Below are 227,070 nucleotides of genomic sequence, written 5' to 3' on the forward strand. Positions count from 1 at the left end.
CCGACCCCGGAAGCAGCAGAGAACTTCAAAGACCCTGCTTGGAACGTGGAAGGCAATCCTTGGGACCAAGCCATTACGAAAGCAACCGAATTTAAAGCCAGTGCAACCAGTTCCACCTTCGACAAGGCAAACATCACCGGCATTGAAGTCACTAAAGACCCGACCACGATGACCTACACCGAAGGCGACAAACCGAAGCACGACGGCATCAAAGTCAAACTCACCGACAAAAACGGCAACACCGTTGAAGTTGAAAAAGACAAACTGGCCGACTACGGCGTTACCGTCACCCCGGCCGAAGACAAAGGCCTTACCGTTAAAGACAACAACGGCAAGCCCTTCGTTGCCAAAGTCAACGGAAAAGATGCCGGCGGCCAAGCGAAAGAACTGACCGCCAACGGCAAGACCAACATCACCGTCAATCCGAAGAACTCGGATAAAGACGTCATCCCCTTCGAACCGTCCGATCCGACCAAGCCGGCAGACAAAGACGACCCCAACATCCCGACAACAGATGACAAGAACAACCCCATCAATCGGGAAGACTACGTCGTCATCGGCTTCAAAGTCAGCCCGGACAACTCGGGAAGCTTAACCCTGGGCGAACAAAAAGACAAAGCAGTCATCTCCGCCCTGGTTAAAAAAGATAGCGAATGGGCAAAAGTCACCCTGCCGATTACTAACGACGGTAACGACTACACCTTCTGGCACTGGGATAACGCCCCGGCAGACAAAGTCGCCGAGGGACAAGTACGCATCGCCAGCTTCATCAAATCCGGCGATGAAATCAGCCCGAATGAGACGAACCCCTTGCCAAAAGACTTCCACAAAGTCACCGTCGCCAAAGGCACCGGCGTCGCAAATAATGATCTCTTCGGCAAAACCTACGCCGTCAAGAAAGACGACACACTAGCCCAAGATAAGTTCCCGACACTAGAAGTTTCAGACGCTACAAAATACAAAGACCCTGCATGGAATGTAACAGATCCGTGGACCGTCCCTGTAGCAGATACTGATGTGACCTATACGGCCAGTGCCACCAGTACGGCCTTTGATGCAAGCAACGTGACAGATATGACGGTTAAAACCCAACCGAAACTTGACTACGTCGAAGGCAGCGCCGACAATGGCAAACTCAACCTGAGCAGCTTAGTCGTTACCTTGACCGACAAAAACGGCAACACCCAAGACGTACCCTTTGCGAAGTTAGACGACTACGGCATCACCGCCGACCCGGCCAATGGCACCGATCTTACCGTCGATGCCAACAACGGCAAGCCGGTTACATTGACCAAAGGGAACTTAACGGCAACAACGGAGAACTTGCAGGTTACTAAGCCCGCTGATAAACCGACCATCACCAATCCTGCCGCCAAGAATGAACCCGGCAAGGATTCCACGACGGTAACCGGTAAGACGACGCCGAAAACGGAAGTCACCGTTAAGGACAAGGATGGTAAGGAAATCGGCAAAGGTAACTCCGACGAAGATGGTAACTTCTCCATCGATACCAACCCGAAACAAAATCCGGGTACGGAAGTGACTGTTACTCCGAAGGACGGTACTCCCGCAAAAGCTACGGTTACGGAAGAATCCGCTCCGGCAAAACCGACCATCGATCAACCTTATGTCGGCGATAAAACCATCAGCGGTACAGGTGAACCGGATGAGATGCTTGTCGTAACGGACAAAGACGACAATCTGATCGCCGAAATACGTGTCGGCAAAAACGGCAAGTGGTCTGTCGATGTACCCACGAACAAACCGCTGAAGAAGGGCGATGAAATTACCGCCACTCAAGATGGCGTTTCCGTTACAGCAACCGTTAAAGCTAAAACCAGCTCCGGTGGTAGCAGTGGCGGCGGATCCGTTATTCCGTCCAAGCCCGAACCCAAACCGGAAAAACCGTCTGAAGGCGATTTGAACAAAGCCGACCACTACCAATACCTCGTTGGGTATCCGGACGGGACCTTTGCTCCCAACCGGGGCATGACCCGGGCTGAAGTGGCCACCATGTTCACCCGTCTCTTAAAAGACCGCCCCGTTAAAGGTAAGGCTTATAAGGTCGCTCTGAGCGACGTTCATGCCGGCGACTGGTATGCCGATACCGTCGGCTATGCCGTCGAAAAAGGCATTGTCTCCGGCTACCCGGATGGCAGCTTCAAACCGAACCAAGCCATTACCCGGGCAGAATTTGCCTCCATTGCCTCCCGCTTTGCTGAACTTACTGAAAGCAAAGACCTGAGCTTCAGCGATCTGGACGCAAGCTACTGGGGCTACAAGGCCATCCGCCTGGCAGCTTCCAACGGTTGGATTTCCGGCTATCCGGATAACACCTTCCGTCCGGAACAAGCCATCACCCGCGCAGAAGTGACCTCCATCACCAACCGCATGCTCAATCGCAGTGCAGACCTCGATTGGATCAATGCGCACAGTGCTAAAGTCATCCACTTCAGCGACGTGAGCGCCGGCGACTGGTTCTTTGAACCGGTCATGGAAGCCACTATGGGCCATGACTTTACCCGCGAAAAAGACGGTAAAGCTGAAAAATGGACCGGTCTGAACGACAAGACCTTTATTTAAGGGCAAGTTGTTGAGATTGGCGTCTAAGGGACGTTAAACCAAGCGCACCGCTTGCAATTCTTGCAGGCGGTGCGCTTTTTTGCCTGGCCGGCCCGGAGCCGGAGCGGTTGGTCCGGGCTGGGGGATGGCTGCCGGATAGGGGCGAGGGGGGATTTGGTTGTAGCTTAGCTGTCGTTTATTGGTAAAAAATGACTGCCGGCATATTGGATTAGGCGGTTCCCTTTGATACAATACAATGAAGAACGATTTATGAAAGGGACCTATGATGCAAAAGAAAAAAGCGTATTACCCGGCCTTGGAAACCATGCGGATTATAGCCATTGCCGGGGTGGTGGCGTATCATTATTATCCTCAATACCTGCCGGGCAGCTTTATTGGGGTGGATATTTTCCTGGCCCTGTCGGGCTTTTTGCTGGCGCGGTCTTTGCAGGCCAAGTATGAGGAGGGGGTGCCGCTCCGGTACGGGGCCTTTTTGTTGAAGCGGGTCAAGCGCCTGTGGTGGCCGCTTTTCTGGATGCTCTTGCTATCGGTTGCCTTTATCAACCTGGCGGCGCCGTCTTTTTTGTATAACATCCGGATGACGGCCCTTAGCGGGCTGACCTTTACCAACAATTGGTGGCAGATCCAGCAGGGGTCGTCTTACTTTGCGGACTTTGTCCACCCGTCGGCTTATACCCACTTGTGGTATGTGGCGCTGATCATGCAGGTGCTGGTGGTTCTTCCGCTGGTGATGCGGGGGGGCCAGCGGCTCTTGGGCAACCCTTACCGGCTGGCGGGGCTCTTGGGCCTCTTAGCGCTGGCCAGTGCGCTGGCGATGGGGGTCCTGTATGTGCCCTCGGGCGACCCGTCGCGGGTATATTATGGGACGGATACCCGGGCTTTTGCCGTCTTGATTGGGGCGGTCGGCGGGCTCTTGTCTGAAGCGCGGTTTGGCGACTTGCTGGGCCGGCGCTGGCCGGTCTTACGCCGCCTGCCGATGGGGGATGTTTTGACCCTAGTCGGCTTGGGCGGGTTGATGATTTTGGCCTTTCACTTGATGGACCAGAGTAGCTTTACCTACCGGGGTGGTTTGGTCCTGGCGGCCTTGGCCTCTACGGTGACCTTTTTAGGGCTGACGGCCCGCAGTGCTGTTTTGGGGCACTTGCTGTCCTGGAAACCCCTGGTGGCGCTGGGCAACCGCACCTATGCGATATACCTGTGGTACTACCCGGTTTATGCGGTCAGCGGAACTGTGCCAAATCTGCAAAAATGGCCGCCGGTCCAATGGCTGATTTTGCTGGCCCTTGGACTCCTCACCCATTCCCTGGCAGAAGGGCTTTTAGGCCGTCGGCTCATGGTGACGGTAAAAGCTGTTCCCTCGCTTTTTTCAGATGGATTCAGCAAGGCCAGCTTGCAGGACGGGATCCGTCGCTGGCCGGCGCGGGCTCTGGCCCTGCTTTTGCTGGTGCTGATGGTTCTTTCAGCGACCATCGGTCTGGTGCGGGCCCCGGCGGGGAAAAATCAGACGGTGGCTGAAATGCAGGCGCAACTGGCGGAGACGCAGAAAAAACTGGAGGCCCGGCAAAAGGCGGCGGCCCGGGAAGAAGTGGCGGAAATTGGCGCCATTGAAGGGCTTTCCGATGAGCAGCGCCTGTTTGCCGCCAAGGCGGATGTGACCTTTATTGGCGATTCGATTTTACTGAGTGCGGCCCAGCCCCTGGCGGAAGCCTTCCCCAAGGCGGTCATTGACGGGCAGGTCGGCCGGCAGCTGAACCAGAGCGGAGAGGTTGTTGACCGCCTGGTACAGGACAACCGGCTGGCACCGACGGTGGTCCTCGTTCTCGGGTCAAACGGGCCCTTTACGGAAGAACAGTTGACGGCACTGACCAATAAACTGGGCAAGCGGAAGCTCTACTTTGTCAACACCCATGTGGCCCGCCAGTGGCAGGACGATGTGAACGCCATGTTGACGGCCTATGTGAAGGCGCATAAAAATGCCCGGCTGATCGACTGGAAATCGCTCATTGAGCAACATCCGGACTGGCTTTATGAGGACAACACCCACTGCAACCCGGAGGGGGCCCAGGGCTTTATGCAACTGGTGGTGCAGAACCTTTATGACGATGCAGGTTCTTCTGTCGGGAAGGGACATAAAGCACATAAAAGCGATGGAAAAAGCAGCGATAAGGGCGTTCATTCATCGGCAAAAGACAAGAAAAATTAACAGTTGTTGATGAAGGGCTACAAGCCCTTTACAGGGGCCTTATTAGCAGGCACAAAACTTGCAATTCACAAGGGCTTAGGCTATAATTCTTTAAGATATTAAACCATAAGGAGGTCTGCTCATGCCGGAAGTATCCAGCGAGCGCCTTGAGCGCCGTTGCGCCGAACGCGCGGCCCGTCGCAAACGTCGGCGGAAGCGGCGTTTTAAGATTGGCTGCAGCGCATTTCTCTTACTCATCCTCTTGGCCTTTGTTGCCGTCGGGGTGCGTATGATTCAAGTTAATCAGAATACCCAGGAGATGGAAGCGGACAAGAAACCGGCCATTTCCGTAACCATTGAAGAGGGTGAAAAGGTTAGCGATATCGCCGCTAAACTGGAAAAAGAAGGCGTGATTAAAAACGCAGGTCTTTTTAAACTTTATGTCCGGGTGAAAAACGAAGGGGCCGACTTTAAGGCTGGGACCCACATGTTTGCCGAAAAGATGTCTATGAAAGCCGTAGTTAAGGAGCTGAAAAACGCTTCAGGTGGTGGTGCCGGCGTGGTCAAAATCCTGGTCCGTGAAGGCACAACCCTTAAAGAAATTGCCGCAGCGGTGGAAAAGGCCACCGGCATTCCCAAGAAAGAATTTATGGCCCAGGTGACGGATAAGGCCTTCGTCAAGAAAATGGTGGACCGTCATCCGGATTTGTTGACTGATGTTGCCTCCTCTGAGGGCGTCCGTTATACGCTGGAAGGCTATCTCTTCCCGGCGACCTACGATTATAATTTAAAAGAGGGGTTGCCGTCGCTGATTACCCAGATGGTGGACAAGTGCGCGGAAGTGGTCAAGCCCTTTGAGGCAGACATTCAAGCCTCCGGCCATTCAGTGAATGAAATCATGGCCATGGCCTCTTTGATTGAAAAAGAAGGGGTTACGACCAAGGACCGGCAGCAGATTTCCTCTGTTTTTTACAATCGGATTGCGCAGGGGATGCCCATCCAGTCGGATATTTCCATTCTTTATGCCCTAGGGACCCACAAAGAAGTGGTTACCTTTAAAGATTTGGAAGTGGATTCGCCCTACAACCTGTATAAGAACAAGGGCTTGCCGCCGGGCCCGATGAATTGCCCGTCGGAAGAGGCCATTGACGCCGCCGTTCACCCGGCGGATACGAACTATATTTACTTCTATGCCGACCTGAAAACCGGTAAGGTTTACTTTACCGATGATTATGAGCAACACCTGGCCTGGCAGGAAGAGTATGAAAAGAACGGCACCATTGCCGGATGACCCGGTCCGCAACCAGGGGCCAAATAAAGGGCCTTACAGCTGCCTTGAGGGCAATCCCCCTCCAGGCAGCTTTTTTGTGCCTTGAAAGGGCAGCTGGGCCGGCGGAACAGGGGGTTGGTGCAAGGGGGGGGAGACCTGGCGGTGGCCGGTGGGCCGGTCCTTGTGGACAGACGGGGCGGACTTGGCCCGTCTGCGGTTATGGCAGCAGGGGCGGCGGGGCAGGTGGCCCTGCCGATAAGCTGAGGACCTTTGTCGCCTGGCCGAGGATAGGCGCCGGCAGCAGGGCTGACGGCCCTTGTCCACAGGCGGGCTGGCGGATGAGAAGGCGGCAGACCCCTTTAAACCGGGGCTTGGTCGGAAGGGGGCTGGGTTTATCCCCATTATCCACAGGTCATCCACAGGCTTGCACACAAAACTATGCACAAGGGCCAAAAAGCGCCGTCAAGGGGTTTGCCGAGGCGAACATGCCATCCCCCTGTCAAAAGCCCTTGACCAATAGGGTTGGCGGATTGTCATTGAATTGTTACAAAAAGGCTGTTTTACCCAGCTTATCCACAAGTTATCCACAATCTGGGGAAAACAGCTGTTTTCTTTAGCAATTGACAAGGTTTTGATATCCCCTTGACCTTTAGCAGCTATAATCATACTTGATATGGATATTTGAGAGTTGACAAAGACCCGTTTAGCATGAATAATAGATAGAAGTGACCTATAAATCTCAGGAAGAGGTGGAAGAATGTTAGTATTGGTTATCAACAGCGGGAGTTCTTCTTTGAAGTTCCAATTGCTGGACATGGAAACCGAAGAAGTGATCTCTAAAGGCGTTGTTGAAAGAATCGGCTCTCGTCAGAAAGCCAACATTACCTTGCAGGCCAAGGGCTTGAAGGTGAAAGAAGAACAGGATATCCCCAACCACCGCGTGGCCGTTGCCCGGGTGGTAGACGGTTTGCTCATCGGTGAATTGAGCGTGCTGAATTCGCTGGAAGAAATCGGGGTTGTCGGACACCGCGTCGTTCAAGGGGGTACCACCTTTGACCACGCCATTTGCTTGGACAAGAATGTTATCAGTAAAATCCGTCAATACAGCTCCATTGCGCCCTTGCACAATCCGCCGGCTTTGGCCGGGATTGTTGCCTGCCAGGCCCACATGCCCGGGATTCCACAAGTGGCGGTCTTTGATACGGCCTTCCACCACACCATGAATCAAGAGCATTATATGTATGGCATCAACTATGAGGACTATGAAAAATTCGGCGTCCGCCGTTATGGCGCCCACGGGACCAGCCATAAATACGTGGCAAACGAATTGGCCAAGGCCATGGGTAAGGACATTCGTGATCTGAAACTGATCACCTGTCACCTGGGCAACGGGGCCTCCATTACCGCTGTTGAAGGCGGTCAAGTGGTGACTACGTCCATGGGTTTTACCCCCTTGGAAGGTTTGATGATGGGGACCCGGTCCGGGGACATTGACGCCGCAGCGGTGCTTTTCCTGATGGAACACAAACAGATGGACGTCATCCAAACCGACGATTATTTGAACAAGCAGTGCGGTCTTTTGGGCATCAGCGGCATCTCTAATGACTTCCGCGACATTGAAGCCGCCATGGATGAAGGCAATGAACGCGCCACCCTGGCCTACAACATGTTTGTCTTGAAGGTGCGCGAGTACATCGGCCGGTATGTGGCCCTGATGAACGGGGTAGACGGGATTGTCTTTACCGCCGGGATCGGTGAAAATGATGACCGGGTTCGGGCTTCCATCTGCCGTGATTTGGACTACCTGGGCATTGAAATTGATGAAAGCAAAAATGCCGGTTGCCGTGAACGTCGTGAATTGACCAAGGAAGGCGCACGGGTGCGCACCTTTGTCATCCCGACCAACGAAGAATTGGCCATTGCGCGTGAAACCATCGAAAGTTTGATCAAATACCCTTGCGACTGTCTGAGCAAGGACGATGTCCAAGACGACGATTTTTAAGCCGTCAGAGCAAGCTTTAAGCATATAAAGAAGCTCCCATGCCATTTGCATGGGAGCTTTTTGTATGCGCAGGGTTAATCCAGCTTGTAGTTGGCGGTTTTATACCAGAATTGACATTTTTCACGATCGCCGCTCCGCCAAGCGGGGGTGCCGCGCGGGACCTCGGCGATGCCGTCAAACCGGCCCTTGAGATTTTCCAGGGTCCGCCGGGAGGGGGCGTTGTCCGGGTCACAGGTGATGAGGACCGTTTCCATCTTCAGGCGATAGGCGAAGCCCAAGAGGAGGCGGGCCGCCGCCTGGGCGTAGCCGTGGCCGCGATAGCTGGGAAAAATGCGGTAACCGATGTGTCCCGCATAGGCGATTTCTTCCGCCCAGCCCCAGCGCAGGTCGCACATGCCCATCAGGTCCCGGTCCTGGTTGTAAATCGAAAAGAACCAGCAGGGCAGACGGGCCACATAGGCAGAGCCGTAGCTGTACCGGGTCAGGACCAATTGCAGGTCATCGGTGGCCAGGTCTTCGTATAAAATTTCGGGCCGGTCGGGTTTGCTGTGGAACAGCAGCCGTCTGATGGTATCGCTCATGAGCAGCCTCCTTTCTTTTAGAATACCCTCCGAGGGCCCGTTCGTCAATAAAAAGACAGGGGGGCGGGTATGTGGAAGGCAAAAGAAGCTTGCGAAAAAGGAGGAAGGGTATGATTACTGAACGACAAAAGGGCGTTGGGATCATCCGGCTGAATCGACCGGAGAAGCTCAATGCCTTGACCCTAGACGATATTCACCAAATGAGCGCTGTCCTCGAGGAATGGGTGGCGGATGAGGCCATTTCCTGGGTGCTGTTAGAAGGGGAAGGGCGGGCTTTTTGCGCCGGCGGCGATGTGGTGGCCCTCTACCGGTACAGCATGGAGACAGGTCAGTTCCCGGTCCCCTTTTTCAGGGATGAATTTGCCCTGGACCGGCAGGTCCACCATTTTCCCAAGCCGGTGGTGAGCCTTTACAAGGGGGTGACCATGGGGGGTGGTGTCGGTCTGACGGTGAATGCGGACCTGCGGATTACCGATGAGACCCTGGTCTGGGCCATGCCGGAAACCCGGCTGGGCTTTATGCCGGATGTGGCCATGGGCTGGTATCTTTCGCGGCTTCCTCAAGCGGACGGCCTCTACCTCTCCCTTTTGGGCGGTCAATTGGATTGGCAGGATGCCCTTTATTACGGCTTTGCCGACCTGGGCATCCAGAGCCAGGATAGGGCGGCTGTCCGGTCGGCCTTACTGGCTGTGGAGGCTGATGGGTTGGATTACGATGGCCTTGTAGAGCAATTACAGGCCGCTGTAGCCCCTTATCGCCAGGTACCGGGGGTAGGGCCCTATCGACGGGAAATAGCGCCTCAGACGGCCCGTTATTTTGAGGCAGACCACTTGGGGGTCTTGATGGAAGGCCTGCAGGCCTCCCACGAACCTTTTGCGACCCAGGCCTTGGCCGGCTTGCTGTCGCGGAGCCCCTTGGCGGTGGCGATGACCTTCCTCAAGTACTTTTACGGCAAAAATTGGACGCGAGATGAGACCTTTGCGGTGGACCTGCACTTGCTGGCGCATTTGTGGGACAAAGAAGAACCCCTGAAGGCCATCCGGGCGACCATGGTGGATAAAAATTATCGGCCGTCCTACTGGCGCACCTCTTTTGGCGACTTGGACTGGCCCGGCTTGCACGAGTTTTTTTCAGCCATGCCGGTAGAGGGCTAAACCTTGCCCGGAAGGGCGCTTTCTGATATACTGAAATAAATTCGCAGAAAGGGGCGCTAACAATGGCAAAACGCATTAAAACGATCAGCAAACAACAGCTGCAGAAAACATTGAAAACCGGTGGCTGCGGTGAATGCCAGACCTCTTGTCAGTCTGCTTGCAAAACCAGCTGCACCGTTGGGAACCAAGTCTGCAAACACTAAAAAAAGCCCGCTGCTAGGCGGGCTTTTTCAATTTGTCGTGGCGGCAACTTGTCCTGGCTGTAAAAATCGCCATCTCCGAATTCATTCGGGAGATGGCGATTTTTTTGATGGGCTTGTTCAGCAGAGTTCCTCTTTGACCACGTCCACCACTTCCTTGCCCACCCGGGTCTGGGCTTCATAGGTTTGAGCGCCCAGGTGGGGGGTTACGCTGACGTTGGGGTGGTTGACCAGGTCCAGGTTGACGTCCGGTTCGCCGACGAAAACGTCCAGGCCGGCGGCAGCCACCTTACCGGTGGTCAGGGCTTCCAGCAGGGCGGCTTCGTCAATCAATCCGCCACGGGCGCAATTGACCAGGCGGACGCCGTCTTTCATGCTGGCGATGGCGCCACCGTCCAGGAGCGGCTTGCCGTCCTTTGAGGCGGGGGTGTGCAGGGTGATGAAGTCTGCCTTTTGAATGAGGTCGGCCATGTCGGCGTAGGTGTAGGGCACCTGGTCATCAGCGCCGACGATGTCATAATAGAGGATGTCCATGCCCAGGGCGGCGCACTTATCCGCCAGAAGACGGGCCGTATGGCCGAAGCCGATGAGGCCGAGGGTCTTGCCGGCCAATTCAACGCCCCGGTAGTTTTTCTTGTTCCATTCGCCCTTGCGCATGGTGACGTTGGCAGCGGCGATGAAGCGGCTGACGGCAAAGAGCTGGGCCAGGGTCAGTTCCGCCATGGCGTTGGCATTGGCGGAGGGGGTGTTGCGGACGTGGATGCCCTGGTCTTTGGCATAGGCATGGTCGATGTTGTCAATGCCGACGCCGGCGCGGACGATGAGTTTCAACTGTCCGGTCTTGGCGATATCGATCTGGGCTTGACGAATTTGCGTTGCCGAGCGGATGATCACCGCATCATAGTCCTTTAGGGCCTCGCCCAGGGCGTCCGGTTCGTAAAAGTGTTCGTCAACCTCTGCAAATTCTTGTAAGGCGGCAATGGCATCCTTTGCCAGGCCGTCGGTAATCAATATTTTCATTAAATTAGAACCTCCATTTATAAGCCGAGAATATCTTCAATATCCGCCAGAAGCGCATTTAAATCGTCCATGGTGACTTCGCCCAGGTGCGCAATGCGGAAGGTTTTTTCTTTTAAGTCGCCGTAACCGTTGGACATGGTTTTGCCCCGTTCGCCCAGGGCCTTGTTCAAGTCCGCCACTGAAATGCCACGGGTGTTCAGGATAACGGTCAGGGTGGTGGCCATATAGCCTTCTTCCGGGAAGAGGTCAAAATGCTCCTTCGCCCAGGCACGGCAACGGTCGGCCATGGCCTGGTGGCGGGCAAAACGAGCGTCCAGCCCCTCGGCTAAAATGTGGTCCAGCTGCTTGTCCATGGCGTACATCAGGCTGACATTCGGGGTGGACGGATACTGGTAGTTCTTCTTAGTGATGCGGTCATAAATGGCCCGCAAATCGAAATAAACGCCGCGGTGGTCAACTTCCGCTGTGCGGTCGTAGGCCTTTTGGCTCATGGTGCAGACGGCCATGCCCGGCGGCAGGGCCAGGGCCTTGTGGGTGGAGGTCAGAAGAATGTCGATGCCCAACCGGTCCACTTCAATTTTCATCCCGCCGGCAGAAGAGACGCCGTCCACGCACCAGACGATTTCCGGAAAGTCCCGGACGACTTCGGCGATTTCTTCTAAATTATTCGCCACCCCGGTGGCCGTTTCGCTGTGGGTGGTGGTGAGCAGGTCGTATTGGCCGGTGGCCAGGGCCTCGCGAATGGCTTCCGCCGGCACGTGCTTGCCCAGGTCAACTTCCAATAAATCGGCCGGCACGTTGTTGGCCACCGCCATTTTGTACCAGCGCTTGCCAAAGTCGCCCATGGCGCAGCACAGGGACCGTTTGGCGGTACAGGAGCGGACGGAGGCTTCCATCAGGCCGCTGCCCGACGAGGTGGACAGGAGCACCAGGTTCTCGGTATAGAAAACTTTCTGTAATTTTTCGGTAATGGCTTTTTGCAAAGCGGAAATTTCTTTGGTGCGGTGACCGATGAGGGGACGTGCCATTTCATCAAGCACGTCCGGCAGCACTTCGGTCGGCCCCGGAATAAACAGTTGTTTGTGGTCAATTTGCATAGATATGCCTCCCTAATCTCCTAAAGTGACGTCATGGTATCACATGGACGCAAGTACTTCAAGCAAGGATGGGTGTCCATAGTACATAAAATATGCTTATAGAATGAGATTATGCCCCGGCGGGGGAAACTTGACGGGAAGGGGTCTTTTGCGGTAGAATACTAATGTATTAGTTCGCTAGGACAAGATGTGTAAGGCGATTGACATATGGGTAAAAGAAGTCAGTTGCCCCTTCGAAATCTTATTCGACCTAAAATTAAAAAAAGGATGGTGGATTTATGAGTTTTCAATTTTCCGAACCCTTTCCCCGGGCACAAATGAAAAGCGATGCCAGGGAAGCCTTGCGCGGCCACTGGCTGGCGGCGATTTGCATCATGCTTTTGTACTCTGTTTTTTCCTATCTTGGCACCTATGCCATGATGAAAATGATGCTGCCGGGCGTTAGCCTGACCGATTTCATGTTTGGCTCCGGCAAGCTCATGCAGCAGGCGATGGAGCAAGGACCGGCCTTGGCTTCCAACCCGCAGACCCTGGCCTTTCTGGGCCTGGTGGGGTTGATTGTGGGCATTTTGTTGTCCGGGATCTTTCAGATGGCCTTGGTTATGTGGGCCTCAGCTATCGCCGAACGACGTAGCGATGAAACGACTTTAGGGGCCTTTTTCGGCTTCTTCTCTTACGGCTTGACCGGTGCCCTGATGTTTATTTGGATGAACCTTTGGCTGCTGGTTTGGACCCTGCCCTTTACCCTCGCCATGGGCGTCATCGGCTTTCTTGCAGGGGGAAATGACACCATCACGACGGTGGCGATGGTGGTCATCATGGTTGCCATGATGGTCGTGATCATTTGGAAGAGCATTCAATACTCCATGGCTTTTTACGCCTTGGCGCAAGACCCGGACATCGGTGTCCGCCGGGCCCTCCGGCTGTCCATTGAACGGACGACCGGTCACATTCGGGACTTGTTCGTCATGTACCTGTCCTTTATCGGGTGGCTGATTTTGACCAGCCTCCTGCCGCCGGTCCAGCTCTACGTCATGCCCTATATGACCGTTTCCTTTGTTAATGCTTGGCGCTTCCTGCGCCCGGGCGGCATTGACGCCGGTAGAACCGGCCTGTCGGTAGCGCCTGAAGACGCATCGGACCAGCGGGCATCAGCCCCGGACATGCCTGAGGCAGCCCCCCTTGGCCTGCCGAGTGAGCCGGCGCCGCAAGATACCCAAGAAGATACACAAGAGGAGAATAAGTAATGTCACCTGAATCCAACCCCTTCTTTATAGAAGGGACACCCAAGCCGGAAGAGCCGTCCGGGAAGCGCCGGTTAAAAGGCAAGAGCCCCTTGACGGCCGCCCTTATCATTGGCGGTCTCCTGCTGGCGCTGGTGGCGCTTGTGGTCCTGGCGCCCGGCGATGGCCAAACGGCCCACGATAAGAGCTGGTCCAGTCTGCACGACAATATTGCCGCCATTGACATTACCGGGGCGATTGAAGAAGAGGGAGAGACCTACAACCAGCAATGGCTGGAAGAAACCATTGATAACGCCCGTTTGGACACGAAAAACAAGGCCATCTTATTGCGGATTGACTCCCCCGGGGGCACCATTTATGAAAGCGATGCCACCTGGCAGGCCTTGATGCGGTATAAAAAAGAAACCAAACGCCCGATTTACGCCTATGGGGAGCACCTCATGGCCTCAGGAGGCTACTATATTGCGTCTGCAGCCGACAACATCGGTGCCGACCGCAATTCCCTGGTCGGGTCCATCGGCGTGATTGGCGGTCGTTTCGTGGATGCGACGGGCCTCTTCGATAAGCTTGGCGTCAAGACCACGACCGTTCATACCGGCGCCAACAAGCTGATGGGCGGGCTGACTGAGCCCCCCACAGAAGAGCAAATTGCCATCATGCAGCGGCTGAGCGATGAGGCCTATGACCAGTTTGTGGACATTGTCTCCAAGGGGCGCAAGATGAGCCCTGAAGAAGTCAAGGCCTTGGCCGACGGCCGCATCTACACCTCTCGGCAAGCCCTCGCCAATGGCCTCCTGGATGAAGTCATGTCCTATGACGCCTATGAAAAGCGCCTGAAAAAACGGCTGAAAGATGACAACATTAAAGTCGTTCCCTATGCCTATAATGCGCCTAGGACCTGGGGTATTTTCCCCCTGGGTCAGCAGCAAACGGGCCTCTTGAAAAATCTTTTTGGCGGCAACGATTTAACCGCCGCTGTTCAAACCTTAAAAGACCTGCAAGTCACCGAGCCCATGTACCTTTATGAAGGCTAAACCGACCCGGTCCCAAGGATGCAACCCTTGGGGCCGGGCCTTTTTTGCAAGGCTTGCCCCCTTTTGAACGGGAGCGGTAAGGGCAGTTATGGTGGGGCGCAGGGGCTGACGGATGCAGAGGGAAAGACCCTGGGCTTCCGATTTCTTCAAGAAATATTTTGCGCTGTATAAATTTCGTGAATGGCCGATAAGGGGTTTTAGGGGAGGGTATAAGCAAGGTGAATACCCGTATAGGTGGATTAAATTGTACAAGGGTAAAAGAAGTTTGTATAATTGCTATAGAGAAGTTATTTATACTTGTGTTTTGTTGCAAATAGGATTTGGATGATAAAAAGGAGTGAGTTTCTTGCCAGAGCAGAGTAAAAATTTCTCTTTTCAAAACGATGACAAGGACATCGTTTGCACGCCTGAGAAAAAGCCGACGAATACGAAATTATACATTCATTCTCTGGTCGGTATTGCCATCATGGTTGTTTTTCAATTTCTCCCGCCCATGGGGGGCATTACGCCCATCGGGATGAAAATGGTGGGTGCCTTCTTAGGCATGGTTTACCTGTGGTCTTTGGTAGATACCATGTGGCCGTCCCTCTTGGGGCTTATTGTCATGGGCTTCTCCGGTTTTGCCGGTAAAGGGGCAGAGGGCATGATCAACACCATGCTCAATGCCTTCGGTCAAAATACGGTGCTCTTGACCCTCTTCTGTATGGTTTTGTTTGGGGCGCTGTATGAAAGCGGCTGCACCAACTACATTGCCAACTGGTTTTTAACGCGAAAAATTATCACCGGACGGCCTTACGTCTTTATGGCTATTTTCTATATGGCCTGCTACTGGTTGTCCACCCTTATTTCTCCGATTTCTTCCTTACTGGTCATGTGGCCGATTGCCCTGTCCTTGATGGAAGAGTTGGGCATTGAGCTGTGCGATAAGTTCTGGCCCTATTTCTTTGTAGGGATGTTCTTTGTGTCGACCCTCGGTCAGCCCTTGTTCCCCTTTATGGGCGCTCAGCTGATTGTGGTCTCTGCCTTCCAATCCATGAGCGGCTTGCTCGTGCCCTACGGGTCTTATATGGCTCTGAACCTCATTATGTGCTTCCTCTTAGGTGCAACCTACTTGCTCGTTTTGAAATTCATCATCCGCCCGGATGTGAGCAAGTTGAAAGCGGTTGACGCAGAGCGGATTGCGGCGCAAAATACCCTGCCGCCGATGAACATCCAGCAAAAGGCCTTTCTCTACATGCTGCCGGTCTACATCGTGCTCTTGCTGATGCCCTCTTTCTTGCCGAAGAACTTCCCATTGGTGAAAACATTAATGACCCTGGGGCCTCTAGGGGTAACCATCGTTTTCGTGGTCTTCTTCAGCATTATTCGCTTTAAATCCGGCCCCTTCCTGAACTTTAAAGAAGTGGCTTACGGGCAGCTGTCCTGGGGCATTTACTTCATGATTGCCGCTGCGGTCTATGGGGCCAATGCCCTGTCTGACGACTCCACCGGGGTGAAGGCCTTCCTCTTGGACGTGCTCAACCCGATTTTAGGTGGCCGGTCGGAAATGGTCTTTGTGGCAATTATGTTCACCGTGGCCCTTATCATTACCAACTTTGCCAATAACGCAGCCATGGCTGTGGTCTTGATGCCGGTTATCCTGGCCTTCAGCGAACAAATGGGCATTGAGCCGATGCCGGTTGCCATGGGCGTAGGTATGATGGTCTTTGTGGCCATGTTGACCCCGGCCGCTTCCCCGCACGCCGGCATGATGCACGGACGTAAAGACATTTACACCACCGGCGATATTATGCGCATCGGTTTCCCGCAATGTATCCTGGCCCTGGTCTACTACATTGTTATCGGCTATCCCCTGGCAAAACTCCTCTTTTAAACTAGCGGTTTCCTCTTGACCCGATATTTGCTTTTTAGTATAATGTTTGGGACTCAATGATAGACGCTCATTGATTAACGATGAAAAGAGGTGTTAGCATGAAAGACGGTATTCATCCGGATTATCATGAAGTTAAGGTAACGTGTGGTTGCGGCAATGAATTTACGACCCGGTCCACGTCTAAAGACGACATTAAAGTGGAAGTGTGCTCTGCCTGCCATCCGTTTTACACCGGCAAACAGCGTGCACATGGCGCTAAAGGCCGCGTAGAAGCCTTTAATAAGAAATACAATCGAAAATAAGCACGACCTTTGCAGGCCGCTGCCGGTGCTCCGTGCAGCGGCCTATTTATTTTCTACAGATTTTTTCACAAAATTTTAAAAATAAATGGAATTTGACGCGTCTATTCGCTATACTGGTTATGTGTGCAAATGCCCGCGGGTGACAGATGCGGCGGGACTACAAATGGAGAAAGGATGTCGGCTTGTGCAAAAAAGAGTAAACTGGCCCATAACAGCAATGTTGACCTTGGTCTTGCTTTTGGTGCCACAGCTTGCAATGGCAGCGGAAATGGAGCCGCTGGGCGAACGCTTGCCCGTATGGAGCATCGTTCCCTTTGTCGGGATGTTGCTGTCTATTGCAATTGTTCCTCTGATCAATGGAGAATGGTGGGAAAACAACCAAGGTAAAGCGGCTATTTTCTGGTCGCTGGTTTTCCTGATCCCCTTTACGATTTTTTACGGCATGGGGGAAACGGTATTTGAATTATTCCATTCTATTTTATTGGACTATGTCCCCTTTATCATCCTCTTGTTTGGCTTGTTCTGTGCCACAGGGGGGATTGTCCTGCGCGGGAAATTGCGCGGAACACCTAAGGTAAACGTTATTTTCTTGGCCATTGGGACCCTGATTGCCTCCTGGATCGGCACGACCGGTGCCGCCATGGTGCTGATTCGTCCCTTGATTCGGGCCAACAAATGGCGTGTCCGCAAGAAACATACCATTATATTCTTCATCTTCCTGGTCTGTAACATCGGCGGTGCCTTAACGCCGGTCGGTGACCCGCCGCTCTTCATGGGCTTTTTGCGCGGGGTGCCCTTCTTCTGGACCACCAAGCACCTGCTCCTGCCTTACTTGATGAACTCTGCTATTCTCTTGGTGGTCTACTATTTCTTAGACCGCCGGGCCTACAAAAAGGATATGGAAGAGCTTGACGGTAAAATTCCTGATGACGGTGAAGAAGGCAAACTGCGGGTGGAAGGCGCTCGCAACTTCATCTTCCTGGGCATGATCGTCTTGGCCGTTATTCTCTCCGGCGTGCTCACCAAGCTGCCCCTCTTTGCCGACCAGGCTACCGGTGAAGCCTACGGGCTGAAACTGTATGAATACGGTGGCGAAGTGGTCATTTGGAGTTATTTGAGCATCATGCGCGATGTGATTATCCTTGTGGCAGCTTATCTGGCCATGAAGTTCTCCACCAAGGAAGCGCGGGCCTTTAACGATTTCAGCTGGGCGCCGATTGCCGAAGTGGCCAAGCTCTTTGCAGGGATCTTCATTACGATGATTCCGGCGCTGGCCATCTTAGGGGCCAAGGGGGCTTCCCTGGGCCTGGCACACCCGGCCCAGTTCTTCTGGGGCTCCGGGGTGCTGTCCTCCTTCCTGGACAATACGCCGACCTACGTGGTCTTCTTTACCACGGCAGCCTCCCTGCACGCCCATGATGTGCCCGGCGTGATGACCAATCTGGGGCTGATGCCTGAGCATATCCTCATGGCCATCTCCTGTGGGTCCGTCTTCATGGGGGCCAATACCTACATTGGGAATGCGCCGAACTTTATGGTGCGCTCCATTGCGGAAAACAGCGATATTAAGATGCCCTCCTTCTTTGGTTACATGGGCTGGGCGCTGGTCTTCCTGATTCCGCTCTTTATTATCAATACCTTGGTATTTTTCCTGCCGTACGCGGCTTAGGATGCAAGGGGATCCTTCCGTTAAGGAGGGTCCCTTTTTTATATTGCATGCGCCTGCCGAGAACGGTATGATAAGGACAGAACAATATGGGAGGCGACGGGCTTGAAAAAAATCATAAGACAACTTATCCTTGTAACTCTATTGGCCGTCACAGCATTGGCCTTTACCGCTTGTGACAAGGAGGCTGACGGGCCCTTGGACAAGGCCGGCAGCGGAGAACCCCTGCAAGTTGGCGACCGGGTTGATACGGAAGCGGCCTTAGAGGCCAACCGGCTGATGACCGGTGACGGCCTGACCCAGCGCGGGCATAAGGTCTTCTTAGACGGGGTCCCCCTTTCGGTGCGGGAAAAAGATTTGGCGCGGGCCTTGCCGGATAAGACTTACTTGCGCTTGGCAGCCAAGTACGATGCCTTTCCGTCTGAAGCGGACCTTAAGGAGACCCTGGGCATTTTACCGGACAAGGCAGGCGACGCCGATGTTGCAGCTGCTGTGATCAGCGCCAACGGTCAGTTGAAAACCTTGCTGGAAGATAAGGTCAAGGACGCCTGGCTGGCCAATGATACCCTGGTCGGCCAGGTCATCGGCCGCAACCGCAGCGAAGGCGATTGGGAGGCCTTTATTGAGAAAGAACGGGACAAGGACAAAACCGAATTAATCCTGCGCCGTTAAGGCAGGGAAGAGAAGTCTTCCGGCCCTTATAGAAAGGGGCCCGGGGGCTTTTTTTCGGCCAAATTTCTACAAAAAAGACTTATTTTAAGCGCCTTGTCTTGAGGAAAAAGGCTCGGACTGCTACACTACAGGGTAGAAAAGATGATACTTCGGCACCTTTGAAAAGGAGACGCTTATGGACTTTAACAAACTTTACATTAACGGCCAATGGCAGGACGGCGACTCAGGCCGGACCATCGCCGTTGAAAACCCCTGGACCCTAGAGACCCTGGCAGAGGTTCCCCGCGGCAACGGCACCGATGTGGACCGGGCCGTGGCCGCCGCCAAGGCCGCCTTCCCCGCCTGGTCAGCCAAGACCCCGCAGGAACGGGCAGACATCATCGCCGCCGGCCTGGAAAAATTCAAGGCCTATCGGGATACCTTAATTGACCTGGAAATTGATGAGCTGGGCCAGCCGCGGGCTTGGACGACCAAGATGCACGTGGACCGGAATTTCAACCGGATCGAAAGCTTTTTGACCATCGCTCGGACCTACCGGACGGAAGAAACATTAGACCATGGCATCGTCGTGCGGGAGCCAATCGGCGTGGTTGCCCTCTTGACTCCGTGGAACTATCCCCTGGGGCAAGTGGTGCAGAAAGTTACCCCGGCCCTCCTGGCCGGCAATACCGCCGTTTTAAAACCCAGTCAGACCACCCCCCTGTCGGCTTATTATATGGTGCAGGCCTTTGCCGATGCCGGGCTTCCTGCCGGCGTTTTGAACCTGGTCACCGGTGCCGGCGGCGAAGTGGGGGACGCCCTGACCAGCCATCCGGATGTGCGCCTGGTCAGCTTTACCGGGTCTACCGCAAGTGGCCGGCAGGTGGGACGTGACAGCCTGTCCACCATCAAAAAAATCGCCTTGGAGCTGGGCGGCAAAAGCCCTCTGGTTGTTCTCCCGGGTGCCGATTATGCCGACGCCGTTAAAATCGTCGCCGGTTCCTGCTTTGCCAACAGTGGACAAACCTGCATCGCCTACACCCGCCTTGTGGTGCCGGAAGCAGATAAGGATAAGGCCCTTGCTGCCCTGAAGGAAGAAGCTAAAAATTGGCGCGCCGGCGATCCCCGGGACCCGGAAAGCACCCTCGGGCCCATCGTGAACGCCAAGCAATATGCTAAAGTTTGCGACCACATCGCCATCGCCCTGGCTGACGGCGGGCAAATGGTCATCGGGCAAGTGCCGGATAAAAAGGCTGAAAAACGCCTGGTCCAGCCCATCGTCTTTACAGACCTGCCGGCCCAGGCCAAAGCCGTCCGCGAAGAAATCTTCGGGCCGGTGCTGGTGGTGCAGACCTATCGGGACCTGGAAGAGGCCGTTAAAATTGCCAACGACACCCCCTACGGCTTGGCTGCCGGTGTTGTCGGACCAGAAGAGGCGGCCGTCGCCGTTGCCCGCCGTTTGGACGCCGGTCAAGTGACCGTCAATTTTGGTGCCCGCGATATTTTTGCCCCCTTCGGTGGATACAAGGAAAGCGGCCTGGGCCGCGAAGGTGGCGTGATGGGCTACGAAGAATACTTGGAAGTCAAGGCCCTTTTCTATTAAGCAAAAGCTAAGTTAGACCTATCCCCTCAGTCCCTTGGACTGAGGGGATTTCTATGGCTGGAGGCAAGCAGGGGCTGGCCTGCTTGGATGGTTTGCAGGCAAACCATTGCAGGGCCGGTGTGTCCAGCCCGCCTTTTGCCGGTAGAAAAATTATTTTGGCCAGAGCCTTGACAAGCTGGGTGCTTGTCGCTAGAATGAATTTATATTGATGAACATAAACCGATGATCAAGAAGAGTAACCGATAACCGAGCTTTCAGAGAGTTGCCGGCGGTGGGATGGCAGCAGTGACGGAATCGTGTGAATGGGCTTGTGAGGGTGGCGGCAAAATAAGAGTAGTCGCTGACGGAGTGTCCACCGTTATCAGGGACAGGCATATGATGGTATGCTGAATGAGGGGGTCATTTTGACCAAGCCGGGTGGTACCGCAGAAGCGTTCGCTTTTGTCCCAGTGGGGGACAGGGGCGTATTTTTTTTGCGGTCATTTGGTGAAAGGATGGATAATCATGCATGAACAGGTGACATTTTCAAATTACAGCATCGGTAGCGGGGTGTATGAGGATGTGGTCCGCATTTGCGCTCCCTACGGCAAACGGATTGCCCTGGTTGTGGGGGACCACGGGTTCCCGGCCTTGGAAGACAAGCTGGTGCCGGCCCTGGCAGAGGCTGGTTTTATCACTGAGGCGCCGCTGCATTACGGTGGCGTGGCTTCCTATGAAAACGTTCAGCGGCTGGAGGCCCTGCCGACGGTCCGAGACGCGGATATGATTTTCGGCATCGGTGGCGGCCATGTGCTGGACACGGCGAAGTGTCTGGCGGATCGGGTGAACAAGCCGGTCTTTACCTTTCCCACCATTGGGTCCAATTGTGCGGCGGCCACGTCGGTGTCCATTATGTACAGGCCGGACGGCAGCGTGGTGGGGCCGGATTTTTTGCAGGAAGCGCCACGGCATGTTTTTATTGATGAGGAGGTCCTCTTGGCGGCCCCGTCGATTTACCTCTATGCCGGCATCGGCGATACCTACGCCAAGTACTATGAAGTGACGCTGAATTGTCGGGATGTCCATCTGGATTACCCCCTGGCCCTAGGCGAACACATCAGCGGCGCCTGCGCCTCAGCCATGCAAGCCCATGCGGTAGGTGCCATGCAGGCAGTAAAGGCCGGCCGGCTGAACGATGATTTTCGCCAAACGGTTTTGACCATCATCATCACCACGGCGATGGTGTCTATTTTGGTGACCCTGGACCACAGCCCGGATTACAATTCCGGCTTGGCCCACGCCATCTACTATGCTCTTACAGGGGTGGCGGGCTTTGACCATGAGGCGCACCCCCACGGCGAGGTGGTGGGCTTCGGGGTGACGGTGGCCTTACTGGTGGACCGATGGCGACAGGCCTTTACAGAGGTAATGACCTTAAACAAGGCCCTTGGCTATCCGATGGTCCCGGAAGACCTGGGCTTATCCATGGCGGATATGCGCCGCATTTATCCGGCCATCTTAGAGGCCGCGGACGTTCGCCATTATCCCTACGAGATTACAGAAGACATGCTTGATGATGCTTTTACTGCCCTTTATACTTATGAGAAAGAGGAGACAACCCATGACCATTTTTAAAAAATTAACTGCTGTTGCAGCCCTCCTGGCCCTGACCCTGTCGCTGACCGCCTGCGGTGTCGATGCGTCCTCATCTGCTACCCCGGCCAGGGATAAGACCTACAAGATCGGGATTATTCAACTGGTGGAAAACGGAGCCTTTGAGGACATGAAAAAAGGCTTCAAGGCCGAAATGGAAAAAGAATACGGCGCCGGCAAGGTGGAATTTGTTGAAAAGAGCGCCCAAGGGGACGCTTCCAATATGAACACCATCGCCCAGGAAATGGCCGGTGGCGGGTATGACCTGGTTGCAACCATTGCAACCCCGGCCAGCCAAGCCTTCGTCAACCAAAAGTCCGACACGCCCCAGGTCTTTATCGCCGTGTCCCAGCCGGTTAAAGCCGGGCTTTTGAGCGATATGAAAAAACCAGATAAAAACGCGACCGGGACCCAAAACCCCATTCCTGTTGAGGGGATTTTCAACTTAGCCAAGGAATTAAAACCGGACATTAAGACCGTAGGTATCTTGTACAGCGCCAATGAAGTCAACTCCAATGCAACGGCGAAAGACGCCAAGGCTCAGTTGGAGAAAATGGGCTTAAAAGCCGTTGAACGCACCGTGTCCAATTCCAGTGAAGTTAAGCAAACCGCCGACTCTCTCGCCGCTGAAACAGATGCCATCTTCGTTCCGAACGACAGCCTGATTCAAGACGCCATCGCCCTGGTGGTGGATGCGGCCAATGCGCATAAGATTCCCATCTTAGGCAGCTCCAAGGTTATGGTGGACGGGGGCGCCCTCTTGTCTGTGGCCATTGACGATGTGGACACCGGGGCCCAAAGCGCCCGCCTGGCCATTGAGGTCTTGAACGGAAAGGCCGTTGCCGATGTTCCGGCCATTGCCATTAACGGGGATATGGTGGACGTCAACATGGCCGCTGCAGAAAAACTGGGCATTACCATCCCGCAGGCCATTCAGGATAAAGCCCACAGTGTCGTGAAGTAGGAGGTCAAATGTCGTTACTCATCGGTTCCATTGAGCTGGGCATTATTTACAGCCTGCTCGTTCTGGGCATTTACATCAGTTTTCGTATTTTAGACGTGCCGGACTTAACGGCAGACGGCAGTTTCACCTTCGGCATGGCGGTCATGGCCATGAGTGTGACGGCGGGGCACCCCTATCTAGGGGTCCTGCTCTCACTGGCTGCCGGCAGCCTGGCCGGTTTGGTGACAGCCCTCCTGCAAACCCAGTTGAAAATCCAGCCCATTTTGGCCGGCATCTTAACCATGACCGGGCTCTACTCCATCAATTTAATGGTCATGCAGGGGACCAGTAATGTGGCCCTCTTGGACACACCGACCGTCTTTCACGCCTTCAGCGGCTTGCTGGCCCATGAAGTGACCCGGAAGGTCCTTTATTCAGCGGTCATTGTGTTGATTGTGATTGTATTCCTGGAAGTCTTCTTTAAGACCAATTGCGGCCTGTGCATTCGCGCCATCGGCGATAATGAGCGGATGGCCCGGGCCTCGTCCATGAATGTGAACATGTATAAGATCATCGCCTTTATGATTTCCAATGCCCTGATCGGGCTATCCGGCGGGTTGATTGCCTGCGATCAAGGCTTCGCTGACATGAACAGCGGCGTCGGCATGTTGATCGTCGGCTTGGCGGCGGTCATTATCGGGGAAGCGATCGTCCGCAAAAGGGGCATCCTCTTCGGCTTGATCGGCTGCCTGGTGGGGAGCATTGCCTACCGGATTATCTTGGCCGTGGCCATTAAGAGCGACTTTTTCCCGGCCTACGCCATGAAGCTGATTTCCGCCGTCGTGGTGGTCTTGGCGCTGGCCCTGCCGGCTTGGCAGAATTACCGGGCCAATCAAAAGTTGCGGAAAGGAGACGCCCATGCTGGTACTGAGTGATTTGCACAAATCCTTCCCCAAGGCCGACGGCACAGCCGCCCATGTCTTGCGGGGCCTGAGCCTAACGGTCGACTCCGGTGAGTTCATCACCGTCCTAGGCAACAACGGCGCCGGGAAGTCCACCCTCTTTAACTTAATCGGTGGCGCCTTGTGGCCCAACCGGGGAAAAATCCTGCTGAACGATCGGGACATAACCTTTTTGCCGGAATACAAGCGGGCCCACTTTATCGGTCGCGTTTTTCAAAACCCGCAAATGGGCACCGCCCCGAACTTGACCGTCGCGGAAAACCTGGCCCTGGCCTATGGCCGTCAAAACCGGAAGCTCTTTAACCGGGCCATCACCAAAGACTTGCGCAAAATTTTTGCGGAAAAATTGGCAGAAGCCGGCATGGGGCTGGAAGATAAGCTGGACAACCGGATGAACGAATTGTCCGGCGGCCAGAGCCAGGTGGTGGCTCTGATTATGAGCACCCTGCGCCCGCCCCAGCTCCTCCTCCTGGACGAGCACACCGCCGCCCTGGACCCGCAGATTGCCCAGGATGTCCTGGCCTTTACCTGCCGGCTGGCAGAACGTGACCGGTTGACCGTCATCATGATCACCCATAATTTGCAGGATGCCCTGGACATTGGTGACCGGTTGATTATGCTGGACAAGGGCAAAATTGCGCATATCTTTAACCGGGAAGAAAAGGCAGACCTGGCTCCCGATGATTTGCGGAAACTCTACCACATTCCCTAATGCGCGGGTGTGGTCCCATCCCACTCCTATAACCGGAGACCGTTATTGTGACGGCCTCCGGTTTTTTTGTGGGTCATTTTAGGCCCTTGCTTTAGGGCATGAAAAAAGCCACTGCCCCTTGGGCAATGGCTTTAGGTCTTGTCTTGAGATGGGGATGGTCGGGTTAGGCCTTGTCGCTGCGACTGGCTTTGGCGGTTTCAGCGGCGACCTTCAAGGCCTGGCGCAGCCGGCCGGCCAGGGTTTCCGCTGCCTGCCGGGCGGTGTCGTGGTTGGGGGAAAGGCAATGGATTTGGCAGGTCAGCCGGCGGGCGGCGGTATCGGCGTAAACGGTCACCTGGCTGCCGTCGGCGAAACAGTACTGCAAGAGGGGGGCCGGCTGGAGCCAGAAGCTGCCGTGGGTATAATCGATCAAGACTTTTATTTTGCGGCCAAAGATGTCCTGCGGCGGCATATCGGCCAGGTTTTTTAGAGTGCGGGCGGTTAAGTCCGCCGGTAAGGCCCCGGCCGGGTCCATATAAAAATGCCGGTCGGTCCAGTAGCCGAAGGCGCCGTAGAGCAGGTTCAATTGGTCCACCAGGGTGTGGCCGAAGGCCTTTAGGCGCTGGGCAGCCAGGGCCAAGGCGGCGGCAGTAAAGACGGCGTCGCCCTCGCGGTTAAGGTTGCCGCCGGAAATGGCGCCGTCATCATAGGCCAAGAAGAGCTTGCCACCATCACGAACCGTTTCTCTGGCGGTTTGACCGATGGCGGCCATGCCGTCGGTCGCCTCCCGGACTTGGAAGCCGCGGCTGAGCGCCACCCGTTTGGCAAAGGGGGAGGCGTTCAGCGGTGCTGCAATGACCCCATTGGTCGGCTGGGGCAGGAGCTTTGGCAATTGGTCGATTAAGAGGGCTGTGATTTGTTCCGGCGTCAGCAGGACAAAGTCGCCCTTGTGGCGGACGGCGCAGCCGATGCGCCGGGCCGGTGGATCAGAGGCCAGGATAAGGTCGGTGCCCATCACATAGCCCAGGCGAGAGGCTTCTTCCAGGGCTTGCGGGTCGCTTGGGTTGGGGCGGACCATATCGGGAAAGGACCCGTCCGGCTGGGCCTGGGCGTCCACCTCGCGAAAATCCTGAAAGCCCAATTCATTGAGGGCGTCGGGGATAAAATTTCCGCCGGAGCCGTGCAGGGCTGTGTATAAAATAGATAGGGGGGTATCATCAGCCTTGTGGTCCTTTAAGAGACCTTCGCCGTAGAGCAAGTCTGCCAGGTAGAGGTCGCCCATCTGGGGCTCAACCAACTGCCGGCGGTCGGCACGGTCGCTGGCGGCCAGGTCGGTTACCGGCTTGGGGTCTTGGCCATTCAGGTAGGTCTGGTAGCGCTTGGCCAGGCGGTCTGCTTCTTGGCTGTGGACAGGCGCCCCCTGGGCGCTGTAACAGATGACCCCGTTCATTTCCGCACCGGCCGCATCGGCGCCGATGTAGAGACCGGCATCGGCGCGGGCATAGCGGATGGCCCAGGAGAGGACGCCGGCCGGGATGGGGTCTTGCCAGATGGCCACATGGTGGCCGTAAACGGCCAATTGGTCGGCGATGGCTTCGATAAAGTCGTCTGTTTGCAGGCGAACTTCTCCGCCGAGGATGACCAGGCCCTTGTCGATACCCCGGTCGGTCAGGTGGCTGGCGATGGCAGCGGCCACCCACCTGACGGTGCGGTCATTGATGTGGGCCGGGCCATCCCCTAATTTGCCGATAAGCCGGCCCTTTTGCAGGGTTAAAGGCTCGCCGAAGGCCCTTAAGAAGGCTTCCTTGTTGTCGGCCAAACGGTAAAGCCGGCGGCGCTCCTGCATGGACAGGGAGGTATCCGTCAGCCACCGCCGGAAACGATCATCGGCTCGCATCGTATCATCCTTTCTCGCTTGGATAGAGGGCGTTCGCCAAGTGGGCGAATTCATCAACGGTCAGGGTTTCAGCCCGTCTGCCCGGGTCGATGGCGCAGGCGGCCAGGGCCCGGTCCAAGTGGTCCGCCGGCAGGCCTGTGGCCTTTAAGCTGTTGCGCAGGGTTTTGCGGCGTTGGGAAAAGGCGGCCCGAACCGTTTGGCGAAAGGCGCCGGCGGCTGTTGGGACTTCCGGCCTTTTGCGGCGCAGGTGGACCACCGCCGAATCCACTTCCGGCGGCGGGGTAAAGGCGCGGCGGCCGACCTGTAAGGCCGTGTCGATGTGGCAGCGGTATTGGACGGCGACACTGACGGCACCGTAACTTTTTGTGCCGGGCGAGGCACAGAGACGGTCGGCCACTTCTTTTTGGACCATAAAGACCATCTCCTGGGCGCCGGGCGCTTCTTCTACCGCCTGCATGAGCAGGGGGGTGGTGATGTAATAGGGTAAATTGGCAACGATGGCGTACTGGGCTGCGTTTAAGTCCTGCATAAGGGCGTCAAAGTTGAGCCGACGGGCATCGGTGAGGTAGAGGTGGACATTGTCCCTTGCGGCAAAGCGATCAGACAGCAGGGGGGCCAGGTCCCGGTCAATTTCAAGGGCCGCCACCAGCGGAAACCGGTCTGCTAGGGCAGCCGTTAGGGCGCCGGCGCCGGCGCCGATTTCCAGCACCGGCCTTTCCGGTGAGCAGATGGCGGCAATGCGCTTTAAGAGCGCCGGGTCGGTGAGAAAATTTTGGCCGAATTTCTTTTTATGACGAAAAGGACGTTGCATGAGCAGCTCCTCCTTAGAGCGGTGTAGCGTCTAGCAGCTTTAGGGCTTGCCGGACCGGAAGGTCCAAGGCGTTCAAGTAGGCCGCCAGGTGTGGGGCCGAGGCCATGGGAATGCCTAAAGCGGTACAGAGGCGCCGGCGGCCTTGCTTACCGGCGGGTCCACCGCCTAAGCCGGAGGCGATTAGGGCGGCCAGGGTATCCGTCGGTGGGGCCTGGCGCCGGTGGCAACCGGCATCCGTCAAGGCGGCCCGAATGGCTTCCGGTGGGGCGAATTGGACGCCTAACCGGCCATGGGGGCCACGGCAGTCAGCGGCCGGCAGCTGGGCCTGTAGGGCCTGGGGAAACCGGGCGGTGATGTGGTCGCGCAAGCGGCGGCCCGGCCCGTCCGGGTCTGTTAAAATGACCAGCCCGCCGTGGGCAGCAAAGGGCGCCCAGAGGTCCAGGTCTTGATGGATGGCGGCTAAACCGCGCGTCTGTAAGATCAGTGCCGATACGGCGCGCCGTACAGCGGCACAGTCGTTGTTGCCTTCGACGATGACGGTTTCCTGTAAGTAGAGCATGGCATTCCTCCTGCCTTCAGTATAGCGGTTGTTGTCCGACGCTTCAACGCCGGTCAATAAAAAAAGACCCGGGAAGGGTCTTTAAGGCAGTTGGCAGATGAACTGTCGGCATAGTAGATGGATGACAGTGGTTCTTGCCATACTGCTACCTTATACAATAACTAAAAATGCGCAAAAAAGAAAGGGGAAAATGTGCTATTGGTCTATTGAATTCATCTATACCTAAATGCCCCTTGCCGGTAAGTCGCTTAGCGGTGCTTTTCTTGCCCCCTTGTGCGTGCTACAATAGGGCATAAGGAATGAAAAATTAAGGAGGGGACGGTTATGCATTACGATGCAGTTGTCATCGGCGGTGGCCCGGGGGGCTACGATTGCGCCCTGGCCTTGGCGGCCGGCGGACAAAGGGTGGCCTTGGTGGAAAAAGAGGCCCTGGGCGGGACCTGCTTACAGCGCGGCTGTGTGCCGACCAAAACGCTCTTGCATGAAGCGGCGAAAGGCCTTGCCGACAGCGGGGCCTTGCAGGCGCGAAAAGAAGCGGTGGTTGCCCAGCAGGAAGCGGGCCTTGCCGGCCTCTTGAAACGCGCGAAAGTGACGGTCTACCCAGCTACTGCTCGGATTGGTGGCGGCCCTTGCCTGCAAGTGTCCGATGGAACCGTGCTCACCGCTGATAATTTTATCATTGCCACCGGTTCAGTGCCCCAGGTGCCGCCCATCCCGGGTGTCAACCTGCCCGGTGTCGTCACCTCCGACGCCCTTTTAAGCATGGCCGGAGACCTGCCCGACCGGCTGCTTATCATTGGCGGCGGGGTCATCGGTGTTGAAATGGCGGCGCTCTACCATGCCCTGGGTACGGAGGTGACGGTCCTGGAAGCCCTGCCGTCCTTGTTGAATACCATGGATAAAGAAATTGGGCGGAGCCTGGGTGCTCAGTTTAAAAAAGAAGGCATCCGGTCGGTGACCGGTGCGCGCGTCAAGGCCATTGCCCAAGCCGGGAGCGGTTTGACGGTGACCTATGAGGCCAAGGGGCAAGAGGACAGGGTGGCGGCCGATTGTGTGTTGGTTGCGACCGGTCGCAAACCGGCCACGGAAGGCCTTTTTGCACCGGAGCTTCAGCCGGAGATGAACCGCGGTGCGCTTGTGGTCAACGACCGCTATGAAACGAGTCTGGCGACGGTTTACGCCATCGGCGATGTCATCGGCGGGACCCAGCTGGCGCACAAGGCGACGGCAGACGGCAGGGCCCTAGCGGCCATCTTGCTTGGCCAGGCGCCGGAGCCGCCGGCGGCCATTCCTGCCTGTGTCTACACGCAGCCGGAAATTGCCACGGTGGGGCTGGATGAAAGCGCCGCCAAGGCCGCCGGCTTTGAACCGGTGGTTGGCAAGGCGGTGATGGGCGGCAACGCCAAAACCGTTATCGACGAGCTGCCGCGCAGCTTTATGAAGCTGGTCTTTGATGCGGCCAGCGGCCGCCTGCTCGGCGCCCAGCTCTATTGTGGTCGGGCCAGTGATTTAATTGCCGCCTGCGCCTTTGCCTTGCAGGGCAAGTTGACCGCTGCACAAATGGCCGCCACGGTCTTGCCCCATCCGACTTACAGCGAAGCCCTGACCGAGGCCGCCTTGGCCGCCCTGACCAGTTTGAAAGGACGATGAAAAGTGTCTTTAACCCACCAGCAGCCCATCCCATTGCCCGCCGATCAATGGCGGGCGGAAGAGCCCTTGGCCAAGCACACCACATTTCAAATCGGTGGGCCGGCCGATTTGATGGCCTGGCCCGCCAATGCTGAAGAAGTGGCCAGCTTATTGGCCTGGGCAAAGGCGGAAGCCTGGCCGGTCTTTATCTTAGGCCTGGGGTCTAACCTCTTGGTCAGCGACCGTGGCATGGCAGGGCTGGTCATCAACATGAGCCGGATGACCGACCTCAGCTGGCCGGAGCCGGATTTATGTTACGCCGCCTGCGGCCTGCCCCTGGCGGATGTGAGCCGGGCTGCCCAGGCCCAGGGGATGAGCGGCCTGGAATTTGCCTGTGGCATTCCCGGCAGCTTAGGCGGCGCCGTGTTTATGAACGCCGGTGCCTATGATGGCGAAATGAAAGACGTCATTGAATGGGTTGACGTGATGGACGCCGACGGCCACATTTCCCGCTTGGACAATCATGAGATGGCCTTTGCCTATCGGCACAGCCGGCTAAAAGACGCGCCCCTCTACTGCTTGGGCGCTGCGATGCGGCTGACACCGGCCAATCCGGACGCCATCGCCCGACGGATGGCCGAGCTGACCGATAAAAGAGAACAGCGCCAGCCCCTCGATATGCCCTCCGCCGGCAGCGTTTTTAAGCGGCCACCCGGCCATTTTGCCGGCCCGCTCATCATCGAAAGCGGCCTGCAAGGGTATAGGGTCGGCGGTGCCCAGGTGTCCATGAAACACGCCGGCTTTATTGTGAACGTTGGCGGCGCAACGGCCCAGGACGTCTTGTCCCTGATTGCCCATGTGCAGGCCGTTGTCGCCGAGAAGACCGGCATCCACCTGGAAACGGAAGTACGCCCGGTGGGGCGGCCCATGGCCTGAAAATAAAAAAAATAAAATTGCCCCTTTACAGGGCATTTCATATCTGCTATAATCCGTGTCAATCTCACTTGTTGAGAGCATTTATCAAGAGCGGTGGAGGGAACGGCCCTGTGAAACCCGGCAACAGCCTTCGGGCAATGTGCTAAATCCGTCAGACATGTCGTCTGGGAGATAAGTGGACAGAAAAAGTACAGGACCATTTCACCTCCCAGGGTGAAGTGGTCTTTTTTCTATCGACGAATCCGCCCAATCGTAAAGGAGGAACTTATGACAAATGAAGAATTGCGCCACCTGGCGCCGGAAACACGTTGCGTTCAAGCCGGTTACCTGCCCGGCAACCACGATGCGCGGATCATGCCGATTATTCAATCGACAACCTACAAGTTTGATACGGCGGAAGACCTAGGGGACGCCTTTGACTTGAAGATCCCCAACCCGATGTACACCCGGCTGGGCAACCCGTCCCTGTCCTGGGTGGAAGAAAAAGTGGCAGTCCTGGAAGGTGGGGTGGCGGCCCTGTCCACGTCAAGCGGGCAGGCGGCCAACTTCTTTGCCGTGGTCAACATTGCCAAAGCCGGCGACCATGTGCTGGCCATGAGCAACCTCTACGGGGGGACCCACACCCTCTTCGGGAGCCAGCTGCGCAAGTTCGGCATTGACGTGGAGTTTGTCGATCCGAACTTGTCCTTGGAGGAATTGAAAACGCACTTGCGTCCGGAAACACGCTGTGTTTTTTCCGAAATGATCGGGAACCCGGCCTTGGACGTGCTGGACCTGGAAAAGGTTGTCGCCTTGGCCAAGGCCGGCGATGTTCCCCTCATCGTGGACAATACCTTCCCCTCTCCGGTCCTGTGCAACCCGATTGAATGGGGGGCCAATATCGTCACCCACAGCGCCACCAAGTACTTGGATGGACACGCCACCTCGGTAGGCGGCTTCATCGTAGACGGCGGCAACTTCAATTGGAATAATGGAAAATATCCGGAACTCACCGAACCGGATGTGGACTACCACGGCATTGTCTACACCGACCAGTTCGGTGCGGCCGCCTATGTGGCCAAGGCCCGCGCCGGTCTCTTGCGGGACTTCGGCTCAACCATGAGCCCCTTCAATGCCTTCCTCATCAACCTGGGCATTGAAACCCTGCATTTGAGAATGCAGCGGCACAGTGAAAATGCCCTGGCCGTGGCGGAGCATCTGGCCCAGCACCCGGATGTGGCATGGGTCAACTATCCCGGCCTGCCGTCCAATCCGAACTATGAGAAGGCGCAGAAGTACTTGCCCAAGGGCCAGTCCGGCGTTGTTTCTTTCGGCCCGAAAGGCGGCATTGACCGGGCCCGGAAGGTCATCAACCAGCTTGGCCTGGCCACCCTAGTGACCCATGTGGGCGACTTGCGCAGCCATGTCATCCATCCGGCGTCCACCACCCATCGGCAACTGGATGAAGCCGCCTTAAAAGCCGCCGGCGTTGCCCCGGATTTGATCCGGTTCAATGTGGGCATTGAGGCCCTTGAGGACATCATCGCCGACGTTAATCAGGCCCTTGCCCAAACCCGTTAATATCGTTATTGTAAGAAGGAGATGCGGTTGTGCCGGTTATTATCCCTCAATCGCTTCCCGCTGCGGAAGCCCTTGCTGAAGAATATATCCAAGTCATGCATGAGTCCCGGGCCTTGCGCCAGGACATTCGTCCCTTGCGCATTGCCTTTTTAAACCTCATGCCGCTCAAGATTGTGACCGAAACCCAGTTTTTGCGTCTGATCGGGAATACGCCTTTACAGGTGGATGTGGACTTGCTCATGGTGTCCAACCATAAAAGCAAAAATACGCCTGAGAAGCATTTGTTTAAATTTTACAAGCGGTTCGAGGAGGTCCAGGACAAACGCTACGATGGCTTAATCATTACCGGAGCGCCGGTGGAAATGCTGCCCTTTGAAGAGGTCGGCTACTGGCAGGAATTGACCCGGATCTTTGACTGGGCGAATACGAATGTCTACTCCACGGTCTTCATCTGCTGGGCGGCTCAAGCGGCCCTGTATTATAATTACGGCATTCCCAAGGTGCTGCTGCCGGAGAAATTATTCGGCGTCTACCGCCACCGGTTGATCCGCAATCGGGATATTACCCGGGGCTTTGACGATGAATTTCATGCGCCCCATTCCCGGCATACCACCAACCGGCCGGCAGACATTGTCGGCGAACGGGATTTAAAGGTCCTGGCCCAGTCCGATGAAGCCGGCGTCTTGCTGACCTCTACGGTGGACCAGCGTCAATACTACATCGCCGGTCATCTGGAGTACGACCCCTTGACCTTAAAAGGTGAATACGACCGCGACCTGGCCAAGGGCTTGGACAATGTCCCCCTGCCCCATCATTACTTCCCGGCGGATGACCCGAACCTGGCGCCTGTCGTGACCTGGCGCAGCCATGCCAACCTGCTTTTTTCCAATTGGCTCAACCACATAGTTTACGCGCATACGCCGTATGACTTATCGCGCTTGCGCCCGCGTCACAGTCTCAAGTCTGAAAAGGAGTGATTTTCTTTGGAGCAACCGGCAGCCGATGAGCTGATTCGCCTGTATGATTTATCGAAAACCTTTCGCGTGAAAGGCAACACCATCACAGCCCTGGAAAACATCAATTTAAGCATTGCCCCCGGCGAGATTTTTGGGATTATCGGCATGAGTGGTGCCGGAAAATCAACGCTGGTGCGGTGCATGAATTTTCTCGAACGGCCCAGCGCCGGCGGCGTTATCTTTGACGGCCAGGATTTGGGAACCCTGTCTGCCCGTCGCTTGCGTGAAGTCCGCCGGCAAATGGGCATGATCTTCCAGCAGTTTAACTTGCTGATGCAGCGGACGGCCTTGCAAAATGTCTGCTTTCCCTTGGAAATTGCCGGCACCAGCGGCGAAGAAGCCAAGCGCCGAGGCCTGGAACTCTTGGAAATTGTCGGCCTGAGTGAACGGGTCCATGCCTATCCGGCCCAGCTCTCCGGCGGTCAAAAACAGCGGGTAGCCATCGCCCGTGCCCTGGCCTCCGACCCCAAGGTGCTCTTGTGCGATGAAGCCACCTCCGCCTTGGACCCGCAGACCACCGATTCCATTTTGGCCTTGTTGAAAGACCTGTCCAAGCGGATGGGGCTGACCGTTATCGTCATTACCCATGAGATGCGGGTGATTGAAGAAATCTGCACCCGGGTGGCTGTCATTGCAGACCACCATATTGCCGAGGTAGGCACGGTGAAGGAGGTCTTTACCCAACCCAAGACAGAAGCGGCGCGGCGCCTGGTCTATCGTGAAGAGGGCGACCCGATCAACTTCAAAGACACGGAAGGGACCCAGCTGCGGATCACCTTTGAAGGCGGCGATGCCTTTGAACCCATCTTGGCCGAACTCATCCTGGAAACGCGGGAGCCGGTGAACATCCTGCACGCAGATACGCGGGTCATTGATGATTGTGTCTACGGTCAAATGGTCATCCAATTGCCGCCGACATCCGACGTTTACCGGGTGCGGCGTTACCTGCAAGCACAAGGCGTTTCGGTAGAGGAGGTGTAGCGCCATGTTTGATGCCCAATATATTCAAATGCTCTGGGACAACACCGTCATTACCATCGGCGTTACCCTGGCAACAACGCTTATATCCTACGTCATTGGCATCCCCCTGGGTGTTTTCTTGATCACCAGCGCCAAAGATGGGATTCACCCCATGCCGGCCGTCAACTGGCTGGTTGGTGGCGTGGTCAACGTCTTGCGGTCTGTGCCCTTTTTAATTCTCTTCATAGCCATCACCCCCCTGACCCGGGCAGTGGTGCAAACCACCATCGGCCCCAAGGCGATGACCTTCGGCTTGGTCGTCAGCGCCGCCCCCTTTGTGGCGCGGCTGGTGGAACAGAGCCTTCTAGAAGTGGACGGCGGCGTCATTGAAGCAGCCCAATCCATGGGCGCCAGCAATGGTCAAATCGTTCGCAAGGTGCTCCTGGTGGAAGCGGTTCCGTCCTTGGTCACCGGGTCCCTGGTAGCGGCCACCACCATCCTGGGCTATTCAGCCATGGCCGGCTTTGTCGGCGGCGGCGGCTTGGGGGATGTGGCCATCAAGTACGGCTATTACCGCTATGAAAACGTGACCATGATCATTACCGTGGTTATCCTGGTGCTGCTGGTGCAAATCATTCAAAGCGTCGGCATGCGGATCGTCAAGAAAAGTGATAAACGCAGCAAGGACGCTGCGTAACAACCCGTTGGAACGGGTATAGAATAGGAAAATGTTGTGCAAATCAAGGAGGAAAAAAACATGTCATTTAAGAAAACCTTTGTAACCCTGTTGGCAGCCCTTGTGGCCGTCGGTGCCTTGACCGCTTGCGGCGGTCAGCAACCGGCAAGCAGCGAGGCCAATTCCGCCCCGGCAGCTTCCGGGGATGATAAGGTCATCACCATCGGCGCCAGCCCGGCCCCCCATCAAGAAATTCTCAACGCCCTGGCAGCAGACTTTGAAAAAGAAGGCTACACCCTGAAAGTCAAAGAATTCACCGACTACGTGCTGCCCAACAAGGCCCTCAACGACGGTGAAATCGATGCCAACTTCTTCCAACACAAGCCCTTCCTGGATAATTTCAACAAAGAAAACAAAACCGATTTGAAAACGGTCGCCTTTATCCATTATGAACCGATGGCTATCTTCCCCGGCAAAACCAATAGCCTGGACGCCTTGAAAGACGGCGATAAAATTGCCGTTCCGAACGATACCTCCAATGAAGCCCGCGCCCTGCTCCTGCTTCAGGATAATGGCCTGATCAAGCTCAAAGAGGGCAGCGACTTGAACGCCACCGTACGCGACATTGAAGACAACCCGAAAAAACTGGAAATCGTTGAAATGGAAGCCGCACAAATCCCCCGGGCCTTGCCGGACGTGGCCCTGGCCGTCATCAACGGCAACTTCGCCATCGCTTCCGATATTAACTTTGACAGCAACCTGGCCGTTGAAGACCCGAACTCCCTGGCTGCTAAAGCCTATGCGAACATCATCGCCGTTCGTGCAGACGATGTGGACAGCCCGAAAACCAAGGCCCTGGTCAAAGTCCTGACCTCCGATGCCGCCAAGAAAGTCATCACAGACAAATACAAGGGCACCGTTATCCCGGTGAACAACGATGACGTTGAAGCCTATTTTGCAGATAAAGACAAATAATCCTTTGCTGAACCAAAAAATCCTCCCTTGCCATGAAAATGGCGCGGGAGGATTTTTTATCGCTGAGAAAGATGCCGGGTGGCGGTCTATTGGCCGCCTGTTGCCAGTCGGCGGAGGTCAGCCCGGACAATGCGACGCGCCTTGTCGATGTAATTCAAGGCAGCCTCTGTGCGCAAATAGCGCGGGTCCAGCGCAGCATCGCCAAAGCGGAGCCGGTCTAAGGCATCGGCGTCTTTTAAAAGCCGCCAGACGGTCAGGTAGTCCTTTTCATCGGGCAAGTGGTGAAAGTGGTTGATGGCCAGCGCATCATTCCGGTCGTGCAAGGCAATGGCTGCATAGACCGGGCCGCTGAAGGGGTGGTCGTGGGCCAGGGCGTATTGACGGTAATAGCGGGCGGCCCGCAAGCCGTGCCCCACATCGTAGCCATCGTCTTGCCGGCGGCTATCGTGAAAAACAGCAGAGAGGGCTGCATCATAGACCAGGCCTTCCGTCACCTGCTCAGCTGTCCCAATTACCAGTGTAAATAAGAGAACCCGGGCACAATGCCGGTAGGTGTGGTGCAGGCTGCCGGTCCAACTGAAGTGAACCTCCCGGCACAAAAAATGATAAAATCGGTTGAAGAGGGGCACCGCCGGTTGAGGCAGCTCAGCGGCCAACCGGCTGGCCGGGTCAAGGGATGGATTTTCAACAACAAGGCTCATAAACACCAGGCTCCTTCCATAGAAGTGGTTTGCTAACATCAGGATAACTTAAAATAAGGGTCATTAAAAGAGCAAGGGGCCATCCCACGAAACTTTTACAAGCAGCATACTTTATATAAATTTTTAAAGCTGGCCTTCCTGTATTTCGTCGGCTGGGTAAGTATGCTACAATATGGTGGATATTTGATGTGAAAATTGGAGGCATATATGGCTGAGAAAAAATGGATTCAATGGGCTGAGCGCGGGGCGATTGTCTTGATTGTGCTGGCGCTGCTTTTATCTGTTGGGGTGGCGGTCAAGCGCCTGTCTGTGGAAGGGCAGGATAAGGCTGTCAACCTGCTGGTCAATGAGACGGATGTGCGGACCCTGGCCGGCGGCAACCAAAAGAGCGATGCGGAGATGCTGGCTTTATTGAAGCAGCACGGGGTCAGCCAGATCCTGTTTAAGGAAGAATCTTTAGGCGGGTTGGCAGATGAAGGTAAGATTGGCATCTTTCAAGGACAGAATGTCTTGAATGTGCGCGACGCCTCGCGGTTGCCGGCCTTTAAGCCGGACGATGCGGTACGGTATATCGTTATTTATGATGAGACCTGGCGCGATCAAATCAAGCGGGAAATCATGGCCAAGGTCCATGGGGCGACGCTTATGGCGGGTAAGGACGGTCAGTATGACGTGATTGCGGTGCCCTCCATGATTACGCAAAATCCTCAGGAAGAGGAAATGGCGGCGGATGCGGTGGACACCATCGGCGTGGGCTACGATTATGACCTGATGCAGCAGGTGGCCGATCAGGATATGGGCGTGGCGGTGCAGGTTCGCACCTGGCGCGGTAATGATGACAAGGCCTATCGGCAGTTGAAGGAAGATTTGGCGGCAGTGCCGAACTTGGCCCTGGTCTTGATGAACGATAAGGTGGTTCCCGGCTTTCCTGAGCATATGGACAGCCTGCATGCGGTCCTGACCAATGACAAGGGGCATCCGACGGTTCCCCTGGGCATTGTGGAATTTTCCAAGCAAGCCGGTCTGAACCGACTGGGCATTATGCTGGATAAGGATGTGGTGCGGGTGCACACCATTTCCAATGCGGAAATGAGCGAGTTCCAGGGCGATACAGAGGAAGAACGGCTGCAAGGGGAGGCGCAGGCGATTGACCGCTGGAATTTAGCGGTGCGCGAACGGAATATGCGGGGTCTTCTGGTGCGGTTTTTTGAAATTGCCGAGCCGGGCTATGCCTTGAAGATGAATTTGAATTACCTGGATAAGATTTGCGAGAATTTAACGGCGGATGGCTTTAAAATCGCTGCCCCCTATAAGGGACTGGCGCCGGTGGAGACCCCCTTGTGGCAGCAAGGGCTTATCGGCTTGGGCATTGTCGGCGGGGTCTTTTTGCTCCTGCGGCGCCTGAGGCTTGAAAAGCTGGCCTTGGCGGCGGCCCTGCTTTTGGCCCTTGGCTGGGTCGGCGCCTTGGCCCTTATGCCGGTGCTGGCGCTCAAGGGCATGGCCTTTATCAGTGTGGTGACCTTCCCGACCCTTTCGGCGCTGATTTTTATGCCCTATGCGACAGACCGGTTCGGTAAGGCGGTGGGCCGGCTCCTGCTTTTATGCGGCTGCAGCTTTATCGGCGCAGTCCTGACGGTTGGCCTCCTGTCCAGCCAGCTCTTTATGCTGAAGTTGGATCAATTTTCCGGGGTTAAGCTGGCGCATGTGATTCCCCTTCTGGTAGTGCCGGCGGTGCTCTTTATCTGGGATCAGGAGGACCCGCGCGAGACGGTCAAGGCCCTTTGCCAAAAGCTGGTGGACTACCGTTACCTGGCCTTGTTCGGACTGGCGGCGGTGGCGCTGGCGATTTACGTCAGCCGCACCGGCAACGATTCAGCGGCCATCAGCGATACGGAAATGGGCTTTCGCCAATGGCTGACGGATGTTTTGTCCGTGCGGCCGCGGTCGAAAGAATTTTTAATCGGCTATCCCTTTACCCTGGCCTGGTTTTTGCTGGCCCGCAAGCGGGCCTCCTTTTGGCTGATGAGCCTACCGCTGGTGATTGGTCAGGTATCCTTGGTCAATACTTACGCCCACATTCATACGCCGCTGGCGATCAGCCTATGGCGCAGTGGCAACGGGCTCTTAGTGGGGATTCTTTTATCGGCTGTTTTATGGGGCGGTTTTCTGCTGTGCCGGCGCCTTTGGCAAAAGTATGGGGATAAACCGCCACGGATGAAAGGAGGGCAGGCATGATGCGGGTCACTTTAAGCGGCTATTACGGCTTTAACAACGCAGGCGACGATGCGGTTTGTGAATCGGTCATTGCCGCCTTGCGCCAAGAAATGCCGGAAGTGGACATTACCCTTTTGTCCAACGAACCCCAGGCCAGCCGCAGCCAGTTTGGGGTTGATGCGGTTAACCGCTGGCAGGTGCGGGCGGCGGTGAAGGCCTTGTGGCAGAGCGACTTGCTGATTTCAGGCGGCGGCAGCCTCTTGCAGGATGTGACCAGCAAGCGGGGCTTTTGGTATTATTTGGCGGTCATCCTCTTGGCCCGCCTGATGCGGGTGCCGGTTTTGGTATACGGCCAGGGCGTCGGGCCCTTGACCGATGGGCTTAACCGTCGGCTGACAGCGGCGGTGCTGAACCGCACGCAAACGGTGACGGTGCGGGACATGGGCAGCCGGGACCTGTTAAAAGACATCGGCGTCCGGCAGCCTGTCCTGCTGACCGCCGATCCGGTCCTGGGCTTTGCGCCAGAGGGCGGTCGACCGGCGCGGACGCTTTTGGCCCAGGCCGGTATTTACGGCGACCGGCCGCTGATTATTTGCGCGCCGCGGCCCTGGCAGGAGGTGGACCGGGTGAAGGCCTTTGCCGGTGGCTTGGACGCCTTGGTGCAGAAGGGCTATGCGGTGGCGCTTTTGCCGATGCAGCCGGAAGAAGACTTGCCCCTTTGCCAGGCGGTTGTCGGCCATATGACAGAGCGGGCCCATCTCTTGACCGACCGCTACACCCTGGCAGAGCTCTTTGACATGTTGGCAGCGGCAGACCTGGTCATCGCCATGCGCCTGCATGCCTTAATCATCGGGGCAGCGGCAAACTGTGCCCTCTTGGCCCTGCCCTATGACCCGAAGGTCAGCGCTTTTATGGCGCGGACGAAGGCCGGTCTGGTCCTCCCCCTGACAGACTTAACTGCGGAAGAACTGTCGGCCAATGCACAGGCGGCCCTGGTTTTGGGGGCCTGCCCGGAAGAACGGCTGGGTATTTTACGGAACCTGGCCCGGCTGCCGGCGGTTTTGGCAAAAAAGATGATAAATCCGCGCAGATAGGTTGAAATAGCAGAAAAATACCTTTACAATGCCTATAGAGATTATGATAATGGAAGTGTTGCAATGATATCAGACAGCCTTTTGATCAATATCCTTTGGGTGACGGTGGGCGCTTTTTTATTGACGGCCTTTTTAGTGCCTTTGGTAAAACTTTTGGCCTTCCGCATCGGGGCTGTGGACAAACCGAACCAGCGCAAGGTGCACACCAAGGTGATGCCGCGTATGGGCGGCTTGGCCATCTATGCGGCCTACTGGGTTGCCACTTTTTTGGCGCTGCCGGCAGACCGGCCCCTGGTGGGTGCATTTTTAGGGGCGACCCTCCTGGTCTTTGTGGGCATTGTCGATGATATGACGGATATGCCTGCCAAACTCAAACTTTTAGGGCAGATTATCGCGGCCGGCATCGCTTGTGCCGGTGGCGTGCGGATTGAATTTGTGACCGGTTTCATCGGCGCAGACCTGCTCAACCTGGCCTGGCTGTCGGTGCCGGTTTCCATTATTTGGATGGTGGCCATTATCAACGCCATCAACCTGATTGACGGCCTGGACGGCTTGGCGGCCGGGGTATCCTGTATTGCCGCCGTCAGCATGGCCATTGTCGCCTTGCAGAATCAGGATGTCCATATGGCCCTCATGGCCGTCGGCCTGGCGGGGGCAGCCCTGGGATTTCTGCTGTATAATTTCCACCCGGCTTCTATTTTTATGGGCGATACGGGCAGCATGTTTTTAGGCTACATGCTGGCGGTGATTTCCATTCACAGCGCCTCAAAGGGGCTCACCGTGGTTTCCGTTTTTATCCCTATCTTAATTTTAGGGGTGCCGATTTTCGACACGCTGTTCGCCATCATCCGCCGCAGCTTGGCGGGCCAACCGATTTTTGAAGCGGACAAGGCGCACTTGCACCATTGCCTGCTGCGGATGGGGCTTTCCCACCGCAATACGGTTTTGCTGATTTACGCCATCAGCGCCGGTCTTTCTCTGGCGGCTTTGGTGGTCAACTCATTGACAACGGCCAAAGGCTTTTTGGTCTTTGTGCTGGTTCTTCTACTGGTGCTCTACGGCGCACATCGCCTGGGCATCTTGGGGAAGGCTAATCAAATCAACCAAAAGGAGCAAAAAAAATGAAAGTGAAAAACATCCTAATTGCCTTAGCCATTGCCATTGTCATCGGACTGGCACTGGGGAGTATCATCGCTTATACCAGCGGTGCCTTGTTCGGACCGAAAGACCCCCTCGTCACAACGTCCTCGTCTGATGTGGATACCTCTTTGGTGGACGCTTCCGAACTTGAAAACAAACAGAAAAAAGAAGCGCGGGCCAAAGCGGAAAAAGCGATTGCCGATGCTAAAAAGCAGGACAATAAAACGGAACAATCCAAATCCAGCAAGAAAAACAGCTCTAACGAAGGCCAAGCAGAGCAACAGGCCCAGCAGGGTACGACTCAGGCTGCCGCACCGCAGCAAAATCAGCAGCAGCAAGCCTCTGGCGGCAGCGCCACCATCAATGTTCAAGGCGCCGATTTGAACATGCGGGCCGCAGCTGATCCGTCGGCCACCATCGTCGGCAGTGTCAGCAACGGCACCCAGGTCAACGTCTTGGAACGTGCCAACGGCATGGTTCACATTCAAACCGGTGACGGCCGTCAGGCATGGGTTGCCGAAGGCTATGTCAACGGCTAAGGCCGGATGAAAAAGGCCCAGCCTCTGCTGTAAAATGACCAATAAAAATATCCTTACCCGAGGGGGTAAGGATATTTTTTTATGGGCGCTTATCCGCTGATAAGGGTCAGGAGGTCTTGGCTCCCTAGGCCGTCTTCAGCCAGCAACTGGTATTCAATGCCGTCTTCTTGCCAGATGACGGTGGCGTTCTTGGATTCGGAAATTTTGTCGCCGCCGAAGGCGATGTTTAACCGGCCGGCTTTTTCCAGGGCCAGGTCTTCTTCGGTTTTTTCATAATCCGGCGGGACGACGCGCTGGGTGTAGTCCAACAGTTGATAAGTGATGCCGTTTTGGGTCACGGCGGTATCTTTTTCAGGGTCAAGGGTCAGGGGATTGACGGCCGGGCTGGCAAAGAAGCTGATCTTTTGCCCGGTCTTATCTGCATAAGTGGCCATTAGCTCTTTGGCGGTCAGCTCAGCCTTGCCGTCCTTCCCTTGATAGGTCGTATCGCCAATATTGGCCTCTTGGAAGCTGAAGGGGCCGAATGCTTTCGGAAGCTGGGGGACAAAGCCCAGGTCTTCTTTTAAGGTATCCGCATCAGGCATGCTGTGGTAATCGGCGAAGATGGTGCTTTCAGTCAAAATTCCCCCCTCGCCGAAGACGCCGGTGGCGTATAGGCTTCCCATGGAGAGGCAGAAGACTGCGGCGGCAGCGATGCAGCTGATCAGCCGGCGGCGGCTTTTGGATTGGCGAGCCTTTTCCTGGGCTGGCAAGGCCTGGGTGAACCGGTTGGCAAAATCAGCCGGCGGGTTATGCCTTGAAGCCGTCATTTGAAACAGGTTGGACAGGTCCGTGTCTTTGTAGGTGTTCATGATGGTCCTCCTTTTGAGCTTGAGCTGTCGACGGATGGCTGGCCTTGCCATCGGTTAAGAGCAGGGCCCGTAATTTTTTCCGGGCGTGAAAGAGCCGGGACTTGACGGTGGCCTCCGGGGCCCCGGTCATGCTGGCAATCTCTTTGACGCTGAAGCCGGCGTAGTAATAGAGGGTACAGGCATCGCGCTGGAGGTCGGGCAATTCTCGGAGGGCTGCCTGCAAGCGGTCGGCATCGGTCGCTGAGGGACTGCCGGGTGGTGGGCTGATGAGGGGGTCCAGGTTGTCCTGGGGAAGTTCAGCCCGGTGCTTGTTGACGTAATCCAGGGCGGTGCGCCGTAAAATCCGGTAAAACCAGCTGCGAAAGGCGGCTGGCTTGCGCAGTTGCGGCAATTTTTGCCAGCAGATGATAAAGGCCTCCTGCAAAATATCTTCCGCCCCATCGCCCGCCCATAGCCAGGCGGCCCGGTAGCCTTCCGTTTGAAAATAGCGCACCAGGTCGGTAAAGGCCTCTTGGTCACCTGCTTGTGCCGGTTTGACCCATTGGATCCATTGGTTTGAAGGTGTCATCAAAAGCCTCCTTTCTGAAAGGGTCTTCACTTATAAGAGGGAAAAAAGAGGCCAAAGGTTTAAAAGAGAGACCTGAACAGACAAAAACGCCGCCAAACCACAGGGGGATTTGGCGGCGTCAAGGTGTTGGGCGCCTTTATTCGGTTTTGCCTTTGGCGGCCTGGGCGGTTTCGATGATTTTTTCAGCAATAGACCCGGGCACTTCTTCATAGCGGATAAAATTCATGGTAAAGGTGCCCCGGCCGCGGGTCATGGCCCGCAGGTCAATCAGGTAGTCGAACATTTCAGCCTGGGGTGCTTCGGCAATGAGCAGCTGGGTGCCGTCGGCCTCCTGGTCCATGCCCAAGATGCGTCCCCGCCGCTTGCTCATATCGCCCATGACGTCACCGAGGTTTTCTTCCGGAATAGATACTTCCACCTTGCAGATGGGTTCCAAAAGGACCGGCTGGGCTTCGGCCGTCCCCTTGCGGAAGGCCAATTGGGCGGCCAGCTTAAAGGCCATTTCGTTGGAGTCCACATCGTGGTAAGACCCATCGTAGAGGGTGGCCTTGACCCCGGTCATGGGGTAGCCGGCCAAGGGGCCGTGGGTCATGGCCTCTTTCAAGCCCTTTTCAACGGCCGGGAAGAAGTTGCGCGGTACGGCGCCGCCGAAAATCTCTTCGGCAAAGACAAATTCTTCATCGGTCGGTTCAAAACGAACCCAGACGTCGCCGTATTGACCGGCGCCGCCGGATTGCTTCTTATGCTTGCCCTGGACTTCCGATTTGGTGCGGATGGTTTCTTTATAAGGAATGATGAAGGGCACGCGGTTGACCTTGACGCCGAAAGAATCTTCCAGGCGCTCAATGACCACGTCCAGCTGGGTATCGCCTAAGCCGCCGATGGTGAGCTGTTTGGTTTCGGTATCGCGGCGGACATTAAAGCTGGGGAATTCTTCATACAGGCGTTGCAGGCCCTGGGCCAGCTTGTCTTCGTCGTTCTTAGAGGCTGCTTCAATGGCGTAGTAAATGACCGGTGTCGGGAATTCGACCCGTTTGTACAAGACCGGGTGGGCCTTATCGCAGAGGGTGTCACCCGTTTCCGTCACCTGCAGCTTGGTGACGCAGCCGATGTCCCCGGCCTGAATTTCCGCCACCTCAATTTGCGTTTTCCCGCGCAAGACGGAAACGCTGCCGAATTTTTCCGCCTGATCTTTAGAGGCGTTGTAAAGGGCGCTTTCCTTGGAAATTTTGCCGGAGAGGACTTTGAACAAGGAAATCTTGCCCAGGAAGGGGTCAATCATTGTTTTAAAGACCACGGCGGAGAAGGGTTCATTGGCATCCACCGCGCGTTTTTCGCCGCTTTCATAGCGGAAGCCGATATTGGCCCGGTCATCATCAGGGGAGGGCATGTAGTTGACAATCATATTCAAAAGGATGTCAATGCCGATGCCCTTTTCCGCTGAGCCGACCAAGAGGGGCACAGCGTCCCCTTCCAAGAGGGCGGCGGTGACCCCGCGCAGGAGGTCTTCGCGGGTGAACTTTTCACCGGCAAAGTATTTTTCCATGAGGACTTCATCGCTCTCGGCAACCACTTCGGCGATTTCTTCATACATCCGCTCGGTGGCCTTGACCTGGTCGTGGGTCAAGTCTGCCTCCAGGGGCGTCCCGTCGGTGTACTTAAAGCCCTTTTGGAAGATAACGTCGGTTACGCCGACGAAGCTTTCCCCTTCGCCGATGGGAACGGAAAAGGGAATGACCTTTTTACCGAAAGCCTCTTCCAGCTCTTCCATCAATTTTCTGAAGCTGACGTTTTCCTCATCAATTTTATTGACAAAAATCAGGCGCGGCAGGCCGATTTTTTCACAGTATTTCCACATCCGCTCGGTGCCCGCCTGGACCCCGGAGGTGGCGTCAATGACCATTAAAGCGCTTTCTGCTGCGCGCAGGGCGCTGTAGGCTTCGCCGACGAAATCCATGTGCCCCGGTGTGTCGATGATGTTGATTTTCAGGTCCCGCCATTCGATGGGGATGACAGAGACGCCAATGGAAGAACCGCGCTCCATTTCCTGCTTTGAAAAGTCGGAGAGGGTATTTTTATCGGCGGTTAAACCGATTTTTTTGGTGGCGCCGGATTGGAACAACATAGATTCGGTAAGGTTCGTTTTACCGCTGCCGGAGTGACCGATGAGCGCAAGGTTGCGCACTTTCTTTGTTGGATAGACGTTCATGTTATTCTTCCTTTCCATGGGTATTGGATATGGGTCCGCAATGACCACCGCAGGTCTGCGGTGTCCAAGCGAATGCTGTTATATAAATAGTACATTAGATGAAAAGATTTAGAAAGTCTTTTTTTGCACAAATGGGTTATTTTGCTGATTTTTCACAAAATAAGCCGCAACTTTTATGGCAAGGCCGTGCTTTAATGTTTGACAGTTTGCAGCCGATTTTCTACAATACAGCTACAAGCACTCGTGAAAGGAGGATGCGTATGCCAACCCAAATACCCATGATCGGTGAGCAGGCACCGGCCTTTAGCGCAGAGACGACGCGCGGGACCCTGCAATTTCCGTCAGACTATGAGGGGCAGTGGGTGATTTTGTTTTCTCACCCGGGCGATTTTACGCCGGTGTGCAGCACCGAGCTGATGGCTTTAGCCCGGATTTACGATCAATTTGAAGCGCTGGACTGTGAACTGGTGGGGCTTTCAGTGGACTCCCTGTCGGCGCATATGGCCTGGTTGCGCACCATGGAGCAAATGCGTTGGCTGAACGGCGAAGCCGGCCAAGCGATTCCCTTTCCGGTAATCGCCGATATTCGCCGCGAAGTGGCCGACGCTTATGGGATGATCCACGCCGATAATGCGGGCGTGACCGTTCGGGCAACCTTTGTCATTGATCCCCAAGGGGTCATCCGGGCCATTCAATATTATCCGGAAACAACTGGTCGAAATATGAGCGAACTCCTGCGCTTGCTGCAGGCCTTAAAACGGGTGGATGCCCATGGCGTTAAAACCCCTGCCGATTGGCAGGTGGGCGATGATGTGATCATGGCACCGCCGGAAAATTGCTCTGCAGATGAGATGACCGCAGATAAGGGGCATAAAAGCCTGGCCTGGTTCTTAAATTTTACCGGAGATGCGGAAGCCTAAAGCCCCTTAGTGGGCTTTTTTTCTTGGCAGCCGGCCCCTTCTTTGAATGACCGGGCTGATGGGTATAATAAAGCATGGGCCTGTGCCGGGCCCACTTGGATGATTGTCTGACATACTGTAAGGAGGCGGGTTATGGCCAATCAGGAACCGAATTCAAGTCCCTTTCATATGGGGATGCGGATTTATAAAACAGGTCTAGCGGCCTTTATTTGTTTGATTTTCAGTAAAGGGCTGGGCGGCTACCCGTTTTTTGCGGTCATTGCCGCCTTGATTTGCATGAAGCCGACCTTTGAGGACAGCTTAAAAGTGGGCCTGCACCGGGTCTTAGGCACCATCATCGGCGGGGTGGCGGGCATGGTGCTCTTGGCGGTGGTCACCGCTGCCGGCATCCAGCAGAAAGACCTCCTTTATGATGCCTTGGTGGCCCTGGTGATTATGCTGCTGATTAAGCTCATCGTCAGCCTGAACCGGAGCCCTTCGACGGTGATCACCTGCGTGACCTTCTGCTCCATCCTGCTCATGCCGCTGGGGCAGCTGTCCATCGTTCAATATTCGCTCATGCGGATCCTAGATACCCTCTTGGGGGTCTTTGTGGCCTTGATCATCAATGAAGTTTTGCCCAAGCACCGGCTCAGCGCCCAAGAAGCGGCAGACCTGGAAGCTAAGCTTGAGGAACAGATAGAAGCACAGATTGTGGAAACCATGGACCAAACCATGGTTGATGACCTGCGCCGCGCCAATGAGCAAAACCGGCAAGTGCCATCGGAAGAGGCCTCTCAGCCGGTAAAGGAGGAAAGAAAAAATGGAAGCTAGCTTGTCCCTGCAGATTTTGCCCAAAACCGAGGATGATCAAGAACTCTTGCGGATAGTGGATAAGGTGATCCGCTACCTTGAATCCACCGGCCTGAAAACGTTTACAGCGCCCTTTGACACCACCATTGAAGGGGATTTTGACACCCTCTGCCAGGTGATTAAACGGGCGCATGAAATCGCCATTGAAGAAGGCGCTCAAGGCGTTTCCAGCAATATGAAGCTCTACTACACGCCGGAAGCGGAAGGCGGCATTTTTACCATTGATGAAAAGGTCAGCCCCTACCATCGGTGAGACCCTGCCGTCCGACGGCTGAGGCTTCGCTTGCAAACAAATAACCGTCTGCACATAGGTGCAGACGGTTATTTGTTTTCAGTTGTCAGTATGCGTGGTCAAGTCAAAGAGGTCACGGAGGTCTTCCGGCGTTAAGGCGGACAGGAGGCTCTTGTTTCCGCCGACGACTTGTTCGGATAGGCCGGCCTTTTTTGCCTTTAAAGCCATGATCTTTTCTTCGATGGTGTGCTTGCAAATCAGGCGAATGACATGGACCGTGCGGTGCTGCCCAATGCGGTGGGTGCGGTCTGTGGCTTGATCTTCCACGCTTTGGTTCCACCAGGGATCGTAGTGGATGACCGTGTCGGCGGCGGTCAGGTTTAGACCGGTGCCGCCGGCCTTTAAGGAAATCAAAAATACCGGGATATCGCCCTGTTGAAAGCGGCGAATCAGCGTCATCCGGTCTTCAGCTTTGGTTTGACCGGTCAGGATTAAGTGGTCGATGCCACGGGCATCCAGGGCTTCGCTGATCAGGTCGATCATTGAGGTGAACTGGCTGAAGAGAATCATGCGGTGGCCGTTTTCCGCCCGTTCGCTGATGGTTTCAACCGCCAGCTTTAACTTGGATGAGGCCTGGGTAAAGCCGGGCAAAAATAAGCGCGGCGAGCAGCAGACTTGCCGTAAGCGCATGAGAAGGGCCAGGATTTTGATGCGGTTCTGGGGCAGGCCTTCGTTGGCCAGGGCTTCGATGACCGTTTTTTTGGATAGGGCCAGCTGGCTATCGTAGATGCGGCGCTCCTCGTGGGTTAATTCGGTGTACAGGGTGGTTTCAATTTTATCCGGTAATTCGGTCAGGACATCGTTTTTGACCCGCCGCAGCAAAAAGGGCGCCATCATGACCCGCAGGCGGTAGAGGCGGCTGTCATCCTCATACCGGCTGATGGGGATGTCGAACACGTGCCGGAATTGCCGCCAGCTTAAGAGGTAGCCGGGCATGCAGAAGTCCATAATGCTCCACAGGTCCGCCAAGGAATTTTCCATGGGGGTGCCGGTTAAGGCAAAGCGGTGGCGGGCCTTGAGGCTTTTCAGGCTTTTGGCATTCTGGGTGTAGCTGTTTTTGATGAACTGGGCTTCATCGGCGAAGATGGTGTCAAAGGTAAAATGAGCGTAGAGGGGGTGGTCTCGCCGCAGGGTGGCGTAGCTGGTGACCAGGACGGCACCGATGGGCGCCTCAGCAATGGCGGCACGCCGGTCATCGGCGGAGCCGGTAATGATGCGGTAGGGCAGGGAGGGGGCAAAGCGGGCCAGCTCTTCCTCCCAGTTGTAAATGAGGGAGGTTGGCACCACGATGAGGGCGGTGGCCTCCGGGTCACTGCTTTTCCGGTGCAGGAGGTAGGCGATGGCCTGGACGGTTTTGCCCAGGCCCATGTCATCTGCTAAAATTCCGCCCATGCCCAGCCGGGAAAGGCCCACCAGCCAGCGGTAGCCCTGCACTTGGTAGGGCCGCAGGTTGGCCTTTAAAGTTGCCGGCAGGGGAATGTTTTCCTCTGTCAAATGGGCCAGCCGGTCGGCCAATTGCCGTAAGTCATCGGACAGGTGCATGTCCAGGGGGCTGTCATCCAGGAGGGCCTTCAGGCGAACCGCCCGGTAGGCGGGCAATTCAATGGGGTCCGGTTCGGCCACTTGCTCCGGTCTTACCGCTAAATCGTCCAGCAGCTGGTTCAGCTCGGCAAGGGCCGGGTTGATCAAGTTGATAAATTGACCGTTTTTCAGGCGGATGTAGCGGCGGCCGTGACGATAGGCGACGAGGAGGTCTGCCAAGTTGGCAATGTTAACGGCGCTGTCATCAAAGGAGAGCTCGATGGTTCCGTGGTTGATGCCGGAGCTCATGCGTGGAATAACCGCATTCTTAGGCCGGATGCGGCGCAACTTTTCTTCTATATCCACGGTGGCCAGCTGCATCAATTCCGGCAGGCCATTTAAAAGAAAGTCGTACAGGGCATCTTCGCCCACCAGGAGCAGCTCGTCTTCATTGGTTGAAAAACGGTAGCGCTTTAAGAGGGCAAAGAGGGCCTCTTCAGCTGCCTTGTCCCGGAGCACTTCCTCGTCCTCCGAAGCCGCCAGGGGGTTGAAGGCCACATTGCCGTAGCGAAAGGTCAGGACGCCGGAGAGGCAGTCCGGTGACGGGTAGGAGAGGAGGGCGTGAACCTGTAAGGGCTTTTGGGAAAAATGTCGGCGCAGGGCCTGAGACATTTCAATATTTAAGAGCCCGCTTAAAGGGGTCAGGGATTTGGCGCAAATGGCGGCGGCTTCATTTTCCGTTAAGATCAGCCTTTTAAGGGCTCGGCCATCCAGGTAATCAAATAAGGGCAGGACATACCGGCTGTAGAGGTCGGATGGACGGACGATGGCCTCATCGGTCATTAAATAGCGGTAGCGGCCGCCCGGCGACAGGGGGGTATAGTCGGAAGCCAGGGTGAGCTGGTAACGGCCATCCAGCAATTGCCGCAGGGAGAGGGTTTCCTTGGGATCGGCGAAGGCCAGGGTCCGCCGACCTTCGGCCTTGCCGTTGGTCTGGACGGCAACGACCGGGATCTCTTGGTTGGCGATAAAGGCAAAAAAGTCATCAAACTGTGCCGGGGTCAGGTAGAGGTAGCGCCTAACCGGCGGGGTGCCGCCGGCCTCCTGGTATAGGCTGACATTGGTCATGAGCAGGTCAATGTAAAATTGAGCCGGTTCAGAAAAGAGGCGCCGGTCGTGGCGAATTTGCAAATACTTGCCGTAGCGGTAAAAGTCTTGCTGGTCAAGGCGGTGCACAAAATCCGATAAATTTTTTATGATATAATGGCAATCACCTTGAGCAATCCGGAAGGTTAGGGCGAAGCGGGCTGAATAGGGGTCAAAATCCAAGGTCGGCAAGAGGTCAAGGGGGGCTTCGCGGTGGGCCAGGGTCGTTTCCTCGTAGGCCTTCAGCAGGCCTTGGGCATCGGCCTTGCGGGCGCTTTCGTCAGGGGCCTTTTGCCTTGCGGTCAAGGCATCAAAGGTGGCGCGGATAAGCGCTACCTGGTGGCGGCAAAATCCGGGCTTGGCTGCATTGTGGTAAACATGGCAGCTGCAGTAGGTTTCCGGCGCTGCTCCTTCGATGACGGCCAGACGCGGCGATTCTCCATTGACCTCAGCGTGGGCGATGATGGCCCGCTCGCCGGTGTCTGCGTCAAAGCGATCTTCCCAATGAAGGTTCTGCACCGCGCCGGTCAAATGGGCGGCGATGCCTGCCGATATTTCATCGGCGTTGATGGCGTGTTCGTCAATAAAGTCCCGTAAGCTCATATCGGCTCCTTTCTGACACATTCCTATCCCGTTATTATAACACGTTTGTTGAAAATGTGTCGGCGGGGGCCAATCTTTTGATGAAATTTAGCATTCTTAACATCCCCTTCACCGAACCGTAACTTTTCGTAAACGAACAGGGCCGGTGTGATGGGTATACTATAAACAGCAGGAGGAAACTGATGCGTTATATCTCTTTGGCTTCATCCAGTAAAGGCAATGCCGCCTACCTGGAAACCGCTTGCGGCGGTTGGCTCATTGATTGTGGCATTTCCATGCGCCGCATTGAACAGGGGTTGGCGGCGATTCCCCAAGCCCTGGACCGGTTGCAAGGTATTTTTATTACCCACGAGCACCGCGACCACGTTGCCGGCCTGGGGCCCTTTTTACGCCGCTACCGCCTGCCCTGTTATGCCGGTCAAGGCACCTGGCGGGCCTTGCTCTCTGATGGGGGCCTGGGAAAGGTCGACCGTCAACTGGTTGAATGCCTGCCCTTTCGAGAGCAAACCCTAGGCGGCCTTACGGTGACGCCCCTGGCCCTGTCCCACGACGCTGCAGAGCCCTTCGGTTTCAGCTTTGCGGAAAAGGGCCTCCGCCTGACCCATGTGACTGATACGGGCAGGGCCGATGAGGTCATGGCGGCCTACTTGACCGCCAGCGACCTGGTGGTCGTGGAAGCAAACCACGATGTCAACTTACTGGAAAAGGGGCCCTACCCCTACTACTTAAAACAACGCATTCTAGGGGCGCGCGGTCATTTGTCCAATGCCGCTGCCGCCAAGCTCCTGGTTGACAGTTTGGAAGACCGCACCCGGACCGTGGTGCTGGCCCATTTAAGCGATACCAACAACAGACCGGCCTTGGCTGAGGAAACGGTGAAAACGGCGCTTGACCAAGCCGGTTTGGCCCCGCAGATTTTGCTGGCGGGTGGCGGGTCTGTTGATGTAACCCTATGAAGGAGGACTTTTTATGTTTGATCAAAATAAGGACAATCCCTTTAATCCGGCCAACCGGCCTGAACCGACGGGGGACCCGGCGCCGACCATAGATGTGGAGGGGTCGCCGGTAAGAGACCTGCGGCCAAGTCCGGCCCGTCCCTTGCCGCGGACAAGGGTGTCGGTCAATTACAACCGTCCCCAACCGGGCAAGGAAAAAAGAAGGGGTGGTTTTCGCCGCTTTATAGCCACCGTTTTAATTGCACTTATTTGTGGCGGTGCCGGCGGTTGGGCGGGGAGCGCTTACTACGCCCAGCAAAATAAGGGCGGCGGGACCATCCTGGCCGGCCCTAAAGCGGTGCAGACGGCAACCAGCAATAAAAATGGGAACCTAAGCGTGGCGGATATTGCTGAAAAAGTTGTCCCGGCCGTTGTCGGGGTCAACAACATCGGCAGACAAAGCAATATTTTCGGGCAAAGCGGCGAGCGCAACCAGGCCTCCGGTAGCGGGGTCATCATTCGGGAAGACGGGACCATGGTGACCAATTTTCACGTGATTAGTGGTGCCAGCCGGGTGACGGTGACCCTGGCCGATGGGAGCACCAAAAAGGCCGAGGTGATCGGCTATGACCAGGAAAGCGATCTGGCAGTCCTGGACATTGAGGGCAAGGGCTATCCGACGGTGGCCATCGGCGATTCAGATGCTCTGCGGGTCGGCCAATTGGCGGTGGCCATCGGCAACCCGCTTGGTCAAACCTTTTCTCAGACGGTGACCGATGGCATCATCAGCGGCATCAACCGGGAAATTCAAATGGGCAACCAGACCTATAACCTTTTGCAGACCAATTGCGCCATCAACAGTGGTAATTCCGGCGGTGCCCTGGTGGACGGCCAAGGCAAGCTGGTGGGCATCAACAGCGTTAAAGTCCAGGCTGAAGGGGTTGAAGGCCTTGGCTTTGCCATCCCCGTCAATAATGTCATGCGCATCGTTCAAAAAATTGAAAAGGGCGAAACGCCTTCGTCCCAGCCCTTTATTGGGATTTCCGGTTACTCTTTGGACAAAGACGTTGCTGCCCAGCTGAACATTGACCAGGACACCGGCCTGCTGGTGGTGCAAACCGTTGAAGGCAGTCCGGCAGATGAAGCGGGCATTCTCCCCGGAGACATCATCACCGCTGCCGATGGCCAAGCCCTCAAGGGCTATGACGATTTGCAGAAAATCCTAAAGAAACATAAGGCCGGCGACAGCCTGACCCTCACCCTCGTTCGGAAAAATCGCCAGGCAGAGGTCCAGGTCACTTTAGGCAAACAAACCTCTATTCCTGCTGCCCGCAGTTAAGGCGGAACCCGTGTCCAAATCCTGGACACGGGTTTTTTCTGCCCATCAAAGCCATTGCCAATCTTGATAGGTAAAAGTATGACGAAAGGGGAAAAATAGTATATAATGAGAAGCGGCGCTTTTTAATCGGTGCCTCGCACCGGTGGGCGCAGAGGCTAATGTAAATGATAAAAAGAATCAATAAAAAAGAAGAGGATTTATGACCATGGAGGGCACCTTATATGATACTTTTATATAAACCGGCTGTCGGCGAAGAACGAGACCTGGCGCTGGCTTTTTTGTCGCGGGTCAAACTGGCCCATCGGGTATTGCCCGATGAGGCCGCCGGGCATACCCTGGGCGCCTTAATGGACGGTGCAGAGGGCGATAGCGGCCTTGCGGCAGAGGCTTCGGCGATTATTTTCAGCGATGATTTTACAGAAGAAGATGTCCGTCGGATCTTGGACTTAATTATGGAAACGGGCCTGCGCTTCCAGGTGCCAATTTTGCTGACAGCGGACAACCGCGACCGCAGGCTGGCGGATATTCTCGAAGAAATCACAAGCCAGCAGGCCTTTATTGGTGCCCTGGCGCACCTGCAGCAGCTCATCGATGCGGTCGGGCGTTTAAATGAAAAGGACTATGACCCGGATAAATGGAGCGAACTGAAGATTGCCATCGCCGATGCCAACGATACTCTGGCGGACTTGGTTGGGGAAGATGCCGAGGCGGCGGCCCGGGCGCGGGATGAGATCGTACCGCGGCGAGATGCCCTGGCAAAGAGTATGGAGCGCTTACTGTCCTATCGGGGACCGAATCAATAAAGGGCATGGTTTAGCGTTTAGAGGAGGATGAGGAGATTGCTAAGTCTAACCAAATTATTAACCGGTGATACGTACTTTGGCGATAGTCTGAGATATACGGAAAAAAGCCGCAACCAACTGCACGGTGTCTCTGAAGGACGGGGACCGGTCGTGGCTTGGAACTATACCCGGACCTGTAATTTAAAATGCAAGCACTGCTATGCTCATGCGGAAGCCAAGACTTACGCAGGTGAGCTGTCCACAGAGGAGGCGAAGGCCTTCATAGATGATTTGGCAGATTTTAAGGTGCCGGTCATCCTCTTTTCCGGCGGCGAACCGCTGGTGCGGGAGGATTTCTTTGAGCTGGCGGCCTACGCACGGGAAAAAGGCATCCGGGCCACCCTGTCCACCAACGGCACCTTGATTACGCCGGAGGTGGCGCAAAAAATCAAAGACCACGGCATTGGCTATGTGGGCATTTCTATTGACGGCTTACGTGAGACCAACGATGCCTTTCGTGGCGTTGACGGCGCTTTTGACGCCGCTATGGCGGGCATCCGCAACTGTCGCGCCGTTAACCAGCGGGTGGGCCTGCGCTTTACCATCAGCCGGTCCACCATGGACGATGTGGACGCTGTGCTGGACATGCTGGAAGAAGAGGACATTGACCGGATTTGTTTCTACCACCTGGTCTACTCCGGCCGCGGTGAAACCCTGGTGACCGATGATTTGACCCATGAGGAAACGCGGGCCATCGTTGATAAAATTTGCGACCGGGTGGTGGCCTGGGACCAGCGCGGCCTTAAAAAAGAAGTGCTCCTGGTGGACAACCACGCCGACGGGCCCTACCTATATTTAAAATACAAGGACAAGGATCCCGACCGGGCCGCTAAAATTTGGCAGCTTTTGTCCATGAACGGCGGCAACCGCAGCGGGATTGCCTTCGGGGAAGTGGACCACCTGGGGCATGTGCACCCGGACCAGTTTACCCAGCACCATGACTTGGGCAATGTTCGCGACCGCAGCTTTAAAGATATTTGGACGGATATGTCCAACCCGCTCTTGGCCGGTTTAAAAAATCGGCAGGACTTATTGGATGAAAAATGCCGCAAGTGCAACTGGCTCGCCATTTGCAACGGTAATTTCCGGGCCCGCGGTGAAGCGGTAACCGGTGACTTCTGGGGCTTTGACCCGGCCTGCTACCTGACAGAAGAAGAGCGTCAGGCCCCCAATCCGCTGATGGAAGGTGATGGCCAATGAAAATCATGAGTTGGAATACGACGAATGATTGCAACCTGTTTTGTGCCCACTGCTATCGGGAGTCGGGACAAAAAGATACCGGCGAATTGACCACCGCCCAGGGGAAGGCCTTGATTGATGGCGTGGTCCGTGCCGGCTTTCATATCATGATTTTTTCCGGCGGTGAACCGATGACCCGCCCGGATATTTATGAGCTGATTGCCTATGCCAAGGCCCAAGGCCTGCGCCCGGTCTTGGGCTCAAACGGCACCCTCATTACTGAGGAAGCGGCAGAGCGCCTGAAAGAGGCCGGACTCATGGCCGCCGGTATTTCTCTGGACAGTTTGGATGCAGCCAAGCATGATAAACTGCGCGCCAAGGAAGGCGCCCATGCGGCGGCAATCCGCGGCATGGAAAACTGTAAAAAAGTCGGCCTCCCCTTTCAAATCCACACCACGGTGATGGATTGGAATGAAAATGAAGTCTGTGACATCACTGATTTTGCCGTTGAAATCGGCGCACGGGGGCACCATATTTTCTTCCTGGTGCCGACCGGACGGGGTGAGGACATTGTGGACATGGCCTTGGACCGTGAAGCTTACGAAGCGGTGCTCACCCGGATTATGAACAAGGCCAAAGAAGTGGCCATTGAGGTTAAACCCACCTGTGCGCCGCAATTCATCCGGGTGGCCGACCAAGTGGGCCACCGGCAGCGCTTTCGCAAGGGATGCCTGGCGGGCACCACCTATTGCATCGTCAGCCCCAAGGGAGACGTGCAGCCCTGCGCCTATATGAAAATGGCCATTGGCAATGTCAAGGAAAAGCCCTTTGATGAGATTTGGGCAGAGAGCCCGGTCTTTCAAACGCTGCGCAGCGAAGCCTACAGCGGTCAATGCGGTCAATGCGCTTACGGCGCGACCTGCGGCGGCTGTCGGGCGCGTGCGGCCTACTATCATAAAGGCGACTTTATGAGCGCTGACCCCCTGTGTATCTTGAATCGGGAGTGAGAGTATGTACCAGATGGACGATTTAGACCGGGCGATTTTGATGATTCTACAACGGGGGATCCCCCTGTCCCATCGCCCCTATGCCGATATGGCGGAAGAAATCGGCAATACCGACGAAGCGGAGGTCATCCACCGCATTGCCCGTCTGAAAACGGAAAATATTATTCGGCGCATGAGCGGCTTCTTTAATTCTCATGCCTTGGGCTACCGGTCCATGCTGATTGCTGTGCGTCCGACAGCAGGCCATTTTGACGAAGCGGTGCAGGTCATCAACCGCTATCCGGGTGTGACCCATAATTATGAACGGAGCCATGACTTCAGCATTTGGTTTACCCTGATTGCCATCAACCAGCCCACCTTGGACCATATTTTGGACACCATTGAAGCCAGCCCCTATGTGGCAGACATGCTGCGGTTTGAGATGAGCCGCCGCTATAAGATTGACGTGACCTTTGATGTTACCGATAAGGCTGCAGAGGAAAAGGAGGCAGGCAGATGAGCAAGCCACTGACAGACCAGGAACGGGCCATTGTGCGGGCCTTGCAAAACGACCTGCCCTTGGTCCCCGAACCCTACGCCGCCTTGGCGGCGGAAATGGACATCAGTGAGGCCGAGCTGATGGCCGGGATCCATTCGCTGATGGACAAGGGCTGCCTGAAACGCATTTCCATCGCCCTCCGGCATAAAAATGTTGGCTATACCATCAATGTGATGGTCGTCTGGGATGTGCCTGACGACCAGGTGGACGCCATCGGACAAGAGGTGGCCCGCCACCCGGCGGTGACCCACTGCTATCGTCGCAACCGGGAACCCCGCTTTCCCTATAATTTGTACACCATGGTGCATGCCCGCAACGATGCGGAATACGACGTCATTATGGGCGAACTGGTCGAGATTATCGGCAAGGATACGCCGCATGACCTTTCCTTTGATGCCTTGCGGTCTATGCGGGAGCTGAAAAAGATTGGGATGAAATACTTTATTGAAGACCCGGAAGATGTTGTTGATGACGATGCGTGAGCCGTCCGGGACGATTTTTTTCAACCGCCTGCCTGTAGACTTGGCCTTGGTCGGGGCCCTGGCCCTGCCCTTGGGCCTTTATGCCCTTTTGGGACAGATGCCTGCATTGCCGCAAAAGCCTTTGACGGCAGGTATTTTATTGCTGGTTTTAGGCGTCTTTAACATGGTTGCCTTTGCCCTGGTGGATTTAAAGGAAATGATGGACCAGACGGTTACGGCTCTGGCCTACCGGCTGATGCGGTTAACAGCCTTGGTCGGCTACGGATTTTTTTACGCCATGACCTTTTTTCCCCAGCTCTTTGCTGGGCATTGACAGGTACCACCTTGCAGTTTCCTCTTGGAAACTGCAAGGTGGTATTTTTGTGGGGAAAATGGTCCAGCCCTGCCTTGGGATTTGGCGTCACCCGCCTAAGCGTGGTACAATAGTGGTTAACAGAAGCGGAGGGCCTGACCCTGGTATCCCCATCGGTCGGTGCAGGGCTTTTCTGTTGAACAATAGATGGTGTCCGGCAGGAGGACCAGCCCTTGCTGGCGGACTTAGAGGCGTTATTTTTTTGGAGGTGGCATCATGGCCGTACTGGTCAACCCTGACAAACCGCACAAGGAGCGGTTGAACGAAACAATGAACAATGCTTTTACTCGACGAGCGACGGCGCTCGCTCAAGATAACTTTAATACGGCGCGCGATGCCTTTACGGCACAAAAGCCGGAATGGCAGGCCCTGAAAGACCAGGCCGCTGCCGTTCGCGCGCATACCCTGGACCACTTGGATACCTACCTGTCGGAATTCATCGACCACGCCACTGCCAACGGCAGTGTGGTTCACTTTGCCAAAACTGCCCGGGAGGCCCGTGAGACCGCCCTTGAAATTGTTCAGGCGGCAGGCGGCCAGCGACTGGTGAAGAGCAAGTCCATGGTGAGTGAAGAGATCGGTGTCAACCGCGCCATGCAGGCGGCCGGCATTGAAGTGACCGAGACAGACTTAGGCGAATGGATTTTGGAATTGGACGATTGGGATACGCCCTCTCATATTATGGCACCGGCCATGCACAAGGACCGCTACCGGGTGCATGAGCTCTTTAGCAAATACGGCTACACCGGGAGCACGGATATTCCGGAAATGACCCGGTTTGCCCGGGCATCCTTGCGGGAAAAATTTTTGGCTGCCGATGTGGGCATGACCGGCTGCAATTTTGCCGTGGCTTCAACCGGGTCCACCTGCATCGTGACCAACGAGGGCAACGGCCGCATGGTGACCAGCCTGCCGCGGACGCAAATTGTCTTGATGGGCATGGAACGGATCGTGCCGACCATGAGCGATTTGGACGCCATGATGCAGGTGCTGCCCCAGTCCGTCCTGGGGCTGACCACGTCCAGCTACCTCTCCTTCACTCATGGGCCCCGTCGGGCCGATGAAATTGATGGGCCGGAGAGCGTTCACATTATCATCATTGACAACGGCCGCAGCGACATTTTAGGTAGCCCCTTCCACGACATGCTGCGCTGCATTCGTTGCGGCACCTGTCAAAACGTCTGCCCGGTTTATCGTCACATTACAGGGCATGGCTACGGGTCTATTTACGAAGGCCCCATGGGCGTGGTCTTGACCCCGCTTTTGGCAGGCCGCGAGCAGACCGGGCATATGCCCTACCTGTCCACCCTCTGTGGCGAATGTACGGCCAATTGCCCGGTGGAAATCCCCCTGCATGAATTGATTCTCAAGCACCGGGAAGAGCAGCATGACCAGGTTCAATTGACAGCTGAAGAGGGGGCTTTTCAGGCCGCCGGCCTGGCCTTGGGACATGCGACCCTGTATAAGGCCATGCTGGCTTTCGGTCGTCCGGCGATGCGGGCCCTGGCCCTTTGGCAGGGCTGTGGTGAACGCTTAGACGATGGCAACCGGCTGCCGGTCCTGCGCAATTGGACCCAGGGACGGAACCTGCCCCTCTTGGCCAAACCCTTCCATGCCCGTGCTGTGCGTCGCCCCAGAGGAGGTGCTTTCCGTGACTAAAACCACACGTGAAGAATTTCTAGGCAATATTTCTCAGGCCCTGACCCGCCACCAAGTGCGCGCCCCGAAACCGGATCCCGTGGAAGGGCCGGTCTACCATCGCCTGGCAGACTTGAGTCCGGAGGCCTTGGCAGACCATTTTCACAGCCAGGCGCCCATCCGCCATTTCAGCAGTCGGAGCATTCAGGCAGGGGATCTGGCAGAGGCTTTGCAGGACCTTCTAAGCCGAGACGATGTAGAAAAGGTTGTTATCTGCGATGATGGGGTCAGCCGGGCCCTGCACTTGGCAGAGGCGGTGACCGCTGCCGGGCGCACGCCCCTTGTCTATCGGCCTGACGGTTATGACCACCAGGGACTGGTAGATGCCCTGGCGGACGCCGATCTGGGCATTACCGTGCCGACTTACGGCTTGGCCGATGTGGGCGCCGTTGTGGAAATGGCGTCGCGGGAGATCCCGAAAAGCTTCAGCCTTCTGCCCCGGGTCCATGTCAGCCTCCTGCCCCTGTCACGCCTGTATTCGTCCATGAGTACCCTGGCGGAGGAACTGGAAAAGGTCTACGCCCGGGACGGCCTGACTTCCGGAATGAACCAAATCAGCGGCCCCTCTTCCACCGGGGATATTGAAAGCTATATGGTGACCGGCGCCCATGGGCCGGTTGAAGAACATATTTTTATTATCATGGATCTGTAAGGACAAGCTAAAAAATACAAAAGAATCGCGCCGGCGTGCCCATCGCCGGCGCGATTCTTTTGTAACTGCTGGTCGTCAAAGGGCGGTTCAAGAGGAACCCCTTTGACGATTTTATTTTGCTTGCATAAAGATGCTGTCTGAGCCACCGTCCGTATAGGTTTTCAGGAGCAAGCTGCCATCGGCCGCCGGGGCAATATCGTCAATGAGCCGGCTGCCGTCAAGGTCTCGGTCGGCGTGAATCAGCGGCAGGCTGCCCTCGTTAAGGGTCAGGGGGGCCAGGCTGCCGTCCCGGAGGTCCAGCACAGACAGACGGGTAAAGTCACGGCTGTCCGAATTTAAGAGAACCGGACAGAGGGCGACATAATGGTCGCCAAAGGCCACTTTTTTAATAAAGAAATTGTCGGTTTGCGGCATAAGGCTTGAAGTCGGGTCAATGCGGCGGGTCCATTGTTCTTTTTCTAAATCATACTGCCAAATTTCTTCCGCTTGTCCTCTGACGGTCCGGAAAACCCGAGAAGCGATGACATACTTGCCGCTGATGACAGGGCTAGTGAAGACATAGCCTTCGATGATGTTTTTGGCCTTGCCCGGTGCGGTCAGGTCACACACTTGGAGGGACTCGTTCCATCCGCCGCGGCTCCGGGACCAGACCAGGGTATTGCCGTTTAGAGCCAGGTCGCCGAGGTAGTCCTGGTCTTCGCTGCCTTGGTCAATTTGCTGCTTTTGGCCGGTGAGGCGGTTGTAAGAGGTGAGGGCCATCCCCTTGCTAGGCTTGGACAGGGGGGCCGTATAGACGATCCAGCGGTCATTGGCAACGAGGCTGTCGATGTCCGGGTAAATGTTCTCAGCAATTAATTTGGCCTGAGAAGCATCTGCCAGGGGCGCCTCGTATAAGCCGAAGGGCATGGCCCCAGGTGAGGCCGGGTCCATGCTCTGGAGCCAGACGATGCGGTCGGCGGTGGGGACCAGCCCCTGGTTGAACAAGACGCCCTTGTTGTTGAGGCCACGGAGGAGGGGGACGCCCTTGTGGCAAACGATCCTGTAGCCGCCGCTGTCCATGACGCCATCTGCTGTGAGCAGGCTGCCATCCGGCAGGCGGTTGATGACGTTGGGCTTTTGCTCCATTGAAGTCTCCAGCGGCGGGGTGGTTGTCGATTCTTTAAATGCCGGCGGCGGGGCTAGGGTCTTGCTCGGGGTGATAACGGAAATATCGCGTGTTTCCGAATCCCAGTTAACGGTGCCGACGGTTTCAGCCAAGGCCCTCAGGGGCAGGTAAAAATAGGGCCCCTTTAAATAAGGCGCAGTTGCTGCTCTGGCTATGGAGCCGTTCATGGCATAGGCGGTAGAGCCTAGGGTCCATTCGGAGGCAGAGCCGGTGACGGAAGTGACCTTAAGGCGCAGGTTGTCGTGAGTGACGGTGAAGTTCAAGTGGGGCAAGAGCCATTCGCCAATCATGGCCGTATCGCCATATAAGCCGATGCCGGCAGCCTGGAGCCGGGGGCTCAGGGTGGTGCCGTTCAAGGTGACTTGCCCCCCGGTAGCGACTAAACCGCCTTCTTGCTTGGCGTAGGCCTCTTTGTAGGCGGCCAGCTCAGCGGCGGAGACTTGACCGATGCGGCTGGTGGTTTTTGGCATTGGCGGGATTTCCTTGTAAGCTGCTTCCAACTGCTGCAGGTCTGCTGAAGAAATTTTCCCTTGATAATAATAGGTGTAGGCGGCGGTCAGGGCTTCCGGAAGGACTTCCGGGTTGGCCAGGTCAGGCAACACCTTTTCCAAGGCTTGGACATCGTCACCGGGGGCTGTCGCCGACGCCGTCGGCGGCGCTGGGACATCTTCCGCCATGGCCGGCAGGCCCTTGCAACAAAGGAGAAGGCAGGCCAGGGACAAGGCCGTCAAAAAAATCTTGCGGTTCATCTTTAAGCTCCTTTCTAAAATAAATGAGGGTCACTAGGCGGTCTAATCGTCAGATATGTCTGCTTTAAGTATATCAGAGGGTTGCCTAAAATAATACAAAAAAATAAATACAGGCCGGTCAATGCTGGCTTAGATATCAACGATAAGTAACAAATTAGTATTTTGATAATCAAACTATTTACTTTGAGTGTCAAAGTAATTATAATAGAGGCAATTCATTTTAAGGAGGAATCAATATGATTTTTGACAAAGTAAAAGAAGCCATTGTGGATACGCTGAATTGTGATGCGGAAGCGGTGACCCTGGAAGCCCGGTTGCGGGAAGATTTGGATGCAGATTCTTTGGACGCTACCGAGCTGATTATGAATCTGGAAGAAGCCTTCGGCCTGTCCATCTCTGATGAGGAAAGCCAACAATTGACCACTGTCGGTGATATTGTCAAGTACATCGAAAAAGCACAATAATCTGTGAGGAAGTGCGGTTATGACCATTGACGAAATAGAACGCTTACTGCGCGCCTTTGACCACAGTGGCGTGACAGGCCTAACGGTGAAAACCGCAGACGGCACGGTGAAAATGACCAAGGCAACGCCGCCGTCAAGGGTTTTGGCGGCGGATGGCGCTGGAGAGGTACCGGTCTGTGAGCAGGTGACGACTGCAGGGCCGGATGTCCTTGACCTGGTCCAGGCGCCGTTGGCGGGAACCTATTATGCGGCACCGTCGGAAACGGCAGAGCCTTTTGTGCAGGTGGGTGACCGGGTAGAAGTGGGGCAGACCATTGCGGTGATTGAGGCCATGAAGGTGATGAACGAGGTGCCGTCAACGGTCAGCGGTCAGGTGGTGGCCATTTTGCCGGAAAACGGCAGCGTTATCGGCTACCATGAGACCATTTTGCAGGTGGATACCCATGTTTAAGAGGGTGCTGGTTGCCAATCGTGGAGAAATTGCGGTCCGGATCATCCGTACCTGTCGAGACATGGGCATTAAGACGGTCTTGCCTTATGCGGAGCCGGATGCGGACAGCCTGGCGGTGGCGCTGGCGGATACGGCGGTCTGTATCGGACCGGCGGCGCTGGACCAGTCCTACTTGAACGGCCATGCCCTCCTCTCCCTGGCCTTGGCCTGCGGCGCAGAAGCGGTCCACCCGGGCTATGGTTTTTTATCGGAAAACCCAGACTTTGCCCGGCAGGTCACCGCTGAAGGCTTGATCTTTATTGGCCCGCCGGCAGCTGTGATTGAGCAGATGGGGGATAAAATTGCTGCCCGTCGTACCATGCGCCAAGCCGGAGTGCCGGTGGTGCCCGGCTCTGACGGACCAACGGCGGACTTAGCAGCGGTGGAGGCGGTGGCCCGGGAAGGCGGCTACCCGATTTTACTCAAAGCCGCAGCCGGCGGTGGCGGCCGCGGCATGCGGCTGGTAGAGGCTGCGGAAGCGCTGGCGCCGGCCTTTGAAGCGGCCCGCCGCGAATCGGAAGCCGCTTTTGGGGACGGCCGGCTTTACGCTGAGAAATACTTGACCGGGGCCAAGCACATTGAAGTGCAGGTCGCCTGTGACCGGCAGGGCCATTGTGTCCACCTGGGCGAACGGGACTGCTCTTTACAGCGCCGCCACCAGAAGGTCTTGGAAGAAACGCCTTGCCGACGGTTACCTGAGGCCTTGCGCCAAACCGTTTGTGCGGCGGCGGTATCGGCGGCCCAGGCGGTCGGCTATGAAGGCGTGGGCACAGTTGAATTCCTGGTGACGCCGGAGGGCGACTGGTATTTTATGGAAATGAACACCCGGCTCCAGGTGGAGCACCCCATTACCGAATGGGTCACCGGCATCGATCTGGTGCGGGCCCAGTTGCGGCTGGCGGAAGGCCTGCCCTTGGATTGGACACAGGCGGACATCCAGCTGACCGGACACGCCATCGAGTGCCGGATCAATGCCCAGGACCCGATGGCGGCCTTCAGGCCGTCGGTGGGTAAAATCGAAAGCTTGCATTTCCCGGAAGGCCCTTTTGTGCGGGTGGATTCTGCCCTCTTGCCCGGTGAAACCGTGTCGCCTTTTTATGATTCCCTGCTGGCCAAGGTGACCGTATGGGGTGAAACGCGGCAGATGGCCATCCGGCGGATGCGCCGCGCCCTATCGGAAGTGATCATTGAAGGGGTGGCGACAACCGCCGATTTTCACTTCATGACCCTTCACCATCGCGCCTTTATTCGTGGAGAATACACGACGCAGTTTTTAGACGATCATCTGAAAGAGCTGGTGGATTTATTGTGATGTCGGAAGCATTTTTAAAGCGCAAGCATCGTCTCAAAGTTTTTCAGACGGCGCGGGAACGTCTCTTGCGGCGACCGGCGCCTCAGCGGGATGATTTGCGCAACATCAATTGTCCCCTTTGTGGCGACCGCATTTTAATGGCCGACTTGCGGGCGTCTTTATACATTTGTCCCGCTTGTCAGGCCATGCTCCCGATGCCGGCCCATGCCCGCCTGGAGGCCCTGCTGGATCCCGGCAGCTTTCGGGAGCGGCAGGAAGGCTTGACCAGCGATGACCCGCTGGACTTTCCCGGCTATGCCGAAAAATTAAGCCACGCCCAAGCGCGGAGCGGGTTATCCGACTCGGTGGTGACGGGGACCGGGCGAATTGACGGCATCCCGCTGGCCATCGCCTGCATGGACAGCCGGTTTATGATGGGGAGCATGGGGGTGGTCTGCGGTGAAAAACTGGTGGACCTGATTGAGCTGGCCACCAAGCGAAAGTTGCCCTTAATCATCATCGCGACCAGTGGTGGGGCCCGGATGCAGGAAGGAATCCTGTCGCTCATGCAGATGGCGCGGACAGCGCAAGCCTTGAACCGCTTTCATGCGGCCGGGCTCTTGTATACCGTGGTCTTGACCCATCCCACCACCGGCGGTGTTATGGCCAGTTTTGCCAGCCTGGCCGACCTGACCTTGGCTGAACCGGATGCACTCATCGGCTTTGCCGGGCCGCGCGTAATCCGGCAAACCGTAGGTGAAGACCTCCCGGAAGGCTTTCAAGGGGCGGCCGCCCAGCTTGACAACGGCTTTATCGACGCCATTGTCAAGCGGGAAGATTTGCGTGACGAATTGGCCTTTTATCTGAAGGCCCATGGCAAGGAGGGACAGCGATGACCGCTTATGAACGGGTGCGGTTGGCACGCAGTGGTGAGCGCGCCAATGCCCAGGCCTTTTTAGGGGCGCTGATTGACAACTTTCATGAATTGCACGGCGACCGCCTCTCCGGAGATGACCCGGCCATCATCGGAGGCATCGGCTATTTGGGGCGCAGGCCGGTGACGGTTCTTGCCCAGCAACGGGGGCGGAGCCTGGCAGAAAATGAAAGAGTGCGCTTCGGCATGCCAATGCCCTCCGGTTACCGTAAGGCGATCCGCTTGATGCGGCAGGCAGAAAAGTTCGGCCGGCCGGTGCTGACCCTGGTGGATACGCCGGGGGCTTATCCCGGTATTGAAGCGGAAAATGGCGGTCAGGCATCCGCCATTGCCGAATGCCTTGCCACCCTCTTGGGCCTCCGGGTGCCGACCCTGTCCCTGGTTATCGGCGAAGGCGGGTCAGGGGGCGCCCTGGCTTTAGCCGCTGCCGACCGCTTGTATATGCTGGAAGGCAGTGTTTTTTCGGTGATTTCGCCGGAGGCTTGTGCCGCTATTTTATTTAAGGATCGGGACCGGGCCGAGGAGGCAGCGGCGGCCCTTCGCTTGCAGGCGGCAGATTTACATGAATTGGGCATCTGCGATGGGGTGTTCGGAGAAAAGGGGCGGGATTTCAGCCAGTTGACGGCGGATATTCAGCAAACGCTTTCAGCCGCGCTCCAAGAGTTGAGTAAAGGCAAGCCGGCAGACCTGCCGGGCAAACGTTACCGGCGCTATCGAAAAATGGGGGTGGAGCATGTCGTCAATGGATAAAGTTCGGGCTAAAGAGACCATGAACCATTTTTTAGTGGATATTTTTAATCAAATCTTGGCCATAGAGGAAGCTTGGCTCCGGAAGGAGTATGAGGGCGATATTACCTTAGCGGAAGTACACATGCTGGTAGCCATTGGCGAACGGGAGCACGGCGTCATGGGTGATGTGGCCCGGCATGCGGCGCTGACCAATGGCACGGTGACCACAGCCGTAAAAAAGCTGGAGCGCAAGGGCTATGTGCTGCGCCGGCGGGATGAGCAAGACCGGCGCAAGCTGCGCGTCCGCTTAACCGAATCGGGGCATGCGGCGGTGGCGGTGCACAACCGCTTTCACGATGTGATCAGTGACGCTATTTGGACCGGCCTTTCAGACGAGGCCCGGGCCCCCTTCATAGAGGGGTTGGCAGAAGCCGGTCGGGCCTTAACCGCTATGCAGGAGGATCTGCAGCCATGACCGGCATTCGCATTTTAGGAAGCGGCAGCCGGCCGGGTGCAGACCGGGTCAGCAATGAGGACTTGTGCCGCCGGGTGGACTCCAGCGATGCCTGGATTTCCCAACGTACAGGGATTCAGGCTCGGCATTTGGCCGGACCTGATGAAAGGGTTGAATCCCTGGCGCTGGAGGCGGCACGGGAGGCCCTGCAAGCGGCGGCCATTGAACCGCAAACGGTAGACCTGCTGGTGGTGGCCACCTTTAGTCCGGCCGGCCGGATGCCGGCAGTGGCGACGACTTTAGCGGCAGAGCTGGGACTTGGTGAAGGGGCCCTGGCCTTTGATTTAAACGGGGCCTGCACCGGCTTTGTACAGGCCTTGGACTGTGCCCGTAATTTTCTGGCGGTGCGGCCGGCGGGTCGCCGGGCCCTGGTCATCGGCGCAGAGGTCATCTCTCGCTGGGTGGATTGGTCTGACCGGAGCACCTGTGTGCTCTTCGGCGATGGCGCCGGTGCCGTGCTGGTGGAAAGTGCGCCGACGCCCTATTTTTCTATGTTCGGGGTCCGGCCGCTGGCCGAGGCCTTGAGCGTTCAGCCGGATGCCCAGGGCAAGAGCCGGGTGCGGATGGACGGGCAAGCCGTTTTTCGTTTTGCCCTGCGGCAGGTGCCGGCCTTAATCCGCGACCTGGCAGCAGCCGGCGGAATCAGGCCGGAAGAGGTGGAAACCTTTATTTTGCACCAGGCCAACGGCCGCATTTTAGATAAAATCGCCCAGCATTTGGCCTTGCCGGCAGACCGCTTTTATCGCAACATTGCCGAATTGGGCAATACCTCTGCCGCATCAATTCCCCTGGCCTTGGATGCCTGGCGCCAGGAAAGACCGCCAGAGGCAGGGGAAAAAGTTATTTTGGCCGGCTTTGGTGCCGGATTGACATGGGGAGGAATTCTTTTTGAATGGTCATAAATTAACGCAATTGCTGAAGATAGACTATCCCTTTATTCAGGGGGGGATGGCCCGGGTGGCAACCGGCCTTTTTGCTGCCCAGGTGTCCAATGCGGGCGCCTTGGGCGTTATCGGGTCCGGGAGTATGGAACCCCAGCACCTGGAAGCCCATATTGCCGACTGTAAGGCGCACTTGGAAGAGGGGCGGACCTGGGCGGTTAATTTAATGATGATGAACCCCCATTGTGATGACCTGGTGGACATCATTATTCGTGAAAGGGTGCCGGTGGTGACCACCGGCGCCGGCAGTCCCTCCGCCTATGTGGAGCGCTTGCAAGCTGCCGGCTGCCAGGTTTGGCCGGTCATCGCCTCACCCCTGATGGCCAAACGGATGGCGCGCTTGGGTGTGGATGGGTTGATTGTAGAAGGCTGTGAAGCGGGTGGCCATGTCGGTTCATTTACCACCCTGGCCCTCCTGCCCCAGGTGCTGGCGACAGTAGACCTGCCTGTGGTGGCAGCCGGTGGCATTGCCACCGGGGCGCAGGCCTTGGCCGTTTTTGCCATGGGGGCAGTCGGCATTCAGTTGGGTACCCTGCTCTTGGCCGCTGAAGAATGTCCGATCCATGACAACTACCGGGCCCGGGTTCTGCAGGCGAAAATTGAAGATGTGGTGACCATCGGCCGTATTGCTGGCACGGCAACCCAACTGCTAAAAAATCCGATGAGCCGGGCCTACGTTAAAATGGAACGTTCCGGTGCCGACTGGGAAGCCTTGGAGCGGTATTCACTCGGCGGCCTGGCAAAGGCCGTCATTGAAGGCGATCAAGACGCCGGTGCCATGATGGTCGGGCAAAGCGTCGGCTTGGTGCAGGAGGTTAAACCCTTGGCGGCTATTTTTGCTGATCTGATGCGGGATACAGACCAGGCCATGCGGCGGTTGACCGATGAGTGGGAGGCGGAAGGACCATGGAAATCAACGGACACCGATTAGAACGTCCCCTGGCCCAGGGAGGGATGGGCATTGGTATTTCTCTGGACCGCTTGGCCGGTGCGGTGGCGAAAGAAGGCGGGCTGGGTGTCCTCTCTTCGGCCTACGCCGGCCTGTATGAACCGGGCTTCTGGGATGACCCGAAAGGCATTAGTCTGAAAGCCTTGACCGAGCGGATCCGCCGGGCCCGGGATCGAGCCGGGGAACATGGATTGATTGGGGTCAACATTATGCGGGCGGTCAGCGATTATAAGGACCAGGTGCAAGCGGCCCTGGACGGTGGCGTTGACGCCATTATTTCCGGCGCCGGCCTGCCCCTGGAATTGCCGGGCCTGGTGGGCAAGGCGTCTGTGCTCCTGGCGCCTGTGGTGTCTAGTGGACGGGTGGCCAAGCTGATTTGCCGCTACTGGCACAAACATGCCAACCGGTTGCCGGATTTTGTGGTGGTGGAAGGCCCCTCTGCCGGCGGCCATCTCGGCTTTAAGCTGGCCGATCTGACCGACTCCCGGCAGCCGACCCTGGCAGACCTCCTTGCCGATGTCCGCAAGAGCCTGGCCCCCTATGAACAGGAGGCCGGGCGTAGGATTCCGATTGTTGCCGCCGGTGGCCTGATGGATAGCGCCGATGTATCCGCTGCCCTGCAGCTGGCGGATATTGCCCAATTGGGCACCCGGTTTATCGGAACGGAAGAATGTGATGCATCCCCGGAGTTTAAGCGCCGCCTGCTGGAAGCGGAAGATGACGATGTCATGCTCGTTCAAAGCCCGGTGGGGATGCCCGGGCATGCCTTAAAGAGCCCCCTGACCCTGGCCATGGCCGAAGGGGAAAGACGCCCTCCGGCCAAGTGCTATAAGTGTCTGAGTCCTTGCAAGCCGGCCGAGACGTCTTATTGCATTTCTCGGGCCCTGGTGGCTGCAGCCCGGGGGGACTGGGAAAGGGGCTTGTTCTTTAGCGGCAGCCGGGTCGGAAAAATGAAGGACCTGTGGACAGTTGCCGATGTTTTTGAGGCTGTGTTGCCGAAGGAGGCAGGGGTATGATTTGCTTTATGTATGCCGGTCAAGGCAGCCAAAGGGTCGGCATGGGCGCCGATTTTTATGCGGACGATGCGGGGGTGCGCCGTTTATACGATGCCTTTCCGGCTGATCGGGACCGGTCCTTTCACGGGCCGCAGGCGGCCTTGAATGAAACGGCTGCCACGCAGCCGGCCATGGGGCTCTTTGCTGCGGCGGTCACCGATTATCTGGCTGCGCGGGGGGTTCAGCCGGATTTGACGATGGGCCTTTCCCTGGGGGAGTACAGCGCCTTATATGCGGCCGGCAGTTTTACCGCCCGGCAACTGATGACCCTGCTCAGCCGACGGGGGCAGGCCATGGCAGACGCTGCCCGGCAAAATCCCGGAGTGATGGCGGCTGTTTTAGGCGCTGATCGCTGTCAAGTGGAGGCCATCTGTGCGGCGGTCCGGGCTGAAACCGGTGAGCTGGTGGCCTTGGCTAATGACAATGCCCCGGCCCAACAAGTCATCGGCGGCAGTGAAAAGGGGGTGGCCCTTGCCGGCGAACGCCTGCAGGCGGCAGGCCTTCGGCGACCGGTGCCCTTACAGGTAAGCGGCGCTTTTCATACGCCCCTCATGCAGCCGGCAGCTGAAGCCTTGCAGTCGGCCTTGCGGGAAATACCGCCCCAGCCCCCGCAGATTCCGGTCTTGAGCAACGTTTACGCAGCACCGGTGGCACCTGATGCCCTTGAGGAAACGCTCCTTGTCCAGTTGACCTCTCCGGTACGGTTGGTTGACAGTTTCCGGCAGGCGCAGGATATGGGGGTCAGCGTATTTATTGAGATCGGGCCGGGAAAGGTCCTGACCGGTTTATTGCGCAAGACGCTGGGACGGACGGTAAGGGTTTACGCCGTGGATGGCCTGGAAGACTGTCGTGCGCTGGTGGACGAGTTGGGAGGATAGGATGACAGACAATATGAAGACAGCCTTGGTTACCGGGGCCACTGGTGACATCGGCCGGGCCATTGTAGAAACCCTGAGCGAAAACGGCTGGCGGGTCTTGGCCCATTATCATGCCAACCGGTCGGCCGCAGATGAACTGGCTCAGCGGTTCGGCGCCATCCCCCTGCAAGGGGACTTGAGCCGGCCGGGGGTAGCGGCGGACTTGCTGGCAGAGGCCTTAGAAAAGGCGGGGCATTTGGACGCCTTGGTCAATAATGCAGGCATTACCCGGGACGGCCTGCTCATGAAAATGAGCGATGCAGATTATTTTGACGTGATGGAGGCCAACTTATACGCTGCCTTTGCCATGTGCCGGGCCGCCTGCCGCCCCATGATGCGCCAACGCAAGGGGCGTATCATCAATATGGCCTCGGTGGTGGGCTTGACCGGCAACGCTGCCCAGACCAATTACGCCGCCAGCAAAGCCGGTCTGATCGGCTTGACCAAAAGCCTGGCCCGGGAACTGGCACCGCGCAATATTACCGTCAACGCAGTGGCCCCCGGCTACATTGATACAAAGATGACCGCCGTCCTTTCTGATGAGGTCAAAGCGAAAAATTTGGCCCAGATTCCCTTGGGACGTGTCGGCAGGCCGGCAGATGTGGCAGCAGCAGTGGCCTTCTTAGCCGGTGAGGGGGCTGCCTATATAACCGGGCAAGTTTTGACTGTAGACGGCGGCATGGTGATGTAGGAGGATTTATGAACAGACGTGTAGTCATTAGCGGCGTGGGCACTGTCAACGGCATCGGGCAAGACGCCCCTGCCACCTGGGCAGCGGTGGCAGCGGGCCGCCACGGGATTGGGCCCATTACCCATTATGCGACCGAAGGCCGGCGGGTGACCCTGGCCGCTGAGGTCAAGGGCTACTGCCCCGAAGATTATTTTGCCGCCAAAGAGGCCCGGCACTTGGACCCTTATATTCAATTTGCCCTCATTGCGGCGCGCGAGGCCTTGGCGGATGCCGGCGATTTACAGGTTGACCCTTACCGCTTGGGCACGGTTGTGGCATCCGGTATCGGCGGTTTGTCGACCATTGAGGGAGAGGACCGGCGGGTGTCCGCGGACAATAAATTTGACCGGGTGACCCCTTATTTTATTCCTATGGTGATTTCCAATATGGGCGCGGCCCAGGTGGCCATGACCGCCAAGGCCAAGGGCCCCTCCATGTCCGTGGCCTCAGCCTGCGCCTCTTCGACAACGGCCGTCGGCCAGGCCTTCCGCATGATTCGTGATGGCTACCAGGATGCCATCCTGGCCGGAGGTTGCGAAGCCAGCATTACACCCCTGGCCATCGGTGGTTTTACTGCCATGCGGGCCTTGCACATGGGCAGGGACCCGGATCGGGCGTCCATCCCCTTTGATCGGGACCGGTCCGGTTTCGTTATGGGTGAAGGCGCGGCCATATTGGTCTTGGAAGAAGCCGACCGGGCCGTGGCGCGCGGTGGTCATATTTACGCGGAAATCATCGGCTACGGTGAAACCTGTGACGCCCATCATATCACCGCACCGGCAGAAGACGGCCAGGCGGCTGCGGCGGCCATCCGGCAGGCCTTGGCAGAAGGGAGGCTGGCGCCGGGGGACCTTGATTACATCAATGCCCACGGCACGTCGACGCCCTTGAATGATAAAATAGAGAGTCAGGTCTTTAGGAGCGTTTTCGGCCAAGACCTGCCCCGGGTCAGCTCCACCAAGGCACTGACCGGCCACCTCCTGGGGGCGGTGGGGGCCCTGGAGGCCTTGATTTGTGCTCAAGCCCTGGCCTACAATGCCATGCCGGGGCAATTCGGTACCCTGCACCAAGATCCGGCATGCGCCCTTCCCTTGGCCAAGGGTGGCGAAGCGGTTGCCACGGCCCTTACCAATACCCTGGGCTTCGGTGGTCACAACGCCTGCCTCTTGCTGAAAAGATGGGAGGGACCCCATGCTTGACTTTGACGAGATCCAGCAGATCCTCCCCCACCGCTTTCCCTTTTTGCTCCTGGACCGGGCCATTGACATCACTCCTGGCGTTTCCGCCACCGCTGTGCGAGCCGTCAGCGGCAATGAATGGTTTTTTCAAGGCCATTTTCCCGGCTATGCCGTGATGCCCGGCGTCCTCATCCTTGAGGCCATGGCGCAGACCGGGGCCTTGGCTCTTTTACAAGGCGATGATGCCGGTGCGGTGGCCCTCTTGGCGGGAATCAACAAGGCCCGGTTTCACCGGCCGGTGCGGCCGGGTGACCTCCTCACCTTTACGGTTCGCCTGACCAAACGGCGCGGCGCCATCGGTATCGGTGAAGCCACCGCCGTCAATGCCCGTGACGAAAAAGTTGCGAGTTGTGAACTGCTCTTTGCCCTGGATAAGAGCCATGCCCAAGCATAAAATAAGCGCCCTAAGGTACGTTAGACGGCCTTAGGGCGCTTACTTTATGAGTCGGGTTTTAATTACAAATGGTCGTAGGGCTCTTGGCAGGACAAACCTGCCAGTGGGCCTTAAAAAAGCTGGGTCAAGGCGACAATTAAGAGCAGGGCGCCACCGACCCATTCAGCCTTATTGCCTAAGTGGCGGCTGAGCGGGCGGGCCAAAAAAATGACCAGGCTTACCAGCACGGCGGTGGTGGCGCCGATAATAAGGACATAGGCCAAGGGGGTGCCGACGGCGCCGAAGGACACACCTACAAAAAAAGCGTCAATGGCAGTGGCCACAGCCTGGGTTGTCAAGAGCCAGAGGCTCAGTTGCTGGAGGACACAGGCGCCGTCACCTTGCCAGGCATTGCGCAGCATGTTCAGACCGATGACCGCCAAAATACCGGCCACAATATAGGACCCATAGGTGCCGATGATATGGGCCAGCCCCATACCCGGCCCGTAGCCCAGGGTCGGCATCAGTGCCTGGAATGCACCAAAAAAAACCGGCATCAACCAAATGCGCCGGCTGCCTTCGCCCTTCAAGCCTAAAATATTGCACATTGTAACGGCACAGGCATCCATCGACAAGCCCACACCGATTAAAATCACCTCTAAAATACTCACCATAGACCTCCTTCAATCCCCTCTTCACTGGGTCTTTTTATTTTATCATAAAGAAGGGCAAGAAAAGCATCCATCAAAGAAAATATTGTCTTGATATGCCGCGGTAAATATCATAAACTCATGAACCTCGGCAGCATTTTGCTATGGGCGATAGGTGCTGAAGCCTGACCTAGGTCAGCGATAAAAGTGGTGACCGTCTGTGATGCTCAGGTGCAGAAAGCGCCTCTGTTGCCAGGCCTGCAGGGTACTCTCGCCGGTGATAGATTATATTGCCGGGCAATGGCCGCCAAATAAGTGAATACGGTTCAGGTCGATTGTCTGTTGGCAAGCGGCCTGAATTTTCGTATAATAGACCTAAGAGAACAGTTGGAGTACTGTCACCTGTCGGAAAATGAAACGGAGGTCCTTTATCATGGCGTACATGTCAGTCAAGCAAGCTGCCGAAAAATGGCAGATCGATGAGGAGATGGTTACAGACTTTTGTCTGGACGGCTCCTTGGTGGGGGTGGTTAAAGAGGGGCGCACCTTCTTTATCCCAGAAGATGCCATCTGCCCGGTGATTCCGCCGAATTTACAAGCACGGCCGTCTTCGCCTGAATATGAAGAACTGATTGGCCGCATTGATGAAAAGAACAATGCGCTGAAAGCCTGTTCCGAAAAGAGCCCGGAAAAAGTGGCGGAGATCGAAGAACAGTTTAAAATCACCTTTATCTATGAATGTGGCGCCATCAGCGGCAACCCGTTAAGCCGCGATGAGGTGGCCCAGGTTTTGGCCGGTAAGGTTGTGGCCGATAAGCCCCTGGTTGCCCATCTACAGGTGGTCGGTCTGGGTGATGCCTATGACCATATGAAAGATTTGGTCGCCAAACGCGTTCCCCTGTCTGAAAAAATTATTAAAGAACTGCACGCCTTGGTCATGGTTGAAAAGCCGGCCGAACGTGGCAAATATCGCTTGGAATCCATCCATGTGCTGGGGGCCTACCACCAGCCGCCGGAAGCCGATCGCGTGCCGGCTAAGATGGCGAAACAGCTGGGCAAGTTTATCAATCCGCAGCTGCATGCGGTGGAAAGCGCCGTACTTTTCCTTATGAAATTTGACGGCATTCGTCCCTTTATGGATGCCAATGGCCGTGTTGGTCGCCTGCTCTTAAACTTCATGCTCTTGCAGCAAGGTTACCCGGCCGTCAGCATTTCCCCGGACGATCGCGATGCCTTTTATGAAGCGATTGATACCTACTACCGGGATCAAACCTCCGCACCGATGGTGGCGCTGATTGCCCAATACATGGAAGAACGCCTGGACGACTATATGGCAGCTTGCAAGGCCTAAGAAAGGGCCTATCCGCCCCCCGATGATCATCGGGGGGCTTTTTGCATGCCGGCAGGTAGGGAGGCAATAGGTTAGAAAAACTTCTAAATAGTTATTGACGTGGGCAGCAAAATGGGGTATTCTCTATTTAGAAAAAAATCTAAATAGAGGGAGGCTCTTGCCATGGGCATGGATAAAACTTTTAAGGCCTTGGCCGATGAGCAGCGCCGGGAAATGTTGCAGCTCTTGCGGGCCGGCCCGATGACGGCCGGTGATATTGGAGCGCAATTTCAGCTCACTGGGGCGACTGTGTCCTACCACTTGTCTGTTTTAAAGGCGGCCGACCTGGTGCGGGTAAGAAAAGAGGGCACTTATATGATTTATGAACTGAACACCTCGGTATTTGAAGATGTCTTAGCGTTTATCGTATCGGTTAAAGGAGGGGCCTTATGAACAAACGATTGTATTTCATCGGACTGGTCTTGATCGGGTTGAGCCTGGCCTACGGCTTATATTATTATGACCAGTTGCCGGAGCAGATGGCGGTGCATTTTTCTTTTGACAATACGCCGGACCGTTTTCAGGGAAAATTATCAACGGTATGGGGGCTGCCGCTATTTTTTGCAGCCCTCCAGACCCTGGTCTTTTTTTCGGCCCAGCGGAGTGACGAGGTCCATCCGATGATGCGGGCCCTTTCTTTGTTAGCGGTGCCGGTCATCGGCTTGGCGGTGACCATTATGATGGTGCAGTTTAACCTGGGGACGGCGCTTTCCGTCCGGCGCTGGGTCTTGCTGCTTATTGGCGTCCTGTTTATCGCCGTAGGGAATTATTTGCCGAAAACGCCGGTCAATGCTTTTTACGGCTATCGCCTTCCCTGGACGGGTCGGTCGCCGGAAGTGTGGGCAAAGACACAGCGGCTTGGCGGGTATTTAATAAGTGCTGCCGGTCTGGTGGCTGTTATTGCCGGTATGACAGATACAGCTGTGGCGGCCGGCTTGGCCCTTGTGATGGTCATCCTGGCGGGGGTTTTGCCCATCGGCTATGCCTACCGCTTGGATCGCCGCAGCCGTCAATAAGGTAAAAGAGCTTATCCCACTGATGTTTTTGTCGCTGTCTGGGGGCGCTAACAATTCAAGAAAAATAAAGAATCGACCGTCACAGATAAATGGCGGTCGATTCTTTATAAGCTAAGTTTTGTAATGGCCTAAGCGGCCTGACTTGGTTTACAGGAGTTCCTGGATTTTTTTCACAAAGCGCTTCGGTTCGATGTTCGGTTCATAGCGCGCAACGACCTTGCCCTCTTTATCCACTAAGAACTTGGTGAAGTTCCATTTGATATTGTTGCCACGGTAGACATCGGTCACTTCTTCAAGCTTGGCCAAAAAAGCGGCGGTGCCGGCATCGGCAATGCCTTGTGGCTGAGCGTCTTTTAAGAAGGTGTAGAGGGGGTCCTCATTTTCGCCGTTGACGTCAATTTTACCGAAGGTGGTGAATTCGGTGCCAAATTTAATCTTACAGAAATTGGCAATCTCTTCGTTGCTGCCGGGGGCTTGGTTCAAGAATTGGTTGCAGGGGAAGTCAAGAATTTCAAAAGGTTGATCTTTGAATTCTTTGTACAGCTCTTCCAAGCCTTCATATTGAGGGGTAAAGCCGCATTCCGTAGCGGTGTTGACGATGAGCAGGACCTTGCCCTTATAATCGCTTAAAGCAACGTCATTTCCTTGGGTATCTTTTACGGTGAAGTCGTAAATTGAAGCCATTACAGTCATCCTTTCATCCTTAAATAGCTGTTGGTTGAGCGGTGCAGGACCGCTATTGATTTTATACCCGGAAAGGTCCGCCATGACACAGGAAATTCAAGGGTCCTCTTCAAGGCTCGTCTTAATCCGGCATTTGCCGGCATTTTTTATCGTTCTTCCGGTGGACGGGCAATGATCTGGCCGATGGGGATGTCTTGCCGGTGGTAGCGGCGCTCGTATTCGGTGGCAATGTTGTCTGCCGGCAGGTCAGCGTAGATATCCCGGTTGGCGCTTCCAATCTGCCAGCCGTTTCCAGCAAATGTCTGTAAAGAATAGGCGTAAAAATCGTCGTGGTCTGTTTTGAAAAGGACATCCCCATCTGCTTGCAAGAGGGTCCGGTAGATGGCGAGAAAGCCGGGGGCGGTCAGCCGCCGCTTGGCATGACGCTTTTTAGGCCAGGGGTCCGAAAAGTGCAGGTAAATCCGTTCTACGGAATGAGCCGGCAGGATGCGTAGGAGCTCGGAGGCATCGCAGGCCATAAAGCGAACGTTGTCCGGCCAATCGGCGCGATGGCTGTAGCGCTCCAAGGCTTCGCGGATGATCTCCGGCACAATGTCCAGCGCCAGCCAATTTTTATCTGGACAGGTTTGCCCGGCTGCGTAAATAAACCGGCCCCGTCCGCAGCCGACTTCTATGCGCAAGGGACGGTTTGCACCGAAACAATTTTGCCAAAAAGCAAGGGTCGGTTCGGCGCGGGTGATGACGTAAGGGTTGGTGAGCAGCATATCGTGTGTGCCCGGGATGTGTCGGATTCTGGCCATGGGCTCCTCCTTGGGATTAAGCTTGTGTCGGTGTGGATAAATAAAGAGGATGCAGCCTGGTTTTTCTTGCAAGGCAGGGGCATCTTCGTTAAAATAACAGTAGTATCGTTAAAATGACCGCGCAAAGAAAGCGGGTTCTTGTATCATAGCATAAGGAGGCGCTGAATTGAAAGGTCACTTGGAACTCTTTGAAAATCGCTTAAAGGCGGCCGGCGCTAAACTGCCCTGTGGAGACCGGCTGGACATGGATGAGGTATTTGATGATTTCGCCGCGGCCCTGGGCACGGAGGCCTTGCCCTTCTATGATGTCCAGAGCGGGACTACGCTGGCGGATTATTACCAGTCACACTTCATCCGGTTTGTGAAAAATGCAGTGAAAGCATAAAAAACTGGACAGCCGGCGAAGAGTTTGCTATACTGCTGAATAGATTAGTGCACCGGGCGAGGGTGCCGGAATAGGAGTGAGAGTCATGCAGAAATTGGATGCAAATTTATTTGAAGAAATCATTTATGACGATGGTGAACCCTGTTGCGTAATATTCTCCCGCAAAACGTGTCATGTGTGCCAGGCTATTAAACCGAAACTGGAAGAGCTGGAGGAAGATTACGAAGGCAAATTTGGTTTCTACACGGTGGATGTTGAGGAACAAAAAGATTTATTCCAGCGGTTCTCTTTAAAAGGTGTTCCGCAGGTTCTTTTCTTTAACGATGGCGAATACGTCGGAAAAATGGCCGGCGAAAAAGACATTGAAGATTACGAAGAAAAGATTGAAGATATCCTCGGCTAATGACCGTTTGACGGCCGCACATTCGTGCGGCTTTTTTAATGCCTTGATCTTGCGAGGCCAGGGAAGGGACAAGTCATGACAATTTCCCGGTCTCGGCCGGCTGGCGCAGCCGCAGGGTACATGCCGCCATTTATACCGATATTTACGGGTCCGCTCATGCGCCGGTGGCGCTTGACTTGGACACGTCGCGTGAGGGGGAAAAAGATGTTTAAACAATTGCGACGCGATATAGAAGTGGTCTTTGAACGGGATCCGGCTGCCAGAACCATTGGCGAGGTGATTTTCAATTACCCCGGGTTGCATGCCATTTGGGTGCACCGCTTGACCCATCAAATGTATCTCCTGGGCTTTCGGTCATCGGCCCGGCTTATTTCGCAAATCACCCGCTTCTTTACCCAGGTGGAAATCCATCCGGGTGCCAGCATTGGCGAAGGATTTTTTATCGACCACGGCTGCGGCATCGTCATCGGCGAGACGACGATTATCGGCGATGATGTGACGCTTTTTCAGGGGGTTACCCTGGGGGGGACCGGTAAAGAAAAAGGCAAACGCCACCCCACCTTGGGTGATGGGGTGATGGTCTCCAGCGGGGCCCGCGTATTGGGCAATATCCAAATCGGTGCCAATGTAAAAATCGGCGCCGGTTCAGTGGTACTCCAGGATGTGCCCGCCAATTCAACGGTGGTGGGGATTCCCGGCAAGGTGGTCAAACAAGATGGCAACCGGGTGCCGACGGATAAGCACCACGTGGACTTGGAGCACAACCGCCTGCCGGACCCGATTTGTGAATGCCTGACAGACCTGCGCATGCGTCTGGACGATGTCCAGATACGTTTGGAAGAAATGGAGGAAAAAGGGCAATGAGCATAAAATTGTACAACACGCTGACCCGCAGCAAGGAAACATTTCAGCCGGTGCATGAAGGCGAAGTGCGGATGTATGTCTGCGGACCGACGACCTATAATTACATTCACCTGGGCAATGCCCGTCCGATTGTGGTTTTTGATACGGTGCGCCGCTACTTTACCTATCGCGGTTACCGGGTGACCTATGTGTCGAATTTTACCGATGTGGACGATAAAATCATCAACCGCAGCCATGAGGAAGGCAAGACGGCCGCCGAAGTGGCACAATTTTACATTGACGCCTTCTTTGAAGATACCGGCAAACTGAACATCCTGCCGGCGGATAAAAATCCGCGCGTCAGCGAGCACATGCAGGAAATCATCAATTTTGTGCAGGAGTTGATTGACGCCGGCTACGCCTATGCCTTGGACAATGGTGACGTCTATTTTGCCGTGCGGAAGTATGAAGATTACGGTCAACTTTCCGGACGGAATATTGATGAGCTGATGGCCGGTGCCCGGGTGGATGTTGATGAGAAAAAGCACGATCCGCTGGACTTTGCCCTGTGGAAAAGCGCCAAACCGGGCGAACCGGCTTGGGAATCGCCTTGGGGCCAGGGCCGACCGGGTTGGCACATCGAATGTTCCGCCATGAGCCGGGCCTACTTGGGGCAGACCTTTGACATTCACGGTGGCGGTCAGGACTTAATCTTTCCCCACCATGAAAATGAAATCGCCCAAAGTTGCTCCGCCTCTCACGCGCCCATGGCGCGGTACTGGATGCACAACGGCTTCATTACCATCAATGAAGAAAAAATGAGCAAGTCGCTGGGTAACTTTTTCCTGCTGCGGGAAATCTTGGATAAATTCCCCGGTGACGTGGTGCGCTATTATTTGTTGAGCGTTCACTACCGTAGCCCCTTGGACTTTGACGATGCTAAAATCGAAGCAGCTGCCCGGGGGCTGGACCGCCTTAAAAATGCCTACCATAACCTGGTGGCCGCTCAAGCCACCGCCGATGGTGGGGCCGGTGCTCCTGAAGCGACCCTACGGCGCCAATTGGCAGAAGTGAAGACAAACTTTGAAGCCGGCATGGATGATGATTTCAATACCGCCTTGGGTCTAAGCGCTCTGTTTGACCTGGCGCGTGATGTCAACACCTATTTGCGGGAAGAAGACCATGAAAAGGCTGCCCTGAAAGAAGCCCAAGACCTGTTTGATTCTCTTCTTTACGTCTTTGGCCTGGACTTTGAGGCACCAGGCACCGATGATGCCCTGGCGGATGACCTGATGGCCCTTTTGATCGACCTGCGAGCACAGGCGCGTGCCGATAAGCAATTCGCTTTAGCCGATGCCATCCGCGACCGGCTAAAAGACCTGGGCATTGTCCTGGAAGACGGCAAAAACGGCACGACCTGGAAACAAGCGCATTAAAAATAAAAAACCGTTGTTTATGATAGCCAGCCGCCGGGTATGATAAAAGTGTCAGCTAATTCACGATTAAACACTTGAACAACACACCTGGAGGTATAAACATGGAAGAATTAAAATTTGTCAGATGCTCTGAAACCAAAAACGTTTCTGAAGTCCTTTACGTTGCAGATGGCGCCGGTCTGGAACTTTTGAAAGCAAACTCCACCGATGCCGCCGGTGAAAAGCACGTTCCCGTTGTTAGCCAAGACGGCAATGTGGTTAAAGTCGTTGTCGGCAGCGTTGAACATCCGATGACTGAAGAACACTACATTCCCTTCATCGTTGTTCAAACCGACAAACGCGTTTTGCGCAAAGACCTGACCCCGCAGGACGAACCGAAAGCCAGCTTCGTACTGGAAGACGGTGAAAAATTCGTCCGGGCTTACGAATACTGCAACCTGCACGGCCTTTGGAAAGCTGAATAAGCGATATCACTTGTATGCTAAATGGGGATGCGCCTAATGATTAGGCGCATCCCCATTTTTTTATGAGCTGGGACAGTCATCTTTTGACAAGCGAGGGGCTCTATGTTAAAATAAAATTCCTGATGAGTTTTTACAAGATAATTAAATTTATCCTTGACGAATCCTCGTTGGGCCTGTATAATGTATTTCGCTGGTAAATAACCGGTGTATGGAGGGGTTCCCGAGTGGCCAAAGGGGACGGACTGTAAATCCGTTAGCTCAGCTTTCGAAGGTTCGAATCCTTCTCCCTCCATCATATTGCCGCGGGGTGGAGCAGTTGGTAGCTCGTCGGGCTCATAACCCGAAGGTCGCAGGTTCAAATCCTGTCCCCGCAATTTTTTATGCTGATATAGCTCAGTAGGTAGAGCGCCACCTTGGTAAGGTGGAGGTCTCCGGTTCAAATCCGGATATCAGCTTTTTTGGCGGCATAGCTCAGCTGGCTAGAGCATACGGTTCATACCCGTAGTGTCCGGGGTTCAAGTCCCTGTGCCGCTAGTAACGTACAGACCTTTTTGTCTGTGCGTTTTTTTGTTTATAAGGGCAGTAAGGCCTTGTAAAGAATAGGCTGGTTTTAGCTAAAATTTTTTACGGGTATGTATCTCATAGTGTTTACTTAAAAGGAGATAGATAATATGAAAAAAAGATGGATCGTCCTTGCTTTATCTCTGACCCTGCTGGTTACAGCTTGTGGCAACCAGGCCAGTCAACAGGCCAAAGATGATGACCAGGGGTCTGCTTCAGCGAAAACAGAACAAAGCGATACGAATAAGGCAGGCCAGGCCGGTGAAAAGGATATCACCCAGGCTCAGGCCAGCAAAGAGGCCGCCTTTGACAAGTTTAAAGAACTCCACGCCGACATGGACTTGACTCAGTTTGCACTTTCCTATGAGAATGGCCGCCTGGTCTATGGTTTGGAAGGGCAAATGGAGGGTCAAGAGGCTGAGCTGGTCTTAGACGCCAATGACCTGTCTGTCATTAAAGATGATTTAGACAAGGATGACGATACAAATGTCGATCCTGTTATTAGCAAGGATATGCTCGATAAGATTGATGCCCTGGTTGATAAGGCTGTTAAAGACAGAGATGGGGCCTATGCCATCGGCTACAGCCTGTCCCACGATGATGGCCTTTGGGTTTTAGAAGTTGAAAGCAAGGACCAAAGTAAGCAGGAAGTGGAATATAAGTACAACCTGGAGACAGGTGACCTGATTGAAAAGGATGCCTGATTTTCTGGCCTTGCAAGAAGCAAAGGGCTTAGAGCGCACGCTGGTGCGCTCTTTCTATTTGTAGTCCTGCTTAAAAGTTTACCTGGCCGGGTATGTATGGTACATGTGTTCTGAACGTGTGAGGAAATAGCAAAAAGGAGGGCGGCCATGCCGGATTTTCAATTGGTTAGTGATTTTAAGCCCACAGGTGACCAGCCCAAAGCGATTGAGCAATTGCTGGAGGGGCTGAACCTGGGCTATCCCAAGCAAACCCTTTTGGGGGTGACCGGGAGCGGCAAAACATTTACCATGGCCAATCTTATTGCGCGCGCCAATCGTCCGGCGCTGATTTTTGAGCCGAATAAAACCTTGGCCGCTCAGTTGTACAGCGAATTTAAGGCTTTCTTTCCGCATAATGCGGTGGAGTATTTTGTCAGCTATTATGATTATTACCAGCCGGAAGCCTATGTGGCACGCACCGATACCTTTATTGAAAAAGACGCCCAGATCAATGAGGAAATAGAAAAGTTGCGCCACAGTGCGACGGCCTCTCTTTTGGAACGGCGGGATGTCATCATCGTGGCCTCCGTGTCCTGTATTTACGGCTTAGGGTCGCCGGATTTTTACAAAGACCGGGTTTTAAACCTGCGGGTCGGGCAAGAAGTGGACCGGGATGATATTTTACGGCGCCTGGTGGAAATTCAATTTGAACGCAATGATGTGGATTTTAAGCGCGGGACCTTCCGGGTGCGGGGGGATGTGGTGGACGTCTTTCCGCCCTCCTCAAGCGATAAGAGCATCCGCATTGAATTTTTCGGCGATGAGGTGGACCGGATCAGCGAAGTGGAAGCGGTGACCGGTAAGACGGTGGGTGTGCGCAAGCATGTGGCCATTTATCCGAATACCCACTACGTGACCTCGCCGGCCTACATGGAAACGGCCATCCGCAATATTGAAGCGGAAATGCGGGAGCAAATTGCCAAATTTGAAAGCGAAGGGAAGCTGATTGAGGCTCAGCGCATCGGTGAGCGGACGCGGTATGATTTGGAAATGTTGCGGGAACTGGGTTTTTGCTCCGGGGTGGAAAATTATTCACGGCCCTTGGCCGGGCGGCCGCCGGGCTCTACGCCTTACACCCTCTTGGACTTTTTTCCGGAAGACTTTATTACCTTTATTGATGAAAGCCATGTGGCCGTACCACAAATCGGCGGCATGTACGCCGGAGACCGGTCTCGCAAGGAAAACTTGGTCAACTACGGCTTTCGCTTGCCGTCTGCCTTAGACAATAGGCCGCTGACCTTTGATGAATTTGAAGCGCGGGTGCGGCAGACCGTTTACGTTTCTGCAACGCCCGGTCCCTATGAACAAGAACATGCCCTGCAGACCGTTGAACAGATTATTCGCCCCACCGGGCTCTTGGATCCGCCCATTGAAGTGCGGCCAATTTTGGGGCAGATTGATGACCTGATGGACGAATGTCGCTTGCGGACTGAACGGGATGAGCGCGTCCTGGTCACCACCTTGACCAAGCGGATGGCTGAAGACTTGACGGATTACCTGGCCAATGCGGGCATCCGGGTGCGTTATTTGCACAGTGAAGTTAAAACCCTGGAGCGGATGGAAATCTTGCGAGACCTGCGGTTGGGCAAATTTGACGTATTGGTGGGGATCAACCTCCTGCGTGAAGGGTTGGACTTGCCGGAAGTCTCCCTGGTGGCCATCCTGGATGCGGATAAAGAGGGCTTTTTGCGGAGCGAACGGTCAATGATCCAGACCGTCGGCCGGGCGGCCCGTAATGCCAACGGCAGGGTCATCATGTACGCCGATACCATTACCGGGTCCATGCGTCGCACCATTGATGAAACTGACCGGCGACGTAGGATTCAGATGGCCTACAATGAGGCCCACGGCATAACCCCGGAAACCATTCGCAAGCGGGTGGCTGATGACATCCGGGCCACGGAAAAGGTGGCTGAAGAAGAGCCGACCTATCTCTTGCGGGACGTTCCTCCGGACCGAAAGGGGCGGAAACAGCACCTGCAAATTTTAGAAAAGGCCATGAAAGAGGCGGCTAAGAACCTGGAGTTTGAAGTGGCGGCAGAATTAAGGGATGAAATTCGCCGCATTCAAAATGGCGGTCGTTAAAAGACCGCTTATGTTTGGAAGGGAGGCCTTATGGCTCAAGAATTTATTCGCATCCGTGGGGCGCGGGTGAATAACCTAAAAAATATTAACTTGGATATTCCGCGGGAAAAGCTGGTGGTGGTTACCGGCTTGTCCGGGTCGGGAAAATCCTCCCTGGCCTTTGACACCATTTACGCAGAGGGGCAGCGGCGCTATGTTGAGTCCCTGTCCTCCTATGCGCGCATGTTCTTAGGTCAGATGGATAAGCCGGATGTCGATGAAATCTCCGGCCTGTCGCCGGCGATTTCCATAGACCAGAAAACCACCAGCCGTAATCCGCGCTCCACGGTGGGAACGGTAACGGAGATCTATGATTACCTGCGCCTGCTCTTTGCCCGGGTGGGTCAGGCCCATTGCCCCGAGTGTGGGAAGCCGATTACCCGCCAGACGGTGGATCAAATGGTAGACCAGCTGATGACCCTGCCGGAAGGCAGTCGCTTACAAATATTGGCGCCGGCGGTGCAGAATCGCAAGGGAGAATTTAAGCGCCTTTTAGACCAATTCCGCCAGGCCGGCTATATCCGGGTGCGCATTGACGGCGAGACCTATGATTTGGCCGAAGACATCCAGCTGGCAAAGAACAAGCGGCATGATGTGCAGGTGGTGATTGATCGGATTAAGGTGCGCCCTGAGGTGGAGAGCCGGCTGGCCGGGTCGCTGCAGACGGCGCTGGAAATTGCCGATGGCGAGGTGTGGGTGGATGCGGATGGCGACCTATTGCGCTTCAGTGAACATTTTGCCTGTACCGATTGTCACCTATCTATGCCGGAAATCAGCCCCCAGCTTTTTTCCTTTAACAACCCTCTGGGGGCCTGCCCGCATTGCGATGGCATCGGCGTCATCCGGGCCCTGGACCCGGACTTAATCATTGAAGATCCGGCCATGACCTTGGCGGAGGGGGTTTTAAGACCCTGGCGCAGAGGGTCCGCTTCCGATTTTTATCCAAAAATGCTGGCGGCTTTGGCGGAACTTCGGGGCATAGACATGGAAAAGCCGTGGAAGTCTTTGCCCAAAGCGGACCGGGACTTTATCCTTTATGGCGGCGATCACCCGACCTTGCGCTTTTCCTACACCAACCTATTTAAAGAAAAGAAGACCTACCGCAAACCCTTTGAAGGCTTAATTCCCAATTTAGAGCGGCGCTATAAAAACAGCAGCAGCGATTATGTGCGGCAGGAAATTGAGACCTATATGGTTTCGCAGACCTGCGACCATTGCCAGGGGCGGCGGTTGCGTCCGGAAGCCTTGGCGGTGACCGTGGGTGGCAAGAATATTGCTGAACTCACCGAGCACAATATTGCAGATGGGCTGGACTTTTTTGAAGGGCTGGAACTGAACGAACGGGAGGCCTATATCTCCCGGCTGATCACCAAAGAAATTATTGAACGGTTGCGGTTTTTGGCCAACGTCGGCCTGAACTACCTGACCCTGGACCGGATGGCAGGCTCTCTTTCCGGCGGTGAAGCCCAGCGCATCCGCTTAGCGACCCAGATTGGCTCCGGCTTGGTGGGGGTTCTATACATTTTAGACGAACCGTCCATCGGGCTACACCAGCGGGATAACGACCGGCTGATCAAGACCCTGCGTCATTTGACAGACCTGGGCAATACCCTGATTGTGGTGGAACACGACGATGAAACCATGCGGGCAGCCGATTTCCTCGTTGATGTCGGGCCGGGTGCCGGTGAACATGGCGGTGAAATCATCGCCAGCGGGACGCCGGAAGAAGTGATGGCCAATGAGGCCTCTATCACCGGGCGCTACCTGTCCGGCCAGGAAACCATTCCGGTACCGGCCTCGCGGCGGCCGGTTGATCCGGACCGGCACTTGCGCGTCTTAGGGGCCCGGGAAAATAATTTGCATGGCATAGATGTGACCTTTCCGCTGGGTGTTTTTACCTGCGTGACGGGTGTTTCCGGCAGCGGTAAATCGACCCTGGTGAACGATATTTTAAACCAAGCCCTGGAGAAACACCTGTACAGCCAGTCCAAAGCCCGGCCGGGTGCGCATAAGGGCCTTGAGGGTCTGGACCAGGTGGATAAAGTGGTGAACATCGACCAAAGCCCCATCGGTCGCACGCCCCGCTCCAACCCGGCGACCTACACCGGCGTTTTTGACGCCATCCGCCAGCTCTTTGCCGACACCAAGGAAGCTCAGATTCGCGGCTATAAGCCGGGGCGCTTCAGTTTTAACGTTAAAGGCGGTCGCTGTGAAGCCTGTCGCGGTGACGGCATCATTAAAATAGAGATGCATTTTCTGCCGGATGTATATGTTCCCTGTGAAGTCTGCCATGGCAAGCGGTATAACCGGGAAACCCTGGAGGTGCATTACCGGGGCAAAACCATCGCCGATGTCTTGGAAATGACGGCAGAAGAGGCGTTGGGCTTTTTTGAAAATATTCCCCGCGTGGCCAATAAGCTGCAAACCATTGTTGATGTGGGCCTGGGCTACATCCGCCTGGGGCAGCCGGCCACCACCCTGTCCGGCGGCGAGGCCCAACGGGTTAAGCTGGCCAGCGAACTGTCCAAGCGCCCCACCGGGAAAACCGTTTACATTCTCGATGAACCCACCACCGGTTTACACGCAGCGGATATTAAAAAATTACTGGCTGTTTTAAACAGGTTGGTTGATGCCGGTGAAACGGTTATTGTCATTGAGCACAACCTTGACGTCATTAAATGTGCCGACCACATCATCGATTTAGGCCCTGAAGGTGGGTCCGGCGGCGGCCGTATTGTTGCAGTCGGCTCCCCTGAAGTGGTGGCAAAAAAGAAAAAAAGCTACACCGGCCAATTTTTGGCGCCTGTTTTGGCGCGTGGCTGGTAAAGGATCCTACCTGCCCTGGCGCGTTGCCGCCGGGGCATTTTTATTTTGCTGCAAATAAGACTTGATAAATAAAGCATGTGGCTTATAATTATAGGAAAGATAAAATTATTTAATAAGTCCTCTGCGGATTGAGGTGAAAGACGATGGCTCAGATCATGACCGTATTGGTTTACGGTGAAGAATGCGACAGAACCTTGGAAGAACTGCTGGATTACTTCCGGACCACGCTGCACAGCGGGTATCTGGATATGTTTGCCCATCGGTTTAACCAACGGTCCATTTTTATTAAGGATTTGGCAGGTTTTAGCCTGCCGCATCAAGCGGCCTGTGAAGCCATGCGCCGTTTTATGGATGCGGTTCATGCGGCCGATGACCTCCGGGACCACTTTGACAACGCCGATTTTTTCATCAAAACCCTTGAGATCATGGCCGATCGCCTTTACCAACTGGATCCGAAAATGGATTTGACCAGTTGCATCACCCGTACGGAAAACATTCAGAACAACATCAAGTATTATCTGGTGGCGCTTGAAAGGCAGGGCCTGCCGGCTGACCCCGCCAATCAGCTGGAGGATTAGGGTCTATGCTTTTGCATTATGCTGACAATTGACAAGTTTGCATTAAGGCTATAAAATGAAATCAATCAATATTGTAAAAATTGTTTTTTTATAGGAGGCTTCCGCATGGCAAAAGAAAAATTTGAACGCACAAAACCGCACGTAAACATCGGCACCATCGGTCACGTTGACCATGGTAAAACGACCACCACCGCCGCCATCACCGCCGTATTGGCCCAAGAAGGCAAGGCAAAAGACACCAAATTTGACGAAATCGACAAAGCCCCGGAAGAACGTGAACGCGGTATTACCATCAATACCTCCCACGTAGAATACGAAACCGACGCGCGCCACTACGCCCACGTCGACTGCCCGGGCCACGCCGACTACGTTAAAAACATGATCACCGGCGCAGCCCAAATGGACGGCGCCATCCTCGTCGTCTCCGCAGCAGACGGCCCCATGCCCCAAACCCGCGAGCACATCCTCTTAGCCCGTCAAGTAGGCGTACCCTACATCGTCGTATTCATGAACAAATGCGACCTCGTAGACGACGAAGAACTCCTTGAACTCGTCGAAATGGAAATTCGCGAACTCTTAAGCGAATACGACTTCCCCGGCGACGACATCCCCGTCGTTCGCGGCAGCGCCTACCAAGCCCTGCAAGACCCCACCGGTCAATGGGCAGAAGGCATCAAAGAACTCATGCAAGCCGTTGACGACTACATCCCCACCCCGGAACGCGACATTGACAAACCCTTCCTCATGCCCGTCGAAGACGTCTTCTCCATCACCGGGCGCGGCACCGTCGCCACCGGCCGTGTCGAACGCGGACAGCTTAAAATCGGCGACGAACTCGAAATCGTCGGCATCACCGAACAGACCAAGAAAACCGTCTGCACCGGCGTAGAAATGTTCCGCAAACAACTCGACTACGCAGAAGCCGGCGACAACATCGGCGCCCTCCTGCGCGGCATCGACAAAGACCAAATCGAACGTGGTCAAGTCCTGGCTAAACCCGGAACCATCACCCCCCACACCAAATTCGAAAGCGAAGTTTACGTCCTGACCAAAGAAGAAGGCGGCCGACACAAACCCTTCTTTGACGGCTACCGTCCGCAATTTTACTTCCGGACCACCGACGTAACCGGCGTCATCGAATTGCCCGAAGGCACCGAAATGGTCATGCCCGGGGACAACGTCAAAATGACCGTCGAACTCATCAGCCCCATCGCCATGGAAGAAGGCCTGCGTTTCGCTATCCGCGAAGGCGGCCACACCGTCGGCGCCGGCGTTGTTGCTAAAATCGACAAATAATTAAGCTGATCAATAAAAAAGAGCAAGTGCTGGGCGCTTGCTCTTTTTGTGTGCCACCTGTTTTTGGTCTTATGTTACAATGGGCTGGGAGGTAGAGCATATGACAGTCAATATTAACCGCGATAAATGCGTGGGCTGCGGGCTGTGCGTCAACGATTGTCCTGCGCATATTTTGGCTTTGGAAGAGGATAAGGCTGTACAAAAAAGTAAGGGCTGCATTTTTTGCGGTCACTGCGTCGCTGTGTGCCCGGTGCAGGCGGTCAGCTTGCCCGCCCTCAACAGGGCGCCCAATAAAGAGCTGGCGGCCGAGGCCTTGCCGGACAATGTGGCCGATCTTGTTTATCGGCTGATGTGCGAACGGCGGTCTATCCGCCAGTTTAACGGTGCCCCTGTTCCAGAGACGGTGATGGAGCGGCTCATGGAAGTGGCCCGCCTGTCCCCGAGTGCCGGCAACCGTCAGCCGCTTCGGTATATTCTCGTTGAAGAGCACCTGGCGGCGCTTAGGGAAGGGGCCATGGAGGCGCTCAAAGCCTTTGTTCAACAACCGGAGGAGCATCCCTACCGTCATTTCTTTAAGGTCATGCTTGCCGAATATGAAGCCGGCCGAGACCCCCTCTTTTGGCAGGCGCCGCAACTGCTTTTACTGGTGCGCCCCAAGGATAGGGATGTGAACGATGCGCCGATTGCGGCCGGTCGCATTGAACTTTTGGCGCATGCGGAAGGCTACGGGGCCTGCTTTATCGGCTTTATCACCGCCATTTTGGCGGAAAATGCTCCCCTGCGTGAATTGGTCGGTTTGAAGCCGGATGAAGTGGCCCAATGTGCGCTCATCTTAGGCGAACCGGCGGTCCGCTACCATCGCGAGGTGGCACGTCGCCCTCTGCGGCTCACCCGCTTATAGGAAATATAGGAAAAGACCTCTCCGTCGCTAGACGGAGAGGTCTTTTTAGTGGTCCTCTTTACGCACCTCTTTAATATAATTATAAATGCTGTAGCGAGAAACGCCTAAGGCGTCAGCAATCAGGCGGACGCTGTTTTGGATTTGTAAAATCCCGCGCTTGTCCAAGTCCCGGACGACTTTTAAGCGGTCGGCCTTTTTGAAATTTGAAACCGGTTTATTGGTTGACTGGATGCTGGCCTGGATAATGGGCGCCAGGGCGGAGGGCGTATTAATGCCTAAAATATCCAGGTCTTCCTGGTCTGAGGACGTTTGTAAAAAATTCATCAGCGTGTACTGCATGGCCTCCACCTGGGTGCAGTCGTAATTGATGCAAAAAGCGATGTTGCGGCCACCAATTTTTTTAACAATGGTCGAGGACTTGAGTGAGGGCCCATTTTTTCGAATTTTTTTCTTGTAGTTGAGATAAACGTTTTCATCTGTGTTGCGGACGCGGGCTTTGGCCTCGTCAATCAAGGGCGATCCAACTTCACGTCCGGTCACATGACCGTTATAGATGTACAGGACCGCCTTTTCCGGTGTATCCAAATCGGAAATGCAGACCTCGCAATCCTTCCCGAAGGTTAGCGCAATGGCTTCGCCGATTTGATTCAAGAGTTCAAGCACATCATTTTCCGGAACAGACCCCATCAAGATCCCTCCTATTTGTAGGAACATTCAACATAATTTAAAAAAAGTATAGCATGAGATGTCAAAGACCACAAGGGCTTGCAGGAAAATCCCACTTGAGCCGGCTGTGATTTATGCAATTGCGAATGGCCATCCAGGCGGGGAAGAGGCATTTGAAAAAAGTCAGGGGGCATGCGCTTAGCTACCCATCAGGACGCCTCCATTGATAGACAAGAGCTGTTGAACAGTTGAAAATAAAGTTGGTCTGACGCCAACATTGAGGTAAAAATATGTTGAAAAATAAAAAATATCTATAAAAATGTTGAAAAAAATCAAAAGTGTGATAGGATAGAACTAAGCAATGTACCACTGTTATGGAGAAGTGATAAGGAGAGGATGAAATCCATTATGAAAGAACTGCTGACCGGTAACGAGGCATTTGCACGCGGCGTCATCGATGCCGGCGTTCATTTCGCTTCCGCCTATCCGGGGACGCCGTCCAGTGAAATTTTGAAAAACATCGCCTTGGACGACCGTCTCGTTGCAGAATGGGCCCCCAATGAAAAGGTGGCCATGGAAAGCGCCATCGGTGCTTCCATCGCTGGCGGACGTGCTTTTGCAAGCATGAAGCACGTTGGCCTGAACGTTGCCGCCGACCCCTTTATGACCTACGCTTACATGGGTGTGCATGGCGGCTTTGTTTTCGTTTCTGCAGACGACCCGGGACAACATTCCTCACAGAACGAGCAGGACAACCGTAACTTTGCCAAGTTTGGCAAAGTGGCCATGTTGGAACCGTCAGATAGCCAAGAGTGCTATGACATGGTGCGCGAGGCCTATGAGTTATCAGAAGAACTGAACACCATTGTGATGGTACGGTCTACAACCCGTATTTCTCACGCTAAGAGTTTGGTGGAAACCCGGGAGCGGAAAGAAGTCCCCATTCAGCCGCTGTGGGATCGGGCAACGAACATGCAGCACTTCGGTTCGGCGCCTTCTTCCTCCAAACCGAACCGCCGCCTGCTGGATGCGCGTCAACCGAAAATGCGCGCAGCTGCTGAAGCATCGCCTTTCAATACGGTTGAGGACAACGGCGCCGATATCGGCATCGTCACTTCCGGCGCGGCCTATAATTACGTTAAAGAAGTTTTCGGCGATCAGGCAAATATTTTAAAACTTGGCTTTACCTGCCCCCTGCCGCTGGATAAAATTCGCGAATTTGCCGGCACCGTTAAAAAGCTTTATGTCGTCGAAGAGCTTGACCCGTTTATGGAAGAGCAAATCAAAGCTGCCGGCATTGACTGCATCGGCAAGGAAGTCATTCCGGCTGTGGACGAATTAAACCCTGGGATCATCGCCAAGGCCCTCTTAGGGGAAGACCATAAGGGCATTCAAATCGATCCGAAAGATTTGATCCCGCGTCCGCCGACCATGTGTGCCGGCTGCCCGCACCGGTCCTTCTTCTATGCGTTGGGCAAACGGAAGAATTGCTATATTTCCAATGACATCGGCTGCTATACCCTGGGCGGGTATGAACCGCTTTTCTGCTTGGACAGCGGGATCTGCATGGGCAGTGCGACGGCCGTTGGCCATGGGGTGGCCAAAATTCTCCAGCAGTCCGGTGAAGAAAAACGGGTTGTTGCCGTGATGGGGGACAGTACCTTCTTCGCCACCGGCATGAATGGGTTGGAAAACTCCCTGTACAACGGCTCTAACCTGATTACCGTCGTTCTAGACAACCGGATCACCGCCATGACCGGGCACCAGGAAAACCCCGGCTCCGGCTTTACCGCCCAAGGTGAGATCAGCCACATGGTCAGTGTGGAAGAAGTGGCCCGCGCCTTCGGCTGTAAGCTCATCCGCACCGTCAACCCGCATGATCAGAAAGCCACGAATGACGCCTTAGACTGGGCCTTTGCTCAAACGGAACCTTGCGTCATCATCAGCCGCTACCCATGCGCCTTGAAGAAATACACCGAAGCAGACCTGGAAGAATTCGGCCCCTTGAATCGCCGCTTTACGGTTGACCAGGATGTCTGCATCGGTTGCAAAAAATGCACCCGCACCGGCTGCCCGGCTATTATCTTCCAAACCGAGATCAAGAAAAGCTCTATTGATCGCAATCAATGCCTCGGTTGCAGCCTTTGCTCACAGGTATGCCCGGTTAAGGCCATCCACGCCGTTGGTGAGCCTTGCCTCGGAAAGGAGACGCAGAAAAAATGAGTGTGACATCCGTTCTGTTGGTCGGTATCGGTGGTCAAGGCACGGTCTTTCTGTCCAATATTCTGGTCAAAGGGCTGCTGAATGCCGGTTATGACGTAAAAATGAGTGAAATTCACGGCATGGCGCAACGTGGCGGCACGGTGTCCACCCAGGTGCGCTATGGCGATAAGGTCTATTCGCCAATCATCGGTGACGGCGAAGCCGACATCATGGTTGCCTTTGAAAAGCAGGAAGCCTTGCGCTACATGCACCTTTTAAAACCGGGCGGGGAACTCATCGTCAATGATGAAGGCTTGCCCTCAGCCCCGGTTCAGTCCGGTAAAATCACCTACCCGGAAGACACCATTGACGTGTTAAAGGGGCTGGTGGCAGATACCGTGGTCATCAAAGCTTCGGATATTGCCGATGAATTGGGCAATCCGAAGGTCGCCAATGTGGTCCTGTTTGGGGCCTTGGCAAAATTGATGAACCTGGCGGACATTGATTGGAAACCGGTCATCGCCGCATCGGTCAAAGAAAAATTTGTTGATGTGAACATGGAGGCCTTTGACCGCGGTCAAGCCTTGATCCAATAAATGACAGTCCTGTCGGTGAGCTGATGGCCCACCAACCTGGAAATAAAAAATCCCTGGAACTGCTTTTAAGGGCAGTTCCAGGGATTTTTTCTGCTGGGCTTAACGGTGCATATCTCGATAGCAACCGATGACCTTCCCGATGATCATGGGGTTTTCAGCGTAAATCGGTTCCATGGAGGGATTTTCCGGCTGCAACCGAATGCGATTTTTTTCCCGGTAGTAGGTTTTGCAGGTGGCTTCATCGCCAATCAGGGCGACAATGATATCGCCATTGGCAGCCGTGGGCTGGGGGGCAACAATAATATAATCCCCGTCCAGGATGCCGGCGTCAATCATGGATTCGCCGCGAATGCGCAGCATAAAGGCACCTTCATCGCGGATGAACCGCATGGGCATGGCAATGCGGTCTTCTAAATTTTCATCGGCAAAAATAGGGGCGCCGGCCGCCACAGCCCCATAGACCGGCAAGCCGACCATTTCTTCAAAGACCTCTTCGTTGACTGCGGCAAAAGACCGGTAGTCGGAGCCATCGCTGTTTTTTAAGATCATGATGGCCCGGGGCTTGGTCGGGTCCCGTTGGATATAGCCCTTTTTTTCCAGTTGGTTCAAATGATTGTGGACGGTGGACGAGCTTTTCAGGTCAACGGCTTCGCCGATTTCCCGCACTGACGGCGGATAACCTTTTTCTTCCACCTCGGCGGTGATGAAATCTAAAATCCGCACCTGGCGAGCACTTAAAGCGGTTTTTATCTGCATACGGGACTCCTTTCAGCGCATGGAGACATCGGGTAATGTTGCCTCCAGTATACAAAAAAAATACACAAAAATCAAACGTTTATTCGGCGAATGGGAGTTCCCTTTTTTGCCGGGCCTTGCGCTTGCCTGGCCGGTACAAGTGGTCTTGTTGAGGCCAGATTAGGGTTAGACGGTATTTTTTTCTTGATAAGGGGCATAAATCTCTAAAAAGTATTGACAAGTACCGGCCGGTTCGGTAAACTGTATAAGTGCCTTTTGACGGCACGTCTTTTTATATTGTCAAAAATCCGAAATTCCTCTACAGGAGGTGTAAACATGCGCGTCGGAATTACATTGGAATGCACAGAGTGCAAAAATAGAAATTACCAAACGAATAAGAATAAGAAGAACACCACCGGGCGCCTTGAAGTCAAAAAATATTGCCCGTTCTGCAAATCCCATCAACTGCATAAAGAAACCAAATAACGCTCTAATTAGGTAAGGATGATTGAAATGAGCAGACAAAAAGGCAATGAAAAGAAGGAAGGATTTTTTAAACGGTTAAAGAAAAATCTTCGCCTTTCTTTCAGTGAACTGAAAAAAGTTCATTGGCCCAACCGCCAGGAAACCATTACCTACACCGGTGTTGTTTTGGTCACCGTTGCCATTATTACAGCGTTGATTTGGGTAGTGGATTCCGGCATCACGGCTGCTTTAGGCTTGTTATTGTAAGAGAGGAGGCCAATCCTCACCATGGCTGAAAATCAAAATAAGGCATGGTACGCGATTCATACCTATAGCGGCTACGAGAAGAAGGTGCAAAGCACCCTTCTCACTCGAGCCAAGACCATGAACATGGAAGACTATATTCTGCGCTGCCTTGTCCCTGAAGAAGAAGTGCGCGAAATGAAAAATGGCGCTAACCGTACTGTGGTACGGAAGCTTTTTCCGGGCTATGTCTTTGTGGAAATGGTTTTAACCGATGAGTCATGGTATGTGGTGCGCAATACCACCGGTGTAACCGGCTTTGTAGGTGCGGGCAACAGTCCTGTACCCTTGCAGGATTACGAAGTGGAGCCGCTTTTGCGTGCGCTGGAAGCTGCAGAGGAGGGCGAAACAGTTCCGCCGGCAGACTTGGATGCCGAAGTAGGCGATACGGTGGGCTTTACCGATTCGTCTTTTGCGGACTTTATCGGTACCATTGTGGCAATTGACCGAGACCGTCGCAAAGTTCAAGTGAGCGCTGCCTTGTTTGGCGGACGCGAAACCAGCATGGAAATGGACTTTGACAAGGTCTATGTGAAAAAGTAACCTTAAATAAGGAGGTGTTTTTATGGCAAAGAAAGTCATCGGTTTTATTAAATTGCAAGTTGAAGCCGGGAAAGCAAACCCTGCACCGCCCGTTGGGCCGGCCCTGGGTCAGCACGGTGTCAACATGATGCAATTCTGCAATGATTTCAATGAACGCACAAAGTCTCAGATGGGGATGTTGATTCCGGTTGAAATTACCGTGTATCAGGACCATTCCTTTACGTTCATCACCAAAACCCCGCCTGCAGCAGTTTTGCTGAAAAAAGCGGCCGGTTTGGAACGGGCCTCCGGTGAACCGAACAAGAATAAGGTCGGCAAAGTCACCGAGGCACAAGTGCGTGAAATCGCAGAAACAAAAATGCAAGATTTAAATGCCGCTACCATCGAAACCGCCATGTCTATGATCAAGGGCTCTGCCCGCAGCATGGGGATTGAAGTAGAAGGCTAATTGCGAGACATGTGGGAGGCGGAAGCCGTTTGCACCACAAAGGAGGATAACACATGGCAAAACACGGTAAGAAATACAACGAGAATGCCAAACTCGTTGACCGTAACAAACTGTATGAAGTTGATGAAGCCTTTGCGCTCATCAAAAAATATGCCAAAGCCAATTTTGACGAATCCGTTGAAGTGGCATTCAAATTGGGCATTGACACACGTCATGCCGACCAGCAAATTCGTAATGCAATGGTACTGCCGCACGGTACAGGCGTCAGCCGGTCCGTTTTGGTTTTCGCTAAAGGCGATAAGGCCAAAGAAGCAGAAGCTGCCGGTGCTGAATTTGTCGGTGCGGAAGACATGGTCGACAAAATCAAAGGCGGTTGGACCGACTTCAATGTGGCCATTGCAACTCCGGATATGATGGGAACCGTTGGTAAAATCGGGCGGATTTTAGGGCCGAAAGGCTTAATGCCGAACCCGAAAACCGGGACCGTCACCATGGACGTTGAAAATGCCGTCAAAGAAGTTAAGGCCGGGAAGATCGAATATCGTGCTGAAAAAGCCGGTGTCGTTCATGCGCCGATCGGTAAACTGAGCTTTGAAGAGAATGCTTTGGTCGAAAACTTTAACGCCCTGGCAGCAGCCATCGTTAAAGCGAAACCGGCTTCTCAAAAAGGGGTTTACGTTAAAAGCGTAACCATTTCCACCAGCATGGGCCCGGGGATCAAATTGAACCCGAACCATATTGCTTAATTTGAATATGTTATCTGCCGGAGACAGCGGGGGCGAAAGCTTAATCATCCTGCCGAGGCGCCATGACATCCATCAGGATGCTAAGGCCTCTGTCTCGCGAGACGAGGCTTTTTCTTTTGGGCAGATACATAAATGTCAGATCATGAAAGGGAGGTGAATCTGTTGTCAACCTTTGAAAGCAAAAAACAGATTGTCACCGATTTACAAGCTAAATTTGAAGCTGCAAAAAGCGTTGTTGTTGTGGACTATACCGGCGTTAATGCCAAACAAACCACTGCCTTGCGTAAATCCATGCGTGAAGGCAATGTGGAATACGTCGTTGCGAAAAACACCCTCTTCTTGCGTGCCGCTGAAGCCGCAGGTTACACCGGGATGGATGAAATGTTTACCGGCGTTTCCGCTGTGGCTTTCTGCGCAGAAGATGAAGTAAAACCGGCCAATATCCTGTCAAAATTCATCAAAGACAATAAAATTATGGTCCTGAAGGGCGGTATCCTGGAAGGCGAAGTCATTGATGCCGCTAAGGTCGAAGTGCTCGGCAGCCTGCCGTCCAAGGAAGAACTCTTGTCCAAAGTGGCTTCCTGCTTCAAAGGGCCTTTGCAAAATGTTTGCTACGCCCTCGATGCTGTTCGTAAAAAAGCCGAAGAAGAAAACGCAAGCGCGTAACGGCAAAGCAATTAGAAAAGGAGAAACACCATGTCCGAAAAAATCACCCAGATCATTGATCTTGTTAAAGAATTATCCGTTGTTGAACTTTCTGAACTCGTCAACACCTTTGAAGAAGAATTCGGCGTAACCGCAGCCGCTCCGGTTGCTGTTGCCGGTGCAGCTGTTGCCGGTGGCGCTGCTGAAGAAGAAAAAACCGAATTTGACCTTGAACTGACCGATGTCGGCGCTACCAAGATCAAAGTCATCAAAGTGGTTCGTGAATTGACCGGTCTTGGCCTCAAAGAAGCCAAAGAATTGGTTGACGGCGCACCGAAAATGGTTAAAGAAGGCATGTCTAAAGAAGACGCTGAAGCCGGTAAAGCCAAATTGGAAGAAGTCGGCGCTACAGCTACCCTTAAATAATCAGGTTTATTCGGCCGCTCTGCTGAGGCAGGGCGGTTTTTGTTTTGCTGAACGGATTGACGGGTATTTTCCCATCGCTTATAATGAGTAAAAAATTTTGGCGGAGGTGGACGATGAAACGCCTGGTCAGAGAAGTGGGCCTTCTGTACGACCTGCTTTTAATATTAACCCTGTCAGATGTGCTTTTTATGCTTTTCGTGCGCAATACCCTGAGTCAGGCCTTGTTGCAGTTTAAATTGGAAGGCCTGTATTTTTTCTACTTGCAGTTTGCCCTCCCCTGGATTTACATCGGGACCAGCTTGCTCCTGGCGACAACGCTGGCGATGCGGTTGGGCATCCGGGTCCGCCCGGCCTTGCGGTTGGGCATGCGGCTTTTGGCGCTGGCCCTGCCGGCGGTCTATATTGGCGTGATGGTCTGGCAATGGCAGACCCAGGGCGATGGCGATGTCCAGTTGCCGGCCCTTATGCTGCAAGGCGGTGCGAATTGGCTTTTGGCCTTGCTTGGCTTGGTCTTGACGCCGGCCCTTCTGCCAGCGGCCCTGCCTGTAGCGGATGACGAGGCGGATGGGGTGTCTGAGGACCTGTGACCCGGCATCCCTTGACAAAATTTGGTGATTTTGCTAAGATAACCTCAATATACAGAAACCTTTGATTGCGAAGAGTACCTGTGGCGATAAACCTCAGCGAGTTCCGGATGGTGGGAGCGGAATGGTGGATGCTTCAGGGAATGGACGCATGAGGGCGGAGGGAAAGGCTGGGCCGAGTACTATCCGACGGGCACTTCACCCGTTATCCAGGAAGCGTATATGATGGTATACGACTGAGTGGGCGCATTTTTTGCGCCAAACCGGGTGGCACCGCAGAGTCCGTCTCTGTCCCGTATGGGGACAGAGACGTTTTTTTATGCCTTGTCCCACAGTCGACCATGCTGTATAACCCACCAAGAAGACTGAAAGGATGAGCCAAATGACAAAGATCCCAAACCGCATTTACCTGACAGAAGATGAAATGCCCACTTACTATTACAACCTGCGCGCCGACATGCCGGACAAACCGGACCCCCTGCTGGATCCGGATACCGGCGCAGCGGTGACGGTTGAAGACCTGCACCCGATTTTTTGTGATGCCCTGGCCCGGCAGGAACTGGACAATAAAACGCCTCAGATCGACATCCCTGAAGAGGTCCAGGCCTTTTATAAAAAATACCGGCCCTCTCCCTTGTGCCGGGCCTACAGCCTGGAAAAATATCTGGACACACCGGCAAAGATTTACTATAAATTTGAGGGCAACAATACCAGCGGCAGCCATAAGCTAAACTCAGCGGTGGCCCAGGTCTATTATGCCAAAGAAGAAGGGGTGCGCCGGTTGACGACTGAAACCGGCGCCGGCCAATGGGGAACCGCCTTGTCGGAAGCCTGTGCCCATTTTGGACTGGACCTCACGGTCTTTATGGTCAAATGTTCCTATGAGCAGAAACCCTTTCGCAAGGCCATCATGGAAACATTTAAGAGCCGTGTTGTCCCCAGCCCCAGTGACACCACAGCCGTGGGCCGTCAAATCCTGGCTGCCCATCCGGGCACATCCGGCAGCCTTGGTTGTGCCATTGCTGAAGCGGTGGAAGAGGCTGTTCAATCTGAAGATACGCGCTATGTCTTGGGGTCTGTTTTAAACCAAGTGGTCCTGCACCAGTCCATTGTCGGCCTGGAATGTGAGCAGGCCTTTGCTAAAATTGACGACTATCCGGACACCGTCATCGGCTGTGCCGGCGGTGGCTCCAACCTTGGCGGCATCATCGCCCCCTTTGTGCGGGATAAATTGCAGGGGAAACACCAAACGGATATTTTAGCGGTGGAGCCGGCCAGCTGCCCCTCCATGACCCGCGGCCGCTACGCCTATGATTTTTGCGACACCGGTCATGTGACGCCCCTGGCAAAAATGTATACGGTCGGCGCCGACTATATGCCGGCGGCCAGTCATGCCGGCGGCCTGCGCTTTCATGGCATGAGCCCCATCGTCTCAAAACTTTACCACGACGGTCACATGCGCGCCAAAAGCTATCGGCAAACGGAAATCTTTGAAGCGGCGGTGCTCTTTGCCAAGCTGGAAACCATCCTGCCGGCGCCTGAGTCTGCCCACGCCATTAAGGCCGCTATTGATGAAGCCTTGTACTGTAAAGAAAGTGGCGAGGCCAAGACCATCTTGTTTGGCCTAACCGGCACCGGCTATTTTGACATGACCGCCTATGCCGCCTATACTAATGGAACAATGACCGATTATGTGCCGACCGATGCCGAACTGGCGGTGGCACTTGAAAAATTGCCGCTGGTGCCCGGTCAAGCTTAAAGGCCGGGCCCGGCAGAAAATGGAGGCATACAGATGACAGACAATACCATCAGCGGCCAATGCCCGCATTGTCAAGCGGAAATGAGCATTGAGCGGCCGGAAATCATTGACGCCGACCGGGAGCCGGACATCAAGGCGACGCTCCTTTCCGGTCAGTTTTTCACCGCCCACTGCCCGGCTTGCGACCAAGACTTTATCGCCGCCACCCCTCTTTTGTATTACGATCGCCGGCGGACCGCTGTGATTCAAATGGTACCCGGCTATGATGGCGAAAGCCCGCTTTTGGGTGATGACGTGTTCAATGCTCTGCAAACCGCGGACAGCGGCCAACCGGTGCGGATGATCCGCCGGGTGGTGACCACCCCCAATGAGCTCACTGAAAAAATTCACCTCTTGGAAGCCGGCTACGACGACCGGATTGTCGAATTGGCCAAGCTCATTGCCTTGCAGGAATTGCAGGGGCAGCTGCCGAACTTATCCACCCTGCGGCAGGTCCGCTTTGCGCCGAAAAGCGAGCGGTACCCGGCCCGGCTGCTTTTCTTTTACGATGATGAAATGCCCTCGATTGACTTTCCACAAAGCCTATATGACAGCGTCGGCATGTCTTTCATTGAGGCCTTGGAGAAAAATGACCCGGCGAATGACCTGGTCGTCGACCTGGCCTGGGCCATGTCCTTTCTCAAGCGCTACCATTTCATTGACCGGAAAGAGGAGGGCAAGGCAAGGGAGGACAATTAAGGCGCCTGACCTAATCTACCGCTGTGCACTTGCTGCGCAGCTTTTTTCTTTTTGCCGGTGCAGAAGCGGTGGACGCCCTCTTTTTGGGGAGCGGGCCAAGATTAAGCGAAAAAAGTCTTGACATTTCGGCAGACATGGCCTATCATTGTTAGGCTAATGATAAAATGGAATTCTTCTACACTATTCATCTATTGCGCAAGGTATATCATGTCAGTAAGGGGTGACCGCATTGCCAGAACAACAGGGCCATGCACTTAGGACACGCAAATCGTTTGCGGAAATCGACGAAATAATGGATATGCCCAACCTCATTGCCATTCAGAGAAATTCTTATGACTGGTTTTTGAAAGAGGGCTTAAGTGAAACATTTGCGGAAGTTTCACCAATCCAGGATTTTACCGATACATTGGAATTGAATTTTGACACCTTTGAATTCGGGGAGCCAAAATACGATGTAAAGGAATGCAAAGACCGCGATGCCACTTATGCTGCGCCGTTGCGCATGAAAGTACAGCTTCTGAATAAAGAAACCGGTGAAATTAAAGAGCAGGAAGTCTTTATGGGAGATTTCCCGCTCATGACCGAAAACGGGACCTTTGTCATTAACGGGGCTGAACGGGTTATCGTCAGCCAGTTGGTGCGCAGCCCGGGTGTGTACTTCCATCGTGATATCGACCAATCCGGCCGCAACCTCTACAGTTGCACCGTCATCCCCAACCGGGGTGCCTGGCTGGAATTGGAATCCGACGCCCAGGGCGTTATCCATGTGCGTTTGGACCGGACCCGTAAATTGCCGGCGTCTATTTTCTTACGCGCTCTCGGTTATGGGGATACCAAAGAAATTGAAGCCCTCTTTCAAGACATGCCCTTTGATGGGGAAGATGGCTTGAAAAATCTCTTGGCGCCGACTTTTGCCAAGGACAACTTTAAGGACAAGGACCGCGAGACCAATGAAGCGGAAGCCCTTATTGAAATTTACAAGCGCTTACGCCCCGGTGATCCGCCGACGGTGGAAAGTGCGCGGAACTTGCTCAACTCTCTCTTCTTTGACCATAGACGCTACGATTTGGCCAAAGTTGGGCGGTATAAGATCAATAAAAAATTGGCGCTGGATACGGATCCCACGGTCAAAAACCTGACCAAGGAAGATGTGATTGCCACCTACTGCTATATGGTGGCCTTGATGGCCGGGATGCCCGGCTATGAAGTGGACGACATCGACCACTTGGGCAACCGACGCATTCGGTCCGTCGGTGAGTTGCTGCAGAATCAGTTCCGCATCGGCTTGACCCGGATGGAACGCAATGTGCGGGAACGCATGACGACCCAGGACCCGACGAACGTCACCCCCCAGGCCTTGCTGAATATCCGCCCGGTGGTGGCTTCCATCAAGGAGTTCTTTGGCTCATCCCAGCTGTCTCAGTTTATGGACCAGATCAACCCCTTGGCTGAACTGACCCACAAACGTCGCCTGTCTGCCCTGGGACCGGGCGGTTTGTCCCGTGAACGGGCCGGGTTTGAAGTCCGTGACGTTCACCACTCCCATTATGGCCGCATGTGCCCGATTGAAACGCCTGAAGGGCCGAACATCGGCTTGATCAACTCCTTGGCCACCTATGGCCGCGTCAACGAATACGGCTTTATTGAAACGCCCTATCGTAAGGTTATTGCCGGCACCGGTCAGGTGACCGATCAAATTGAGTATTTGACCGCTGATGTGGAGGACAAGTACACCATCGCCCAGGCCAACACCCGCTTGGATGACAAGGCCCATATTATTGAAGACAAGGTCGATGCCCGTCGTGAAGATGAAAACATCGTGGTGGGCAAGGAAGAAATTGAATACATGGACGTTTCGCCGAAGCAGGTTGTTTCCATTGCTACGGCCTTAATTCCCTTCTTGGAACACGATGACGCCAACCGTGCCCTTATGGGAACCAACATGCAGCGTCAGGCCGTGCCGCTCTTGGTGACGGAAGCCCCCTATGTGGGCACCGGCATGGAGCATAAGGCCGCCTACGACTCAGGCGTTTTGGCCATTGCTAAGCACGGGGGGACGGTAACCGCTGTGAGTGCCGATAAAATCACCATTTTAGGCGATGGCGGCGAACGCACCGACTACCCCCTGACCAAGTTTAAGGGGTCCAACCAAGGAACCTGTATCAACCAGCGCGTCCTGGTATCCAAGGGCCAGCACGTTCAGGCCGGGGATATTTTAGCTGACGGTCCGTCAACAGATGAAGGCGAATTGGCCCTGGGCCGCAATGCGTTGATTGCCTTCATGAACTGGGAAGGCTACAACTATGAAGACGCCGTCTTAATCAGCGAACGCCTGGTGAAGGAGGATGTTTACACCTCCATCCATATTGATGAATTTGAAAGCGATTCGCGCGATACCAAATTGGGCCCGGAAGAAATCACCCGGGATATCCCAAATGTTGGTGAAGATGTATTGAGAAATTTGGATGACCACGGCATTGTCCGCATTGGCGCGGAAATTCATGCCGGAGATATTTTGGTGGGCAAGGTAACCCCAAAAGGGGAAACGGAATTGTCCGCTGAAGAACGGCTCTTAAGAGCCATTTTTGGCGAAAAAGCCCGGGAAGTACGGGATACCTCCCTGCGGGTTCCGCACGGGGAAAGCGGCATCGTTGTTGATGTCAAGGTCTTCACCCGTGAAAACGGCGATGAACTGGCCCCCGGGATTAACGAAGAAGTCCGCGTCTACGTCGCCCAGAAACGTAAAATTTCTCAAGGGGATAAGATGGCCGGGCGCCACGGGAACAAGGGGGTCGTTTCCCGGATTTTACCGGAATGCGACATGCCCTTCCTGCCGGATGGGACGCCTGTGGACATCGTCTTAAATCCGCTGGGCGTTCCGAGCCGGATGAACATCGGCCAGGTTTTGGAAGTTCACCTGGGCATGGCGGCCCGCGCTTTAGGCATGCACTTTGCGACATCCGTTTTTGACGGTGCCGGCGAAGCCGACATTGCCGAACAACTGGAAGCGGCCGGTTACGACAAGAGCGGGAAATTCCGCTTGCGCGACGGCCGTAGCGGGGAATATTTTGATAACCCGGTGACGGTGGGCTGCATGTATTACCTGAAACTCGCCCACCTGGTTGATGATAAGATCCATGCGCGTTCCACCGGCCCCTACTCCTTAGTCACCCAGCAGCCCTTGGGCGGTAAAGCCCAGTTCGGTGGCCAGCGGTTCGGGGAGATGGAAGTTTGGGCCCTTGAAGCCTATGGCGCATCGCATACCCTCCAGGAAATTCTGACCGTCAAATCAGATGACGTGGTGGGCCGCGTGGAAACCTATGAGGCCATCGTGAAAGGCGAAAACCTGCCGGAAGCCGGCGTGCCGGAGGCCTTCAAGGTCTTGATTAAGGAATTACAGTCCCTGGCCCTGGATGTCCGCATCTTGGATGAAGATGAAAATGAAATAGATATGTCCGAAGACCACGCCGGTTTTGATGAAACGGCGAAGGACTTGGGCGTTGAGGTGCCGCAAACCGAAGCCCAGGAAGACCAGGGTGAAACGGATAATACAGATAATGAAGACACCACCGAGACCGGTGATGTGAACGACTACTTCATCATTGAAGAAACAGATGAAAGCAGCCGTGAAGAAACGGATGATACGGATCGTGCGTAACGGGCACAGAAACGAAAGGAGCGCTTCGCTTGGGTAATATTAATCACGTTGATCACATTACCATTGGCTTGGCCAGCGCCGAAACCATTCGAGGTTGGTCCAGCGGCGAGGTCAAAAAACCGGAGACTATCAACTACCGTACCTTAAAACCGGAACGGGACGGTCTCTTTTGTGAGCGTATTTTTGGCCCCAAGAAAGACTGGGAGTGTAACTGCGGGAAGTATAAGCGCATCAGATATAAAGGCGTTATCTGTGACCGCTGCGGGGTGGAAGTCACCAAGTCTTCCGTGCGCCGTGAGCGCATGGGCCATATTGAACTGGCCGCCCCCTGCACCCATATTTGGTATTTTAAAGGCATTCCCAGCCGGATGGGCCTGGTCCTGAACATGAGCCCCCGCCAGCTGGAACGTGTTATTTATTTTGTCAGCTATATTGTCATTGATCCCGGTGATGAAGCCGTCACCGGCCTGCAAAAGTATCAGATCCTTTCTGAAGCGGAATACCGTAAGGCCCGGTCTGAACACGGCATGAATTTTGTGGCCGGCATCGGTGCCGAAGCGGTTAAAACCCTGCTGGAAGAAATTGACTTGGACGCCATTTCTGAAGAGCTTCAGGAAGAAGTTCAAAACACCAGCGGCCAGCGTCAAGTGAAGGCCACCCGCCGCTTGGAAGTGGTGGAGGGCATGCGCGTTTCCGGCAATAATCCGGCCTGGATGGTGCTGGACGTTTTGCCGGTCATTCCGCCAGACTTGCGCCCCATGGTGCAATTGGACGGCGGCCGCTTTGCCACCAGCGACCTGAACGACTTGTACCGCCGGGTCATCAACCGGAACAACCGGTTGAAACGTCTCCTGGACCTGGGCGCACCGGACATTATCGTGCGCAATGAAAAGCGGATGCTGCAAGAAGCAGTTGACGCCTTAATTGACAACGGCCGTCGCGGCCGCGCGGTAACCGGCCCGGGCAACCGCCCCTTAAAGAGCCTGTCGGACATGCTGAAGGGGAAACAGGGCCGGTTCCGTCAGAACCTGCTCGGCAAGCGGGTCGACTACTCCGGCCGTTCCGTTATTGTGGTCGGACCGGAACTTAAAATGCACCAATGCGGCCTGCCCAAAGAAATGGCCGTAGAACTTTTCAAACCCTTTGTAATGCGTGAATTGGTTATGGATGGCACGGCGCATAACGTTAAAAGCGCCAAGCGCATGGTGGAACGGCTGGACCCGGTCATCTGGGACGTCCTGGAAAACGTCATCCGCGATCACCCGGTGCTCTTAAACCGGGCGCCGACCCTGCACCGGTTGGGGATTCAGGCCTTTGAACCGGTGCTCGTTGAAGGCCGGGCCTTAAAGCTGCACCCCCTGGCCTGCACCGCCTACAATGCCGACTTTGACGGTGACCAGATGGCTGTTCACGTACCGCTATCTACGGAAGCCCAGGCAGAGGCCCGCATTCTTATGCTGGCCGCCAATAATATTTTAAACCCCAAAGACGGTCGTCCGGTGACGGTCCCCACCCAGGACATGGTGCTGGGGAGCTACTACCTGACCATTATCCGACCCGACGCCCTCGGTACCGGCAAGTGGTTTGCCAATGCCACCGAAGCAAAACTGGCCTATGATGCCGGTTGCGTCCACATTCAGGCGCTGATTAAAGTGCGCATGCCGGATGGCCGGATGGTCGACACCAGCGTTGGCCGGCTGATTTTCAACCAGCCGATTCCGGATGAAGTCGGCTATATCAACGAAGTGGTCGGGAAAAAACAACTGGGCAACATCGTCGACCGCTGCTTCCGCCGCTTGGGGGCCAGTAAGACGGCCCAAATGCTGGACGGGATTAAAAGTCAAGGCTATAAATACTCCACCCAAGCCGGTATTTCCATCGGCTACACGGATATTGTTATTCCGGACGAAAAGCCTCTCTTACTGGATGAGGCAGATAAGGAAATCAACCGCATTGAAATCAAGTTCCGCCGCGGTTTGATTACCGATGATGAACGGTATCAATTGGTTATCGGTGTTTGGACCCGGGCCACCGACGCCATCGGGGAAGCCCTCTTGGCAAACTTGGACACCTTTAACCCGATCAACATGATGGCCACCTCCGGCGCCCGTGGGAACAACCAACAGATCCGCCAGCTGGCCGGGATGCGTGGCTTGATGGCTGACCCGTCCGGGAAAACCATTGAAATGCCCATCAAGGCCAACTTCCGTGAAGGCCTTACCGTCTTGGAATACTTTATTTCCAGTCACGGGGCGCGCAAAGGGTTGGCAGACACGGCCTTGCGGACCGCCGACTCAGGTTATCTGACCCGTCGCCTGGTGGACGTAGCCCAGGACGTTATCGTCCGTGAAATTGACTGCGGCACCGACCAGGGATTGACGGTCAGCGCCATTATGAACGGGTCGGAAGTCATTGAGCCTCTTTGGGAACGCATCGCCGGCCGCGTACTGGCCCAGCCGGTCATTGACCCGCGGTCCAAGGAAGTTTTGGCGGAAGCCGGCGATTACTTGAACGATGATGAAGCCAAGGCCATTGAAGCCGCCGGCGTTCAAGCGGTTGAAATTCGCAGCGCCTTGACCTGCCACAGCCGCCACGGCGTTTGCGCCCATTGTTACGGACGCAACCTGGCAACCGGTCAAATGGTTGATGTCGGTGAAGCGGTTGGTACGGTAGCTGCCCAGTCCATCGGGGAACCGGGGACCCAGCTGACCATGAGAACCTTCCACACCGGCGGGATCGCCGGCGGGGACATCACCCAGGGGCTGCCTCGTGTTGAAGAATTATTCGAAGCCCGTAAACCGAAAGGGGAGGCTGTTATCAGTCATGTTGACGGAACCGTCAGCATTGGCGAAAAAGACGGCCTGACCCTGGTCCTGGTTTCTGCTGATGATGCCGATGCCAAAGTGGAAGAGTATAAAATTCCCTTCGGTGCCCACGTGGTGGTTAGCGAAGGCGACCACGTCACCGCCGGTCAAGTGCTCACCGAAGGCTCCGTTAACCCTAAAGAATTGCTGAGCGTCACCGGCGCCATCAGCGTTCAGGAATATCTCCTGCGGGAGGTCCAAAAGGTCTACCGCCTACAAGGGGTTGACATTAACGACAAGCACATTGAGGTCATGGTGCGTCAGATGATGCGCAAGGTGAAGATCGATGACCCCGGCGACAGTGACTTTATTGCCGGGTCCCAGGTAGACATTATCGACTACCACCTGGCCAACCGCCAATTGCGGGCAGACAAGAAGAAAGAAGCCGACGGTGAAGTCCAGCTTCTGGGGATTACCAAGGCTGCCCTGGCCACTGAAAGCTTCCTCTCGGCGGCCTCCTTCCAGGAAACCACCAAAGTCTTGACCGATGCCGCCATTAAAGGCAAAAGTGATGCACTGGTGGGCTTGAAGGAAAACGTCATTTTAGGGAAGCTCATCCCTGCCGGGACCGGCATGCGGCATTACCGCAAAATTGATTTGCTGGAAGATGAACCGGAAAACCTTTACGATTTAGAACCGCCGGCAGATGACCCCTCATCTGAGGCGGCAACCGAGGTTGAAAGCGGCGAAGAAGAAACAGAACAGGAAGAGCCCAAACAACCGCGCGTATATATTTAATCATTCATTGCTCTTGCGATGGTTGACAAGGAAGGCGCGCCGTGGTATAGTACTTGAGTATCTGTTCATACGCAAAGGTATGTGCAGACTTATCTGTACGGGTGCAGAGCGCTCGCACGAAAGAACTTGAGCGCTGCACGGCGCTGCCGTTTTCCTTGGCCAAGACCTTGGCCAGTGAGTCGGCCATATTCTATTAAGGAGGTGGCAGTATGCCAACAATAAACCAGCTGGTGAACAAAGGACGGTATTCTAGCAAGAAGAAATCCGGCGCTCCGGCATTACAAAACAACCCGCAAAAACGCGGTTTATGCACAAGAGTGTACACCACGACCCCGAAAAAACCGAACTCCGCTCTTCGTAAAGTTGCGCGTGTTCGTTTGACCAACGGGACAGAAGTTACCGTTTATATCCCCGGGATTGGGCATAACTTACAAGAACACTCCGTGGTTCTCGTACGCGGTGGACGTGTGCGTGACCTCCCCGGTGTTCGTTATCACCTGGTTCGTGGGACTCTGGACGCTGCAGGGGTTAACGACCGTATGCAGGCCCGTTCCAAATACGGCACCAAGCGCCCTAAATAAGAAACGTATCATTTGAAAGGAGGCCCCTATGTCCAGAAGAGATCGTGCGCCGAAACGTGACGTATTGCCTGATCCGATTTACGGCAGCAAGCAAGTCACCAAATTAATCAACCAAGTTATGTTGGACGGTAAAAAAGGCACTGCAGAACATATTGTTTACGATGCATTTAACACCATTGCCGAAAAAACCGGTGAAGACGCCATTGATGTTTTTGAAGAAGCCCTCAAAAACGTTATGCCCGTCTTGGAAGTTAAAGCCCGTCGTGTTGGTGGTGCCAACTACCAAGTTCCGGTTGAAGTTCGCGCTGAACGTCGTCAGACCTTGGGCTTGCGTTGGATTGTGACTTTTGCCCGCAAACGTGGCGAAAAAACCATGAACGAACGTCTTGCCAATGAGCTGATGGACGCTGCCAACAGCACCGGCAATGCCGTCAAGAAAAAAGAAGAAGTTCACCGCATGGCCGAAGCCAATAAAGCATTCGCCCACTATCGGTGGTAACAATATAAAGGAGGCAGCTAAGTGGGAAGAGATTTTTCGCTTCAAAACACACGTAATATCGGTATCATGGCCCACATCGATGCCGGTAAAACCACAACTTCCGAGCGTATCCTGTATTATACCGGTAAATCCCACAAAATCGGCGAAGTACATGATGGCGCAGCCACAATGGACTGGATGGAGCAGGAACAGGAACGTGGTATCACCATTACTTCCGCTGCAACCACCACAACCTGGCACGGAACCAGAATTAACATCATAGACACGCCAGGGCACGTTGATTTCACAGTAGAAGTTGAACGGTCCCTCCGTGTGCTGGACAGCGCTGTAGCGGTATTCTGTGCCGTCGCCGGTGTGCAGCCCCAATCTGAAACTGTTTGGCGTCAAGCCGTTCGCTACGGTGTACCGCGTATTGCCTTTGTCAATAAAATGGACCGCACCGGCGCCAACTTCTTAAATGTTGTCGAACAGCTGAAAGAACGCTTGGGCGCAAACGCCATTCCGGTGCAATTGCCCATTGGCGCTGAAGATCATTTTGATGGTCTGATTGACCTGATCGAAATGAAGGCCTATAAGTTCCTCGACAGCAAAGACCTGATCAACTATGAAGAAATGGATATTCCGGCAGATTTGGCGGATCAAGTTGAAGAACTCCATGCCGCCATGCTGGACAGCATCGCTGAAACCGATGAAGACTTCATGGAAAAATACCTTGAAGGCGAAGACATCACCGTTAAAGACATCAAAAAAGCTCTGCGTAAAGCAACCATTGCCAACGAAGCCGTTCCGGTCTTCTGCGGGTCCGCTTTTAAAAACAAGGGCGTACAATTTTTGCTGAACGGTGTTGTTGATTTCGCTCCGGCCCCGACAGACATTCCTTCTATTGACGGTATTCTGCCGGACGGGACCCAAGAATCTCGCCATGCCAGCGATGAAGAACCCTTCTCCGCCCTGGCCTTTAAGGTTATGACCGACCCTTATGTCGGTAAGCTGTCCTTCTTCCGTGTTTATTCCGGGACCTTGAAAAGCGGCAGCTATGTCTACAACTCCACTAAAGGCAAACGTGAACGCATCGGCCGTATCTTGCTCATGCATTCCAACAGCCGTACGGAAATTGACGAAGTTTACGCCGGGGATATTGCTGCAGCCGTTGGCTTAAAAGACACCGGCACCGGTGATACCCTTTGCGATGAAAAAGAAGAAATCATCCTCGAAAGCATGGAATTCCCGGATCCGGTTATCTCCATTGCTATTGAACCTGCTTCTAAAGGGGACCAGGATAAGATGGGCCTTGCTTTGGCCAAGTTGGCAGAAGAAGACCCGACCTTCAAAACCTATACCGATGAAGAAACCGGCCAGACCATCATCAGCGGCATGGGCGAACTCCACTTGGACATCATCGTTGACCGTCTGAAACGCGAATTCCACGTTGATGCCAATGTTGGTAAACCGATGGTTTCCTATAAAGAGACCATTCGCAAGAAAGTGGAAGCTGAAGGTAAATTTGTTCGTCAGTCCGGTGGTCGCGGTCAATACGGCCATGCTGTCATCGAACTTGAACCCCTGGAACCCGGCTCCGGCTTCCAGTTTGAAAGCAAGATTGTCGGTGGTGCCGTACCGAAAGAATACATCGGGCCAATTGAAAACGGCATCAAAGAAGCTATGGAAAACGGCGTTTTAGCCGGCTACGACATGGTTGACATGAAGGCAACCCTCATTGACGGCTCCTACCACGACGTCGACTCTTCCGAAATGGCCTTTAAAGTGGCGGGCTCCATGGCCTTTAAAAACGCTGCTGAAAAAGCCGATCCGGTCATTCTTGAACCGGTGATGAAAATTGAAATCACCGTTCCGGATGAATACATGGGCGATGTTATGGGCGACTTAAACGGTCGTCGTGGCCGCATTGAAGGCATGGAAGCCCAAGGGAACACCCAAATCATTCACGGTTTTGTTCCCCTGTCTGAGATGTTCGGTTATGCAACGGACTTGCGTTCCAGAACCCAAGGCCGCGGACTTTACAGCATGCAAAGTGACCACTTTGAAGAAGTCCCCAAATCCATTAGTGAAGAAATCATTGCTAAACGCAAAGGTTAAGATTCTAAAAATAGGAGGCTATTACAATGGCAAAAGAAAAATTTGAACGCACAAAACCGCACGTAAACATCGGCACCATCGGTCACGTTGACCATGGTAAAACGACCACCACCGCCGCCATCACCGCCGTATTGGCCCAAGAAGGCAAGGCAAAAGACACCAAATTTGACGAAATCGACAAAGCCCCGGAAGAACGTGAACGCGGTATTACCATCAATACCTCCCACGTAGAATACGAAACCGACGCGCGCCACTACGCCCACGTCGACTGCCCGGGCCACGCCGACTACGTTAAAAACATGATTACCGGCGCAGCCCAAATGGACGGCGCCATCCTCGTCGTCTCCGCAGCAGACGGTCCCATGCCCCAAACCCGCGAGCACATCCTCTTAGCCCGCCAAGTAGGCGTTCCCTACATCGTCGTATTCATGAACAAATGCGACCTCGTAGACGACGAAGAACTCCTTGAACTCGTCGAAATGGAAATTCGCGAACTCTTAAGCGAATACGACTTCCCCGGCGACGACATCCCCGTCGTTCGCGGCAGCGCCTACCAAGCCCTGCAAGACCCCACCGGTCAATGGGCAGAAGGCATCAAAGAACTCATGCAAGCCGTTGACGACTACATCCCCACCCCGGAACGCGACGTAGACAAACCCTTCCTCATGCCCGTCGAAGACGTCTTCTCCATCACCGGACGCGGCACCGTCGCCACCGGTCGCGTCGAACGCGGACAGCTTAAAATCGGCGACGAACTCGAAATCGTCGGCATCACCGAACAGACCAAGAAAACCGTCTGCACCGGCGTAGAAATGTTCCGCAAACAACTCGACTACGCAGAAGCCGGCGACAACATCGGCGCCCTCCTGCGCGGCATCGACAAAGACCAAATCGAACGTGGTCAAGTTCTCGCCAAACCCGGCACCATCACCCCCCACACCAAATTCGAAAGCGAAGTTTACGTCCTGACCAAAGAAGAAGGCGGCCGACACAAACCCTTCTTTGACGGCTATCGTCCGCAATTTTACTTCCGGACCACCGACGTAACCGGCGTCATCGAATTGCCCGAAGGCACCGAAATGGTCATGCCTGGGGACAACGTCAAAATGACCGTCGAACTCATCAGCCCCATCGCCATGGAAGAAGGCCTGCGTTTCGCTATCCGCGAAGGTGGCCACACCGTCGGCGCCGGCGTTGTTGCTAAAATCGACAAATAAGTTGTGTTTCAATAAATATGAAAAGCCGCTCTCTTTGGAGCGGCTTTTTTGTGCGTCAGGGGCTGGGAACGCCGGCCTTGACGCCACCACTTTAAAGAACAAGGCTTGGGGCGGGGCGGTGAGCCGGTTTATCCGGGCTTTGAGGGCCCATCACTTTTATGGGCAGGCTATCTCCCAACCGGGTAGGCTATTGACAAATAAAATTAAGTCAAGCTATAGTAGTCTTAGAGGACCCGCACGGGTCATCTGTCAAATCATAAGCACCTGGACAAGGAGGAGCAAGAATGATTATTCAAGATAAAGACATGCACCGGGAAATGCGCAGCCAGTGCTTTGGCGGGGATGGTGAGGTAGAGTTTAAATTTCTCGTGCCGCCGGAAAAGTTAAAGGGTGAGGCAAAAATGTTTAACCTTTTGACCTTTGCGCCCGGCTCTTCACTGGGGCTGCATGAACACACGGATAATTTTGAGCTTTACTATATTTTGGAAGGCACCGCTACCGTTGATGACAACGGCACCACCGTTGATGTGGGCCCCGGCGACATGATCTACACCGCTGACGGCGCCAAGCATTCTATTACCGCTAAGTCACCGATGAAGATGATTGCCACGGTGATTTACGAAAATAAAGCAAAATAACTTATGTGCTCCGGACCGATGAAAGTCGGCCCGGGGTATTTTTTCGCTTCTTGTCTTGCCGATGAGGGCTTCGGGCAAAGGGCCGGCAAAGCGGTTGAGGGTTGCCTGGTTTGTTTCACCGCAGATATCTGTAGAAAGGGATCAAGGCGGGTGGGCAAGTATTTTTTACAGGAAGTCCAGAGAGGCGGCCGCTAGCATTTTAAAATAGGTAGAACCTTTGGAGAATCTATTAAAATGTCGGCCGGACCGGGAAAAAATATAAAAAAGTGCTTGCAAGGAAGTTTTAAGTGTGTTAAACTACTAGGGTGTCTCATTGTGAAGAAGCGGAAGGTTGCTGGGTTTATAGACACGCCAGAGTCCGTGACCTAGGTTTTTCCGTGGAGCATGTCCGCTAATCGGGCGTTTAAGGAGGATAATAATGGCAAGAAACAAAATCAGAATTCGGTTAAAGGCTTTTGATCACAAGTTGCTGGATCAAAGCGCAACCAAGATTGTCGAAACGGCGAAGAAAACCGGCGCTACGGTGGCCGGCCCCATTCCCCTGCCGACTGAAAAAAGCGTTTTCACGGTTCTGCGTTCACCGCATGTCAACAAGGACAGCCGCGAACAGTTTGAACGCCGCACCCACAAACGTTTGGTTGACATTACCGAACACACCAATAAGACGGTTGAAGCGCTGATGCGCCTTGACTTGCCCAGTGGTGTCGAAATTGAAATCAAACTGTAAATTAAACTAAGGAGGTGGCAGTACACATGAAAGCGATTTTAGGTAAAAAGATCGGGATGACCCAGATCTTTACGCCCGAAGGGGCGCTCATTCCGGTGACCGCTATTGAAGCAGGTCCCTGCTATGTAACCCAAGTTAAAACTCATGATACCGACGGCTACGAAGCTGTGCAAGTCGGCTTTGGCGCTGTGAAACCGGTCCGTGTCAACAAACCCATGCAGGGGCATTTTGATAAAGCCGGCGTGGCTGCAGCGCGCTACTTGCGCGAATTTCGTGTGGATGATGCATCCGAATTCACAACCGGCCAAACCATCGCTGCCGATGTGTTTGAAGCGGGCGATAAGATTGATGTAACCGGGACAAGCAAGGGGAAAGGCTTTGCCGGCACCATCAAACGTTACGGTGCACAACGCGGGCCCATGTCCCACGGTTCCAAACACAAACGTAAAGCAGGTTCCCTCGGCGCTGCCGGTCCAAGCCATGTCTTTAAAGGACACCATGCCCCGGGCCGCAAGGGCGGTGCTAAAACGACCGTTCAAAATTTGGAAGTCGTTAAGGTTGACTTGGAAAACAACTTGATCTTGGTCAAAGGTGCTGTACCGGGGGCTAAGAAAAGCTTGGTCGTCTTAAAAACCAGCGTCAAGTCGAAATAGGAAGGGAGGATAACCAATGCCAAAAGTTAATTTGTACAATATGGAAGGCGCAAGCTTAGGTGAGCTTGAACTTTCCGAAAAGGTCTTCGGCGCCGAAGCAAATGAGGCTGTCGTGCACGAAGTGGTTGTTGCTTACCTCGCCGGCTTGCGCCGTGGGACCAGCAGCACGAAAAGTCGCGGTGAAGTGCGTGGCGGCGGTCGCAAACCGTGGCGCCAGAAAGGCACAGGCCGTGCACGCGTGGGTACGATTCGTTCTCCGCTATGGCGCGGTGGGGCCATTATTTTTGGGCCGAAACCGAGAAACTATGAAAAAGGTTTAAATAAGAAAAAAGTGCTGGTCGCTTTACGCAGTGCCTTGTCCGCCAAGGTGGCGGAAGATGCCCTTCTGGTGGTTGATGAATTGACCTTCCAGGCACCGAAAACCAAGGACATGTTAAAGGTGCTGGATGCCTTGAAATCCACCGGTAAGTTCCTCTTGGTGCTCAACGAAACGGATGATGTGGTCGCTAAAAGCGCCCGCAACATTCCCGGCTCTGCGATTACAACGGTTAATGGGTTAACCACGTATGATGTTTTGCACGCCGATAAATTGATCATCACGAAAGAAGCGCTTGCAAAAGTCGAGGAGGTGCTGGCGTAATGAAACTGGCACGAGATATTATCATCAAACCGATCATAACGGAAAAATCCGTTGACTTGATGCAGGAAAACAAGTACTGCTTCAAGGTTGCATCGGATGCCAATAAAATCGAAATCCAAAAAGCGATCGAAGAGATTTTTAAAGTGCATGTTGTCCGTGTGAACACCATGAATGTCAAGGGTAAAAAGAAACGGGTTGGTCGGTCTGTAGGGATGACCTCCGGTTATCAAAAAGCCATTGTTACCCTGGCAGAAGGCGACAGCATCGAAATCTTCGAAGGCATGTAATTGAACGGAGGGTATTAAATGGCACTGAAATCATTTAAACCGACTTCTGCCGGTGTACGTCATATGACGGTCTCTTCGTTTTCGGAAGTGACCACCGACAAGCCGGAGAAATCGCTTCTTGAGCCGCTGAATAAAAAAGCCGGCCGCAACAGCCGCGGCGTCATTACGGTACGTCATCACGGCGGCGGTCATAAAAGAAAATACCGCATCATTGATTTTAAACGCAACAAAGACGGCGTTCCGGCACGTGTGGCAACGATCGAATACGATCCGAACCGCAGCGCCCGCATCGCTCTTTTACACTATGTAGATGGCGAAAAACGCTACATTATCGCACCGAACGGCTTAAAAGTGGGTGACTTCGTTCACTCCGGCAGCGATGCCGACATTAAAACCGGCAACTGCCTGCCCTTAGCCAACATCCCCAACGGGACCTTTATCCACAACATTGAGCTGCAACCCGGTAAAGGCGGACAACTGTGCCGCAGCGCCGGCGTCAGCGCTCAGTTGATGGCTAAAGAAGGCAAGTACGGTACCGTTCGCCTGCCGAGTGGCGAAATGCGCCGCATTTTACTCACCTGCCGGGCTACCATTGGTGAAGTCGGCAACAGTGAACACGCCAATATCTCCATCGGTAAAGCCGGCCGTTCTCGCTGGATGAACAAACGCCCGCATGTTCGCGGTTCCGTTATGAACCCGAACGATCACCCCCATGGTGGTGGTGAAGGTCGTGCACCTGTCGGCCGTAAATCACCTGTATCTCCTTGGGGTAAGGTGGCTCACGGTGGCAAGACCCGTAATCCGAAGAAACTGAGCAACCAGTTCATCGTCAGATCCAGAAAAGGCAAATAAGCCGGCGAGGAAGGAGTGAATGTAATGAGCAGATCGTTAAAGAAGGGACCCTTTGTAGACGAAAAGCTTTACAACCGTGTCGTTCAAATGAACGATGCCAATGAAAAATCGGTTATTAAGACCTGGAGTCGCGCATCGACGATTTTCCCTGAATTCGTCGGTCACACCTTTGCCGTGCACGATGGCAGAAAACACATTCCCGTGTACGTCACCGAGGACATGGTCGGTCATAAGCTGGGCGAATTCGCCCCGACCCGGACATTCCGCGGCCACGGCGGCAGCGAAAAATCCAGTGGGTTAAAATAGGAAGGAGGAGTCTAAGTGGAAGCAAAAGCCAGTGCAAAATTTGTGCGTATTTCACCGCTGAAAGCCCGTCAGGTTGTTGACCTGATCCGTGGCAAAAGCGTTGAAGAAGCCATGATCACTTTGAAATTTACCGCTCACAAGGCCTCTCCTATTGTCGAAAAGGTGCTGAAGAGCGCCGTCGCCAATGCTGAACATAATTATGATATGAGCACGGATTCCTTGTACATTTCCTGTGCCACCGTTGACCAGGGCCCGTCCATCAAGCGCTTTAAACCGCGCGCCATGGGCCGTGCCGACGGAATTACAAAAAAGACCAGTCATATCACGATTACGGTCGCTGAGAGATAGGAGGAAAACAGTGGGTCAAAAAGTCAATCCGATTGGCATGCGCGTCGGCATCATCCGTGACTGGGATGCCAGATGGTATGCTGATGATAAAAATTATGTGGATCTTTTACATGAAGACTTTCAAATTCGCGAATTCGTCAAGAAAAAACTTTTCGAAAGTGGCGTTTCCTCCATTATTATTGAAAGAACCGGCACGACAAAAGTTAAAGTGACGATCCATACCGCAAAACCGGGCATTGTTATCGGTAAAAACGGTTCCGCCATTGAAGTCCTTCGTGCTCAACTTGAAAAAATGACCGGCAAGAGCGTATCCATCAGCGTTATGGAAGTCAAACGTCCTGAAGCCGATGCCCAACTCATTGCTGAAAGTATTGCAGAAGCCCTGGTGCGTCGTGTGGCTTTCCGCCGCGCAATCAAACAAGCCCTGCAACGTGCCGGCAAAGCCGGTGTTAAAGGCGTTAAAGTTGCCGTTAGCGGCCGTTTAGGCGGGGCAGACATTGCCCGCACCGAATGGGCGACTGAAGGCAAAGTGCCGCTGCACACCCTGCGTGCCGATATTGATTACGGCTTTTATGAAGCCGATACCACCTATGGTAAAATCGGCGTTAAAGTTTGGACCTATAAAGGTGAAATTCTCGCAGATGCGCCCGGCAATCAACGTAAAGAAGGAGGCCGGTAAGCATGTTAATGCCTAAAAGAACCAAATGGCGCCGCCCCCATCGCAGAAGCTTGAAGGGCAAAGCCCATCGCGGAACCAAGGTCACCTATGGTGAGTTCGGTCTGCAGGCCACCAGTGGCCATTGGGTAACCAGTCGCCAAATTGAAGCCGCCCGTATTGCAATGACACGTTACATTAAGCGTGGCGGTCAAGTCTGGATTAAAATTTTCCCGGACCAACCGGTTACGGCAAAGCCTGCCGAAGTCCGCATGGGTTCCGGTAAAGGGGCTCCCGACTACTGGGTGGCCATTGTTAAGCCGGGCCGTGTGATGTTTGAAATCGGCGGCGTACCGGAACATATTGCGCGTGAAGCATTGCGCTTGGCTGCCCACAAGTTGCCCCTGACTTGCAAAATCGTCAAACGTGAGGAAATGGAGGGCGATCAGAGTGAAGGCTGAAGCTTTAAGAGATCTCTCAATGGATGAGTTAAATAAAAAAGTTCTGGACCTCAAAGAAGAGCTTTTCAACCTGCGTTTCCAAATGGCAACCGGTCAGCTTGAAAATCCCATGCAGCTTAAACAGGTCCGTAAAGATATCGCCCGCGCAAAAACCGTGATTCGCGAACGCGAAATCGCCGGCGATCTTGACTGATAGGAGGTAAATAATGGCAGAACGCAATTTAAGAAAAGTCCGCTACGGTACTGTTGCCAGTGACAAGATGGACAAGACCATCGTTGTCGCCGTGGACAGCCATTCTCCCCATCCTCTGTACGGCAAAATCGCTAAACACACGAAAAAGTACAAAGTGCACGATGAAAACAACGAAGCCAAGCTTGGCGATCGGGTTAAAATTATGGAAACACGCCCCCTTTCCAAAACCAAAAGATGGCGTCTGGATTCCATCATCGAACGCGCTGACATTGTGTAGGCGTCAGTTTAGGAGGAAGGCAGAATGATTCAACAGGAAACAAGACTCAAGGTTGGCGATAACACCGGCGCTAAAGAACTCCTGTGCATTCGCGTGCTTGGTGGGACGAAGCGTCGTTACGCATCCGTTGGGGATGTCATCGTTTGCTCTGTTAAAGAAGCAACACCCGGTGGCGTGGTCAAGAAAGGCGAAGTGGTTAAAGCTGTCGTCGTTCGCACCAAGCGTGCTGTTAAGCGTGCAGATGGTTCTTATATTCGCTTTAGCGAAAATGCTGCAGTGATTATCAAGGACGATAAAGGCCCCCGCGGTACCCGTATTTTCGGGCCTGTTGCCAGAGAGCTGCGTAAAGACTTTATGAAAATCGTCTCTTTGGCACCCGAAGTGCTTTAAGCGGAGGTGAATACAGTGGGAAAAATGAGATTGAGAAAGGGCGATGAAGTCATCGTCATTTCCGGTAAAGATAAAGGTAAAACCGGTAAGATTATTAAAGTGCTGCCGGCAAAGGAACGCGTCATCGTTGAAGGCGTTGCCGTTGCAAAACGACACACCAAACCGAATCAGGCGAATCCGCAAGGTGGCATTGTTGATAAAGAAATGCCCATTCATGTATCAAATGTGATGGCCTATGATGCCAAAAATAAAAAAGGCTCCCGCATTGGTTACCGTTTTGATGAAGACGGTAAAAAAGTGCGCGTGCTGGTCAGCACCGGTCAAGAATTTTAAGAAAGGAGGACATCATGGCAAGACTTAAAGATAAGTATATGAACGAGATTGCTCCGGCCTTGGTTAAAGAGTTCGGATATGAAAACATCATGGCCATTCCTAAATTGGACAAAGTGGTCATCAACATCGGGCTGGGTGAAGCCATTGCCAACCCTAAAGCCTTAGATGCAGCGGTTGAAGACATTACCGCTATCGCCGGGCAAAAACCCGTTGTCACACGTGCAAAAAAATCCATCGCAGCTTTTAAACTGCGTGAGGATATGCCGATCGGGGTTAAAGTAACTCTGCGTGGCGACCGCATGTATGAATTTATTGATCGTCTTTTCAACATCGCTTTACCGCGTGTTCGTGACTTCCGTGGCGTATCTCCTAAGAGTTTCGACGGCCGTGGCAATTATTCACTAGGCCTGCGTGAACAGCTGATCTTCCCGGAAATCGATTTCGATAAGGTGGACAAAGTTCGCGGTATGCAAATCGCCTTTACCACCACAGCTAAAACGGATGAAGAAGGCAAGGCGCTTTTACGGGCGCTTGGCATGCCGTTTGCAGGTTAATTGGGAGGTATAAAATGGCAAAGACGTCTCAAAAAGTACGCAAAGCGCCCAAATATAAAGTTCGTGAACACAATCGTTGCAAAGTTTGTGGCCGCCCTCACGGCTATATGCGCAAATTCGGCTTATGCCGGGTCTGCTTCCGTGAACTGGCCAGCAAAGGCGAACTGCCGGGTGTTACGAAATCCAGCTGGTAAGCCCTACCCTGGAAGGAGGTCATAAATAAATGGTAATGACAGATCCCATCGCGGATTTTTTAACCCGTATCCGCAATGCAAATATGCAGCGGCATGAAAAAGTTGAAATTCCCGCTTCTAAGGTCAAGGTATCGATTGCGGAAATCCTTTTAGAAGAAGGGTTTATTAAAAATTATGACGTGACCGAAGATGGCAAGCAAGGCATTGTGACGGTGACCTTGAAATACGGCCCTGAACGTGAACACGTTATCTCCGGTCTCAAGCGCATCTCCAAACCCGGCCTGAAGGTCTATTGCAAAAAAGACAACGTTCCCAGAGTACTCGGGGGCCTTGGTGTGGCGGTAATTTCCACCAGCCACGGCATCATGACCGACCGCCAGGCGCGTAAAGACGGCCTGGGCGGCGAAGTGCTCTGCTACATCTGGTAGGAGGTGCAAAATGAGTCGAATTGGTAAACAACCGGTCGTAATCCCGGAAGGGGTTACTGTTGATATCGCTGAGGGTAATGTGGTTCACGCTAAAGGCCCGAAAGGCGAACTGACAAAGACCATGCATCCGGATATGATCCTGAGCATGGAAAACGGTGAAATCACCGTTGCTACACCTGAAAATCAGGAAAAAGCTTATGGACCGCTCTGGGGCCTCACTCGCAGCTTGGTGAACAATATGGTTCAAGGCGTCCATGACGGATACTCTAAGACCTTAATCTTAAAAGGGGTTGGGTATCGCGCCCTGGTCAACGGTAATAAATTAACCTTGAATGTGGGCTACAGCCATCCGGTTGAAATGGAAGCTCCGCAAGGGATCACCATTGAAGCTCCGGAAGCAACAAAAGTTGTCGTCTCCGGTGCAGATAAAGAACTCGTCGGCGATGTGGCCGCTGATATTCGTGCCGTGCGCTTGCCTGAACCTTACAAGGGCAAAGGGATTCGTTACGAAAATGAACATATCAAGCTTAAAGCCGGTAAGACGGGCACCAAGTAAGCCGGAAAGGAGTGACCTGTTTTGAAGAAAAATTATGATCGCAAAGCGATCCGTAACAAGAAACATAAAAGAATGCGTTTTCATCTCCAAGGCACTGCAGACCGTCCGCGCTTGTCAGTATTTCGCAGCGCCCGTCATATCTACGCACAGATCATTGACGACAGCACAGGCAGAACTTTGGTAAGCGCTTCCACCTTAAAGGCTGATATTGAGGGCCGTAAAATTGAACAGGCTCATGAAGTGGGCTTGGTCATCGGTAAAAAAGCGCTTGAACAAGGCATCACGAAAGTGGTCTTCGACCGTGGCGGCAATATTTATCATGGCCGCATTAAAGCATTGGCAGAAGGCGCGCGTGAAGCCGGACTCGAATTTTAGGCCTAAGGAGGGAAAAGCGTGAATAAAGAACTCATCAATGCAAATGAGCTCGAACTCGAAGAACGTGTCGTCACCATCAACCGTGTGGCGAAAGTCGTTAAAGGTGGTCGACGCTTCAGCTTCAGCGCCCTCGTTGTTGTTGGCAACGGCGCCGGCATTGTCGGTGTCGGCCTGGGTAAAGCCAACGAAGTGCCGGAAGCCATTCGCAAAGGCGTCGAAGATGCCAAGAAAAATTTGGTTCGCATCCCAATTGTTAAAGGGGATACCATTCCGCACAACGCCATCGGTCGTTACGGTGCAGCGCGCGTCATGCTGAAACCGGCTTCCGAAGGGACCGGGGTTATCTCCGGCGGGGCAGTTCGTGCCGTGGCTGAATTGGCAGGGATTAAGAATATTTTTGCCAAATCTCTGGGCAGCGACAACCAAATCAATATTGTTCGTGCAGCCGTCACCGGTTTGTCCGAAATGAAAAACATTCAAGACGTAGCTCGCCTGCGTGGAAAACGCATCGAAGAAATCTGGAGCTAGGAGGGTGGATATGGCCAATTTGAAAATTACCCTGAGCAAGAGCGTTATCGGCGCTTCCGCTACTCAGAAAAAAGTTGTCAAAGCGCTCGGCCTCACCAAGACCAACCACTTTGTCGTTCGTCCCGATGTGGACAGCGTGCGTGGCATGATTGGTAAGGTTAGCCACCTCGTAACTGTAGAAGAAATCGACGCGTAGTTAGGAGGTGCTGTGAAGTGAAATTACACGAATTACATCCTGCCGAAGGCAGCCGTCATAGATTAAAACGTAAAGGTCGCGGGATCGGTTCCGGTCTCGGCAAAACCTCGGGCAAGGGCCATAAAGGTCAAAAAGCTCGGTCTGGCGGCGGTAAAGGCCCCTACTTTGAAGGTGGTCAAACCCCGTTGCAACGTCGTCTGCCGAAACGTGGTTTTTCAAACTACCCCTTCCGTGTTCGTTATTCCGTTATCTCACTGTCCGACTTAACGCGCTTTGAAGCCGGCTCCGTCGTGACTCCGGATGCGTTGATTGACTGTGGACTAGTGAAACAAATGGAAAACGGAGGTGTAAAAGTCTTAGCCAACGGCGAAATCGATCGCGCTTTAACGGTGAAAGCCAATGCTTTCAGTGCAAAAGCCAAAGAAGCCATTGAGGCAGCCGGCGGTAAAGCCGAGGTGATTGAATAATGCTTGAGACGTTAAATCAGGCGGTGCGCACCCCTGAGATGCGCAAAAAGATTACCTTCACCTTGATTATGTTTTTGATTTTCCGCATTGGGACCCACATCCCGGTGCCGGGATTTGATAAGGCAGCCATTGATCAACTGGTCAACCAAGCCAAGCTTTTAGGCTTTTTTGATATCATTTCCGGGGGCGGTTTCCGCAACATCTCCATTTTTGCGATGAGTATCACCCCCTACATCAACGCATCCATCATCATGCAGTTGATGACCGTCGTTAGCCCACGGATTGAAGCCATGGCTAAAGACGACCGCAAAAAAATGGTGGAATGGACTCGTTACCTGACCGTTATCCTGGGCTTTATCCAAGCCGTCGGGATGACTTTAGGGCTTTTGCGTAGAGCCGTTATCGCTCAAGGTCCTTTTTCCCTCATTGTTATCGCCGTTACCTTTACTGCAGGGACTGCCTGCCTCATGTGGATCGGCGAACTCATTACTGAAAAAGGCATCGGCAACGGGATTTCACTCATCATCTTTGCCGGTATCGTTTCTAAGATCCCCCACGGGATCAGCACCCTTTATGAATATGTGCAAGGCGGTCCCATCCGCATCTTGTTCGTATTCTTCTTCCTGATCATTGCCTTGCTCATCATCATGGGCATTATTGTGGTCAACCAGGGTGAACGGCGTGTCCCTGTGCAATACGCCAAGCGAGTCGTTGGCCGCAAGGTTTACGGTGGTCAGTCTACCCATATTCCCATTAAAGTGAACTCTGCCGGGGTTATCCCCGTTATTTTCGCCATGAGCATTATGATGCTGCCCAGCACTGTAGCAACCTTCTTCCCAAAAAGTGCGGTTGCCAACTTTATCAGCCAAAACCTGAGTGTTAACAGCATCGGCTATAACATTTTATATGCGCTCCTCATCCTATTCTTCACCTACTTCTACAGCTCCATCACCTTCAATCCGATTGACGTCAGCGATAACATTCGCCGTAATGGCGGCTTTATCCCCGGCTTGCGTCCGGGCCGTCCCACGTCTGAATACATCATGCGTGTGATGTCGCGCATTACCTTGTTTGGCGCCATTTTCCTGGCTGCCATCGCTGTATTGCCGGCCATCATCTTCGGAGCGACCGGGATGAACCTGTACTTCGGTGGGACGTCGCTTCTCATTGTGGTCGGTGTTGCTCTGGATACCATGAAGCAAATTGAGTCCAATATGCTCATGCGCAACTATCAGGGCTTTATGAAGTAATCGGAGGGAAAGAAAAATGCAAATTTTACTCATGGGACCTCCCGGTGCCGGGAAAGGCACCCAAGCTGAATTTTTGACAGACGCTTACAAGATTCCGCATATTTCCACCGGCGATATGTTCCGCAAGGCACAGGCCGACGGGACCGCTCTAGGTCTTGAGGCCAAACGCTATATGGAAGCCGGCGATTTGGTGCCTGATGAAGTTACCATCGGCATTGTTCGCGAACGTCTTGCCGAAGCCGATTGCAAAAAAGGCTTCCTCTTAGACGGCTTTCCGCGGACCGTTGCCCAAGCGGAAGCCCTTAAGGGCATCTTAAGCGACCTGAATATGCAGCTCGATGCCGCATTAAACATCGACGTTGCTGAAGAAGAGCTGATCAAACGGCTGACCGGCCGTCGCATTTGCAAAACATGCGGCGCCACCTATCACACCGTTTTCAACCCACCGCAAAAAGCGGATGTGTGTGATAAAGATGGCGGTCCCTTATACCAACGTAAAGACGATACCGTTGAAACGGCAAAAAACCGTTTGTCCGTCTATACCGGTCAAACCCAGCCGCTGATTGACTACTACCAAAAAGAAGGCGTTTTGGTAGCAATCAACGGTCAACAAGACGTTTCTGCCGTTACTGCGGATATTAAAAAAGCTCTTGAGGTCTGCCGATGATCACCATCAAATCCGAACGCGAAATTGCGCTCATGCGTGAAGCCGGCCGCATTGTGGCTGAGACACACGCCCTTTTGCGCGAATCCTTAAAGCCCGGCATCAGCACCCTTGAATTGGATACCATTGCCGAACAATACATTCGCAGCAAGGGTGCCGTACCGTCCTTTAAGAATTACAACGGCTTTCCCGGCAGCATCTGTGCCTCCATTAACGAGGTGGTCGTTCACGGTATTCCAAGTGAAGACATCATCGTCCAAGACGGCGATATCATCAGCTTTGATGTTGGCGCCATCTTAGACGGCTATCATGGCGATGCGGCAAGAACTGTTCCATGCGGAAATGTCGATCAAGACGCCCTGGACCTTATTGAGGTCACCCGTGCGTCATTAGATGAAGGATTGAAGTTTGCCCGTGAAGGCTACCGCTTGTCGGATATCGGGCACGCCATTCAGGCCTACTGTGAAAGCCGCGGCTACGGCGTGGTTCGCGATTATTGCGGCCACGGCATTGGCACCAGTATGCATGAAGACCCGCAGATTCCCAATTATGGGCGTCCGGGACGTGGCGTGCGCCTCAAAGAAGGCATGTGCCTGGCCATAGAGCCGATGATTACCGAAGGCACTTGGGAAGTGACCGTCCAGTCTGACGGCTGGACCGTTATAACCAAGGACGGCAAACGAGCCGCTCATCATGAGAACACCATCGCCTTAACGGCTGACGGACCCGTTATCTTAACGGCGCTATGATTGTCAAAGCAAAGGAGGCAATCCATGAGTAAAGACGTCATCGAAGTTCAAGGAACTGTCCTTGAAGCTTTACCCAACGCCATGTTTCAAGTGGAACTTGAAAACGGGCACACGGTATTGGCGCATATCAGCGGCAAAATCCGCATGAACTTTATAAAAATCCTTCCGGGGGACCGGGTAACTGTGGAGCTTTCTCCTTACGACCTATCTCGCGGTCGGATCACCTACCGTTTCAAATAGACCGACTCCAAGGAGGTTCCTATATGAAAGTGAGAGCATCTGTAAAACCGATGTGTGAAAAATGCAAGATCATCAAACGCAAAGGTCGCGTAATGGTCATCTGCAACAATAAAAAACACAAACAAGTCCAAGGCTAAGTGCTGGAGGTGCAAATATGGCAAGAATTTCAGGTGTCGACCTGCCCAGAGACAAACGCATTGTTGTAGGGCTCACCTATATTTACGGCATTGGTCGTTCCACTGCCAACCAAATCATCGCGCAAACCGGCATCAATCCCGATGTACGTGTGCGCGACTTAACCGATGAAGATGAAGCAAAACTGCGCGAAGCCGTCTCCGAACTTACCGTTGAAGGGGACTTGCGTCGTGAAACCAACTTAAATATCAAACGTTTGACGGAAATCGGCTGCTATCGCGGCATTCGTCATCGTAAAGGCCTGCCGGTGCGCGGTCAAAAAACCAAAACCAATGCACGGACCCGCAAGGGTAAAGTGCGTACAGCTGCCGGTAAACGTAAAAAGTAAAGGGGTGAAGTCAGTTGGCTAAACAACAGAGAAGAAGTTCTCGCGGACGTCGCAAAGACCGCAAAACAGTTGAACGCGGCGTAGCGCATATCAAGAGTTCTTTTAATAACACCATTGTCACCATCAGCGACACCCAAGGCAATGCCCTGAGCTGGGCATCCGCCGGCGGCATGGGCTTCCGCGGCTCCAGAAAGAGCACACCCTTTGCTGCACAAGTTGCCGCTGAAACCGCTGCAAAAGCCGCCATGGAATACGGCTTAAAAGAAATTGAATGCATGGTCAAAGGCCCCGGCTCCGGCCGTGAAGCCGCCATTCGTGCCCTGCAGGCAGCAGGTCTCGAAGTCAGCATGATTAAGGACGTCACCCCGATTCCGCACAACGGTTGCCGTCCGCCGAAACGCAGAAGAGTGTAAGGAGGTTAAGATGGCAAGAAACAGAGAACCCATCGTTAAGCGTTGCCGCGCTCTGGGGATTTCCCCGGCCTATCTGGGCTACAGCAAATCCTCCAAACGCGTTCCGTCACGTGGCCGCAAAAAATTGAGCGAATACGGCATGCAGCTGCAAGAAAAGCAAAAAGCTAAATTTATCTATGGGGTTATGGAAAAACCGTTCATCAACTACTACAAAAAAGCCAATCGTATGAGCGGCATGACCGGTGAAAACCTCATCATTCTCTTGGAAAAACGTTTGGACAACATCGTCTGGCGTGCCGGCTTTGCCAAAACTCGCCGGGAAGCCCGTCAAATGGTTGTACACAATCATTTCACCGTCAACGGCAAAAAAGCCAATATTCCTTCCATGGAAATGTCCGTCGGCGACGTGATTGAACTCAAAGACAAGAGCGCCCAATCTCCTCACTTTAAAGCACATGTGGACGCACTCGGTGTCGTAGCACCGCCGGCTTGGCTTCAATTAGATACCAATAACCGTTCCGTAGCGGTTGTTGCAGAGCCGACCCGTGAAGAAATCGACATTCCTGTTGATGAACAGATGATCGTCGAGCTCTACAGCAAGTAATAGAGCGGGCATCTTGCACTGGAGGTCAGTACATGATTGAATTTGACAAGTTTGGAATCGAAGAACGCAAAACACCTGAGTCCGGCGATTGCTATGGCGAATTTGTCATTGAACCGTTGGAACACGGTTTCGGCGTCACCCTAGGCAACGCCCTCAGACGTATTTTGCTCTCCTCTATTCCGGGAGCTGCCGTCACTTCTGTCAAAATTGACGGTGTCCTACACGAATTTTCGACGGTGCCCGGTGTCAAGGAAGACGTTGCCGAAATCATTTTAAACATCAAGCAGCTGGCTTTAAAATGTGACCACGATGAAGCTCAGACCATCATCATTAACGCCACAGAAGAAGGCGAAGTGACCGGTGCTGACATTCTCACGACAGAAGCCGTGGAAGTAATCAATAAAGATTTACACATCGCCACCATGGACAAAGACAGCCGCCTGTACATTGAAATGGTCGTTGAAACCGGCAACGGATATGTGTCTGCTGAAAAGAACAAGAGCAAAAACGATGAATTGCCCATTGGGACCATTCCCATCGATTCCATCTATACGCCGGTGCACAAAGTGAATTTTTCCGTCGAGGATACCCGTGTTGGCCAGGATACTGAAAAAGATCGCCTGATGCTCACCATTGGCACCAACGGCAACCTAACGCCGACAGAAGCCTTATCGTGGGCAGCACGCATCTTAACCGACCACCTTGAGCCGTTCATAAAGCTCAAAGAGGGCATGGAAGATACGGCCATCATGATTGAAAAAGAAGAAGAAGAGAAAGACAAAGTGCTGGACATGACCATTGAAGAGCTGGATCTCTCCGTGCGCAGCTACAACTGCCTCAAGCGAGCCGGCATCAATACAGTCCTTGAACTGACGCAAAAAACCAAGGATGAAATGATGAAAGTCAGAAACCTGGGTAAAAAATCGTTAGAAGAAGTGACTGAAAAAATGGGCGCACTTGGCCTCTCTCTCAAATCCAATGATGAGTAAAAGGAGGTTCGGGAATGAATCATAGAAAAATCGGAACCGATATATCCCACCGTCGCGCCATCCTGCGCAATATGACCACCAGCGTTTTAGAAAACGGTCGTGTTGAAACCACCGTGCCTAAAGCCAAAGAAGTGCGTCGTCAGGTGGAAAAAATGATCACCCTCGGTAAAAAAGGCGACTTGGCTGCTTATCGTAAAGCCATGGCCTACCTGACCGATGAAGACGTGGTCCAGAAACTCTTTAAAGAAATCGCCCCGGGCTATGAAGATCGCAATGGTGGTTATACCCGTGTTTTAAAAAGCGGATTCCGCCGCGGTGATGCAGCGCCCTTGGCCATTATCGAACTGGTGTAACATACGCATGGCACCCTGAGGTGTCAGGCGTCTACATAAAAAGCCGTCCCTTTAGGGGCGGCTTTTTTGCGCCTATCGGCAAGGTCTGTTTGGCGCTTTTTTATACCATTTGCGGACTTTTTTAATAGAGGGGTGTAAGGTTTTAGGATTCTTTTACTCTTCGAATTAAGTGATTTATGTAATAAAAATCTACACAGCAATTTTTTTGTAATTCTGTTATTGGTAAAGCATAGGGAAGACTTATAATAATAGCCAAAGATCCACCTCATTTTTTGAGATGGGTCTTTGGCTATTTGAAGATTACTTTGTATGGATTTTTCTGCCGGATACAAACTATTTTTCTAATCTATCCAGGTAGCGATTGGTCATCACAACCCATTGAGCACGAGTGACCGGCCCTTGCGGGGCAAGATATTTTGTATCCATGCCTTTCAGAAGTTCAGATTGAAGGGCCCACTCGACCGAAGCTTTTGCCCAAGGAGAGGGAGTATCAACAAAAGTGGGTGCCTTTATTGCTGCAATAGAAAAGTTTGCCTTTTGAGCTTGGTAGTAATTGGCTAGAAGAGCTGCCGCTTCTTCTCGAGTTAAAGTTGCCTGTGGCGAAAACTGGTTTTGTCCTGTGCCATTAGCAACCCCTGTTGCTTTAGCCCAGGAAACAGGTGCGGCATACCAATCCCCAGGCTTGACATCTTTAAAAGAATTGTCTTGGCTGACGTCAGGTTGATTAGCCATACGATATAAAATACTTACGGCCATAGCCCTAGTCATTGTCTCATCTGGAGCGAAGCGGTCTGATGTTAGGCCGGAAATCCGTTTTTCTTGGCTGGCGCGACAGATGTCTTTAGCTGCCCAATGTCCTTTTACATCTTTAAAGTTTGTTTCAGGTGATTTGGTACTGGTAAAGAGATTATCAGGATCGTAGATGGGATTTCCGTTTACAATCGTAGCTTTGACAGGAATATCTTTGATTTTGGACGGATCGATTTTTAAGGGGTTGGCTCCCAAGATGGTTAGATCGGCCCGTTTTCCCACCTCTATAGAACCCGCCACTTTGTCTTCACCATTATCGTAAGCAGCATCTAGCGTCAGGGCTTTGAGAGCCTCAGCCGGTGTAAGTCGTTGGTCTACAGAACGGTATTTGCTCCCTTTATCATAGGTCGTGGTAAAAATATCGCGACCGGTATAAGACTGACGCGTTACAGCGGTTTGCAACATCAGGAGAGGGTCAACAGGGAATACTGGTGCATCGCTGTGGAGGCTAAAGCGTAGATTTTGGTTAACGGCATCCCGAGTTGGGCTCATACGTGCAGCTCGCTCCGGACCAAAATAGATATCCCAATGGCGATCTCCAAGAAAATAAGGGTGCATAATCAAAAAGGAAGGGATTGCTCCAATACGGGCCATTCGTTCATACTGTTCTTCTCTAGAAAACTGACTATGAATCACTACGTGGCGCATCGGTGCCGAAGGCTTGCGCAAAGTACCATCTTTGACACCTTGATAGACAGCTTCATAGGCATCAAGAAGATCATCAATAGCCGCATCTCCATTAGCATGAATATAAATTCGATTGATGCCTTTTTGGTGGGCGTTCACAACAAGTTCAATAAGTTTTTCTCTGGGCATTCTTGGATAAGCTTTCCAGCTTTCTTCATATTCCCCTGGTGTATAATAGGGATCGGTTAGATAGGCCGTTCTTAATTGCGGAGAGCCATCCTCGAAAGCTTTCATCCCTCCAATAGCAATCATATTATTTTCCCCAGTATATTTTGTCATCTCGCTACCATTTTTAACGGTTTTCATTAGAGATGAGAGATCATCTACCTCATTGAAGTTAAACCAATAATTTACGTGTTGCTTTACATAGCCGTTTTTAACAGCATCAAGGTAAAGATTATACCACTTGAGACCATTACCTTCATTCACGGTAGTGATGCCGGCCTTTGCATAGATATCGCTGGCAACGGCTAGCGCGTCAAGTTGATCCTGATGAGTAGGTGATGGAACAAGTTTAAACACAAGGTTCATGGCGCTTTCCCAAAGCTGGCCGTTGGGATTACCGTCTTTATCTCGACCAATTTGCCCTCCTTCTGGATCTGGAGTGTCTTTGGTAATTCCAGCCATTTCTAGAGCTTTGTGATTAACTACTGCATTATGACCAGAAAAATGTGTGATATAGATGGGGTTAGTGGTGGAAGCCTTATCTAAATCATCAGCTGTTGGATGACGCTTTTCGACCATTTCACCATCATCATACCGACTTCCTATAATCCATTCCTCGGGATTTGATATCTCAGCCTTGCTTTTTAAGGCGGAGACCAGTTTATCCATATTATTAATGTTACCGATGGGAGGGGCATTGAGTCCGACTTGAGTATGTCGTTCTGCGCCAGTTTTATAGAAATGGCTATGGGCATCATAGAAGCCAGGAATCAGCGTATTTCCCTTTAAATCAATAATTCGTGCTTGAGAACCAGCTTTGGCTTCCAAATCAGCTAGGTTTCCGACAGCAATAATCTTGTCTCCTTGGCAGAGAACAGCTTCAGCTGTTGGTTGCTGGTTGTTGACAGTAATGATGTCACCACCCTTATAAAGTGTTAGGTCACTGCTAGGAGCAGCTGCTGCAGTGCCGGGAAGGCTGACACTAAGCACAAGGGTAAGGCTGAGAAAAAAGGCGGCAAGCTTTTTCCATCTTTGCTTTTTCGTCATAATTGTCCTCCTTAACAGATGCTAGTTTTATGGGTACTCTAATCAAAGAATATCGTAATAAAAAGAAAGTGTCAAGTATATTTTGATTTTTCTAACAATTATTAATGAAAAATTTTTAAAATAAAGGGCCAATATCATTCTTTTGGGTGATGTGGACCCTAAAAAAATAAGATAAACTTTATAAAAAATAGCCTTGTGGTTGCAGAAAAATTTCGCCTTATTTTTAGGATGGCTGCGGCGGGGATTTTAATTTCATGAAAGGAGGGAAAAAGGGTGAAAAGACGATTGACGAAGGTATTCGTGTTCTTTATGGCATTGGCCTTTTGCCTACCAAGCTATTGCTATGCTGTGGAGATTAACATTAACGGCCAATGTCTAGCCACGGACACAGAACCGGTGATAGAAAATTCACGGGTCTTTGTTCCGGCTCGGGTTATTGCAGAAAATTTGGGGGCAAGTGTTGCCTACAATGCACAAGACAGGACCGTCGATATGGACAGGGGGGATACACATATCCATATCACCATCGGCAGCCCGGATCTTTGGTTTTCTGACAAAGAAAAGTCCGGCCCCATCAGCTTAGACACGCCGGCATTTATAAAAAATAACCGGACCATGTTGCCGGTTCGGGCTATATCTGAACTGTTCGGTATGCAAGTTGATTGGGATGCGCCAACGCAAACCGTACTGATATGGGAGAATGCCCCTAGCCAGGTGCTTAGAATTGATGGGAACCCTGTAGGGGACGAAGTCGTACAGCGGTTAACCAAGATGGGCGTGATACCATCCAGTGAGTATTTTACAGAAGCCTCTTATATGACAACAACAGTTCCACCGGACCAAGAAGAAGAGGGCTATTTTGTTACCGTGAGAAGAACCAACCCCTATGACAATAACTTGGTCGAGTTGGTCGGTCACTATTTTATCAATTTTCAGGGGACCCTTTTCATGAAGTATAATGTTGAATCGGATATATTCGAGGTCATTTGTTAGCCAGGGGGCCTGGCCACCAGCTGGCCTAGGCAGGCAGAGGCCCGGCATCTATTTGAAAAGAGAATAGGAGGAAGTTATCATGAAGAAATTCTATCCAAGTCAAATCGTTGTTATTGTTGTAGCTGTTTTAGTTTGTATTTCTACGGTTGTTCCGGCAGCTGAAATTTTAGGCCAAGAGATGAATTTACTTATGCCGGGCGGAGACGTTGGGGCAGGGGTATTTTTGATGGCCTTGTCCATCCTAGCCGGTGTGATGGCTCTTTTTAAACGGAAAGTTTTATGCCTAATTTTTGCAATTCTTAATTTGGTCATTGCCTTCACCCAATATGCTTCCCTTTCCGATTACCTGGATTTTGTGACCGCCGGTTTTTATCTTATGATGGTCAGCAGCTTTTTATTGGTCTTTGCCGCCATCTTCTTGATGGTCCAAGTGCCTAAAAAATCAAAGGTAAAAGATCAGTGAGCAAATAGAAGGGGAGCAAAAGGAAGAAGGACATAGAAAAATCCGCAGGCGGTGTGCCTGCGGATTTTTCTATGGGCATCGATTGCTGTCACCGGTCACTGAATGGGCTTACTCATCTTCAATGACCAGGCCGCTTAGCCGGGCTTGAATGGCCAATTGGGTCCGGCTCTTAAAGCCGGTTTTTTGCATGAGGTGCTGGATATGGGTTTTTACCGTGTTTGAAGAGATGACCATCTTTTCGGCAATTTCTTCATTGACGGCGCCGGTGGTCAGAAAGCGAAGCACTTGAATTTCTTTCGGGGTAAATTCAGTCGACTTGGCCAGCCCCAACTGGACAACCGGGGTTTCTTCCGGGTAGATGGATTCACCGGCCAGGGTTCGCTCTATAATGTTTAAAATGCTTTCTTCAGAGGCTTCTTTGTACCAGAAACTTTCGATACCGATGGCTTTGGCCTTCTCCATCCAGGAGACTTCAGGCATGCTGGTGACGGCAATAATTTTAATCTGGGGGTTGATCTTTTTTATTTTTTCAGCCGCTTCCAGGCCGTTAGAGGTATCTTGCATGAGAATATCCATAATAATCAGGTCCGGCTTGGCTTTTAAGATATAGGTGTCCGCAAACATGGCGGTATCAAGGCTGTAGATGACCTCATAATTTGGTGACCGGTCAATGTAAAGCTCAAACATTTGCCGGGAAACGGACTGGTCATCAACGATCATGATTTTGTAGCTCATGGTAGCCTCCTTTCAGATAGTAAAAGGCCAGCTGAAATTGCGGACGGGTTGTAATGCTCATCTTTCCGCCAAGCAGATTCAGGCGATGGCGAATATTTTTCAAACCGCCTTTTTCGGCAATGGTCTCAGGGGTCGGTTTACCGTCGTTTCGAATTTTACCGTAAACGGTGGATTCGTCTTCAGATAGGTCAACCCAGAGGTTTTTGGCTTCGCCGTGCCGAATGGCGTTATTTAAGGCTTCATGAACAATATCCACTAAGATATCCTGGTCTTTTTCATCTTCAGGCAAATGGCCTGAGACCTGTATGGTAACGCCAATATCTTGCGCTGCCGTCTGAAGTTTTTCCCAGGCACTGGTCCCGCCGGTGGGCCTTTTCTGGTCGAACATCAGCAAGCTTTCTTTCCAGAGGGTGACCAGTTTTTCTCGGTCTTCTTTACTTTTTTGGGGCATTTTTAAATACCGGCAAAGAAAGATTAAAGATTGGCCGATTCGGTCGTGGATGTGGATTTTTGCCTGCAAGACTTCTTTTTGTTGGGTGTATTCCGCTATCTTTTTTTTGTAAGCCTTTAGGTTGGCGTTTAAGCAGCGGATCTGGTCGTTCTTCTCTTCAATCTCCTGCACCATAGCCCATTCCTGGGTGATGTTATAGGCAACGGTTTCTTTAACCTCATCGTAATCCAGGATGCTAATCAGCCATACCTTGTTCTCCGCCTTGATGACCAGGGGGCTTTCATTCAGGACCTCCACCATCGGCCGGATTTTTCGCTCTTGAATGTAGGAGGCGCAGGCAAGGTCGTTGGCCAGCATTTTGCCAAAGACATCGTAGCTGATTTGCTGCATTTGCTTGTTGACCAGGAGGGGGGTCCCATCTTTTTTTGAAAAACAGATGCCATCCGGCAGGTTGTCCATCGTTTCTTTAATGGCATTCCTGCCCAGGGTCCTTCGCTTGACGGCCTTTATTTTTTGAAACAAGAAGAGGTCTCCGACAAAAACAGCCAGCAGGAGGAGCGATAATAGGGATGGCGAAAGGAAGTCAAAGACCAGGTAAAGCTGGCCCCTTTCGGTTGCCAGGTCGGTAAGGGTTTGGGCGCTGAAGAAGCTCAGGCATAGAAAACACATGCTGAGAAAGAAGGCGCTGTTTTTTATATTTAAGCGCAGCATTTCCAGGAAGAAGGACAGGTTCAGGGTCAGCAAAAAGAGGCTCGCGGAAAATAGAAGAGCCAGGTCGGCGCGACTTAGGTCCATCAGTGTCATAGGCCTTGCTCCTTTTTTAGGTAGACATCCCAGCGGATTGACCCGGTCATGGGTTTTTCTTCTATGATCAGGCCTTCATTTTCCATCTGACCTTCCAAAAGGGTCAGCAGAGAGCTAATCCTTTTAGCATCCAGCTGAATGGATAGGTGAAGGGTTTCCGCTGATTCGCCGACATCGATAAAGATTGCCCTCATCAGGGGCAGGTAATTTTCTAAGATAATCTGGAAGACCCCGTAGAGATCCAGCCCTTTCCTGGCGTCAATGGTATCGGTCGCTTGCCAATGGAGGCAGGTGTCAATGTCGTTCAGCTTAACATACTCCAGGGACTCTAAAAAGGCCAGGCGGACTTCCGATAGGGGGAGGGTATCCTTATTTTTCGCCATTAAGAATAAGTTGGAATAGCGCTTAATAAAAACCTGTACCACGGCAGCCCTTTTGAAGGCCTCTTCAAAAGCAGCCTCGTCTTCAGGCAGGTGGTTGATAATGGGCTCTAATTGCTCAAAAGCCGGGCGCAATTTTTCTTGGAGAATTTTTCGCAGGGCCTCCTGCTCTTGAACACGGGCCAGGTCTTCTTGCAATTTATTTTCGGCAGCCAGAAGAACATTTTCAGAATGAATGCTTTCCTGCAAGCTTAGCAATTGTGCCTTTAAGGCGTTAAAGTCCGTCAGGTCGATAAACCAAAAGGCCCGCCCGCCGCTGATGGGGGCACTGTCCATGAGGGTGTCCTGGTCTAAGTGCAAGGGCTTTTCTGCGGCGCTTTCTACCTGATCTGGGCTCACCCTGGGGCCACCGGTTTTTAAGAAGATATGCCCGGCCTGGTCCATAATGCCCATATTTAAGGCCGAGAGGGACCAAAAGCTTTCATAATCCCGGTTGGACGGGAGCAGCCGCATTAAGACCAGGGATTCAATGAAGGCGAGAATGATTAAGATGTTAAACTCTGTGCTTGGAAAGGCGATTCGGAAGGTAAAAAAAGCCGGCCAGTCGATGATGTAGAGACCGGTGTAGATGCCCCAAATGACCATAATCACTACCGGAGGAATTGCCGCCACCCGGCGGTTGTTTTCTAGGGAGAGGATGACCGTATGGGCCAGGGCTGACAGCATGAAAATGCCAATAAGGCTTACCGCGATAAAAAAGAATAAGCGGTAACGGCTTATGCCATGGAGGTCCGGACGGAAAAACAGATGGTGGCGGTTATTGGTCAAAATCATGACGATTGTTGCAGTGACAGGCAGGTAGAGCAGTTTCCAGCGCCGGTCAAGTTCTTCATGTTCAGACTTGCCCACGTGCAGGGCGATAGAGAAAATCAACAAGGCGATGTTCAGGGTGAAAAAATAGTAAGAATACCTTGCCAGTTGGTGGCCCGTGGAGCCAACAAGGAAGATGTCGTACTTTAAAGTATGTATGCCGATGTAGCCGATGAGGAAAAGGGCGATGTAGTTGAACTTCTTCCGCAGAGAATTTTGCAAAAGCCGTCCGTTCATGTTTTTCAGCCACAGCAAGATAAGCAGGGCATAGAGGGAAAAGATCAGCGTGTTCACAGAAAAATTCATATAGCCGACATGGTCCAGCATATGGAGAGTACTGGCAGATAAGATCAGTGCGATGCACAAAAGATAATTTTTTCGTTCGGCCTTTGACATAATGCCACCTCTTTCCTAAAGAGAGCCTTCTTCTGGCCTCCTGCCTGCCCTTGTGGCAGGCCAATATACCCTTATTATATCATCGGGAGGGCGGGAAAGGCCATACCATGGGGGCCTTTTTGTGAATCGTCCATTAGAAATCAAAAAAAACAAGCGGAAATCAAAAAAAATTACGAAAAATTAACCAAATATCACCCGTTTAGGTGATGTGGACCAGGTCATAAAAAGGTACACTAGCCTCAGAAGCAGGAGTGGCCTATAAAAAATATCCTTTGCTGGAGGATAAGGGCAAGAGGACAAGCGAGGGGGGGGAACCTTATTGAAGGAAAAACAAGAAAGTGTTGCCATTATTTTATAGAAAGAGGGATTTAAGATGAAAAAGAAGATTAAAAAATGGCTGGGCCTGGTCTTGGCCCTGGCCCTGGTGGTTGGGAGCCTCCCGGTAGCCCCCCTGCCGGTTTATGCAGGCAGCGACGCCGTCAATACCTTGGACAAGGATAAGTTTCACGAAAAAGTGCCTTGTGGCATGGCAGCGAAGATTTCCTTCGGTAAAAAAAGTCGGAAGAGCTCGGATGCCACTATTGACCTTGGGGATGTCAGCCAGGCCTCAATAGGTGGTCAAATCCATGCTTATAGTAATAGCGATTGGACCGACGTTTGGGTGGTCCATGAAGAGGATGGCACCATCGTTTTTCCGGAAAATTGCAGGCAGCTATTTTCCGGCGAAGCGGATAGTAACTATAAGCAATTAAGGAATGTTTTCTTTTATGAAGTCGATACAAGTCAAGTCAAATATATGATTCAGATGTTTTATAAATGCAGTCTGCTGGAAAAGCTGGACCTGACCGCCTTTAATACCGGCCGGGTAGAAGATATGAGTTACATGTTTTATGATTGCGATCGCTTAGTTGACTTGGATTTAAGCTCTTTTGATACCAGAAATGCGTATATGATCAATATGTTCAGTGGCTGCTCTCACTTGAGCACCATCAAGGTTTCCCCGGCCTTTCAGGTCAATAAAATGCAGGCGGGAAGCCCCATATTTGAAAATTGCGTACAATTAAAGGGTGGTCAAGGAACGCCCTATAATCCGATGCATACGGATAAAAGCTATGCCAGAATTGACGGTGGCCCCGCTGCTCCCGGTTACTTTACCCGTGGAACAGCTAGCCCCAAGCCGCCTGCTGATCCTCAGATGACAGGGCCGGATGAGGCGCTGACCCTTGCACCGATTACGGAAGGGGATAAGACCATCAGTGGTACAGGCAAACCGGGTAAGACGATTACAGTAACGGGGCAGGATGGCAGCCTGATTGGCACAGCCACCGTTAATGGAGAGGGCAAGTGGTCCCTGGCCCTGCCGGAAGGGCAAGAGCTGACAGCCGGCACGATTGTTACAGCCATTTCAGCAGTTTTGGTTGGTGGATCTGATGGTATATTGGCTGGTAGATATGATGATATATATCCTGATTCAACTGAAGCCAAAGTTCAAGCCAAGCCGGTTACCCCGCCTGAGCCTCAACCGGACAATCCGCCGATACCGGCGAAGCCATCTTTAGAGGATCTGAATACGGAAGACCACTACCAATACCTAATCGGCTACCCGGACGGCAGTTTTGCCCCGGACCGCAGTATGACCCGGGCGGAAGTGGCCACCATGTTTACCCGGCTCTTAAAAGACCGCCCTGTCCCTGGTCAACACTACTACGCCGGCTTTAATGACGTTGATGGCAGGGCCTGGTATGCCGATACGGTCGGCTATGCGGTCAGAAAAGGCATTGTCAGCGGTTATCCTGACGGGTCGTTCAGACCCAACCAAGCCATTACCCGGGCAGAGTTTTCTTCCATTGCTTCCCGTTTTGCCCAATTGACCCTTGAAAAGAATTTGTTTTTTACAGACCTGCCCCCCAGCCACTGGGGCTATAAGGCCGTTCGTTTGGCGGCCAGCAATGGTTGGATCTTCGGCTATCCGGATAATACCTTCCGGCCGGAAAGAGCCATTACCCGGGCAGAAGTGACCTCTATTACCAACCGGATGCTGAATCGTCACGCCGATCTTAACTGGATGGATGCTCATCCGGCCAATGTCTTCTCCTTCACCGATGTCGCCCGCCAGGCCTGGTTCTATGAACCGGTTATGGAAGCCGCTATGGGGCATGACTTTACCCGTGATGCAGACGGGACAAGGGAACATTGGACAGGTGTCAATGAGGGGACCTTTATCTAAAATCGGATTCCCTTGTGCTGCCGGCGCTTATCTTGCGGAAATTTGTTAAGTAAGATACCTTTCCCAAGGACTGAAAGGAGTCATATATGAAAAAGCTGGTCAGTTTAACCCTTGCCCTGATGCTCATCACCCTGGTGGCCTGCAGTTCGGACGCCGGCGACAGCAAGTCCAGCCTTGTGTCCGATCCCCTTGGCGATTGGAACCGTCTGGTTGAAGAAGGGAAAACAACAGAAGATATGGTTGTCAACGGTGATATGGTCGTTGGTGAAGGCCCCCTGGGCCCGGGCGTCTATGATATGGAAGTTTTAAGCCTTAACGGGCATGTGGCCAATTTAAAGGGCACGCGACAAGAAGGGTATAATATGCCCTTGCGCTATATCATTACCGTTCCGGAAAATTCCATGAGTTATCCGTCAAAGTTAAGACTCATCCTCTTTAAGGGGGATACCTTGAACTTCAACAAAGAAGCGACGGTTAAATTTACCGCTGTTCCTAAAAAAGTAGACATGACAAAGGAATTGGGCATGGGTCATTTTATTGTCGGTAGGGATATTCAAGCCGGCCACTATAAACTGGATACCAATGTTGCCCTGGATCCAACCTATGGCAGCCTGGGTTGGGAAGTTTACCACTATTCCGCTAAAACGGGGGAAGAAAGTGAGTATGCGTTCAACCCTGACAATCCAAATGTCGACCTGGACATCAAGGATGGCGATGTTCTTACGACCATATTGGATACCGACAGTGAAGAGACAGCTGCCAATGATGCAAAACTGATCTTTAATCAAGTCCAGTAAAGGAATCTTAAAGCCTTCCCCGGACTGCCGGCGGGCCGGTCCCTTTAACAATGAACCGGGCTGGCCCTGCCGGCAGAAGGAGATGGTGGTTTGACCTGGACAGGTAAGCTTATGAGGAGGAAAAAAATTATGGGATTTTTACAAGCATTTTCAGGGGCCCTCGGTGGCACGCTGGCTGACCAGTGGAAAGACTTCTATGGACCCATGCCGGGTGTGCCGGCTACAGCGGCTGTTTTCCCCGGCGCACCGATGGGGGTCAATAATGGCAGAGGGGCCAACAGCAAGGGCAACGACAACATCATTACCAACGGCAGCAAGGTCATTGTCCCGGAAGGAACCGCCCTTGTCACCATTCAAGATGGCGCTGTTACCAACCTCATTACCCAGGTGGGCGGCTATGAATTTAAGTCAGATGATCCGAATGCCAAGTCAATCTTTACCGGGGACGGGCCGATGGAGGCTCTGGTTAAGTCTTCTTGGGAAAAATTCAAGTTCGGAGGCGCCCCGGCGACCAACCAACTGCTCTTCTATGTCAACTTAAAAGAAATTCCCAACAACCGGTTCGGGACCCAATCGGAAATCTACTGGGATGACGCCTTTTTCGGCACCCAGGTTGGCGCAGTTACCAGGGGGACCTATACCCTTCGGGTAATTGACCCGATCTTATTCATTAAAAATTTTGTACCGGTGCGTTATTTGATTTCAGATGCGGAAGCCTTTGATTTTCAAGATATGGACAATGACGCCGCCGAGCAGCTCTTTAATGAAGTGGTTGGCAGCCTTTCGGCAGCTTTTTCAAAGTACACCAATGACCCGAGCATGGGCAACCGGATGAGCAAGATTCAAGGCGACCAAATCGGCTTTGCCCAGTCCTTATCTGCTGCTGTAGAAGAAGGCTACCAGTGGAAGACGTCCCGGGGGCTTGAAATCATCAAAACCGCCATTCTTTCGATTGAATACGATGAAGACACCAAGGCCCTCATGTCCGATGTCAAAAAAGCAGATGCCCTATCAGGTTCTCGCGGCAATGCCTTCTTCCAACAGGCGGCCGCCCGCGGCATGCAGTCTGCCGGTGAAAACGGCGGAGGGGCCAATATGGCCTTTATGGGCATGGGGATGAACGCCGCCGGCAGTATGATGAACGGGATGCAACAGCCACAGGGTCCCAATTCCTATCAACCGAATTTCGGCGGCCAAGCCGGCGCGCCAAACCAGCAAGCTCCCAGCCAGCAACCGGTCAACCAGCAACCGCAGGCGCAGCCGCAATCGCAAGGAGCCGGACAGGCAGCAGTGGACCCAACGGCTAAGCTGATTGAAATGAAAAAATTGTTGGATGCAGGGGTCATTACCCAGGAAGAATTTAATAAGATAAAGTTTGACTTATTGGGCTTGTAGGGGTGGTTACCATGAATGAAAAGGGATTAGACCAAGCAAGAGATGACAGCATCCAGATTAGGGATCCTGAAAATAGTCTTGAGAATGGGCAAATCAAGTGTCCCCAGTGTGGCGCCACAGACATTCAGATGAATCCTAAGACGGGTCATCTCCGCTGTAATTTTTGCCGTCATGAATTTGACGTAGACTTGGCCGAAGAGGATGCAGACATCAGCAGCCTGGAGGGCACTTCTGCAGGCAGTGGCGCCAGCGATATCAGTGAAGACGCCGACAATATGATGACGCTAAAGTGCCAAAGCTGTGGGGCGGAAGTCGTTATCGATACGGCTTCTTCTGTCCAGGCCCGGTGTCACTGGTGCAGGAACACCCTGTCCCTCAACCAGCAGGTTCCCAACGGGGCCGTGCCGGACGTCCTGCTTCCCTTCCAAGTTCAAAAACAGGATGCCAAAGAAGAAATTGAGAACTTTGTCCAGAAGAGGAAGTTTTTTGCCCATCCAACATTCACCAAAGAATTTACCACCGACAATATTTGTGGCGTTTATTTTCCTTACATGCTTGTCGATGTCAACGGCCATATGAAACTTTCCGGTAAAGGTGAAATTAAGACAAGAACCCGCACGATCAAGAAAGACGATAAGGAATACACCGTTTATGACGCCGATCTTTACCAGGTGGACAGAGAGTTCGATATTTTTATAGACGACCTCTCCATAGAAGCCAGCAGTGATAAGCTGGACTATTCCGCAAAGGATAAAACCACCAATATCATCAACGCCATCATGCCCTTTGATACGGAAAACTGCGTTAAATTCAATGCAAACTACCTTAAGGGCTACACCTCGGAAAAAAGAGATACCAACATAGGCCTTCTCAAAAAAGCCACCGATGCCCAAAGCTCCGATGTGGCCAGGCTGGCCGCCAAAGAAACCCTTACCGCCTATGACAGAGGCGTCAAATGGGAAGAAGAAGACTTCACCGTCAAGGGGGATTCCTGGAAAGCCGCCTATCTGCCGGTTTGGCTTTACAGCTATATGGAGAAGAAGGACTCTAAAAATCTGCTGCACTATGTGGCCGTTAACGCGCGAACCCTGGAAACCATGGGCAGCGTTCCGATTAATTTTACCAAGCTGTTCTTTTGTGCCGTCCTTGTAGAAATTGTCAGCCTCATTGGGGCCTTAATCCTTAATCTTGTCGCCGGGTGGGATACTTTTAACGGCACGAGTTTTCAAGAGTATAAGAACGCCTATTGGCTCCTCCTCGTATCGGGCCCTATATTTTACTATACGATCTATATGAGGTATCGCAATTCAGATGCCAGACACGTTTATGAGCTGGAAACCAAGCATGAAATGTCCAACCTTGTGAAAGAAGACAAGTTCATCAAAAGCGAATACGGCCTGAGAGAAGAGACCATTATAGGTGAGAACAGCAGCGCGCTTAAGGGCAATCGGCTGGACTTCAGCCAAGATAAGGTCCTTAATAAAGCCCTTAAGAAAGGCATTGATTTAAACGAAGCCATCAAAAACAAAGACCGATTGGACCGGATGGATAAAGATTAATAACGGCGGTCCAAAAGCTGGTGGGGTCTGGCCCAGGAGGGCCCTTCAAGACCGGGTGCAGATGGGAAACCTTTATCAGTTGGTCATAGGGCCTTATCATGAAAGACCCCCAAATCAAGAAAACCGGGTAAGCAAATCCTGCTTGCCCGGTTTTCTTGTCCGGTCTGGGCCTTCCGGCTCAGCATTTACAGCAGGTGACCGGCGGGAATGCCTTTAATGCCCTGCCTTTCTATGGTAAAATACCAACGGAACATGGACTGATCCAAAATGATTGATCTTGAACGGAGAATAGATATGATTGAGGTGCGCCAATTGGTTCACCGCTATGCCAATGCGGACGAGACCCAACCGGATGCGCTGGGGGGCGTGAGCCTCTCAGTATCGCCGGGGGAATATGTGGCGGTCTTGGGGCGCAACGGCTGCGGGAAATCAACTTTAGCAAAACATTTGAATGCCCTCCTCCTCCCCACAGAAGGGGAGGTCTTGGTAGACGGCTTAAATACAAGGGATCCGAACCTGACCCTGGCGGTGCGCCAGAAGGTGGGGATGGTCTTTCAAAATCCGGATAACCAGTTGGTGGCGACCACGGTGATGGAGGATGTGGCTTTCGGGCCGGAAAACCTGGGCCTTCCGCGGGAGAAAATTCTGGAGCGGATTGAAGAGGCTCTGGAAACGGTGCGGATGACGGCCTTTAAAGATGCAGAGCCTCACCGCTTGTCCGGCGGTCAAAAGCAGCGGGTGGCCATTGCCGGGGTCTTGGCCATGCGGCCGGCCTACATCGTCTTTGATGAACCGACGGCCATGCTGGATCCGCGTGGCCGGGAAGAGGTCATGGCGACGATGCAGCGGCTCAAGGCAGATGGCATCGGCGTGGTGAACATTACCCATTATATGGAAGAGGCCGTTTCGGCAGACCGGGTGCTGGTTATGACGGGCGGCCGCATTGTTATGGAAGGGACGCCGCGGGACATTTTCAGCCGGGTAGAGGAGCTGAAGGCCCTGCACTTGGATGTGCCTGTGGTGACTGAATTGGCCCAGGCCTTGCATGCGGACTGCCCCTGGTTGGCGAAAGATATTTTAACCCCAGAGGAGATGGTGGAGGCCCTATGCCGTTAGAATTTAAGCAGGTGACCCATCGCTATGGGGACGAAATCAATGGGCGCGCAGCGCTGAAAAATGTAAACTTAACCATTTCGGAAAACAGCTTTACCGGCCTTGTGGGGCATACGGGCAGTGGCAAGTCCACCTTGGTGCAATTGGCCGGTTCGCTCCTGATGCCGAGTGAAGGGGCGGTCCTGATTGACGGTGTCAATTCCCGGGAAAAAGGCGATGCGGCGCGGGCGGTGAAGCGGCGCGTGGGCCTGGTCTTTCAATACCCGGAGCACCAACTTTTTGAAGAAACGGTGGCCAAGGATATTGCTTTTGGACCGCGCAACCAAGGCCTGACTGAAGCGGAGATTGACGAGCGGGTCCATGAGGCCATGGCCCTGGTGGGCCTGGACTACGACTATTTTGCCCCCCGGGCGCCCTTTGACCTGTCCGGCGGTCAGAAGCGCCGGGTGGCCTTGGCCGGCGTTCTGGCGATGCGGCCCAAGTACCTGATTTTAGATGAACCGACGGCCGGCCTGGACCCCTTGGGGCGTGACCGGGTCTTGGAAAATGTGACGCGGCTGCACCGGGAAGCCGGCATGGGCATCCTGCTGGTCAGCCATTCCATGGACGATGTGGCCGATTATGCAGAGCGGATTATCGTGATGAACGGCGGTCAGGTGGCCTTTGATGATACGCCGCAGGCGGTGTTCCGCCATGAAGAGGCCTTACGGGAGATGGGACTGGGCGTGCCCCAGGTGACCATGTTGCTCCGGCGCTTAAAGGCGGCAGGGCTGCCGGTAGAGACGGATGCCATTACGATAGACGGTGCCCGCCGGGCGATTGTGGCAGCCTTGGCGGAGAGAAAGGGGGAGACGGATGGCCTTTGATGTAACCATCGGGCAATATGTGGAAGGGCGGTCGCTCTTGCACCGGCTGGATCCGCGGACGAAAATCATCTGCATTTTGCTGTTTATGATTTCCCTCTTTGTGGTCAAAACAGCCCCGGGTTTTGCCTTGGTCATCGGGGCGGCCCTGGTGGTGCTGCGGTTGTCGCAGGTGCCGGTGCGCTATTATTTCAAGGCGATTAAACCCCTCTTTTTGATCATTGCCTTTACGGCCCTGATGCAGATGTTTTTAACCCCCGGCCATTACCTTTGGCAATGGCGGTTTTTGCACATTTCAGAGCAGGGCCTTTACATGGCCTTTATCATGTGTACCCGGCTGGTGCTCCTGGTCTTGATCACCAGCGTCCTGACCCTGACCACCACCCCCATGATGCTGACTGAGGCCATTGAAGCCCTGCTCAAGCCCTTTCGCAGAATTGGGGTGCCGGCGCATGAACTGGCCATGATGATGACCATTGCCTTGCGGTTTATCCCCACCCTTTTAGAAGAAACAGATAAGATCATGAAAGCTCAAACGGCGCGTGGCGCAGATTTTGAATCAGGCGGCCTTTTACGGCGGGCCAAGGCCTTGCTGCCAATCCTGGTGCCGCTTTTTTTATCCGCCTTGCAAAGGGCCTATGACTTGGCCTTGGCCATGGAGGCCCGCTGTTATCATGGGGGCGAGGGGCGGACCCGCCTGCGGGAATTGTCCTATACCCGCCTGGACCGGGTGGCCTTTGCCATCGGTGTGGTCTTTCTCCTGGCGGCTCTTGTATCGCGGGTGGGGGCTTACTATGCAGCGCTTTAAAGTCACCATCGCCTATGACGGCTCCGGCTTTCATGGTTTCCAGCGGCAAGCGGATGAGCGCTTGCGCACGGTCCAGGGGGAACTGGAGACCCGGCTGACCAAACTTTTAGCCGAGCCGATCGGCATTCACGCCGCCGGGCGCACCGATGCCGGCGTGCACGCCAAAGGGCAGGTCTTTCATTTTGACACGGAGCGGCGGATTACAGCGGATGGCCTGCTCTATGCGGTCAACCGGTATTTGCCGGCAGACCTTACCGCCACCGCTGTCGCTGCAGTGCAACCCTCCTTTCACGCCCGCAAGCATGCCCTTGGCAAATGCTACAGCTACCACCTGTATACGGGCCGCCGCCTGCCTGCCATCGGGCACATGTACCTGGCCCATGAAGTGCAGCCGGTGGATTGTGATCGGTTGGCAGCGGTTTTGGCCCAAGCGGAAGGGGCCCATCATTTCGGTGGCTTCTGTGGCCGTGGGGCCACCACCCTGACCTATGACCGCACCTTGTACCGCATCCGGGTCTTGGTCCGGGGAGACTACGTGAGCGTTTACCTGATCGGTGACGGCTTCCTGCGGAAAATGGTGCGCAACCTGGTCGGAACCGCCTTGGACGAGGCCGTCGGGCGAAAGCCTGCTGGCCTTTTCGCCAAAGCCCTGGCCTCCGGCAAACGGACAGACGGCGGCAACACGGCACCGGCCCAAGGCCTTTTCTTAGAAACTGTTTATTACAGCGAAAGGGACTTGACCGATGGCATCACCCGGCTGGAGGCAGCGAAAGCGGAAGGCTTTGCCGGTCCGGCCGCTATCTTTCAGCAACTTTTTTAGGTAAGAAGGGATTAGTATGGTTGAAAGAAAAAAACAGTTACCGATTTTTGGGGTCGGTCCCCTGTATGTCGGCGGCTGTTTTTTGGTAACGGCGCTAGGGCTGCTTTTAAGAAGCAAGGGCCTGCTTCGCTCCGGGGACCTTCGCAGGGGGAAAAGACTTCTGCGCCTCAGTGGCGGGGGCTTGGCCCTGTCCAGCGTCGGCCTATGGCTGGCGGCGGTCATCGGTCAACAGCTCAGCCAAGCGATTCGTGACAATCGCCTGCTGACGACCGGTCCTTATGCCCTGGTGCGCAATCCGATTTATACGGCATTCGCCGGTTTGCTGACCGGAATCTTACTAATGGTCGGGAATGCCTGGCTGCTCTTGTGTCCATTTATTTTCTGGGCCTACTTAACGGTCCTGATGATTTTTACAGAGGAAAGGTGGTTGAAAGAAAAATTCGGGCAGGACTACATGGCCTACTGCCGGCGGGTCAACCGTTTTATCCCTATAATTAAGCTGACTGGAGGGAAAAGACAAAAAAAGTGAAAAAAAATCATAAAAAAATTGAAGTTAGCTGTTGACAACTGAAATGGAATCTGGTATTCTTTATTCAGAAGTTAGGGATACCTAATTTCAACACCTCTATACTCCTCTTTGTTGAAGGTTGTGACCTTCTCACCTCCAAACGTGTTGGCTGATCCAACATTGCTGTAAAAGCCCTTGCCTCCACAGGGGCTTTTATTTTTTTGCCCTGAATACGGGGAGGGGGTTTACTGAAAGCTTATCAAATTATTGCGAAAACAATCGATGGCCTTGTGGCGGTTGCCCGGCTTCCGTGCTATTATAGACAGTAAAGGAGGGATGACATGGATGATTTTGTGAATGCCTTGGCGCAGGATTTAAATCAATATGAGCCGCGCCCTCTCGGCCGTCGCCAGCATTTTGCGGTGCTTTTGCCGCTGGTGCGGGTCAACGACCAATGGTCCATCCTCTATGAAGTACGGGCCGCCCACATTTCCCAACCCGGTGAAACCTCCTTTCCCGGCGGAGCGATTGAGCCCGGCGAATGCCCGTCTGATGCGGCCATTCGCGAGGCCGTAGAAGAGCTGAATGTGGCGCGGGAGGATATTGTCATCATCGGTGAAATGGATTTTGTGGTCACAGAGACGGCCTTGATTTATTGCTTCGTCGGTATCATCACGGGTAAAACGCCGCTGACCCTTGAACCCAATCCGGATGAGGTGGAAGAGGTGTACGCCTTGCCCCTATCCTGGTTGTGCAGCCATCCGCCCAAGTACTATGAAACGGGCCTTCAAGCCACCTACAGCGATGACTTTCCCACCGCCCGCCTGCCCGGCGGGGAAAATTATAAATGGAAGCGGCGCAACCACGTGGTGGGCTTTTACGATATGACCGACAGTGGTTACAACTTGTGGGGACTGACCGCACGGATGACGGACCGCTTTATTGATTTTATCCAGGAAAAGGACATCTACCACTGTGTCGATTGCCTTGCGCCGTAAGGGAGGCAGTTGGCGATTGGCGATAAATGAACTGTTGAGAGCAAGGGGTCAGCAGCCCTGGTCAGGGCTGGTTGGCCGGGCAGCAAAGACAAGGGGGATTTACAGGTGACGGGATGGAACAAGTTCGGCCGGGTCTGCAATCGCATTTTTGGCCTGACGGTCATTATTTGGTTGTTAGCGGCCATGGCGGTATGCGGGTTGAATGAGGCCAACCTGCCCGGCCGGGAAGGCCTGAGCGCCTTAGCAGAGCCCTGGCTGCTGGCTATGCTGGCCCTTTCTGGGCTGGCCTTTTTAGCGGCCTGTGGAGCGACGGTCGGCGCGGTGCGGAAAAGAGAGCTGGTACAGGCCTTTTTCTGTGCGGCAGGACTGGCCTTTTTTCTGGCGCAGCTTTGCACCTTGGGCCTGGGGGCCCAGGAAAGTATCGACCTGTTGGGGACAGGACAGCTGGAGGGAGATTTTGCCGGCTGGCAACTGCAAGCCGGGCGAGATGACCTGGCCCTGACCAATGGAGAGGGGATTACCTGGCATGGCGGTTTGTCCGGCGGTGACCGCTGGCAGGCCGGCAAGGTCCAGGTGCAGATTTTGCCGGACCGGTCGACAGCCGTCTTGAACCGGGACCCGGGGCGGGTCTTTTACCTCTTGACGGTCATTCTGGCCTTTATCGGCCAGGGGCTCTTTATGGTCAAAAACAGGTCAGTAGGCCAAAAAGATTAAGAAAAAAAGACAAGAGCTAGGCAAGGGAGTTATTTTTATAACTCCAGCAAAAACATGAAGTCTTTTATCATCATTGACAAATAATATTCGTAGAATTATTCTTAATATAAATAGATTCGCGTGGAGATGGAGGTGATGGCAGTGAAAAGATCTTTGCGTCTCAAAATCTTGGGGGGCCTTACGGCAGGCCTGGCGGTGCTATTCTTACTTATGTTATGTCTTAAAATACCGGCCCTAGGCCTTGACGGGACGGACTTCTGTGGCTCCTGTCACGTCATGGACCCGCAAGTGGAGACCTATGTCCATTCTGCCCACCGCCTCAATGCCACTTGTGGCGATTGTCATGTACCCCACCACTTGGTGCGGGGCGCTTTTGACAAAGCCTGGACCGGGACGGTTGACCTCATAGGCGTTATTCGTAATAAAGATCCCTATGAGATTCATGCTTCCGATCATGCCAAACGCGTTATTCAGGAAAACTGCGTGCGTTGCCACAAGGGAATTTTAGAGGAAATCGGCGATACCATGACAGACGGCGGCAAAGCGTGTTTTGATTGTCATCGCAATACACCGCATGCCATTAAGCCCAATATGACCAATGTAGATTTAAAGTATGTTGATCAGGGGCAAGGGCTGCCGGCTGCGCCTGAATCGACAGGTGAGGATGGTGCATCTCAGGCAGATGCGGCCGAGTTGGCGGCATTTGAAGCGGCGCATACGATGATTAAAGGAGGTATGGATTCATGAAAGGCAGAGGTAAGGGGGCGCTTTTAGCCCTGTCGGCAGTGGTGGTGGCGATTGTGGTCGGCGTTTGCGCCGGGCTCTTTTTTGGCCATAATACGGAGCTGAAGCAAACGGTCATTAAGCCGATTTCCGCTGAAGAACAGGAAAATAACGAAGCCTGGAAGGCCAATTATCCGGCTCAGTTTGAGACATTTGAACAAACAAAAGATAATACGGACCACCCCTCTCATTTTGAGTCGCATCCGTATATGAAATTGATGTACAAGGGCACCGGTTACGCTGAAGAATTCAACGAACCTCGTGGCCATGCCTATATGCTGGACGATATTCGGCACATTAATGAGAACCGTTGGAAGGCGAAACAGGCTGCCTGCAACACCTGTAAATCCAGCCAAATTCCCGGCTTGATTGAGAAATACGGGGATAAATATTATTCGATGGATTTCCATAAAATCAACGATCAATTGACCAATACCGTTGGTTGCTACAATTGCCATGAAACGGATGACCCGTCTGAATTGGCCTTGCGTCAACCGCCCTTCTTAGAGGCTATGAAAGCCCGGGGCATTGACGTCAGCCAGGCCAGCCGTCAGGAAAAACGGACCCTGGTCTGCGCCCAGTGCCACGTGACCTACTATTTCCAACCGGAAACCAATAAGGTGACCTTCCCCTGGAAGGAAGGCTTGACGGCGGAAGAGCAGATCAAATACTATGACAGCATTAACTTTAGCGAATGGGTCCATCCGGATTCCGGTACGCCCTTGATCAAACCCCGCCACATGGAATACGAATACTTTAAGAATTCCACCCATGAAAGCGCCGGGGTATCCTGTGCCGATTGCCATATGCCTTATATGAAGATTGGTAACCAAAAGATTTCCACGCACAATGTGGGCAGTCCGCTGGATACCATGGAACAAAGCTGCTTGACCTGCCACCGGGAAAGCAAAGACTGGCTCCTGGGACGGGTGAAGAGCATCCAGGACCAAACGAAATCCATGGAAGACCGGGCCGGGGCAGCGGTGACCGAAACCATCAAGACCCTGGCTGTTGCCAAAGACTTGCCCGGTGTGGACAAAGATAAAGTGACCCGGGCGCAGCGGTTACACCGGGAAGGCCAGTATTATATGGACTGCGTCATGGTGACCAACGGGTTCGGCTTCCACAACCCGCAGCAATCTTATTCCGACTTGGCGCGGGGCATTGACCTCTGTCAAGAAGCAACTAAGTTGGCCCAGCAGGCCATTCTAGAAGCCGGCGGAACCTTGCCGGAAATTTCCAGCGACCAGCCCAAAGCTGATGATACGGAAAAAAATAAGGAAGATAAGTAGGCTGATATGAAAAGAACGATATTAAGCCGCCTTCTGAATATGAAGGTCGCTATAGGTTTTTTGCTGGTTCTCAGTGCCATTGCGGCGCTGGGAACCTTTATTGCTCAAGAGCAAAGTGCGGAATTTTACACCTTCCATTATGGGAATCGAATTGGCCACTTTTTAATGACCACCGGTCTGACCGATATTTACCACAGCCCTTGGTTTATCTTTCTGGGGATTTTGCTCTGTGTTTACCTGGTCCTCTGCAGCCTGATGCGGTTGCGTGGACGGAAAAACCGCCGGCTCATCGGGTCGGTCATCTTGCACCTGTCCCTGGTCTTGCTCGTGGCAGGCGCGCTTTTGAACATGGCCACCGGTGCCACGGAAGATGTGTCCCTGGTCAGGGGGGAAACAGCCAAACTCACGGAAGGCGCCCTTGCCGGGACGACCGTTCAGGTGGACAAATTCACCATTGACTGGTATGACAACGGGTCTGCCTCCCAATATATTACCGATTTGGCCTTTACCGACCGGAAGGGGAAGCGCACCAAGGAGCAGATCTCTGTGAACCATCCCTATCGCCATGGTTTTATTAAAATTTATCAAGAAAAATACGGCTGGGAAGTGCATGGAAAGGTCAGCAGCTTAGATGGGACAAAAAAATATGCCTTGCGTGAAGGTCAAGACTTTCCGCTGAAGGAGGGCCAATCACTGGCGCAGATTTTTGTGCCCAATTATGATGTGGAAAGCCGGAGCTTAAAATCCGTCACCGCAGCGCCGAAAAATCCTTATCTGGCAGTGGCGCTTCAGGCCAACGGCCAGCCGGTGGACATGCGGTTGCTGCAAAAAAACGGCAAAAGTATGATCGGCAACCTGCAAATCAGTTTTGATGACTATGTGCCTTACACCGGCTTGCGGGTGAAATACGATTGCGGCATTCCGGTGGTGTTTGTGAGTTTTATTTTGGCGTTGGCGGGCCTTTTCCTGCGTTATATGGATGAGATCCGTCTGAAGAAAGGAGACCGCCATGGCTGATGTGATATTGTATCTTGCGACAGGGGTTGGCGCCCTGGCCGTTCTTTTGTCGGTGCTGGCCTTTTGGACTCAGCCTGAAAAATTTGGCAGGCTGGCGGATTTTGCGTTAATGGCCTTTGCTGCCCTGACCTTGCTGGGCCTGATCACACGTGGGGTGACGCTGAGTCGTGTCCCGCTAACCGGCCTGTATGAATTTTGCGTGGCCCTGGCCTTTGCCTTGGCGGCCATGGCTTTGCCGCTGCGCCGCCATTTGCCCGGGGTGCTGATTACCATGGTGCTGTCCCTGTCGGCCTTTCTGACCCTGGCCCTGGCCCATACCATCCCCCATTCGGATGATCCGATTATGCCGGCGCTCAAGAGCGTTTGGCTGACGGCCCATGTGCTGACGTCCATCGTGGCTTATGCCTCTTTTGGCCTAGCCTTTGTTATGGCCCTTCTTTATTTGACCAAGGCCAAGGGGGAGGGTGAATTGGCGGCCCACTATGACCTTGTCGGCCATAAAAGCATCGTCATGGGCTTTATCTTTCAAACCCTTCTTTTGATCACCGGCGCCGTTTGGGCAGAAGAGGTATGGGGCAGCTGGTGGAGCTGGGATCCGAAAGAAACCTGGGCGCTCATTACCTGGCTGATTTATGCAGTGGCCTTGCACGGCTATCGGTCGCGCCAATGGAAGGGGCGGAAGGCTGCCTATTTTTCGATTTTCGGCTTTGCGGTGGTGGTCTTCACCATGCTGGGCGTGACCTTCCTCTTGCCCGGGATGCACAGCTATTTTTAAGGATCAACGGCTCGCCAGGCGGGCCGTTTTTTTATGGCGAAGGGCCCGATGGACTAGGGCCTGGAAGAGACCGGTAGGTTTAAAAAATGCTTAAAGGGGTATAATGATTAAATAGGACACTTGTGACCAAGACAAGTAAGGAGGCGCGTGAGATGACATCCGCTTATGAAAGTTTATTGACCCGCCGATCGGTGCGGGCTTATGAAGACCGGCAGGTGCCGGAAGACTTGTTGCAAAAGGTGCTGGCAGCGGGCCTGTATGCGCCCACCGCGCGGGACAACCAATTGCCGATGATGGTGGTTGTTCAAAATGAAGAGACCCTGGCTGACTTGGAAAAATTAAACGCTGAGGCCATGACCGGCGGTAAGGGCTCGCCCTTTTACGGGGCGCCCACCTGTATTGTGGTTTTGGCAGATCCGGAACAAAAGAACTGGTTGCAGGATGGCTCTTTGGTGATGGGCAATTTGTTAAACGCAGCCCATGCGCTGGGCTTAGGTGCCTGCTGGATCAACCGGGCCATGGAAGTTTTTGATCGACCGGAGGGCAAGGCCTATTTGAAAAAATGGGGCGTGCCGGAACATTACCGGGGCGTTGGCAATTGCATCCTGGGCTATGCCAAGGGCGATTTACCTCAGCCGCACGCGCGGAAAGAGGGGCGGATCAAACGCGCCTAGGGCAAATTTTTACAGGAATTGATCATTCAATTGACGCCGCAGGGCCTGCTTGCTTGCACCTGCGGCGTCAATTGATTATAATATGATTAGCTGAAATTCCGGTCGGCAGAATTAAATAAAGAGGAGGTTTCATTATTTCAAAACCGAAAAAAAATGATGGCGTACAGATTATTCCCTTGGGCGGATTAGAAGAAATTGGGAAGAATATGACGGCCATCGAGTATAAAGATGAGATTCTTGTGATTGATTCAGGAATGGCGTTCCCAGATGAAGATCTTTTGGGTGTAGACGTGGTCATTCCGGACATCACCTATTTGGCAAATAACCGAGATAAGGTCAAGGGTATTGTCTTGACCCACGGACACGAGGACCACATCGGCGCCTTGCCATACGTTTTACGGGAATTGCCCGTGCCTGTTTACGGGACCCGGCTGACCATCGGTATGGTTGAGCGGAAATTAAAAGAAGCGCGGGGCCTGGGCAAGCAGCGCCTGGTGGTGGTTAAGCCCGGGGAGGCCTTTAAGGTGGGCGGGTTCAAGGTGGATATGATCCACACCTGCCACTCCATCCCGGATGCGGTGGCCCTGGCCATCCATACGCCACTTGGGATTGTCTTCCACACCGGCGACTTTAAGTTTGACCAGACGCCGGTGGATGGGCGGGCAACCGATTTTCAACGCATTGCGGAGGTCTGCTCCCAGGGCGTCTTGGTCATGATGAGTGATTCGACCAATGTGATGCGCCCCGGTTATTCCACTTCCGAATCGGCCATCGGGGATACCTTTGAAAAACTCTTTCCGCACGTGAAAGGGCGGATTATCCTGGCTACTTTTGCGTCCAATGTACACCGGGTGCAGCAGGTTCTGAACGTTGCTGCTGCCAACAAGCGCAAGGTGGCGATTACCGGACGATCTATGCTCAACAACGTCACCGTATCCAGCGAGCTGGGCTATTTGACCATTCCGCCCCATACGCTCATAGAAATGGACGAAATGAGCCGGTATCCGGACAATCAACTGGTCTTGTTGACCACCGGCAGCCAAGGTGAGCCGATGGCGGCCTTGTCCCGCATGGCCAACAGTGAGCATCGTCAGGTGCGGATCAAACCGGGGGATACGGTTCTTTTCTCGGCAAACCCGATTCCCGGCAACGAGAAATTGGTCAGCAATGTCATTGATATGCTGTGCAAGCTCGGTGCAGATGTGATTTCCGGACGAGATGCCAATGTGCACACCTCCGGTCACGCTTGCCGGGAAGAGTTAAAAATGATGCTGAACCTGGTCAAACCGAAATACTTCATGCCGGTTCACGGGGAATTCCGGATGCTGGAGCACCATGCCAAATTGGCTGAAGAAGTCGGGATTCCTTCTAAAAACATCATCGTGTCTGAAATCGGCTCGGTGGTGACCGCTAATAAAAACCGCATCGCCTTGAGCGGCAAAGTGCCGGCCGGTCGCGTTCTCATTGACGGGCTGGGCGTTGGCGATGTGGGCAATATTGTCTTACGCGACCGCAAGCAATTGTCAGAAGACGGCATTTTAATTGTGGTGGCAACCATAAATCGTAAAAATCGTAAAGTTCTTGCCGGACCGGATATCGTTTCGCGCGGTTTTGTCTATGTGCGCGAAGCGGATGAGCTGATGAACGAAGCCCGTAAACGGGTGGATAAGGCCTTGGGCCAATGTATGGCGGAAGGGGTCACCGATTGGTCTTCCATTAAGGGAAGCCTGCGGGATGCCTTGGGAAAATTCTTGTTTGAACAGACCCGGCGTCGACCCATGATCCTGCCGATCATCATGGAAGAAAACTAAATACAAGCAGCAGGCGGCCCGTCAATAGGGCCGCCTGCTGACCTTTACAAAAAAATCCCAGCAGAAAGCCGCCGGGCGTCCAAGATTCAGGACGCCCGGCGGCTTTTCTGGTCTTATGCGCTGGGAGCTTCTTCTGCCGGTGCCACGGCGGCTTCAGGAACTTCCGTATAACCGCGGGCCGGGGCATTGGTATTGGTTTCGGCCGGCGGCACATAGGCGTTGCCGTAGCCATAGTTGGCGGCAGGTTGGCCTTGGGGCGGCGCCTCTCCTGTCGGAGAATCGGCATTTTCTCCCTCGCTGGGGGCGTTCAGTTCCGGCAAGTTTTGCGTTTGGTCGCTGCCGTACCCATAGGTCACCGGGGTGGTGTCGGCGTAGCTGACCAAGTCCAGTTCATCGCCGGTCCAGGGGCTAGCCTTAGGGTATTCCTTATTCAGCATATTGACAATGCCCTGGCGGGAGGGAATATAGTAGGAAATTTCATCAATGTAATCGGGTGTTCCGGGCAACATGAACATCTTCATGGATTTTCCGGACAGGTCTATTCCATGCAGCTGTTTGCCGAACCACAGCATTTCAGACAGGGTCATATCTGTGGACATGTCCTTTGAAACCACATTGGCCAAAGCTGGAATTTTTGTGATGTTGGCCGGGCTCAAAAGGGTCTTGGCCAGGGCCTTAAAGAAGAGCTGCTGGGCTTGGATGCGGGACAGGTCCCCGCCGGCATACCCGGCGCGGTAGCGGACAAATCCCAGCGCTTTTTTGCCGTTTAAGACCTGCTGGCCGGCTTTAATATCGATTTCCAGGTCCTGGTAGGGGTCCAGGTAGTAGAGGTCAAAGGGGACCTTCATGGGCACCCCGCCCAAGGCATCAATGGCGTGCTCAAAGCCCTCAAAGGTGGTGACCACATACCGGTCAATGGAAAGGCCGGTGAGCATGGTGATTTCTTTTTTGGTCTGGGCAATGTCCGCCAAATGGTGGTGGCTGTAGGCCGCATTTAATTTGGGGATGCCCCGGTCTGCATTGCTCATGGTGTCGCGGGGCAAAGAAAGAAGTTTTACGGTTTTCTTTGCCGGGTCAAAGGTGACCAGCACCATAACGTCGGCATTTTCCAGGGTGCCGTCCGTCCCGCAAAGCAGAATATTATAGCTGGTGTCGGCAGACAAGGGCTCTTCGTCTTTCTCCGAAGCAGCCGGCGCTTTCGGAAAAAAAGTATAGGCCGCAAAGGCTGCCCCGGCGATGATGGCCAAGACCAGCAAGATAGCGACCAGAATGGACTTTAAGGTCTTCATGATGCCTCCTAAAAATCGGTTTCGTTTAATAAGGCTTGACGCCAGGCTGCAAAGGCACCGGGTAAGCTGATATCCTTTATCAATGTGGGACGGTCCACCCAAGCGCCTTCAGGCCCTAGTGGGGCAGACGCACAGGTGACCATATAGGCCTGCATCCGCCATTCCAAGTGGGTGAAAAGGTGTTTGGCGCGGCCCAAATCCCTAAGGGCCGTGGGACAAAAGCCTTTTTCCTGCAGCTGGGCCTCAGCTTCTCCTGCTGACAGGTGGACCGGCAGGTGGGGAAATTCCCAAAGACCGGCCAAAAGGCCTTTGGCCGGTCGGCGTCGCACATACACCTTGTTATTATACCGCAAAACAAAGACTGTGTGGGATTCAATTTTACGCGGGGCTTTTTTTTCTCGCTTGGGCAGGTCCCCTTGCAGGGCCTCTTTATTGGCAGCACAATAGGCTTGCCAGGGACAGGCGGGGCAGTTCGGCGCCTTTGGAGTGCAGATCATGGCGCCCAGGTCCATGAGGGCCTGGTTGAAATCGCCCGGCCGGTGTGCCGGCAGCAAATTGGCGGCGATCGGTGTATAATGGGCCCGGCTTTTGCCGGTGTTGACAGGCGTTTCATCGGCCGTAAAGCGGCTTAGAATACGCATGACATTGCCGTCTACCGCCGGCGTCCGTTCACCGAAGGCGATGGAGGCAATGGCCCCTGCTGTGTAGGGCCCGATGCCCGGTAAACGGATCAGGTCACCGGCCGTATCCGGCAATTCACCGCCATGGTCTGCCACAAGGGCCTCGGCAGCCGCCTTGAGATGGGCGGCGCGGCTGTAATAGCCCAGGCCCTCCCAGCGCTTATTGACCTGGTCTTGGTCTGCCGCCGCCAGGGCCTCCACCGTTGGAAAGGCTTCTAAGAAGCGCTCATAATAGGGAATGACGGTGGCCACTTGGGTTTGCTGCAGCATGACTTCGGAAATCCAAATGTGGTAAGGCTCTCCGCTGGTCCGCCAGGGCAAGGCCCGCGCATTGGCGTCGTACCAACCTAGAAGGGCATCAATAATCCGTTGAACGGATGAAATGGGTAGGGTCATACAATACTCCTCTATGCAAAGATACCTAATATGGTAGAGAGTTTTAAGCGCCCTGTCAACTCAATCCCGACAAAATATTGGGCAACCGGCCTGCCGCTGCCCGGTCCGGTAAAGTCGTGACCAAAATTAGAAAAAAGGGGCTGAGGTGATTTACAAGCGGTCGATTCATGGTATAATAATAGTGTCATAAAGTGTTGCAAGGTGGCAATTAAAAGGAGGTCTGCGCTTGTTTTATTCCATGCATATCCTGAACACACTTGCCTATCGTTTTGCCAGACTAAAAGCTGTTGTTTTTTAATGATTTAATATACTGTGACGTCCCTTGTAAGAGGGGCGTTTTTTTATGCCCTTGTACCTTGTCAGATCGAAAAAATTGTTGAAACAAACGAAAACAGAACCACATAAAAGAGAAAAAGGCTCAAATAAAATGCATAATAAGAGGTATTTCACTATAAAATACGCTTATTGTGAAAAAATAAAGTCAAAATTCGCCTCAAAAAGACGAAATACCCCTTGACGTGGACATAAAATTTTGCGAAAATACTTTCAACGGGAAATTGTGATGATTTTACCGTTGAACTGTATTGCTTTGAGCAGGGGGTAGGTTAGATTAAAGGGGGAATTGGCATGGATTTACTCATACTGATCAACAGTAAGATTGGTGCTTTTGTGTGGGGCCCGGTGATGTTAACGCTTTTGCTCGGGACCGGCCTGTACTTGTCTGTTCGTGGCGGATTTATTCAGTTTCGTCATTTTGGCTTTGCCATGAAGAGAACAATCGGCTCCGTTTTTGGTGATAAAAGAGCCCACCAAAAAGAAGAGCACAACATCAGCCCGTTTCAAGCGGTCTCTACGGCGCTGGCCTCAACCGTCGGCACAGGGAATATTGTCGGCGTGGCGACGGCCATCACCATTGGGGGGCCGGGGGCTGTTTTCTGGATGTGGGTATCGGCCCTTTTGGGGATGATGACCAAGTATTCGGAAATCGTCCTGGCGGTTAAATTTCGTGAAAAGAATGTGCGCGGTGAGTACGTCGGCGGGCCCATGTACTACATCACCAATGGCTTAAAATTGCCTTGGTTGGGTGTTGCCTTTGCCTTCTTTGCCGGCTTTGCTTCTTTCGGCATTGGGAATATGACCCAGGCCAACTCCATTGCCGGGGCGGTCAAGACCTCTTTTGGCGTCAGCACGACGGTGACCGGCATTATTTTAGCCGGTATCGTGGCAGTGGTCATCATCGGCGGGATCAAGTCCATCGCCCGGGTGACAGAAGTTATCGTACCGGGGATGGCGGCCTTTTATATCATTTTTTCCTTGATTATTTTAGGGACGCATCTGGCGCATATCCCGGATGCCTTTAAATTGATTTTCACCTGTGCCTTTGCCCCCCAATCTGTTTTAGGCGGTGGCGTTGGTTACACCTTGTTGCTGGCCATTCGTTACGGTGTTGCCCGCGGGGTTTTCTCCAATGAAGCCGGTTTAGGGTCGGCACCCATTGCCCACGCCGCTTCTTCAACGAAAGAACCGGTTGAGCAGGGCATGTGGGGGATTTTTGAAGTGTTTGTGGACACCATTGTGGTCTGCTCCATGACGGCTTTGGTTATTTTGACCACTGTAGATCCCCAAGGGAAATTTATTTGGGAAAATCCCGACCTAGAAGGGGCTGATTTAACCCTTGCCGCCTTCCAACATGGCTTGCCGGGCAATATCGGCGGTATCGGTCTGACCGTGGGCCTGTCCCTCTTTGCCATTTCGACGATTTTCGGCTGGTCCTACTATGGGGACAAGGCGGTGGAATACTTATTCCGCAAGACGAAATACACGGCCCAGGCATCCCTGTGCTACCGCTTGCTGTTCGTGGCGGCTGTCTTCTTAGGGTCCGTCGGTGGTTTGCACCTGGTATGGGACATTGCCGATACGCTCAACGGTTTAATGGCCATTCCGAACTTGATTGGTGTCTTTATGCTGTCCGGTGTGGTGCTTAAAGAAACCAAGTCTTATTTTACCCGCTATAAAAACGGTGAACTCTAATCGCTTTTCAGTGCCCGAGAGGGCACTTTTTTTGTGGCGATGGTGGGCGGGCAATGGCATTTTTGCCGGGCATTCGCTATAATAAAAGATGATTGAGTAACTTGCGGATTCGCAAAGGATATAAAAAGGATATACAAAGGATATATAAGGAGGAAACGGAATGGATAAGCGCGTATGTGTATTGTTGGCCCCCGGCTATGAAGAGGTGGAAGCGCTGACACCGGTGGATTATTTGCGCCGTGCCGGTGTAACCGTGGATGTGGTGTCTACGGTGGAAGATATTGCTGTAGAAAGCGCCCACCAGGTCATCGTTCAAGCGGATACTTTTTTAGAGGATATCCAAGCGGAAGAATACGCCATGGTCGTAATCCCCGGTGGCCTGCCGGGGGCGCCGAACCTGGCCGCCAACCCGGGCGTGATCAGCCTCCTGCAGAAGGTTTATGCCCAGGGAGACTTTGTGGCGGCGCTGTGTGCAGGACCGATTGTTCTTGAAAAGGCCGGCTTGCTGAAAGGTCGCGCCTGCACCTGTTTCCCCGGCGTGGAAGACAAGCTGGTGAGCAAGGGGGCTTTTAAAACGGATACGGTGGTCGTTGATGACCGGGTGATTACCTCCCGTGGTGCCGGTGCGGCAGGTTATTTCAGCCTGTCCCTGGTGGCGGCCCTTTTGGGGGATGAGAAAGCGGCAGAAGTGAAAAAAGCCGTTGTGATGGACATTGTGGAAGACAATATCAGAGGCTGATGAGATGACCTTGTTTTTCAGAAAAAAATTACAAAAGACGCTAATGCTGGTGATGGCCGCAGGGCTCTTGGCCTGCCTGGCCCTTGGCCTAACCGCCTGTGCTGACGATGGAAGCGATGCGGCCATCGATGAGATGATTTTGACCTTGCAACAAGGCAATCCAACGGACATTCAGGCCATTATGACGCCCAACAGCCGAGAAAAATACAGCGTGGATGAGATGACCGCTAGACAAAATCATGTCCACCAGGCCCTGGCCCTGAAGGAGGTCCGGTATAAGAACTTTAAGCTGGACCGTGGCGCCTCCACCGATGACCGGAAAGTCTACACCGGTAAAATTGAGTTAACCGGTGACTATGGCAGCTTGAAGCGGGACCTGGCCCTGGTCTTCCTGCCCACAGGTAAGGGGGACCAGCCCTGGCAATTGCAATGGAAGCCGGAGGTCTTGTTTCCCGGCTTGACCGATAAAAATGACCTGGTGGTGAAAAGTAAACCGGCCCACCGGGGCAGCATCTATGACCGCAATGGCGTTCTGCTGGCAAAAGACGGTGCCGAAGGGCGGGAATACCCTTATGGTGACATTGCCGCCCCGGCCCTGGGTTTTGTCCGGGCGGTGACTGAAGGCGAGCAGGTTGCCGGGCATTATAAAAAATACCCGGTCGGTACCCGGGTAGGACGGGCCGGCCTGGAACAGGCCTATAACGATGTTTTGAGCGGCCGCAACGGGTTAACCGTCATTCTTTCAGATGAACCGAAAAAAATTCTGGTAAAAACCGAGCCGGAAGACGGGAAAGACATCCATACCACCCTGGACATTCGGGTGCAGAAAGCAGCTTACGCGGAAATTACTGGTGAATATGGGGCCGTTGTGGCTTCTAATCCGCAAAACGGGGATATGTTGGCCTTGGTGAGCAGTCCCTCCTTTAACCCGGACGACTGGTCAGACCAGGCCTTGAGCGATGAAGACTATCAAGAGGCCGTTGCAGAAGGTTATGCGCCGCTTAGAGGCGTATACGCCATGGCCTTTACCCCGGGTTCTACGCAAAAGTTGTACACCTCTGTGATTGCGCTGAAAGACGGCGTTCTGGATCATGAAAAAGGCTATGAAATTTACGGTGAAACCTGGCAGCCACCGGTCGGCTGGGGCGGCTATAAGGTTCGGCGGGTGACCCCCATTAACGGGTTTATCAACCTGCACCAGGCCCTGGTGTCGTCCGACAACATTTTCTTCGCCCGCACCGGCCTGGATCTGGGTGCTAAACGCCTGGTAGAGGGCTTGGGCGAGATGGGCTACGGCGTGAAAGTCCCCGGCAAGCTGAAGGTGGATACCAGTCAGATAACCCAGACCGGGACCATTGATGAAGCCCATGAAACAGCCGTAGCGGATACCTCCTACGGGCAATACCAACTGCAGATGACCCCCTACCAAATGACGCTGACCTACGGTCTCTTGGCCAATGGAGGCAAGATTATGCAGCCCCGCCTCTTATTAGATGAAGAAAGCAAGGTATGGTTTGACCAATTGGTCAAGGCGGAAGATCTGGCCTATTTGAACCAGGCTTTACGGGAGGCCATTACCATCACCCATCCGGTTGCGGACCGGTCTTATGCGGCCATGACCGGGAAAACCGGCACCGCAGAAGTGGGACCGGACGGCAGCATTAACTTGGGCTGGTTCGTCGGTTACGACCAGAAAAAACCGCAATTGATGATGACCGTTATGGTCAATGGGGTGCAAAATCGCGGTGGCAGTGATGTCAACTGTGCCTACTTCGGCCGCATTATGGATGCCCTTTATGCTAATGGTACTTACACCCCGGATCTTCAGAAACCTTCCAAATGAGAAGCACAAATCAAGGCACCGCAAGCACTGACCCCCAAAGGTTGGATTTCTTAGTCCAACTTTTGGGGGTCAGTGCACACTGCCATCAGAGGCGGGAAGATTTTTGAAAGAATATTACATTCACGAATTGACAACTGTGAATGTGACGGATATAATATTTACATCTCCCGGAGGTGAAAATCATGGGATTCAGAGAAGATGCTAAAAAAATAAAGGCGCTCACAGATGAAAATCGCCTTGCGATCATGCTTGCGCTCCAGCATGGAGAAAAGTGCGGATGTGATCTGCTGGAGGAACTGAATATCACGCAGCCGACTCTTTCGCATCACATGAAGATTCTTGCAAACAGCGGCCTTGTTGATTACTACAAAGAGGGAAAATGGGTGCATTACTCGATCTCCGCAGACGGTGTAAAAGATTTCCGGGAAATGATCGGTTCCTACGCAAGATGTGACTGTGAAACAGACAGCAGCGTATCCTGCGGATGCAAGGAAAAGAAGTAATCGATATCTATCATTCATAGGTAGTCCTTTAGGATTGCCTATATAAAGGCTATATATAGATACATTTCAATGTATAGAATTAATGGAGGCGAGGTCATGAGCAATCAAAGCAAAGGCATTAATACATTTCAGCGGTATCTTTCTGTGTGGGTGCTGCTATGCATGGTTATAGGAGTAGCGATCGGACATTTTGTCCCGGCTGTGCCTGCCACACTCGGCAGATTACAGATTTCCGGCATTTCGATTCCTATCGCTATTCTCATCTGGATCATGATTTATCCCATGATGATGAAAGTAGATTTTCAAAGCGTAAAACAGATTGGGAAGAATCCGAAAGGGCTGCTTGTCACATGGGCGACGAACTGGCTGATCAAGCCGTTTACCATGTATGGAATTGCTTATCTGTTTTTGTTTGTCGTATTTAAAGCTTTCATATCTAAGGAATTGGCAACGGAATACCTTGCCGGAGCTGTGCTTTTAGGTGCTGCTCCATGTACGGCGATGGTTTTTGTGTGGAGTACGCTTACAAAAGGAAATCCTGCTTATACGGTCGTACAGGTGGCAACGAATGACCTCATCATCCTTGTGGCTTTTGTTCCCATCGTTAAATTTCTTTTAGGTGTTTCTAATGTAGCAGTTCCGTACAGCACGCTCTTTATCAGCATCTTTCTGTTTGTCGTGATTCCGCTTGCAGGCGGAATCCTGACGAGGGTGATGGTCGTGAAGCAAAGAGGGGCGGATTACTTTGAGGGTACTTTTATCTACAAGTTCGACAATGCTACAACGATAGGGCTGCTGTTAACGTTGGTTATTATCTTCAGTTCACAGGCAGAGACGATTCTGTCTAATCCGCTTCACATTCTTTTGATCGCGGTGCCGCTGACCATTCAGACTTTTTTGATCTTCTTTATCGCTTACGGAGCAAGCAAGCTACTGAAATTACCGCATGATATTGCAGCTCCTGCCGGGATGATAGGTGCATCAAATTTCTTTGAACTTGCCGTGGCTGTGGCGATTGCGCTATTTGGCACGACAAGCCCTGCAGCTCTCGCAACCACAGTAGGCGTTTTAACGGAGGTACCCGTCATGCTCCTGCTTGTACGAATAGCAAATCAAACGAAAGCGAGGTTTGCGTAATGTGGACTTTTATTCAGGATCAGATCCTTGGGATGAAGTGGCTGAATGCTTTGATTGAGAAATTGCTGCTTATGGTCGGGCTTAATTTAGATAGTCGGATTGGCGGCAGCATACAGTTCTTCATTTATGACACGATTAAAATCACGGTATTGCTCTGTGTGTTGATCTTTCTGATTTCTTACATTCAGAGTTTCTTCCCTCCGGAGCGGAGCAGAAAGATCATGGGAAGATTTCAAGGAATAGGAGCAAATGCTGTAGGCGCTCTGCTTGGGACGGTGACACCTTTCTGCTCTTGTTCCTCTATTCCAATCTTCATGGGATTTACAAGCGCAGGGCTTCCACTTGGGGTGACATTTTCATTCCTTATTTCATCGCCAATGGTGGATTTGGGGAGTCTTGTGCTTCTCATCAGTATCTTTGGCGTGAAGATTGCCATGGCCTATGTGCTGCTGGGGCTTGTTATTGCGGTTCTTGGCGGGACACTGATAGAAAACCTGCACATGGAAGATCAGATTGCTGATTTTATCCGCAATAACAATAGCAAGATGGATATAGATTCTCCAAATCTTACCGTAAAGGATCGGTTGCTCTATTCCAGAGATCAAGTCGTATCCACTTTTAAGAAGGTATTCCTGTATATCCTTGTCGGCGTGGCTATTGGAGCAGTGATCCACAACTGGATTCCTGAGGGCTGGGTGGAGACCATTCTTGGCAACAATAATCCATTCGGTGTTGTATTGGCTACACTTGTCGGCATACCGATGTACGCAGATATATTCGGTACGATTCCAATTGCCGAAGCCCTTTTGGCAAAAGGGGCATTGCTTGGTGCGATTCTCAGCTTTATGATGGCGGTTACTACACTCAGCCTTCCTTCTCTCATCATGCTTAAGAAAGCAATTAAATCAAAGCTGCTTGGAACGTTTATAGTCATCTGTACAGTGGGTATCATCATTGTCGGATACGGCTTCAATGCCATTGCGTACTTACTGGTGTAAGGAGGAAAATTAAGTGCACAAACCGAAAGTAGCATTTATTTGTGTTCATAACTCGTGTCGCAGCCAGATAGCCGAAGCATTAGGCAGACATCTTGCGTCCGATGTATTTGAGAGCTATTCTGCCGGAACAGAAACAAAGCCTCAGATCAATCAGGATGCAGTGCGCTTGATGAAGCAAATCTATGGCATTGATATGGAAAAAACGCAGCACAGTAAGCTTCTGTCAGGTATCCCGCCCGTAGAGGTAGTTATCACGATGGGGTGCAATGTTAATTGCCCATTTCTTCCTTGCACTGAGAGATTTGATTGGGGCTTGGATGATCCAACGGGAGCTGGTGATGAAGCTTTTATCGAGACAATTCGGGAAATCCACACGAAAATTGTAGAGCTTTCACAGCATCTGGCACAATAATTTACGGTTACAGTTAAAACAGTTCCAATAACTTTTTCGCTAAAGGAGGATAAGAAAGATGAATATTAAGGTTTTAGGCGGTGGCTGCAAAAGTTGTGAGGCACTTTTGAAGTCCGTAAAAGAGGCGGTAGCAAACAAGGGAGTTCATGCTGAGATTGAATACATCACCGATATGGAAAAAATCATGGGATATGGGGTGATGAGCACGCCCGCCCTTATGATTGATGACAAGATTGTCTCTACAGGAAAAGTGCTGAAGGCAAGGGCTGTAGAGAAATTATTGTAAGCAAAAAGAATATGGCTTGCACTGACCCCCAAAGGTTGGATTTCTTAGTCCAACTTTTGGGGGTCAGTGCATTTTTCCGGTCTTTTTATCTTATCTTTTTTTTCATGGAACCGAGGAGGCCGCGTGCGATTTCGCGACCAATGGATCTCGAAATGGTGCCGAGCATGGAGTCGATGCCCTTATCGATGGCAGCTTTTTGGCTGCGGCGGGATTTTTGCGCTCTTTCCGATTCTTTTCTTTGGGCTTCAAGTTCTTTCTGTCTTTCGGCTTCTAATTTTTCCTGTTCAGCTTCCGACTTTTCTCTTTCGATTCGTTCTAAGAGAACTTCGTAGGCGGATTCTCTGTCGATTGCTTCCCTATACTTTGCATAAAGGGGCGAAGACGCAACCAAGGCGCGATAGGCCGCATCGCTTAGTGGCACGAAGGAGGAGTGGGGCGGAAGGATCAATGCCTTATCTGCCACCGTCGGCGCGCCGCTTTCATCGGCAAATGAAACCATTGCTTCTCCGGTCCTGAGACCGATGATTTCTTCTTTTATAGCCATGGATTCATCCTGCCTGAATGTGTCCGCTACAGCGTTTATCGCCTTTAGCTCCTTTGGAGAATAGGCCCTCAGCTGATGGACGATTCGGTTGGAAAGTTGTGACGACACGGATTCCGGCACGTCGAGGGGATTTTGCGTGATGAAGAATACGCCCACCCCTTTGCTGCGCACGAGGCGAACGACTTGGATAATCTTGTCCTGTAAAACTTTCGGCGTGTTGTTAAAGAGCAAATGGGCTTCGTCAAAGAAGAACACAAGCTTCGGTTTTTCTAAATCCCCAACCTCGGGGAAATTTTCATAGATTTCCGAAAGCAAGTAGAGAAGAAGCATGGAGTAGAGAAGCGGATTTGAAATCAACTTCGTGGCATTTAAAATATTTACCACACCCTTGCCGCTTGTATCTGTTTTGATCAGGTCGTTGATCTCGATGGCAGGCTCTGAGAAGAACAGGTCGCCGCCACCATCTTCAATAAACAAATAGGGTGACGGTTTTGCCGGTACCGGTCGCGCCGCTGATCAATCCGTGCCGATTCATTTTATTTAAAAGAATATAATTTTCCGTATTCCCCTTGCCGATCAAAATTTTGTCCATGAGAACCTCCTTAAAGATCTAATTTAATTATAACAAATTAATAAAAATACAGGGAATGAATATGGTATAATATCCATGATAATAAGTATCGATCGGAGGAAGCGATGTTTCAACATTTTTTAGAAAATTTCAGAAAGCCGGAAGACAATTTTGCCGGCAGATTGATGTTAAGAAGTATGAATCAAGGCCATGAAAAATTAGCGAAGTGGGGAAGGTCTTACTTAAAAATCAATAAAGAAGATACCGTCTTGGATTTAGGCTGCGGCGGCGGACGGAACATCGAATATTTTTTGAATCAAGGGGCCAAAGTTTACGGCATGGACCACTCAGAAACCAGTGTAAATATGGCGAGTGAGCGAAATAAAGAAGCGATCATATCCGGCAGATGCCAAATTCTCGTGGGCGATGTAAAGCGCCTTCCCTTTAAAGATGAATCCATGGCCATTGTCACCGCCTTTGAAACGATTTACTTTTGGAACGATATCCGGGTATGCTTTGAAGAAATTTATCGCGTGTTAAACAAAGGCGGACAGTTTCTCATATGCAATGAAGTCTCGTCGATGAAAAGAAGAGATGTAAGGATATTAGCCGGGAAGATTACCATGGAAGTCTACACACCCGACGACTTGACGAATATGCTTACGAAAGTCGGCTTTTCCTGTGCATACCATTTAGACAGAAAAGAACAACTGGCATTCATAGCGACCAAATGATTGAAAGAAAGGCACGAGGGGGATTCGATGAAATATCGCCGATTTTATTTCAGTTTATTTCAACATCCGATGAAAAAAGTCTTGGCGGAAACATACGGCCGGGCCTATGCCGGCGAGATCATTAAAAAAAGTAAAAAAGTGTATCGAAAGTTAGTCGAAGAGGCGGAGGATATCGGCGAGGATAATCCCATGGCCTACAACGAGATGTTTGCCCTCGTGTTTGTCGCCCCCTATTTAGCCAGCGAGAAAAAGATTCCGCCGGAAATCGTGCAGGAGACGATGCGTCGATCCCTTTATTTTGTCCGGCCGTATTTTTCTCTCGTCGACCTCAATACGAAATGGGGGAAGGCGGCCAATAAGAAAAACATCCTGAAGTATGTCAAATGGTATACGCCGGAAAAAGAAAAGCGCTACCCCACGTCATTTAAAGTTGATTTTGTGGGCGAGCCCTACGAGGGCGCCTGCTATTACAGAATCACCCGTTGCCCCATTTGTGCCTACACCGAGAAGCTCGGCGTAGCCGAATTAATGCCCCTGTTCTGCGAGCTGGATGAGGTGATGATTGGCCTTCAGCATGGCGTGCTCCACAGAAAAGGCACCATCGCCAACGGCGCGGATTGTTGCGATTATTTTATTACAGGGGATAGGGAATGAACCGAAAGCATGGGGGAAACCGGATGGAAGGCTGCTTTCAAGGAGGGAAAAATGAGTTTAACGTATAAGATCGCATCGACCATCGTAAGGCTGCTCGGAGTCAAAAAGATGTTTTTAAAAAACAAAGAAGAGATGCTCGCCTATGCAAGGAAAGAAAATGCGAAAGTAGTCTTCGATTTAAAGAAGGCAAAAAAGCGGGCCGAGAGAAAAAACTATTTTCTTTTCCACAGAGAGGTCATGGGATGCAGGCTGCTTTCATACCAAAAAGATCAAAGGCCTGCAGACGGGGCGGTTCTCTATCTCTTCGGCGGCGGCATGATTACGCAGCCGGACAAATTGGATTTTTCTTTGGCGGAAAGAATCATGGAGAAAACGGGCAAAGATGTTTGGTTTTTGTTTTATCCCCTTTGTTCGGAGGATGTAAAGGTGGATAAGACATACGACGTTTGCTTTGAAACCTATCGGCTGATGACCGAAACTTACAAGGCGGAAAACATCGGCGTTTTAGGATTTTCGTCAGGCGCTTGTCTTTCCCTTGGGATCTTTCTACATAACAATGCCTTAGGCCGGCCCCTTCCCATGCCGGGGAAGATTATTTCCATATCTCCCGGCGGCGTTCCCGATGTCAATCTCGATGAAAATAAAGAAATATGGGAAAGGGTCAATGAATTGAACCATAAAGATATTATGATTGAGCCGACCTATTTTAAAACGGCGAGAGAGATTTTAAAGGGAGATAAAGATATCCTGGAATATATGTTGGACGGAACGGTAGGCGATTTTACGGACTTTCCGAAAACATACTTTTATTACGGAGAAAATGAATGCCTCTACGCCTATGCGGACGAATTTAAAAAAGCCATGGAAAAATACCGGGCGCCCTACGAAATCACTGTCGGAAAAGGGATGTGCCACTGTTACCCTTTGGCGCGGTTTTTCAGAGAAGGCAGAGAGGCGCAAGATGAAATCATTGAATTGCTGAAGTCTTAAAAAGCGCAAATTTTATGAAAGCATCTATGAAGGTAGGTGCTTTTCTTATGCCAAATTTCAGGAAACTTTCCATGCACGGAAAAGGCGCAGGACAATCCAAGGAGGATGCGGCATCGCAGACGCTCACCGCCACCTGCCTTTGGATACTTTCAATTTGTTACTAGCCTTAAGGCCCCCGTCTTGATGTATAATTATTACCGTGATAATCTTAATACATATTAAAATTCGGCGCATCTCGAACGAGGATTGGCTTTTACGAAATAAATTACTTAAACCGGTACGAGGCGGGATAGAAGGAGGCAGGGAATGAATGTATTATTAGTGGCAGGCAGAATCATTCTGGAGGCCTTTTTAGGGGCGATTATCGGCATCGAGAGGGAAACGAAACACAAAGCCGCCGGCTTCCGAACCCATATTATCGTCAGTGTCGGCGCCTGCTTAATTATGCTCATAGGTATCGACGGCGTTGATAAAGTATCCGGCAGCGGAGGCTGGGATGCCTTAAGGATTCCCGCCCAGGTTGTCAGCGGCATCGGCTTTTTAGGTGCCGGCACCATCCTTCAAACAAAGGATGGGATATCGGGCCTAACCACCGCCGCCACCTTGTGGCTATCTGCCGCCATCGGACTCGCCGTGGGAATCGGCTATTATGAAGGCGCGATTATAGCGACCGTCGTCTGCCTGGTGACCTTGATCTCGCTCATGGGATTCAGCGATGCGCTCAATGAGCGAACGACAGTATCTTATATTATGGTATTTAACAGTACTCTTAACTGTCAAGACATCTGTTACACTTTGAGAAATACTCTTCTACTACCTGATTAGGACTTTTGAAGTCTAGACTTGTCTTTGCCGTTCGGTTATAAATGAAGCGTGAAAACAGAAGGTCTTTAAAGCTTTAAATCTTAAAGGCCTTTTTTCTATGCCTTGGTATAGTCGGGAGGTATGGGATGATGATGGGGCGGTTATGATGGAAAGATTTCGTGCACTGTTTCCAAAATTGGCCGTGAGATCACCCCTTGATCACCAACGACCGTTGTTGAAACAACATACTTAGGATCTTTTTTCGGTTATGATTAAGAAAAAAGAAGCGAAAGGAGTCGATTGATATGACAAAGAAACTTGATTTAAATAAAACGGTCTTCGAACTGACACAGGAATACCCGGAACTGGTCGATATTATGGCCGGGCTCGGATTTACTGAAATTACAAAAAAAGCCATGTTGCATTCTGTGGGTAAAATGATGACCATCCCAAAGGGTGCGAAGATGAAAAAAATTTCCATGACGGATGTGATGACTGCGTTAATGAGCCATGGGTTTGAGCCGGTGGGCGATATGCTGGATATGGCTTCGGTTGCGAATGCACAAGGGCAGGAAGAAAATACAAGCCATTCTTCTTCTGAGCGTAGGGAGCAATTGAAGGCTTATCTGAAAAGGCTTGGCGACGGAGAAGCCTTGGAAGATGTCAGGAGAGACTTTGTCCGCGATTTCGGAGAAGTGGAGGCATCCGAAATAATGGAAGCGGAGCAGGAGCTTTTGAAGGAAGGCACGCCCCTCAGCGAGGTTCAGCGACTGTGTGACGTTCACTCGGCGCTGTTTCACGGATCCACCACGGAAGAGAAAATCGCCAATGCCGAAAAGGAAGTGGAGGCCTCGGTCTTGAGGAGAAAGGCGCAGGAGGCAGGGCAAGAGAATAACGTTAGGGCCGCGGTGCCGGAAGAAATCCCGGGTCATCCCCTATACACGCTAAAGAAAGAAAACGAAACACTGACTGAGCTGCTGGCAAAATTTAAAGAGAGCAGAGATGAATCGCTCCTTTCTCAAATTCGCGAGCTTTCAATTCATTACGCCAAGAAAGGCGATCTTCTCTATCCACTGCTCAACGTTCGTTACGGAATATCCGGTCCTTCCGATGTGATGTGGACGGTCGACGATGAAATTCGCGACGTCCTCGCTTCCCTTGTGAAGGAAAAAGAACATGGCGAAGCATGGAATGCCCGCCTGGATGCCGTGCTTACTCGTGCGGAGGAGATGATTTATAAGGAACAGAACATTCTCTTTCCCATCTGTGCGGATAATTTTTCGGAAGAGGAATGGTACGGCATTTATCGGGATGCCAAAGATTACGCCGTCTGTTTCGGCGTAGAAAAAGAGATGTGGAGCGATGCCGAAACCATGGCGCAGACGGTGGCTGAAGCCTCGGAAGGGGAGATCCTCATGCCGGGCGGCCGTTTGACCATTGAGCAACTGATCGCCCTATTAAACACGATCCCCATGGAGATCACCTTTGTCGATGCAGACAATATCAATCGCTTCTTCGACGAAGGGCCGAAGGTATTCAAACGCCCCCTCATGGCGCTGAACCGCGAGGTGTTCTCGTGTCATCCGCCGAAAATCGAGCCCATGGTCCGTCAGATCATCGATGATTTCAGACACGGACGTCGCGATTCTGTGGAAGTATGGATGGAAAAAGAAGGGCGTACCATGCTGGTTCGATACATGGCCGTGCGGGACAAGGGCGGCAACTACCTCGGCACCCTGGAATTGGTACAGGACATGGAGTTTGCGAAAGAACACTTTCTCGGGACTCAAGCCTGATTTTCGAAACAAAAAAGAATCTCTGTCGCTATCATGGACAGAGATTTTTTTTTGATATGTTGTACATTCCACATAATCATCACATATCTCGTGAAGGTGTCCGGACCATGTGTTTTAGGCGATCGTCGAGCAAACAAATGATGCCACAAGATATGCAGAGTTCTGTGCGCTGTGACTTCCGCTTTCCTTGCATGGGATCAAGCGTTTATCTTACGGATCGGTCCTTTCCTCCAACCATTCTTTCAAGACAACGGCATGATTATACTTCTCGTCTTTTGCACCGTACAGCAGAGTTACCTGTTGATCCTGTGCTTTTTGCATGCACAACTTTTTGAATTCTTGTGACGCCGGGTTTCTATTCAATTCCTGTCTGTAAAGCGCCTCAAACGCATCGTATTTTGCAGGATCATGAGAAAACCATTTTCGAAGTTCCTTTGATGGAGCAATTTCCTTTGCCCATAAATTGATTCGAGCATTTTCCTTTCTTATGCCCCGCGGCCAGAGCCTGTCCACGAGCACGCGGAAACCATCGGTGTCCGCCGCCGGCTCATAAATGCGCTTGCATCGAAACTCATTCATCATGTACGACCTCCTTCAATATAAATTCATTTTTACGGTAAGTAATAAGCCCTTCCGCTTGCATTTTAGAAAGTTCTTTTGACATGGCACTGCGGTTCACGGCGAGGTAATCGGCGAGCTGTTGCCGATTAAAGGGGATGGTAAAGTGCGCGCTTCCGTGTTCCAAGGCCTGCTCGGAAAAATAAGACAGGAGCCTTTCCCTTAAAGATTTGGAAGCGGTATGTATCATGCGAGAAGACATGTTTAAATTTTTTTGAGCAGAGATGCGAAGCATATTCTGAAGGATGCGATTATGATAGGTACATCCTTTCCGACAGGTCGTCAAAACATGTTTTACATTTAGAAAGATGATGTGGGTATCTTCGCAGGCGATGACATCGCACAGGAGCTCTTTTCCGGGAATGACCGCGTAGTTTTCCGCAAAGACCTCTCCCTTACCTACATGTCCGAAAATAATGCTGTTACCCCAATAAAGGTTTACGACGATATTGACGCTTCCGGATGCCACGAGTCCGAATTCATCCACAGGCGACCCGGCTCGGAAGACGACGTCGCCTTTTTGAAATTTCCGCTCATAGGCGCCGAGGCAGAGAAGAAGCTCTGCAATTTCGTCTTCTCTAATACCGCGAAAAAGCTGTGTGTTTGCGAGAAAAAAAGTATTCATAAAAGCCTCCGATATGTTGTCAAAACAACGTATGTGTTGCTACGATTTTATTATACTATAAATAGAAAGGCGAGAGAGGAGGAGAAATCATGAATGACATGGAGGTCAACGAAGAGAAAACCGTTGGCGAAGTCTTTTCCATAGGAAAGGAGAATCCGCCGATTCCGGGATGCACCGTCTCAAAAGCCTTCGGCGGCGATAAGGGGATCATCTTTTTTTCCCTGGCGAAGCATACGGATATCAGCGCAGAAATTTATCCCTACCATAAACTATTGATCGTGGCAAAAGGCAGCGTGGAGGTTTACGGAAATGACGGCTTTAGGCAAATGTTACGCGCCGGAGAATGCATCTTAACATGGGCCGACATCCCCGTGGGCATGCAAACGACAGAAGGCAGTGTCTATACGGAAGTTTGCATAGGAAAGGAGAGTAGGATGAACGAACTAGTTAAAGCAGGAGAAGTTTTTAGGCTGGAAGACCTTGTTCCTTATGGAGAAGGGAAGATTGTCAACATGGACGTGGTGCATAATGACAAGATGAAGCTTGTGGTTATGGCCTTTGACGAAGGCACGGGCCTTTCGGAGCACGCCGCTCCCGGCGAGGCAATTGTCTTCGCCTTGGACGGCGAGGGCGTGATTGAATATGAGGGAAAAGAGCATGTCATTCGTGCCGGCGAAAATTTTCATTTTGCAAAGGGCGGTCTCCACTCGGTAAAAGCGACAAAGAAGTTTAAGATGGCACTTCTTCTAACCTTGGAATAAAAAGAAAGGGAGATGAAAAATTATGAAAAAACAAATCAAGAACAATGTATATTGGGTCGGAAAAATTGACTGGGAACTTCAGCAATTTCACGGAACAGAATACTCCGTGCACAATGGATCCAGCCAAAATGCTTATTTGATCAAAGAAGAAAAGACGGTATTAATTGACACTGTATGGACTCCTCATAAAGAAGAGTTTGTAAAGAATCTTAAGAGTGAAATCGAGTTGAAGGAAATTGACTATATCGTTATTAACCATGGAGAGCCCGATCATTCAGGGTCTTTATTAGAAATTATGGAGGAAATTCCAAATACTCCGATTTTCTGTACAGCCAATGGTAAAAAATCGCTCGTTGGGCAATATCATCACCCGGAATGGGACTATAGGGTTGTAAAAACCGGGGATTCTGTGGATATAGGAAACGGAAAGCAATTAGTGTTTGTAGAAATGAGAATGCTTCACTGGCCGGATTCAATGGCAACTTATTTGACCGGAGACAATATCTTATTTTCCAATGATGCCTTCGGTCAGCACTATGCCCTAAGTGAACTCTTCAACGACAAGGCAGACCCGACCATTCTATGGAATGAAGCGATGAAGTACTATGCGAACATTTTAACGCCTTTTTCGTCTTTTGCTAAAAAGAAGATTGAGGAGATTGTAGCTATGAACCTGCCTATAGACATTATTGCAACAAGTCATGGTAGTATTTGGAGAGAGAATGCCCTTGAAATAGTAGAAAAATATGCTGAATGGGCAGATGCTTATAAGGAAGATCAAGTCACAATTATCTACGACTCAATGTGGGGAGCAACCAAAAAAATTGCCCACAAAATTGCAGATGATATAAGAGAACTCTCCCCGTCCACCAGGACAAAGGTTCTGTCTGTGGCAGAAATGGACAGAAATGACATAATGACTGAAGTTTTTAAATCGAAGGCCATCGCTGTAGGCTCTCCCACAGTCGGACAATCTGCAATTACCACGATTTCGGGCTGGTTACACTTCCTTCAAGAACTTAAATTTAAAGACAAAGTAGCAGGAGTTTTCGGTTCCTACGGATGGTCGGGAGAAGGGAACAAAGTTTTACGAGAAGAACTCGAAAAGGCAGGTTTTAAACTTATAGACGAAGAATTAAAGGCTTCTTGGATGCCGGACGATGAGTTTTTAAAAGGAACTGAAAAGTTTGCTAAGTCTTTACTGGATGCCTCGACTTTTGAAAAGAAAAATTAATAAGAGCGAATGTGCTATTTTTTCAATAAAAGTTGTTAATGTCCAATTGACAGAAAGATCTTATTTTTGCAAGTGGTGCAAGTTGGAGACGGCATCGTCACATTGGCGGGCACCCCTATGGGCATGGGAACAACAGAAGGCAGTGTCTATACGGAAGTTTGCATAAGAAAGGAGAGCAGGATGAACGAATTAGTTAAAGCAGGAGAAGTTTTTAGGCTGGAAGACCTTGTTCCTTATGGAGAAGGGAAGATTGTCAACATGGACGTGGTGCATAATGACAAGATGAAGCTTATGGTTATGGCCTTTGACGAAGGCACGGGCCTATCGGAACATGCCGCCCCCGGCGAAGCAATCATATTCGCTTTGGACGGCGAGGCCATGATCGGATATGAAGGAAAAGACCACACCATTCGCGCCGGCGAAAATTTTCATTTTGCAAAGGGCGGTCTCCACTCAGTAAAAGCCACAAAGAAGTTTAAGATGGCACTTCTTCTAACCTTGGAATAAAAAGAAAGGGGACTCGTGAACTGACCCCCAAAAGTTGGACCAAGAAATCCAACCTTTGGGGGTCTTTTAATGGCAAAATACAGTTATGAATTGAAGAAGAAAATCGTCGAAGAATACTTGAATGGAAAGGCAAGTCATAAAATCCTGGCTAAGAAATACCAAATTGGCGAATCACAGATTGAACGCTGGGTCAACAATTACAAACATTTTGGCGATGAAGGTTTAATGCGCTCTAGAAATAAACGTGAGTACAGTGTAGCGTTTAAGTTGGAAGCCATCACACGCTACGAAACGAGCGAATGCAGCTACCAACAACTGGCCCTTGAACTCGGTTTGACGAATCCGTCCATCATCGCCAACTGGCGCAGGCAGTACTGAGAGGAGGGCATTGAGGGGTTGCGACCACATAAGCGAGGGAGACCTGTGAAGAAGAAAGACGACCACAATCAAAGACCGAAGTCTTCAATGAAAAATGAGCCCCTTGATCCGTCCACACGTGAGGCATTGGAAAACCGCATCAAAGAATTAGAAGCGGAGAACCGGAACCTCATCATTCAAAAGATGTTCTGGGAACAGCTAAGGAGTTTGGTGAGGGAAGAAGAAATGAGCAAAAGGCGAGGATCATCACCAAACTCCGAGAACAATTCCAACTAACAGAGATTCTTGCCGCCATCAACTTTCCAAAATCCACCTCTATGTACTGGCAGAAAAAGTGGAGCGAAGAAGATAAAGACCAAGCTTTAAAAGACGAAATCCTGGCCATTCGGCAGGGCCACAAAGACTACGGCTACCGAAGAATCCACCTGGAACTGAAGAACCGTGGTTGGGCCGTAAACAAAAAGAAAGTTCAACGACTGGTTCAGGTCATGGGCCTTCAAGTCCGCTCCTACGGCAGGAAATACAAGAAATACAACGCCTACAAAGGCGTCGTCAGCAAAATCAAGAAAAATCGAATCAATCGACGCTTTAACACCTGCATCCCCTACCAAAAAATTACCACCGACACCACGGAATTCAAATACTAGGTCGAAGATCAAGCAGGGAAACTTCAAACAAAGAAACTATACCTTGATCCATACATGGACATGTACAATCTGGAAATCATCAGCTACGTCCTCTCCGACCAGCCCAACGGCGTCAACATGCTACGGGGCTTAGAAGAAGCCATCGAACAAAGCAAGGCCTGCCCCTACCGGCGTACCTTCCACTCCGATCGCGGCTGGAGCTACCAAATGACCGCCTATCAAGCCATGCTGGAAGAACACCGCATCTTCCAGAGCATGTCCAGAAAAGGCAACTGCTACGACAACGCACCCATGGAAAACTTTTTCAGTGTCCTGAAAAGAGAAATCTACGACGGCTACGTCTACCGAAGCCGACAAGAACTTGTCCGGACTATCGAAGACTTCATCCGCTACTACAACAACGATCGAATCAAAGAAAAGTTAGGAGGCCTGAGTCCAAAGCAATACCGTGAACGAATGACATCCGCATAGAAGGAATGTTATGTAAAACAAAATCGAGCAAGGGAATTGCTTACTCGATTAAGTCCAACTTTATGGGGTCATTCTAGCAAGCACCTGCCTGCGGTGCTTTTTTTATGAAAAGAGCTTTGGGTAAAGGGGCTGCTTATGACCAGGTTAAAAAATATTTATTAAACGGGGTTAACTGAAGTTGACAAAGTTACTTAAAAATGCTAAATTAACAGTGTTAACAATAAGCAACTGAAGAGGTCTATTATAGCTACTGTCCAGGTAATAGGTCTTACCCGTTGAATAGTATGAAATAGGCGGCGGCATTGGTTAGGAGGAATGGATATGAGTTTCTTGCAAGGTACGGCAGAAGATGCTATTGATGCAACAAGCACTGTCAACCAGGTGGGGATGCGTGTGCCTCTAATGCAAGTTCAACGCGGTGAAACCGTCCGTGTTGTGAAAATCGGCGGTCGCGATGCGACACGTCGGCATTTGACAGAATTAGGCTTTGTGCCGGATGCTGCAGTAACTGTGGTAACGGAAAGCAACGGCAACTTAATCTGTGAAGTGAAGGGCGTACGAATCGGTCTGGATACGGAGCTAGCAAAGCGGATTACAGTTATTGTATAGGAAAAGGAGTGAGGACTGTGGGAGAATCCCGCACCTTAAAAGATTTACAGCCGGGTGAACAAGTGGTCATTACAAAAATTGTCGGCGAAGGCGCTGTGCGCCGGCGGCTGATGGATATGGGCTTGACCCGGGGAACGCAGGTTTACGTGCGAAAGGTAGCGCCTCTAGGCGATCCGATTGAAGTAACGGTGCGTGGCTATGAACTGTCATTGCGCAAGGGCGAAGCCGAGCATGTGGAGGTCGACGGTTAAAAAGTCGACCTTTTATAATCCATAAAAATTAGCTAATGCTTATTGGATTAAGTGTGAACAGAAAAAAGGAGGGTATATTTTGTTGAAAATCGCTTTAGCCGGGAACCCGAACAGCGGGAAGACCAGCTTATTCAATGCCTTGACCGGCGCTAAGCAACACGTCGGGAACTGGCCGGGGGTTACTGTTGAACAAAAAACCGGTCAATTAAAACGTCATCATGATGTGGAAGTGGTGGACTTACCGGGTATTTATTCCTTATCCCCCTATTCCCCGGAAGAAATTATTTCACGAAATTATATTATTAACGATCATCCTGATGTCTTGGTGAATATTATTGATGCCACCAACTTGGAGCGAAACTTATATCTGACGACTCAATTGTTAGAAACCGGGGCACCTTGCGTCTTGGCCTTGAACATGATGGACTTGGTGCAAAAACGGGGCATTAACATTGACCCGAAAAAACTGTCCCAGGCTTTCGGCGGGGTACCGGTTGTAGAAATTTCCGCCTTGGAAAATACTGGTATTGACAAGCTGATTGAAACGGTTTTGAAGGTGGCTAAAAAAGAAGACTACCGCGACCGGTCCTTTGCTTATACGCCGGAAATTGAAAAAGCCTTGAAGTCTATTGAGGACATTGCAGGCCTGGAAGGTCCCTCGGCACGCTACTATGCCATTAAATTCTTTGAAAATGACGAACGGATTGACCAGGAATATCCTTTAGCTCCGGCCGTTCGTGATGAGATTAGAAGCTTGGTAGAAGCCTTGGAAGATGCTGAAGACAATGACGCGGAAACCCTGATTTCCAATGGGCGTTATGAATACATTGGCAACTTTATCCACGGCATTATGGAGCGGCCTCATCAAAAGGATAAGCTCAGCAATTCGGATAAAATCGACGCCATCGTTACCAACCGGATTTTGGCTTTGCCGATTTTCGCTTTGGTTATCTATGCTATTTATTTTGTTTCCATTCAAACCATCGGTGGCTGGTCTCAGGACTGGGTTGGTGACGCTTTCGGTGCTTTAGGCGAATGGGTCAACGGCCAATTAACCGCCCTGGGCGTTCATAAACAGTTGGTTGGCCTTATCTGCGATGGGATCATCGGCGGTGTCGGCGCAGTGCTCACCTTCGTGCCCCAGCTCATGATCTTGTACTTCTTCCTGTCCTTCTTGGAAGGCTGTGGCTACATGAGCCGGATTGCCTTTATCATGGACCGGATTTTCCGCCGCTTCGGCCTTTCCGGGAAATCCTTCATTCCCTTCTTGATGGCCACCGGTTGCGGTGTACCGGCCATCATGAGTACCCGGACCATTGAAAATGAACGGGATCGTCGCATGACCATCATGGTAACGACCTTCATGCCCTGTGGGGCCAAACTGCCGGTTATTGCTCTTTTTGCCGGGGCCCTTTTCCCGGACAATTCTTTCATCGCACCGGGCTGCTATTTCTTGGGTATTTTCTCCATCATCCTCAGTTGCCTGGTCTTGAAGGTAACCGCGCTCTTTAAAGGCGAACCGGCCCCCTTTATCATTGAATTGCCGGAATACCGCCTACCGAAATTCACCAACCTCATCTTCATGATGTGGGAAAAAGCGAAAGTCTTTGTTTATAAAGCCGGGACGATTATCTTCGTCTGCGTTATTGTCATTTGGTTCTTGGCCAACTACAACTTCCACCTGGAAACGGTCAGCACCGACCATTCCATCTTGGCAGCCCTGGGCGGTTTTGTGGCACCGATTTTTGCCCCCCTCGGCTGGGGAACCTGGCAGGCAGCGGCCGGCGCTGTTTCCGGCTTGGTGGCGAAAGAAAACCTCGTGTCAACCTTAGGGGTCCTCTTTAGCCACATTGACGAAGCTGACGAAACGTCTGCGCCGCTTTTGCAACAAGTTGCCATGCATTTCACACCGGCAGCCGGTTTGAGCTACTTGGTCTTTAACCTTTTATGCGCCCCCTGCTTTGCTGCCATTGGGGCCATTAAACGGGAGATGATGAGTGGCAAGTGGACCCTGATCGCCATTACCTATCAAACCGTCTTTGCCTATATTATTGCCCTCTTGATTTATCAGATCGGTCGCTTCTTCCTGTAGACCGCTGATCTTGTAAAGGAGATGTCACTATGTTTGCTGCAACAGCGCCAACGGTTATTACCTTACTTATCTTGTTGGCTGCAGTCGGCGGGGTCTTGTATAAAATGAAACGCTCCGGTAAAGGCAGCTGTGGCTGTTCTTCCGGATGCTCCGGCTGTGGCGGCAGTTGCTCTACCCATCAAACGCCTAAAAAAGAAAAATAAATTTCTGCATCACTTTCTCCTACTAGGCCGGTGCTTTGGCACTGGCCTAATTTTTATTTAAAAAAGTCAAGTTGTTATAAATTTTTGCTTGTCATCCGGCCTTAATATGGTATGCTTAGAAAAAAAGTAAAGGTGGGATACGGTGAAAAAAACGGTTTCAATTTTTTTAATACTAACGCTTTTCTTGCCTGCTGCAGCTTGTGGGCAAGTGGATGCCTTACAGGCACAATACGAGCGCAACCGTGCACAGAGCCACCGGGAAGACGTTTTGCGTGAACAGCGCAACGATCAGGGGGAGGCTACAGACACAAAAGAGGTGGTTAAGCAGCCCTGGCAGGTGGTAGAAGAATCCTCAAGCGGTTCGCAGGGGACAGACACACAAGCGCCGACATGAGCCCAGGAAAAAGGCACTAAGGGAATTCCCTTAGTGCCTTTTTTTATACTGGCGCACATAGCGCCGCAACATAATATAGACCAGGACCAAGACGAGAATCAGCCCTACATATATTTGCAGGTACCAAACGGTATAAAACATCCAAAAGCTGTCAATTAAGTTGTGAAAGCTGCACATCAAGTTATACATCATTCGTCGTCCTTCCTTTCACGGCCCGCCAGACACGGAAGAGCGTAAAAAGGCTAAAAATCAAAAGCGGCAGTAAAGCAAAGAAGCCGGTGTAAAACAGTACGATAAAGACATAGGGGACAGTTTCCATGATATCCTCCTTGACGCCATCAACCTTGGTGGTCTGTTTTGGATTGCTTTAAATATTGTAGCTGTTTTAATTCACGCCAGATCAGAGCGTTTAACGCGATAACAAGGCAACAAAGGGCAGGTCCTATGCAGGTGCGCAAGATATCATCCATCGTTTAACACCGCCTTTATTAGAAAGCTATTGACAATTAGGGGCATAGTGTTTACTATATAACATATAGTTGATTTGTCTTACTGTTATGTTATACCCGGAAAGAGAAGGAGGAAAACAGATGTTTAAGAAAACAATGGTCGTTTTGTTAAGTTTATGTCTGATGATATTGCCGCTTGCGCCTATTTACGCATATGAAAATGATACTCAACAAGCCAAGTTTTTCACATTACAGTCGTATACCCCCTTCAATGTGGCGCTTCCCGAACCGGATATTACTGTTTCAATCTTGCCTGGCAATCAGTTAAAAGTGGATTTTGATTTAACTGGGGACCAATCCGGTAAAACACGTGTTTTTGATGTTTTTGTCAATCCGAAATCGGCAACATTTGATGTACAGGAAATAGCTGTTCCGGAAGGTATGCTACAGGACTATCATACGATGCTTCAAAAAGAAAAATTATCCGGTGGGATTGAACTGATGGCTGCTCATGATTTTACACGCGGTATGTCAATGCAGACGCTTGATCCTGCTCCCAGAAATGAAGTATTAGCAACGACCTATTTTTATTTAAGCTGGAATCGCAACGGAAATGATACTATTGCAAGTGCGTCTCAGCATCCCAATAAACATACTAAGTGGGGGACAACATGGTATGCTAATGGTTACAGTATTTCGCCGGCGCCCGGTATTGCAACAGGACGGCGCTGCCTGTCGAATTATTATAATTATGACTTTGCCTCAGACAATAAAAGAACTGATGTGACCCATTCGATGACGATTCAAGGGCTGTCAAACGGTGTGTTGGATTGTCATGGGACGCAAATTCAATCAGGTGATTGGAGCGTCTTCTTACATTATCGGATCGCCTGCAATTTGGCTTAACGTGTTCAATGAGATAGGGGCCTAAATGCTGCCGCTTGACGGGTTTCGTTAACAAAATTGTAGGCATTAAAACACCGCCGCATTCACGTTTATGAATGCGGCGGTGTTTTTTTATGGGCGAATTTTGTGCTAGGTCAGCATGCGTTTCCGCTGGCCATGATAAAAACGGTTGATCATAAGCCGACGGTAGAGGCCCAGATCTTTATCGTAAAGGAGGGTGTTGCTGACCCGGCCTTCGTTAATCAGCCGGCGAATACGGGGCAATTCATCTTCCGGGGCGTAATCTAAGAAGAAGTCCACCGGCACATGCAGCCAAAGGGTGGGGTTGTTATGGTAGTGGGGAGTTTCCAAGTGAATGTCTTCCACCCGGTCCCGGACCAGCCAGGTGGCCAGGTTACAGCCACTGGCGGTGGTGAAGTAACTGGACCGGCCTTGACGAATATTGATTTCAAAGACTTTATACTGTCCGTCACGGGCATCGTATTTTAAGTCAAAGTTGGCAAAGCCAATAAAGCCAATGGCTTCCAAAAAGCGCTGGTAGGTCTTGTAGAGGTCGTCATTGCCTTCCTGGAGGATGGCGTTGTAATTGCCCACCCCGGCAGGGGTGTGGTCCTCTAAAAGGCAGTGCCCCAGGCACATCATCTGGACCTTGCCCTGGTCGTTGGAGTAGCTGTTTAAAACGTACATGGCGTCATCACCGCCGGGGATGAAGTCCTGGATGATGAGCTTATCGGTATAGCCGGCGGCGTAAGACTTGTGGACCAGGTCCTGCAATTCTTCCGGGCTGTCCACTTTGAAGGCTTTTTTCTTACCGGGGAAGTCAATTTCCAGCCATTCAATTGAATTGCTCGCTTTCAAAGCCACCGGGAAATCAAAGGGCAAGTCCAGGTCATCCTGGCTTTCAGCGGTGACGATATGGGTGGCCGGGTAGGGGAGGCCGTAGCGGTCACACATGTCGTAGAAATCTGCCTTGTTTTCCAGTTGGAGCTTTAAGGCGTGGTCAATATAGGGAATCACAAAACGTTTGGAGAGCTCTTCCTTGTGTTCGCAAACCAGTTCGGTATACCGGTCGCCGCAGGCAATTAACAAAAGCGCATCGTAGTAGCCCTTGTACAGGGAGGCCACGTCATCCAGGGTGCTCAAAAAGGTGGGGGCCTTGTCAAAATCCGGATGGGTGTGCACTTCTACGATGCGACTTTTGCGGGTTTCCAGAAGGGGAAACTTGCCCAGGGCAAGCGATTTGATCCCGTATGCTTCATGAAAAGCCCGTGCCATGCCATAGCAATTGGCGTCGGTCCCTAAGAGAACCGGTAAAAAACGAGTATCGGAATTTTTAATGGTACGGTTCATAGACAGTCCTTTCTTGATGCAGGGTTTGAATCCAGTATACACGCTTTCAAGGAGGACGTCCACGTTTACGGTTCGGTTTTATACTTAAGGTGTTTCAGGCCTTTGATGGGGAAATGGTGGACCGATTGGGCCAGGTAGGGCAGGAGGACGGCGCTTAGGATAAGAACCAGCCCGGTATAGCCCTGTAGGCTCAGCCGTTCCTGTAAAAAGACAGCGGCCAGGATGGCGGCAAAGAAGGGGTTGAGGCCACAGAAAAGACCGGCGCGTTCGGCGCTGACGTACCGTTGGGCAAGGGGCTGGAGGGTAAAGCCGAAGCCTGTGCAAACGATGATCAGGAAGGCCAGGCACAGCCATACTTCTTGTCCGACGGGAAGGGAAAATCCGCCGGTCACCGGGGTGCTGACCAGGGCCAAGGCCCCTAAAACGCCGATTTGGATAATGCCCATCGGTACCACATCGTCCGCGTTTTCCTTAGCAAAGCGGTCGGTTAGAATGATCACAGTGGTGTATAAAAAGGCAGCCGTCAAAGCATGGGCGTCTTCGGCGCTGATGTAAAAGCCCTTGCCGCTGAGGGTGAGGCAGCCGACGCCGACAAAGGCGATGACTGAGGAAAAAATGCTTTGGGTGCGGGGTAGCCGGCGTGCCAAGATGGCAATGACCAAGGGGGTCCAAATGATGGCCGTATTTTCCAACAAGGCCACGTTGGTGGCGGCAGATGCTTTGAGGGACCACATTTCAAAAGTCATGGTGGCAAAAAAACCGGTACCTAAAATAGCGCCGTGTAGCCAGGCTTTCGCTGAAGCCTGGCGCAGCTGGCGGTGAAAAATGACTGCAATAATGATAAAGGCCGGCACAAACCGCCAGGCCAGCAAATTCATCGGGGAGAGGCTGGCCAGGGCTATTTTGCTGAACATCATCGCACTGGCACGGCAAATAATGACAAAGGCCAATAATAACTCCGCCTGTTTGTGGGCCATTTTCTTCATTCCTTTCTGACAGGACAGCGGCCGAGGTGTCCATGGTGGGTGGTCGTGTCCTTCACTTTTGACATTATTTTAACAGGCGAGTATAATTGCGTAAAGCGACACTAAATCAACAATAAGATGACAAAACATCAAGGAGAAAAACATGGATTCCATTAAAGTACGTGCCCTCTTGGAAACGATTTCCGCCGGTCGTTTGGCCAAGGCGGCCGAGGCCTTAGGCTACACGCCGTCCGGCATGAGCCGGATGATTGCCGCTTTGGAAAAAGAACTGGGGCTGACCCTTTTATTGCGGGACCGCAGTGGCGTAGCGCCGACAGCCGCCTGCCGGGACCTCTTGCCGGCCTTTCGTGGCCTCTTGGCGGCGGATGACGCGGCGGAAGAGGCAGTCCGGCAGGTGCAGGGGCTTTCAGCAGGCCGACTCACCGTCGGCGCGGCCTATTCACGTTTTTACCCCCTCCTGTCCAAGGCCATTGCCGATTTCAGTCGACAGCATCCGGGGGTTAATGTTGAGTTTATAGAAGGGACCTCCAGTGATTTGGCCCATGCGGTGGCAGACCATCAAGCCGATTTCTGCATCATCAGCAAGCGCCTGGGCGATTTTGATTGGCAGCTGCTCTTAGACGATGAATTGATTGCCCTGGTGCCGAAAAACCACCCCTTGGCGGCAAAGCCCTATATGCTGGCAGAGGATTTTTTATCCGAACCCTTCATTACCATCTACCCCTCTCAAGAAACGGACAATTCGCGTTTTTTTGCCAAGCACGGCATTAGGCCGCCGGAAGGCTACGGCACAGCCGATGTCCTGGCCGCAGTCCATATGGTCGAGGCGGGATTGGGCTTGACCCTGGTCAATGGCATCCTGGTGGCCCAAATTCAAGATGTCCAGGTCGAAAAAAAGCCTCTTTTGCCGGCCGCATCGGTTCCCATCGGGGTAGCGGTGACAAAAGAGGCAACGCGGTCGCCGGCGGCAGAAGCCTTCTGCCGGGCCTTTTTTGCGCGTCAAAGGGTTATTCAGGCGTAATGTCCGTATCGTAGAGGTAATTGCAATTGGCCACGAATAGGCCATTTCTGTAATAGGTCCGCGGAATGCGGCGGGAGAGCATGCAGAAAATTTCATAAGAAATGGTGCCGAGAATATTGGCCAGTTCTTCAGCGCTGATGTACTCCTCGCCTTGGCTGCCGATGAGCACCACCTCATCGCCAACGGCCACGCCGGGCACATCGGTAACGTCAATCATGCACTGGTCCATGCAGATGTTGCCCACCACCGGTGCCCGTTTGCCGCGAATGAGCACTTCAGACTTATTGGATAAGAGCCGGGTGTAGCCGTCTGCGTAGCCCATGGGGCAGGTGGCAATGCGGCGGGGACCGGGAGTGGTGTATTTGCGGCCATAGCTGACGGCTTCCCCGGCGGCCAGGGTTTTAACGTGGGTCACCCGGCATTTCAAACTCATGGCCGGCAGCAGGTTCAGCTTGGATTCGTCCACCTCATGGGTGGGGGATAAGCCATAGAGGATAATGCCGGCGCGCACCATATCCATATGGGTTTCCGGTAAATCGGTAATGGCCGCACTGTTGGCCATATGGGCCACGTTCGGCACCAAACCGCGCGCAGCGAGGCCGTCTTTAAAGAACTTGTAGCGCCGGAATTGTTCCTGGCTGTAGGCCTTGTCCGCTTCATCCGCTGTAGAAAAGTGGGAGAAGAGCCCTTCAAAGGCAATGCCCGGCAGGTTTAGGATAGACTCGATTTCATCCAGGGATTCTTCCGTCGGCAGAAAGCCGATCCGCCCCATGCCCGTATCCACAGCAATGTGTACCCGGGCAGTCGTATTCAATTCCTGGGCTGCCTGGGAAAGGGCTGCCGCCATAGGACGGGAAAAAACCGCCTGGTCCAGGTGCCATTTTAAAAGGCCGCGGGCGCGGGTGATCTCCGTGGCACCTAAAATTAAAATAGGCGCGGTGATGCCTGCCTTGCGAATTTCAATGGCTTCTTCAATCGTGGCCACCGCCAACCGGTCGGCACCATTTGCCAGAAAAACCGGCGCTGTGTGGACCGCTCCGTGGCCATAGGCATTGGCCTTACATACAGCGGTCACTTCCACCTTGTCACCGACGACCCGGCGAACTTCCTGAATGTTGTTGGCAATGGCATCCAGGTCCACTTCTACCCATAAGGGGCGGGTGTGCGCTAAATCTTGCATAGACAACCTCCTGTTCACACTGTTCGATAACATTAAAAAGCACAGCTGCAAGTGGTGGACTGCAACTGTGCTTTTTTGCCCAAAAGTTTATTCGTTAGGGATTTTGCCCAGTCGTTTTTCAGCGGGCCGCTTGTTCAGACCGACAATAAAGTAGGTCGCGGTAAAGAAAATCATGAAGGACAGGCCGACGGGAATGGCAATCCGTGTATCCGGATTGGCCCCCATGGCCGCAATGACCAAGACCAATACGGCCAAGGTGATGATATTGGAAAAGGGATAGAGGGGCAGCTTAAAGAGCAAACGGTCTTTTTCTGCCGGTGTCAACTGTTTACGGAAAAAGATTTGCGTGACCGTAATGGTTCCCCAAGTGTAAACGGCGCAGAAAGAACTGACAGATGTCAGATAAGTGAAGGCTTTTTCCGGCATAATATAATTGAGGACCACGCCAATCAAGACCAGCACTGCCGTGAAAAGAATCGCATTGGCAGGCACGTGATGCTTGCTGATTTTGCCGAAAACAGCCGGTGCTTGCTTGTGGACAGATAAATTATACAACATTCGTCCGCAAGAATAAATACCACTGTTGCAGCTGGAGAGGGCGGCGGTTAGCACGACAAAGTTGATGATGCCGGCTGCAGCCGAAATCCCCAATTTGGCAAAGGTTAAAACGAAGGGGCTGCCGGTGGTGCCGATTTCATCCCAGGGATAGAGGCACATGATGACGAAGAGGGCACCGATGTAGAAAATCAAGACCCGGTAGATAACCGTGTTAATGGCCTTGGGAATGACCTTACGTGGATTTTCCGCTTCGCCGGCCGTAACCCCAATCAATTCAACGCCGATAAAGGCGAAGGCCACCATGACCAGGGCAGAGAAGACCCCGCCCATGCCGTGGGGCAGGAAGCCGCCGTGGGCGGTCAAATTGCTGAAGCCGATGGCTTCGCCACCATTGCCGAAACCGAAAAGAATCATAGCAAAGCCAATCAAAATCATGGCAATAATGGTGACCACCTTAATGATGGCAAACCAGAACTCCAGCTCACCAAATAACCTGGCGGCAGTTAAATTTGCCAAGGTCAGCAAACCGAGGAAAATAAGGGTCGTTGCCCACCGGGGGAAATCCGGAAACCAAAAGTTCACGTAAATGGCCATGGCCGTTAACTCCGCCATGGCAATAACCGTCCATTCAACCCAGTACATACAGCCGACCAGGTAGCCGGTAAAGGGACCGACAAAGTCATTGGCGTAAGCGCTGAACGAACCGGCAACAGGATACTCAACAGACATTTCACCCAAGGCCCGCATGATAAGGAAAATAATAATGCCGGCAATACCATAAGTGACCAAGATACCGGGGCCTGCCATGTTAATGGCTTGGGCGGAGCCTAAAAAAAGCCCGACACCGATGGCGCCCCCGATGGCTATCATCTGCACGTGGCGCTCTTTAAGCCCCCGCTGCAATTGATTTTTTTCAGCCATACTCTCTCATCCTTTCTTGTTCATCCTTTTTACAGGTTGCAGTTTCCGGAAGAATTATTGCTATCGTAATTTTCAACCGAAAGATGCCCTTTGGCATAAATTTACAACCCAGGATTTACAATTATTAAAATACCATGAATTGAAAGACAATTCAATATATAATAATATTTGTGGCTTGGTATATTAACAGAAAATCCGCATTGAAGAAACAAAAGTCTTTAATAAGGAAACTATTAGAAATATTTACACTTCAAGCGGGCATTATAAAAAATAAATAAAAAGGATTTTTGAGCACAATAAAAACGCGAACACTTTAGTGTTCGCGTTGGTAAAAGCTCCTAATTTAAGCTGGTCCGTAGGGCGATGCCCCAATAACTGATGCCATAAGCGAGGGCCAATTCGGCCAAATTGCTGATTATGCCGGCCCAGGGAAAGAGAAAAATAGCCGTCTTGTGGTCCGCCAGGTAATCCACCCCGCCGTTCAAGGGGGAATAAGCCTCCGTCATCCAATAATCAATGTGCAGCATATCTCCGGGTAAGAGGTGGATGACCGCCGCCGGTTGAAAAACCATGTTCAGCCCAAACACCAAAGGCATGCTGACCAATTGCACCACAACAGCGACCACAAAAAGCCCTATAAAAATATGACGGGCTGAGAAAAACCGCTGGGCCAGGACAATCCAGCCCACCCAAATCAAGGCTGTATTGAGGAGGGATAGGAAGGTTATAAGCAACATGCTGATGATGAGAATGGATGCCGTTCCGGGTGCATTCTGCCATAAGGTGATGCCATAGTCGATGACCTCTTTGACAGAATGAAAAGCATCTGCAGGGGCGTTGTTGAATGTAATGAAGTTTATCAAATTCCGCAGATTTAAGGCCAAAAAGCCAAAAATGACCACAATCGGTAGGGTGATGGCGTTCCAGAAGAGGGATAGCCCGATAAAGCTGCGCAAAATTTTGCCTGTTGACAGGGGCAGGGTGTGGGTCAGGTAAGCGTATTGACCATACAAGGATTGAAAGATCCGCACCAGGCAGATGATTTGCGGCAAGACGATTAAAACGGCAAAGATGATGAAAAGCGCCGTCAAGGAAACCAGGTTCTGGATATCGGACAAGTGGCGGCTGTCTTGCCAGTAAATGACCAACATGCCGATGGTGGCCAAGATATAAACCGGCAAAACTTGCCGGGCTGTGGCCTTAAGGTGGACGGCAAAGAGAGAATCGCTCATTGGCACACCTCCATAAAGATTTCTTTCAAGCTCCGGCCGTAGTCATTGCGCAAGTCTTCCGCCGACCCATAGAGGGCCACTTGCCCTTGGCGCAGGTAAAGGGCTGAATCCACCAGCGTTTCCACCTCAGTAATAGAGTGGGTGGCAATGATGGTGAGCGCTTCCGGCGTATAGACCCGGATCAACTGGTCCAAGATCTCCTGACGGGAGCGCGGGTCAATGCCGTTCATCGGTTCGTCCAAAAGATACACCTGCGCTTCTCGGCCCAGGGTCAGGCTTAAATAAAACTTTTCCTGAGAGCCGCGGGACAGTTGGCGCAGCCCATCTTTTTCCGATAGACCGAAATCATGCAGGAAAGCCAGGGCCCGCTCCCGGTTAAAATCAACAAAAAAGCGATCGTACAAGTCAATGCCGTTTTTCAAGTTGTAATGCCCGGGCAAGGCAAGTTTATCGCTTTGGTAGGCGACAAAATCTTTTGTCCTCTGTCCCGGTTTTTGACCGCCAATGCGGACGTCCCCGGTGTAAACATTGATAATACCCGCCAGAATGGCCAAAAGGGTTGATTTGCCACTGGCATTCGGCCCGAAAAGGCCGATAATCTGCCCTGCATCGGCGGTAAAGGTCATATCCGAGAGCGCTGTTTTTCGGCCAAATGATTTTGTCAAGGCACTGCATTCAAGAAGAGGCATTGTCATCACTCCATTGGCTTTTCATCACATCAATAATATCGTCCAAGCTAAAACCGAACGGGCGGATATCTTTAATAAAGGTATCCACCGTTTCTTTGGCCAGGATTTGGCGCATTTGGGCAATGCGGTCCCGGTTCTCTGTAATAAACCGTCCGGCCGTGCGTTGGCTGTAGGCCAGCCCGTCCTCTTCCAATTCGGTTAAAGCCCGCTGTACGGTGTTCGGATTTATGCCGTATTGGACGGCTATCTCCCGCACCGGCGGCATGCGTTCCCCGGGGGCCAATTGGCCGGAAACAATTTGCATGCGAAAATAGTGCCGGAGCTGTAAATATATGGGAATATTGCTGTCAAATTCATAGCCCATATGGCTCCTCCTGTTCTATTGCAATAATACAATATGAGCATAGCACCTGTCGCTGACCTTGTCAATATACCAATTAGCGATGAAGTTCGTCCCGGTAATGGTCGTATTCTTTTAAAACAACCGGATTTGGCGTATCCACAAGGCTGACAATGATAATCGCTGCAATTGCCACAATAAAGGCCGGCAGTAATTCGTAAATGGCAAAGACGCCGCCAAGCTTAGCAATGGCGCCGCGCCAAACAATGACCGTGACTCCACCGGCAATCATGCCCGCTAAAGCTCCGCGTGCCGTGGTTCTGCGCCAAAAGAGGCTGGTCAGAATCACTGGGCCGATGGAGGCCCCAAAGCCCGCCCAGGCAAAGGAGACAATATTGAAAATAACGCTATTTTTATCGCTCGCCAAAACCATGGCGATGAGCGCCACCGCCAGAAGGACCAGACGGGACAGGCGCAGGACTTGACGTTCTGTAGCCTCTTTATTTAAAACACCATGGTAAATATTCTTCGCCAAAGCAGACGCACTGATCAGCAAGTATGAGTCAGCAGAACTGGCCGTTGCCGCCAAAATCCCTGCCATGACAAACCCCGCCAACAGCGGTGGCAACATGGATGTGCTGATCAGGACAAAAATACTTTCAGCTTCACTGGCCGTGGTCAAATCCGTCGGAAAAATCAACCGGCCCAAAACCCCGATCGTCACAGCCGATAATAGAGAGATAAATACCCAAACGGTGGCAATCCGCCGGGATGTTTTTATCTCATTTTTATCGCGAATGGCCATAAAGCGCAAGAGCACCTGGGGCACGCCGAAATAGCCCAAGCCCCAGGCTAAGGTTGAGGCAATGGCCACCGCGCTGAATTTTTCAGCCTGACCGAACTGGGGTAAGCCCCCAGCCAAGACCTGCACGCCGTTGGCATCCGTTTCCGGTGACGCCGTCATGAAAAATTCAAAAAAACCGGGAATTTGCCGGGCATTGTCAATTGCATTGGCAATGCCGCCCACGTGGGTAAACCCGACCCCAAGCACCGCTACCAAAGCAATCAGCATAATAAAGCCCTGGAGGGTATCGGCTACGCTTTCCGCTAAAAATCCACCGACCGTCGTATAAAAAATAACAAAGGCCGCGCCGAGAATCATCATAGGAATATAGGGCATCTCGAAAACCGTATGGAACAACTTGCCCATCGTAACAAAGCAGGAAGCGGCGTAGACCGTAAAGAAAAATAAAATGATGACGGCCGCCACCACCTTTAAGACAGGGCGGTCCTCCTTAAACCGGTTGCTCATGTAATCCGGTACCGTAATCGCATCCCCTGCAATGTGTGAATACACCCGCAAGCGCTTGGCCACAATCAACCAGTTCACATAAGTGCCAACCGCCAGACCGATGGCCGTCCAGAAGGCATTGGATATCCCCATCCAATAAGCCACCCCCGGCAGCCCCATGAGCAGCCAGCCGCTCATATCCGACGCCTCCGCACTCATCGCCGTGACCAAGGGTCCCAGACTGCGCCCGCCTAAGAAAAAGTTTTCCGTACTTTTACTCGCCTGACGAGCAAAATAAACCCCAATGCCAATCAATACAGCGATATAAATGGCCATCGCTATGCCAATTTGTAAATGTCCCTGCACAATGCCAACTCCTTTTTTTAGTCTTAACTTCATTATTATAACGTGACTGACAACAGTAGGCAAGCAAAAGCCCTTGCAAGAGCCCTGCGCAAGGTGTATAATACAATTCATCCTTTAGGGGTATCGCCAAGCGGTAAGGCACGAGACTCTGAATCTCGCATGCATAGGTTCGAATCCTATTACCCCTGTGTATTATTTAAGCCTTTGCTAACGGGTATCGTTGGCAAAGGCTTTTTGTATGCTGATTTTTAGTGTGAATAGCTGTCTTCAACGGCTGCTGACACGCGCTTGGTAAAAAAAGTGGCCTTATATTTCATGCAGAGGTCAAAGAAGGTGATGAGAGTGATGGTTTCATCTTTAGCAATTTTACCCTTGTTCTCAATGCCATTTTCGAACCAAGCTCAGCTGACAGCTAAGGCGTCTTTCTTTAGCCAGCTTTGGAAATTACTTTTTTGACGTTTTTCCATGGTATTTTTGTCAAGCTCTATACGGTACCCCCATCCTTTATTGGGGTGTTTTCAACAATAACTTCTAGTTCGTTCCAGGGCTCCATGGCGGGAGCCCCTTAGAGCTTTGTGATAGACTAAATATTGTTCGCTAGGCTATCACAAGCCTGTTCATCTTCGCCCACTGTGTTGGCGCACGGTGGGCGGTTTTTTATTGTTTTTTGTTGCGCAGCTGAAAGTTACCGGCAAGTTAAACTCGTTGTGACTTAAGGTGCACTTCTATGCATTTCTACGCACTTCTATGCGTTTCTATGCACTTTATGGTAACGGTATATGAAGTATAATGGAAGTTACCAGCAAGTTAAACTTAAGCCCAAGTTGGAACATATTTCATATGCTTTGGAGCAGTATCAGGATCGAGTGGTTTTATATACCCTTTATCAATGCTGGCTTTAATTACTCGAGAAATGCTGCTTGAAGATGAGCTGGATACGCCAAAACGTTTTCTCAGAGAGCTATTGGTTAAGTAGTCCCCTTCAATATATTTTATGCAAGCATGTAAGTAGCATGACCAAAGCCTATCATCTAGCGTAAGGTCCGAAAATAGTTTTTTTGAATATAAAGTCACCTTGGTATTTTCATCATATAGTGAGATTCTTGGGGCTGGTAATTGGAAAAGTTCACACTGAATAACGATTTTGTCCCATCCAGTACCAAGTTCTTCACACATTTTTAATCTTCGCATTAATGCGGCAAGTCGTTCGTTTCTAGACCGAGGGGGATTATCAATAATTCGATAAATATCAACCAAAGGTTGCCCAGGATTAGTCACTTCAATGCGGTTAGGAAACAATTCAATAACTGGCCCGGTTCCTCTAAAAGTAAATTCCTGATGGATAAGTGCATTAGCAATAATTTCTCTAATGGCTATGAGAGGATATGCTGTCTTGTTCTCACGTAGTGCTCCTGAAATCACTTCTCTGCTCGGCAGAAGAGTTTCTATGATTTTCATCAAATATTCAAAACCAAGTGCATAACCAAAAACCAAGTGCATAACCAAAATTAATAGTATCTTCTTTCAACATATTAAAGCGGCTGGTATCAGCATATTGAACAACACGTACAGCCTTTCTAGATAGGCGATTAAATGAGGAAAGATTTTTTGCAAATAAAATAGCGCCCATATTGGATATTGAATAAAGAGAGTTATTTTGAGGAATCACAATCTTATCTTCAATTAAATAATGTAGTATTTCTTTTTTCTTACTAGGAGCTCGCTTGTTTTGTAAAGAAAAATATGGTTCAATGTCCAGTAAACTTAAAATATCTTCTATTGACAGGTCGGATAATGCTATTTGATCCTCAAATTTAACTTTTTGTAGTTTTTCCCACAATTGTTCTTGAATTCTAGGATAATTACTCAGCGGTTTTGTGTAGCTACCAATTCGGATATACTCTGTTTTTTTAAAACGCACGGTAGTGTTTATTGCAGGATGAATAACCAAGACTCCAATTTTCTTTTCATAAATAGATGTGGAATAAAATTCAAAATTTGCATTCACTGAAAGAAGATCGCGTAGCCAACTTTCAAGATCTTGATTGCCTTTTTTCAACGATAAAAAATCTACATCTGTGCCTATAATTTCGTGCGTCTTGTCATTTACACCCCAAATCAGATATGCAAATTGCTGATCTTGCCATGTAGCGCTATTAGCGAGCGCGCTAATGTTTTTTCCAATTGTATCAGGATCATAGTTATTATGCTTAAATTCCAACCAAGGTGTTTCATATGGCAGCGAACATAATTTTTTTATAAGGGTATCAAAATTATACATATAATCTCCTCGCGATAAAAAATCCTTGGGTTCGCCGCTCCCCTGATTGTGAGAGGGTTACTGCCAAGGATGGATTAGTATACAAACAATATACCATTTACGGCAGCATTTCGATTGTCTTTAGGGAAATAGATGAATTTTGCTTACCTCACGTCACTCTGAAAAGAGATGGCTTTGCCTAGGATGGTGATCTGATTTAGCTTGTCGGCTTCGTATATCATGGGTGGGTAGGCTGAGTTTTCTGCTTGAAGAATCAGCCGATTGCCTTCTTGGTAGTAGACGCGTTTTAAGGTGGCTTCTCCTTCTATGATGACGGCGGCTATTTCTCCCGGTTCTACGATATCTTGCTTACGAACAAAGACGATATCACCGTCTTTGATGCGGGCGCCAATCATGGAATTTCCGGAAGCGCGAAGGGCGAAGTCTGCACGGATATCAGTACCAACTTCGACGTAGGATTCAAAGTCTTGATCTGCATATATGGGTTCCCCGCAGACGATTTCGCCCAGGAGGGGGATTTTTTTTGTTTTTATGGGCATAATGTTGCCGTAGGTGCCGTAGAGAGATGGGGGATTGTCATCAACAAGCTCGGATTTAAGTACACCAAAGTAATCGGCTAGTACTTGTATTTTTCCCATTCTGGGTATGGCAACACCTTTAACCCACGTATTGAAGGTTTGTGGAGACACCCCAATTGCCTTTGCCACATCGACTTGCGCTAGATCATGTATGTCTAGCAAATGCTTTAAATTAGATGCAAATATTTCTTTTTGTGATCTAGCCATATTCTTCGCTCCTTTGGCAGAACTTTAATTTTATTTGATTATATAATGAAAAAGATGATAAAACAAGGAAAAATATAAAATTATTTTGGATTTAATTTTGAAATAAAATTAAATTTGATAAAATGAATTTAGCCAGGTATAAGCGGCGGGAGGTAAAGATTTATCAATATGAGTAAGAAAAGTGAGATGGTTTTTTGACACAATACGATAAGCAAAGGAGTGAGAGTATAAGCAGAGGCATTTGTAAAGGAAACAGCTATCAGTACATCACAGAGCATGACAGCCCCAATCACTAGGGACAAGGATCTAAGACGGATGCCATTGCCATCCACTGTTGGGGAGATCCCACCACGAATCCAACCTTTGACAGAGTAGTTAGCTGGCTCTGTAATCCGAGGTCTCAGGCATCCGCCCACTACGTAGCCGAAACCGGCAAAGTCGCCTGCATCGTCGACCCAGCCATGATGGCCTGGCACGTGGCACAACCCGGCTACGTCAATCAAACCACCATCGGCATTGAGTGCAATCCCCGGGCGAGTGAGGGGGATTATGCGACGGTGGCTGAGCTGGTCGCCGATTTGTGGCACGAGTGGGGCAAGCTGTTGGTCAAGAGGCATAAAGACTACATGCCCACCCAATGTCCAGGTGTCTATGACATTGACCGGATTGTAGCCCTAGCAGAACAGTGCTATAGCGGAGAAGAGACAGGAAAGGATGAAGTTCAATTGAGACCGGAAGTAGCAGCATGGATTACTGACCTATATGACAAGTGCATAAGCCAGAACCCCTCGAATGGGCTACCAAGTACTGGGAAGAAGCAACAGACAAAGGCATCGTTGATGGCCAACGCCCCAACAGCCCGCTGACTCGTTGCGAGTATGCAGCTAGTGAACTAAGAAGAGTAGATAAATAAGCAAAAAGCCTGCCGGATAATTGGCAGGCTTATTTTTTATGCGTAGAGCTTCGAGGTCGACATTTGGTCGACAAAATGTCGACATTATTTATGATAAAGGGTCATATTCATTGAAATAACAAAAAAAGAGAAACCGCTATTTAAAGCGATTTCTCTTTTTTACTATCTGGAGATAAGGGGATTCGAACCCCTGACCTTCTGAATGCCATTCAGACGCGCTCCCAACTGCGCCATACCCCCGTGACTACGATTTATATATTAGCTTATTTCAGCTGGAAAAGCAAGTTTAAATTTACAAAAGCTGGGCATAGTGGTTGCAAGGCCATTAAATGGTGCTGGATAAGGCCTTGGCGTCCATTGGAGGCCAGGCCTGGAGCCGGTGATTCATCAAAGAAAAATTATCTGTTAATTCTATAAAAATAAAGATCCTTCTGCGCTAATATTATGAATATCTACAGATGGCTATGGAAAAAAGGTGAAAAATGGTATTCTATCAAGTAGACAAATAATAGCCTTGTCTAGGCAATGGAGTGACGGAGGGTGCTTTATGTTACAATTAGAAAATATTGGATTCGGGGTGCCGGGAAAAGCGGATATTCTGAAAAATATTAATTTAACCATTGAAACCGGCGAAACGGTGGTGGTGACAGGGCCGAATGGCGGCGGCAAGACGTCTTTGGCCAAGGTCATCGCCGGGGTGGCGGATGCCACTGCCGGGCGGATTTTGCTGGATGGCCAGGATATTACCGGGCTGAACATTACCGAACGGGCGCGGGCGGGCATTGCCTATGCTTTTCAGCAGCCGGTGCGGTTTAAGGGCTTGCGCACCCGGGATTTGCTGAACTTGGCCGCCGGGCGGGACTTGAACGATGATGAGGCCCATGGTCTCTTGCGTCAGGTTGGCCTGCAGGGGGCGGACTATATTGACCGCAGCGTAGATACAAAACTGTCCGGTGGGGAAATCAAACGGATTGAGATTGCCGGTATTTTGGCACGAGATGCGAATTTATTTGTTTTTGATGAGCCGGAAGCAGGCATTGACCTCTGGAGTTTTAACAACTTGATTGATGTTTTTAATCATTTGCGGGACAATCGCCGCCAGTCAACGGTGATTATTTCTCACCAGGAACGCATTTTGGAAATTGCCGACCGGATTGCGGTGATTGTAAAAGGTGAGCTGGCGGCTTTCGGGCCGACGGCGGAAATTTTGCCGCAACTGGCGCATGGTCCGGAATGTCGGTCCTGTAGTGAAACGTGCTTGGTGAATCAAGAAGGGGAGGAAGTCATATGAGTTTCCAACCGGTAAATCGCATTACGGAAGAACTGCTGAACGTTGTCTCCGATTGGCAAAAGTTTCCCAAGGGGGCGGCTTATAATATTCGTCAAGACTCTCAATGCGCCGGTCGTCAATCGACGGAGAATATTGAAATCCGGCCGAAAAGTGGCGGCAGTGGCCTGGACATCATCGTTAAGGCCGGCACCAAGGGAGAGTCTTGTTATATCCCGGCTTGCATTACCAAAAATGATGTGGACGACCTGGTCTACAATGATTTTTACATTGGTGAAGACGCGGACGTGACCATTGTGGCCGGTTGCGGTGTGCATACCGATGGTCATGGCGAAAGCCGTCACAATGGGATCCACCGCTTCTTTATGGAAAAGAACGCGAAAGCCCTTTATTTGGAAAAACATTACGGGACGGGCGATGCTTCTGTCGCTGCGTCGCGCCGGATTATTGATCCGGAAACGCAGTGTGAATTGGCGGAAGGCGCTTACTTGGAGATGGATACCTCCCAACTGGAGGGGATTGCCACGACCAACCGGAAAACCAGCGCCAAGCTGGAAGCCGGTGCCCGCCTGGTCATTAAAGAAAATATTTTAACGGAAGCGGACAGCACCGCCAGCACCGATTTTTATGTGGAGTTAAATGGTGATAATTGCGGGGTGGACCTGGTCAGCCGGTCGGTGGCCAAGGACGACAGCCACCAGGAGTACCATTCGGTAATTGTGGGCAATGCGCCCTCCACCGGCCATTCTGAGTGTGATGCCATCATTGTGGGCAACGGGAAGGTGGATGCCTTGCCGGAGCTGCGCGCCAATAATGGTGATGCGATGCTGATTCACGAGGCCGCCATCGGGAAGATTGCCGGTGAGCAGATTGTGAAGCTACAGACCCTCGGCCTGACAGAAGAAGAAGCGGAAGCCCGCATTATTGAAGGCTTTTTAAGCTAGTCGCGGGGGACGTCAAGGCATAAAAAAGAACAGGCGCGGGGCGCCTGTTCTTTTTGCTATTTGGACGCAATGGGTATAGGCTATTAAGAGAGGTCAGCGATGACTTCAATTTCCAGGACGGCGTCTTTTGGCAGCCGGGCCACTTGGACGCAAGCGCGGGCCGGTTTGTGGTCGCCGAAGAAGTCGGCGTAGGCGCCGTTGATGGTGTCAAAATCGTCCATGTTGCGGACAAAGATGTTGACCTTGGCGAAGCTTTCTTTGCCACCGCCGGCGGCCTGGACGATGGACAGCAAGTTGGTCAGGGCGGCGGTGGTGGCTTCGGCGGCGTCATCGATGAGAGTACCGTCTTTTAAGGGCAACTGGCCGCTGACGAAAAGCAGTTGACCGACTTGAACGGCCTGTGAATAGGGGCCGAGGGCGGCAGGGGCGGCATCGCTGTGGATAAATTTCATGGAAAATCCTCCTTTGGATTTAAGGTTAGCTTTATTTTAGCACAAAAGCAGTTGCAGACAATGCTGGTGACGGGATAAATTTGTAAAGGGCGTGGAATGATGGAGGCCTATTGGTTGGCGGTGGCGGTCTTACCGACAGAAGATGTGCCACGGTGCGGGTTGCCGGCGGTGCCGTCGGCTGTTCTGCCGGCAGGTGACCTGTGTTGGCAAGAAGAGCAGGTGGTTGTGATGACGGCGACGGCCCCGCCGGTGGAGCTGGATAAGGCGCAGGCAGCGGTTTTAGCGGAGTCCGGCGGTGCTGGGGTGCTGCGCTGGTGCCAGGCGGTTGATTTGACCGCTTTGACGGAAACCATGGCCAGGCAATGGGGCTTGCCCCAGTCGCTGACGGTGGCGGATGCCTGGCCGGATAAGCTGCCGCCTCTTGCTCCGGTGGCGGAAGCCCCCTTGTATGGGCTGCGGTTGACGGCTGGGGCAAGGCGCCGGGCGCTTTTGGCAAAGGAGGCGGTCCGGGAAGGGGAGTCCTTGCTCTACCGGACCATGGAGCTGACGCCGCAGACGGCCGTTGAGGCCCTGCAATCGGCGGTGGCAGCAGGCTGTCCCTTGGCCCTGTCGCCTTGGCTGCCGGCTTTCAGCGATCTGGCTGGGGGCGGGCTGTGCTTGTTTGGCAAGCCCTATAGCCTTGCTGACGGCGAGGTGATCGTCAGCGAGCTCCAGGCCTTACAAGGGGAATCGGCAGCCTTTCGTCGTGCCTTTGCCGGCCTATTGGCCCAGACGGATGGACGGCCCGGTCTGGCTGACCTGGCCTTATTTATGGAAGAAACACCGGTGTCTGCGGAAACGGCCCAGCAATTGTACGCTCGTGCCGTTGACCAAGGGCACTTGTCCGAATCGGCGCTGGCGTTGAGGTTATTGGGGGGACAAGCATGACAAAAGAACTGGATAGGCAGCAAGCGGCGCGCGAACGGGCGCGTCAGGTGATTTTTATGTTGGCGGAAAGGGGACAATTGCCCACTGAGGCAGACTTGCGCCCTGTGCGTGAAAGCTTCTTGCAATGGATGCAGGCAGTTCGCGTGGCGGATATGGCAGCGGTTGCCCCGTATGAGGCGCGGCTGGCGGTTTGCCTGACCGGGACAGACCGCAGGACGCCGGTGGGTAAATTAATTGAAGCGGCAGGTCTTATTGAGGCGCTGGCGGCGCCGGAAGACCGACTTGAACTGGCGGCTTACGGTGAAAGCCTTTTGGCCTGGCACCATGCGGTGGCAGGTCAAGAGACTAATGCACAGGAGGAGGCAGACCATGTACGGTAAACTCATCATCAGCGGTGAATTGGAAACGCTTACAGGCTTGCACATCGGTGCCGGCCCGGCCTTGCAATTGACGGCGGCAGACTACCCGGTGGTGCGCGACCAGCGTGGCCTGCCCTACGTACCGGGGTCCAGCCTGAAGGGAAAGCTGCGGACACTCTTGGCCCGGGCCCTGGCACAGCGCTGGATTGTCAACGACCCGGGGCACGATGCGGAAGAGGTGATCCGTCTGTTCGGAGCGCCGGCGGTGGACGATCGGCCGGCACAAGCCGGGCGGCTGATTTTTTGCGATGCACCTCTGGTCTCGGCGCCGGGGGATTATCTGGCCACGGAAATCAAGCATGAGGCAGCCATTGACCGGGCTACCGCTGAGCTGCAGGTGCGGAGTTTGGAACGGGTCGTGCCCGGGGCGCGGTTTGCCCTGCGGGTGATTTATACGGCAACGGAAGCGGCTGAGGCCGGCGCCGACTTGCAAAATTTGGCCGGGGCGATGGAGCTTCTGACCATGGACAGCCTGGGTGGCAACGGCAGCCGGGGCAGCGGCCGGGTGGCTTTTCGTAATATGCAGGTGGGCATCGGGTATGGGGATGCTTTTGACGACCAGGACCTGGCCTTCTTAAATGAGGTATTTCACGATGACGCCCTTAATCTCTAAATGGCATTTTCACAGCCCCTGGCGCCTATGGACGCAAGACCCGCGGCGGGCTTCTGTGGCCATCGGGGCAGATGTCCTGGTGCAGGCGCTTTCGGCTGTGGTTCCGGCAGACTTTCCGGCCACAGGCGTCCGCCTGTCGGATGCCCTGCCCTTTGAAGGCGACCGGCTCTACCTGCCGACTCCTGCCGGAAGCCCCGCTGCCTTTGAAGGGCCTGACGGCCAGCCCATGCAAGCCGCCTCCTGGCAGGATGTCCGCTATGTGGCCGGTCAGGCGGTGGCCGTCTGTAGGGCCCCGGCCGCTGGCGGTCTTTACCTTGTGGTTGAGGCCCCCGATGAAGCGGTGGCCGCCTGGGACGATGCTTTTCAGCGCTTGGGCCTGACCGGCATCGGTGCCCGGCGCAGCTGGGGATGGGGACAATTCACGCCGACGCCGCTTGTGCCGCTGTCAAGCCTGGCCGGCGCCGATGGGCGGGCCCTGGCAGAGGGGTTGGCGGCGGTTGGGGATGGTCCCCGGCGCTTGTTGAGCACGGTGCCCCGGCCGGAAAGTCCCTTTCCCACCTTGAGCGGGTCAGCCGTAAGGCCGGTTTGGCGCGGCCTGGCCGGGCATCCTGAGGGCGCCCGACCCTACCTGGGTGCCGGCAGTGTCGTGCCAGCGGCCACCTACCCGATTGGCCGCTTAAAGGCCGTGTCGATCGATGGGTTATTATGGGGGTGATGGCATGGAACGGATGAAACGCTTGGGCTTTTTAGAAGTTCACGAATTATTTTTAACCACCGGAGGGCCCCTATTTGTCGGCGATGGACGAATTTTAGATGCCCGCCATTGGGTGAGGTCAGGCGATGTCTTGCAGCTCTTGGACCCGGAAATTTTTGGCGCCCGGCTCCTGGACCAGGGCCTATTGCCGACCTGGCAGGCCCACCAGGCTGCCGGCGGAACAGCGGCAGATTTTTTAGAAGGCCATCCCGACCTGGGCGATATCAGCGACCTGACGGCTCGTTCGCTTACCCTTCATGAGGGGGCGCCGGTTGACCGGCTGCGGACCTTTTTGCGCCGCCCGGACGGCTGTCCCTATGTACCGGGCAGTACGGTAAAGGGGGCCTTGCGCAACGTGCTAATGGTTTACTTCTTAAATGAAATGCCTGAAACAGAGCGGGAAAAGTGGCGTAACCGGTTGCGGCAGGCCTTTAATGCGGAAGCGCCGACGGCCTTCAGCGGTGAAATGCGGGCCCTGCAAGAGACCATCCTACACACCCTGCACCTGCAGACCCGGCAGGTATCGTCAACGCTCAATGATCTCATGCGGGCCATTTCCATTGCGGACAGCGACCCCCTGCCGCCGGATGCCACCCTGGCCACCACCGTGCGCCGGGTCCACCAGGATGGTGAGGAGCGTAAGGCAGAAGCCTATGAAGTCCTGCCGCCGGACTTAAGGGTCCGCCTGACCCTGCGGATTGATATACCGCTGATGAACCGGGCCGGCCTCATGCTGACCCTATTAAATGAAGCGCTGCAATTGGCCCAGTTGATGCAGGAACGGGTTTTCTGGGAAAAGATCCATACCCCCCGGCGGGCCCCAGTGGACCTGCGCGACCTCTACCTCTACTTGGGGGGTGGGGCCGGTTTTGTGAACAAAACCCTCTTATATGCGCTTTTTGACCAGGCGGAGGCCCGGGACTTGACCAATGCTTTACTGGCGCAGACGCCGGGCTACGACCCGGCCTTCGGCGGGTCAGTGGCCCCCTATACCCGGCCCACCGTTCTTTTTAAAGGAATTTCTCATGATATGGGAAAATGCCGCATCACCATTCACTATTAGCCAATGGCGCCCCAGCTTGCCGATTGGCGGAAAGGAGTCCTTATGGAGCGCTTTACCTATGCCTTGGAGCCGGGCATTTCCCTGCCGAAAGGGATTGGCTATAAGCTCTACGGCGCCTTGAATGACCTGGCCGGTCCGGTGCTGGCCGCCCACTGGCACAGGCTCCAGCAAGCGGAAATCCACCAGCACCTCTTTGTCAAGGAGGGCCGGTTTTATTGGCGCCTTGCCCTGCTGGCGGATGATGAACCGGATATTGCTCTCCGGTCTGCCCGGGAGGACTTGGCCCGGCGGCTTGCCGGCTTAACCCGGTTGCCGGTAGATGGCACGGACCTGGCCTTGCAAGTGGTAGAAAGGGTCACCCTTTCCCGGACGGCCATCCTCCACCACCATCTGAGCCATCAGGCCCCCGCTGACCGGCTGACCCTGACCCTGCGGGCCCCCCTGGCCTTTAAACGGGCCGGCCACTACGATCCGCTGCCGCAGCCGGAACTCATGGCCCAATCGCTCATCAACCGGTGGGTCCCCCTTCTGCCAGAACTGGCCGCCGATCCGGCGCGCCTGCGAGCCCATGCCGCGGCTAGCCTTTTGCCGGCGCGAATGAGCCTGCGCACCACCGCTGTGCCCATTAAAGGCAGCCACATTCCCGGCAGCTTGGGGGACATGACCCTGCTTCTAAAAGCCCGTCCGCCCTTGCGCCGCCTGTGGGGGCTCTTCTTTGCCCTGGGCGAATGGAGCGGTATTGGCGTGAAAACCGCCCTCGGCATGGGCGGCATATCCGTCATGGCGCCGGGCTGGACAAGCTTGCCCGCTAATGCTATGATAGATTCATCAAGTACTGCACCGCAGGAGACGACCGACATCTAACTTATGTTCAGTCTCTCAGACCTTTATCACACCCCAAAGGGGATCGGCATCGACAGAACCGCGCGGTTTGGTCGATGCTTTTTTAGTAAGCAAAAGTGGCGTAATGCCGGTCCTGCCACCGGTTGACGCTAAGCAACCGGCGGGCAGGGCAGACAAAAAAGGGGACGGATAGCATGTCGTATTTAGCCGATAAAATTTTGCAAGAAGGCCTTATTTTGCCGAACAATGTCTTAAAAATCGACAGTTTTTTAAACCAGCAAATCGATCCGACGGTCATGAAGGCCATTGAAGAGGAATTTTACGCCTATTTTCAGAACCACGGCATTAGCAAAGTACTGACCATAGAAGCGTCCGGCATTGCCCCGGCCATTATGGTGGCGGCGCATTTTGACGTGCCCATGCTCTTTGCCAAAAAAGCCCTGCCGTCCACCCTCCAAAAAGACGCCTATTATCAAACCCAGGTACACTCCTATACCAAGAATACGACTTATCAGGTCGTGGTTTCCAAGCAATACCTGTCCCCTGCGGACCGGGTCCTGATCATTGACGACTTTTTAGCCAACGGCGATGCGGCCATGGGCCTGGTCAATTTGGTGGCCCAAGCCGGCGCCACCGTTGCCGGGGTGGGCATTTGTGTGGAAAAAAGCTTTCAGCCGGGGCGGGAGCGGCTGGAACGCGCCGGCCTGGACGTTTACGCCAGCGTACGGATTGCAGCTATTGACAGCGAGAGGCAGACCATTAGCTTTGCTCCCGGTCATTGATGAACCGGCTTCAGCAAGCACAGGAAGGAAGATGAAGATGGAAAAAGAACGTTTGTTGCAAGCCATTGAAGGGCGCCAGGATGAGCTGCTGGCGCTGCTCGATCAATTGATTCAATTTGAAACCATCAGCCCGCCAGCCCGCAATACCCTTGCCATTCAGACCTTTATCAAAGCTTACTTGGAAGAGATTGGCTTTGAGGTTGACATGTGGCCCTTTTACGAGAAAGACCACCTGCTGGTGGCCCGTAAAAAAGGCACGGATTCAGCCGCCTACCACGACCTGATCCTCAACGGCCACGTAGACGTGGCCCCCATCGGCGATGCAAGCGCCTGGGCCCATCCGCCCTTTCAGCTGACAGAGGTCGACGGTCGCCTGTACGGGCGAGGAACCTCAGATATGAAAGGCGGGATTGCCGCAGACCTTTTCCTGCTGAAGCTGATGCACGAAGAAGGGATCGCCTTAAAAGGGGATATCATCTTCCAAGCGGCAGTGGGCGAAGAATCCGGTGAAGCCGGTACCCGGGAAATGTTGGAAAAAGGCTATACGGCAGATTATGCCGTGGTCAACGACACCTCGGCCTTAGAACTGCAGGGACAAGGCGGGGTCATCACCGGCTGGGTGACCGTGCGCGGCAATAAAACCTATCATGACGGCAACCGGCGAGGCTTGATTCACGCCGGCGGCGGCCTTGTCGGCTTCAGCGCCATTGAAAAAATGATTCCGATCATTCAAGGCTTGCAAGAATTGGAACGGCACTGGGCGGTGACCCGGCATTATCCCGGTTTTGCACCGGGCACCAACACCATTAACCCGGCTTATATTGAAGGCGGCACCAACCCGGCCTTTATTGCCGATGAATGCAAGCTGTGGTTCACCGTACATTTTTATCCGAATGAAGATGTACGCGCCATTACCCGGGAAATTGATGCCCACCTGGCCGCTGTTGCTGCAGCCGACCCCTGGCTGCGGGACTGCCCTCCGGAAATCACCTGGGGCGGTCGGTCCATGGTGGAAGATAAGGGGGAAATTTTTCCCTCTCTGGATCTGGACCAGGATCACCCGGCCTTCGGGCAACTGGTCGCCGCCTATGAAAGCGTGCGTCAGGCAGCACCGACCATCTCCATGTCCTCTACGGTCAACGACTCCGGCTGGTTTACGCCCTTTAACATTCCGGCCGTCGCCTTTGGCCCGGGCGAACTGGAAGAGGCCCATTCGCAAAATGAATCCGCCGACAAAGCGGAACTCCTTGACTTTACCAAGATTATGGGCGCCTTTTTGCTGGACTGGTGCAACACGCCCCGCTAGAGCATCGGCCCCTGTCATGACCAGGATAGGTTTCCAGTGGTAGGCAAAAGGGTATCTGTATATATATTAAGAGTATCTGTACAGGAAGACACCGCCGCATGTCGGTGGAAAGGAGCATGATATGGAAAACCCAATGGATAAAAATGGCTTAGGCGAAAGCTTGCCCAGTCGCAACGACTGTGTCGGCGAAAACCCTGAACTTACTTCTGCAGCCGGAGCGCCGGTGGCCACCAATCAAGACGTCATGACCGTTGGTCCGCGCGGCCCCATGGTTATGCAGGACGTTTGGCTCATGGAAAAATTGGCCCACTTTGATCGTGAGGTCATCCCTGAGCGGCGGATGCACGCCAAAGGGTCGGGAGCCTTCGGGGCCTTTACCGTAACGCATGACATTACCCAGTACACCTGCGCTTCAATCTTTTCAGAAATCGGTAAAAAAACCGACATGTTCGCCCGTTTTTCAACCGTCGCCGGGGAACGCGGCGCTGCGGATGCGGAACGTGACATCCGTGGCTTTGCCCTGAAATTTTATACGGATGAAGGCAATTGGGATATGGTTGGCAACAACACGCCGGTCTTCTTTTTCCGCGATCCCCTGAAATTCCCGGAATTGAACCACGCCGTTAAGCGGGACCCCCGTACCAATTTGCGGTCACCGAATACCAACTGGGATTTCTGGAGTTCTTTGCCGGAAGCCTTGCACCAGGTGACCATTATTATGGGCGACCGGGGAATTCCCCTTTCCTTCCGCTTTATGCACGGCTTTTCCAGCCATGCCTACAGCCTGATCAATAAAGACGGCGACCGGGTATGGGTCAAGTTCCACTTCCGGTCCCAGCAGGGAATTAAAAACCTAACCGACCAGGAAGCGGAAAAAGTCGTTGGTATGGACCGGGAAAGCAGCCAGCGCGACCTCTATACGGCCATTGAAAAGGGCATGTACCCTAAGTGGAAGGTCTACATCCAGGTCATGACCGAAGACCAGGCCAAGGCCATGCCCTACAATCCCTTTGATTTGACCAAGGTCTGGTATAAGGCCGATTACCCACTTATCCCTGTCGGCGAATTTGAATTAAACCGCAATCCGGACAATTATTTTGCAGAGGTAGAGCAAGCCGCCTTTACTCCGGCGAATATTGTCCCGGGGATCGGGTTCTCGCCGGATAAAATGCTCCAGGCCCGGCTCTTTTCCTATGGGGACGCCCAGCGCTACCGACTGGGGGTCAACCACCACCAGATCCCGGTGAACCAGCCCCGGGGCGTCAAAGCCCCCCACAGCTACCACCGGGACGGTCAAATGCGGGTAGACGGCAACCTGGGCAGTGAGCTCCATGTGGAGCCGAACAGCTACGGCCAGTTTGTCGACCACCCGGAATTGATTCCGCCGGCCCAACCGGCTGACGGCGATATTGCCCATTACGATTTTCGCCAGGATGATAACGATTACTTTACCCAACCGGGTAAACTCTTCCGGGCCATGACCTCAGACCAGCAAGAGGTCCTCTTCCAAAATACCGCCCGGAATATGGGCGATTCCACCTTGCAGATCAAACACCGCTGGATCAACTACTGCTACCAGGCCGATCCGGCCTATGGCCAAGGGGTGGCGGATGCCTTGGGAATTGATCTCAAAGACGTGGACTTAAACCTACCGGCCCGCGATTCTCGCGAAGGGAACGAAGCGGCCAACCACGCGCATCCGGAATTGAACCAACCCACCAAGGGCAAGCCGACAGAAGACCGTGAAATAGATACCAACGGCCCGGACTACATTGATCCGGAGGATGATCCCTGGTTATTGTAAGATCAAGTAAAAAAGCGCTCGACCAAGCGGTCGGGCGCTTTTTTTTGTTGGGCCGGGAGATGGCCAGTGGCGGTAGGGCCGTCGGCCTATGCACCGGCTGGCAATTGCCCCAGGCCTTATAGCTGGGCCAAGGGAACAAGCGGTATGGCGCTTGCCCGTTGGTAAATTTTTGTCATTGGGGATTGAGAAATGGGGGCCAATCGATTATGATAATAGCAGAAGTGCGAACATATGATTGGTGCAATCGGGGTGATCTTATGGATTTAAATGAAAAACTTCAGATATTGACGGATGCGGCCAAGTACGATGTCTCCTGTTCATCGAGCGGGTCGACCAGGAAGAACAATAGGTCCGGGCTGGGCAATGGCGCCATCAGTGGCATTTGCCATTCCTGGAGCGAGGATGGCCGCTGTATCTCCCTTTTGAAAATCCTGCTGACCAACCACTGCATCTATAATTGTGAGTACTGTATCAATCGAAGAAGCAATGACATCAAGCGGGCAAGCTTCACCCCTAGGGAGGTTGCGGACCTGACCCTTAATTTTTATAAGAGGAATTACATTGAAGGCCTCTTTTTATCCTCAGGCGTCATCAGAAATCCTGATTACACCATGGCCCTCTTAATAGAAACGGCCAGGATCCTTAGGACGGAAATGAACTTTAACGGCTATATCCATATGAAGGCCATCCCCGGGGCGGCTAAAGAACTGGTCGACCGGATAGGTCTCCTGGTAGACCGGTTAAGCATCAATATTGAGCTGCCCACAGAGCAGTCCCTGGCCCTGCTGGCTCCGCAAAAGAACTTTCAGGCCATACTGGATCCGATGGCAGAGGTCAAAGAAGGGCTTTTGGCCAACCGGGAAGACCGGAAAAAATTCCGGTCGGCGCCCAAGTTTGTCCCTGCCGGTCAGACCACCCAAATGATTATCGGGGCCTCCCGGGAAACGGACAGGGATATCCTCTATAGGTCCCAGAGCCTTTATAAGGATTTCAGCTTAAAGCGGGTTTATTACTCCGCCTTTGTTCCGGTGGTCGCCAGCCAGTACACCCAGGGCATTGACCGGGCGCCCTTGGCCAGGGAGCACCGGATTTACCAGGCAGACTGGCTTTTAAGATTTTATGGCTTTAAGGCAGAAGACTTGTTGGACGATAAAAATAAAAACCTGGACCTGTCCATAGACCCCAAGGCAAACTGGGCCCTTCATCATCTTGACCAATTCCCCATCGAAATCAACACGGCTCCCTATGCAGACCTGCTGAAAATCCCCGGCATTGGTAAAGTCTCTGCCCATAAGATTATCAAGGCAAGGAAATTTAGACGGCTCAGCTTTGAGGACTTGAAGGCCATGCGGATCTCTACCAAAAAAGCCGGCTACTTTATAACGGTAGGGGGCAAGTATAGGGGCGGTCATTTTTCTCCAGACCAGCTGAGGACCATCTTATCCGATGGCTGGGGCGCTCATCCGCCGGAACAGTTAAGCCTGTGGGGCCCGTTATGATGGTAGGATATGACGGGTCTTTTGAAGGCCTGCTAACGGTTGTCTTCGACCATTATAAAGACCTGGAAGATATTCACATTTCTCCCCCGTCGGAACAAGCGGGGCTCTTTGACCGGGAAGCGGTTGCAACAGACTGGGACAAGGCCCAAAGGGTGGCCCAGGGCGTCTGCCAAAGCTTTTCCAAGCGTCTGCTGGAGGACTTGTACAAGGTCTACCGGTCTAAAAATCCTGAAAAAGAAGAGACGGTGGCCCATATCATTAAGGGCCTCTACCAGTACGGCCCGGATTACCTCTATTCTGCTGAAAAATACCCCCTGTTATTTAGGCAAATCTTAAAGAATTTTTCTTCAGAGAACCATGCCTACAAGGGCTTGCTCAGGTTTAGACAAATTCAGGATGGCTTTTTGTATGGGGAGATGGCGCCTGAAAATGATATTTTGGAATATTTGACCCGGCACTTTATGAAGCGGATGCCCAAGGAAAAATTCATCATTTACGATAAAAAGCGGGAAAAGGCCTCCATCTGCCTTTATGGGGAGTTGGAAATCGTCCGGGTGGTTGAAATGAGGCCGGAAGACACAGATGAGGAGAAAGTCTTTAAGTCGGCCTGGCGGACCTTTTATCAGGCCATAGGCATTGATGAAAGAAAAAATGAAAGACTGATGGCTGCTCATATGCCTAAAAAATACTGGCGCTACCTCCCTGAAAAAAATCCACATGTATAAAGAGGGCGGCGAAACCAGGGGCGGTCGGAATCAGTGCCTTGGCCTTATGGGGTAGGAATGAGGATCGTTCAGCCGGACGGGTTGCTCATCAGAGGGCATTTTTCTGTCTACAGAAAGGGAGATTTTCCAGGTCATAGAGTGGCTCTTTTCCCTAAATATGCTATAATGAAGGGGATTCATTGACGATATTGAATAACTTAAGGAGGTTCATTTATGATCCATACCACCGGAACGCGCGTTGTTTTTGCAGATAGTAGTGAAGAAGCCAAAGCGGCTTATGAAGCCCTGGGCGTCAAGCCGGAGCACGATCCCAATGCCAAAATGGACATTTGCAAGTGTGCCGATGACCCGGAATTTGACTTTGAATCCCCCTTTAACCTCATCGGTGAAGTCTCTCTTTCGCCGGAATATATGGACATTGTCAATCAAGATCCACAACGGGCTTACGTCGTCTATTATTTCGAAGAGGCCTAATGGATCCCTATGACAACCGGGCGCCGGAAAGCTACCGCAGCATTGCGGAACCCGGTGATGTGTCAATTGAGATTGAGCGGTCGCGCTTTATCGGGGCCGCTCGCCGGGTGACATCGGAAGAGGAGGCGCAGGCCTTCATCGCTTCTGTGCGGGCGGAACACCCCACGGCGACCCACGTGGTTTGGGCCTATATCATCGGTCCCGCCGGCCTTTCAATGCGGGCCTCTGACGATGGTGAGCCCCAAGGCACTGCCGGCATTCCCAGTCTGGAAGTCTTGAAAAAAGAGGGGCTGACCGATGTGGTCCTTGCCACCGTCCGGTATTTTGGCGGCGTTAAACTGGGCGCCGGCGGTCTGATCCGCGCCTATACCCGCGCCGCTGCTGAAGCGGTACGGGCCGGCATGCCGACGGACATGGTGCGCCAAACAGCGGTTACCCTGACCCTGCCCTATGCCTATGAAGGACCGGTCAGCTACCAGCTGAACGAACGGCATTGGCCGGCGGAGAAACGCTTTGACGCCGCCGTACATTATGACTTGCATGTGCCGGACCGGCTGCAAGCGGCTTTTACCGGCTGGCTGCAGGGGTTGACCCGGGGCGAGGCCCGTTTTGATTGGGGGGCGCTTGCTTACGCACCGCTGCCGGCAGACCTGGACCTTTCCTTCTTACAATCCTCATAAACAAGGCGTTCGCTTGTGCCCGGCACCGGCGGACGCTTTTTTTGTTTGAAAAGGTCTGAACATTGTGTAAAACAGGTCCGGTTGGTATAATGGAAAGAGATACGGGGATGGTGGGGTAAAAGCCGTGCAAATTTTCACAATTCCCTTTTCATTTTCAAGCAGATAGCTTATACTAGAGATAACAAATTCTAATCTGTAGCCAGATCTGATGAAGGAGGACCTTATGACCTATCAAGAAGAGTACCAAAGCAAGCTTAAAACCGCCGAAGAAGCCGTTAAAGTTGTTAAAAGCGGCGACTGGGTTGAATACGGCGCATTCGCCGGGCAGGCCTATGCCCTGGACGCCGCCCTGGCCGGTCGGGCTGAAGAATTGGAAGACGTTAAAATCCGCGGTTGCTGCACCACCATGCCGCCGCAAGTCATCGCCGTTGACCCGGATGGCAAGCACTTTAATTATTCCAGCTTCCATTTCAGCGGCCTGGAACGGAAACTGGGGCAAAAAGCCCAGGCCTTTTTCGTTCCCATGCTCTTCCACGAATACCCGCGTTACTATCGCCAGGAATTAAACCACGGCGAGGTCAAAAGTAACGTCGTCTTTATTCCTGTGGCCGCCATGGATGACAGTGGCTATTTCAACTTCGGTCCGGAAGCCTCCCATTTCCACGCCATGGTGGAAGCCGCCGATACGGTCATCGTTGAGGTGAACGCCTCCATGCCCGTGTGCTACGGCGGTTACGGTGAAAACGTTCACATTTCCGACGTGGACATCATCGTTGAGAACGACCGCCCCTTAGATGAAGTGCCGCCGGCTAATTTTGGCGAAATTGATAAAAAGGTCGCCGAATTCGTTATGGGCGAACTCTTTGACGGCGCCTGCATCCAGCTCGGCATCGGCGGGATGCCCAATGCCATCGGTAAAATGATTTCTGAATCAGACCTCAAAGACCTGGGCATTCACAGCGAAATGTTCACCGACTCCATGGTGGACATGGTGCTCTCCGGCCGGGTCACCGGCAAGCGCAAAAATATCAACCCGGGCAAGCACGTCTACACCTTTGCCATGGGCACCAAGCGCTGCTATGACTTCTTAGACAAGAACACCTCCTGCGCCATTTTCCCGGTGGACTACACCAACGACCCCTTTGTCGTCGGCTCCATTGATAACTTTATTGCCATCAACAACTGCCTGGAAATGGACTTATACGGACAAGCCTCCTCAGAAGCTGCCGGCATCAAACAGATTTCCGGCACCGGCGGTCAAGCCGACTTTATGCTTGGCGCTTACCGGTCCAAAGGCGGGAAAGCCATCATGGCCCTGTCCTCCACCGTCAAAATGAAAGACGGCACGGTGAAGAGCCGCATCCGCCCGACCTTTGACCCCTACACCATCGTCACCACCCCCCGGTCCATGATGAACTACGTGGCCACAGAATACGGCATCGTTAACCTGAAAGCCCGCAGCACCTGGCAGCGGGCCGAAGCCTTGATCTCCATCGCCCATCCGGATTTCCGCGAAGAGCTGATCCAAGAAGCCGAAAAGATGAACATTTGGCGCAAGAGCAACAAACGCTAAGCGCCTTTAGCCGCCCCTTCCGGGGCGGTTTTTTTATGTCCGGCCAACGGTCCTTGCCCTGACACGCCCCCTAGACCTGGAGGCGAAAGCGCAATGCCGCCGGGCGGTCGGTTTGCGAAAGCCGCTTTTGTGGTAGACAGGTAAGGAGTCAAGTTATCACTCCCTTGGCAGGCGGGATCCTCCGACCAGGAGGTCGGACCCTTTGGGATAAGGTCCGGCCTGCTGCCGGTTGATGGCAGGCCCTCTGTCAGTTACTTGCCATTCCAACAAAGACCATGAAAGGAAGATGCCCATGTCCGTTAGCAATGAAGAAATGAAGGTTCTCTTAAAATCCCAGCAAGGTGAACTCAGCGCCGTGCTCATGTATAAAGCCTTGGCAGATGCCGTAAAAGATCCGAAAGACAGAGAGATCTTTTTACAATTGGCCGCCGAAGAAGGCCACCACGCCGCCGTCTTTAAAAAGCTCACCGGCCAGACCCTGGAGCCCAAAAAGACCCTCTCCGTCGTGCTGCCGCTCTTGTACAAAGGCCTGGGTAGAAAACGACTGTACCCGATCATCGCCAAAGGGGAATATAAGGCCGTCAACACCTATGCCCCGGTTGCCGAACGCTTCGCCAGTGTTGAAAGTGTCAAAAACGACGAAAAACGCCACGGCGACATGGTCATGGCCCTCTTGTAAGCCGCGCACCGTCTGTATTTACAGGCAAGGCCCAGCGATACCCCTTATCCAGTTGAAACGAAGAGGTGAACAAGCGGGGGTGACATGTGAAGCAAATGATTATCAGGCTGATTCAGCTCATCTTGTTGCTGATGATTGCCGTTTCAGCCTACCAGATTTATACCTATGTATCCGATGTCCGGCAATTTGCCGAGCAGAAAAGTGAAGTAGACCAGCAGCATCAGAAAGCTATGACCGCGGACAGCAGTATCGCCTTGCACCAAGTGGATAGCCCCTACGTCATCGGCTGGATATCCATCCCCGGAACGGACATCAGTTATCCGCTGGTGCAAGGTGAGGACAACGCCTTTTTTCTGGACCACGATTACAAGGGAGCGGCGCACCCCTTTGGTGCCGTCTTTTTGGACGCCGGCAACCAGAAGGATTTTTCCGATCAAAATACCGTCATTTACGGGCACAATGTCGCAGCCGGTTATGTTTTTCACGATCTGGAAAACTACCTGCAATCAGGATTTATCAACGACAAAAACGATAAAATTGACATTGAAACAGGGCAAGACAAGCGCGTTTACCGGATTGTCGCCGCCTATATCGCCTCACCCTATGAAGATTACCGGGCTCCGGCTTATACCGGGGCCGCCTGGGAGGCCTTCAGAGCGCGCGTTGCCGGTAAAAATCAGCTGACCGGCCCCGACCGCCAGCTTCCGGATAAACCGGTGCCGCTGGTCACCTTATCCACCTGCGATAACCACGACAACCGGATTGCCATACATGCCGTTTTAATCTAGGCTGATAGTTTATGTATAAAAGGCGGACAGGTTCGGTATATAGAAGATATGTATCTGACACCTTGATGTTTGTCTTTAGGAGGGGGATTCTATGTTAAAAGATAAGATTTGTGTTGTCACCGGGGGAACGCGCGGCATTGGCCACGCCATCGTTGCCGAATTTTTGGCCCAAGGGGCTACAGTGGTTTTGTTCGGTTCGCGTGAAGAAACCGTTGCCAAAGCCCTGGCGGATTTTAAGGACAAGGGCGACCAGGTAGAAGGGGCCTGGCCGAATTTAATGGACGGCGATGCCCTTCAGCAAGAAATGAATCGGATTGTTGACCGCTATGGCCGCATTGACGTCCTGGTCAATAACGCCGGTATGGCAGATGATATGTCCGTTTACGATTACAGCCCGGAAAAATTCGATAAAATCATGGACCTGAACGTCAAAGCCGTTTTCAACGCCATCTTAGCCGTTATTCCACATATGAAAAAACAAGGCGGCGGCGCCATTATCTCCACCAGCTCTATGGTTAGCCGCTTCGGACAAACCCGTGGCGTCGGCTATCCGACCAGTAAATTTGCCGTCAACGGATTGACCATCTCCTTAGCCCGCGAATTGGGGCCGGATCGGATCCGCGTCAATGCCGTCGCTCCGGGGATTACCAATACCGATATGATGCGAAACGTTCCGGATGAAATGATCGAACCGCTCATTCAAAACATCCCCTTGCGCCGGATTGGCGAGCCGGAAGACATCGCCAAAGCCTGCGCCTTCCTCGCCGGTGACGATGCCAGCTATATCTCCGGCGAAGTCCTCCACGTGGACGGTGCCATGCTCGTATAAAGGCGTCCCTGCCTAACGCGAAAATCCCTGTGCGATGCCGCACAGGGATTTTTAGAAATGTGCCATAAGGGATGTAACTCTGAGAATTCTGAGGAAAATAAAAAAAAGACCTTGCCTAGGTCTTTTAGAGGATGCGCCATAAAGGACTCGAACCTTTGACACCCTGATTAAAAGTCAGATGCTCTACCACCTGAGCTAATGGCGCATTCACAACGAAATAAATTATACCGAAATGATGGAGACGTGTCAAGACTTTTAGGAGAATTTTGGCTGGAGTGTGTAGGAATGTCATTCCTTATGGTGTGGCCAAGTGAATAAGATTGGCGGTTACAGACTTTTACTTAAAAACGTTGTTTTATGTTGCTCCGGGGGATTTTAAGCTGTCGATTATTTTACATTGAACCGGCTTCGGGTATAAACTGAGTATAGATAAACTTTAGGTCAACTGATCAAAGGAGGTTACCATGCATAAAAAAGACTTACAAGAGATAGCGGCGCATATTAAGGCCTGTGACTTGAGCCGACCGTATTATTATATTTGCTATTCCACTCAGGAAGGCACTGAGGTCTATGCTGCGGTCCGTCATTTGCAGGAAGCCGGGGCCAATCTCTGGATTGATACGGAAGCGAATTTGATGCAGGGGGATGGGTATAATTCGTCGATTTTTGCAGCTTTGCGGGCGAAAAATTGCTGTGGCTTGATCTTCTTTATGAGCCAGGCGGCGATGACGAGTGCCCAGTGCGCTAAAGAGATGGCTTATTTAAAGAGCGAGCCTTTTCTGGCTGACCATGATGCCCAATTTCCAGTCCTCATTGTTGAAATGGAAGAAATTCCGGAACATGATGATGAGGTTTGGGTGGAGGGCCTGCTCTACCAAAAATATCAGGCGGACGAGCTGTCACCGGCTGAAAGCGAACGGATTCAGAAGTATCGGGATAAGTACAACGCTAAAATTGGCCGGATGACGACGAAGTTTGATGTGGCGGAAAGCATTTTACCCTTTCTTTTGGCGCACGAGCAGGGGCGGATCGCCTATGATGCGGCCAATCGTGCCGATGAATTGAAGCGCTTGATGACCTATTAAAATGTGAATGACCGGCCAAGGGACGGCATAAAAGGCTCCCGGCATCGGATGTAGGCGATGTCGGGAGCCTTTTCGTGGGAAATGCCGGGGTATATTAAGCCTAGTAAAAGGGTATGTATTAATTGATATGATGGCATAGTGATGATGAAAACCTGTCTTTTGCAGCACCTTGTGCTGCAAATTGGATAAAGGAGAAGGAGTTGCTGGTATGGAGGCAAAAATTATTCATCAGGAAAAGGGTATGCGGACTCAAGATGGCGCCGGGGTGCGGTTGGTAAGGGTATTGTCCAACCGGACTGCAGCGGCCTATGATCCGCTTTTAATGCTGGACTCGTTTGATTCGACCGATCCGAGCGATTACTTGGCGGGCTTTCCCATGCACCCGCATCGTGGCATTGAAACGATTACATATTTACGCCAGGGCAAAATGACGCATAGGGACAGCTTGGGCAATGAAGGCCTTATTACCGACGGGGGCAGTCAATGGATGACCGCCGGTTCGGGGATTATGCATGAAGAAATGCCCCAGGCAAGTGAGCGAATGCTGGGGGTGCAGGTGTGGTTGAACATGCCCCAGGCGCAGAAGATGGCAGCACCGGCTTACCATGATTTGCAGGCGGCGGACTGCCCGAGCCTGGCTGTAGATAGCGGAGAAGTGGTGGTCATTGGCGGCGAATTTCGTGGCGTTAAAGGCTTTCAGGGGCAGCACCATCCCTTGACCTTTTTGTCCATTCGCTTGGAGGCCGGTGGTTCCCTCACGCTCCCTCTGAAGGCAGGAGCATCACAAACCGTCTTTCTATTAGAAGGGGATGCCCGCTTGGGCAAGGTGGTCGTCGAGGAAAAGACCGCCGTGCGATTGGCGGAAGGGGACCAGCTCACCCTGCAAAGCGCAGGCAGTCCCATTGAAGTGCTCTTTTTTGAAAGCCAAGCGCTGGAAGAACCGGTGGCCTGGGGTGGGCCAGTTGTGATGAATACGCAGGAAGAATTAGAAGAAGCTTTTAGGCAATTGCGTGAAGGAACCTTTATTCAGGACCAACCGCAAGGAAAGGCCTAGGTTGTTAAATAGAAAACCGTCCATGACAAGGCTCATGGACGGTTTTTTATATAGTCGGTATTCTCTTTTAGCCAGGTATTTAGTTGGCTGCAAATCTCGGCCATATCGGCGGTGATAAGCGGTTGTTCCGGTAAAGAGCCGATGAATTGGCGGCCGTAGTTTTTATTCAGCAGCCGGTTGTCCAAAATGACGATGGCGCCATGGTCTCGACCGGAACGGATGAGGCGGCCGGCGCCTTGGCGGAAACGTAAAATGGCATGGGGCAGGCTCAGCTTGGCAAAGGCGCTTTTGCCTTGGGCTTCAAGGCGTTCGGACCGGGCGCTTTCTACAGGCATGGTGGGCGGGGCAAAGGGCAGCTTGGCGATGACCACTGTGCGCAAATGGGCGCCGGGCACATCAACGCCTTCCCAAAAGCTGGAGGCGCCAAGGACGACGGTCTTACGCTTTCTCTGCATGGTGGCGATGATGCTGGACCGGTTGCCGTCCTGGCCATGTCCGAGGATGGTGTAGTCTTTCAGGTTGCGGTCTTTTTTCAGGGCAAAGTAGACCCGGTTGAGCATGGCGTAGCTGGTGAAGAGCACCAGCATATCGCCGTCTACCGCCGGAATCAAGGCGGCCAGGTCCCGGGCCACGTTGTAGGAATAGTCCATGTCACTGACCTTGGAATAATCCGGGTGGTCGGTCGGGATGGCAATCAGCGATTGATGGGCATAATCAAAGGGGGCTGCGCAGATAAAGGAAACGTAGCTTTCCGGGTCCAGCAGGTATTTCTCAGCGGTAAAGGTCAGTTGGCGGTTGACCGCCAGGGTGGCTGAGGTCAGAATGACGCTGTCCTTGGCGTTGAACAGGCCTTCTTTCAAGAGGGGGGCGATGTCGATCCGGGCGCTGTAGAGGAGCAGGTTTTTGCCCCAGCCGGCGTCAATGCTTTTCAGCCAGTGGACGTAGTCTGTGTTTTCGCCGGACAAGAGGGTTTCCAATTGGGTCAGGGCTTCTTTAAAGGTGTCCAGGGAAAAGAGCAGCTCTCGGGCGATTCCCTCTAAATCTTCCGCTTCGCGAACGCGGTCTAAGAGCCGGTTGCCAGTGCGGGTAAAGGCGGTTAAGAGGTTCAGCAAGGTGCTCAGTTCGCCGGCCAGGTCCTGCCACCAGGCTTGATGGCGGACCTTGTCTGTCAGGCGTTTATCGGATACCCGCTGGAGTTCGGGCAAACCGGCACTGTGGGCAATAAGGGCTTTTAGGCGATTTTCCAGGTCCTCTGCATCTTGCCGGAGCTCGGTGACGCGGCTGTCTATTTCAACCGTATCAAAGACAAGTTCCGGGGCGCTTTGCGCTTTGACCTTCAGACGGTTTAAGATGCCCTGGGGGCGCTTTAAGGCGGCCATGGACTTGCGGAGCAATTCTAAATCAATGGTGTCGGTCCACTGGCGGGTGGCCTCATCTTCCAGGTGATGGGCCTCGTCAATGATGACCTGGTCGTACTGGGGAAGGATGCCGCCGTCGTGTTTTAAGTCCTGGAGGAGGAGGGAATGGTTGACGATGATGACCTGGCTTTTTTCCGCGGCCCGTCTATTGTTGAAGTAATAGCAGTCGTTAAAGTGGGGGCAGCGGCGGTTTAAGCAGGTATCGGCAGTGGCGGCGACGCCTTGCCAATATTGGTGTTCCAGCTTGTTGAAATTCAGGCGTTCCTTGTCACCGGTCGGGTCGGTTTCCAAATGGCGAATCAGGGCGGCCAGGAAGATGCGCTCGGTATCTGCCAAGTTATCCACGTTTTTTAGGCTTTGTAAAAAACGCCGACGGCAGAGGTAGTTGCTCCGCCCCTTGCTGATGGTGGCTTCGAAGGGAAAGCCCAGGGCTTTCCGCAAAAAGGGAATATCCTGCCGGTAAAGTTGTTCCTGTAAGGTGATGGTGGCCGTGGAGACGATCAAATGGCTGTCGTTTTCGTAACTCCAGAGTAGGGCCGGGACCAAGTAGGCAAAGCTTTTGCCGGTGCCGGTGCCGGCCTCAATGATGGCGTGGCGCCGGGTTTCCAAGGCCTTGCTGATGGCCGAGAGCATGGCCGACTGTTCCGGCCGCTCTTCGTAGGCCTGGTGGGCGGCGGCCATCAGGCCGTCGGCGGCAAAAAAATCCGCTGCATGGGCAAAATCCAGTTGAGGGGTCCCGGCAGTATGCCAGTCCGGCAGGGCTTCAGGCTTGGGCTCGGCAGGACAGCAGAGGGGGACAGCGGCCTCTAAAAGCCGGCGCAGGGGGGTGTTGACCGCCAGGACATTGGCCATATCCTGCAAGACAAAGGGGTCGGTGCGCAAAATTTCAGCGTAAAGCCGTTGGGTGACGGCCGCGGCCACATAGGCATCGTTCAGTGCGCGGTGGTGGCCCGGGTCCTCAACGCCCAGGTCTGCGGCGATAGCAACCAGCTTGTAGCTGGTTAAGCTGGGCATGAAAAGCTTGGCAATATCATGAGAATCCAGCCAGTCGTTGGGCAAGTCGCGACCGAAGGCATAATTTAAGCGGGCCCGGTCAAAGGGGGCGTTGTGGGCCAGCAGGAGCCGGCCCTCTAACTTTTCCGCCACTTCATCGCAAATATCCTCCCAGGCGGGAGCGTCCTCAAGCATGCGGGGGGTAATGCCGGTCAGTCTTGTGATTTCTCGCGGCAAGGGTTTGGTGGGTTTGACAAAACGCTGCCATTGATCGACGATCTTATCGCCATTGACAAATACCAGGCCGATTTCAATGATCTCAGCGTCTTGTTCCAGCCCGGTGGTTTCTAAGTCCAGGGCAACATAGCGATCAAAACCGGTAATCATACGAGGGACCAGCTGTTTAGATAGGCGGCCTGGTCATCGGTCAAGGCATCAATGGCAATGCCCAGGGCCTTCAGCTTGATGGTGGCCACTTGCCGGTCGATGGCGGCCGGCACCTGGTAGAGGCCGGCTGCCGGTCGCTTATCCACCAGTTCCTTTAAGGATAAGACTTGCAGGCCGAAGGTAAGGTCCATAATTTCTGCCGGATGCCCATCCCCGGCGGCCAAGTTCACCAGGCGCCCTTCGGCAAGCAGGTAGACCTGCCGTCCGTCTGCCAGGGTATAGGCGTCAATGTTGGGCTTGACCCGGCGGATGTCGGTGGCCAAATCGGCCAAGGCGGCCTTGTTGATTTCCACGTCAAAATGGCCGGCGTTGCAGAGGATGGCCCCGTCTTTCAAGGCGGTCATGGCATCCCGGTCAATGACGTGACGGTTGCCGGTGACGGTGATGAAGACATCGCCCAGGGGGGCGGCTTCCACCAGGGGCATGACGCGGAACCCGTCCATCATGGCTTCAATGGCCTTGATCGGGTCCACTTCCGTGACGATGACGCGGGCGCCCAGGCCCTTGGCGCGCATGGCAACCCCCTTGCCGCACCAGCCGTAGCCGATGACCACGCAGGTGGTGCCGGCCACGACCAGGTTGGTGGCGCGCATGATGGCGCTCCAGACAGACTCGCCGGTGCCGTAACGGTTATCGAAAAAATATTTCATTTGGGCATTGTTGACAGCAATCATCGGGATGTTCAGGTCACCCTTGGCGGCCATGGCGTTTAAGCGGACAATGCCGGTGGTGGTTTCTTCACAACCACCGATAATGTCCTTCAAGCCGTCGGCATAGGCTTCATGCAGCAATTGGGTAAAATCGCCGCCGTCATCAATGTACAGGTCCGGCTTAAAATCGGCCAGGTGCTGGATATAATCCTTGTATTCTTCCGGGCTGCAACCGTGCGTGGCAAAGGCGGTGATGCCTTCTTTGACCAAGGCGGCCACCACATCGTCCTGGGTGGACAGGGGGTTGGACCCGGCGACGGCCACTTCGGCCCCGCCCGCTTGAATGACCAGGGCCATGTAAGCGGTTTTGGCCTCCAAATGAAGGCAGATGGCCACCTTCTTGCCGGCGAAGGGCAAGTCGGCTTTAAAGCGCTCTTCAAGGGTATTTAAAATGGGCATGTGGGCTTTTACCCAGTTGATTTTGTCATAGCCGGCAGGGGCCAGGGCAAGGTCGCGGATAATACTCGTCATGTAAGACTCCTTTCGTGGGCAGCGGATGCGTCAGCCATATTATAAAATGAACGTCCGGGCGGTGCAAGGGTGCAGGCCGCTGCCGTATCCTGTAAAATGCTTGCAGGGGCGGGACAGGAACAGTATAATAAATGTAAGTCCGAGCCACGCGGCTCGGACTTTTATCAAGAAATTAGGAGGTAGGCAATGATTGGTCGACACCTGCTCACGATTGATCAGCTGACCACTGACGATATAGAGCATATCTTCAGTGTGGCGCGCGATATGCGCGAGCGGCTGGACAGTTCACGCAAAAAACGGGACGATTTGCATGGTCGGGCCGTGATTAATTTATTTTATGAAAACAGCACCCGTACCCGGACCTCCTTTGAATTGGCGGCCAAGTACTTGAGCGCCGATGTGGTCAATATCGTCTCAAGTGCCTCAAGCGTTCAAAAGGGAGAGTCTTTGAAGGATACCGCTGCCACCTTAAACCGCTTAAAGCCGGACTGCATTATTATGCGCCACCCGGCCAGCGGTGCGCATAGGGTCTTGAGCGCTAACGTAGATTCCCTGGTCATCAACGGCGGGGACGGGACTCACGCCCATCCCACCCAGGCCTTATTGGACGGCTTGACGATTAGCGACCATAAGGGCGATTTTTCCAAATTAACCGTGGCCATTATCGGCGATATATTGCACTCGCGCGTGGCGCGGTCAAATATTGCCCTGCTGCGTAAATACGGGGCCACCATTAAAGTGGCCGGCCCGCGCACGCTGATTCCCAACGTCTTGAACGATTGGGGCGTGACCGTCTGTCCGCATATGGAGGCGGCCTGTCGGGACGCAGATGTGGTGATGATGCTGCGCATTCAGTTGGAGCGACAGCATGCGGGCTTTTTCCCTTCGGTAGAGGAATACGCCCATTTTTACGAGTTGAATCCAGCGCGGTTGGGCCTGGCCAAGCCGGACTGCATCGTCCTGCACCCGGGGCCGATTAACCGCGGCCTTGAAATAGAACCGTCGGTGGCAGACGGTGACCGGTCCTTGATCAACGAGCAGGTAACCAACGGGCTGGCAATACGCATGGCGTTGTTAAAAATCATGACAGAGGAGGCCTAGCATGTTATTAAGAAACGGACACCTGGTAGATCCCGGGCAGGCCATTGACGGCGTGACGGATATTCGCATTGAGGGAGATCATATTGCTGAAGTGGGGCCGGATTTGCCGGTTAAACCGGGCGAAGAGATGATGGACCTGGCAGGCCTGTATGTCATTCCCGGCTTAATTGACCTGCACGTGCACTTACGGGACCCGGGCCATGAGGACTCGGAAGACCTGGAAAGCGGTAGCCGGGCAGCCATCGCCGGTGGTTTTACAACGGTGGTGGCCATGCCGAATACAGACCCGGTTATTGATAATGTGCCCATGGCCACCTATATTCAGGAAAAATCCAGACGGCTGGGCTATGCAGACGTGATTCCCTCGGCGGCCATTACCAAGGGGGAAATGGGGAAGGAAATTACGGAAATCGGCATGTTAAAAGAAGCCGGTGTGCCCGCTTTTACCGATGACGGCAAAACAGTCATGGACGCCGGCGTCCTGCGCAATGCCATGGATTACGGCGTCCCCTTCGATGTGCTCTTTATGGAGCATTGCGAAGACCCTTACTTGCGTGACCGCGGCGTTATGAATGAGGGGCAGGTGGCCACTGAACTGGGCCTTTTCGGGGCGCCGAAAGAGGCGGAAGAAATTATTATTATGCGCGACATTATGTTGGCTGAACTGACCGGGGCCCGGCTGCACATTCAGCACTTGTCGACGGCGCGCGGCCTGGACATGGTGCGGACGGCTAAGGCCAAGGGCCTGCCCGTCAGCTGTGAAGTGACCCCCCACCACCTGTTTTTAACGGAAGAAACCGTGCGGGGTTATAATACCCTGGCCAAGGTCGCCCCGCCCTTGCGGACGGCTGAAGACAATGCGGCGCTTATTGACGGCCTGCGTGACGGTACCGTCGATTGCATTGCCACAGACCATGCGCCTCATGCTGCCGAATTTAAAGATTGTGAATTTGTCCGGGCCCGCTTTGGGATCTCCTCCATTGAAGTGGCCTTTCCCCTGGCTTGGACCCGGTTGGTGGGCAGCGGGCAATTGACCTTGAGCGATTTGGTGCGCCTGATGAGTGCCAGACCGGCCCAGTTGCTGGGCTTGGAACGGGGGAGTCTGATTCCGGGCTATTTGGCGGATATCCTGGTCTTTGACCCGACGACAGAGCGGGCAGTGGATCCGTCGACCTTTTACAGCAAGGGGAAAAATTGCCCCTATACCGGTGAGCAGCTCTCCGGCTGGCCGGTCCATGTCTTGCGCGCCGGCAAAGCGATTTTGCAGGATGGTAAAATCATTGAGCGGAGTGAAACCGTATGAGCGATAAGGTCTTTCGCACCTGCCCGATTACCCGCTTAGAGCGGTTCGGGCGCGAAACCGTTTTGTGGATTCAAGCGCCGGACATTGCCGCCAAGGCGGTGGCAGGGCAGTTTGTCATGGTCGGCTTGCCGCGCCCCCGGGCTAATTTTTTAAAACGGGCCATCAGCATTCATGCGATAGACGGGGCGGAAGTAGCGCTGGCCGTTTTGACGGTGGGTGATGTCAGTGTTGCCCTGAGCCGGTTGACGGTGGGTGATCCTGTTGAAGTCATCGGCCCCCTGGGGAATGGCTTTGACTTGGACATCCAAGGGCGGCCGGTGGCCATGGTGGCCGGCGGGATCGGGCATGCGCCCTTCCGCTTTTTGGCGGCGGCCTTGGCGGACCAGACGAAAGACATCACCCTTTACGCAGGCGGTCGGGACCGGGCAGCCCTGTCCGGCTTGGGCTGGGCGGACAAAATGGGCCTGAAAACGGTTTTGGCCAGTGAAGACGGCTCCATCGGGCAAGGCGGTTATGTGACCGACTTGCTCGGCGACCTGTCGCCTGCTACGCAAGTGTATGTTTGTGGGCCCTTGCCCATGCTGCGCTCTGTCCAGGCCCTGGCCTTGGCCCGCGCCATTCCCTGCCAGCTGTCGCTGGAAGGGAAGATGGCCTGTGGGGTCGGGGTATGCCTGGGCTGTACCTGCGCCCGTCCTGACCCGACCGAGGCGTATGCGAAAGTATGTACCGATGGACCGGTTTTTTGGGCGGAGGAGGTCAAACTGGATGGTTGATTTAAGGGTTGATTTTTGCGGGTTGACGTTTAAAAACCCGGTCTCCACCGCCTCCGGCACCTATGGTTTTGCCACCGAATACGGGGCCTTTGTCCCTGTAGACCGGCTTGGCTCGGTTACCACAAAGGGATTGACCCTGGAACCGCGGCAAGGCAATCCCGGCCTGCGGGTTACGGAAACGCCGGCCGGCATGCTGAACTGCATCGGCTTGGAAAATCCCGGGGTGGATGCCTTTATTCGCGATATTCTGCCCCAGATGCGGGCCCGGTTGGCCGAGGCGGATACGAAAATCATTGCCAATATTAGCGGCAATACGGTAGACGATTACGCCCGTATGGCGGAAAAACTGGCGGCCTGCCCGGAAGTGGCCCTCTTGGAAGTCAATATTTCCTGTCCAAATGTCCGCGCCGGTGGGCTGGCCTTCGGGACCTCCTGTGCGCAGGCGGCAGAGGTATGCCGGGCGGTGAAGGGGGTTGCTGCCCAGCCGGTTGTTATGAAATTGTCGCCGAATGTCACGGATGTGACGGAGATTGCCCTCGGTTTACAGGAGGCCGGCGCAGACGGCCTATCCATGATAAACACCCTGATGGGCATGGTCATTGACGTGGAAAAACAGCGGCCTCTCTTGGGAAATGTCACCGGCGGCCTGTCCGGACCGGCCATCCGTCCGGTCGGGGTACGGATGGTTTGGCAGGTGGCGCAGGCGGTGGACATTCCTATTTTGGCCATGGGGGGCATTGAAAAGACCCGGGACGCTTTGGAATATATCCTGGCCGGTGCCACCATGGTTGCGGTGGGGGCGGCCTCTTTTGCCGATCCGCTGGCGCCGATGGCGGTTGTAGACGGCCTGGAAGCCTATTGTGAAAGACACAGGGTTGCCCATGTGCGCGATTTGATCGGCGCAGCCTGGAAGGAGGACAAGCGTGGGAACTGAATTGATCGTGGCCTTGGACTATAGCACTGCGGATGAAGCCCTCGACTTGGTGGATGAGCTGAAAGAGACGGTGGGCTGGTACAAGGTTGGTTTAGAATTATACTTAAATTCCGGCGGCCGCATCCTTAGTGAATTAAAAATGCGGCGCCGTCGGGTCTTTTTGGATTTGAAATTTCATGATATCCCCAATACCGTTCACCAAGCCGCCGCTTGGGCGGCAGGCACCGGGGTCGACTTGATTACGGTCCACGCCCTGGGCGGGCAGGAGATGATGCGGCGGGCTGCAGAAGGGGCGCGTGAAGGCGCTGCCCGGGCCGGGGTCAAAGTGCCGCAGGTGGTGGGGGTCACGGTTTTGACCAGCATGGATAAGGCGGCTTTGGCCGCCGTCGGCATTCCGGATGCTCCGCAAATTGCGGTGCCCCGCTTGGCCAAGTTGGCCCAGGCGGCCGGCTTGGACGGGGTGGTCTGCTCCGGACAGGAACTGGCCCTCTTAAAAGACATGACCGCTCCCTTTGTCACCGTTTGCCCGGGGATTCGCCCGAAAGGGGCTTCAACAGATGACCAAAGTCGGATTTTAACCCCGGCTCAGGCGGCGGCAGAAGGGGCTACATATATTGTTGTGGGGCGGCCGATTCGCTTGGCGGAAGATCCGGCCCAGGCAGCTCGGGCCATTGTTAAAGAATTAAGGGAAGGTGAGCAAAAATGAAAAAAGAAGAAGCCTTAGCCATTTTAGAAGAAACCGGAGCCTATCAACGAGGCCATTTTAAATTGTCCAGTGGCCTGCACAGCGATGTTTACGTGCAGTGCGCCCAGCTGCTGATGCATCCGGCTCTAGCCGAACGGATTTGCCGTGAGGTGGCAGACCTGTGGCGGGACGACAAACCGGAAATGGTTGTAGGGCCGGCCATCGGCGGGATCCTAGTGGCCTATGAAGTGGGACGCGCCTTGCAGGTGCCGACAATCTTTGCCGAACGGGAAAACGGCGTGATGACCTTACGGCGCGGCTTTGCACCCCATGTGACCAAGGGGATGCGGGTTTTGGTGACTGAAGATGTCCTCACCACCGGCGGTTCGGCTCAAGAAGTGGTGGCCCTGTTGCAAGAACAAGGGGCTGAGGTCATCGGCGCCGCCTCGATCATTGATCGAACCCACGGCAATCAAGTCAAGCTCACCGTTCCCTACAGATCGCTCATCAGCCTGGAAGCGGGCACCTACCCACCGGAGGATTGCCCCCTCTGCGCTGAAGGCGCACCAATCAATAAACCGGGCAGCCGTCCGGGACTGTGAACCCTTCTGTAGAACGGGCCCTGCTCATTTTTTTGCTGGACGACAGCAGGACCCAAGAGGCCGAAAAACGGCGGCAAAGAGAATTATACGAGCTGGCCGACAGTGCCGGCCTCCTTGTTGTTGACGACATCAGCCAGCGGTTGCGTGGAGGCCGCAAACAATTGGGGAAGGGCAAGGCAGCCGAAGCGGCCCGGTTGATTGCTGCTTCGGACATTGATGTGGCGGTTTTCGATTGCGACCTCAGTCCGTCACAAACCAAGGCCATGGAAAGGGCCCTTGAGGTAAAAGTCATTGACCGGGCCACGCTGATCTTGGATATTTTTGCCCAGCGGGCCCGCACCCGTGAAGGACGCTTGCAGGTTGAAGCGGCCCAACTGGCCCGGTTGTTGCCCCGTTTAAGCGGGCAGGGAACCAGTCTCTCTCGGTTAGGTGGCGGGATTGGTACCCGTGGGCCGGGGGAGACCCAGCTGGAGACCGACCGTCGGCACATTCGCCGGCGCCTGTCGCAAGTGCAGCGGGACCTGGACAAGGTCATTGGCGAACGGCGGGTGCAACGCGCGGCCCGGGAAGCCCTGCCCCATCCCTTTGTGGTCATTATCGGCTACACCAATGCCGGCAAGAGCACTTTTTTAAATGCCCTCACCGGTAGCGATATTTATGTGGCAGACCGGCTCTTTGCCACCCTGGACCCGACCACCCGCCGCGTTCAATCGCCACTTGGCGAACTTTACTTTATGGCGGATACGGTTGGTTTTATGGAAGACCTGCCCCCGGAATTAACCGTGGCATTTAAGGCGACGCTTGAAATCGTAAAAGAAGCAGACGTGCTCATTCACCTGTTCAATGTGGCGGATGAGGGTTACGAAATGCGGATCCGTGCGGTGGACGCTTTTATGCGGGACTTGGGCGTTGAGGGCATTCCAATGCTTTATGTGGCCAACCAGATTGACCGGTTGGCTGAGCCGCCTTTCTTAGGTGGCCTCTTCACCGCTGAATCGGTGGTCATGCTGTCCGCTAAAAATCGGACGGGCTTTGAGGCCTTTTGGCAGGCCTTGAGGCCCTTGGCGGAAAAACGCATTTTTGCCCATCGCATCAGCTTGCCGCATACGGCAGAAGGGGCTCGGCTTTTGGCCGTGGCCTACGAAGCCGGAGACGTAACGAATTTACAGGCGTCTGAAAGAGGAACACAGCTGATGCTGCGCGGCGATGCCTTGCGGTTGGCGCCGGCCTTCACCCCTTATATAGATGATCAAGACTGTCCCCGCTAGGGGAATGGAGAAAGGATATTGCCCGAAAGATGAATGTATTTCACAAACAATTGGCAGAACAATGTGGTCTGGATGCGCGGGCGCTGGCTGAAATCAGTGCAGTGGAAAGCCAGTATGCAGCGGCCTACAAGCAGGCAGAAGATGTGACGAATGCGGCACAATTGCGGATTTTAGCTGCCTTTCAGGAAGAGCAGGTGGGGGACTTTCACCTGCACGGTTCTACCGGCTATGGCTATGGCGATATTGGCCGCGACAAGCTGGAAGAGGTCTGGGCCCGGGTCTTTGAAGCGGAAAGTGCTCTGGTGCGGTCCAACATTGTCAGCGGGACCCATGCCATTGCGACGGTCCTCTTTGCCCTACTGGCCCCCGGCGATGAACTGATTTCAGCGAGCGGGATGCCCTATGATACCCTCCAGACCATTATCGGAGAAACGGGCAATGATCCGGCCTCTCTTAAGGCCATGGGGGTCCGGCATACGGTGGTGCCGCTTACGCCGGAAGGCGATATTGACGATGCTGCCGTATTGGCGGCCATTGGGCCAAAGACCAAGTTGGTATCCCTGCAACGCTCCCGCGGCTACTTGTGGCGTCCCAGCCTGACCATTGCCCAAATTCGCCGCATCGCAACATTGATTCATGAGCGTTTCGCTGATATTATTGTATTTGTAGACAATTGTTACGGTGAATTTGTGGAAGACGAAGAGCCGCTGACCGCCGGTGCTGACATCATAGCCGGTTCTTTAATTAAAAATCCGGGTGGGGCCCTGGCCCCTCGCGGGGGGTACATTGCCGGCCGTAAAGACCTGATTCGCCGTGCGGCGACCCGCTTAACGGCCCCGGGGATTGCTTTTGAAGTCGGCAGTGCCCTGGACTTTAATCGGCCGGCCTTTCAAGGCCTGTTTATGGCACCGCTCATCGTCCAGCAGGCGCTGAAAGGGGCTATTTTCGCCTCGGCAATGCTGCAAAATCGTGGCTTTGCCGTCTCGCCGACGCCGGCTGAAAAACGGACGGACATCATTCAAGCGGTTCGTTTCGAACGGGAAGCCCCCCTCCTGGCTTTTGCTGAAGGCATCCAGGCGGCCTCCCCCCTAGAAGCTTACGTTCATCCGGAAGCGGCCTTCTTGCCCGGCTATGACGATGCGGTCATCATGGCGGGCGGGACCTTTACCCAAGGCTCTTCTATAGAATTGTCCATTGATGCGCCGATGCGTGCCCCTTATATCGGGTATATGCAAGGTGGTTTGTCTTATGCACACGTTGTTTATGCAGTAACCCTCGCTTGCCGAAGATTGGAGGAGGTTTAAACATGGATGTTTATGCATGGCTGTTGATTATCGTGCTGGTGATCGGTACCGTTGGGACCTTTGTGCCCATGGTGCCCGGCATGTGGCTGATTTTTGCCGGTGTACTCGTTTACGGTATTTTTGATGCCTGGAGTGCCTATTCCCCGGTGTTTATTGTTGTGGTCGGCCTATTGGCGGTATTAACGTCTGTCCTGGACTACGGTGGTGCTATGATTGGCGCTAAAAAATTTGGGGCCTCAAATATGGCGACCATCGGTGCCCTGGTCGGATCCATTGTCGGTGGGCTCTTGCTTAATATTCCGGGGACCATTTTAGGGGGCATCGCCGGCGCTATTCTAGCGGAATACAAACGCCAGCGGTCGCTGCCGCACTCCTTGCGGGCGGCAGCCGGTTCCTTAATCGGGACGGCCCTGGGCTCGTCTGTTCAGTTGGTGGTGGCCATGGTCATTACGATTTATGCGATTTTCCGATTAAAAGGAGTAGCTTAACAATGAAGAAGCCTTTAACCGTAGGCGTCCTATTCGGCGGGCCGTCTGAAGAATACGAAGTCTCGCGAAAGTCCGCGCAAACGGTGATGCGCGGGTTACGGGAAGCCGGTTTTGAGGCAGTGGCGATTGGGATTGCTCGGCACGGCCGCTGGTACGGGCCGGTTGAAGAAGCGGACATTGCCGATTTTGATCCGGTG

At 53.0% G+C, this 227,070-nt stretch carries 234 protein-coding genes, 7 tRNA genes, 2 pseudogenes, 1 riboswitch and 3 other annotated features (1 of these 247 only partly in view); of the genes and pseudogenes, 199 read left to right on the forward strand and 44 right to left on the reverse strand.

Annotated elements, in window-relative coordinates; genetic code table 11:
- The 5 genes from BLQ16_RS01730 to BLQ16_RS01745 form a co-directional block, all read left to right on the forward strand.
- Positions 1 to 2,583 (forward strand): S-layer homology domain-containing protein (locus BLQ16_RS01730; RefSeq protein ID WP_144019643.1); only part of this gene is annotated, 2,583 nt, incomplete at its 5' end.
- Positions 2,584 to 2,848: 265 nt separating this feature from the next.
- Positions 2,849 to 4,786, forward strand: coding sequence for an acyltransferase family protein (locus BLQ16_RS01735; RefSeq protein WP_159427941.1), 1,938 nt, complete (start codon positions 2,849 to 2,851; stop codon positions 4,784 to 4,786).
- Positions 4,787 to 4,907: 121 nt separating this feature from the next.
- Positions 4,908 to 6,056 (forward strand): endolytic transglycosylase MltG, encoded by a 1,149-nt coding sequence (mltG, locus tag BLQ16_RS01740; RefSeq protein WP_091791036.1) that lies wholly within the window; start codon positions 4,908 to 4,910, stop codon positions 6,054 to 6,056.
- A gap of 117 nt (positions 6,057 to 6,173) precedes the next feature.
- A complete protein-coding gene (locus tag BLQ16_RS09870) occupies positions 6,174 to 6,299 on the forward strand; it encodes a hypothetical protein (RefSeq protein WP_278308560.1) in 126 nt (41 codons plus the stop codon).
- A 493-nt stretch (positions 6,300 to 6,792) separates the two neighbouring features.
- Positions 6,793 to 8,037, forward strand: coding sequence for an acetate/propionate family kinase (locus BLQ16_RS01745; RefSeq protein WP_091791037.1), 1,245 nt, complete (start codon positions 6,793 to 6,795; stop codon positions 8,035 to 8,037).
- A 74-nt stretch (positions 8,038 to 8,111) separates the two neighbouring features.
- Here the strand turns inward: BLQ16_RS01745 and BLQ16_RS01750 are convergent, their stop codons facing one another.
- Positions 8,112 to 8,618: a GNAT family N-acetyltransferase gene (locus BLQ16_RS01750; protein ID WP_091791038.1), complete on the reverse strand. Its 507-nt coding sequence runs from the start codon at positions 8,616 to 8,618 to the stop codon at positions 8,112 to 8,114.
- Between the two features lie 110 nt (positions 8,619 to 8,728).
- Here BLQ16_RS01750 and BLQ16_RS01755 point away from each other — a divergent pair, with 110 nt between their 5' ends.
- On the forward strand, positions 8,729 to 9,772 hold the full coding sequence (locus BLQ16_RS01755) for an enoyl-CoA hydratase/isomerase family protein (protein WP_091791039.1): 1,044 nt from the start codon (positions 8,729 to 8,731) through the stop codon (positions 9,770 to 9,772).
- A 62-nt stretch (positions 9,773 to 9,834) separates the two neighbouring features.
- Positions 9,835 to 9,975, forward strand: a complete 141-nt coding sequence (gene scfA, locus BLQ16_RS01760) for a six-cysteine ranthipeptide SCIFF (RefSeq protein ID WP_091791040.1) — start codon at positions 9,835 to 9,837, stop codon at positions 9,973 to 9,975.
- 117 nt (positions 9,976 to 10,092) lie between these two features.
- On the opposite strand, the gene BLQ16_RS01765 is transcribed toward scfA, so the two are convergent.
- Together BLQ16_RS01765 and BLQ16_RS01770 are read right to left on the reverse strand one after the other, a co-directional pair.
- The gene (locus BLQ16_RS01765; protein WP_091791041.1) at positions 10,093 to 10,992 is read right to left on the reverse strand and encodes a D-2-hydroxyacid dehydrogenase; all 900 of its coding nucleotides are present in this window, start codon (positions 10,990 to 10,992) and stop codon (positions 10,093 to 10,095) included.
- Between the two features lie 17 nt (positions 10,993 to 11,009).
- Entirely contained in the window at positions 11,010 to 12,089 is a 1,080-nt protein-coding gene (locus tag BLQ16_RS01770) for a pyridoxal-phosphate-dependent aminotransferase family protein (RefSeq protein ID WP_091791042.1), read from the reverse strand.
- Positions 12,090 to 12,367: 278 nt separating this feature from the next.
- On the opposite strand from BLQ16_RS01770, the gene BLQ16_RS01775 reads away from it, so the two are divergent.
- The 11 genes from BLQ16_RS01775 to BLQ16_RS01830 all read left to right on the forward strand — a co-directional run bounded on the left by BLQ16_RS01775 (position 12,368) and on the right by BLQ16_RS01830 (position 24,711).
- A complete protein-coding gene (locus tag BLQ16_RS01775) occupies positions 12,368 to 13,336 on the forward strand; it encodes a DUF975 family protein (protein ID WP_091791043.1) in 969 nt (322 codons plus the stop codon).
- Positions 13,336 to 14,367: a signal peptide peptidase SppA gene (sppA, locus tag BLQ16_RS01780; protein WP_091791044.1), complete on the forward strand. Its 1,032-nt coding sequence runs from the start codon at positions 13,336 to 13,338 to the stop codon at positions 14,365 to 14,367. Before BLQ16_RS01775 ends, sppA begins: the two co-directional genes overlap by 1 nt.
- Before the next feature lie 346 nt (positions 14,368 to 14,713).
- Entirely contained in the window at positions 14,714 to 16,240 is a 1,527-nt protein-coding gene (locus tag BLQ16_RS01790; protein WP_242868928.1) for an SLC13 family permease, read from the forward strand.
- Positions 16,241 to 16,338: 98 nt separating this feature from the next.
- Positions 16,339 to 16,542, forward strand: a complete 204-nt coding sequence (gene rpmE / locus BLQ16_RS01795; protein ID WP_091791046.1) for a 50S ribosomal protein L31 — start codon at positions 16,339 to 16,341, stop codon at positions 16,540 to 16,542.
- 184 nt (positions 16,543 to 16,726) lie between these two features.
- Positions 16,727 to 18,211, forward strand: coding sequence for a sodium:proton antiporter (locus BLQ16_RS01800; protein WP_242868929.1), 1,485 nt, complete (start codon positions 16,727 to 16,729; stop codon positions 18,209 to 18,211).
- Positions 18,212 to 18,313: 102 nt separating this feature from the next.
- A complete protein-coding gene (locus BLQ16_RS01805) occupies positions 18,314 to 18,880 on the forward strand; it encodes a hypothetical protein (protein ID WP_091791048.1) in 567 nt (188 codons plus the stop codon).
- Positions 18,881 to 19,055: 175 nt separating this feature from the next.
- A complete protein-coding gene (locus BLQ16_RS01810; protein WP_091791049.1) occupies positions 19,056 to 20,462 on the forward strand; it encodes an aldehyde dehydrogenase family protein in 1,407 nt (468 codons plus the stop codon).
- A 213-nt stretch (positions 20,463 to 20,675) separates the two neighbouring features.
- Positions 20,676 to 20,914: a binding site (T-box leader), on the forward strand.
- A 52-nt stretch (positions 20,915 to 20,966) separates the two neighbouring features.
- Entirely contained in the window at positions 20,967 to 22,076 is a 1,110-nt protein-coding gene (locus tag BLQ16_RS01815) for an iron-containing alcohol dehydrogenase family protein (RefSeq protein WP_091791050.1), read from the forward strand.
- Positions 22,063 to 23,058 carry an ABC transporter substrate-binding protein gene (locus BLQ16_RS01820; protein ID WP_091791051.1) on the forward strand — a complete coding sequence of 332 codons (996 nt, stop codon included), beginning with the start codon at positions 22,063 to 22,065 and terminating at the stop codon, positions 23,056 to 23,058. Before BLQ16_RS01815 ends, BLQ16_RS01820 begins: the two co-directional genes overlap by 14 nt.
- Before the next feature lie 8 nt (positions 23,059 to 23,066).
- Positions 23,067 to 23,972 (forward strand): ABC transporter permease, encoded by a 906-nt coding sequence (locus BLQ16_RS01825; protein ID WP_091791052.1) that lies wholly within the window; start codon positions 23,067 to 23,069, stop codon positions 23,970 to 23,972.
- On the forward strand, positions 23,956 to 24,711 hold the full coding sequence (locus tag BLQ16_RS01830; RefSeq protein WP_091791053.1) for an ABC transporter ATP-binding protein: 756 nt from the start codon (positions 23,956 to 23,958) through the stop codon (positions 24,709 to 24,711). Before BLQ16_RS01825 ends, BLQ16_RS01830 begins: the two co-directional genes overlap by 17 nt.
- 163 nt (positions 24,712 to 24,874) lie before the next feature.
- Here BLQ16_RS01830 and BLQ16_RS01835 read toward each other — a convergent pair whose 3' ends face one another.
- Genes BLQ16_RS01835 through BLQ16_RS01845 form a run of 3 tightly spaced genes read right to left on the reverse strand, consistent with a single transcriptional unit; the run spans position 24,875 to position 27,957 of the window.
- Positions 24,875 to 26,587: a phosphohexomutase domain-containing protein gene (locus tag BLQ16_RS01835; protein ID WP_159427942.1), complete on the reverse strand. Its 1,713-nt coding sequence runs from the start codon at positions 26,585 to 26,587 to the stop codon at positions 24,875 to 24,877.
- 4 nt (positions 26,588 to 26,591) lie between these two features.
- The gene (rsmA, locus tag BLQ16_RS01840; protein WP_091791055.1) at positions 26,592 to 27,398 is read right to left on the reverse strand and encodes a 16S rRNA (adenine(1518)-N(6)/adenine(1519)-N(6))-dimethyltransferase RsmA; all 807 of its coding nucleotides are present in this window, start codon (positions 27,396 to 27,398) and stop codon (positions 26,592 to 26,594) included.
- Between the two features lie 13 nt (positions 27,399 to 27,411).
- Entirely contained in the window at positions 27,412 to 27,957 is a 546-nt protein-coding gene (locus tag BLQ16_RS01845) for a ribonuclease M5 (RefSeq protein ID WP_091791056.1), read from the reverse strand.
- Positions 27,958 to 28,281: 324 nt separating this feature from the next.
- Here BLQ16_RS01845 and BLQ16_RS01850 point away from each other — a divergent pair, with 324 nt between their 5' ends.
- From BLQ16_RS01850 to BLQ16_RS01880, 7 genes are all read left to right on the forward strand, one after another.
- On the forward strand, positions 28,282 to 29,607 hold the full coding sequence (locus BLQ16_RS01850; protein WP_091791057.1) for a dihydrolipoyl dehydrogenase family protein: 1,326 nt from the start codon (positions 28,282 to 28,284) through the stop codon (positions 29,605 to 29,607).
- A gap of 3 nt (positions 29,608 to 29,610) precedes the next feature.
- A complete protein-coding gene (gene murB / locus BLQ16_RS01855) occupies positions 29,611 to 30,522 on the forward strand; it encodes a UDP-N-acetylmuramate dehydrogenase (protein WP_207645060.1) in 912 nt (303 codons plus the stop codon).
- A gap of 78 nt (positions 30,523 to 30,600) precedes the next feature.
- Positions 30,601 to 30,700, forward strand: a riboswitch (SAM riboswitch).
- A gap of 89 nt (positions 30,701 to 30,789) precedes the next feature.
- Positions 30,790 to 32,082 carry an O-acetylhomoserine aminocarboxypropyltransferase/cysteine synthase family protein gene (locus tag BLQ16_RS01860; RefSeq protein ID WP_091791058.1) on the forward strand — a complete coding sequence of 431 codons (1,293 nt, stop codon included), beginning with the start codon at positions 30,790 to 30,792 and terminating at the stop codon, positions 32,080 to 32,082.
- A 29-nt stretch (positions 32,083 to 32,111) separates the two neighbouring features.
- Positions 32,112 to 33,059, forward strand: coding sequence for a homoserine O-succinyltransferase (locus tag BLQ16_RS01865; RefSeq protein ID WP_091791059.1), 948 nt, complete (start codon positions 32,112 to 32,114; stop codon positions 33,057 to 33,059).
- Between the two features lie 6 nt (positions 33,060 to 33,065).
- Entirely contained in the window at positions 33,066 to 34,079 is a 1,014-nt protein-coding gene (locus BLQ16_RS01870) for a methionine ABC transporter ATP-binding protein (protein ID WP_091791060.1), read from the forward strand.
- 4 nt (positions 34,080 to 34,083) lie between these two features.
- Complete coding sequence (locus tag BLQ16_RS01875) at positions 34,084 to 34,755, forward strand: methionine ABC transporter permease (protein WP_091791061.1); 672 nt, start codon at positions 34,084 to 34,086, stop codon at positions 34,753 to 34,755.
- A gap of 60 nt (positions 34,756 to 34,815) precedes the next feature.
- The gene (locus tag BLQ16_RS01880) at positions 34,816 to 35,709 is read left to right on the forward strand and encodes a MetQ/NlpA family ABC transporter substrate-binding protein (RefSeq protein ID WP_091791062.1); all 894 of its coding nucleotides are present in this window, start codon (positions 34,816 to 34,818) and stop codon (positions 35,707 to 35,709) included.
- 86 nt (positions 35,710 to 35,795) lie between these two features.
- On the opposite strand, the gene BLQ16_RS01885 is transcribed toward BLQ16_RS01880, so the two are convergent.
- Positions 35,796 to 36,410, reverse strand: a complete 615-nt coding sequence (locus tag BLQ16_RS01885; protein WP_091791063.1) for an HD domain-containing protein — start codon at positions 36,408 to 36,410, stop codon at positions 35,796 to 35,798.
- A 207-nt stretch (positions 36,411 to 36,617) separates the two neighbouring features.
- On the opposite strand from BLQ16_RS01885, the gene BLQ16_RS01890 reads away from it, so the two are divergent.
- From BLQ16_RS01890 to BLQ16_RS01905, 4 genes are all read left to right on the forward strand, one after another.
- Entirely contained in the window at positions 36,618 to 38,645 is a 2,028-nt protein-coding gene (locus BLQ16_RS01890) for a DUF5693 family protein (RefSeq protein WP_091791064.1), read from the forward strand.
- Positions 38,642 to 39,718: a polysaccharide pyruvyl transferase CsaB gene (gene csaB / locus BLQ16_RS01895; protein WP_091791065.1), complete on the forward strand. Its 1,077-nt coding sequence runs from the start codon at positions 38,642 to 38,644 to the stop codon at positions 39,716 to 39,718. The genes BLQ16_RS01890 and csaB overlap by 4 nt, the downstream gene beginning before the upstream one ends.
- Before the next feature lie 63 nt (positions 39,719 to 39,781).
- Positions 39,782 to 40,843: a glycosyltransferase family 4 protein gene (locus BLQ16_RS01900; protein ID WP_091791066.1), complete on the forward strand. Its 1,062-nt coding sequence runs from the start codon at positions 39,782 to 39,784 to the stop codon at positions 40,841 to 40,843.
- A complete protein-coding gene (locus BLQ16_RS01905) occupies positions 40,840 to 41,397 on the forward strand; it encodes an SH3 domain-containing protein (RefSeq protein WP_091791067.1) in 558 nt (185 codons plus the stop codon). Before BLQ16_RS01900 ends, BLQ16_RS01905 begins: the two co-directional genes overlap by 4 nt.
- An 89-nt stretch (positions 41,398 to 41,486) precedes the next feature.
- On the opposite strand, the gene BLQ16_RS01910 is transcribed toward BLQ16_RS01905, so the two are convergent.
- From BLQ16_RS01910 to fusA (BLQ16_RS01920), 3 genes are all read right to left on the reverse strand, one after another.
- Positions 41,487 to 42,248 (reverse strand): hypothetical protein, encoded by a 762-nt coding sequence (locus BLQ16_RS01910; protein WP_091791068.1) that lies wholly within the window; start codon positions 42,246 to 42,248, stop codon positions 41,487 to 41,489.
- Positions 42,187 to 42,816: an RNA polymerase sigma factor gene (locus tag BLQ16_RS01915; RefSeq protein WP_091791069.1), complete on the reverse strand. Its 630-nt coding sequence runs from the start codon at positions 42,814 to 42,816 to the stop codon at positions 42,187 to 42,189. The genes BLQ16_RS01910 and BLQ16_RS01915 overlap by 62 nt, the downstream gene beginning before the upstream one ends.
- Before the next feature lie 136 nt (positions 42,817 to 42,952).
- Complete coding sequence (fusA, locus tag BLQ16_RS01920) at positions 42,953 to 45,025, reverse strand: elongation factor G (RefSeq protein ID WP_091791070.1); 2,073 nt, start codon at positions 45,023 to 45,025, stop codon at positions 42,953 to 42,955.
- Between the two features lie 260 nt (positions 45,026 to 45,285).
- Here fusA (BLQ16_RS01920) and BLQ16_RS01925 point away from each other — a divergent pair, with 260 nt between their 5' ends.
- The 3 genes from BLQ16_RS01925 to BLQ16_RS01935 all read left to right on the forward strand — a co-directional run bounded on the left by BLQ16_RS01925 (position 45,286) and on the right by BLQ16_RS01935 (position 47,050).
- The gene (locus tag BLQ16_RS01925; protein ID WP_159427943.1) at positions 45,286 to 45,945 is read left to right on the forward strand and encodes a peroxiredoxin; all 660 of its coding nucleotides are present in this window, start codon (positions 45,286 to 45,288) and stop codon (positions 45,943 to 45,945) included.
- Positions 45,946 to 46,077: 132 nt separating this feature from the next.
- Positions 46,078 to 46,758 carry an FUSC family protein gene (locus BLQ16_RS01930; protein WP_091791072.1) on the forward strand — a complete coding sequence of 227 codons (681 nt, stop codon included), beginning with the start codon at positions 46,078 to 46,080 and terminating at the stop codon, positions 46,756 to 46,758.
- Entirely contained in the window at positions 46,748 to 47,050 is a 303-nt protein-coding gene (locus BLQ16_RS01935) for a thiamine-binding protein (protein WP_091791073.1), read from the forward strand. Before BLQ16_RS01930 ends, BLQ16_RS01935 begins: the two co-directional genes overlap by 11 nt.
- Before the next feature lie 78 nt (positions 47,051 to 47,128).
- Here the strand turns inward: BLQ16_RS01935 and BLQ16_RS01940 are convergent, their stop codons facing one another.
- On the reverse strand, positions 47,129 to 50,359 hold the full coding sequence (locus BLQ16_RS01940) for a DEAD/DEAH box helicase (protein WP_159427944.1): 3,231 nt from the start codon (positions 50,357 to 50,359) through the stop codon (positions 47,129 to 47,131).
- A gap of 182 nt (positions 50,360 to 50,541) precedes the next feature.
- Between BLQ16_RS01940 and BLQ16_RS01945 the strand changes: the two genes are divergently transcribed.
- The 10 genes from BLQ16_RS01945 (at position 50,542) to BLQ16_RS01990 (ending at position 59,383) form a co-directional block, all read left to right on the forward strand.
- Complete coding sequence (locus BLQ16_RS01945) at positions 50,542 to 51,315, forward strand: MBL fold metallo-hydrolase (RefSeq protein ID WP_091791075.1); 774 nt, start codon at positions 50,542 to 50,544, stop codon at positions 51,313 to 51,315.
- Between the two features lie 13 nt (positions 51,316 to 51,328).
- Positions 51,329 to 52,633 (forward strand): S1C family serine protease, encoded by a 1,305-nt coding sequence (locus BLQ16_RS01950; protein WP_091791076.1) that lies wholly within the window; start codon positions 51,329 to 51,331, stop codon positions 52,631 to 52,633.
- Positions 52,634 to 52,854: 221 nt separating this feature from the next.
- Positions 52,855 to 53,436: a hypothetical protein gene (locus tag BLQ16_RS01955; protein WP_091791077.1), complete on the forward strand. Its 582-nt coding sequence runs from the start codon at positions 52,855 to 52,857 to the stop codon at positions 53,434 to 53,436.
- A gap of 36 nt (positions 53,437 to 53,472) precedes the next feature.
- Positions 53,473 to 54,675 (forward strand): radical SAM/SPASM domain-containing protein, encoded by a 1,203-nt coding sequence (locus BLQ16_RS01960; protein ID WP_091791078.1) that lies wholly within the window; start codon positions 53,473 to 53,475, stop codon positions 54,673 to 54,675.
- Positions 54,672 to 55,661, forward strand: coding sequence for a putative heme d1 biosynthesis radical SAM protein NirJ2 (gene nirJ2, locus BLQ16_RS01965; protein WP_091791079.1), 990 nt, complete (start codon positions 54,672 to 54,674; stop codon positions 55,659 to 55,661). Before BLQ16_RS01960 ends, nirJ2 begins: the two co-directional genes overlap by 4 nt.
- A gap of 4 nt (positions 55,662 to 55,665) precedes the next feature.
- Positions 55,666 to 56,160 (forward strand): siroheme decarboxylase subunit alpha, encoded by a 495-nt coding sequence (gene ahbA, locus BLQ16_RS01970; RefSeq protein WP_091791080.1) that lies wholly within the window; start codon positions 55,666 to 55,668, stop codon positions 56,158 to 56,160.
- Positions 56,157 to 56,681, forward strand: coding sequence for a siroheme decarboxylase subunit beta (gene ahbB / locus BLQ16_RS01975; protein ID WP_091791081.1), 525 nt, complete (start codon positions 56,157 to 56,159; stop codon positions 56,679 to 56,681). Before ahbA ends, ahbB begins: the two co-directional genes overlap by 4 nt.
- Positions 56,668 to 56,994, forward strand: coding sequence for a hypothetical protein (locus BLQ16_RS01980; protein WP_091791082.1), 327 nt, complete (start codon positions 56,668 to 56,670; stop codon positions 56,992 to 56,994). The genes ahbB and BLQ16_RS01980 overlap by 14 nt, the downstream gene beginning before the upstream one ends.
- Positions 56,995 to 57,249: 255 nt before the next feature.
- Entirely contained in the window at positions 57,250 to 58,692 is a 1,443-nt protein-coding gene (locus BLQ16_RS01985) for a LutB/LldF family L-lactate oxidation iron-sulfur protein (RefSeq protein WP_091791083.1), read from the forward strand.
- Positions 58,685 to 59,383, forward strand: coding sequence for a LutC/YkgG family protein (locus tag BLQ16_RS01990; protein ID WP_159427945.1), 699 nt, complete (start codon positions 58,685 to 58,687; stop codon positions 59,381 to 59,383). The genes BLQ16_RS01985 and BLQ16_RS01990 overlap by 8 nt, the downstream gene beginning before the upstream one ends.
- 111 nt (positions 59,384 to 59,494) lie before the next feature.
- On the opposite strand, the gene BLQ16_RS01995 is transcribed toward BLQ16_RS01990, so the two are convergent.
- Positions 59,495 to 61,297 (reverse strand): stalk domain-containing protein, encoded by a 1,803-nt coding sequence (locus BLQ16_RS01995; protein WP_091791085.1) that lies wholly within the window; start codon positions 61,295 to 61,297, stop codon positions 59,495 to 59,497.
- A 236-nt stretch (positions 61,298 to 61,533) separates the two neighbouring features.
- Between BLQ16_RS01995 and acpP the strand changes: the two genes are divergently transcribed.
- The 13 genes from acpP to fabZ are packed head-to-tail and all read left to right on the forward strand — an operon-like array spanning position 61,534 to position 71,943.
- On the forward strand, positions 61,534 to 61,761 hold the full coding sequence (acpP, locus tag BLQ16_RS02000; RefSeq protein WP_091791086.1) for an acyl carrier protein: 228 nt from the start codon (positions 61,534 to 61,536) through the stop codon (positions 61,759 to 61,761).
- A 19-nt stretch (positions 61,762 to 61,780) separates the two neighbouring features.
- Positions 61,781 to 62,212: an acetyl-CoA carboxylase biotin carboxyl carrier protein gene (locus BLQ16_RS02005; protein WP_091791087.1), complete on the forward strand. Its 432-nt coding sequence runs from the start codon at positions 61,781 to 61,783 to the stop codon at positions 62,210 to 62,212.
- A complete protein-coding gene (locus BLQ16_RS02010; protein ID WP_091791088.1) occupies positions 62,205 to 63,563 on the forward strand; it encodes an acetyl-CoA carboxylase biotin carboxylase subunit in 1,359 nt (452 codons plus the stop codon). Before BLQ16_RS02005 ends, BLQ16_RS02010 begins: the two co-directional genes overlap by 8 nt.
- Positions 63,563 to 64,438, forward strand: a complete 876-nt coding sequence (gene accD, locus BLQ16_RS02015; RefSeq protein WP_091791089.1) for an acetyl-CoA carboxylase, carboxyltransferase subunit beta — start codon at positions 63,563 to 63,565, stop codon at positions 64,436 to 64,438. The genes BLQ16_RS02010 and accD overlap by 1 nt, the downstream gene beginning before the upstream one ends.
- Positions 64,435 to 65,226, forward strand: a complete 792-nt coding sequence (accA, locus tag BLQ16_RS02020) for a carboxyltransferase subunit alpha (RefSeq protein WP_091791090.1) — start codon at positions 64,435 to 64,437, stop codon at positions 65,224 to 65,226. Before accD ends, accA begins: the two co-directional genes overlap by 4 nt.
- Positions 65,210 to 65,680, forward strand: a complete 471-nt coding sequence (locus tag BLQ16_RS02025; protein ID WP_091791091.1) for a MarR family winged helix-turn-helix transcriptional regulator — start codon at positions 65,210 to 65,212, stop codon at positions 65,678 to 65,680. Before accA ends, BLQ16_RS02025 begins: the two co-directional genes overlap by 17 nt.
- Positions 65,677 to 66,621 (forward strand): beta-ketoacyl-ACP synthase 3, encoded by a 945-nt coding sequence (locus BLQ16_RS02030; protein WP_091791092.1) that lies wholly within the window; start codon positions 65,677 to 65,679, stop codon positions 66,619 to 66,621. The genes BLQ16_RS02025 and BLQ16_RS02030 overlap by 4 nt, the downstream gene beginning before the upstream one ends.
- The gene (locus BLQ16_RS02035) at positions 66,608 to 67,591 is read left to right on the forward strand and encodes an NAD(P)H-dependent flavin oxidoreductase (RefSeq protein WP_200781856.1); all 984 of its coding nucleotides are present in this window, start codon (positions 66,608 to 66,610) and stop codon (positions 67,589 to 67,591) included. The genes BLQ16_RS02030 and BLQ16_RS02035 overlap by 14 nt, the downstream gene beginning before the upstream one ends.
- Positions 67,567 to 68,625: an NAD(P)H-dependent flavin oxidoreductase gene (locus BLQ16_RS02040; RefSeq protein WP_091791093.1), complete on the forward strand. Its 1,059-nt coding sequence runs from the start codon at positions 67,567 to 67,569 to the stop codon at positions 68,623 to 68,625. Before BLQ16_RS02035 ends, BLQ16_RS02040 begins: the two co-directional genes overlap by 25 nt.
- Positions 68,622 to 69,542, forward strand: a complete 921-nt coding sequence (locus tag BLQ16_RS02045) for an ACP S-malonyltransferase (protein ID WP_091791094.1) — start codon at positions 68,622 to 68,624, stop codon at positions 69,540 to 69,542. The genes BLQ16_RS02040 and BLQ16_RS02045 overlap by 4 nt, the downstream gene beginning before the upstream one ends.
- 1 nt (position 69,543) lies before the next feature.
- The gene (gene fabG, locus BLQ16_RS02050) at positions 69,544 to 70,272 is read left to right on the forward strand and encodes a 3-oxoacyl-[acyl-carrier-protein] reductase (RefSeq protein WP_091791095.1); all 729 of its coding nucleotides are present in this window, start codon (positions 69,544 to 69,546) and stop codon (positions 70,270 to 70,272) included.
- Positions 70,273 to 70,280: 8 nt separating this feature from the next.
- Entirely contained in the window at positions 70,281 to 71,510 is a 1,230-nt protein-coding gene (locus BLQ16_RS02055) for a beta-ketoacyl-[acyl-carrier-protein] synthase family protein (protein WP_091791096.1), read from the forward strand.
- A complete protein-coding gene (gene fabZ, locus BLQ16_RS02060; RefSeq protein WP_091791097.1) occupies positions 71,503 to 71,943 on the forward strand; it encodes a 3-hydroxyacyl-ACP dehydratase FabZ in 441 nt (146 codons plus the stop codon). The genes BLQ16_RS02055 and fabZ overlap by 8 nt, the downstream gene beginning before the upstream one ends.
- A gap of 110 nt (positions 71,944 to 72,053) precedes the next feature.
- Here fabZ and BLQ16_RS02065 read toward each other — a convergent pair whose 3' ends face one another.
- Positions 72,054 to 72,593 (reverse strand): manganese efflux pump MntP, encoded by a 540-nt coding sequence (locus BLQ16_RS02065; RefSeq protein WP_159427946.1) that lies wholly within the window; start codon positions 72,591 to 72,593, stop codon positions 72,054 to 72,056.
- Between the two features lie 412 nt (positions 72,594 to 73,005).
- On the opposite strand from BLQ16_RS02065, the gene BLQ16_RS02070 reads away from it, so the two are divergent.
- The 3 genes from BLQ16_RS02070 to BLQ16_RS02080 all read left to right on the forward strand — a co-directional run bounded on the left by BLQ16_RS02070 (position 73,006) and on the right by BLQ16_RS02080 (position 74,978).
- Positions 73,006 to 73,923, forward strand: coding sequence for a Fic family protein (locus BLQ16_RS02070; protein ID WP_159427947.1), 918 nt, complete (start codon positions 73,006 to 73,008; stop codon positions 73,921 to 73,923).
- A 162-nt stretch (positions 73,924 to 74,085) separates the two neighbouring features.
- Positions 74,086 to 74,355, forward strand: a complete 270-nt coding sequence (locus BLQ16_RS02075; RefSeq protein ID WP_091791100.1) for an autorepressor SdpR family transcription factor — start codon at positions 74,086 to 74,088, stop codon at positions 74,353 to 74,355.
- Positions 74,352 to 74,978: an SdpI family protein gene (locus BLQ16_RS02080; RefSeq protein WP_091791101.1), complete on the forward strand. Its 627-nt coding sequence runs from the start codon at positions 74,352 to 74,354 to the stop codon at positions 74,976 to 74,978. Before BLQ16_RS02075 ends, BLQ16_RS02080 begins: the two co-directional genes overlap by 4 nt.
- Before the next feature lie 147 nt (positions 74,979 to 75,125).
- Here the strand turns inward: BLQ16_RS02080 and BLQ16_RS02085 are convergent, their stop codons facing one another.
- Positions 75,126 to 75,662 (reverse strand): glutathione peroxidase, encoded by a 537-nt coding sequence (locus BLQ16_RS02085; protein ID WP_091791272.1) that lies wholly within the window; start codon positions 75,660 to 75,662, stop codon positions 75,126 to 75,128.
- Positions 75,663 to 75,808: 146 nt separating this feature from the next.
- Entirely contained in the window at positions 75,809 to 76,462 is a 654-nt protein-coding gene (gene trmB, locus BLQ16_RS02090) for a tRNA (guanosine(46)-N7)-methyltransferase TrmB (protein WP_091791102.1), read from the reverse strand.
- A 166-nt stretch (positions 76,463 to 76,628) separates the two neighbouring features.
- Between trmB and BLQ16_RS02095 the strand changes: the two genes are divergently transcribed.
- From BLQ16_RS02095 to BLQ16_RS02165, 15 genes are all read left to right on the forward strand, one after another.
- Entirely contained in the window at positions 76,629 to 76,847 is a 219-nt protein-coding gene (locus BLQ16_RS02095; protein WP_091791103.1) for a hypothetical protein, read from the forward strand.
- A gap of 85 nt (positions 76,848 to 76,932) precedes the next feature.
- Positions 76,933 to 77,250 (forward strand): thioredoxin family protein, encoded by a 318-nt coding sequence (locus BLQ16_RS02100; RefSeq protein WP_091791104.1) that lies wholly within the window; start codon positions 76,933 to 76,935, stop codon positions 77,248 to 77,250.
- 204 nt (positions 77,251 to 77,454) lie between these two features.
- Positions 77,455 to 78,114, forward strand: a complete 660-nt coding sequence (gene cysE, locus BLQ16_RS02105) for a serine O-acetyltransferase (RefSeq protein WP_091791105.1) — start codon at positions 77,455 to 77,457, stop codon at positions 78,112 to 78,114.
- Between the two features lie 2 nt (positions 78,115 to 78,116).
- Positions 78,117 to 79,529 carry a cysteine--tRNA ligase gene (gene cysS / locus BLQ16_RS02110; RefSeq protein WP_091791273.1) on the forward strand — a complete coding sequence of 471 codons (1,413 nt, stop codon included), beginning with the start codon at positions 78,117 to 78,119 and terminating at the stop codon, positions 79,527 to 79,529.
- A 101-nt stretch (positions 79,530 to 79,630) separates the two neighbouring features.
- Positions 79,631 to 79,993, forward strand: coding sequence for a desulfoferrodoxin family protein (locus BLQ16_RS02115; protein ID WP_091791106.1), 363 nt, complete (start codon positions 79,631 to 79,633; stop codon positions 79,991 to 79,993).
- Positions 79,994 to 80,203: 210 nt separating this feature from the next.
- A tRNA-Tyr gene (locus tag BLQ16_RS02120) sits at positions 80,204 to 80,285 on the forward strand.
- A gap of 9 nt (positions 80,286 to 80,294) precedes the next feature.
- Positions 80,295 to 80,367 (forward strand) — tRNA-Met (locus BLQ16_RS02125).
- Positions 80,368 to 80,375: 8 nt separating this feature from the next.
- A tRNA-Thr gene (locus BLQ16_RS02130) sits at positions 80,376 to 80,448 on the forward strand.
- Positions 80,449 to 80,453: 5 nt separating this feature from the next.
- A tRNA-Met gene (locus BLQ16_RS02135) sits at positions 80,454 to 80,527 on the forward strand.
- Positions 80,528 to 80,664: 137 nt separating this feature from the next.
- Entirely contained in the window at positions 80,665 to 81,258 is a 594-nt protein-coding gene (locus tag BLQ16_RS02140) for a hypothetical protein (RefSeq protein ID WP_091791107.1), read from the forward strand.
- A 147-nt stretch (positions 81,259 to 81,405) separates the two neighbouring features.
- Positions 81,406 to 83,382, forward strand: coding sequence for an excinuclease ABC subunit UvrB (uvrB, locus tag BLQ16_RS02145; protein WP_091791108.1), 1,977 nt, complete (start codon positions 81,406 to 81,408; stop codon positions 83,380 to 83,382).
- Positions 83,383 to 83,412: 30 nt separating this feature from the next.
- Positions 83,413 to 86,247: an excinuclease ABC subunit UvrA gene (uvrA, locus tag BLQ16_RS02150; protein WP_091791109.1), complete on the forward strand. Its 2,835-nt coding sequence runs from the start codon at positions 83,413 to 83,415 to the stop codon at positions 86,245 to 86,247.
- Positions 86,248 to 86,390: 143 nt separating this feature from the next.
- Positions 86,391 to 86,825 (forward strand): hypothetical protein, encoded by a 435-nt coding sequence (locus tag BLQ16_RS02155; protein ID WP_091791110.1) that lies wholly within the window; start codon positions 86,391 to 86,393, stop codon positions 86,823 to 86,825.
- A gap of 105 nt (positions 86,826 to 86,930) precedes the next feature.
- Complete coding sequence (tuf, locus tag BLQ16_RS02160) at positions 86,931 to 88,121, forward strand: elongation factor Tu (protein WP_091791111.1); 1,191 nt, start codon at positions 86,931 to 86,933, stop codon at positions 88,119 to 88,121.
- Positions 88,122 to 88,221: 100 nt separating this feature from the next.
- The gene (locus BLQ16_RS02165; RefSeq protein WP_159427948.1) at positions 88,222 to 89,022 is read left to right on the forward strand and encodes a nitroreductase family protein; all 801 of its coding nucleotides are present in this window, start codon (positions 88,222 to 88,224) and stop codon (positions 89,020 to 89,022) included.
- Between the two features lie 45 nt (positions 89,023 to 89,067).
- Here the strand turns inward: BLQ16_RS02165 and BLQ16_RS02170 are convergent, their stop codons facing one another.
- Entirely contained in the window at positions 89,068 to 89,709 is a 642-nt protein-coding gene (locus BLQ16_RS02170; protein WP_159427949.1) for a helix-turn-helix transcriptional regulator, read from the reverse strand.
- Between the two features lie 387 nt (positions 89,710 to 90,096).
- On the opposite strand from BLQ16_RS02170, the gene iorA reads away from it, so the two are divergent.
- Together iorA and BLQ16_RS02180 are read left to right on the forward strand one after the other, a co-directional pair.
- The gene (gene iorA / locus BLQ16_RS02175) at positions 90,097 to 91,911 is read left to right on the forward strand and encodes an indolepyruvate ferredoxin oxidoreductase subunit alpha (RefSeq protein ID WP_091791274.1); all 1,815 of its coding nucleotides are present in this window, start codon (positions 90,097 to 90,099) and stop codon (positions 91,909 to 91,911) included.
- Positions 91,908 to 92,486: an indolepyruvate oxidoreductase subunit beta gene (locus BLQ16_RS02180; protein ID WP_091791114.1), complete on the forward strand. Its 579-nt coding sequence runs from the start codon at positions 91,908 to 91,910 to the stop codon at positions 92,484 to 92,486. Before iorA ends, BLQ16_RS02180 begins: the two co-directional genes overlap by 4 nt.
- Before the next feature lie 99 nt (positions 92,487 to 92,585).
- On the opposite strand, the gene lexA is transcribed toward BLQ16_RS02180, so the two are convergent.
- Entirely contained in the window at positions 92,586 to 93,242 is a 657-nt protein-coding gene (lexA, locus tag BLQ16_RS02185; protein WP_423230812.1) for a transcriptional repressor LexA, read from the reverse strand.
- A gap of 315 nt (positions 93,243 to 93,557) precedes the next feature.
- Between lexA and rpmG the strand changes: the two genes are divergently transcribed.
- The 48 genes from rpmG (at position 93,558) to rplQ (ending at position 127,375) form a co-directional block, all read left to right on the forward strand.
- On the forward strand, positions 93,558 to 93,707 hold the full coding sequence (gene rpmG / locus BLQ16_RS02190; RefSeq protein ID WP_091791115.1) for a 50S ribosomal protein L33: 150 nt from the start codon (positions 93,558 to 93,560) through the stop codon (positions 93,705 to 93,707).
- Positions 93,708 to 93,734: 27 nt separating this feature from the next.
- Positions 93,735 to 93,953 (forward strand): preprotein translocase subunit SecE, encoded by a 219-nt coding sequence (gene secE / locus BLQ16_RS02195; RefSeq protein WP_200781857.1) that lies wholly within the window; start codon positions 93,735 to 93,737, stop codon positions 93,951 to 93,953.
- 21 nt (positions 93,954 to 93,974) lie between these two features.
- Complete coding sequence (gene nusG, locus BLQ16_RS02200; protein WP_091791117.1) at positions 93,975 to 94,532, forward strand: transcription termination/antitermination protein NusG; 558 nt, start codon at positions 93,975 to 93,977, stop codon at positions 94,530 to 94,532.
- Positions 94,533 to 94,554: 22 nt separating this feature from the next.
- The gene (gene rplK / locus BLQ16_RS02205; RefSeq protein WP_091791118.1) at positions 94,555 to 94,980 is read left to right on the forward strand and encodes a 50S ribosomal protein L11; all 426 of its coding nucleotides are present in this window, start codon (positions 94,555 to 94,557) and stop codon (positions 94,978 to 94,980) included.
- Between the two features lie 53 nt (positions 94,981 to 95,033).
- Complete coding sequence (gene rplA, locus BLQ16_RS02210; RefSeq protein WP_091791119.1) at positions 95,034 to 95,726, forward strand: 50S ribosomal protein L1; 693 nt, start codon at positions 95,034 to 95,036, stop codon at positions 95,724 to 95,726.
- Positions 95,726 to 95,849 (forward strand) — a sequence feature (ribosomal protein L10 leader region). It overlaps the preceding gene by 1 nt.
- Before the next feature lie 39 nt (positions 95,850 to 95,888).
- Positions 95,889 to 96,392: a 50S ribosomal protein L10 gene (gene rplJ, locus BLQ16_RS02215; RefSeq protein ID WP_159427950.1), complete on the forward strand. Its 504-nt coding sequence runs from the start codon at positions 95,889 to 95,891 to the stop codon at positions 96,390 to 96,392.
- Between the two features lie 30 nt (positions 96,393 to 96,422).
- On the forward strand, positions 96,423 to 96,797 hold the full coding sequence (gene rplL, locus BLQ16_RS02220; protein ID WP_091791121.1) for a 50S ribosomal protein L7/L12: 375 nt from the start codon (positions 96,423 to 96,425) through the stop codon (positions 96,795 to 96,797).
- Positions 96,798 to 96,910: 113 nt separating this feature from the next.
- The gene (locus BLQ16_RS02225) at positions 96,911 to 97,384 is read left to right on the forward strand and encodes a hypothetical protein (protein WP_091791122.1); all 474 of its coding nucleotides are present in this window, start codon (positions 96,911 to 96,913) and stop codon (positions 97,382 to 97,384) included.
- 52 nt (positions 97,385 to 97,436) lie between these two features.
- Positions 97,437 to 97,680: a binding site (T-box leader), on the forward strand.
- Positions 97,681 to 97,763: 83 nt separating this feature from the next.
- Positions 97,764 to 99,140 (forward strand): TrpB-like pyridoxal phosphate-dependent enzyme, encoded by a 1,377-nt coding sequence (locus tag BLQ16_RS02230; RefSeq protein WP_091791123.1) that lies wholly within the window; start codon positions 97,764 to 97,766, stop codon positions 99,138 to 99,140.
- Positions 99,141 to 99,173: 33 nt separating this feature from the next.
- Entirely contained in the window at positions 99,174 to 99,878 is a 705-nt protein-coding gene (locus tag BLQ16_RS02235) for a CpXC domain-containing protein (protein ID WP_091791124.1), read from the forward strand.
- 229 nt (positions 99,879 to 100,107) lie between these two features.
- Positions 100,108 to 103,536: a DNA-directed RNA polymerase subunit beta gene (gene rpoB, locus BLQ16_RS02240; RefSeq protein WP_278308561.1), complete on the forward strand. Its 3,429-nt coding sequence runs from the start codon at positions 100,108 to 100,110 to the stop codon at positions 103,534 to 103,536.
- Positions 103,537 to 103,565: 29 nt separating this feature from the next.
- The gene (gene rpoC / locus BLQ16_RS02245; protein ID WP_091791126.1) at positions 103,566 to 107,138 is read left to right on the forward strand and encodes a DNA-directed RNA polymerase subunit beta'; all 3,573 of its coding nucleotides are present in this window, start codon (positions 103,566 to 103,568) and stop codon (positions 107,136 to 107,138) included.
- A 209-nt stretch (positions 107,139 to 107,347) separates the two neighbouring features.
- The gene (rpsL, locus tag BLQ16_RS02250) at positions 107,348 to 107,719 is read left to right on the forward strand and encodes a 30S ribosomal protein S12 (protein WP_091791127.1); all 372 of its coding nucleotides are present in this window, start codon (positions 107,348 to 107,350) and stop codon (positions 107,717 to 107,719) included.
- A 28-nt stretch (positions 107,720 to 107,747) separates the two neighbouring features.
- The gene (gene rpsG, locus BLQ16_RS02255) at positions 107,748 to 108,218 is read left to right on the forward strand and encodes a 30S ribosomal protein S7 (RefSeq protein ID WP_091791128.1); all 471 of its coding nucleotides are present in this window, start codon (positions 107,748 to 107,750) and stop codon (positions 108,216 to 108,218) included.
- Positions 108,219 to 108,239: 21 nt separating this feature from the next.
- Positions 108,240 to 110,315 carry an elongation factor G gene (fusA, locus tag BLQ16_RS02260; protein ID WP_091791129.1) on the forward strand — a complete coding sequence of 692 codons (2,076 nt, stop codon included), beginning with the start codon at positions 108,240 to 108,242 and terminating at the stop codon, positions 110,313 to 110,315.
- A 26-nt stretch (positions 110,316 to 110,341) separates the two neighbouring features.
- Positions 110,342 to 111,532, forward strand: a complete 1,191-nt coding sequence (tuf, locus tag BLQ16_RS02265) for an elongation factor Tu (RefSeq protein ID WP_091791130.1) — start codon at positions 110,342 to 110,344, stop codon at positions 111,530 to 111,532.
- A gap of 284 nt (positions 111,533 to 111,816) precedes the next feature.
- Positions 111,817 to 112,170 (forward strand): cupin domain-containing protein, encoded by a 354-nt coding sequence (locus tag BLQ16_RS02270; protein ID WP_091791131.1) that lies wholly within the window; start codon positions 111,817 to 111,819, stop codon positions 112,168 to 112,170.
- 418 nt (positions 112,171 to 112,588) lie between these two features.
- Positions 112,589 to 112,897, forward strand: a complete 309-nt coding sequence (gene rpsJ, locus BLQ16_RS02275; RefSeq protein WP_091791132.1) for a 30S ribosomal protein S10 — start codon at positions 112,589 to 112,591, stop codon at positions 112,895 to 112,897.
- Between the two features lie 26 nt (positions 112,898 to 112,923).
- Positions 112,924 to 113,550 carry a 50S ribosomal protein L3 gene (gene rplC / locus BLQ16_RS02280; protein WP_091791133.1) on the forward strand — a complete coding sequence of 209 codons (627 nt, stop codon included), beginning with the start codon at positions 112,924 to 112,926 and terminating at the stop codon, positions 113,548 to 113,550.
- 16 nt (positions 113,551 to 113,566) lie between these two features.
- Complete coding sequence (gene rplD, locus BLQ16_RS02285; RefSeq protein ID WP_091791134.1) at positions 113,567 to 114,190, forward strand: 50S ribosomal protein L4; 624 nt, start codon at positions 113,567 to 113,569, stop codon at positions 114,188 to 114,190.
- Positions 114,190 to 114,477, forward strand: a complete 288-nt coding sequence (rplW, locus tag BLQ16_RS02290; RefSeq protein WP_091791135.1) for a 50S ribosomal protein L23 — start codon at positions 114,190 to 114,192, stop codon at positions 114,475 to 114,477. The genes rplD and rplW overlap by 1 nt, the downstream gene beginning before the upstream one ends.
- Positions 114,478 to 114,495: 18 nt before the next feature.
- The gene (gene rplB / locus BLQ16_RS02295) at positions 114,496 to 115,329 is read left to right on the forward strand and encodes a 50S ribosomal protein L2 (protein ID WP_091791136.1); all 834 of its coding nucleotides are present in this window, start codon (positions 114,496 to 114,498) and stop codon (positions 115,327 to 115,329) included.
- Between the two features lie 24 nt (positions 115,330 to 115,353).
- Positions 115,354 to 115,635, forward strand: coding sequence for a 30S ribosomal protein S19 (gene rpsS, locus BLQ16_RS02300; protein ID WP_091791137.1), 282 nt, complete (start codon positions 115,354 to 115,356; stop codon positions 115,633 to 115,635).
- Positions 115,636 to 115,650: 15 nt separating this feature from the next.
- Entirely contained in the window at positions 115,651 to 115,983 is a 333-nt protein-coding gene (gene rplV, locus BLQ16_RS02305; protein WP_091791138.1) for a 50S ribosomal protein L22, read from the forward strand.
- 10 nt (positions 115,984 to 115,993) lie between these two features.
- Positions 115,994 to 116,662, forward strand: a complete 669-nt coding sequence (rpsC, locus tag BLQ16_RS02310; protein ID WP_091791139.1) for a 30S ribosomal protein S3 — start codon at positions 115,994 to 115,996, stop codon at positions 116,660 to 116,662.
- A 2-nt stretch (positions 116,663 to 116,664) separates the two neighbouring features.
- Positions 116,665 to 117,099 (forward strand): 50S ribosomal protein L16, encoded by a 435-nt coding sequence (gene rplP, locus BLQ16_RS02315; RefSeq protein WP_091791140.1) that lies wholly within the window; start codon positions 116,665 to 116,667, stop codon positions 117,097 to 117,099.
- Positions 117,089 to 117,292: a 50S ribosomal protein L29 gene (gene rpmC / locus BLQ16_RS02320; RefSeq protein ID WP_091791141.1), complete on the forward strand. Its 204-nt coding sequence runs from the start codon at positions 117,089 to 117,091 to the stop codon at positions 117,290 to 117,292. The genes rplP and rpmC overlap by 11 nt, the downstream gene beginning before the upstream one ends.
- A 13-nt stretch (positions 117,293 to 117,305) precedes the next feature.
- Positions 117,306 to 117,569, forward strand: coding sequence for a 30S ribosomal protein S17 (gene rpsQ / locus BLQ16_RS02325; RefSeq protein ID WP_091791142.1), 264 nt, complete (start codon positions 117,306 to 117,308; stop codon positions 117,567 to 117,569).
- 24 nt (positions 117,570 to 117,593) lie between these two features.
- On the forward strand, positions 117,594 to 117,959 hold the full coding sequence (gene rplN / locus BLQ16_RS02330) for a 50S ribosomal protein L14 (RefSeq protein ID WP_091791143.1): 366 nt from the start codon (positions 117,594 to 117,596) through the stop codon (positions 117,957 to 117,959).
- Positions 117,960 to 117,983: 24 nt separating this feature from the next.
- On the forward strand, positions 117,984 to 118,292 hold the full coding sequence (gene rplX, locus BLQ16_RS02335) for a 50S ribosomal protein L24 (RefSeq protein WP_091791276.1): 309 nt from the start codon (positions 117,984 to 117,986) through the stop codon (positions 118,290 to 118,292).
- 14 nt (positions 118,293 to 118,306) lie between these two features.
- A complete protein-coding gene (gene rplE, locus BLQ16_RS02340; RefSeq protein ID WP_091791144.1) occupies positions 118,307 to 118,846 on the forward strand; it encodes a 50S ribosomal protein L5 in 540 nt (179 codons plus the stop codon).
- 14 nt (positions 118,847 to 118,860) lie between these two features.
- Positions 118,861 to 119,040: a type Z 30S ribosomal protein S14 gene (locus tag BLQ16_RS02345; protein WP_091791145.1), complete on the forward strand. Its 180-nt coding sequence runs from the start codon at positions 118,861 to 118,863 to the stop codon at positions 119,038 to 119,040.
- Between the two features lie 29 nt (positions 119,041 to 119,069).
- Positions 119,070 to 119,468, forward strand: coding sequence for a 30S ribosomal protein S8 (gene rpsH, locus BLQ16_RS02350; RefSeq protein WP_091791146.1), 399 nt, complete (start codon positions 119,070 to 119,072; stop codon positions 119,466 to 119,468).
- A gap of 10 nt (positions 119,469 to 119,478) precedes the next feature.
- On the forward strand, positions 119,479 to 120,024 hold the full coding sequence (rplF, locus tag BLQ16_RS02355; protein ID WP_091791147.1) for a 50S ribosomal protein L6: 546 nt from the start codon (positions 119,479 to 119,481) through the stop codon (positions 120,022 to 120,024).
- Between the two features lie 21 nt (positions 120,025 to 120,045).
- Complete coding sequence (gene rplR / locus BLQ16_RS02360; RefSeq protein WP_091791148.1) at positions 120,046 to 120,399, forward strand: 50S ribosomal protein L18; 354 nt, start codon at positions 120,046 to 120,048, stop codon at positions 120,397 to 120,399.
- A gap of 18 nt (positions 120,400 to 120,417) precedes the next feature.
- Positions 120,418 to 120,927 carry a 30S ribosomal protein S5 gene (rpsE, locus tag BLQ16_RS02365; protein ID WP_091791149.1) on the forward strand — a complete coding sequence of 170 codons (510 nt, stop codon included), beginning with the start codon at positions 120,418 to 120,420 and terminating at the stop codon, positions 120,925 to 120,927.
- Between the two features lie 10 nt (positions 120,928 to 120,937).
- Complete coding sequence (rpmD, locus tag BLQ16_RS02370) at positions 120,938 to 121,123, forward strand: 50S ribosomal protein L30 (RefSeq protein ID WP_091791150.1); 186 nt, start codon at positions 120,938 to 120,940, stop codon at positions 121,121 to 121,123.
- Positions 121,124 to 121,140: 17 nt separating this feature from the next.
- Complete coding sequence (rplO, locus tag BLQ16_RS02375; protein ID WP_091791151.1) at positions 121,141 to 121,590, forward strand: 50S ribosomal protein L15; 450 nt, start codon at positions 121,141 to 121,143, stop codon at positions 121,588 to 121,590.
- Complete coding sequence (gene secY / locus BLQ16_RS02380; protein ID WP_091791152.1) at positions 121,590 to 122,840, forward strand: preprotein translocase subunit SecY; 1,251 nt, start codon at positions 121,590 to 121,592, stop codon at positions 122,838 to 122,840. The genes rplO and secY overlap by 1 nt, the downstream gene beginning before the upstream one ends.
- A 16-nt stretch (positions 122,841 to 122,856) precedes the next feature.
- The gene (locus BLQ16_RS02385; protein ID WP_091791153.1) at positions 122,857 to 123,507 is read left to right on the forward strand and encodes an adenylate kinase; all 651 of its coding nucleotides are present in this window, start codon (positions 122,857 to 122,859) and stop codon (positions 123,505 to 123,507) included.
- Entirely contained in the window at positions 123,504 to 124,253 is a 750-nt protein-coding gene (map, locus tag BLQ16_RS02390) for a type I methionyl aminopeptidase (protein ID WP_091791154.1), read from the forward strand. The genes BLQ16_RS02385 and map overlap by 4 nt, the downstream gene beginning before the upstream one ends.
- 24 nt (positions 124,254 to 124,277) lie before the next feature.
- Positions 124,278 to 124,493 (forward strand): translation initiation factor IF-1, encoded by a 216-nt coding sequence (gene infA / locus BLQ16_RS02395; RefSeq protein WP_091791155.1) that lies wholly within the window; start codon positions 124,278 to 124,280, stop codon positions 124,491 to 124,493.
- A gap of 23 nt (positions 124,494 to 124,516) precedes the next feature.
- Positions 124,517 to 124,630, forward strand: coding sequence for a 50S ribosomal protein L36 (gene rpmJ / locus BLQ16_RS02400; RefSeq protein ID WP_091791156.1), 114 nt, complete (start codon positions 124,517 to 124,519; stop codon positions 124,628 to 124,630).
- A 17-nt stretch (positions 124,631 to 124,647) separates the two neighbouring features.
- Positions 124,648 to 125,016, forward strand: a complete 369-nt coding sequence (rpsM, locus tag BLQ16_RS02405) for a 30S ribosomal protein S13 (RefSeq protein WP_091791157.1) — start codon at positions 124,648 to 124,650, stop codon at positions 125,014 to 125,016.
- 14 nt (positions 125,017 to 125,030) lie between these two features.
- Entirely contained in the window at positions 125,031 to 125,429 is a 399-nt protein-coding gene (rpsK, locus tag BLQ16_RS02410; RefSeq protein WP_091791158.1) for a 30S ribosomal protein S11, read from the forward strand.
- A gap of 10 nt (positions 125,430 to 125,439) precedes the next feature.
- The gene (rpsD, locus tag BLQ16_RS02415) at positions 125,440 to 126,033 is read left to right on the forward strand and encodes a 30S ribosomal protein S4 (protein WP_091791159.1); all 594 of its coding nucleotides are present in this window, start codon (positions 125,440 to 125,442) and stop codon (positions 126,031 to 126,033) included.
- Positions 126,034 to 126,065: 32 nt separating this feature from the next.
- Positions 126,066 to 127,022, forward strand: a complete 957-nt coding sequence (locus BLQ16_RS02420; RefSeq protein WP_091791160.1) for a DNA-directed RNA polymerase subunit alpha — start codon at positions 126,066 to 126,068, stop codon at positions 127,020 to 127,022.
- Positions 127,023 to 127,036: 14 nt separating this feature from the next.
- Positions 127,037 to 127,375, forward strand: coding sequence for a 50S ribosomal protein L17 (rplQ, locus tag BLQ16_RS02425; protein WP_091791161.1), 339 nt, complete (start codon positions 127,037 to 127,039; stop codon positions 127,373 to 127,375).
- Between the two features lie 333 nt (positions 127,376 to 127,708).
- Here rplQ and BLQ16_RS02430 read toward each other — a convergent pair whose 3' ends face one another.
- Positions 127,709 to 130,084 (reverse strand): amidohydrolase family protein, encoded by a 2,376-nt coding sequence (locus BLQ16_RS02430; RefSeq protein ID WP_091791162.1) that lies wholly within the window; start codon positions 130,082 to 130,084, stop codon positions 127,709 to 127,711.
- Between the two features lie 273 nt (positions 130,085 to 130,357).
- Here BLQ16_RS02430 and BLQ16_RS02435 point away from each other — a divergent pair, with 273 nt between their 5' ends.
- Positions 130,358 to 131,077, forward strand: a complete 720-nt coding sequence (locus BLQ16_RS02435; RefSeq protein ID WP_091791163.1) for a copper amine oxidase N-terminal domain-containing protein — start codon at positions 130,358 to 130,360, stop codon at positions 131,075 to 131,077.
- 79 nt (positions 131,078 to 131,156) lie between these two features.
- Positions 131,157 to 131,540: a hypothetical protein gene (locus tag BLQ16_RS02440; RefSeq protein WP_091791164.1), complete on the forward strand. Its 384-nt coding sequence runs from the start codon at positions 131,157 to 131,159 to the stop codon at positions 131,538 to 131,540.
- Between the two features lie 108 nt (positions 131,541 to 131,648).
- Here the strand turns inward: BLQ16_RS02440 and BLQ16_RS02445 are convergent, their stop codons facing one another.
- From BLQ16_RS02445 to BLQ16_RS02455, 3 genes are read right to left on the reverse strand one after another with little or no spacing between them, the layout of a single operon-like run.
- Positions 131,649 to 132,275, reverse strand: a complete 627-nt coding sequence (locus tag BLQ16_RS02445; protein ID WP_091791165.1) for a response regulator transcription factor — start codon at positions 132,273 to 132,275, stop codon at positions 131,649 to 131,651.
- The gene (locus BLQ16_RS02450; RefSeq protein WP_091791166.1) at positions 132,250 to 133,530 is read right to left on the reverse strand and encodes a sensor histidine kinase; all 1,281 of its coding nucleotides are present in this window, start codon (positions 133,528 to 133,530) and stop codon (positions 132,250 to 132,252) included. Before BLQ16_RS02450 ends, BLQ16_RS02445 begins: the two co-directional genes overlap by 26 nt.
- Positions 133,527 to 135,176: a hypothetical protein gene (locus BLQ16_RS02455; protein WP_091791167.1), complete on the reverse strand. Its 1,650-nt coding sequence runs from the start codon at positions 135,174 to 135,176 to the stop codon at positions 133,527 to 133,529. The genes BLQ16_RS02450 and BLQ16_RS02455 overlap by 4 nt, the downstream gene beginning before the upstream one ends.
- A 373-nt stretch (positions 135,177 to 135,549) precedes the next feature.
- Here BLQ16_RS02455 and BLQ16_RS02460 point away from each other — a divergent pair, with 373 nt between their 5' ends.
- The 17 genes from BLQ16_RS02460 to BLQ16_RS02540 all read left to right on the forward strand — a co-directional run bounded on the left by BLQ16_RS02460 (position 135,550) and on the right by BLQ16_RS02540 (position 153,330).
- The gene (locus tag BLQ16_RS02460; protein WP_091791168.1) at positions 135,550 to 137,403 is read left to right on the forward strand and encodes an S-layer homology domain-containing protein; all 1,854 of its coding nucleotides are present in this window, start codon (positions 135,550 to 135,552) and stop codon (positions 137,401 to 137,403) included.
- An 86-nt stretch (positions 137,404 to 137,489) separates the two neighbouring features.
- Complete coding sequence (locus BLQ16_RS02465) at positions 137,490 to 138,200, forward strand: hypothetical protein (RefSeq protein WP_091791169.1); 711 nt, start codon at positions 137,490 to 137,492, stop codon at positions 138,198 to 138,200.
- 129 nt (positions 138,201 to 138,329) lie between these two features.
- The gene (locus BLQ16_RS02470) at positions 138,330 to 139,595 is read left to right on the forward strand and encodes an SPFH domain-containing protein (protein ID WP_091791170.1); all 1,266 of its coding nucleotides are present in this window, start codon (positions 138,330 to 138,332) and stop codon (positions 139,593 to 139,595) included.
- Between the two features lie 11 nt (positions 139,596 to 139,606).
- Positions 139,607 to 141,154 carry a hypothetical protein gene (locus BLQ16_RS02475; protein WP_091791171.1) on the forward strand — a complete coding sequence of 516 codons (1,548 nt, stop codon included), beginning with the start codon at positions 139,607 to 139,609 and terminating at the stop codon, positions 141,152 to 141,154.
- 294 nt (positions 141,155 to 141,448) lie between these two features.
- Entirely contained in the window at positions 141,449 to 142,270 is an 822-nt protein-coding gene (locus BLQ16_RS02480; protein WP_091791172.1) for an energy-coupling factor transporter ATPase, read from the forward strand.
- Positions 142,261 to 143,133, forward strand: coding sequence for an energy-coupling factor transporter ATPase (locus BLQ16_RS02485; RefSeq protein ID WP_091791173.1), 873 nt, complete (start codon positions 142,261 to 142,263; stop codon positions 143,131 to 143,133). Before BLQ16_RS02480 ends, BLQ16_RS02485 begins: the two co-directional genes overlap by 10 nt.
- Positions 143,123 to 143,938 carry an energy-coupling factor transporter transmembrane component T family protein gene (locus BLQ16_RS02490; protein WP_091791174.1) on the forward strand — a complete coding sequence of 272 codons (816 nt, stop codon included), beginning with the start codon at positions 143,123 to 143,125 and terminating at the stop codon, positions 143,936 to 143,938. The genes BLQ16_RS02485 and BLQ16_RS02490 overlap by 11 nt, the downstream gene beginning before the upstream one ends.
- Positions 143,925 to 144,758 (forward strand): tRNA pseudouridine(38-40) synthase TruA, encoded by an 834-nt coding sequence (truA, locus tag BLQ16_RS02495; protein ID WP_159427951.1) that lies wholly within the window; start codon positions 143,925 to 143,927, stop codon positions 144,756 to 144,758. Before BLQ16_RS02490 ends, truA begins: the two co-directional genes overlap by 14 nt.
- Before the next feature lie 16 nt (positions 144,759 to 144,774).
- The gene (locus tag BLQ16_RS02500; RefSeq protein ID WP_091791176.1) at positions 144,775 to 145,287 is read left to right on the forward strand and encodes a methyltransferase family protein; all 513 of its coding nucleotides are present in this window, start codon (positions 144,775 to 144,777) and stop codon (positions 145,285 to 145,287) included.
- 320 nt (positions 145,288 to 145,607) lie between these two features.
- Positions 145,608 to 146,264 carry an NUDIX hydrolase gene (locus tag BLQ16_RS02505; RefSeq protein ID WP_091791177.1) on the forward strand — a complete coding sequence of 219 codons (657 nt, stop codon included), beginning with the start codon at positions 145,608 to 145,610 and terminating at the stop codon, positions 146,262 to 146,264.
- Positions 146,265 to 146,369: 105 nt separating this feature from the next.
- Positions 146,370 to 146,978, forward strand: a complete 609-nt coding sequence (locus tag BLQ16_RS02510; protein ID WP_091791178.1) for a hypothetical protein — start codon at positions 146,370 to 146,372, stop codon at positions 146,976 to 146,978.
- 141 nt (positions 146,979 to 147,119) lie between these two features.
- A complete protein-coding gene (locus BLQ16_RS02515; RefSeq protein WP_242868930.1) occupies positions 147,120 to 147,725 on the forward strand; it encodes a NapC/NirT family cytochrome c in 606 nt (201 codons plus the stop codon).
- Entirely contained in the window at positions 147,722 to 149,053 is a 1,332-nt protein-coding gene (locus tag BLQ16_RS02520; protein ID WP_091791180.1) for an ammonia-forming cytochrome c nitrite reductase subunit c552, read from the forward strand. Before BLQ16_RS02515 ends, BLQ16_RS02520 begins: the two co-directional genes overlap by 4 nt.
- Before the next feature lie 6 nt (positions 149,054 to 149,059).
- The gene (locus BLQ16_RS02525; protein WP_091791181.1) at positions 149,060 to 150,070 is read left to right on the forward strand and encodes a cytochrome c biogenesis ResB family protein; all 1,011 of its coding nucleotides are present in this window, start codon (positions 149,060 to 149,062) and stop codon (positions 150,068 to 150,070) included.
- On the forward strand, positions 150,063 to 150,845 hold the full coding sequence (gene ccsA / locus BLQ16_RS02530) for a cytochrome c biogenesis protein CcsA (protein WP_091791182.1): 783 nt from the start codon (positions 150,063 to 150,065) through the stop codon (positions 150,843 to 150,845). Before BLQ16_RS02525 ends, ccsA begins: the two co-directional genes overlap by 8 nt.
- A gap of 152 nt (positions 150,846 to 150,997) precedes the next feature.
- Positions 150,998 to 151,519, forward strand: coding sequence for a nitroreductase family protein (locus BLQ16_RS02535; protein ID WP_091791183.1), 522 nt, complete (start codon positions 150,998 to 151,000; stop codon positions 151,517 to 151,519).
- Between the two features lie 134 nt (positions 151,520 to 151,653).
- On the forward strand, positions 151,654 to 153,330 hold the full coding sequence (locus BLQ16_RS02540; protein WP_278308562.1) for a ribonuclease J: 1,677 nt from the start codon (positions 151,654 to 151,656) through the stop codon (positions 153,328 to 153,330).
- Positions 153,331 to 153,443: 113 nt separating this feature from the next.
- Here the strand turns inward: BLQ16_RS02540 and BLQ16_RS02545 are convergent, their stop codons facing one another.
- Both BLQ16_RS02545 and mutY read right to left on the reverse strand, forming a co-directional pair.
- Complete coding sequence (locus BLQ16_RS02545; protein WP_091791185.1) at positions 153,444 to 154,619, reverse strand: LCP family protein; 1,176 nt, start codon at positions 154,617 to 154,619, stop codon at positions 153,444 to 153,446.
- An 8-nt stretch (positions 154,620 to 154,627) separates the two neighbouring features.
- Positions 154,628 to 155,695 (reverse strand): A/G-specific adenine glycosylase, encoded by a 1,068-nt coding sequence (gene mutY, locus BLQ16_RS02550; RefSeq protein ID WP_091791186.1) that lies wholly within the window; start codon positions 155,693 to 155,695, stop codon positions 154,628 to 154,630.
- Between the two features lie 627 nt (positions 155,696 to 156,322).
- Here mutY and BLQ16_RS02555 point away from each other — a divergent pair.
- From BLQ16_RS02555 to BLQ16_RS02590, 8 genes are all read left to right on the forward strand, one after another.
- Positions 156,323 to 157,726 carry an alanine/glycine:cation symporter family protein gene (locus tag BLQ16_RS02555; protein WP_091791187.1) on the forward strand — a complete coding sequence of 468 codons (1,404 nt, stop codon included), beginning with the start codon at positions 156,323 to 156,325 and terminating at the stop codon, positions 157,724 to 157,726.
- Positions 157,727 to 157,886: 160 nt separating this feature from the next.
- Complete coding sequence (locus tag BLQ16_RS02560) at positions 157,887 to 158,465, forward strand: DJ-1 family glyoxalase III (RefSeq protein ID WP_091791188.1); 579 nt, start codon at positions 157,887 to 157,889, stop codon at positions 158,463 to 158,465.
- Positions 158,466 to 158,475: 10 nt separating this feature from the next.
- A complete protein-coding gene (locus BLQ16_RS02565; protein WP_159427952.1) occupies positions 158,476 to 160,308 on the forward strand; it encodes a penicillin-binding transpeptidase domain-containing protein in 1,833 nt (610 codons plus the stop codon).
- A 182-nt stretch (positions 160,309 to 160,490) separates the two neighbouring features.
- Complete coding sequence (locus BLQ16_RS02570) at positions 160,491 to 160,811, forward strand: ArsR/SmtB family transcription factor (RefSeq protein WP_091791190.1); 321 nt, start codon at positions 160,491 to 160,493, stop codon at positions 160,809 to 160,811.
- A gap of 96 nt (positions 160,812 to 160,907) precedes the next feature.
- A complete protein-coding gene (arsB, locus tag BLQ16_RS02575; protein ID WP_091791191.1) occupies positions 160,908 to 161,948 on the forward strand; it encodes an ACR3 family arsenite efflux transporter in 1,041 nt (346 codons plus the stop codon).
- On the forward strand, positions 161,948 to 162,946 hold the full coding sequence (locus tag BLQ16_RS02580; protein WP_091791192.1) for a permease: 999 nt from the start codon (positions 161,948 to 161,950) through the stop codon (positions 162,944 to 162,946). The genes arsB and BLQ16_RS02580 overlap by 1 nt, the downstream gene beginning before the upstream one ends.
- A 13-nt stretch (positions 162,947 to 162,959) precedes the next feature.
- A complete protein-coding gene (locus tag BLQ16_RS02585) occupies positions 162,960 to 163,358 on the forward strand; it encodes an arsenate reductase ArsC (RefSeq protein WP_091791193.1) in 399 nt (132 codons plus the stop codon).
- 58 nt (positions 163,359 to 163,416) lie between these two features.
- On the forward strand, positions 163,417 to 163,644 hold the full coding sequence (locus BLQ16_RS02590; protein ID WP_091791194.1) for a thioredoxin family protein: 228 nt from the start codon (positions 163,417 to 163,419) through the stop codon (positions 163,642 to 163,644).
- Positions 163,645 to 163,729: 85 nt separating this feature from the next.
- Here the strand turns inward: BLQ16_RS02590 and BLQ16_RS02595 are convergent, their stop codons facing one another.
- Together BLQ16_RS02595 and BLQ16_RS09705 are read right to left on the reverse strand one after the other, a co-directional pair.
- Positions 163,730 to 164,665, reverse strand: coding sequence for a helicase HerA-like domain-containing protein (locus BLQ16_RS02595; RefSeq protein ID WP_200781859.1), 936 nt, complete (start codon positions 164,663 to 164,665; stop codon positions 163,730 to 163,732).
- Entirely contained in the window at positions 164,655 to 164,780 is a 126-nt protein-coding gene (locus BLQ16_RS09705; RefSeq protein ID WP_200781860.1) for a helicase HerA-like domain-containing protein, read from the reverse strand. The genes BLQ16_RS02595 and BLQ16_RS09705 overlap by 11 nt, the downstream gene beginning before the upstream one ends.
- Before the next feature lie 104 nt (positions 164,781 to 164,884).
- On the opposite strand from BLQ16_RS09705, the gene BLQ16_RS02600 reads away from it, so the two are divergent.
- The 5 genes from BLQ16_RS02600 to BLQ16_RS02620 all read left to right on the forward strand — a co-directional run bounded on the left by BLQ16_RS02600 (position 164,885) and on the right by BLQ16_RS02620 (position 169,737).
- Positions 164,885 to 165,493 (forward strand): class I SAM-dependent methyltransferase, encoded by a 609-nt coding sequence (locus tag BLQ16_RS02600; protein ID WP_091791195.1) that lies wholly within the window; start codon positions 164,885 to 164,887, stop codon positions 165,491 to 165,493.
- Between the two features lie 27 nt (positions 165,494 to 165,520).
- On the forward strand, positions 165,521 to 166,147 hold the full coding sequence (locus BLQ16_RS02605; RefSeq protein ID WP_091791196.1) for an L-2-amino-thiazoline-4-carboxylic acid hydrolase: 627 nt from the start codon (positions 165,521 to 165,523) through the stop codon (positions 166,145 to 166,147).
- Between the two features lie 51 nt (positions 166,148 to 166,198).
- Positions 166,199 to 167,137 carry an alpha/beta hydrolase gene (locus BLQ16_RS02610; RefSeq protein WP_091791197.1) on the forward strand — a complete coding sequence of 313 codons (939 nt, stop codon included), beginning with the start codon at positions 166,199 to 166,201 and terminating at the stop codon, positions 167,135 to 167,137.
- Positions 167,138 to 167,443: 306 nt separating this feature from the next.
- Complete coding sequence (locus BLQ16_RS02615; RefSeq protein ID WP_091791198.1) at positions 167,444 to 167,962, forward strand: MgtC/SapB family protein; 519 nt, start codon at positions 167,444 to 167,446, stop codon at positions 167,960 to 167,962.
- 284 nt (positions 167,963 to 168,246) lie between these two features.
- Positions 168,247 to 169,737, forward strand: coding sequence for a DUF438 domain-containing protein (locus BLQ16_RS02620; protein ID WP_091791199.1), 1,491 nt, complete (start codon positions 168,247 to 168,249; stop codon positions 169,735 to 169,737).
- A 210-nt stretch (positions 169,738 to 169,947) separates the two neighbouring features.
- Here the strand turns inward: BLQ16_RS02620 and BLQ16_RS02625 are convergent, their stop codons facing one another.
- The gene (locus tag BLQ16_RS02625; protein WP_341443768.1) at positions 169,948 to 170,319 is read right to left on the reverse strand and encodes a DUF488 domain-containing protein; all 372 of its coding nucleotides are present in this window, start codon (positions 170,317 to 170,319) and stop codon (positions 169,948 to 169,950) included.
- Positions 170,309 to 170,980 carry a Crp/Fnr family transcriptional regulator gene (locus BLQ16_RS02630; RefSeq protein ID WP_091791200.1) on the reverse strand — a complete coding sequence of 224 codons (672 nt, stop codon included), beginning with the start codon at positions 170,978 to 170,980 and terminating at the stop codon, positions 170,309 to 170,311. Before BLQ16_RS02630 ends, BLQ16_RS02625 begins: the two co-directional genes overlap by 11 nt.
- 89 nt (positions 170,981 to 171,069) lie before the next feature.
- Between BLQ16_RS02630 and BLQ16_RS02635 the strand changes: the two genes are divergently transcribed.
- The 9 genes and pseudogenes from BLQ16_RS02635 (at position 171,070) to BLQ16_RS02675 (ending at position 178,527) form a co-directional block, all read left to right on the forward strand.
- Positions 171,070 to 171,741, forward strand: coding sequence for a cupin domain-containing protein (locus tag BLQ16_RS02635; protein WP_242868931.1), 672 nt, complete (start codon positions 171,070 to 171,072; stop codon positions 171,739 to 171,741).
- A gap of 22 nt (positions 171,742 to 171,763) precedes the next feature.
- On the forward strand, positions 171,764 to 172,975 hold the full coding sequence (locus BLQ16_RS02640) for an oxygen-binding di-iron domain-containing protein (protein WP_091791201.1): 1,212 nt from the start codon (positions 171,764 to 171,766) through the stop codon (positions 172,973 to 172,975).
- Positions 172,976 to 173,155: 180 nt separating this feature from the next.
- Positions 173,156 to 173,482, forward strand: coding sequence for a cupin domain-containing protein (locus BLQ16_RS02645; protein WP_341443769.1), 327 nt, complete (start codon positions 173,156 to 173,158; stop codon positions 173,480 to 173,482).
- Positions 173,483 to 173,551: 69 nt separating this feature from the next.
- A pseudogene (locus BLQ16_RS02650) lies at positions 173,552 to 174,978 on the forward strand (IS3 family transposase).
- A 321-nt stretch (positions 174,979 to 175,299) separates the two neighbouring features.
- Positions 175,300 to 175,587: a FeoA family protein gene (locus tag BLQ16_RS02655; protein ID WP_242868932.1), complete on the forward strand. Its 288-nt coding sequence runs from the start codon at positions 175,300 to 175,302 to the stop codon at positions 175,585 to 175,587.
- A gap of 17 nt (positions 175,588 to 175,604) precedes the next feature.
- Positions 175,605 to 175,838, forward strand: a complete 234-nt coding sequence (locus tag BLQ16_RS02660) for a FeoA family protein (RefSeq protein ID WP_091791202.1) — start codon at positions 175,605 to 175,607, stop codon at positions 175,836 to 175,838.
- Between the two features lie 79 nt (positions 175,839 to 175,917).
- Positions 175,918 to 177,930, forward strand: a complete 2,013-nt coding sequence (feoB, locus tag BLQ16_RS02665; protein WP_159427953.1) for a ferrous iron transport protein B — start codon at positions 175,918 to 175,920, stop codon at positions 177,928 to 177,930.
- A 29-nt stretch (positions 177,931 to 177,959) separates the two neighbouring features.
- Positions 177,960 to 178,133 (forward strand): FeoB-associated Cys-rich membrane protein, encoded by a 174-nt coding sequence (locus BLQ16_RS02670; RefSeq protein ID WP_091791204.1) that lies wholly within the window; start codon positions 177,960 to 177,962, stop codon positions 178,131 to 178,133.
- Positions 178,134 to 178,275: 142 nt separating this feature from the next.
- The gene (locus tag BLQ16_RS02675; RefSeq protein WP_091791205.1) at positions 178,276 to 178,527 is read left to right on the forward strand and encodes a hypothetical protein; all 252 of its coding nucleotides are present in this window, start codon (positions 178,276 to 178,278) and stop codon (positions 178,525 to 178,527) included.
- Between the two features lie 30 nt (positions 178,528 to 178,557).
- Here BLQ16_RS02675 and BLQ16_RS09625 read toward each other — a convergent pair whose 3' ends face one another.
- The gene (locus BLQ16_RS09625; RefSeq protein WP_159427954.1) at positions 178,558 to 178,719 is read right to left on the reverse strand and encodes a hypothetical protein; all 162 of its coding nucleotides are present in this window, start codon (positions 178,717 to 178,719) and stop codon (positions 178,558 to 178,560) included.
- A 398-nt stretch (positions 178,720 to 179,117) separates the two neighbouring features.
- Here BLQ16_RS09625 and BLQ16_RS02680 point away from each other — a divergent pair, with 398 nt between their 5' ends.
- A complete protein-coding gene (locus BLQ16_RS02680; protein WP_091791206.1) occupies positions 179,118 to 179,882 on the forward strand; it encodes a hypothetical protein in 765 nt (254 codons plus the stop codon).
- A gap of 129 nt (positions 179,883 to 180,011) precedes the next feature.
- Here BLQ16_RS02680 and BLQ16_RS02685 read toward each other — a convergent pair whose 3' ends face one another.
- On the reverse strand, positions 180,012 to 181,232 hold the full coding sequence (locus BLQ16_RS02685; RefSeq protein ID WP_091791207.1) for a carboxylate--amine ligase: 1,221 nt from the start codon (positions 181,230 to 181,232) through the stop codon (positions 180,012 to 180,014).
- 65 nt (positions 181,233 to 181,297) lie between these two features.
- Positions 181,298 to 182,209 (reverse strand): DMT family transporter, encoded by a 912-nt coding sequence (locus tag BLQ16_RS02690; protein ID WP_159427955.1) that lies wholly within the window; start codon positions 182,207 to 182,209, stop codon positions 181,298 to 181,300.
- Between the two features lie 151 nt (positions 182,210 to 182,360).
- Between BLQ16_RS02690 and BLQ16_RS02695 the strand changes: the two genes are divergently transcribed.
- Positions 182,361 to 183,239: a LysR family transcriptional regulator gene (locus BLQ16_RS02695; RefSeq protein ID WP_091791209.1), complete on the forward strand. Its 879-nt coding sequence runs from the start codon at positions 182,361 to 182,363 to the stop codon at positions 183,237 to 183,239.
- Here BLQ16_RS02695 and alr read toward each other — a convergent pair.
- The 6 genes from alr to BLQ16_RS02725 all read right to left on the reverse strand — a co-directional run bounded on the left by alr (position 183,226) and on the right by BLQ16_RS02725 (position 189,816).
- Positions 183,226 to 184,419: an alanine racemase gene (alr, locus tag BLQ16_RS02700; RefSeq protein WP_091791210.1), complete on the reverse strand. Its 1,194-nt coding sequence runs from the start codon at positions 184,417 to 184,419 to the stop codon at positions 183,226 to 183,228. The two genes, BLQ16_RS02695 and alr, sit on opposite strands and share 14 nt — an antisense overlap.
- 87 nt (positions 184,420 to 184,506) lie before the next feature.
- Positions 184,507 to 185,898, reverse strand: a complete 1,392-nt coding sequence (locus BLQ16_RS02705; protein ID WP_091791211.1) for an amino acid permease — start codon at positions 185,896 to 185,898, stop codon at positions 184,507 to 184,509.
- Between the two features lie 338 nt (positions 185,899 to 186,236).
- Entirely contained in the window at positions 186,237 to 187,130 is an 894-nt protein-coding gene (locus BLQ16_RS02710; RefSeq protein WP_091791212.1) for a hypothetical protein, read from the reverse strand.
- Entirely contained in the window at positions 187,127 to 187,819 is a 693-nt protein-coding gene (locus BLQ16_RS02715) for an ATP-binding cassette domain-containing protein (protein ID WP_207645061.1), read from the reverse strand. The genes BLQ16_RS02710 and BLQ16_RS02715 overlap by 4 nt, the downstream gene beginning before the upstream one ends.
- Entirely contained in the window at positions 187,806 to 188,183 is a 378-nt protein-coding gene (locus tag BLQ16_RS02720; protein WP_091791214.1) for a GntR family transcriptional regulator, read from the reverse strand. Before BLQ16_RS02720 ends, BLQ16_RS02715 begins: the two co-directional genes overlap by 14 nt.
- A gap of 73 nt (positions 188,184 to 188,256) precedes the next feature.
- A complete protein-coding gene (locus BLQ16_RS02725) occupies positions 188,257 to 189,816 on the reverse strand; it encodes a sodium/proline symporter (RefSeq protein WP_341443770.1) in 1,560 nt (519 codons plus the stop codon).
- Positions 189,817 to 189,932: 116 nt separating this feature from the next.
- On the opposite strand from BLQ16_RS02725, the gene BLQ16_RS02730 reads away from it, so the two are divergent.
- Positions 189,933 to 190,004, forward strand: a tRNA-Gln gene (locus tag BLQ16_RS02730).
- Positions 190,005 to 190,629: 625 nt separating this feature from the next.
- Here BLQ16_RS02730 and BLQ16_RS09710 read toward each other — a convergent pair.
- From BLQ16_RS09710 to BLQ16_RS02740, 3 genes are all read right to left on the reverse strand, one after another.
- Positions 190,630 to 191,316 (reverse strand): ATP-binding protein, encoded by a 687-nt coding sequence (locus BLQ16_RS09710; protein ID WP_242868936.1) that lies wholly within the window; start codon positions 191,314 to 191,316, stop codon positions 190,630 to 190,632.
- The gene (locus BLQ16_RS09715) at positions 191,282 to 192,097 is read right to left on the reverse strand and encodes an AlbA family DNA-binding domain-containing protein (protein ID WP_200781862.1); all 816 of its coding nucleotides are present in this window, start codon (positions 192,095 to 192,097) and stop codon (positions 191,282 to 191,284) included. The genes BLQ16_RS09710 and BLQ16_RS09715 overlap by 35 nt, the downstream gene beginning before the upstream one ends.
- 143 nt (positions 192,098 to 192,240) lie before the next feature.
- Positions 192,241 to 192,882: a LexA family protein gene (locus BLQ16_RS02740; protein WP_091791216.1), complete on the reverse strand. Its 642-nt coding sequence runs from the start codon at positions 192,880 to 192,882 to the stop codon at positions 192,241 to 192,243.
- A 314-nt stretch (positions 192,883 to 193,196) separates the two neighbouring features.
- On the opposite strand from BLQ16_RS02740, the pseudogene BLQ16_RS02745 reads away from it, so the two are divergent.
- A pseudogene (locus BLQ16_RS02745) lies at positions 193,197 to 193,748 on the forward strand (peptidoglycan recognition protein family protein); the annotation flags it as partial.
- Positions 193,749 to 193,962: 214 nt separating this feature from the next.
- Here the strand turns inward: BLQ16_RS02745 and BLQ16_RS02750 are convergent.
- Positions 193,963 to 194,035 (reverse strand) — tRNA-Ala (locus BLQ16_RS02750).
- 307 nt (positions 194,036 to 194,342) lie between these two features.
- On the opposite strand from BLQ16_RS02750, the gene BLQ16_RS02755 reads away from it, so the two are divergent.
- Both BLQ16_RS02755 and BLQ16_RS02760 read left to right on the forward strand, forming a co-directional pair.
- Complete coding sequence (locus BLQ16_RS02755) at positions 194,343 to 195,086, forward strand: ABC transporter ATP-binding protein (protein WP_091791218.1); 744 nt, start codon at positions 194,343 to 194,345, stop codon at positions 195,084 to 195,086.
- Positions 195,083 to 196,027: a SufB/SufD family protein gene (locus BLQ16_RS02760; RefSeq protein ID WP_091791219.1), complete on the forward strand. Its 945-nt coding sequence runs from the start codon at positions 195,083 to 195,085 to the stop codon at positions 196,025 to 196,027. The genes BLQ16_RS02755 and BLQ16_RS02760 overlap by 4 nt, the downstream gene beginning before the upstream one ends.
- 83 nt (positions 196,028 to 196,110) lie before the next feature.
- Here the strand turns inward: BLQ16_RS02760 and BLQ16_RS02765 are convergent, their stop codons facing one another.
- On the reverse strand, positions 196,111 to 196,479 hold the full coding sequence (locus BLQ16_RS02765) for a Rid family detoxifying hydrolase (protein WP_091791220.1): 369 nt from the start codon (positions 196,477 to 196,479) through the stop codon (positions 196,111 to 196,113).
- 96 nt (positions 196,480 to 196,575) lie between these two features.
- Between BLQ16_RS02765 and BLQ16_RS02770 the strand changes: the two genes are divergently transcribed.
- From BLQ16_RS02770 to BLQ16_RS02850, 17 genes are all read left to right on the forward strand, one after another.
- Positions 196,576 to 197,406 carry a hypothetical protein gene (locus BLQ16_RS02770; RefSeq protein WP_091791221.1) on the forward strand — a complete coding sequence of 277 codons (831 nt, stop codon included), beginning with the start codon at positions 196,576 to 196,578 and terminating at the stop codon, positions 197,404 to 197,406.
- Positions 197,403 to 197,786, forward strand: a complete 384-nt coding sequence (locus tag BLQ16_RS02775) for a hypothetical protein (protein WP_091791222.1) — start codon at positions 197,403 to 197,405, stop codon at positions 197,784 to 197,786. The genes BLQ16_RS02770 and BLQ16_RS02775 overlap by 4 nt, the downstream gene beginning before the upstream one ends.
- A complete protein-coding gene (gene csm3 / locus BLQ16_RS02780) occupies positions 197,776 to 198,438 on the forward strand; it encodes a type III-A CRISPR-associated RAMP protein Csm3 (protein WP_159427957.1) in 663 nt (220 codons plus the stop codon). The genes BLQ16_RS02775 and csm3 overlap by 11 nt, the downstream gene beginning before the upstream one ends.
- Positions 198,419 to 199,153 carry a hypothetical protein gene (locus BLQ16_RS02785; RefSeq protein WP_091791224.1) on the forward strand — a complete coding sequence of 245 codons (735 nt, stop codon included), beginning with the start codon at positions 198,419 to 198,421 and terminating at the stop codon, positions 199,151 to 199,153. Before csm3 ends, BLQ16_RS02785 begins: the two co-directional genes overlap by 20 nt.
- Before the next feature lie 4 nt (positions 199,154 to 199,157).
- Complete coding sequence (gene csm5 / locus BLQ16_RS02790) at positions 199,158 to 200,255, forward strand: type III-A CRISPR-associated RAMP protein Csm5 (RefSeq protein WP_159427958.1); 1,098 nt, start codon at positions 199,158 to 199,160, stop codon at positions 200,253 to 200,255.
- Between the two features lie 42 nt (positions 200,256 to 200,297).
- The gene (gene cas6, locus BLQ16_RS02795) at positions 200,298 to 201,119 is read left to right on the forward strand and encodes a CRISPR system precrRNA processing endoribonuclease RAMP protein Cas6 (RefSeq protein ID WP_159427959.1); all 822 of its coding nucleotides are present in this window, start codon (positions 200,298 to 200,300) and stop codon (positions 201,117 to 201,119) included.
- 173 nt (positions 201,120 to 201,292) lie between these two features.
- Positions 201,293 to 201,880 (forward strand): xanthine phosphoribosyltransferase, encoded by a 588-nt coding sequence (locus BLQ16_RS02800; RefSeq protein ID WP_091791227.1) that lies wholly within the window; start codon positions 201,293 to 201,295, stop codon positions 201,878 to 201,880.
- Between the two features lie 37 nt (positions 201,881 to 201,917).
- Entirely contained in the window at positions 201,918 to 203,186 is a 1,269-nt protein-coding gene (locus tag BLQ16_RS02805; RefSeq protein WP_242868933.1) for an acetylornithine deacetylase, read from the forward strand.
- Positions 203,187 to 203,307: 121 nt separating this feature from the next.
- A complete protein-coding gene (locus BLQ16_RS02810) occupies positions 203,308 to 204,990 on the forward strand; it encodes a catalase (protein WP_091791229.1) in 1,683 nt (560 codons plus the stop codon).
- Positions 204,991 to 205,247: 257 nt separating this feature from the next.
- Positions 205,248 to 206,489 carry a putative DNA modification/repair radical SAM protein gene (locus tag BLQ16_RS02815; RefSeq protein WP_091791230.1) on the forward strand — a complete coding sequence of 414 codons (1,242 nt, stop codon included), beginning with the start codon at positions 205,248 to 205,250 and terminating at the stop codon, positions 206,487 to 206,489.
- The gene (locus BLQ16_RS02820; protein WP_091791231.1) at positions 206,486 to 207,214 is read left to right on the forward strand and encodes a TIGR03915 family putative DNA repair protein; all 729 of its coding nucleotides are present in this window, start codon (positions 206,486 to 206,488) and stop codon (positions 207,212 to 207,214) included. The genes BLQ16_RS02815 and BLQ16_RS02820 overlap by 4 nt, the downstream gene beginning before the upstream one ends.
- A gap of 213 nt (positions 207,215 to 207,427) precedes the next feature.
- Positions 207,428 to 207,688, forward strand: coding sequence for a hypothetical protein (locus BLQ16_RS02825; RefSeq protein WP_091791232.1), 261 nt, complete (start codon positions 207,428 to 207,430; stop codon positions 207,686 to 207,688).
- Entirely contained in the window at positions 207,688 to 208,368 is a 681-nt protein-coding gene (locus BLQ16_RS02830; protein ID WP_091791233.1) for an IMPACT family protein, read from the forward strand. Before BLQ16_RS02825 ends, BLQ16_RS02830 begins: the two co-directional genes overlap by 1 nt.
- Before the next feature lie 223 nt (positions 208,369 to 208,591).
- Positions 208,592 to 209,941 carry an acetyl-CoA hydrolase/transferase family protein gene (locus BLQ16_RS02835; RefSeq protein ID WP_091791234.1) on the forward strand — a complete coding sequence of 450 codons (1,350 nt, stop codon included), beginning with the start codon at positions 208,592 to 208,594 and terminating at the stop codon, positions 209,939 to 209,941.
- Between the two features lie 292 nt (positions 209,942 to 210,233).
- The gene (locus tag BLQ16_RS02840) at positions 210,234 to 210,620 is read left to right on the forward strand and encodes a demethoxyubiquinone hydroxylase family protein (RefSeq protein WP_091791235.1); all 387 of its coding nucleotides are present in this window, start codon (positions 210,234 to 210,236) and stop codon (positions 210,618 to 210,620) included.
- Positions 210,621 to 210,715: 95 nt separating this feature from the next.
- Positions 210,716 to 211,408, forward strand: a complete 693-nt coding sequence (locus tag BLQ16_RS02845) for a class B sortase (RefSeq protein ID WP_091791236.1) — start codon at positions 210,716 to 210,718, stop codon at positions 211,406 to 211,408.
- Between the two features lie 91 nt (positions 211,409 to 211,499).
- Entirely contained in the window at positions 211,500 to 212,237 is a 738-nt protein-coding gene (locus BLQ16_RS02850; protein WP_091791237.1) for an SDR family NAD(P)-dependent oxidoreductase, read from the forward strand.
- 132 nt (positions 212,238 to 212,369) lie between these two features.
- On the opposite strand, the gene BLQ16_RS02855 is transcribed toward BLQ16_RS02850, so the two are convergent.
- Positions 212,370 to 212,442: transfer RNA gene (locus tag BLQ16_RS02855), tRNA-Lys, on the reverse strand.
- A gap of 259 nt (positions 212,443 to 212,701) precedes the next feature.
- Between BLQ16_RS02855 and BLQ16_RS02860 the strand changes: the two genes are divergently transcribed.
- Both BLQ16_RS02860 and BLQ16_RS02865 read left to right on the forward strand, forming a co-directional pair.
- A complete protein-coding gene (locus BLQ16_RS02860; RefSeq protein ID WP_091791238.1) occupies positions 212,702 to 213,322 on the forward strand; it encodes a toll/interleukin-1 receptor domain-containing protein in 621 nt (206 codons plus the stop codon).
- Between the two features lie 208 nt (positions 213,323 to 213,530).
- Positions 213,531 to 214,376, forward strand: a complete 846-nt coding sequence (locus BLQ16_RS02865; RefSeq protein ID WP_091791239.1) for a pirin family protein — start codon at positions 213,531 to 213,533, stop codon at positions 214,374 to 214,376.
- A 32-nt stretch (positions 214,377 to 214,408) separates the two neighbouring features.
- On the opposite strand, the gene BLQ16_RS02870 is transcribed toward BLQ16_RS02865, so the two are convergent.
- Positions 214,409 to 217,174, reverse strand: coding sequence for a helicase C-terminal domain-containing protein (locus tag BLQ16_RS02870; RefSeq protein WP_091791240.1), 2,766 nt, complete (start codon positions 217,172 to 217,174; stop codon positions 214,409 to 214,411).
- The gene (locus BLQ16_RS02875; protein ID WP_091791241.1) at positions 217,171 to 218,415 is read right to left on the reverse strand and encodes an adenosylhomocysteinase; all 1,245 of its coding nucleotides are present in this window, start codon (positions 218,413 to 218,415) and stop codon (positions 217,171 to 217,173) included. Before BLQ16_RS02875 ends, BLQ16_RS02870 begins: the two co-directional genes overlap by 4 nt.
- 186 nt (positions 218,416 to 218,601) lie before the next feature.
- On the opposite strand from BLQ16_RS02875, the gene BLQ16_RS02880 reads away from it, so the two are divergent.
- The 10 genes in view from BLQ16_RS02880 to BLQ16_RS02925 are tightly spaced (at most 29 nt apart) and all read left to right on the forward strand, a layout consistent with a single transcriptional unit that may run on beyond the window.
- Positions 218,602 to 219,516, forward strand: a complete 915-nt coding sequence (locus BLQ16_RS02880) for an aspartate carbamoyltransferase catalytic subunit (RefSeq protein ID WP_091791242.1) — start codon at positions 218,602 to 218,604, stop codon at positions 219,514 to 219,516.
- A gap of 1 nt (position 219,517) precedes the next feature.
- Positions 219,518 to 220,819 (forward strand): dihydroorotase, encoded by a 1,302-nt coding sequence (locus BLQ16_RS02885; RefSeq protein ID WP_091791243.1) that lies wholly within the window; start codon positions 219,518 to 219,520, stop codon positions 220,817 to 220,819.
- Positions 220,816 to 221,592 carry a dihydroorotate dehydrogenase electron transfer subunit gene (locus BLQ16_RS02890; RefSeq protein WP_091791244.1) on the forward strand — a complete coding sequence of 259 codons (777 nt, stop codon included), beginning with the start codon at positions 220,816 to 220,818 and terminating at the stop codon, positions 221,590 to 221,592. Before BLQ16_RS02885 ends, BLQ16_RS02890 begins: the two co-directional genes overlap by 4 nt.
- On the forward strand, positions 221,585 to 222,526 hold the full coding sequence (locus BLQ16_RS02895; protein ID WP_091791245.1) for a dihydroorotate dehydrogenase: 942 nt from the start codon (positions 221,585 to 221,587) through the stop codon (positions 222,524 to 222,526). The genes BLQ16_RS02890 and BLQ16_RS02895 overlap by 8 nt, the downstream gene beginning before the upstream one ends.
- Complete coding sequence (pyrF, locus tag BLQ16_RS02900; protein WP_091791246.1) at positions 222,516 to 223,232, forward strand: orotidine-5'-phosphate decarboxylase; 717 nt, start codon at positions 222,516 to 222,518, stop codon at positions 223,230 to 223,232. The genes BLQ16_RS02895 and pyrF overlap by 11 nt, the downstream gene beginning before the upstream one ends.
- On the forward strand, positions 223,229 to 223,813 hold the full coding sequence (gene pyrE / locus BLQ16_RS02905; RefSeq protein WP_091791247.1) for an orotate phosphoribosyltransferase: 585 nt from the start codon (positions 223,229 to 223,231) through the stop codon (positions 223,811 to 223,813). Before pyrF ends, pyrE begins: the two co-directional genes overlap by 4 nt.
- Complete coding sequence (gene hflX, locus BLQ16_RS02910) at positions 223,810 to 225,081, forward strand: GTPase HflX (protein ID WP_091791248.1); 1,272 nt, start codon at positions 223,810 to 223,812, stop codon at positions 225,079 to 225,081. The genes pyrE and hflX overlap by 4 nt, the downstream gene beginning before the upstream one ends.
- Positions 225,082 to 225,110: 29 nt before the next feature.
- Positions 225,111 to 226,385 carry a methionine gamma-lyase family protein gene (locus BLQ16_RS02915; RefSeq protein ID WP_091791249.1) on the forward strand — a complete coding sequence of 425 codons (1,275 nt, stop codon included), beginning with the start codon at positions 225,111 to 225,113 and terminating at the stop codon, positions 226,383 to 226,385.
- A 2-nt stretch (positions 226,386 to 226,387) separates the two neighbouring features.
- Positions 226,388 to 226,873, forward strand: a complete 486-nt coding sequence (locus BLQ16_RS02920; RefSeq protein ID WP_091791250.1) for a DUF456 domain-containing protein — start codon at positions 226,388 to 226,390, stop codon at positions 226,871 to 226,873.
- Positions 226,874 to 226,875: 2 nt separating this feature from the next.
- Positions 226,876 to 227,070 carry the 5' portion of a D-alanine--D-alanine ligase family protein gene (locus tag BLQ16_RS02925; RefSeq protein ID WP_091791251.1) on the forward strand. 906 nt of this gene lie beyond the right edge of the window, so only the first 195 of its 1,101 coding nucleotides appear in the window; it begins with the start codon at positions 226,876 to 226,878; the stop codon falls past the right edge of the window.

It is taken from the genome of Peptococcus niger, from assembly GCF_900101835.1.
GTDB lineage: Bacteria > Bacillota > Peptococcia > Peptococcales > Peptococcaceae > Peptococcus > Peptococcus niger.

Coding starts and splice junctions, on each gene's coding strand:
- BLQ16_RS02030 (WP_091791092.1), top strand. CDS start 65,677: ATGACCGGCATTCGCATTTTAGGAAGCGGCAGCCGGCCGGGTGCAGAC.
- BLQ16_RS01925 (WP_159427943.1), top strand. CDS start 45,286: ATGCCAACCCAAATACCCATGATCGGTGAGCAGGCACCGGCCTTTAGC.
- BLQ16_RS01930 (WP_091791072.1), top strand. CDS start 46,078: ATGGCCAATCAGGAACCGAATTCAAGTCCCTTTCATATGGGGATGCGG.
- BLQ16_RS01835 (WP_159427942.1), bottom strand. CDS start 26,587: ATGCGAGCCGATGATCGTTTCCGGCGGTGGCTGACGGATACCTCCCTG.
- BLQ16_RS02610 (WP_091791197.1), top strand. CDS start 166,199: ATGAGTTTAACGTATAAGATCGCATCGACCATCGTAAGGCTGCTCGGA.
- BLQ16_RS02860 (WP_091791238.1), top strand. CDS start 212,702: ATGCATAAAAAAGACTTACAAGAGATAGCGGCGCATATTAAGGCCTGT.
- secE (WP_200781857.1), top strand. CDS start 93,735: ATGAGCAGACAAAAAGGCAATGAAAAGAAGGAAGGATTTTTTAAACGG.
- secY (WP_091791152.1), top strand. CDS start 121,590: ATGCTTGAGACGTTAAATCAGGCGGTGCGCACCCCTGAGATGCGCAAA.
- BLQ16_RS02820 (WP_091791231.1), top strand. CDS start 206,486: ATGATGGTAGGATATGACGGGTCTTTTGAAGGCCTGCTAACGGTTGTC.
- BLQ16_RS01890 (WP_091791064.1), top strand. CDS start 36,618: ATGGCTGAGAAAAAATGGATTCAATGGGCTGAGCGCGGGGCGATTGTC.
- rpmD (WP_091791150.1), top strand. CDS start 120,938: ATGGCCAATTTGAAAATTACCCTGAGCAAGAGCGTTATCGGCGCTTCC.
- BLQ16_RS02165 (WP_159427948.1), top strand. CDS start 88,222: ATGACAGTCAATATTAACCGCGATAAATGCGTGGGCTGCGGGCTGTGC.
- BLQ16_RS02685 (WP_091791207.1), bottom strand. CDS start 181,232: ATGAACCGTACCATTAAAAATTCCGATACTCGTTTTTTACCGGTTCTC.
- rplP (WP_091791140.1), top strand. CDS start 116,665: ATGTTAATGCCTAAAAGAACCAAATGGCGCCGCCCCCATCGCAGAAGC.
- BLQ16_RS02170 (WP_159427949.1), bottom strand. CDS start 89,709: ATGGGGTCTGTTCCGGAAAATGATGTGCTTGAACTCTTGAATCAAATC.
- BLQ16_RS02645 (WP_341443769.1), top strand. CDS start 173,156: ATGAACGAATTAGTTAAAGCAGGAGAAGTTTTTAGGCTGGAAGACCTT.
- rpsG (WP_091791128.1), top strand. CDS start 107,748: ATGTCCAGAAGAGATCGTGCGCCGAAACGTGACGTATTGCCTGATCCG.
- rplN (WP_091791143.1), top strand. CDS start 117,594: ATGATTCAACAGGAAACAAGACTCAAGGTTGGCGATAACACCGGCGCT.
- rplF (WP_091791147.1), top strand. CDS start 119,479: ATGAGTCGAATTGGTAAACAACCGGTCGTAATCCCGGAAGGGGTTACT.
- BLQ16_RS01830 (WP_091791053.1), top strand. CDS start 23,956: ATGCTGGTACTGAGTGATTTGCACAAATCCTTCCCCAAGGCCGACGGC.
- BLQ16_RS02670 (WP_091791204.1), top strand. CDS start 177,960: ATGTTTGCTGCAACAGCGCCAACGGTTATTACCTTACTTATCTTGTTG.
- BLQ16_RS01810 (WP_091791049.1), top strand. CDS start 19,056: ATGGACTTTAACAAACTTTACATTAACGGCCAATGGCAGGACGGCGAC.
- BLQ16_RS09710 (WP_242868936.1), bottom strand. CDS start 191,316: ATGCACTTGGTTTTTGGTTATGCACTTGGTTTTGAATATTTGATGAAA.
- alr (WP_091791210.1), bottom strand. CDS start 184,419: ATGCAAGATTTAGCGCACACCCGCCCCTTATGGGTAGAAGTGGACCTG.
- nusG (WP_091791117.1), top strand. CDS start 93,975: ATGGCTGAAAATCAAAATAAGGCATGGTACGCGATTCATACCTATAGC.
- BLQ16_RS02890 (WP_091791244.1), top strand. CDS start 220,816: ATGAGCGATAAGGTCTTTCGCACCTGCCCGATTACCCGCTTAGAGCGG.
- BLQ16_RS01815 (WP_091791050.1), top strand. CDS start 20,967: ATGCATGAACAGGTGACATTTTCAAATTACAGCATCGGTAGCGGGGTG.
- rpsS (WP_091791137.1), top strand. CDS start 115,354: ATGAGCAGATCGTTAAAGAAGGGACCCTTTGTAGACGAAAAGCTTTAC.
- BLQ16_RS02875 (WP_091791241.1), bottom strand. CDS start 218,415: ATGACGAGTATTATCCGCGACCTTGCCCTGGCCCCTGCCGGCTATGAC.
- BLQ16_RS02100 (WP_091791104.1), top strand. CDS start 76,933: ATGCAGAAATTGGATGCAAATTTATTTGAAGAAATCATTTATGACGAT.
- rpsL (WP_091791127.1), top strand. CDS start 107,348: ATGCCAACAATAAACCAGCTGGTGAACAAAGGACGGTATTCTAGCAAG.
- lexA (WP_423230812.1), bottom strand. CDS start 93,242: ATGCAGATAAAAACCGCTTTAAGTGCTCGCCAGGTGCGGATTTTAGAT.
- BLQ16_RS09705 (WP_200781860.1), bottom strand. CDS start 164,780: ATGGACAAAATTTTGATCGGCAAGGGGAATACGGAAAATTATATTCTT.
- BLQ16_RS02475 (WP_091791171.1), top strand. CDS start 139,607: ATGAATGAAAAGGGATTAGACCAAGCAAGAGATGACAGCATCCAGATT.
- rpsD (WP_091791159.1), top strand. CDS start 125,440: ATGGCAAGAAACAGAGAACCCATCGTTAAGCGTTGCCGCGCTCTGGGG.
- pyrE (WP_091791247.1), top strand. CDS start 223,229: ATGAAAAAAGAAGAAGCCTTAGCCATTTTAGAAGAAACCGGAGCCTAT.
- BLQ16_RS02865 (WP_091791239.1), top strand. CDS start 213,531: ATGGAGGCAAAAATTATTCATCAGGAAAAGGGTATGCGGACTCAAGAT.
- BLQ16_RS01820 (WP_091791051.1), top strand. CDS start 22,063: ATGACCATTTTTAAAAAATTAACTGCTGTTGCAGCCCTCCTGGCCCTG.
- rplK (WP_091791118.1), top strand. CDS start 94,555: ATGGCAAAGAAAGTCATCGGTTTTATTAAATTGCAAGTTGAAGCCGGG.
- BLQ16_RS01995 (WP_091791085.1), bottom strand. CDS start 61,297: ATGAACCGCAAGATTTTTTTGACGGCCTTGTCCCTGGCCTGCCTTCTC.
- BLQ16_RS02830 (WP_091791233.1), top strand. CDS start 207,688: ATGGATCCCTATGACAACCGGGCGCCGGAAAGCTACCGCAGCATTGCG.
- BLQ16_RS02460 (WP_091791168.1), top strand. CDS start 135,550: ATGAAAAAGAAGATTAAAAAATGGCTGGGCCTGGTCTTGGCCCTGGCC.
- BLQ16_RS02440 (WP_091791164.1), top strand. CDS start 131,157: ATGAAGAAATTCTATCCAAGTCAAATCGTTGTTATTGTTGTAGCTGTT.
- BLQ16_RS02385 (WP_091791153.1), top strand. CDS start 122,857: ATGCAAATTTTACTCATGGGACCTCCCGGTGCCGGGAAAGGCACCCAA.
- BLQ16_RS02840 (WP_091791235.1), top strand. CDS start 210,234: ATGTCCGTTAGCAATGAAGAAATGAAGGTTCTCTTAAAATCCCAGCAA.
- rplD (WP_091791134.1), top strand. CDS start 113,567: ATGCCAAAAGTTAATTTGTACAATATGGAAGGCGCAAGCTTAGGTGAG.
- BLQ16_RS01880 (WP_091791062.1), top strand. CDS start 34,816: ATGTCATTTAAGAAAACCTTTGTAACCCTGTTGGCAGCCCTTGTGGCC.
- BLQ16_RS02270 (WP_091791131.1), top strand. CDS start 111,817: ATGATTATTCAAGATAAAGACATGCACCGGGAAATGCGCAGCCAGTGC.
- BLQ16_RS02430 (WP_091791162.1), bottom strand. CDS start 130,084: ATGACGAAAAAGCAAAGATGGAAAAAGCTTGCCGCCTTTTTTCTCAGC.
- BLQ16_RS01875 (WP_091791061.1), top strand. CDS start 34,084: ATGTTTGATGCCCAATATATTCAAATGCTCTGGGACAACACCGTCATT.
- iorA (WP_091791274.1), top strand. CDS start 90,097: ATGAAAGAACTGCTGACCGGTAACGAGGCATTTGCACGCGGCGTCATC.
- BLQ16_RS09715 (WP_200781862.1), bottom strand. CDS start 192,097: ATGTATAATTTTGATACCCTTATAAAAAAATTATGTTCGCTGCCATAT.
- BLQ16_RS02070 (WP_159427947.1), top strand. CDS start 73,006: ATGGCGTACATGTCAGTCAAGCAAGCTGCCGAAAAATGGCAGATCGAT.
- uvrA (WP_091791109.1), top strand. CDS start 83,413: ATGGCTCAAGAATTTATTCGCATCCGTGGGGCGCGGGTGAATAACCTA.
- BLQ16_RS01885 (WP_091791063.1), bottom strand. CDS start 36,410: ATGAGCCTTGTTGTTGAAAATCCATCCCTTGACCCGGCCAGCCGGTTG.
- rplL (WP_091791121.1), top strand. CDS start 96,423: ATGTCCGAAAAAATCACCCAGATCATTGATCTTGTTAAAGAATTATCC.
- BLQ16_RS02525 (WP_091791181.1), top strand. CDS start 149,060: ATGAAAAGAACGATATTAAGCCGCCTTCTGAATATGAAGGTCGCTATA.
- BLQ16_RS02635 (WP_242868931.1), top strand. CDS start 171,070: ATGAATGACATGGAGGTCAACGAAGAGAAAACCGTTGGCGAAGTCTTT.
- BLQ16_RS01980 (WP_091791082.1), top strand. CDS start 56,668: ATGACGATGCGTGAGCCGTCCGGGACGATTTTTTTCAACCGCCTGCCT.
- rpmJ (WP_091791156.1), top strand. CDS start 124,517: ATGAAAGTGAGAGCATCTGTAAAACCGATGTGTGAAAAATGCAAGATC.
- rplC (WP_091791133.1), top strand. CDS start 112,924: ATGAAAGCGATTTTAGGTAAAAAGATCGGGATGACCCAGATCTTTACG.
- BLQ16_RS02630 (WP_091791200.1), bottom strand. CDS start 170,980: ATGAATACTTTTTTTCTCGCAAACACACAGCTTTTTCGCGGTATTAGA.
- rplB (WP_091791136.1), top strand. CDS start 114,496: ATGGCACTGAAATCATTTAAACCGACTTCTGCCGGTGTACGTCATATG.
- BLQ16_RS02825 (WP_091791232.1), top strand. CDS start 207,428: ATGATCCATACCACCGGAACGCGCGTTGTTTTTGCAGATAGTAGTGAA.
- truA (WP_159427951.1), top strand. CDS start 143,925: ATGCAGCGCTTTAAAGTCACCATCGCCTATGACGGCTCCGGCTTTCAT.
- BLQ16_RS02800 (WP_091791227.1), top strand. CDS start 201,293: ATGTCGTATTTAGCCGATAAAATTTTGCAAGAAGGCCTTATTTTGCCG.
- BLQ16_RS02555 (WP_091791187.1), top strand. CDS start 156,323: ATGGATTTACTCATACTGATCAACAGTAAGATTGGTGCTTTTGTGTGG.
- rplX (WP_091791276.1), top strand. CDS start 117,984: ATGAGATTGAGAAAGGGCGATGAAGTCATCGTCATTTCCGGTAAAGAT.
- BLQ16_RS02490 (WP_091791174.1), top strand. CDS start 143,123: ATGGCCTTTGATGTAACCATCGGGCAATATGTGGAAGGGCGGTCGCTC.
- map (WP_091791154.1), top strand. CDS start 123,504: ATGATCACCATCAAATCCGAACGCGAAATTGCGCTCATGCGTGAAGCC.
- BLQ16_RS02605 (WP_091791196.1), top strand. CDS start 165,521: ATGAAATATCGCCGATTTTATTTCAGTTTATTTCAACATCCGATGAAA.
- BLQ16_RS02640 (WP_091791201.1), top strand. CDS start 171,764: ATGAAAAAACAAATCAAGAACAATGTATATTGGGTCGGAAAAATTGAC.
- BLQ16_RS02755 (WP_091791218.1), top strand. CDS start 194,343: ATGTTACAATTAGAAAATATTGGATTCGGGGTGCCGGGAAAAGCGGAT.
- rpsH (WP_091791146.1), top strand. CDS start 119,070: ATGGTAATGACAGATCCCATCGCGGATTTTTTAACCCGTATCCGCAAT.
- BLQ16_RS01900 (WP_091791066.1), top strand. CDS start 39,782: ATGATATCAGACAGCCTTTTGATCAATATCCTTTGGGTGACGGTGGGC.
- BLQ16_RS02500 (WP_091791176.1), top strand. CDS start 144,775: ATGGTTGAAAGAAAAAAACAGTTACCGATTTTTGGGGTCGGTCCCCTG.
- BLQ16_RS02235 (WP_091791124.1), top strand. CDS start 99,174: ATGACAGACAATACCATCAGCGGCCAATGCCCGCATTGTCAAGCGGAA.
- BLQ16_RS02005 (WP_091791087.1), top strand. CDS start 61,781: ATGACCATTGACGAAATAGAACGCTTACTGCGCGCCTTTGACCACAGT.
- BLQ16_RS02710 (WP_091791212.1), bottom strand. CDS start 187,130: ATGAGCGATTCTCTCTTTGCCGTCCACCTTAAGGCCACAGCCCGGCAA.
- BLQ16_RS02765 (WP_091791220.1), bottom strand. CDS start 196,479: ATGAAATTTATCCACAGCGATGCCGCCCCTGCCGCCCTCGGCCCCTAT.
- BLQ16_RS01755 (WP_091791039.1), top strand. CDS start 8,729: ATGATTACTGAACGACAAAAGGGCGTTGGGATCATCCGGCTGAATCGA.
- fusA (WP_091791070.1), bottom strand. CDS start 45,025: ATGAACGTCTATCCAACAAAGAAAGTGCGCAACCTTGCGCTCATCGGT.
- BLQ16_RS02420 (WP_091791160.1), top strand. CDS start 126,066: ATGATTGAATTTGACAAGTTTGGAATCGAAGAACGCAAAACACCTGAG.
- rplA (WP_091791119.1), top strand. CDS start 95,034: ATGGCAAAACACGGTAAGAAATACAACGAGAATGCCAAACTCGTTGAC.
- BLQ16_RS02815 (WP_091791230.1), top strand. CDS start 205,248: ATGGATTTAAATGAAAAACTTCAGATATTGACGGATGCGGCCAAGTAC.
- infA (WP_091791155.1), top strand. CDS start 124,278: ATGAGTAAAGACGTCATCGAAGTTCAAGGAACTGTCCTTGAAGCTTTA.
- BLQ16_RS02470 (WP_091791170.1), top strand. CDS start 138,330: ATGGGATTTTTACAAGCATTTTCAGGGGCCCTCGGTGGCACGCTGGCT.
- BLQ16_RS02915 (WP_091791249.1), top strand. CDS start 225,111: ATGAATGTATTTCACAAACAATTGGCAGAACAATGTGGTCTGGATGCG.
- BLQ16_RS01950 (WP_091791076.1), top strand. CDS start 51,329: ATGTTTGATCAAAATAAGGACAATCCCTTTAATCCGGCCAACCGGCCT.
- BLQ16_RS02625 (WP_341443768.1), bottom strand. CDS start 170,319: ATGATGAATGAGTTTCGATGCAAGCGCATTTATGAGCCGGCGGCGGAC.
- trmB (WP_091791102.1), bottom strand. CDS start 76,462: ATGGCCAGAATCCGACACATCCCGGGCACACACGATATGCTGCTCACC.
- BLQ16_RS02535 (WP_091791183.1), top strand. CDS start 150,998: ATGACATCCGCTTATGAAAGTTTATTGACCCGCCGATCGGTGCGGGCT.
- BLQ16_RS02880 (WP_091791242.1), top strand. CDS start 218,602: ATGATTGGTCGACACCTGCTCACGATTGATCAGCTGACCACTGACGAT.
- ahbB (WP_091791081.1), top strand. CDS start 56,157: ATGAGCAAGCCACTGACAGACCAGGAACGGGCCATTGTGCGGGCCTTG.
- rplE (WP_091791144.1), top strand. CDS start 118,307: ATGGCAAGACTTAAAGATAAGTATATGAACGAGATTGCTCCGGCCTTG.
- BLQ16_RS02615 (WP_091791198.1), top strand. CDS start 167,444: ATGAATGTATTATTAGTGGCAGGCAGAATCATTCTGGAGGCCTTTTTA.
- mltG (WP_091791036.1), top strand. CDS start 4,908: ATGCCGGAAGTATCCAGCGAGCGCCTTGAGCGCCGTTGCGCCGAACGC.
- uvrB (WP_091791108.1), top strand. CDS start 81,406: ATGCCGGATTTTCAATTGGTTAGTGATTTTAAGCCCACAGGTGACCAG.
- BLQ16_RS02690 (WP_159427955.1), bottom strand. CDS start 182,209: ATGGCCCACAAACAGGCGGAGTTATTATTGGCCTTTGTCATTATTTGC.
- csm3 (WP_159427957.1), top strand. CDS start 197,776: ATGTACGGTAAACTCATCATCAGCGGTGAATTGGAAACGCTTACAGGC.
- BLQ16_RS02870 (WP_091791240.1), bottom strand. CDS start 217,174: ATGATTACCGGTTTTGATCGCTATGTTGCCCTGGACTTAGAAACCACC.
- BLQ16_RS02920 (WP_091791250.1), top strand. CDS start 226,388: ATGGATGTTTATGCATGGCTGTTGATTATCGTGCTGGTGATCGGTACC.
- rpsJ (WP_091791132.1), top strand. CDS start 112,589: ATGGCAAGAAACAAAATCAGAATTCGGTTAAAGGCTTTTGATCACAAG.
- BLQ16_RS02465 (WP_091791169.1), top strand. CDS start 137,490: ATGAAAAAGCTGGTCAGTTTAACCCTTGCCCTGATGCTCATCACCCTG.
- BLQ16_RS02570 (WP_091791190.1), top strand. CDS start 160,491: ATGGGATTCAGAGAAGATGCTAAAAAAATAAAGGCGCTCACAGATGAA.
- BLQ16_RS02680 (WP_091791206.1), top strand. CDS start 179,118: ATGTTTAAGAAAACAATGGTCGTTTTGTTAAGTTTATGTCTGATGATA.
- BLQ16_RS02770 (WP_091791221.1), top strand. CDS start 196,576: ATGATGGAGGCCTATTGGTTGGCGGTGGCGGTCTTACCGACAGAAGAT.
- BLQ16_RS02720 (WP_091791214.1), bottom strand. CDS start 188,183: ATGGGCTATGAATTTGACAGCAATATTCCCATATATTTACAGCTCCGG.
- BLQ16_RS02885 (WP_091791243.1), top strand. CDS start 219,518: ATGTTATTAAGAAACGGACACCTGGTAGATCCCGGGCAGGCCATTGAC.
- BLQ16_RS02085 (WP_091791272.1), bottom strand. CDS start 75,662: ATGGCTTCAATTTACGACTTCACCGTAAAAGATACCCAAGGAAATGAC.
- BLQ16_RS02785 (WP_091791224.1), top strand. CDS start 198,419: ATGACGCCCTTAATCTCTAAATGGCATTTTCACAGCCCCTGGCGCCTA.
- BLQ16_RS02225 (WP_091791122.1), top strand. CDS start 96,911: ATGAAACGCCTGGTCAGAGAAGTGGGCCTTCTGTACGACCTGCTTTTA.
- BLQ16_RS02075 (WP_091791100.1), top strand. CDS start 74,086: ATGGGCATGGATAAAACTTTTAAGGCCTTGGCCGATGAGCAGCGCCGG.
- ccsA (WP_091791182.1), top strand. CDS start 150,063: ATGGCTGATGTGATATTGTATCTTGCGACAGGGGTTGGCGCCCTGGCC.
- BLQ16_RS01765 (WP_091791041.1), bottom strand. CDS start 10,992: ATGAAAATATTGATTACCGACGGCCTGGCAAAGGATGCCATTGCCGCC.
- rplW (WP_091791135.1), top strand. CDS start 114,190: ATGAAACTGGCACGAGATATTATCATCAAACCGATCATAACGGAAAAA.
- BLQ16_RS02485 (WP_091791173.1), top strand. CDS start 142,261: ATGCCGTTAGAATTTAAGCAGGTGACCCATCGCTATGGGGACGAAATC.
- BLQ16_RS02705 (WP_091791211.1), bottom strand. CDS start 185,898: ATGGCTGAAAAAAATCAATTGCAGCGGGGGCTTAAAGAGCGCCACGTG.
- BLQ16_RS02545 (WP_091791185.1), bottom strand. CDS start 154,619: ATGAAGACCTTAAAGTCCATTCTGGTCGCTATCTTGCTGGTCTTGGCC.
- BLQ16_RS09625 (WP_159427954.1), bottom strand. CDS start 178,719: ATGATGTATAACTTGATGTGCAGCTTTCACAACTTAATTGACAGCTTT.
- BLQ16_RS02590 (WP_091791194.1), top strand. CDS start 163,417: ATGAATATTAAGGTTTTAGGCGGTGGCTGCAAAAGTTGTGAGGCACTT.
- BLQ16_RS01735 (WP_159427941.1), top strand. CDS start 2,849: ATGCAAAAGAAAAAAGCGTATTACCCGGCCTTGGAAACCATGCGGATT.
- rplQ (WP_091791161.1), top strand. CDS start 127,037: ATGAATCATAGAAAAATCGGAACCGATATATCCCACCGTCGCGCCATC.
- BLQ16_RS01915 (WP_091791069.1), bottom strand. CDS start 42,816: ATGACACCTTCAAACCAATGGATCCAATGGGTCAAACCGGCACAAGCA.
- BLQ16_RS02655 (WP_242868932.1), top strand. CDS start 175,300: ATGAGTTTCTTGCAAGGTACGGCAGAAGATGCTATTGATGCAACAAGC.
- sppA (WP_091791044.1), top strand. CDS start 13,336: ATGTCACCTGAATCCAACCCCTTCTTTATAGAAGGGACACCCAAGCCG.
- BLQ16_RS01955 (WP_091791077.1), top strand. CDS start 52,855: ATGATACTTTTATATAAACCGGCTGTCGGCGAAGAACGAGACCTGGCG.
- tuf (WP_091791111.1), top strand. CDS start 86,931: ATGGCAAAAGAAAAATTTGAACGCACAAAACCGCACGTAAACATCGGC.
- cysE (WP_091791105.1), top strand. CDS start 77,455: ATGTTTAAACAATTGCGACGCGATATAGAAGTGGTCTTTGAACGGGAT.
- BLQ16_RS02025 (WP_091791091.1), top strand. CDS start 65,210: ATGTCGTCAATGGATAAAGTTCGGGCTAAAGAGACCATGAACCATTTT.
- BLQ16_RS02010 (WP_091791088.1), top strand. CDS start 62,205: ATGTTTAAGAGGGTGCTGGTTGCCAATCGTGGAGAAATTGCGGTCCGG.
- BLQ16_RS01850 (WP_091791057.1), top strand. CDS start 28,282: ATGCATTACGATGCAGTTGTCATCGGCGGTGGCCCGGGGGGCTACGAT.
- csaB (WP_091791065.1), top strand. CDS start 38,642: ATGATGCGGGTCACTTTAAGCGGCTATTACGGCTTTAACAACGCAGGC.
- BLQ16_RS02760 (WP_091791219.1), top strand. CDS start 195,083: ATGAGTTTCCAACCGGTAAATCGCATTACGGAAGAACTGCTGAACGTT.
- BLQ16_RS02805 (WP_242868933.1), top strand. CDS start 201,918: ATGGAAAAAGAACGTTTGTTGCAAGCCATTGAAGGGCGCCAGGATGAG.
- BLQ16_RS02480 (WP_091791172.1), top strand. CDS start 141,449: ATGATTGAGGTGCGCCAATTGGTTCACCGCTATGCCAATGCGGACGAG.
- BLQ16_RS02810 (WP_091791229.1), top strand. CDS start 203,308: ATGGAAAACCCAATGGATAAAAATGGCTTAGGCGAAAGCTTGCCCAGT.
- BLQ16_RS02040 (WP_091791093.1), top strand. CDS start 67,567: ATGGAAATCAACGGACACCGATTAGAACGTCCCCTGGCCCAGGGAGGG.
- rpsM (WP_091791157.1), top strand. CDS start 124,648: ATGGCAAGAATTTCAGGTGTCGACCTGCCCAGAGACAAACGCATTGTT.
- BLQ16_RS01905 (WP_091791067.1), top strand. CDS start 40,840: ATGAAAGTGAAAAACATCCTAATTGCCTTAGCCATTGCCATTGTCATC.
- BLQ16_RS01910 (WP_091791068.1), bottom strand. CDS start 42,248: ATGAACACCTACAAAGACACGGACCTGTCCAACCTGTTTCAAATGACG.
- BLQ16_RS02580 (WP_091791192.1), top strand. CDS start 161,948: ATGTGGACTTTTATTCAGGATCAGATCCTTGGGATGAAGTGGCTGAAT.
- BLQ16_RS02850 (WP_091791237.1), top strand. CDS start 211,500: ATGTTAAAAGATAAGATTTGTGTTGTCACCGGGGGAACGCGCGGCATT.
- nirJ2 (WP_091791079.1), top strand. CDS start 54,672: ATGAAAATCATGAGTTGGAATACGACGAATGATTGCAACCTGTTTTGT.
- BLQ16_RS01845 (WP_091791056.1), bottom strand. CDS start 27,957: ATGCTCTACTTACAGGAAACCGTCATCGTCGAAGGCAACAACGACTGT.
- arsB (WP_091791191.1), top strand. CDS start 160,908: ATGAGCAATCAAAGCAAAGGCATTAATACATTTCAGCGGTATCTTTCT.
- BLQ16_RS02345 (WP_091791145.1), top strand. CDS start 118,861: ATGGCAAAGACGTCTCAAAAAGTACGCAAAGCGCCCAAATATAAAGTT.
- BLQ16_RS02180 (WP_091791114.1), top strand. CDS start 91,908: ATGAGTGTGACATCCGTTCTGTTGGTCGGTATCGGTGGTCAAGGCACG.
- rpmG (WP_091791115.1), top strand. CDS start 93,558: ATGCGCGTCGGAATTACATTGGAATGCACAGAGTGCAAAAATAGAAAT.
- BLQ16_RS02740 (WP_091791216.1), bottom strand. CDS start 192,882: ATGGCTAGATCACAAAAAGAAATATTTGCATCTAATTTAAAGCATTTG.
- fabG (WP_091791095.1), top strand. CDS start 69,544: ATGACAGACAATATGAAGACAGCCTTGGTTACCGGGGCCACTGGTGAC.
- BLQ16_RS02155 (WP_091791110.1), top strand. CDS start 86,391: ATGGCTCAGATCATGACCGTATTGGTTTACGGTGAAGAATGCGACAGA.
- BLQ16_RS02115 (WP_091791106.1), top strand. CDS start 79,631: ATGGAAGAATTAAAATTTGTCAGATGCTCTGAAACCAAAAACGTTTCT.
- accA (WP_091791090.1), top strand. CDS start 64,435: ATGACCGCTTATGAACGGGTGCGGTTGGCACGCAGTGGTGAGCGCGCC.
- BLQ16_RS01940 (WP_159427944.1), bottom strand. CDS start 50,359: ATGAGCTTACGGGACTTTATTGACGAACACGCCATCAACGCCGATGAA.
- scfA (WP_091791040.1), top strand. CDS start 9,835: ATGGCAAAACGCATTAAAACGATCAGCAAACAACAGCTGCAGAAAACA.
- ahbA (WP_091791080.1), top strand. CDS start 55,666: ATGTACCAGATGGACGATTTAGACCGGGCGATTTTGATGATTCTACAA.
- BLQ16_RS01750 (WP_091791038.1), bottom strand. CDS start 8,618: ATGAGCGATACCATCAGACGGCTGCTGTTCCACAGCAAACCCGACCGG.
- accD (WP_091791089.1), top strand. CDS start 63,563: ATGTCGGAAGCATTTTTAAAGCGCAAGCATCGTCTCAAAGTTTTTCAG.
- BLQ16_RS01935 (WP_091791073.1), top strand. CDS start 46,748: ATGGAAGCTAGCTTGTCCCTGCAGATTTTGCCCAAAACCGAGGATGAT.
- BLQ16_RS02455 (WP_091791167.1), bottom strand. CDS start 135,176: ATGTCAAAGGCCGAACGAAAAAATTATCTTTTGTGCATCGCACTGATC.
- fabZ (WP_091791097.1), top strand. CDS start 71,503: ATGCTTGACTTTGACGAGATCCAGCAGATCCTCCCCCACCGCTTTCCC.
- BLQ16_RS01985 (WP_091791083.1), top strand. CDS start 57,250: ATGGCCGTACTGGTCAACCCTGACAAACCGCACAAGGAGCGGTTGAAC.
- BLQ16_RS02055 (WP_091791096.1), top strand. CDS start 70,281: ATGAACAGACGTGTAGTCATTAGCGGCGTGGGCACTGTCAACGGCATC.
- BLQ16_RS02620 (WP_091791199.1), top strand. CDS start 168,247: ATGACAAAGAAACTTGATTTAAATAAAACGGTCTTCGAACTGACACAG.
- BLQ16_RS01825 (WP_091791052.1), top strand. CDS start 23,067: ATGTCGTTACTCATCGGTTCCATTGAGCTGGGCATTATTTACAGCCTG.
- BLQ16_RS02695 (WP_091791209.1), top strand. CDS start 182,361: ATGGATTCCATTAAAGTACGTGCCCTCTTGGAAACGATTTCCGCCGGT.
- rpmE (WP_091791046.1), top strand. CDS start 16,339: ATGAAAGACGGTATTCATCCGGATTATCATGAAGTTAAGGTAACGTGT.
- BLQ16_RS02715 (WP_207645061.1), bottom strand. CDS start 187,819: ATGCCTCTTCTTGAATGCAGTGCCTTGACAAAATCATTTGGCCGAAAA.
- tuf (WP_091791130.1), top strand. CDS start 110,342: ATGGCAAAAGAAAAATTTGAACGCACAAAACCGCACGTAAACATCGGC.
- BLQ16_RS01860 (WP_091791058.1), top strand. CDS start 30,790: ATGACAAATGAAGAATTGCGCCACCTGGCGCCGGAAACACGTTGCGTT.
- BLQ16_RS02230 (WP_091791123.1), top strand. CDS start 97,764: ATGACAAAGATCCCAAACCGCATTTACCTGACAGAAGATGAAATGCCC.
- rpsQ (WP_091791142.1), top strand. CDS start 117,306: ATGGCAGAACGCAATTTAAGAAAAGTCCGCTACGGTACTGTTGCCAGT.
- BLQ16_RS02080 (WP_091791101.1), top strand. CDS start 74,352: ATGAACAAACGATTGTATTTCATCGGACTGGTCTTGATCGGGTTGAGC.
- BLQ16_RS01745 (WP_091791037.1), top strand. CDS start 6,793: ATGTTAGTATTGGTTATCAACAGCGGGAGTTCTTCTTTGAAGTTCCAA.
- BLQ16_RS02520 (WP_091791180.1), top strand. CDS start 147,722: ATGAAAGGCAGAGGTAAGGGGGCGCTTTTAGCCCTGTCGGCAGTGGTG.
- BLQ16_RS01945 (WP_091791075.1), top strand. CDS start 50,542: ATGCGTTATATCTCTTTGGCTTCATCCAGTAAAGGCAATGCCGCCTAC.
- BLQ16_RS02600 (WP_091791195.1), top strand. CDS start 164,885: ATGTTTCAACATTTTTTAGAAAATTTCAGAAAGCCGGAAGACAATTTT.
- BLQ16_RS02445 (WP_091791165.1), bottom strand. CDS start 132,275: ATGAGCTACAAAATCATGATCGTTGATGACCAGTCCGTTTCCCGGCAA.
- BLQ16_RS02505 (WP_091791177.1), top strand. CDS start 145,608: ATGGATGATTTTGTGAATGCCTTGGCGCAGGATTTAAATCAATATGAG.
- BLQ16_RS02835 (WP_091791234.1), top strand. CDS start 208,592: ATGACCTATCAAGAAGAGTACCAAAGCAAGCTTAAAACCGCCGAAGAA.
- csm5 (WP_159427958.1), top strand. CDS start 199,158: ATGGAACGGATGAAACGCTTGGGCTTTTTAGAAGTTCACGAATTATTT.
- mutY (WP_091791186.1), bottom strand. CDS start 155,695: ATGACCCTACCCATTTCATCCGTTCAACGGATTATTGATGCCCTTCTA.
- BLQ16_RS01770 (WP_091791042.1), bottom strand. CDS start 12,089: ATGCAAATTGACCACAAACAACTGTTTATTCCGGGGCCGACCGAAGTG.
- BLQ16_RS02845 (WP_091791236.1), top strand. CDS start 210,716: ATGATTATCAGGCTGATTCAGCTCATCTTGTTGCTGATGATTGCCGTT.
- acpP (WP_091791086.1), top strand. CDS start 61,534: ATGATTTTTGACAAAGTAAAAGAAGCCATTGTGGATACGCTGAATTGT.
- BLQ16_RS02560 (WP_091791188.1), top strand. CDS start 157,887: ATGGATAAGCGCGTATGTGTATTGTTGGCCCCCGGCTATGAAGAGGTG.
- BLQ16_RS02045 (WP_091791094.1), top strand. CDS start 68,622: ATGATTTGCTTTATGTATGCCGGTCAAGGCAGCCAAAGGGTCGGCATG.
- BLQ16_RS02140 (WP_091791107.1), top strand. CDS start 80,665: ATGAAAAAAAGATGGATCGTCCTTGCTTTATCTCTGACCCTGCTGGTT.
- BLQ16_RS02450 (WP_091791166.1), bottom strand. CDS start 133,530: ATGACACTGATGGACCTAAGTCGCGCCGACCTGGCTCTTCTATTTTCC.
- cas6 (WP_159427959.1), top strand. CDS start 200,298: ATGGAGCGCTTTACCTATGCCTTGGAGCCGGGCATTTCCCTGCCGAAA.
- BLQ16_RS02895 (WP_091791245.1), top strand. CDS start 221,585: ATGGTTGATTTAAGGGTTGATTTTTGCGGGTTGACGTTTAAAAACCCG.
- rsmA (WP_091791055.1), bottom strand. CDS start 27,398: ATGCAACGTCCTTTTCGTCATAAAAAGAAATTCGGCCAAAATTTTCTC.
- BLQ16_RS01775 (WP_091791043.1), top strand. CDS start 12,368: ATGAGTTTTCAATTTTCCGAACCCTTTCCCCGGGCACAAATGAAAAGC.
- BLQ16_RS02775 (WP_091791222.1), top strand. CDS start 197,403: ATGACAAAAGAACTGGATAGGCAGCAAGCGGCGCGCGAACGGGCGCGT.